The 228,109-nt window shown below is 62.5% G+C and carries 201 protein-coding genes, 4 tRNA genes, 5 pseudogenes and 1 riboswitch (2 of these 211 only partly in view); of the genes and pseudogenes, 104 read left to right on the forward strand and 106 right to left on the reverse strand.

Translation table 11 applies throughout. The features are described from left to right. The 5 genes from ACWUKX_RS00570 to pdeM all read left to right on the forward strand — a co-directional run. A protein-coding gene (locus tag ACWUKX_RS00570) for a leucyl aminopeptidase family protein (RefSeq protein WP_456002913.1) crosses the window boundary here: on the forward strand, positions 1-740 show its 3' portion. Its footprint begins 625 nt before the window's first position; the window shows 740 of its 1,365 coding nt (coding positions 626-1,365); its start codon lies beyond the left edge, outside the window; the stop codon is at positions 738-740. A 70-nt stretch (positions 741-810) separates the two neighbouring features. Then, positions 811-1,161, forward strand: coding sequence for a MarR family winged helix-turn-helix transcriptional regulator (locus ACWUKX_RS00575; protein ID WP_065005864.1), 351 nt, complete (start codon positions 811-813; stop codon positions 1,159-1,161). 30 nt (positions 1,162-1,191) lie between these two features. Further along, on the forward strand, positions 1,192-2,052 hold the full coding sequence (locus tag ACWUKX_RS00580; RefSeq protein WP_456002915.1) for a C40 family peptidase: 861 nt from the start codon (positions 1,192-1,194) through the stop codon (positions 2,050-2,052). An 85-nt stretch (positions 2,053-2,137) separates the two neighbouring features. Then, positions 2,138-4,660, forward strand: coding sequence for a ligase-associated DNA damage response DEXH box helicase (locus ACWUKX_RS00585; RefSeq protein ID WP_456004040.1), 2,523 nt, complete (start codon positions 2,138-2,140; stop codon positions 4,658-4,660). Beyond that, positions 4,657-5,373 carry a ligase-associated DNA damage response endonuclease PdeM gene (gene pdeM, locus ACWUKX_RS00590; RefSeq protein WP_456002919.1) on the forward strand — a complete coding sequence of 239 codons (717 nt, stop codon included), beginning with the start codon at positions 4,657-4,659 and terminating at the stop codon, positions 5,371-5,373. The genes ACWUKX_RS00585 and pdeM overlap by 4 nt, the downstream gene beginning before the upstream one ends. 6 nt (positions 5,374-5,379) lie before the next feature. On the opposite strand, the gene ACWUKX_RS00595 is transcribed toward pdeM, so the two are convergent. The 3 genes from ACWUKX_RS00595 to ACWUKX_RS00605 are packed head-to-tail and all read right to left on the reverse strand — an operon-like array spanning position 5,380 to position 9,991. Beyond that, entirely contained in the window at positions 5,380-6,315 is a 936-nt protein-coding gene (locus ACWUKX_RS00595; RefSeq protein WP_456002921.1) for a dimethyl sulfoxide reductase anchor subunit family protein, read from the reverse strand. Positions 6,316-6,326: 11 nt separating this feature from the next. Next, positions 6,327-7,061, reverse strand: coding sequence for a 4Fe-4S dicluster domain-containing protein (locus ACWUKX_RS00600; protein ID WP_456002923.1), 735 nt, complete (start codon positions 7,059-7,061; stop codon positions 6,327-6,329). Beyond that, positions 7,058-9,991: a molybdopterin oxidoreductase family protein gene (locus ACWUKX_RS00605; RefSeq protein WP_456002925.1), complete on the reverse strand. Its 2,934-nt coding sequence runs from the start codon at positions 9,989-9,991 to the stop codon at positions 7,058-7,060. The genes ACWUKX_RS00600 and ACWUKX_RS00605 overlap by 4 nt, the downstream gene beginning before the upstream one ends. Before the next feature lie 277 nt (positions 9,992-10,268). Between ACWUKX_RS00605 and ACWUKX_RS00610 the strand changes: the two genes are divergently transcribed. Next, on the forward strand, positions 10,269-11,171 hold the full coding sequence (locus ACWUKX_RS00610) for a LysR substrate-binding domain-containing protein (RefSeq protein ID WP_456002927.1): 903 nt from the start codon (positions 10,269-10,271) through the stop codon (positions 11,169-11,171). A 6-nt stretch (positions 11,172-11,177) separates the two neighbouring features. Here ACWUKX_RS00610 and ACWUKX_RS00615 read toward each other — a convergent pair whose 3' ends face one another. The 4 genes from ACWUKX_RS00615 to ACWUKX_RS00630 all read right to left on the reverse strand — a co-directional run bounded on the left by ACWUKX_RS00615 (position 11,178) and on the right by ACWUKX_RS00630 (position 18,371). After that, positions 11,178-12,434 carry an Hsp70 family protein gene (locus tag ACWUKX_RS00615; RefSeq protein WP_456002929.1) on the reverse strand — a complete coding sequence of 419 codons (1,257 nt, stop codon included), beginning with the start codon at positions 12,432-12,434 and terminating at the stop codon, positions 11,178-11,180. Between the two features lie 106 nt (positions 12,435-12,540). Continuing rightward, positions 12,541-13,332, reverse strand: coding sequence for a TIGR02186 family protein (locus tag ACWUKX_RS00620; RefSeq protein ID WP_029356874.1), 792 nt, complete (start codon positions 13,330-13,332; stop codon positions 12,541-12,543). Beyond that, positions 13,332-14,255 (reverse strand): sulfite exporter TauE/SafE family protein, encoded by a 924-nt coding sequence (locus ACWUKX_RS00625; protein ID WP_029356872.1) that lies wholly within the window; start codon positions 14,253-14,255, stop codon positions 13,332-13,334. Before ACWUKX_RS00625 ends, ACWUKX_RS00620 begins: the two co-directional genes overlap by 1 nt. A gap of 192 nt (positions 14,256-14,447) precedes the next feature. After that, on the reverse strand, positions 14,448-18,371 hold the full coding sequence (locus tag ACWUKX_RS00630) for a peptidoglycan-binding protein (protein WP_456002931.1): 3,924 nt from the start codon (positions 18,369-18,371) through the stop codon (positions 14,448-14,450). A 476-nt stretch (positions 18,372-18,847) separates the two neighbouring features. Here ACWUKX_RS00630 and ACWUKX_RS00635 point away from each other — a divergent pair, with 476 nt between their 5' ends. The 7 genes from ACWUKX_RS00635 (at position 18,848) to ACWUKX_RS00665 (ending at position 28,203) form a co-directional block, all read left to right on the forward strand. Further along, the gene (locus tag ACWUKX_RS00635; RefSeq protein ID WP_084831580.1) at positions 18,848-19,309 is read left to right on the forward strand and encodes a MerR family transcriptional regulator; all 462 of its coding nucleotides are present in this window, start codon (positions 18,848-18,850) and stop codon (positions 19,307-19,309) included. A gap of 310 nt (positions 19,310-19,619) precedes the next feature. Beyond that, positions 19,620-21,416, forward strand: a complete 1,797-nt coding sequence (locus ACWUKX_RS00640) for an acyl-CoA dehydrogenase (RefSeq protein WP_456002933.1) — start codon at positions 19,620-19,622, stop codon at positions 21,414-21,416. 53 nt (positions 21,417-21,469) lie between these two features. Further along, positions 21,470-22,642 carry an acyl-CoA dehydrogenase family protein gene (locus tag ACWUKX_RS00645; RefSeq protein ID WP_456002935.1) on the forward strand — a complete coding sequence of 391 codons (1,173 nt, stop codon included), beginning with the start codon at positions 21,470-21,472 and terminating at the stop codon, positions 22,640-22,642. Positions 22,643-22,672: 30 nt separating this feature from the next. Continuing rightward, on the forward strand, positions 22,673-23,881 hold the full coding sequence (locus tag ACWUKX_RS00650) for an acetyl-CoA C-acetyltransferase (RefSeq protein ID WP_456002937.1): 1,209 nt from the start codon (positions 22,673-22,675) through the stop codon (positions 23,879-23,881). A 501-nt stretch (positions 23,882-24,382) separates the two neighbouring features. Continuing rightward, positions 24,383-26,644 (forward strand): 3-hydroxyacyl-CoA dehydrogenase NAD-binding domain-containing protein, encoded by a 2,262-nt coding sequence (locus ACWUKX_RS00655; protein WP_456002939.1) that lies wholly within the window; start codon positions 24,383-24,385, stop codon positions 26,642-26,644. Positions 26,645-26,685: 41 nt separating this feature from the next. After that, positions 26,686-27,336 carry a S24 family peptidase gene (locus ACWUKX_RS00660; protein ID WP_065005850.1) on the forward strand — a complete coding sequence of 217 codons (651 nt, stop codon included), beginning with the start codon at positions 26,686-26,688 and terminating at the stop codon, positions 27,334-27,336. Positions 27,337-27,345: 9 nt separating this feature from the next. Continuing rightward, positions 27,346-28,203, forward strand: coding sequence for a thermonuclease family protein (locus ACWUKX_RS00665; RefSeq protein WP_456002941.1), 858 nt, complete (start codon positions 27,346-27,348; stop codon positions 28,201-28,203). Here the strand turns inward: ACWUKX_RS00665 and ACWUKX_RS00670 are convergent. Beyond that, positions 28,166-29,815 carry a lysine--tRNA ligase gene (locus tag ACWUKX_RS00670; RefSeq protein ID WP_456002943.1) on the reverse strand — a complete coding sequence of 550 codons (1,650 nt, stop codon included), beginning with the start codon at positions 29,813-29,815 and terminating at the stop codon, positions 28,166-28,168. The two genes, ACWUKX_RS00665 and ACWUKX_RS00670, sit on opposite strands and share 38 nt — an antisense overlap. 166 nt (positions 29,816-29,981) lie before the next feature. Between ACWUKX_RS00670 and ACWUKX_RS00675 the strand changes: the two genes are divergently transcribed. Continuing rightward, entirely contained in the window at positions 29,982-30,392 is a 411-nt protein-coding gene (locus tag ACWUKX_RS00675) for a tellurite resistance TerB family protein (protein ID WP_029356850.1), read from the forward strand. A gap of 85 nt (positions 30,393-30,477) precedes the next feature. Here the strand turns inward: ACWUKX_RS00675 and ACWUKX_RS00680 are convergent, their stop codons facing one another. Further along, positions 30,478-31,296, reverse strand: coding sequence for a transporter substrate-binding domain-containing protein (locus ACWUKX_RS00680; RefSeq protein WP_456004042.1), 819 nt, complete (start codon positions 31,294-31,296; stop codon positions 30,478-30,480). 288 nt (positions 31,297-31,584) lie between these two features. Between ACWUKX_RS00680 and ACWUKX_RS00685 the strand changes: the two genes are divergently transcribed. The 3 genes from ACWUKX_RS00685 to ACWUKX_RS00695 all read left to right on the forward strand — a co-directional run bounded on the left by ACWUKX_RS00685 (position 31,585) and on the right by ACWUKX_RS00695 (position 33,814). Then, positions 31,585-32,316, forward strand: coding sequence for a helix-turn-helix transcriptional regulator (locus tag ACWUKX_RS00685; RefSeq protein WP_455838405.1), 732 nt, complete (start codon positions 31,585-31,587; stop codon positions 32,314-32,316). Positions 32,317-32,413: 97 nt separating this feature from the next. Beyond that, complete coding sequence (locus tag ACWUKX_RS00690; RefSeq protein ID WP_029356847.1) at positions 32,414-33,052, forward strand: acyl-homoserine-lactone synthase; 639 nt, start codon at positions 32,414-32,416, stop codon at positions 33,050-33,052. A 15-nt stretch (positions 33,053-33,067) separates the two neighbouring features. Next, positions 33,068-33,814 carry an enoyl-CoA hydratase-related protein gene (locus tag ACWUKX_RS00695; protein WP_287335707.1) on the forward strand — a complete coding sequence of 249 codons (747 nt, stop codon included), beginning with the start codon at positions 33,068-33,070 and terminating at the stop codon, positions 33,812-33,814. A 72-nt stretch (positions 33,815-33,886) separates the two neighbouring features. Here ACWUKX_RS00695 and ppk2 read toward each other — a convergent pair whose 3' ends face one another. Continuing rightward, positions 33,887-34,795 carry a polyphosphate kinase 2 gene (gene ppk2 / locus ACWUKX_RS00700; RefSeq protein WP_456002946.1) on the reverse strand — a complete coding sequence of 303 codons (909 nt, stop codon included), beginning with the start codon at positions 34,793-34,795 and terminating at the stop codon, positions 33,887-33,889. 225 nt (positions 34,796-35,020) lie between these two features. Between ppk2 and ACWUKX_RS00705 the strand changes: the two genes are divergently transcribed. The 3 genes from ACWUKX_RS00705 to ACWUKX_RS00715 all read left to right on the forward strand — a co-directional run bounded on the left by ACWUKX_RS00705 (position 35,021) and on the right by ACWUKX_RS00715 (position 38,320). After that, positions 35,021-36,292: an ATP-binding protein gene (locus ACWUKX_RS00705; RefSeq protein WP_456002948.1), complete on the forward strand. Its 1,272-nt coding sequence runs from the start codon at positions 35,021-35,023 to the stop codon at positions 36,290-36,292. 203 nt (positions 36,293-36,495) lie between these two features. Then, the gene (gene phoU, locus ACWUKX_RS00710) at positions 36,496-37,221 is read left to right on the forward strand and encodes a phosphate signaling complex protein PhoU (protein ID WP_456002950.1); all 726 of its coding nucleotides are present in this window, start codon (positions 36,496-36,498) and stop codon (positions 37,219-37,221) included. A gap of 91 nt (positions 37,222-37,312) precedes the next feature. Next, complete coding sequence (locus ACWUKX_RS00715) at positions 37,313-38,320, forward strand: magnesium and cobalt transport protein CorA (RefSeq protein WP_456002952.1); 1,008 nt, start codon at positions 37,313-37,315, stop codon at positions 38,318-38,320. 107 nt (positions 38,321-38,427) lie between these two features. On the opposite strand, the gene ACWUKX_RS00720 is transcribed toward ACWUKX_RS00715, so the two are convergent. After that, on the reverse strand, positions 38,428-38,946 hold the full coding sequence (locus tag ACWUKX_RS00720; protein ID WP_029356837.1) for a GcrA family cell cycle regulator: 519 nt from the start codon (positions 38,944-38,946) through the stop codon (positions 38,428-38,430). A gap of 353 nt (positions 38,947-39,299) precedes the next feature. Here ACWUKX_RS00720 and ACWUKX_RS00725 point away from each other — a divergent pair, with 353 nt between their 5' ends. The 3 genes from ACWUKX_RS00725 (at position 39,300) to ACWUKX_RS00735 (ending at position 42,556) form a co-directional block, all read left to right on the forward strand. Continuing rightward, positions 39,300-40,499 (forward strand): acetylornithine transaminase, encoded by a 1,200-nt coding sequence (locus ACWUKX_RS00725; RefSeq protein WP_456002954.1) that lies wholly within the window; start codon positions 39,300-39,302, stop codon positions 40,497-40,499. A gap of 17 nt (positions 40,500-40,516) precedes the next feature. Further along, on the forward strand, positions 40,517-41,428 hold the full coding sequence (argF, locus tag ACWUKX_RS00730) for an ornithine carbamoyltransferase (RefSeq protein ID WP_029356835.1): 912 nt from the start codon (positions 40,517-40,519) through the stop codon (positions 41,426-41,428). A gap of 93 nt (positions 41,429-41,521) precedes the next feature. Then, positions 41,522-42,556: an Hsp33 family molecular chaperone gene (locus ACWUKX_RS00735; RefSeq protein ID WP_029356830.1), complete on the forward strand. Its 1,035-nt coding sequence runs from the start codon at positions 41,522-41,524 to the stop codon at positions 42,554-42,556. Positions 42,557-42,694: 138 nt separating this feature from the next. On the opposite strand, the gene apaG is transcribed toward ACWUKX_RS00735, so the two are convergent. Next, on the reverse strand, positions 42,695-43,087 hold the full coding sequence (gene apaG, locus ACWUKX_RS00740; RefSeq protein ID WP_456002956.1) for a Co2+/Mg2+ efflux protein ApaG: 393 nt from the start codon (positions 43,085-43,087) through the stop codon (positions 42,695-42,697). Between the two features lie 225 nt (positions 43,088-43,312). On the opposite strand from apaG, the gene ACWUKX_RS00745 reads away from it, so the two are divergent. Then, entirely contained in the window at positions 43,313-44,467 is a 1,155-nt protein-coding gene (locus ACWUKX_RS00745; RefSeq protein WP_456002958.1) for a ceramide glucosyltransferase, read from the forward strand. A gap of 42 nt (positions 44,468-44,509) precedes the next feature. On the opposite strand, the gene ACWUKX_RS00750 is transcribed toward ACWUKX_RS00745, so the two are convergent. Beyond that, on the reverse strand, positions 44,510-45,700 hold the full coding sequence (locus ACWUKX_RS00750; protein WP_456002960.1) for an O-succinylhomoserine sulfhydrylase: 1,191 nt from the start codon (positions 45,698-45,700) through the stop codon (positions 44,510-44,512). Between the two features lie 74 nt (positions 45,701-45,774). After that, a riboswitch (SAM riboswitch) is annotated at positions 45,775-45,852 on the reverse strand. Between the two features lie 125 nt (positions 45,853-45,977). Here ACWUKX_RS00750 and ACWUKX_RS00755 point away from each other — a divergent pair. Together ACWUKX_RS00755 and ACWUKX_RS00760 are read left to right on the forward strand one after the other, a co-directional pair. Further along, positions 45,978-47,072, forward strand: a complete 1,095-nt coding sequence (locus ACWUKX_RS00755; RefSeq protein WP_456002962.1) for a 2'-deoxycytidine 5'-triphosphate deaminase — start codon at positions 45,978-45,980, stop codon at positions 47,070-47,072. Between the two features lie 92 nt (positions 47,073-47,164). Continuing rightward, positions 47,165-47,938: an ABC transporter substrate-binding protein gene (locus ACWUKX_RS00760; protein WP_455849787.1), complete on the forward strand. Its 774-nt coding sequence runs from the start codon at positions 47,165-47,167 to the stop codon at positions 47,936-47,938. Positions 47,939-48,131: 193 nt separating this feature from the next. Here the strand turns inward: ACWUKX_RS00760 and araD1 are convergent, their stop codons facing one another. Beyond that, the gene (araD1, locus tag ACWUKX_RS00765) at positions 48,132-49,124 is read right to left on the reverse strand and encodes an AraD1 family protein (RefSeq protein ID WP_456002964.1); all 993 of its coding nucleotides are present in this window, start codon (positions 49,122-49,124) and stop codon (positions 48,132-48,134) included. Here araD1 and ACWUKX_RS00770 point away from each other — a divergent pair. After that, complete coding sequence (locus ACWUKX_RS00770) at positions 49,123-49,293, forward strand: hypothetical protein (protein ID WP_189522311.1); 171 nt, start codon at positions 49,123-49,125, stop codon at positions 49,291-49,293. The genes araD1 and ACWUKX_RS00770 overlap by 2 nt on opposite strands. A 120-nt stretch (positions 49,294-49,413) precedes the next feature. Here the strand turns inward: ACWUKX_RS00770 and mmsB are convergent, their stop codons facing one another. The 3 genes from mmsB to chvE form a co-directional block, all read right to left on the reverse strand. Further along, entirely contained in the window at positions 49,414-50,706 is a 1,293-nt protein-coding gene (gene mmsB / locus ACWUKX_RS00775) for a multiple monosaccharide ABC transporter permease (protein ID WP_456002966.1), read from the reverse strand. Next, complete coding sequence (gene mmsA, locus ACWUKX_RS00780; RefSeq protein ID WP_029356820.1) at positions 50,703-52,235, reverse strand: multiple monosaccharide ABC transporter ATP-binding protein; 1,533 nt, start codon at positions 52,233-52,235, stop codon at positions 50,703-50,705. Before mmsA ends, mmsB begins: the two co-directional genes overlap by 4 nt. Before the next feature lie 99 nt (positions 52,236-52,334). Then, positions 52,335-53,399: a multiple monosaccharide ABC transporter substrate-binding protein gene (chvE, locus tag ACWUKX_RS00785; protein WP_029356817.1), complete on the reverse strand. Its 1,065-nt coding sequence runs from the start codon at positions 53,397-53,399 to the stop codon at positions 52,335-52,337. A gap of 315 nt (positions 53,400-53,714) precedes the next feature. On the opposite strand from chvE, the gene ACWUKX_RS00790 reads away from it, so the two are divergent. Beyond that, positions 53,715-54,704 carry a LysR family transcriptional regulator gene (locus ACWUKX_RS00790; protein WP_029356814.1) on the forward strand — a complete coding sequence of 330 codons (990 nt, stop codon included), beginning with the start codon at positions 53,715-53,717 and terminating at the stop codon, positions 54,702-54,704. A gap of 167 nt (positions 54,705-54,871) precedes the next feature. Beyond that, positions 54,872-55,876 carry a L,D-transpeptidase family protein gene (locus ACWUKX_RS00795; RefSeq protein ID WP_456002968.1) on the forward strand — a complete coding sequence of 335 codons (1,005 nt, stop codon included), beginning with the start codon at positions 54,872-54,874 and terminating at the stop codon, positions 55,874-55,876. 171 nt (positions 55,877-56,047) lie between these two features. Here ACWUKX_RS00795 and ACWUKX_RS00800 read toward each other — a convergent pair whose 3' ends face one another. From ACWUKX_RS00800 to ACWUKX_RS00830, 7 genes and pseudogenes are all read right to left on the reverse strand, one after another. Then, a complete protein-coding gene (locus ACWUKX_RS00800; RefSeq protein ID WP_456002970.1) occupies positions 56,048-56,926 on the reverse strand; it encodes a hypothetical protein in 879 nt (292 codons plus the stop codon). Then, the gene (locus ACWUKX_RS00805; RefSeq protein WP_029356811.1) at positions 56,923-57,318 is read right to left on the reverse strand and encodes a phage holin family protein; all 396 of its coding nucleotides are present in this window, start codon (positions 57,316-57,318) and stop codon (positions 56,923-56,925) included. Before ACWUKX_RS00805 ends, ACWUKX_RS00800 begins: the two co-directional genes overlap by 4 nt. After that, positions 57,315-57,998, reverse strand: a complete 684-nt coding sequence (locus ACWUKX_RS00810) for a hypothetical protein (RefSeq protein WP_456002972.1) — start codon at positions 57,996-57,998, stop codon at positions 57,315-57,317. Before ACWUKX_RS00810 ends, ACWUKX_RS00805 begins: the two co-directional genes overlap by 4 nt. A 311-nt stretch (positions 57,999-58,309) precedes the next feature. Then, complete coding sequence (locus ACWUKX_RS00815; RefSeq protein WP_456002974.1) at positions 58,310-58,513, reverse strand: hypothetical protein; 204 nt, start codon at positions 58,511-58,513, stop codon at positions 58,310-58,312. Positions 58,514-58,651: 138 nt separating this feature from the next. Next, complete coding sequence (locus ACWUKX_RS00820) at positions 58,652-59,092, reverse strand: Crp/Fnr family transcriptional regulator (RefSeq protein WP_287335786.1); 441 nt, start codon at positions 59,090-59,092, stop codon at positions 58,652-58,654. Then, positions 59,093-59,377, reverse strand: a pseudogene (locus tag ACWUKX_RS00825) (Crp/Fnr family transcriptional regulator); the annotation flags it as partial. Positions 59,378-59,652: 275 nt separating this feature from the next. Continuing rightward, positions 59,653-59,726, reverse strand: a tRNA-Gly gene (locus ACWUKX_RS00830). A 252-nt stretch (positions 59,727-59,978) separates the two neighbouring features. Between ACWUKX_RS00830 and ACWUKX_RS00835 the strand changes: the two genes are divergently transcribed. After that, on the forward strand, positions 59,979-60,242 hold the full coding sequence (locus tag ACWUKX_RS00835) for a DUF6460 domain-containing protein (protein WP_135933443.1): 264 nt from the start codon (positions 59,979-59,981) through the stop codon (positions 60,240-60,242). Between the two features lie 87 nt (positions 60,243-60,329). On the opposite strand, the gene ACWUKX_RS00840 is transcribed toward ACWUKX_RS00835, so the two are convergent. Continuing rightward, a complete protein-coding gene (locus tag ACWUKX_RS00840) occupies positions 60,330-61,232 on the reverse strand; it encodes a histone deacetylase family protein (protein ID WP_456002976.1) in 903 nt (300 codons plus the stop codon). A 112-nt stretch (positions 61,233-61,344) separates the two neighbouring features. Between ACWUKX_RS00840 and ACWUKX_RS00845 the strand changes: the two genes are divergently transcribed. After that, positions 61,345-62,697: an MATE family efflux transporter gene (locus tag ACWUKX_RS00845; protein WP_456002978.1), complete on the forward strand. Its 1,353-nt coding sequence runs from the start codon at positions 61,345-61,347 to the stop codon at positions 62,695-62,697. Positions 62,698-62,709: 12 nt separating this feature from the next. Here ACWUKX_RS00845 and ACWUKX_RS00850 read toward each other — a convergent pair whose 3' ends face one another. Both ACWUKX_RS00850 and ACWUKX_RS00855 read right to left on the reverse strand, forming a co-directional pair. Continuing rightward, positions 62,710-63,786 carry a quinone-dependent dihydroorotate dehydrogenase gene (locus ACWUKX_RS00850; RefSeq protein WP_456002980.1) on the reverse strand — a complete coding sequence of 359 codons (1,077 nt, stop codon included), beginning with the start codon at positions 63,784-63,786 and terminating at the stop codon, positions 62,710-62,712. Next, positions 63,783-64,133 (reverse strand): DUF952 domain-containing protein, encoded by a 351-nt coding sequence (locus tag ACWUKX_RS00855; RefSeq protein WP_455838422.1) that lies wholly within the window; start codon positions 64,131-64,133, stop codon positions 63,783-63,785. The genes ACWUKX_RS00850 and ACWUKX_RS00855 overlap by 4 nt, the downstream gene beginning before the upstream one ends. A 169-nt stretch (positions 64,134-64,302) precedes the next feature. On the opposite strand from ACWUKX_RS00855, the gene ACWUKX_RS00860 reads away from it, so the two are divergent. Together ACWUKX_RS00860 and ACWUKX_RS00865 are read left to right on the forward strand one after the other, a co-directional pair. Then, complete coding sequence (locus ACWUKX_RS00860) at positions 64,303-64,740, forward strand: hypothetical protein (RefSeq protein ID WP_455838423.1); 438 nt, start codon at positions 64,303-64,305, stop codon at positions 64,738-64,740. Positions 64,741-64,866: 126 nt separating this feature from the next. After that, entirely contained in the window at positions 64,867-65,526 is a 660-nt protein-coding gene (locus tag ACWUKX_RS00865; RefSeq protein ID WP_456002982.1) for a response regulator transcription factor, read from the forward strand. A gap of 130 nt (positions 65,527-65,656) precedes the next feature. Here ACWUKX_RS00865 and ACWUKX_RS00870 read toward each other — a convergent pair whose 3' ends face one another. Then, the gene (locus tag ACWUKX_RS00870) at positions 65,657-69,145 is read right to left on the reverse strand and encodes a PAS domain-containing hybrid sensor histidine kinase/response regulator (protein WP_456002984.1); all 3,489 of its coding nucleotides are present in this window, start codon (positions 69,143-69,145) and stop codon (positions 65,657-65,659) included. A gap of 231 nt (positions 69,146-69,376) precedes the next feature. Here ACWUKX_RS00870 and mscL point away from each other — a divergent pair, with 231 nt between their 5' ends. Together mscL and ACWUKX_RS00880 are read left to right on the forward strand one after the other, a co-directional pair. Then, a complete protein-coding gene (gene mscL / locus ACWUKX_RS00875; protein ID WP_456002986.1) occupies positions 69,377-69,799 on the forward strand; it encodes a large conductance mechanosensitive channel protein MscL in 423 nt (140 codons plus the stop codon). Between the two features lie 112 nt (positions 69,800-69,911). Beyond that, on the forward strand, positions 69,912-71,078 hold the full coding sequence (locus ACWUKX_RS00880; protein ID WP_456002988.1) for a pyridoxal phosphate-dependent aminotransferase: 1,167 nt from the start codon (positions 69,912-69,914) through the stop codon (positions 71,076-71,078). A gap of 34 nt (positions 71,079-71,112) precedes the next feature. Here ACWUKX_RS00880 and hemA read toward each other — a convergent pair whose 3' ends face one another. Further along, positions 71,113-72,390, reverse strand: coding sequence for a 5-aminolevulinate synthase (gene hemA, locus ACWUKX_RS00885; protein ID WP_456002990.1), 1,278 nt, complete (start codon positions 72,388-72,390; stop codon positions 71,113-71,115). Positions 72,391-72,671: 281 nt separating this feature from the next. Here hemA and galE point away from each other — a divergent pair, with 281 nt between their 5' ends. From galE to ACWUKX_RS00900, 3 genes are all read left to right on the forward strand, one after another. Continuing rightward, the gene (gene galE, locus ACWUKX_RS00890) at positions 72,672-73,667 is read left to right on the forward strand and encodes a UDP-glucose 4-epimerase GalE (protein ID WP_456002992.1); all 996 of its coding nucleotides are present in this window, start codon (positions 72,672-72,674) and stop codon (positions 73,665-73,667) included. Between the two features lie 101 nt (positions 73,668-73,768). Further along, positions 73,769-75,019 (forward strand): D-amino acid dehydrogenase, encoded by a 1,251-nt coding sequence (locus ACWUKX_RS00895; RefSeq protein ID WP_456002994.1) that lies wholly within the window; start codon positions 73,769-73,771, stop codon positions 75,017-75,019. A 3-nt stretch (positions 75,020-75,022) separates the two neighbouring features. Continuing rightward, positions 75,023-76,849: an alanine racemase gene (locus ACWUKX_RS00900; protein ID WP_456002996.1), complete on the forward strand. Its 1,827-nt coding sequence runs from the start codon at positions 75,023-75,025 to the stop codon at positions 76,847-76,849. Here ACWUKX_RS00900 and ACWUKX_RS00905 read toward each other — a convergent pair whose 3' ends face one another. From ACWUKX_RS00905 to ACWUKX_RS00935, 7 genes are all read right to left on the reverse strand, one after another. After that, on the reverse strand, positions 76,850-78,220 hold the full coding sequence (locus tag ACWUKX_RS00905) for an FGGY-family carbohydrate kinase (RefSeq protein ID WP_456002998.1): 1,371 nt from the start codon (positions 78,218-78,220) through the stop codon (positions 76,850-76,852). After that, positions 78,217-78,534: an L-rhamnose mutarotase gene (gene rhaM / locus ACWUKX_RS00910; RefSeq protein WP_456003000.1), complete on the reverse strand. Its 318-nt coding sequence runs from the start codon at positions 78,532-78,534 to the stop codon at positions 78,217-78,219. The genes ACWUKX_RS00905 and rhaM overlap by 4 nt, the downstream gene beginning before the upstream one ends. Beyond that, positions 78,534-79,535, reverse strand: coding sequence for an ABC transporter permease (locus tag ACWUKX_RS00915; protein WP_456003002.1), 1,002 nt, complete (start codon positions 79,533-79,535; stop codon positions 78,534-78,536). Before ACWUKX_RS00915 ends, rhaM begins: the two co-directional genes overlap by 1 nt. After that, positions 79,532-80,509 (reverse strand): ABC transporter permease, encoded by a 978-nt coding sequence (locus ACWUKX_RS00920; protein ID WP_456003004.1) that lies wholly within the window; start codon positions 80,507-80,509, stop codon positions 79,532-79,534. The genes ACWUKX_RS00915 and ACWUKX_RS00920 overlap by 4 nt, the downstream gene beginning before the upstream one ends. Then, entirely contained in the window at positions 80,506-82,047 is a 1,542-nt protein-coding gene (locus ACWUKX_RS00925) for a sugar ABC transporter ATP-binding protein (RefSeq protein ID WP_456003005.1), read from the reverse strand. The genes ACWUKX_RS00920 and ACWUKX_RS00925 overlap by 4 nt, the downstream gene beginning before the upstream one ends. Positions 82,048-82,130: 83 nt before the next feature. Then, a complete protein-coding gene (gene rhaS / locus ACWUKX_RS00930; protein ID WP_456003012.1) occupies positions 82,131-83,126 on the reverse strand; it encodes a rhamnose ABC transporter substrate-binding protein in 996 nt (331 codons plus the stop codon). 45 nt (positions 83,127-83,171) lie between these two features. Continuing rightward, entirely contained in the window at positions 83,172-83,981 is an 810-nt protein-coding gene (locus ACWUKX_RS00935) for a DeoR/GlpR family DNA-binding transcription regulator (RefSeq protein ID WP_065005818.1), read from the reverse strand. A gap of 212 nt (positions 83,982-84,193) precedes the next feature. Here ACWUKX_RS00935 and ACWUKX_RS00940 point away from each other — a divergent pair, with 212 nt between their 5' ends. From ACWUKX_RS00940 to ggt, 3 genes are all read left to right on the forward strand, one after another. Next, a complete protein-coding gene (locus tag ACWUKX_RS00940) occupies positions 84,194-86,296 on the forward strand; it encodes a bifunctional rhamnulose-1-phosphate aldolase/short-chain dehydrogenase (protein ID WP_456003014.1) in 2,103 nt (700 codons plus the stop codon). A gap of 13 nt (positions 86,297-86,309) precedes the next feature. Next, positions 86,310-87,599 carry an L-rhamnose catabolism isomerase gene (rhaI, locus tag ACWUKX_RS00945; RefSeq protein ID WP_456003016.1) on the forward strand — a complete coding sequence of 430 codons (1,290 nt, stop codon included), beginning with the start codon at positions 86,310-86,312 and terminating at the stop codon, positions 87,597-87,599. Positions 87,600-87,881: 282 nt separating this feature from the next. After that, a complete protein-coding gene (gene ggt / locus ACWUKX_RS00950) occupies positions 87,882-89,618 on the forward strand; it encodes a gamma-glutamyltransferase (RefSeq protein WP_456003018.1) in 1,737 nt (578 codons plus the stop codon). A gap of 183 nt (positions 89,619-89,801) precedes the next feature. On the opposite strand, the gene ACWUKX_RS00955 is transcribed toward ggt, so the two are convergent. The 13 genes from ACWUKX_RS00955 to ACWUKX_RS01015 form a co-directional block, all read right to left on the reverse strand. Then, positions 89,802-90,146 carry a hypothetical protein gene (locus tag ACWUKX_RS00955; RefSeq protein WP_456003020.1) on the reverse strand — a complete coding sequence of 115 codons (345 nt, stop codon included), beginning with the start codon at positions 90,144-90,146 and terminating at the stop codon, positions 89,802-89,804. Positions 90,147-90,831: 685 nt separating this feature from the next. Then, positions 90,832-91,272, reverse strand: coding sequence for a hypothetical protein (locus tag ACWUKX_RS00960; protein ID WP_456003022.1), 441 nt, complete (start codon positions 91,270-91,272; stop codon positions 90,832-90,834). A gap of 203 nt (positions 91,273-91,475) precedes the next feature. Beyond that, a complete protein-coding gene (locus ACWUKX_RS00965; protein ID WP_456003024.1) occupies positions 91,476-92,060 on the reverse strand; it encodes a class I SAM-dependent methyltransferase in 585 nt (194 codons plus the stop codon). Positions 92,061-92,116: 56 nt separating this feature from the next. Further along, a tRNA-Phe gene (locus ACWUKX_RS00970) sits at positions 92,117-92,192 on the reverse strand. A gap of 196 nt (positions 92,193-92,388) precedes the next feature. After that, complete coding sequence (gene yacG / locus ACWUKX_RS00975; RefSeq protein WP_456003026.1) at positions 92,389-92,586, reverse strand: DNA gyrase inhibitor YacG; 198 nt, start codon at positions 92,584-92,586, stop codon at positions 92,389-92,391. Between the two features lie 13 nt (positions 92,587-92,599). After that, on the reverse strand, positions 92,600-93,226 hold the full coding sequence (locus ACWUKX_RS00980; protein ID WP_029348516.1) for a Maf-like protein: 627 nt from the start codon (positions 93,224-93,226) through the stop codon (positions 92,600-92,602). 27 nt (positions 93,227-93,253) lie between these two features. Beyond that, positions 93,254-93,472 (reverse strand): translation initiation factor IF-1, encoded by a 219-nt coding sequence (gene infA, locus ACWUKX_RS00985; protein WP_006200926.1) that lies wholly within the window; start codon positions 93,470-93,472, stop codon positions 93,254-93,256. A gap of 87 nt (positions 93,473-93,559) precedes the next feature. Then, the gene (locus ACWUKX_RS00990; protein ID WP_277569143.1) at positions 93,560-94,027 is read right to left on the reverse strand and encodes an arsenate-mycothiol transferase ArsC; all 468 of its coding nucleotides are present in this window, start codon (positions 94,025-94,027) and stop codon (positions 93,560-93,562) included. Position 94,028: 1 nt separating this feature from the next. Beyond that, a complete protein-coding gene (locus ACWUKX_RS00995) occupies positions 94,029-94,514 on the reverse strand; it encodes a UPF0262 family protein (RefSeq protein ID WP_029348511.1) in 486 nt (161 codons plus the stop codon). Positions 94,515-94,520: 6 nt separating this feature from the next. Continuing rightward, positions 94,521-95,813, reverse strand: a complete 1,293-nt coding sequence (hisD, locus tag ACWUKX_RS01000; RefSeq protein WP_456003028.1) for a histidinol dehydrogenase — start codon at positions 95,811-95,813, stop codon at positions 94,521-94,523. A 9-nt stretch (positions 95,814-95,822) separates the two neighbouring features. Continuing rightward, on the reverse strand, positions 95,823-96,254 hold the full coding sequence (locus ACWUKX_RS01005; RefSeq protein WP_065009241.1) for a DUF2948 family protein: 432 nt from the start codon (positions 96,252-96,254) through the stop codon (positions 95,823-95,825). Between the two features lie 172 nt (positions 96,255-96,426). Then, positions 96,427-97,719 (reverse strand): UDP-N-acetylglucosamine 1-carboxyvinyltransferase, encoded by a 1,293-nt coding sequence (gene murA / locus ACWUKX_RS01010; protein ID WP_456003030.1) that lies wholly within the window; start codon positions 97,717-97,719, stop codon positions 96,427-96,429. A 130-nt stretch (positions 97,720-97,849) separates the two neighbouring features. Continuing rightward, on the reverse strand, positions 97,850-98,056 hold the full coding sequence (locus ACWUKX_RS01015) for a hypothetical protein (protein ID WP_456003032.1): 207 nt from the start codon (positions 98,054-98,056) through the stop codon (positions 97,850-97,852). Positions 98,057-98,205: 149 nt separating this feature from the next. Between ACWUKX_RS01015 and ACWUKX_RS01020 the strand changes: the two genes are divergently transcribed. Together ACWUKX_RS01020 and ACWUKX_RS01025 are read left to right on the forward strand one after the other, a co-directional pair. Then, positions 98,206-98,280: transfer RNA gene (locus ACWUKX_RS01020), tRNA-Thr, on the forward strand. 642 nt (positions 98,281-98,922) lie between these two features. Continuing rightward, positions 98,923-99,222, forward strand: a complete 300-nt coding sequence (locus ACWUKX_RS01025) for a DUF1236 domain-containing protein (RefSeq protein ID WP_456003034.1) — start codon at positions 98,923-98,925, stop codon at positions 99,220-99,222. Here ACWUKX_RS01025 and ACWUKX_RS01030 read toward each other — a convergent pair. After that, a complete protein-coding gene (locus ACWUKX_RS01030; RefSeq protein ID WP_456003036.1) occupies positions 99,213-100,094 on the reverse strand; it encodes a transglutaminase-like domain-containing protein in 882 nt (293 codons plus the stop codon). The genes ACWUKX_RS01025 and ACWUKX_RS01030 overlap by 10 nt on opposite strands. A gap of 91 nt (positions 100,095-100,185) precedes the next feature. Then, positions 100,186-101,070: a transglutaminase family protein gene (locus tag ACWUKX_RS01035; RefSeq protein WP_287338004.1), complete on the reverse strand. Its 885-nt coding sequence runs from the start codon at positions 101,068-101,070 to the stop codon at positions 100,186-100,188. A gap of 215 nt (positions 101,071-101,285) precedes the next feature. Here ACWUKX_RS01035 and ACWUKX_RS01040 point away from each other — a divergent pair, with 215 nt between their 5' ends. Next, the gene (locus ACWUKX_RS01040; protein ID WP_095519090.1) at positions 101,286-101,486 is read left to right on the forward strand and encodes a hypothetical protein; all 201 of its coding nucleotides are present in this window, start codon (positions 101,286-101,288) and stop codon (positions 101,484-101,486) included. A gap of 245 nt (positions 101,487-101,731) precedes the next feature. Here the strand turns inward: ACWUKX_RS01040 and ACWUKX_RS01045 are convergent, their stop codons facing one another. Next, entirely contained in the window at positions 101,732-101,932 is a 201-nt protein-coding gene (locus ACWUKX_RS01045) for a CsbD family protein (RefSeq protein ID WP_095519089.1), read from the reverse strand. Positions 101,933-102,135: 203 nt separating this feature from the next. Continuing rightward, positions 102,136-102,399: a hypothetical protein gene (locus ACWUKX_RS01050; protein WP_456003039.1), complete on the reverse strand. Its 264-nt coding sequence runs from the start codon at positions 102,397-102,399 to the stop codon at positions 102,136-102,138. 218 nt (positions 102,400-102,617) lie between these two features. Between ACWUKX_RS01050 and ACWUKX_RS01055 the strand changes: the two genes are divergently transcribed. Continuing rightward, positions 102,618-102,902 (forward strand): DUF3606 domain-containing protein, encoded by a 285-nt coding sequence (locus tag ACWUKX_RS01055; RefSeq protein WP_456003041.1) that lies wholly within the window; start codon positions 102,618-102,620, stop codon positions 102,900-102,902. Positions 102,903-102,940: 38 nt separating this feature from the next. On the opposite strand, the gene ACWUKX_RS01060 is transcribed toward ACWUKX_RS01055, so the two are convergent. The 5 genes from ACWUKX_RS01060 to ACWUKX_RS01080 form a co-directional block, all read right to left on the reverse strand. Continuing rightward, positions 102,941-104,017: a YihY/virulence factor BrkB family protein gene (locus ACWUKX_RS01060; protein ID WP_456003043.1), complete on the reverse strand. Its 1,077-nt coding sequence runs from the start codon at positions 104,015-104,017 to the stop codon at positions 102,941-102,943. Continuing rightward, the gene (locus tag ACWUKX_RS01065; protein ID WP_456003045.1) at positions 103,956-104,621 is read right to left on the reverse strand and encodes a hypothetical protein; all 666 of its coding nucleotides are present in this window, start codon (positions 104,619-104,621) and stop codon (positions 103,956-103,958) included. Before ACWUKX_RS01065 ends, ACWUKX_RS01060 begins: the two co-directional genes overlap by 62 nt. Before the next feature lie 360 nt (positions 104,622-104,981). Next, positions 104,982-105,392 (reverse strand): TadE/TadG family type IV pilus assembly protein, encoded by a 411-nt coding sequence (locus ACWUKX_RS01070; RefSeq protein ID WP_456003047.1) that lies wholly within the window; start codon positions 105,390-105,392, stop codon positions 104,982-104,984. Continuing rightward, a complete protein-coding gene (locus tag ACWUKX_RS01075; RefSeq protein ID WP_456003049.1) occupies positions 105,382-105,774 on the reverse strand; it encodes a TadE/TadG family type IV pilus assembly protein in 393 nt (130 codons plus the stop codon). The genes ACWUKX_RS01070 and ACWUKX_RS01075 overlap by 11 nt, the downstream gene beginning before the upstream one ends. A 57-nt stretch (positions 105,775-105,831) precedes the next feature. Beyond that, positions 105,832-106,998 carry a pilus assembly protein TadG-related protein gene (locus ACWUKX_RS01080; protein WP_456003051.1) on the reverse strand — a complete coding sequence of 389 codons (1,167 nt, stop codon included), beginning with the start codon at positions 106,996-106,998 and terminating at the stop codon, positions 105,832-105,834. Positions 106,999-107,279: 281 nt separating this feature from the next. On the opposite strand from ACWUKX_RS01080, the gene ACWUKX_RS01085 reads away from it, so the two are divergent. Then, complete coding sequence (locus tag ACWUKX_RS01085; protein ID WP_456003053.1) at positions 107,280-108,626, forward strand: NAD(P)H-dependent oxidoreductase; 1,347 nt, start codon at positions 107,280-107,282, stop codon at positions 108,624-108,626. 222 nt (positions 108,627-108,848) lie between these two features. Here ACWUKX_RS01085 and proC read toward each other — a convergent pair whose 3' ends face one another. From proC to ACWUKX_RS01100, 3 genes are all read right to left on the reverse strand, one after another. Then, positions 108,849-109,664 carry a pyrroline-5-carboxylate reductase gene (gene proC, locus ACWUKX_RS01090; RefSeq protein ID WP_456003055.1) on the reverse strand — a complete coding sequence of 272 codons (816 nt, stop codon included), beginning with the start codon at positions 109,662-109,664 and terminating at the stop codon, positions 108,849-108,851. Between the two features lie 129 nt (positions 109,665-109,793). Continuing rightward, entirely contained in the window at positions 109,794-111,113 is a 1,320-nt protein-coding gene (locus tag ACWUKX_RS01095) for an O-antigen ligase family protein (RefSeq protein WP_456003057.1), read from the reverse strand. Next, the gene (locus ACWUKX_RS01100) at positions 111,082-112,080 is read right to left on the reverse strand and encodes a glycosyltransferase family 2 protein (RefSeq protein ID WP_456003059.1); all 999 of its coding nucleotides are present in this window, start codon (positions 112,078-112,080) and stop codon (positions 111,082-111,084) included. The genes ACWUKX_RS01095 and ACWUKX_RS01100 overlap by 32 nt, the downstream gene beginning before the upstream one ends. Before the next feature lie 172 nt (positions 112,081-112,252). On the opposite strand from ACWUKX_RS01100, the gene ACWUKX_RS01105 reads away from it, so the two are divergent. The 6 genes and pseudogenes from ACWUKX_RS01105 (at position 112,253) to ACWUKX_RS01130 (ending at position 118,420) form a co-directional block, all read left to right on the forward strand. After that, the gene (locus ACWUKX_RS01105; protein WP_456003061.1) at positions 112,253-113,425 is read left to right on the forward strand and encodes a glycosyltransferase; all 1,173 of its coding nucleotides are present in this window, start codon (positions 112,253-112,255) and stop codon (positions 113,423-113,425) included. Next, the gene (locus ACWUKX_RS01110) at positions 113,422-114,240 is read left to right on the forward strand and encodes a WecB/TagA/CpsF family glycosyltransferase (protein ID WP_456003063.1); all 819 of its coding nucleotides are present in this window, start codon (positions 113,422-113,424) and stop codon (positions 114,238-114,240) included. Before ACWUKX_RS01105 ends, ACWUKX_RS01110 begins: the two co-directional genes overlap by 4 nt. After that, on the forward strand, positions 114,237-115,154 hold the full coding sequence (locus ACWUKX_RS01115; protein ID WP_456003065.1) for a DUF6492 family protein: 918 nt from the start codon (positions 114,237-114,239) through the stop codon (positions 115,152-115,154). The genes ACWUKX_RS01110 and ACWUKX_RS01115 overlap by 4 nt, the downstream gene beginning before the upstream one ends. 42 nt (positions 115,155-115,196) lie before the next feature. Then, a complete protein-coding gene (locus tag ACWUKX_RS01120; protein ID WP_456003067.1) occupies positions 115,197-115,607 on the forward strand; it encodes a hemin receptor in 411 nt (136 codons plus the stop codon). Positions 115,608-115,664: 57 nt separating this feature from the next. After that, positions 115,665-115,874: pseudogene (locus ACWUKX_RS01125) on the forward strand (DUF6492 family protein); the annotation flags it as partial. Positions 115,875-116,227: 353 nt separating this feature from the next. Continuing rightward, entirely contained in the window at positions 116,228-118,420 is a 2,193-nt protein-coding gene (locus tag ACWUKX_RS01130) for an adenylate/guanylate cyclase domain-containing protein (protein WP_456004044.1), read from the forward strand. Positions 118,421-118,431: 11 nt separating this feature from the next. Here the strand turns inward: ACWUKX_RS01130 and ACWUKX_RS01135 are convergent, their stop codons facing one another. The 4 genes from ACWUKX_RS01135 to ACWUKX_RS01150 all read right to left on the reverse strand — a co-directional run bounded on the left by ACWUKX_RS01135 (position 118,432) and on the right by ACWUKX_RS01150 (position 121,534). Further along, positions 118,432-118,956: a YHS domain-containing (seleno)protein gene (locus ACWUKX_RS01135; protein WP_456003069.1), complete on the reverse strand. Its 525-nt coding sequence runs from the start codon at positions 118,954-118,956 to the stop codon at positions 118,432-118,434. A 13-nt stretch (positions 118,957-118,969) separates the two neighbouring features. Further along, entirely contained in the window at positions 118,970-119,560 is a 591-nt protein-coding gene (locus tag ACWUKX_RS01140) for an ankyrin repeat domain-containing protein (RefSeq protein ID WP_456003071.1), read from the reverse strand. Positions 119,561-119,733: 173 nt separating this feature from the next. After that, positions 119,734-120,159 (reverse strand): hypothetical protein, encoded by a 426-nt coding sequence (locus tag ACWUKX_RS01145; protein ID WP_456003073.1) that lies wholly within the window; start codon positions 120,157-120,159, stop codon positions 119,734-119,736. A 79-nt stretch (positions 120,160-120,238) separates the two neighbouring features. Beyond that, positions 120,239-121,534, reverse strand: coding sequence for a lipopolysaccharide biosynthesis protein (locus tag ACWUKX_RS01150; protein ID WP_456003075.1), 1,296 nt, complete (start codon positions 121,532-121,534; stop codon positions 120,239-120,241). 196 nt (positions 121,535-121,730) lie between these two features. On the opposite strand from ACWUKX_RS01150, the gene ACWUKX_RS01155 reads away from it, so the two are divergent. From ACWUKX_RS01155 to ACWUKX_RS01170, 4 genes are all read left to right on the forward strand, one after another. Then, positions 121,731-124,220, forward strand: coding sequence for a GumC family protein (locus tag ACWUKX_RS01155; RefSeq protein WP_456003077.1), 2,490 nt, complete (start codon positions 121,731-121,733; stop codon positions 124,218-124,220). Positions 124,221-124,342: 122 nt separating this feature from the next. Further along, positions 124,343-125,242 (forward strand): bifunctional methylenetetrahydrofolate dehydrogenase/methenyltetrahydrofolate cyclohydrolase FolD, encoded by a 900-nt coding sequence (gene folD / locus ACWUKX_RS01160; protein WP_456003079.1) that lies wholly within the window; start codon positions 124,343-124,345, stop codon positions 125,240-125,242. Positions 125,243-125,352: 110 nt separating this feature from the next. Next, on the forward strand, positions 125,353-126,360 hold the full coding sequence (locus ACWUKX_RS01165) for a GlxA family transcriptional regulator (protein ID WP_029348464.1): 1,008 nt from the start codon (positions 125,353-125,355) through the stop codon (positions 126,358-126,360). Positions 126,361-126,469: 109 nt separating this feature from the next. Further along, complete coding sequence (locus tag ACWUKX_RS01170; protein WP_456003081.1) at positions 126,470-128,131, forward strand: vWA domain-containing protein; 1,662 nt, start codon at positions 126,470-126,472, stop codon at positions 128,129-128,131. A gap of 431 nt (positions 128,132-128,562) precedes the next feature. On the opposite strand, the pseudogene ACWUKX_RS01175 reads toward ACWUKX_RS01170, so the two are convergent. From ACWUKX_RS01175 to zwf, 7 genes and pseudogenes are all read right to left on the reverse strand, one after another. Further along, a pseudogene (locus ACWUKX_RS01175) lies at positions 128,563-129,021 on the reverse strand (VOC family protein). 200 nt (positions 129,022-129,221) lie between these two features. Then, entirely contained in the window at positions 129,222-129,914 is a 693-nt protein-coding gene (locus ACWUKX_RS01180; protein WP_456003083.1) for an adenylate/guanylate cyclase domain-containing protein, read from the reverse strand. After that, a complete protein-coding gene (locus ACWUKX_RS01185) occupies positions 129,851-131,956 on the reverse strand; it encodes a GAF domain-containing protein (protein ID WP_456003085.1) in 2,106 nt (701 codons plus the stop codon). The genes ACWUKX_RS01180 and ACWUKX_RS01185 overlap by 64 nt, the downstream gene beginning before the upstream one ends. Continuing rightward, positions 131,938-133,575 carry a peptide ABC transporter substrate-binding protein gene (locus ACWUKX_RS01190; RefSeq protein ID WP_456003087.1) on the reverse strand — a complete coding sequence of 546 codons (1,638 nt, stop codon included), beginning with the start codon at positions 133,573-133,575 and terminating at the stop codon, positions 131,938-131,940. Before ACWUKX_RS01190 ends, ACWUKX_RS01185 begins: the two co-directional genes overlap by 19 nt. Before the next feature lie 868 nt (positions 133,576-134,443). Beyond that, positions 134,444-136,288 carry a phosphogluconate dehydratase gene (gene edd / locus ACWUKX_RS01195; protein ID WP_456003089.1) on the reverse strand — a complete coding sequence of 615 codons (1,845 nt, stop codon included), beginning with the start codon at positions 136,286-136,288 and terminating at the stop codon, positions 134,444-134,446. Positions 136,289-136,361: 73 nt separating this feature from the next. Further along, complete coding sequence (gene pgl, locus ACWUKX_RS01200; protein WP_456003091.1) at positions 136,362-137,078, reverse strand: 6-phosphogluconolactonase; 717 nt, start codon at positions 137,076-137,078, stop codon at positions 136,362-136,364. Further along, positions 137,060-138,529, reverse strand: a complete 1,470-nt coding sequence (gene zwf, locus ACWUKX_RS01205; RefSeq protein ID WP_128343173.1) for a glucose-6-phosphate dehydrogenase — start codon at positions 138,527-138,529, stop codon at positions 137,060-137,062. Before zwf ends, pgl begins: the two co-directional genes overlap by 19 nt. A 307-nt stretch (positions 138,530-138,836) precedes the next feature. Between zwf and ACWUKX_RS01210 the strand changes: the two genes are divergently transcribed. Next, positions 138,837-139,583 carry an SDR family oxidoreductase gene (locus ACWUKX_RS01210; RefSeq protein ID WP_456004046.1) on the forward strand — a complete coding sequence of 249 codons (747 nt, stop codon included), beginning with the start codon at positions 138,837-138,839 and terminating at the stop codon, positions 139,581-139,583. Positions 139,584-139,815: 232 nt separating this feature from the next. On the opposite strand, the gene ACWUKX_RS01215 is transcribed toward ACWUKX_RS01210, so the two are convergent. The 4 genes from ACWUKX_RS01215 to ACWUKX_RS01230 all read right to left on the reverse strand — a co-directional run bounded on the left by ACWUKX_RS01215 (position 139,816) and on the right by ACWUKX_RS01230 (position 144,089). Further along, positions 139,816-140,637: an SH3 domain-containing protein gene (locus ACWUKX_RS01215; protein WP_456003093.1), complete on the reverse strand. Its 822-nt coding sequence runs from the start codon at positions 140,635-140,637 to the stop codon at positions 139,816-139,818. A gap of 228 nt (positions 140,638-140,865) precedes the next feature. Next, a complete protein-coding gene (locus ACWUKX_RS01220) occupies positions 140,866-142,152 on the reverse strand; it encodes an NAD(P)/FAD-dependent oxidoreductase (protein WP_456003095.1) in 1,287 nt (428 codons plus the stop codon). A gap of 91 nt (positions 142,153-142,243) precedes the next feature. Beyond that, positions 142,244-142,612 carry a four helix bundle protein gene (locus tag ACWUKX_RS01225; RefSeq protein WP_456003097.1) on the reverse strand — a complete coding sequence of 123 codons (369 nt, stop codon included), beginning with the start codon at positions 142,610-142,612 and terminating at the stop codon, positions 142,244-142,246. 40 nt (positions 142,613-142,652) lie between these two features. Next, positions 142,653-144,089 carry a glutamine synthetase family protein gene (locus ACWUKX_RS01230; RefSeq protein WP_287331115.1) on the reverse strand — a complete coding sequence of 479 codons (1,437 nt, stop codon included), beginning with the start codon at positions 144,087-144,089 and terminating at the stop codon, positions 142,653-142,655. A 149-nt stretch (positions 144,090-144,238) separates the two neighbouring features. On the opposite strand from ACWUKX_RS01230, the gene ACWUKX_RS01235 reads away from it, so the two are divergent. From ACWUKX_RS01235 to ACWUKX_RS01255, 5 genes are all read left to right on the forward strand, one after another. Continuing rightward, positions 144,239-144,955, forward strand: coding sequence for an HAD family hydrolase (locus ACWUKX_RS01235; protein ID WP_456003099.1), 717 nt, complete (start codon positions 144,239-144,241; stop codon positions 144,953-144,955). A gap of 298 nt (positions 144,956-145,253) precedes the next feature. Further along, entirely contained in the window at positions 145,254-146,135 is an 882-nt protein-coding gene (locus tag ACWUKX_RS01240) for a metal ABC transporter substrate-binding protein (RefSeq protein WP_456004048.1), read from the forward strand. Further along, positions 146,132-147,037: a manganese/iron ABC transporter ATP-binding protein gene (locus tag ACWUKX_RS01245; RefSeq protein WP_456003101.1), complete on the forward strand. Its 906-nt coding sequence runs from the start codon at positions 146,132-146,134 to the stop codon at positions 147,035-147,037. Before ACWUKX_RS01240 ends, ACWUKX_RS01245 begins: the two co-directional genes overlap by 4 nt. Beyond that, positions 147,034-147,891 carry an iron/manganese ABC transporter permease subunit SitC gene (gene sitC / locus ACWUKX_RS01250; RefSeq protein WP_095519038.1) on the forward strand — a complete coding sequence of 286 codons (858 nt, stop codon included), beginning with the start codon at positions 147,034-147,036 and terminating at the stop codon, positions 147,889-147,891. Before ACWUKX_RS01245 ends, sitC begins: the two co-directional genes overlap by 4 nt. Continuing rightward, positions 147,888-148,733, forward strand: a complete 846-nt coding sequence (locus ACWUKX_RS01255; RefSeq protein WP_456003103.1) for a metal ABC transporter permease — start codon at positions 147,888-147,890, stop codon at positions 148,731-148,733. The genes sitC and ACWUKX_RS01255 overlap by 4 nt, the downstream gene beginning before the upstream one ends. A gap of 10 nt (positions 148,734-148,743) precedes the next feature. On the opposite strand, the gene ACWUKX_RS01260 is transcribed toward ACWUKX_RS01255, so the two are convergent. The 4 genes from ACWUKX_RS01260 to aceA form a co-directional block, all read right to left on the reverse strand. Continuing rightward, a complete protein-coding gene (locus ACWUKX_RS01260; RefSeq protein ID WP_029348428.1) occupies positions 148,744-149,187 on the reverse strand; it encodes a Fur family transcriptional regulator in 444 nt (147 codons plus the stop codon). 211 nt (positions 149,188-149,398) lie between these two features. Next, positions 149,399-149,788, reverse strand: coding sequence for a response regulator (locus ACWUKX_RS01265; protein WP_456004050.1), 390 nt, complete (start codon positions 149,786-149,788; stop codon positions 149,399-149,401). A gap of 312 nt (positions 149,789-150,100) precedes the next feature. Continuing rightward, a complete protein-coding gene (locus ACWUKX_RS01270) occupies positions 150,101-150,343 on the reverse strand; it encodes an SMc00767 family acetate metabolism repressor (RefSeq protein WP_029348426.1) in 243 nt (80 codons plus the stop codon). A 53-nt stretch (positions 150,344-150,396) separates the two neighbouring features. Further along, the gene (gene aceA, locus ACWUKX_RS01275) at positions 150,397-151,686 is read right to left on the reverse strand and encodes an isocitrate lyase (protein WP_456003105.1); all 1,290 of its coding nucleotides are present in this window, start codon (positions 151,684-151,686) and stop codon (positions 150,397-150,399) included. Positions 151,687-152,318: 632 nt separating this feature from the next. Here aceA and ACWUKX_RS01280 point away from each other — a divergent pair. The 6 genes from ACWUKX_RS01280 (at position 152,319) to ACWUKX_RS01305 (ending at position 159,342) form a co-directional block, all read left to right on the forward strand. Next, positions 152,319-153,773 (forward strand): helix-turn-helix domain-containing protein, encoded by a 1,455-nt coding sequence (locus ACWUKX_RS01280; RefSeq protein WP_456003107.1) that lies wholly within the window; start codon positions 152,319-152,321, stop codon positions 153,771-153,773. 148 nt (positions 153,774-153,921) lie between these two features. Beyond that, positions 153,922-154,875, forward strand: a complete 954-nt coding sequence (locus ACWUKX_RS01285; protein ID WP_456003109.1) for a DMT family transporter — start codon at positions 153,922-153,924, stop codon at positions 154,873-154,875. A 357-nt stretch (positions 154,876-155,232) separates the two neighbouring features. After that, on the forward strand, positions 155,233-156,330 hold the full coding sequence (locus ACWUKX_RS01290) for a polyamine ABC transporter substrate-binding protein (protein WP_029348419.1): 1,098 nt from the start codon (positions 155,233-155,235) through the stop codon (positions 156,328-156,330). A gap of 74 nt (positions 156,331-156,404) precedes the next feature. Beyond that, complete coding sequence (locus tag ACWUKX_RS01295) at positions 156,405-157,544, forward strand: ABC transporter ATP-binding protein (RefSeq protein WP_456003111.1); 1,140 nt, start codon at positions 156,405-156,407, stop codon at positions 157,542-157,544. An 8-nt stretch (positions 157,545-157,552) separates the two neighbouring features. Continuing rightward, positions 157,553-158,527, forward strand: coding sequence for an ABC transporter permease subunit (locus ACWUKX_RS01300; protein WP_456003113.1), 975 nt, complete (start codon positions 157,553-157,555; stop codon positions 158,525-158,527). Next, complete coding sequence (locus ACWUKX_RS01305; protein ID WP_287071271.1) at positions 158,524-159,342, forward strand: ABC transporter permease; 819 nt, start codon at positions 158,524-158,526, stop codon at positions 159,340-159,342. Before ACWUKX_RS01300 ends, ACWUKX_RS01305 begins: the two co-directional genes overlap by 4 nt. Positions 159,343-159,371: 29 nt before the next feature. On the opposite strand, the gene ACWUKX_RS01310 is transcribed toward ACWUKX_RS01305, so the two are convergent. Further along, entirely contained in the window at positions 159,372-161,222 is a 1,851-nt protein-coding gene (locus ACWUKX_RS01310) for an AsmA family protein (protein WP_456003115.1), read from the reverse strand. 295 nt (positions 161,223-161,517) lie between these two features. Between ACWUKX_RS01310 and ACWUKX_RS01315 the strand changes: the two genes are divergently transcribed. After that, positions 161,518-163,488, forward strand: a complete 1,971-nt coding sequence (locus tag ACWUKX_RS01315) for an acetoacetate--CoA ligase (RefSeq protein WP_456003117.1) — start codon at positions 161,518-161,520, stop codon at positions 163,486-163,488. 427 nt (positions 163,489-163,915) lie between these two features. On the opposite strand, the gene ACWUKX_RS01320 is transcribed toward ACWUKX_RS01315, so the two are convergent. Beyond that, positions 163,916-167,611 (reverse strand): PAS domain S-box protein, encoded by a 3,696-nt coding sequence (locus ACWUKX_RS01320; protein ID WP_456003119.1) that lies wholly within the window; start codon positions 167,609-167,611, stop codon positions 163,916-163,918. A 251-nt stretch (positions 167,612-167,862) separates the two neighbouring features. On the opposite strand from ACWUKX_RS01320, the gene ACWUKX_RS01325 reads away from it, so the two are divergent. Together ACWUKX_RS01325 and ACWUKX_RS01330 are read left to right on the forward strand one after the other, a co-directional pair. Next, positions 167,863-168,312 carry a phasin gene (locus ACWUKX_RS01325; RefSeq protein WP_352952711.1) on the forward strand — a complete coding sequence of 150 codons (450 nt, stop codon included), beginning with the start codon at positions 167,863-167,865 and terminating at the stop codon, positions 168,310-168,312. Positions 168,313-168,759: 447 nt separating this feature from the next. After that, positions 168,760-168,836 (forward strand) — tRNA-His (locus ACWUKX_RS01330). A 390-nt stretch (positions 168,837-169,226) separates the two neighbouring features. Here the strand turns inward: ACWUKX_RS01330 and ACWUKX_RS01335 are convergent. The 3 genes from ACWUKX_RS01335 to ACWUKX_RS01345 form a co-directional block, all read right to left on the reverse strand. Beyond that, on the reverse strand, positions 169,227-169,526 hold the full coding sequence (locus ACWUKX_RS01335; protein WP_456003121.1) for a DUF1236 domain-containing protein: 300 nt from the start codon (positions 169,524-169,526) through the stop codon (positions 169,227-169,229). A gap of 269 nt (positions 169,527-169,795) precedes the next feature. Then, entirely contained in the window at positions 169,796-171,268 is a 1,473-nt protein-coding gene (locus tag ACWUKX_RS01340) for an ROK family protein (RefSeq protein WP_456003123.1), read from the reverse strand. 269 nt (positions 171,269-171,537) lie between these two features. Further along, positions 171,538-172,443: a tagatose-bisphosphate aldolase gene (locus ACWUKX_RS01345; RefSeq protein ID WP_456003125.1), complete on the reverse strand. Its 906-nt coding sequence runs from the start codon at positions 172,441-172,443 to the stop codon at positions 171,538-171,540. Between the two features lie 284 nt (positions 172,444-172,727). Here ACWUKX_RS01345 and ACWUKX_RS01350 point away from each other — a divergent pair, with 284 nt between their 5' ends. The 5 genes from ACWUKX_RS01350 to ACWUKX_RS01370 all read left to right on the forward strand — a co-directional run bounded on the left by ACWUKX_RS01350 (position 172,728) and on the right by ACWUKX_RS01370 (position 177,877). Further along, positions 172,728-173,633 (forward strand): sugar-binding transcriptional regulator, encoded by a 906-nt coding sequence (locus ACWUKX_RS01350; protein WP_456003127.1) that lies wholly within the window; start codon positions 172,728-172,730, stop codon positions 173,631-173,633. Between the two features lie 483 nt (positions 173,634-174,116). Then, the gene (locus tag ACWUKX_RS01355) at positions 174,117-175,097 is read left to right on the forward strand and encodes an ABC transporter substrate-binding protein (protein ID WP_456003129.1); all 981 of its coding nucleotides are present in this window, start codon (positions 174,117-174,119) and stop codon (positions 175,095-175,097) included. Between the two features lie 96 nt (positions 175,098-175,193). After that, on the forward strand, positions 175,194-176,246 hold the full coding sequence (locus ACWUKX_RS01360) for an ABC transporter permease subunit (protein WP_456003131.1): 1,053 nt from the start codon (positions 175,194-175,196) through the stop codon (positions 176,244-176,246). After that, entirely contained in the window at positions 176,239-176,994 is a 756-nt protein-coding gene (locus tag ACWUKX_RS01365) for an ATP-binding cassette domain-containing protein (RefSeq protein ID WP_456003133.1), read from the forward strand. The genes ACWUKX_RS01360 and ACWUKX_RS01365 overlap by 8 nt, the downstream gene beginning before the upstream one ends. A gap of 628 nt (positions 176,995-177,622) precedes the next feature. After that, positions 177,623-177,877, forward strand: a complete 255-nt coding sequence (locus ACWUKX_RS01370) for a hypothetical protein (protein ID WP_287337919.1) — start codon at positions 177,623-177,625, stop codon at positions 177,875-177,877. Positions 177,878-177,967: 90 nt separating this feature from the next. On the opposite strand, the gene ACWUKX_RS01375 is transcribed toward ACWUKX_RS01370, so the two are convergent. From ACWUKX_RS01375 to ACWUKX_RS01385, 3 genes are all read right to left on the reverse strand, one after another. Next, positions 177,968-179,098 (reverse strand): DmpA family aminopeptidase, encoded by a 1,131-nt coding sequence (locus ACWUKX_RS01375; RefSeq protein ID WP_456003135.1) that lies wholly within the window; start codon positions 179,096-179,098, stop codon positions 177,968-177,970. A 40-nt stretch (positions 179,099-179,138) separates the two neighbouring features. Continuing rightward, positions 179,139-180,704 carry an exodeoxyribonuclease VII large subunit gene (gene xseA / locus ACWUKX_RS01380; protein ID WP_456003137.1) on the reverse strand — a complete coding sequence of 522 codons (1,566 nt, stop codon included), beginning with the start codon at positions 180,702-180,704 and terminating at the stop codon, positions 179,139-179,141. Positions 180,705-180,777: 73 nt separating this feature from the next. Continuing rightward, positions 180,778-181,734, reverse strand: a complete 957-nt coding sequence (locus ACWUKX_RS01385; RefSeq protein WP_095519014.1) for a LysR substrate-binding domain-containing protein — start codon at positions 181,732-181,734, stop codon at positions 180,778-180,780. 231 nt (positions 181,735-181,965) lie between these two features. On the opposite strand from ACWUKX_RS01385, the gene ACWUKX_RS01390 reads away from it, so the two are divergent. Then, on the forward strand, positions 181,966-182,256 hold the full coding sequence (locus ACWUKX_RS01390) for a DUF1127 domain-containing protein (RefSeq protein ID WP_029348395.1): 291 nt from the start codon (positions 181,966-181,968) through the stop codon (positions 182,254-182,256). Positions 182,257-182,440: 184 nt separating this feature from the next. Here the strand turns inward: ACWUKX_RS01390 and ACWUKX_RS01395 are convergent, their stop codons facing one another. The 4 genes from ACWUKX_RS01395 to ACWUKX_RS01410 all read right to left on the reverse strand — a co-directional run bounded on the left by ACWUKX_RS01395 (position 182,441) and on the right by ACWUKX_RS01410 (position 186,607). Further along, positions 182,441-183,448, reverse strand: a complete 1,008-nt coding sequence (locus ACWUKX_RS01395) for a DUF937 domain-containing protein (RefSeq protein ID WP_456003139.1) — start codon at positions 183,446-183,448, stop codon at positions 182,441-182,443. Between the two features lie 209 nt (positions 183,449-183,657). Then, positions 183,658-185,031, reverse strand: coding sequence for a glutamate--cysteine ligase (locus tag ACWUKX_RS01400; RefSeq protein WP_456003141.1), 1,374 nt, complete (start codon positions 185,029-185,031; stop codon positions 183,658-183,660). A 162-nt stretch (positions 185,032-185,193) separates the two neighbouring features. Continuing rightward, a complete protein-coding gene (locus tag ACWUKX_RS01405; RefSeq protein ID WP_456003143.1) occupies positions 185,194-185,928 on the reverse strand; it encodes a 16S rRNA (uracil(1498)-N(3))-methyltransferase in 735 nt (244 codons plus the stop codon). A 31-nt stretch (positions 185,929-185,959) separates the two neighbouring features. Further along, positions 185,960-186,607, reverse strand: coding sequence for a hypothetical protein (locus tag ACWUKX_RS01410; RefSeq protein ID WP_456003145.1), 648 nt, complete (start codon positions 186,605-186,607; stop codon positions 185,960-185,962). 87 nt (positions 186,608-186,694) lie between these two features. On the opposite strand from ACWUKX_RS01410, the gene ACWUKX_RS01415 reads away from it, so the two are divergent. Together ACWUKX_RS01415 and ACWUKX_RS01420 are read left to right on the forward strand one after the other, a co-directional pair. Beyond that, positions 186,695-187,393 carry a type 1 glutamine amidotransferase gene (locus ACWUKX_RS01415; RefSeq protein ID WP_456004052.1) on the forward strand — a complete coding sequence of 233 codons (699 nt, stop codon included), beginning with the start codon at positions 186,695-186,697 and terminating at the stop codon, positions 187,391-187,393. A gap of 283 nt (positions 187,394-187,676) precedes the next feature. After that, positions 187,677-187,808 (forward strand): hypothetical protein, encoded by a 132-nt coding sequence (locus ACWUKX_RS01420; RefSeq protein WP_258124092.1) that lies wholly within the window; start codon positions 187,677-187,679, stop codon positions 187,806-187,808. 26 nt (positions 187,809-187,834) lie between these two features. On the opposite strand, the gene ACWUKX_RS01425 is transcribed toward ACWUKX_RS01420, so the two are convergent. The 3 genes from ACWUKX_RS01425 to ACWUKX_RS01435 all read right to left on the reverse strand — a co-directional run bounded on the left by ACWUKX_RS01425 (position 187,835) and on the right by ACWUKX_RS01435 (position 190,885). Beyond that, positions 187,835-188,608 carry a metallophosphoesterase gene (locus ACWUKX_RS01425; RefSeq protein ID WP_095519373.1) on the reverse strand — a complete coding sequence of 258 codons (774 nt, stop codon included), beginning with the start codon at positions 188,606-188,608 and terminating at the stop codon, positions 187,835-187,837. A gap of 35 nt (positions 188,609-188,643) precedes the next feature. Next, on the reverse strand, positions 188,644-189,780 hold the full coding sequence (locus ACWUKX_RS01430; protein ID WP_456003147.1) for an alpha-hydroxy acid oxidase: 1,137 nt from the start codon (positions 189,778-189,780) through the stop codon (positions 188,644-188,646). Positions 189,781-190,081: 301 nt separating this feature from the next. Next, positions 190,082-190,885 carry a FadR/GntR family transcriptional regulator gene (locus ACWUKX_RS01435; protein WP_029348383.1) on the reverse strand — a complete coding sequence of 268 codons (804 nt, stop codon included), beginning with the start codon at positions 190,883-190,885 and terminating at the stop codon, positions 190,082-190,084. 198 nt (positions 190,886-191,083) lie between these two features. Between ACWUKX_RS01435 and ACWUKX_RS01440 the strand changes: the two genes are divergently transcribed. From ACWUKX_RS01440 to glcF, 6 genes are all read left to right on the forward strand, one after another. Continuing rightward, positions 191,084-192,406: a DUF3422 family protein gene (locus ACWUKX_RS01440; protein WP_456003165.1), complete on the forward strand. Its 1,323-nt coding sequence runs from the start codon at positions 191,084-191,086 to the stop codon at positions 192,404-192,406. A gap of 171 nt (positions 192,407-192,577) precedes the next feature. After that, positions 192,578-194,074: an FAD-linked oxidase C-terminal domain-containing protein gene (locus ACWUKX_RS01445; protein ID WP_456003167.1), complete on the forward strand. Its 1,497-nt coding sequence runs from the start codon at positions 192,578-192,580 to the stop codon at positions 194,072-194,074. 49 nt (positions 194,075-194,123) lie between these two features. Further along, the gene (locus ACWUKX_RS01450; protein ID WP_456003169.1) at positions 194,124-194,591 is read left to right on the forward strand and encodes an endonuclease domain-containing protein; all 468 of its coding nucleotides are present in this window, start codon (positions 194,124-194,126) and stop codon (positions 194,589-194,591) included. A gap of 76 nt (positions 194,592-194,667) precedes the next feature. Further along, entirely contained in the window at positions 194,668-195,924 is a 1,257-nt protein-coding gene (locus ACWUKX_RS01455; RefSeq protein ID WP_456003172.1) for an FAD-binding protein, read from the forward strand. Next, the gene (locus ACWUKX_RS01460; RefSeq protein WP_456003175.1) at positions 195,921-196,322 is read left to right on the forward strand and encodes a DUF4870 family protein; all 402 of its coding nucleotides are present in this window, start codon (positions 195,921-195,923) and stop codon (positions 196,320-196,322) included. Before ACWUKX_RS01455 ends, ACWUKX_RS01460 begins: the two co-directional genes overlap by 4 nt. Positions 196,323-196,331: 9 nt before the next feature. Beyond that, positions 196,332-197,663, forward strand: coding sequence for a glycolate oxidase subunit GlcF (gene glcF, locus ACWUKX_RS01465; RefSeq protein ID WP_456003177.1), 1,332 nt, complete (start codon positions 196,332-196,334; stop codon positions 197,661-197,663). 186 nt (positions 197,664-197,849) lie between these two features. Here the strand turns inward: glcF and ACWUKX_RS01470 are convergent, their stop codons facing one another. Further along, positions 197,850-198,770, reverse strand: coding sequence for a bifunctional 5,10-methylenetetrahydrofolate dehydrogenase/5,10-methenyltetrahydrofolate cyclohydrolase (locus ACWUKX_RS01470; protein ID WP_095519004.1), 921 nt, complete (start codon positions 198,768-198,770; stop codon positions 197,850-197,852). A 272-nt stretch (positions 198,771-199,042) separates the two neighbouring features. Beyond that, positions 199,043-199,789 (reverse strand): L,D-transpeptidase, encoded by a 747-nt coding sequence (locus ACWUKX_RS01475; protein WP_456003179.1) that lies wholly within the window; start codon positions 199,787-199,789, stop codon positions 199,043-199,045. Positions 199,790-200,002: 213 nt separating this feature from the next. Between ACWUKX_RS01475 and ACWUKX_RS01480 the strand changes: the two genes are divergently transcribed. Next, on the forward strand, positions 200,003-200,638 hold the full coding sequence (locus tag ACWUKX_RS01480) for a DNA-3-methyladenine glycosylase I (protein WP_029348372.1): 636 nt from the start codon (positions 200,003-200,005) through the stop codon (positions 200,636-200,638). Positions 200,639-200,690: 52 nt separating this feature from the next. Here ACWUKX_RS01480 and ACWUKX_RS01485 read toward each other — a convergent pair whose 3' ends face one another. Then, positions 200,691-200,942 (reverse strand): hypothetical protein, encoded by a 252-nt coding sequence (locus ACWUKX_RS01485; RefSeq protein WP_287337934.1) that lies wholly within the window; start codon positions 200,940-200,942, stop codon positions 200,691-200,693. Positions 200,943-201,157: 215 nt separating this feature from the next. Here ACWUKX_RS01485 and ACWUKX_RS01490 point away from each other — a divergent pair. The 6 genes and pseudogenes from ACWUKX_RS01490 to ACWUKX_RS01515 form a co-directional block, all read left to right on the forward strand. Next, positions 201,158-201,901, forward strand: a pseudogene (locus ACWUKX_RS01490) (ATP phosphoribosyltransferase regulatory subunit); the annotation flags it as partial. Between the two features lie 246 nt (positions 201,902-202,147). Beyond that, positions 202,148-202,861: pseudogene (locus ACWUKX_RS01495) on the forward strand (ATP phosphoribosyltransferase regulatory subunit); the annotation flags it as partial. Between the two features lie 264 nt (positions 202,862-203,125). After that, positions 203,126-204,247, forward strand: a complete 1,122-nt coding sequence (locus ACWUKX_RS01500) for an ATP phosphoribosyltransferase regulatory subunit (RefSeq protein ID WP_456003181.1) — start codon at positions 203,126-203,128, stop codon at positions 204,245-204,247. Then, positions 204,244-204,948 (forward strand): ATP phosphoribosyltransferase, encoded by a 705-nt coding sequence (hisG, locus tag ACWUKX_RS01505; protein ID WP_456003183.1) that lies wholly within the window; start codon positions 204,244-204,246, stop codon positions 204,946-204,948. Before ACWUKX_RS01500 ends, hisG begins: the two co-directional genes overlap by 4 nt. A 199-nt stretch (positions 204,949-205,147) precedes the next feature. After that, positions 205,148-206,920, forward strand: coding sequence for an AMP-binding protein (locus tag ACWUKX_RS01510; RefSeq protein ID WP_456003185.1), 1,773 nt, complete (start codon positions 205,148-205,150; stop codon positions 206,918-206,920). 296 nt (positions 206,921-207,216) lie between these two features. After that, entirely contained in the window at positions 207,217-207,690 is a 474-nt protein-coding gene (locus ACWUKX_RS01515; protein WP_065010942.1) for a VOC family protein, read from the forward strand. 425 nt (positions 207,691-208,115) lie between these two features. On the opposite strand, the gene ACWUKX_RS01520 is transcribed toward ACWUKX_RS01515, so the two are convergent. The 7 genes from ACWUKX_RS01520 to ACWUKX_RS01550 form a co-directional block, all read right to left on the reverse strand. After that, complete coding sequence (locus tag ACWUKX_RS01520) at positions 208,116-208,829, reverse strand: haloacid dehalogenase type II (protein WP_456003187.1); 714 nt, start codon at positions 208,827-208,829, stop codon at positions 208,116-208,118. 122 nt (positions 208,830-208,951) lie between these two features. Further along, positions 208,952-209,266, reverse strand: a complete 315-nt coding sequence (locus ACWUKX_RS01525) for an SDR family NAD(P)-dependent oxidoreductase (RefSeq protein ID WP_456003189.1) — start codon at positions 209,264-209,266, stop codon at positions 208,952-208,954. Positions 209,267-209,269: 3 nt separating this feature from the next. Then, the gene (locus ACWUKX_RS01530) at positions 209,270-209,848 is read right to left on the reverse strand and encodes a hypothetical protein (RefSeq protein WP_456003191.1); all 579 of its coding nucleotides are present in this window, start codon (positions 209,846-209,848) and stop codon (positions 209,270-209,272) included. A gap of 341 nt (positions 209,849-210,189) precedes the next feature. Next, entirely contained in the window at positions 210,190-211,611 is a 1,422-nt protein-coding gene (locus tag ACWUKX_RS01535) for a TRAP transporter large permease (protein WP_456003193.1), read from the reverse strand. Continuing rightward, complete coding sequence (locus ACWUKX_RS01540) at positions 211,608-212,255, reverse strand: TRAP transporter small permease subunit (RefSeq protein ID WP_455849914.1); 648 nt, start codon at positions 212,253-212,255, stop codon at positions 211,608-211,610. Before ACWUKX_RS01540 ends, ACWUKX_RS01535 begins: the two co-directional genes overlap by 4 nt. A 69-nt stretch (positions 212,256-212,324) precedes the next feature. After that, positions 212,325-213,455, reverse strand: a complete 1,131-nt coding sequence (locus ACWUKX_RS01545; RefSeq protein ID WP_456003195.1) for a TRAP transporter substrate-binding protein — start codon at positions 213,453-213,455, stop codon at positions 212,325-212,327. A 333-nt stretch (positions 213,456-213,788) separates the two neighbouring features. Beyond that, on the reverse strand, positions 213,789-214,697 hold the full coding sequence (locus ACWUKX_RS01550; protein WP_456003197.1) for a hydrogen peroxide-inducible genes activator: 909 nt from the start codon (positions 214,695-214,697) through the stop codon (positions 213,789-213,791). 137 nt (positions 214,698-214,834) lie between these two features. On the opposite strand from ACWUKX_RS01550, the gene katG reads away from it, so the two are divergent. After that, positions 214,835-217,036: a catalase/peroxidase HPI gene (katG, locus tag ACWUKX_RS01555; protein WP_456003199.1), complete on the forward strand. Its 2,202-nt coding sequence runs from the start codon at positions 214,835-214,837 to the stop codon at positions 217,034-217,036. Between the two features lie 75 nt (positions 217,037-217,111). Here the strand turns inward: katG and ACWUKX_RS01560 are convergent, their stop codons facing one another. Further along, complete coding sequence (locus tag ACWUKX_RS01560; RefSeq protein WP_456003202.1) at positions 217,112-217,789, reverse strand: MIP/aquaporin family protein; 678 nt, start codon at positions 217,787-217,789, stop codon at positions 217,112-217,114. 229 nt (positions 217,790-218,018) lie between these two features. On the opposite strand from ACWUKX_RS01560, the gene ACWUKX_RS01565 reads away from it, so the two are divergent. From ACWUKX_RS01565 to ACWUKX_RS01615, 11 genes are all read left to right on the forward strand, one after another. Further along, complete coding sequence (locus ACWUKX_RS01565) at positions 218,019-219,308, forward strand: RsmB/NOP family class I SAM-dependent RNA methyltransferase (protein ID WP_456003205.1); 1,290 nt, start codon at positions 218,019-218,021, stop codon at positions 219,306-219,308. A gap of 96 nt (positions 219,309-219,404) precedes the next feature. Then, positions 219,405-219,863, forward strand: coding sequence for a PaaI family thioesterase (locus ACWUKX_RS01570; RefSeq protein ID WP_126103611.1), 459 nt, complete (start codon positions 219,405-219,407; stop codon positions 219,861-219,863). 4 nt (positions 219,864-219,867) lie between these two features. Further along, positions 219,868-220,533, forward strand: coding sequence for a 5'-methylthioadenosine/S-adenosylhomocysteine nucleosidase (locus tag ACWUKX_RS01575; protein WP_456003208.1), 666 nt, complete (start codon positions 219,868-219,870; stop codon positions 220,531-220,533). A 55-nt stretch (positions 220,534-220,588) separates the two neighbouring features. Further along, positions 220,589-222,151: a glutamine-hydrolyzing GMP synthase gene (gene guaA, locus ACWUKX_RS01580; protein ID WP_456003211.1), complete on the forward strand. Its 1,563-nt coding sequence runs from the start codon at positions 220,589-220,591 to the stop codon at positions 222,149-222,151. Positions 222,152-222,906: 755 nt separating this feature from the next. Beyond that, entirely contained in the window at positions 222,907-223,338 is a 432-nt protein-coding gene (locus ACWUKX_RS01585; protein ID WP_456003213.1) for a CBS domain-containing protein, read from the forward strand. Positions 223,339-223,601: 263 nt separating this feature from the next. Further along, positions 223,602-224,102 carry an NADH-quinone oxidoreductase subunit J gene (locus tag ACWUKX_RS01590; RefSeq protein WP_292181939.1) on the forward strand — a complete coding sequence of 167 codons (501 nt, stop codon included), beginning with the start codon at positions 223,602-223,604 and terminating at the stop codon, positions 224,100-224,102. Beyond that, complete coding sequence (nuoK, locus tag ACWUKX_RS01595; protein ID WP_254022068.1) at positions 224,102-224,404, forward strand: NADH-quinone oxidoreductase subunit NuoK; 303 nt, start codon at positions 224,102-224,104, stop codon at positions 224,402-224,404. The genes ACWUKX_RS01590 and nuoK overlap by 1 nt, the downstream gene beginning before the upstream one ends. A 4-nt stretch (positions 224,405-224,408) precedes the next feature. Continuing rightward, positions 224,409-225,872: a monovalent cation/H+ antiporter subunit D family protein gene (locus ACWUKX_RS01600; RefSeq protein ID WP_456003215.1), complete on the forward strand. Its 1,464-nt coding sequence runs from the start codon at positions 224,409-224,411 to the stop codon at positions 225,870-225,872. Beyond that, a complete protein-coding gene (locus ACWUKX_RS01605) occupies positions 225,869-226,123 on the forward strand; it encodes a hypothetical protein (protein WP_202364274.1) in 255 nt (84 codons plus the stop codon). The genes ACWUKX_RS01600 and ACWUKX_RS01605 overlap by 4 nt, the downstream gene beginning before the upstream one ends. Beyond that, positions 226,116-227,876 (forward strand): Na(+)/H(+) antiporter subunit D, encoded by a 1,761-nt coding sequence (locus ACWUKX_RS01610; RefSeq protein WP_456003217.1) that lies wholly within the window; start codon positions 226,116-226,118, stop codon positions 227,874-227,876. Before ACWUKX_RS01605 ends, ACWUKX_RS01610 begins: the two co-directional genes overlap by 8 nt. Before the next feature lie 7 nt (positions 227,877-227,883). Continuing rightward, a protein-coding gene (locus ACWUKX_RS01615; protein WP_456003220.1) for an NADH-quinone oxidoreductase subunit M crosses the window boundary here: on the forward strand, positions 227,884-228,109 show its beginning. The gene runs 1,250 nt beyond the window's last position; 226 of the gene's 1,476 nt are visible here — the first part of the coding sequence; its start codon is at positions 227,884-227,886; its stop codon lies off the right edge, out of view.

Below are 228,109 nucleotides of genomic sequence, written 5' to 3' on the forward strand. Positions count from 1 at the left end.
GGGGGCCGAAGAACGCCCCGAAGGTGACGCTGGTCGGCAAGGGCGTCTGCTTCGACACCGGTGGTCTCGACATCAAGCCGTCCTCGGGCATGCTCTTGATGAAGAAGGATATGGGTGGCGCCGCCAACGTCCTGGGGCTCGCCTCAATGATCATGGCCGCCGGGCTGGAGATCCGGCTGCGTGTGCTGATCCCCGCCGTCGAGAATTCGATTGCCGGCAACGCCTTCCGGCCTGGCGACGTGCTGGTGAGCCGCAAGGGCATCACCGTTGAGATCGGCAACACCGATGCCGAGGGACGGCTGGTGCTGGCGGATGCCTTGGCGCTGGCCGACGACGACGAGCCGCAACTGCTGATCGACATGGCGACCTTGACGGGGGCTGCTCGCGTCGCGCTCGGCCCCGACCTGCCGCCTTTCTACACCGGCGATGAAGCGCTGGCGTCCGAACTGGCGACTGCGTCCGCCGCGGTCGAGGATCCGCTATGGCGCATGCCGTTGTGGAAGCCCTATGACGCAAAGCTGTCGTCGAAGATCGCCGACATCAACAACGTCACGTCAGACGGTTTCGCCGGCTCTATCACCGCAGCGCTGTTCCTCAAGCGCTTCGTCGAGAAGACCGCCGCCTGGGCGCATTTCGACATCTTCGCCTGGAACCCATCCGATCGTCCGTATGGTCTCGCCGGCGGCGAGGCGCAAGGCATCCGAGCGCTGGAAAGGGTTATCTCGAAACGCCACGCCTGACGGTTCCGGTCCTACAGGAAGGTCTCAAGACTGAAACGGAACCGAAACAATTTGCCGTCATTCTGGTCGGATGTCGATTTCCATGCGCCCGAGCCAGGCCTTGCGACTGTGGCAGCAGGTGATGCTGTCCCAGGTGCGCGACGATATGCCCGATCTTACCATGCGCCAGACGGCGATCCTGTTTACGATCTATCTCGACCCGCCGCCGCACACGGTGCGCGGGCTCGCCGCCCGGCTCAATGTTACCAAGCCGGTGATCACCCGTGCGCTCGACACGATGGGGGCACTGAAGCTGGTTTCGCGCCATCGCGACGAGCTCGACAAGCGCAACGTGCTGGTCAAGCGAACTGTAGAAGGTGCTCTCTTTGTCGAGCGCTTCGGCGATGTTATCATCGCCAAGGCCCAGGAATTGCCCATTTGACCGAACTGTCCTTCTGAACGAGTTGCCGATTTGACCGCCAGGGATGCCCGCCTTCACGCCTTCCGTTCAGATCTCGCCGATGCCAGGCTGAAAGGCGAGGTCGCCGCCGATCGCTTCGTCGCCGGGCGGCCAGCTCGGATTTCAGCCGCAGTGGCCGATATCCGCAACGAGCCGCGGCCGGATGCCGGCGTCAACACCCAGCTTCTGTTCGGCGACGACGTCCTTGTCTTCGAGGACGTCGAAGGCTGGGCCTGGATCCAGGCCGAGCGCGACGGCTATGTCGGCTATGTCGCCGACTCCGCGCTGGGCGGGCGGGACCATGCGCCCACCCATGTCGTCTCCGTGCCGCGCACCTTCCTCTATCCCGGACCGGATTTGCGGCTTCCGCTGAGCGGGCAGCTGTCGATGGGATCGGCGGTGAGGGTGGCGGGCGCGGCCGAAACGCGCGGCACGCACTATGCACTGCTGCCGTCCGGCGAGGCGGTCATATCGGGCCATTTGAGACCCTTGAACAGACCAGCTGCCGATTACGTCGCGGTCGCGGAAACCTTTCTCGGCACGCCCTATCTGTGGGGCGGCGCCTCCGGCTTTGGCATCGATTGTTCCGGTCTCGTGCAATTGGCAATGCACATGGCCGGCAGGCAAGTGCTGCGCGATTCCGACATGCAGGCGGCGACCATCGGTGAGTCGCTCGAGCCCGGACCAAATTTTGCAGGGCTACGGCGCGGCGACCTGGTGTTCTGGAAAGGCCATGTGGCGATCATGACCGACCCGGAAACGATGATCCACGCCAACGGCCACACCATGCTGGTCTCGCGTGAAGGGTTCAAGGAAGCCGTCGCCCGCATCGGCTATCTCTATGGCGGGCCGACAGGGTTTCGGCGGCCATAGCGCCAGAGCGGAGAAGGGAGACGCTCGATCACCTTTTGTTCCGATTCTTCTTGGCGATTGCGCGCCGCCGCGTTACCTCTGGCGCGTGATAGAGCAGCCGCGCCTCGCCGAACAGAATGCCGCCGTGCACTTGCCCGAGCCATTCCTCAAATGGTTCGCGCAAAAGGGCTGGTCGCCGCGCGCCCATCAGATCGACTTGCTGGCGACCGCCCAAGCCGGGCAGTCGGTGCTGCTGATCGCACCGACCGGCGCCGGCAAGACGCTGGCCGGGTTTCTGCCTTCACTAACCGAGCTGGCCAAGCGGCCAAAGAGAAGGCCGGGGCAGGCGCGTCGCGGCATCCACACGCTCTACATCTCGCCGCTGAAGGCCCTGGCCGTCGACATCGAGCGCAATCTCGGCAAGCCGGTCGAAGAGATCGGGCTGCCTGTCACCATCGAGACGCGCACCGGCGACACGCCCGCGCATAAGCGCCAGCGGCAGAAGCTGGCGCCGCCCGACATTCTCCTGACCACGCCCGAGCAACTGGCGCTGCTGATTGCCGCGCCCGACGCCAGGCGCTTCTTCGAGGATCTGCACTACGTCGTGCTCGACGAACTGCATTCTTTGGTGACGTCGAAGCGCGGGCATCTCCTGTCGCTCGGGCTGGCCCGGCTGCGATCCTTTGTTCCCGGCTTGCAGACGATCGGCCTGTCGGCGACGGTCGCCGAGCCGGACGAACTGCGGCGCTGGCTGGTCAGCCAGAATCCACCGGGCGGCCTGGCCGAACTTATTGTCGTCACCGGCGGCGCCAAGCCGGAGATCTCCATTCTCGATTCGGAGGAGCGCGTGCCGTGGGCTGGACATTCGGCCCGCTACGCGACACCGGAGATCTACAGCGAGATCAAGCGACACAAGACGACCCTGCTGTTCGTCAACACACGCAGCCAGGCTGAACTGCTGTTCCAGGAATTGTGGCGGGTCAATGAAGACACTTTGCCGATCGCGCTGCATCACGGCTCGCTCGATGTCGCCCAGCGCCGGCGCGTCGAGAAAGCCATGGGCGAGAATGCCTTGCGCGCCATCGTCGCCACTTCGACGCTCGACCTCGGCATCGACTGGGGCGACGTCGACCTGGTCGTACATGTCGGCGCGCCGAAAGGCGCTAGCCGGCTGGCGCAGCGCATCGGCCGCGCCAACCACCGCATGGATGAGCCTTCGAAGGCCATCCTGATCCCGGCCAACCGCTTCGAGGTGCTGGAATGCCGGGCGGCACTCGACGCCAACTATCTCGGCGCCCAGGATACGCCGCCGCTGGTCAATGGCGGGCTCGACGTGCTGGCGCAGCATGTGCTGGGTTGCGCTTGCGGCGCGCCATTCCTTGCAGATACGCTGTTCGAGGAAGTAAGAACGGCTGCACCTTATGCCAGCCTCGATCGGCCCACATTCGACCGTGTCGTCGATTTCGTCGCCACCGGCGGCTATGCGCTGAAGAACTATGAGCGCTATGCCCGCATCCGCCTGAACAAGGACGGGCTGTGGCGCGTGTCCAATCCTCGGGTTGCCCAGCAATACCGGCTGAATGTCGGCACCATCATCGAGGTGCCGGCGCTCAATGTGCGTTACGTCCAGGCCGGCAGCAAGGGGTCCGCGTCGCGCGGCGGCCGCGTTCTCGGCAAAATCGAGGAGGCCTTCCTCGAAACGCTGACGCATGGCGACACGTTCATGTTTGCCGGCAAGGTGCTGCGCTTCGAGGGCATCCGCGAGAATGAGTGCTTCGTGTCCAATGCGCCCGGCAGCGATGCCAAGGTGCCCTATTATGGCGGCGGCAAATTTCCGCTTTCGACCTACCTCGCCGAACAGGTCCGCATCATGCTGGACGACCCGCAGCGATGGAAAAAGTTGCCGGAACAGGTCGCCGACTGGCTACGCTTCCAGGCCGACAAATCGGTGCTGCCGAAACGCGACGACCTGCTGATCGAGACCTTTCCGCGCGGCAACCGGCACTATCTGGTGGCCTATCCGTTCGAGGGCAGGCTGGCGCACCAGACGCTCGGCATGCTGCTCACCCGCCGGCTCGACAGGGCGGGAGCCAGCCCGCTCGGCTTCGTCGCCACCGACTATGCACTTGCCATATGGTCGCTTGCTGATATGGGCAGGATGTTCAGGACGAAGAAACCTTCGCTCGGCGAACTTTTCGACCAGGACATGCTGGGCGATGACCTCGAAGCCTGGCTCGCCGGCAGCTGGCTCTTGAAGCGCACCTTCCGCAATTGCGCGCTGATCTCGGGGCTGATCGAAAAACGTCATCCGGGCCAGGAGAAGAGCGGCCGTCAGGTCACCGTGTCGACCGATCTCATCTACGACGTGCTGCGCAGCCATGAGCCCGACCATATCCTGTTGCAGGCGACGCATGCCGATGCGGCCACCGGTCTGCTGGATGTCAGCAGACTTGCCGAGATGCTCTCGCGTATCCAGGGACGAATCGTGCATAAGAACCTTGAGCAGATCTCGCCGCTCGCCGTGCCGATCATGCTCGAGATCGGCAAGATGCCGGTGCATGGCGAGGCCGATGATACGCTGCTGATGGATGCGGCAACGCTGGTCGAGGAGGCCATGGGGACGAAATGAAATTTGCGCTCGCCATGACTGCGCCCCTGGCGGATGCCGATCGTATCGGCATCGCCGGCGAGCGCGCAATCTGCGATCGGCGCGGCGTGCTTTATTTTCCCGAGCTTCGGCTTCTGGCCGTGTCCGACTTGCATCTGGAAAAGGGATCGTCGCTGGCACGGCGCGGTACGTTGATCCCGCCTTACGATACCGGCGCGACATTGCTCCAATTGCAGGCGGTGATTGCCGATTATCAGCCGGCGATCGTCGTCAGCCTCGGCGACAGCTTTCATGACGGCGGCGGCGCCGCGCGCATGCACTCCAGCTTTCGCGAGCGGCTGGAAGGACTGATGGCTGGCCGCGACTGGTTCTGGGTCGCCGGCAACCATGACCCGGACGCGCCGGCCGACCTGCCCGGCGAGACGGTGCGCGAGCTGGCCATAGGCTCTCTCGTATTCCGGCATGAACCTTCGGCATTGAGAGTGGAAGGCGAGGTCGCCGGCCATCTGCACCCTTGCGCCCGCATCGTGCAGCAAGGCCGCTCGGTGCGGCGCCGCTGCTTTGCCGGCGATGGCGGCCGCATGATCATGCCGGCCTTCGGCGCGTATACCGGCTCGCTCAATGTGCTCGATCGCGCCTATGCCGGGCTGTTCCGCCGCGAAACGCTGATGGCCTATATGCTCGGCGCTGAGCGCATCTTCGCCATTTCCCACGCGATGCTCAGGCCGGGCTGAGCTGCTCTACCTGCCATAGTAGAGGGTGACTGTGTGCTTGGCTTCGGCGAAGAACAGCCAGCGCTCGACCAGCATGCCAGCGAACTGGACGATTGCGGCGAGTGTCGACAGCACCGCCGCATAGGGCCATGGCAAGGCGAACACGGCAACCAGCAGCAAGACGGGCAGAGCGAAGGCCAGCACTTGCGTGATCTGGCGCAGCCGCGCCTTGTGCTTGCGTGCGATGCGAAAGCCCATCTCCTTGAGCAGGTAGTTTTCCTCGGTGTGCGGCCATTCCAGCGACCGCACAGTACCGCCGGCAAGCCCGGTCGCGGTGTTGGCGGTTGTCGCAATTTCCAGTCTGTCATTGTATCGCCAGGTTACCAGCTTCCAGCCCCAGCCGAGCAAGGTCAGCAGCATGCAACCTGCCAGAAGAATAGTCGAACCGATGGCGAAACCCTGTAGCAGCGCGTTGAGAAGCACGCCGCCGCTCATCGCCGAAAAAATGAGATAACCGGGCAAGGTATAGCGGCTGTGCCACTGGGCGATCGGCTTCAGCGATGCATAGATCATGCCGGTGGTGCAGACGGTGATGACCGCGCCGACCGCAGCCAGCAGCCCGGCTACGGCCACCCAGCCGTCCGTGCGGCCAAGGACCACCCAGCCTATGGCGAACAGCCCCGCCGGCACGAAGGTCGCGACCGACGCAACGCCTTCGCGCGACAACCAGGAGCTGCGCCATTGCGAGAATGCCCTCCAGGCACGATCTGGCCGGCCGAGGTGGCCGGCCGACGACAACAGGCCGGCCGAGATCAGTCCAAGCGCCAGCCCCATGCCGACGAGGCCGAGCCAGACGTCAGGCGGGACGAACCCCGGTCCGGCCAGCGTCCCGAGCAGCGCGAGCAGGCCGTAACCGGCCCCCGTAGCGGTGGTGAAAAAGACGACCGAGAAAGCTGGATGCATGGATGTGCGGATCAGTTCGAAAGCATGCGGTCGACCCAGCCGAGGAAACCGCCCTCGGCCCGCACCGCTTCGAGCGCCGGCGCCGGCACCGATGCGGCGCGTGTGGTATGGGCGCGCGGCGGCAAATATTTGTTGGTAGGGTGATAGCCGAGTTCGGGCATCAGGTCGACACCGCCGCGCTCGGCCACCAGTTGCGAGATCGCCGACGCCGGGTCGCCAAGATCGCCGAAATGCCGCGCGCTGGTCGGACAGGCGGCGACGCAGGCTGGCATGCGGTCTTCTTCGGCCAGATTGTCGTTGTAGATGCGGTCGACGCACAGCGTGCATTTCTTCATCACGCCAACATCGGTGTCGAATTCTCGCGCGCCATAGGGGCAGGCCCAGCTGCATAATTTGCAGCCGATGCACTTGTCCTCGTCGACCAGCACGATGCCGTCCGAGGCCCGTTTGTAGGAGGCGCCGGTCGGGCAGACGGTGACACAGGCCGGTGTCTCGCAATGCAAGCAGGAGCGTGGGAAATTGACCGTGCGCCCACCCATCTCCGTTATGTGCTCATAGCTGTGCACGCGGTTGAACCAGACCCCGTCGGCGTCGCCGCCATAAGGATCGATGTCGGTCAGCGGCGCCATGTGGCCGCCGGTGTTCCATTCCTTGCAGGCGGTGACGCAGGCCTGGCAACCGACACAGGTGTCGAGGTCAATGACGAGGCCGAGCTTCTTGTCGGTATGGGCGGGGAGACAGGTCATGATCTGGAGGCTTCTCTTTCCCGGCGGAACTCGGCGCCGAAACTGAGCTTGTCGGGCGAGGGTTCGAAATGCGGCGGCTGCCGGAAGCGCTCGAATTGCGGCTCGGTGAAGCCGGCTTCTTCAGCCGTACATTTGACGATACGGACGCGCAGGTCGAACCATGCCGCCTGGCCGGTCACCGGATCGGAATTCGAATAGCGCTTGCCGTTCGCATCGGCGGAGGTCTGGTCGCCGATGATATGGTTGAGCAGGAAGCCGCGATTCGATTCGGCGGCGTCGTCCTTCAGCCCCCAGCTGCCGCGCCGTTTGCCGATCGCGTTCCAGGTCCACACCGTATCCGGGTTGACGCCGTCGACCAGCTTGATCTGCCCCTTGACCCTGCCGTTGATGCTCTCGATCCACACCCAGTCCTCATCGAAAAGGCCGAGGCCGGCCGCGGTCCGGTTGTGCACGAACAGCCGGTTCTGGCTGGTGATCTGCCGCAGCCACGCGTTCTGGGAACCCCAGGAGTGGTACATATGCATCGGCCGCTGTGTCAGCGCGTGCAGCGGGTATTTCTCGAGGTCGACAGCGGCCTCCTCGAAGGGCGCATACCAGAACGGCAGCGGATCCATATAGGTCTCGATGCGGCTGCGCTCTGCCTCCGGCGGCCGCACCCTCCCATGGCCGCGCGCGGCGAGGCGAAAGCGCTGCATCGGCTCGGAATAGAGCTGGAAGACGATCGGCTCGGCCTTCGGGATAAAGCCCATATTCTCGGCGAAATCGAGATAGGAGCGGTTGGCCATCTTGTAGTAGCGCTGGTCGTCCGCAAAATCATGGTGCCAGAAGCCGCCATTGTCGATGTAGCGCTGAAGCTGGTCGGGATTGGCCTCGCCCTTACCGATCGAGGCGCCGTCCTTGCCGCGCCAGCCGGCGAGCGGGCCGATCCCCGGCGAGCGCTCATGATTGACGATGTAATCGGCATAGTCGCGGTATTTGGCCGAGCCGTCGTCGTCGACGAAGCCGGGCAAGCCGAGCCGCGCGCCGAGCTCTATCAGCACCGACTGGAATGGCCTGACGTCGCGGTCCGGCTCGACGACGGGATGGCGGATGGCGTCGCCCGGGCCGTCGGCATGGCTGATCGGCCGGTCGAGCAGGCTGATGCAGTCATGCCTTTCGAGATAGGTGGTGTCGGGAAGCACGAGATCGGCGAACGGCACGGTCTCGGAATAATAGGCGTCGGAATAGATGATGAAGGGGATCTTGTAGTTTCCGGCCTCGTCGCTTTCGGTCAGCATGGCGATGGTCTCGACGGTGTTCATCGACGAGTTCCAGGCCATGTTGGACATGTACATCATCAGCGTATCGATCTTGTAGGGATCGCCGGCCCAGGCGTTGCGGATGACGGTGTGCATGAGTCCATGCGCGGCGAGCGGCGAGTCCCAGGAATAAGCCTTGTCGATACGGATGGGCGCGCCGTCATCATCGACCAGCAGATCGTCCGGCCCGCAGACGAAGCCGAGCGGCATGCCCTCCAGCGGCGTCATCGGTCTGACGTCCTTGCCCGCCGGCTTCAGCTCCGGCGGCGCCGAGCGGGGGTAGGGCGGCTTGAAGCGAAAGCCGCCCGGCACGTCCACTGTGCCGAGAAGCACCTGAAGCAGATGAATGGCGCGGCAAGAGTGAAAGCCGTTCGAATGGGCCGAGATGCCGCGCATCGCGTGCATCGACACTGGCCGGCCCTTGATCGTCTCGTGCCGGCGACCGGCCCAGTCCGTCCACGCCACCGGCAGTTCGATCGCCTGGTCGAAGGCGACATGCGCCAGTTCGGCGGCGATCCGGCGGATGGTGTCGGCGGGAACGCCGCAGCGTTCGGCAACCGCATCGGGAGAATAGCTCTCCTGCAGATAGCGGTCGGCGATGAGCTGGAAGACCGGCACGCAGCGGTGGCCGTCGACCTGGAAGTTGCCGGTCAGCGCCGGTTTTGCATCAGTGTCGGTGGCGCTGATGGGCACTTTCGCCGCCCTGTCCCAGGCCAGCGGATTGCCGTCACTGTCGCGCGCGAACAGCCCGTCATCGGCCGCACCCGGCTCCTGGATGACGAGGACATGGGCGTTGGTGTAACGCAGCAAATAATCGAGGTCGACGCGGCCGGCCTTCAGCAATTCGTGGACGAGGGCAAACACGAACAGGCCGTCGGTGCCGGGCCGGATGTCGATCCAGTCATCGGCGATGGCGTTGTAGCCGGTGCGGCACGGATTGATCGAGACCACCTTGGCGCCGCGCGCCTTGAGCTTGCCGAGACCGATCTTGATCGGATTGGAATCATGGTCTTCGGCCACGCCGAACAGCATGAAGTATCTGGTGTTGTCCCAGTCGGGTTCGCCGAACTCCCAGAATGAGCCGCCGATGGTATAGAGCCCGCCGGCCGCCATATTGACCGAGCAGAAGCCGCCATGGGCGGCGAAATTCGGCGTGCCGAACTGGCTCGCCCACCAGCCGGTCAAGGATTGCGACTGATCGCGCCCGGTGAAGAAGGCGAGTTTCTTCGGATCGGTCTGGCGTATCCTCGAAAGCCGTTCCGTCGCGATGGAAAATGCTTCCTCCCACTCGATCTCACGAAATTCTCCCGAGCCGCGCGGACCTGCGCGCAGCAATGGCTTCTTCAACCGGGCCGGACTGTAGTGCTGCATGATGCCGGCGCTGCCCTTGCCGCACAGCACGCCGCGATTGACTGGATGGTCCTTGTTGCCGTTGATGTAGCGGACCTTGCCGTCCTTGATGTGGACGTCGATGCCGCAGCGGCAGGCGCACATGTAGCAGGTGGTCTTGGCGATGCTGTCGGAGACATCGGGCGAAGTATCGACGCCATCGCCCTCGTCGGGCGCGCGTGTGTCGGCAAGGGGCCGTTGGGACGGTGCGGAATTGGCGCCGCGCAGCGTTCGGTGGTTCATGATCCGGTGCTTTTGTAAGCCGTGAATTTGGCTCTCGTCTTCGGCCCGGGGCCGCGCATGTAGTGCTCTTCCGGGTGATAGCGATCGCCGGCAAGCCGGCGCCGTAGGCTGCGGGTCCAATGGGCAAACAGGGATTTTAACCGCCCGATCACATTCTACCCTTTGCGGCCTGGCCGCGATATTTTTCCAATTTCTTTCAGAAACTTAGAACAAAGCAATCGATCCGTCTAACAAGTTGCTCTTGTAACTTCAATCGAATTTGTTTCTTAATTCTCTCATGACCCTAGACCAATTGCGGATCTTCGTTGCTGTCGCCGAGCGAGGGCATATGACCAAGGCGGCCGAGCTGCTGGGCATTTCCCAGTCGGCGGCGTCGGCCGCCATCCGCTCGCTCGAACAGCAGCACGGCGTCCGGCTTTTCAACCGGGTCGGCCGCAACATCGAGCTCGCGCAGACCGGGCACCGGTTCCTGCCTGAGGCCAAGGCCGTGCTCGAACGGGCGGCTGCCGCTCACAATGTGCTGGAGCACGTTTCCCAGACGATCACCGGCAGCCTTTCGATCGCCGCCAGCCAAACTATTGCCAGCTACTGGCTGCCGCGCCGCCTGGCCTCCTTCCACGAGGCCTATCCCGCCGTCAGGCTGAGCGTGACCATCGGCAACACCAGGCAGGTCGAGACCAATGTCCTGGACGGTACGGCGGATTTTGGCTTGGTCGAGGGGCGCACTGAATCCGACATGTTGCGGCGCGCCAAGGTCGATGTGGATCGACTGATGCTGGTCGTGGCGCATTCGCATCCCGAGATCGTTGAAGTCTCGCGCGGGCATCCGGATATCAGGGAGTTCCGCTGGATCATCAGGGAAGGCGGATCAGGCACGCGCGAGGTGCTGGAAGATCTTGCCCGCCGCGAAGGGATCTCGTTCGCGGACCTGCGGATATTCCTGGTACTGCCGAGCAACGAGGCGGTTCGTCAGGCGGTCGAGGCCGGTGCCGGCGCCACCATCATTTCGAGGCTCGTCGTCGAACGAGCCGTTGCCGAAGGCAGCTTGCGGTCCGTGCCAATCGAACTGCCGAAGCGCGATTTCGCGATGATCACGCATCGTGACCGGCAGGCAAGCCTGGCCCAGATGGCACTCAAGGTGCATCTGAGCGCGAGGGCCGACGAAACCGTCCGGGAGTAAGCCGGGTCAGCCGAATTTCCGCTGCGCGTCGAGCGCCAGCCCAAGCCCGACCGAGCCGAACATGTCACCTTGGATGACGGACGCCTGCGGCAACAAGGCTAATATCTGCTGCCTTGCCAGCGGGATGGCGGTCGATCCGCCGGTCAGGAACACCGCGGTGATGTCGGATGGTTTCACCTGCGAGTCCCGGATGGTCTCACCAACCGTCGCGGCCACTCGTTCGATCTCCCTAACGATCGTGGCTTCGAGCCCGGCGCGCGTAATTTCTGCCGCGAACTTCGCACCGGGCAGCGCGACTACGACATCACCAGAAAGTTGCTCCGTCAGCGCGATCTTGGCCTTTTCAACTGAAGCAGCCAGCGCGTGCCCGTAACGATGCTCGACGATATGGATGAAACGGTCGACCAGGTCGGCGCGTTCCGCCTCGTAGCGGATCTGGCGCAGATGCGTCATCGCCCTCGGGGTGTAGACCAGATTGATGCGCTGCCAAGTCGCCAGGTCGATGAAGTAGCTGGCCGGCAAGTTGCGCTTGCCGTCCTTGGTCGGCGAGAGGTAGCCGAACTGCGGCATTACATGGGCGATGCTCAACAGCCGGTCGAAGTCGGTGCCGCCGATGTGGATGCCTCGGCTCGCCAGAATGTCGTCTTTGCGATCGAGGGAGCGGGCGCGCTGCGGCGACACCCGCACGATCGAGAAGTCGGATGTGCCGCCACCCATGTCGACGATCAGCGCCAGTTCTTCCCGCGTGACCTTCTGCTCGTAGTCGAGCGCCGCCGCGATCGGCTCGAACTGAAAGGCGATATGCTTGAAGCCCTGGGCGCGTGCCGCGTTCTCGAGTTCACCTGCAGCCTTGGCATCGGCCTCGGCATCATCGTCGACGAACTGCACGGGACGACCGAGCACCACGCTCTCGACCGTATGGCCGGCATTGTCCTCCAGCTTTTTCCTGAGATGGCCGACGAACAGACCGATGATCTCGGTAAAGGCGATCGATCGGGCCTTGATCCGCGTCTTTTCATGGACAAGTGAACTGCCGAGCACGCTCTTCAGCGAGCGCATCAGGCGACCTTCGATGCTGTCGGTATAGTTGGCGATGGCGCGGCGCCCGAAATAGTTGCGGTTGTCCTCGAAGTTGAAGAATACGGCGCTCGGCAGCGTCACTTCGCCGTCTTCCAGCGCCACCAGCCGCGGCTGCCCGTTCCTGACCACGCCCACGGTGGAATTCGAAGTGCCGAAGTCGATACCGCCGAATGCTGGTCGCATCGTAAGTCCTGTATTCTGATGTGGGAGCGACAGCTCGTGTCCAGTCGGGCCGGGGTCGCGGTCTAACCCATGAACCCCAAAAGGGGAACCACCTTTCGGAAGAGGCCTAGTCCTTTCGGAAGACCAGTCTTCCGAGCCAGCCTGTCAGCATGGCTAGCGACACGGCGAAGACGCCGTAGAGGAAGGAATAATCGTGGGCGACGCGGAAGATCGACTGTTCGAAACCGGACTTGCGGATTTCGAGCTGGGCGGAGCTTTCCTTGATGAACAGGCCGCTCTTGAACAGAAACGCACGGGCCTTGTGGGTGCCGACTGGAACGTTGGGGGCGAGCCTGACGGTGGCGCGAAACAGGTTCTGCGACAGGAACTGCACGCCGCCAACGTTCTCGCTGTAGAGGCCGGTCGCCGTTTTGCGCTCGCGCAGCGCCGCGGTGAATTCCTGGATTGTCGCTGGACTGTCGCCATCGTCGGCCGGCTGCATGTAGATGTTGGCGGCGCCGAGTGACAGTTGCTTGTAGCTGTTGGGGTCGGTGACGTCCTGTAGCGGGCGCGTCGTCGCCACCGAATATGACACCGGCACATTCTCGAAGGTCTCGGACTCCAGATTGATCCAGATGCCGAGCACCCGGTCCTTACGGCGCACGACGACCGGCCGGGCCGGACCCTCAAGCACGACGATGATGTCGTAGCGCCCCTGGCGCGCGACAAGCGGGTCGGCATTTTCCAATGAGCCGAAGATGGTGAGATCGGCGCCGGAAAAGCCGGCGGTGATCGAGACATGGTCGGTGGACAGACCGATCTGGATATTTTCAGTAGCTGGCGTCTGCGCTTTTCCGGGTGACGCGACTGCCAACAGCGACAGCGAGGCAACGACCAAGAACGCCCTCAAGCCCGCCATCAGGTCGGATCCACGCCGGACAGGGAATAGAGGTTGGGCGGCGTCACGAACAGATCGATCGCGAGCCGGATTGCGACCGCCAGCACCAGCAATGCCAGCAGCGCCCTGAGCTGCTCGCCACGCAGCCTTTGGCCGGCCTTGGCGCCGTATTGCGCGCCGGCGACGCCGCCCGCCATCAACAGGAAGGCGAGCATAACGTCTACTGTCTGGTTGGTGGTGGCGTGGACCAGCGTCGTGTAGGCCGAGGTGAAGATGATCTGGAATAGCGACGTGCCGATGACGACGTTGGTCGGCACTTTCAAGAGATAGATCAGCGCCGGTACCATGATGAAACCGCCGCCGACGCCCATGATCGACGACAGGAAGCCGATGCCAGCGCCGAGGCCGAGCACCGGGATGACGCTGACGAAAAGCTTCGAGGCCCTGAACCGCATTTTCAGCGGCAAGCGGTGGATCCAGTTGTGCTGGCCGGATTTCTTTAGCACCGGTGCCGCGCCGCTGCGGGTGGCGCGCAGCGCATTGACGCTCTCGACCAGCATCAGCCCGCCGACGGTGCCAAGCAGCACGACATAGAGCAGGGAGATGAACAGGTCGAGCTGGCCGAGCCGGCGCAAGAAACCAAAGACAAAGATGCCGCCGGTTGAGCCGACGATGCCGCCTGCCAAAAGCACACCGCCGAGCTTGAAGTCGAGCGTGCCGCGCTTCACATGCGACAATGCGCCGGAGAAGGAGGAGGCGATGACTTGGTTGGCGCCGGTGGCGACCGCGATCGCCGGCGGTATGTTGTAGAAGATCAGCAGCGGCGTGATGAGGAAGCCGCCGCCCACTCCGAACATGCCCGACAGGAAGCCCACTGCCGCGCCCATGGCCAGCAGCACGAAAATGTTGACGGAAAGTTCCGCGATCGGGAGATAGATGCCCACCCGTCAGTCTCGATCAGTTTGCCTCTCGGCGAATGCAACCGTTGCGGGCATTTCGCGCCAAAAAGCCTATCTCGTTCTTGCGCCGGCCGGGCGGCGAAGTCAAACCTCGCCACGCCGCCGAAACGAAAAACAACTCAATCAGTTAACAGGCAAATGTGTGGCAACGGCGTCGCGGAAACGACGCATCTGACGTTATTTGCGCGCAAGCAGCGCCTTGACCAGTTTTTCGTCGACCGCGCCCGTCGCCTGCAGGTCGTTGTCGGTCTGGAAAGCCATGATGGCATCCTTTGTTTTCTGGCCCATCACGCCGTCGGCATTGCCGGCCTCATAGCCGTTCTTGTTGAGAATGCGCTGGATATTCTGAACGACCTTCTTCATGTCGACGCTGGCGGTCGTCTGCGGCGTGCCATCCTGCCATGATTCGGGAATGTCGGCCGAATTGGCCGCAGGATCGATCGGCTCTGCCTTCCACAGTTCGGCGGCGGCGCGTGCGCGTTCGAGCTGCTCGGGCCTGAGCGCCTCGGCGATCTCGTCGCGCTTTGCCGCCGCATCCTTGTCGCCGGCCTTGGCGACGAGTGCGAACCATTTGTAGGATTCTTCGAGATTCTGCTTCATGCCGACGCCCTTCGCCGCCAGGATGCCGAGATTGAACTGGCTGTCCTTGACGCCGAGCTCGGCGGCGGCCTGGAACCAGTGCGCGGCGGATTCATTGTCGGTCACTCCGTCCGCAGCCATGGCAAAGAGCACGGCGAGATTGTGCATGGCGCTGGCGTTGCCCTGAGCCGCGGCGAGCTGGTACCAGGTCTTCGCCTTCTTGACGTCGCGCGCGACCCCGGTGCCCTTCTCATAGAAGTTGCCGATCCGGTATTCCGCCGGTGCGAAGCCGAGTTCGGCTGATTTCTCGTACCATTTGGCGGCCGCTGCCATGTCTTGCTTGACGCCGCGCGATTCGGCGTAGCGCGAGCCGATCTCGAACAACGCCTTGGCGTCGCCGCCGGCCGCTGCATCACGCAAGGCAGCTGGGCCGGCATCGGCTGGGATGTCGATGTTGGCAGTGGCCGCCGCTGTCGAAGCATCCGCAGGTGTGACCGTGCCGGTCATCTCTTGGGTCGCGGGCGTGGCGGCCCGCGCTGTGGCCATTGGCTCGGTGTCCGCAGCCGTCGGGCCCGCAGGTGCCAAGGCTGTCACGTTCGCCGCCGCCGGATCGGGCGGCGCCGTTGGAGTCATGGGCGCAGGAACGGGTTCAGCCTGGGGTACGGTGCCCATCGTCGTTCCGGCGTCCGACAGCGCGGCGCGAGCGGCCGGTGCCGGCATGTCGTCTTCGGCTATCGATTCGGACGGTTCTGCTTGCCGGACGGCGCGAGCCGGCGCGCTGTCCTGTGCTGCAGTTTGCGCATCCGTCTTCGGCTCGCTGGCGGTACCGGCCGACACGGTTTCCGCCGGCTGCGCGGCCACGACCGGCGCCGCATCATTGCTGGCTATTTCAACGGGATCCGAGAAGAAGGCCTTGCCCAATTGTAAGCCGGCGAGCGCTAGCATGACTGCGGCGGCCGCCATCAGGATCGGCTTGCGCCGCGCCTTGAGCAGGTCGCCAATCCTGAGCGCCTTCACCGGGCCGCTCATCGTCGATTGCCGCTTGAGAGCGTCGGCCTCGGCAGCGGCCGCTTGCGCCGCGCGTCTGGCTGCGGCGATGAAGTCGGATTTCGATGCATCGGCATTGCCGGCCCTGACCGGCGGTCCGCGTTCGTCGCGCACGCGTTTCATGATGGCGTTGAGGTCGGGGGGGCCGGAGCCGGGCTCGAGCGGCCGGTTGGCAACCTTCGGATCCAGCGGCTCGTCGAGATCGGCGCTCGGTATCTCGACATCAGGCGCCAAGCCGGCAATCGGTGGAACGTCTGCCTCCTTCTTACCCTTGAAGGCGCGCGCCAGTCCGCCGAACATCGACTTCCGGCCACCGGGCTGCTCACTTTTCTCCGTCACCGTATCCGCACCAAGCGCCGCCATGGCCGCGGCCGCAGCGGCTTCGGCCGGCGTGCGCGGGTCTGGCTCATTGCGCATGATAGCATTGGCACGGCTGTCAAGGTCGGCCATGTCTCCAGTCAGCGGTAATGGCTGGTCGATATCCATGGACGGCGCGTCCTGGACCGTGATCTTGGAGGCTCGTGCCGCCCGCGCGCGCACCGGCGCAGCAGGCTGCGTGAACTCGCTCGCGGCTTCGGTCGCCTCGCCGGTTTCCAGCGAGCCCAGGCGGTCGACGATCTTGAGCAGCGTGTCGTGAATGGCCTCGAAGGTCCTCGAATTGCGCTCGTCGGAACGGCGCGTCAGTGCTTCGAGCGTCTTTAGATCCTGGGCGAGGCCAGAGACGGCCGCCGTGTTGGCACTGGAGCCGGCCAGCGAACGGACGGCGCTCTCGGCGGCCTCGCGCGCCGCGCTGAGGATGGAATCGCGGGTGCCAGCCAGCGACTTCTCGATTTCGTTGAGACGAGGGCTGATGTCCTCGAATTCCGGCAGTGGCGTGCCGGGCTTCGAAAGATGCGCCGACAGACCCGCGACTTGCGCCTCCAGGCTGCGGATCAGGGCCGGGTCGATGCCGGCGACTTGTGCCGCGGATGAATCCAGCCGGCTTGAAATATCTTCGAGGCGGCCTTCCAGGCCACGGATCGCCGCTTCGCTTGCTGAATCGCGAACGCGCGTTTCCATGCGCTGGGCCAGCGCGCTGAAGCGGGCGTCGATGGCGTCCATGATGCCGGCCCCGTCGATCTGCGGCACACGTTGGTCCAGCCTGTCGACGACTTCGTCCAGCCGGCGCTCGAGATCACGAAACAGCATGTTGCCTTGTTCGATCGCGTCGCCTTGGCGGCGTTCTATCATGCCGGACAGCACGTCGAAACGTTGCTCCAGCCCCTGGAAGATGTAGTCGGCATCCGGCATGGCAGGCGCCCTGTCGATCTTGTCGGCAATGAGCGCGATCTGCTTGTCGAGACGCTCCATCGCCTGCTCCGGCAAATTGGCCCGGCCGGCAAGATCGTCGACCCGGCTCGACAGCATGTTGAGGCGGTCGATAACCTCGCCGCTGGGGTGAACTTGCGTGACTTCCTCGATCTGCTGGGCAAGCGAGGCGATTCGCTTCTCGATTCGTTCGAAGGGTTCGGGGTCGAATGAATTGGCCTGCGCGGCGACGGTGGATGCGACGATAGCGCGGGAAATCTCGTCCAGCCGCTCGTCGATCATACCGAATGTGCTGCTGCCGCGATTGTCCTGCTGCCTGGCGAAATGATCTACGGCACCGGCAAGCGTGCGGACCTTTTCTTCGAGCGACCGCAGCGACAGTGATTCCGGCAAATTGTTGACGGCATTGCTGATCTGTTCGAGCCGGTCGGTCAGCATCGAAAGACCGGGTGCGTCCGACCGCTTGCGCTGATCGGCATCGACACGATCCTCGAACGCGGTCCAGCGGCGGTCGAAATCGTCCCAGCGGCGGCCGACGGCCTGCACGCTCTCCTCGCGCGCCAACGTGTCGAGCGCGGCCTTGACCTGCTCCAGCTCGAGCCGGAGCATGTTGACGCTTCTGTCGTCGCTCTTTTCGGCAAGGGTCTGGATGGCGCTGGAAAGCCGCTCGAACTCGACGCCGAGTTCGGCGCTGCCTTTGCCGCCCCCCGATTGGCCACCCGGCTGGGCGCTTGCCTGGAAAGCCCGCTCGATGTCCTTGCGCAGCGCTTCGAATTCGCGCTGCAGGCCGGCGGTCATCTGGAGGCGCAGTTCCTCGCGCAGACCGCGCAATTCGCCGGCGATCTTGCCGACCACGGCGACGCCGTCTTCTTGGCCGCGCACGCGGTCGATATCGCGGGCGATGGCCTGGTAACTCTGGTCGAAGGTAGCCGGCGCCGGGCTTTTCGGCGGCTGTGCGAGGCGCAGATCCTCATAGGGTCGGGCGCTGGCATAGCGCGGCTCCGCGCTCGGCCGGCGCGGATCGAGACGCTCGCTCATGTCCTCGCGCGTCCGCTCCAGCCGCTGCTCCAGCGTTTCCAGGGAACGGTTGAGCTGTTCAAGCGTGGTGTGCGGCCTGCGCTGCCTGCCGGCGTTGAGTGTATCGAGATAGGACCGCTTGCTGTTCATCGATGCGCCCGTTCAGAATTACTGCTGGCTTATGACCAGTTTCCCAAAGTCCTGCCGGAAACGAAGGCGGCCGCGCGGCTTTGCTGCGGCGGAAGACCAACTTCCCGGGTTTCACCCGCGCTCCGAAAAACCGTGAAAAATTCGCTACAGGATAAACACGGGTAACCGACATGCGCACATTTCGCCCAACGTGGTAAACAACGCGTTAACTAAGCTTAAGAAGTTACAACGTGTTGGCGGGCCGCCCAAAGCGCCGCCGGGCCATGCGCTGGCGGATGCGGCAAAAAGTTCCTCCCCAAACGCCCTTGCTTCGTGAGGCGGCTATCGGTATAGAATTGACGTAAACGTAAGGGTGCACAGACTGTGCCGTTTGCGATTTGTTTGTTGAAACCACGAGTGGAAGCACGCCCCCGCTTCCACTCAGGCGACGCAAGGTCCGGGACCGCGACGCCACCAGATGGGGAAAGCCAGTGACCATGAAACTTGTTTCGCCCGGCGCAGCCGCGGCCAATACTAATGACATGTCTGATAAAGCCGGCGAGGATCTTGTCCGCATCGGCGAAATGGCCAAGAAATACGGAGTAACGCTGCGCACGCTGCGTTTCTACGAGGACAAGGGCCTTCTCAATCCGCAGCGCGACGGCTCGACCCGTCTCTACACGCGCCGCGACAAGGCGCGGCTGAAGCTGATCCTGCTCGGCCGCAAGGTCGGATTCTCGCTGCGCGACGTCAAGCAGATGATGGATCTGTATGACCCGACAGGCTCCAACACCAAGCAGTTGCGACTGGCGCTCGACAAGTCGGAGAAGCAGCTTGCCCGTCTGCAGAAGCAGCGGGCGCTGATCGACGATGCCATCAACGAATTGAGCAACTCGATGGCGGCGGTGCGTCAAATGCTGAGCGAACGTGCGGCGCCGCAGGCCAGCGTCGCCGGATAATTCGATCTCGCCGGCTTCCGGTGACCAGGCTTCTGACGAATGAGAGCCGTGTGGCCTTGGCCGCGCGGCTCTTTCTGTCTTCCGGCTGCGTCGGGAGGACTACATTTCAATCTGTTCCGCACTGGCTTCAACGGTGTAGCGCCGCTACGCTCACGGGTGAGACTTCGGGAAAATTTGTCGCATCAAAAAATTGACGTTTACGCAAACGTCAACTTTTGCTATCCCCGACCTGAACATTGGTCCCCATGCTGTCCCTGACTTCATCTTGGGGCTTGATTTCGGGGCCAAGGCCGCATGGTGGAGGAAACGCATGCCGATCTACAGGGCGCCGGTCCAGGACACACTGTTTGTGCTGAACGAGGTACTGGGCTACCAACGCTATTCCAACCTTCCCGGATTTTCCGACGCGACGCCGGATGTGGTCGAGGCCATCCTCGCCGAGGGCGCCAAGCTCGCCGAAAACGTCATGCAGCCGCTGAACCGCGTCGGTGACATGGAAGGTTGCGCGCGCCATGACACTGGCTCGGTGAGTACCCCGAAAGGCTTCAAGGAGGCCTTCGACCAGTATCGCGATGGCGGCTGGATGGGACTGGCCGCACCCGTCGAATTTGGCGGCCAGGGTCTGCCTTACGCGGTGCATACTGCTGTTTCCGAATATATGGTTTCGGCCAACATGTCGCTGATGATGTATCCCGGCCTGACGCAGGGCGCGATCGCGGCGATCATTACTCACGGCACCGACGAGCAGAAGGCGATCTGGCTGCCGAAGCTGGTCGAGGGCGCCTGGACAGGCACCATGAACCTGACCGAGCCGCATTGCGGCACCGATCTCGGCCTGCTGCGCACTAAGGCGGTTCCCAATGGCGACGGCACCTACAGGATCTCAGGCCAGAAGATATTCATATCGGCCGGCGAGCACGACATGTCGGACAACATCGTCCACCTCGTGCTGGCCCGCATCGAGGGCGCACCGGAAGGCGTGAAGGGCATTTCGCTGTTCATCGTGCCGAAGCTCAAGCTCGATGCATCAGGCAATCCTGGCGAGAAGAACACCGTGTCCTGCGGCTCGATCGAGGAGAAGATGGGCATCCATGGCAATTCGACCTGCGTGATGAACTATGACGAGGCGCAAGGCACGCTGCTCGGCGAGGCCAATGGCGGGCTGAAGGCCATGTTCACGATGATGAACGAGGCCCGGCTCGGCGTCGGCCTGCAAGGGCTTTCTCTGTCGGAGGTCGCCTACCAGAACGCTGTGTCCTATGCCAAGGATCGCCTGCAGGGTCGCTCGTTGTCCGGACCGAAGGCGCCGGACAAGAAAGCCGATCCGATCATCGTCCATCCCGACATCCGCCGCAGCCTGATGACCATGAAGGCCTTCAACGAGGCCGGCCGCGCGCTGGCGCTGTGGACGGCGATCAAGTCGGACATCGCTCACCGTGCCAGTGACAACAAGGACCGCCAGGCTGCCGACGACTACACCGGCCTGATGACGCCGGTGGTCAAGGGCGTGCTCACCGACAAGGGTTTCGACCACGCGGTGATGGCGCAGCAAGTGTTCGGCGGCCACGGCTACATCGAAGAGCACGGCATGAGCCAGTTCGTGCGCGATGCCCGCATCGCCATGATTTACGAAGGCGCCAACGGCATCCAGGCACTCGACCTCGTCGGCCGCAAGCTGGCCTTGAATGGCGGCCGCGCCGTGCAGGCCTTCTTCAAGGAGGTCGGCGAATTCTGCGAGGAGAACCGCACCGACGAGAAGATGGCGCCTTTCACCAAGGCGCTGAAGAAGGGCCTCAACGATCTGCAGGCGGCGACGATGTGGCTGATGCAGAACGGCATGGCCAAGCCCGACAACGCCGGCGCCGCCTCGACCGACTACATGCATCTCTTCGGCCTGGTGGCGCTGGGCTACATGTGGGCGCAGATGGCCAAGGCAGCCGGGGCGAAATTGGCGAATGGCGCCAATGGGCCTTCGACCTTCTACGACAGCAAGCTGGTGACGGCGCGCTTCTTCATGGAGCGGATTATGCCGGAGACGTCGGCGCATCTCGCCCGCATCTCCAGCGGCGCCGAGACATTGATGGCACTGCCGGCTGAAGCGTTCTAAGCTCGACAGCGTCGGTACAGCCGGCCTTAACCTGTCGATACGCGGAGGAAATCGTGGCGACAAATCCTGCCGAAGTGCTTGCTTTGCCCAAACCCGCCTGGGCGGCAGACGAGGTCGGCATGCTCTACGACATGGCGCACCGCTTCATGTCGGAAGAGATCGCGCCGCGCTATGACGAGTTCGAGATGAACGAGATGGTCGACCGCGAGTGCTGGCTGAAGGCGGGCGCGGCCGGTCTGCTCTGTGCCTCGATCCCGGAGGAATATGGCGGTTCGGGCGGGACATTCGCGCATGAGAGCGCCATCATCGAGGCGATCGGCCATGTCGGCGTCGACGGTTTCGGCATCGGCCTGCACAATTCGATCGTCGCCCCTTATATCCTCCATTATGGCTCGGAGGAGCAGAAGAAGAAGTGGCTGCCGAAACTGGCGACCGGCGAGCTGATCGGCGCCATCGCCATGACCGAGCCCGGCGCCGGCTCCGACCTGCAGGGCGTCAAGACGCGAGCCGAGAAGGATGGCAACCAGTACAAGGTCAACGGCTCGAAGACCTTCATCACCAACGGTCAGCTCGCCAATTTCATCATAGTCGTCACCAAGACCGATCCGGAGAAGGGCGCCAAGGGCACTTCGCTGATCGTCGTCGAGACCGACGAGGTGGAAGGAGTCGAGCGTGGCCGCAACCTCGACAAGATCGGGCTCAAGGCCAACGACACGTCGGAACTGTTCTTCAACGATATGCGCGTGCCGACCTCCAATCTGCTCGGCCACGAGGAAGGCCAGGGCTTCGTCCAGCTGATGCAGCAATTGCCGCAGGAGCGGCTGCAGATCGGCACTGGCGCCATCGCCATGATCGAGCGGGCGCTGGCGTTGACCATCGACTACGTCAAGGAGCGCAAAGCCTTCGGCCAGGCGATTATCGAATTCCAGAATACCCAGTTCAAGCTCGCCGAACTGAAGACCGAAGCGACCATCGGCCGGGTCTTCTACAACGACTGCGTCACACGCCATATCAATGGTGGCCTCGACCCGGTGACGGCCTCGATGGCCAAATACTGGCTGTCCGACCTGCAGGGAAAAGTCGTCGACGAATGCCTTCAATTGCATGGCGGCTATGGCTACATGAATGAGTATCCGATCGCCCGCATGTTCCGCGACGCCCGCGTCCAGCGCATCTACGGCGGCACCAACGAGATCATGAAATTGCTGATCGGGCGCTCTCTCTGAGAGACTTTCAGCAAACCAAGGAGCAGGAAAATGGCCGAAGCTTATGTCTATGACGCCGTGCGCACGCCGCGCGGCAGGGGCAAGAAGGATGGCTCGCTGCACGAGGTGCCGGCGGTGCGGCTCGGCGCCAAGGTGCTTGAGGCGATCCGTGACCGCAATGGGCTGGACACCGGCACCGTCGACGACATCATCTTCGGCTGCGTCGATCCGGTCGGCGAGGCGGGTTCTGTGATTCCGCGCGCCGCCGCCTTCGAAGCCGGTTACGACACGAAAGCGCCCGGCATGCAGATCTCGCGTTTCTGCGCCTCTGGCCTGGACGCCATCAATTTCGGCGCAGCCAAAATCGCGCAAGGCGCCGACGAGATCGTCATCGCCGGCGGCGTCGAATCGATGTCGCGCGTCGGCATGGGCGCGTCCGGCGGCGCCTGGTTCATGGATCCTTCGGTCGGCCTGCCGGGCTGGTTTGTGCCGCAAGGCATCTCGGCCGATCTGATCGCCACGAAATACCGCTTTTCGCGCGACGACGTCGACGCCTATGCCGTCGAGAGCCAGATGCGCGCCGCCAATGCCTGGGGCGAAGGCCGCTTCAAGAATTCGGTGATCTCGATCAAGGACCAGAACGGCCTGACCATCCTCGACCACGATGAGCACATGCGGCCTTCGACCGATATGCAATCGCTGGCGGCCCTCAACCCGTCTTTCGTCATGCCCGGCGAAATGGGCGGCTTCGATGCCGTCGCGGTGCAGAAGCATCCCGAGGTGGAGGAGGTCAATCACGTCCACCACGCCGGCAATTCGTCCGGCATCGTCGACGGCGCGGCGGCGGTTCTGCTCGGCTCGAAGAAGGCTGGAAAGTCGCTCGACCTGAAGCCGCGCGCTCGCATCCGTGCATTCGCCAATATTGGTTCGGAACCGGTGCTGATGCTGACCGGTCCGGTCGACGTGACCGAGAAGCTGCTGAAGCGCGCCAGGATGAAGCTGTCGGACATCGATCTGTTCGAGCTCAACGAGGCGTTCGCCTCGGTGGTGCTGCGCTACATGCAGGCTTTCGACATTTCGCACGACAGGATCAACGTCAATGGCGGCGCCATCGCCATGGGCCATCCGCTCGGCGCAACCGGTGCGATGATCTTCGGAACGGTGCTGGACGAACTGGAGCGCCGCGACCTGAACACCGCGCTGGTGACGCTCTGCATCGGCGCCGGCATGGGCACCGCAACGATCATCGAGCGGGTGTGATGAACAGTCGCCAACCCCTCTTCGTCGCCCTAGCAATGTTGGCCGGTCTTATGGGGTGTACGACCGCGGCTCCTGAACTGCCTGCGTTCGATGCATCGAAGTATGGAATGAACAGTTGCCCGGCCGATCTACGGGAGCGATGCGCCAGTATAGCGGGAAAGACATTCATGTCGTACGGCCCTTTGCAGGTCGAATATCACAATCCTGATGGCAGGACGGTAATCTGGGTCGGCAATCAGCTCCACCAAGGATACTGGTTTGTCCGGCCAGGAACCTTTCGCGGTCGTCTTTGCTACACCTATGGTTCGTCCGCATCGAACTGTGACGGGGACATAACCAAGGGATCACCCGGCAGGCCATTCCGTGATGGTGATCCTTACGATCTCGAGGAACGGACCACTGCGCCCTTTAACCTGTCCGAACTTAGCTTCCGCTCCAATCTCGACGATGTCGATCGATTGTACGCGAACAAATCCGCCGCTGTCGGGGAGTGACACTGCCATGACCTACACCAACTTCACCGTCGAAACCGACGCCGACGGCATCGCGCTCGTCACGTGGGACATGCCGGACCGTTCGATGAACGTCTTCACCTTGGAGGTGATGAACGAACTGGAGAAGATCATCGGCCAGGTCGTCGCGGATGCCAGCATCAAGGGCGCGGTCATCACTTCCGGCAAGGAGACGTTCTCCGGCGGTGCCGATCTCACCATGCTGCAGGAGATGCTCGGCCGCTTCCATGCCGAGAAGGCGAAGGACACGGAGCGCGCCGCAAAATTGCTCTTCGACGGCGTCGGCCGCATGGGCGGGCTGTGGCGCAAGCTGGAAACCTCAGGCAAGCCCTGGGTCTCGGCGATCAACGGCACTTGCATGGGCGGCGCCTTCGAGATGTCGCTCGCCTGCCACGGCCGCGTCGCGGCGGACAGCGACAAGGTGAAGATGGGACTGCCCGAGGTGAAGGTCGGCCTTTTCCCCGGCGCCGGCGGCACGCAGCGCGTGCCGCGCCTCACCGACCAGCAGCAGGCGCTGCAGATGCTGACCTCCGGCCAGCAGCTTTCCCCGCAGAAGGCGAAGGCGATGGGCCTGATTCACGAGATCGCGCCGGCTGACAAGCTGATCGATGCCGCCAAGGCGATGATCAGGAACGGCCTGAAGCCGGTCGCGCCGTGGGACGAGAAGGGCTTCAAGCTGCCCGGTGGCCCGATCTATTCGGTGGCCGGCGCTAATCTGTGGCCGCCGGCAATCGCCATCCTGCGTCGCGAGACCTATGGCAACTATCCTGCTGCCGCGGTCATCCTGAAATGCGTCTATGAAGGCCTGCTGGTGCCGTTCGACACCGCGTTGCGCATTGAGCAGCGTTATTTCACCGAAATCATGCAGACCAGGGAAGCGGCGGCGATGATCCGCTCGCTGTTCGTGTCGCTGCAGGAATTGAACAAGGGTGCGCGCCGCCCGGCCGGCGTGCCGGAAACCAAGTTCAAGAAGATCGGCGTGCTCGGCGCCGGTTTCATGGGCGCCGGCATCGCCTATGTTACGGCCAAGGCCGGCATTCCGGTGGTGCTGCTCGACCGCGACACGGAAGCTGCCGCCAAGGGCAAGGCGCATTCGGACAGCCTGATCTCGGATCAGGTCAGGAAGGGCCGCGCCAAGCCGGAGGACAAGGACAGACTGCTGTCGCTGATCACGCCGACGGCGGACTATGCCGACCTCACAGGCTGCGACCTGGTGGTCGAGGCGGTGTTCGAGGATTCGGGCGTCAAGAAGGACGCCACCGAAAAGGCGGAGGCCGTGCTGAAGCAGGCGGCGGTCTTCGCGTCGAACACCTCCACCATCCCGATCACGTCGCTGGCGAAGAATTCGGCGCGGCCGAAGAATTTCATCGGCATCCATTTCTTCTCGCCGGTCGACAAGATGATGCTGGTCGAGATCATTTTGGGCAAGAAGACGGGTGACAAGGCACTGGCCACCGCAATCGACTTCGTTCGCGCCATCAAGAAGACGCCGATCGTCGTCAACGACACGCGCGGCTTCTACGTCAATCGCTGCGTGCTGCGCTACATGTCGGAAGCCTACAAGATGCTCATCGAGGGCGTTCCGGCGCCGATAATCGAGAATGCGGCGAAGGCCGCCGGCATGCCGGTCGGCCCCTTGGCGCTGACGGACGAAACGGCGATCGACCTCGCGCAGAAGATCATGAAGCAGACCATGCGTGATCTCGGCGACAAGGCTGTCGACCCGAAGCAGATGACGCTGATCAACACGCTGGTCGACACGCATGGCCGCTTCGGCCGCAAGAACGGCAAGGGTTTTTACGACTATCCGCAAAAGCCTGCCAAGAAGAAGCTGTGGCCGGGCCTGAAGGATCTCTATCCGCAGTTGGCGCCTGAAAAGGTCGACTATGAGGAACTGAAGCAGCGGCTCCTGGTCACCATCGCGTTGGAGGCGGCCCGGGTGATGGAAGAGGGCATCGTCACCGATCCGCGCGAGGCCGATGTCGGCTCGATCCTCGCCTTCGGCTTCGCGCCCTTTACCGGCGGCGTGCTGTCCTACATCGACGGCATCGGCGCAAAAAAATTCGTCAAGATCGCCAAGGGTCTTCAGAAGAAGTACGGCGGCGAGTTCAAAGCGCCGAAGCTCCTGCTCGACATGGCAGAGAAGGGTGAGACTTTCTACGAACGCTTCGATCCCTATGCCAGGAGCGAAGGCCGGGAAGGCGGCGTGACGCCGCCTTCGGTGGTGGACAAAATCACGGCCACCGGTTAGAACGGAGAAGGTATTTTTTCCTGTTCTGAAGGAGAGCAAGAGTGCTCTCGCATGACCGCGTATGGGCCGCCATCGATGCTCTCGCCGAGCGCTATTCGCTCTCGGCCTCGGGGCTGGCGAAACGCGCGGGCCTCGATTCGACGGCCTTCAACAAATCGAAGCGGCTGTCCTCGGACGGGCGGCCGCGCTGGCCGTCGACCGAGTCGCTGGCCAAGATAATCGAGGCGACCGGCGCTTCGCTCGACGAATTCACCGGACTGGTCGAAGGCCGGGGCAAGCCCGTTCCCGGATCTCTGCCCGCACAGAGGTCTTCGGTGCCGCTGCTCGGCTTCGCCCAGGCCGGCGCCGGCGGCTTCTTCGATGATGCCGGTTTTCCGGCGGGGCAGGGCTGGGACCTGATCGAGCTTCCGGCACAGGCGACCGAAACCTCCTATGCGCTGCAGGTTCAGGGCGATTCCATGCTGCCGCTCTACCGCAATGGCGATGTGCTGATCGTCGAGCCGGGCGCTGCCACCCGCAAGGGCGACCGGGTCGTCGTCAAGACCAATGCCGGCGAGGTCATGGCCAAGGTGCTGGACCGTCAGTCGTCGAAGTCGATTATGCTGGTCTCGCTCAATCCCGATCACCCGGACCGCGAAATCCCTATGCGCGATGTCGAATGGGTGGCGCGGATTGTCTGGGCAAGCCAGTAGGGGCCGCCAGTGCGTCCGCTTCATGCAGCCGCTGCCGCGTTGACGATCTTGGTTATGGGGGCCGCGATCGTCGCCGGCGGCCGCGCCGTGCTTCAAGGCGAAAACGGCCGTGTCGCGGCTCGAGCGCAGGCTGGCATGGCGGCGCAATCCGACGCGCCTGCCACATCAGCGATCCCGCGACCCAAGGCGGCAAGGCCGGAGGCGCATTCCAGGGCCATCGATCCCGAGGTCGTCGCGCCGCCGCAGCTTCAGCCCGAAGAGCTTGAACGGGTCGAGCCGCGCGCCCCGCTGAGTGACCTGGCGCTGGCCGGACCCCCCAAACCGCCCAAATTGAAAATGCCCGACGACTGGAACGGGACAAAACTGTTCCAGCCGGTTGCGCCGGCCGCCGGTGTGATCGAGGCCAAGGGCTACTCGGTCGCGATTTCGGGTATCGACATCGTCAGGCAGGACGAGACTTGCGCCGACGGCGGCAACTCCTGGACGTGCGGCAGCCGGGCGCGAACGGCGTTCCGTGCTTTCCTGCGCGGCCGGGCGGTGGTTTGCGCGGTGCCGCCCGAACGCGGCCGCGACCTGATCGCCGCCGAATGCCGCGTTGGCAACCAGGATGTCGGTCAGTGGTTGATCGAAAACGGCTGGGCGCGCGCAGCAGAGGGTGGCCCTTACGTCGAGGCCGGCGAGAAGGCGCGTACGGCGAGGAAGGGCATTTTCGGGCCGGCGCCCAGTCTCGCCGGCCTGCCTCCGGCACCAGCCCCTGTCGCGGCAGCGCAGCCGACGCAGCTGATTCTCGACCCGTCGGCGACGGCTTCGCCGCCAACCGAGACGACGGCTACGCCGCCAGCTGACCAGCCAGCGCCTTCTGAATGAGCGCGCGGGTTTCTGCGATGCCGTAGAGCGCGGCGAAGGAACCGAAGCGTGGGCCGCGCTCCTGTCCGATCAGCACCTGGTAGATCATCTGGAAAAAGGCGACGGACACGCCCGGCCCGCCCTCCGGGCTCTGCTTCGAATGGTCCTGATAGCGTTCGATCTTGCGCGCGACGTTGAGGGCGGCATTCTGGATCACCTCGCCATCGGCATCTGGCGGCAACGCGGCGAGCGCCTCGGAGAGTTTCGTCAGCGCCTCGCGCTCGACCGCGTCGGCGGCCCGGTACACCTTGGCCGGCTTCACGAAATCGTCGAAATAGCGGATCGCATATTCGGCCAGCCGGTCGAGCTCGGGATGGGTCTTCGGCGTCACGCCCGATGTGTGGCGCGAAATGAACCCCCACAGCACGTCCTTGTTCTGGGCGTTCGAGGCGCTGACCAGATTGAGCAGCAGCGCGAACGACACCGGCAGGTCGACGACAGGCGGGTTACCGTCATGCATGTGCCAGACGGGGTTTCCCAGCCGCTCCTTCCACTCCTGCCGGCGATAGGCGGACAAAAAGGCGTAATACTCGTCCACCGCCTTCGGAATGACGTCGAAATAGAGCTTCTTTGCCTGCCGCGGCCGCTGGTACATGTAGAGTTCGAGGCTTTCGGTCGGCGCGTAGGTCAGCCACTCGTCTATGGTCAGTCCGTTGCCCTTCGACTTCGAAATCTTCTGGCCGTTCTCGTCCAGGAACAGCTCATAGACGAAATGCTCCGGCGCCCGCCCGCCCAGGATATTGCAGATACGGTCGTAGATCACCGCATTCGTCTGGTGGTCTTTGCCGAACATTTCGAAATCGACGCCGAGCGCCGCCCAGCGCATGCCGAAATCCGGCTTCCATTGCAGCTTCACCCTGCCGCCGGTTATGGGCAGCGTGGTTTCGGTGCCGTCATCATCGAAGGTGATAGTGCCGGCCTTGGCGTCGACACGCTTCATGGGGACGTAAAGCACGCGGCCACTTTTGGGGGAAATCGGCAAGAACGGACTGTAGGTCGCCTGACGCTCCTCTCCGAGCGTCGGCAGCATCACGTCCATAATCTTATCGAAACGTTCGGCAGCGCGCAGCAGAACGTCGTCGAAACGGCCAGCCTTGTAGTATTCCGTCGCGCTGGCGAACTCGTAGTCGAAGCCGAACGTGTCCAGGAAACGGCAAAGCATTGCGTTGTTGTGGTCTGCGAAGCTCGCATAGTCGCCGCCGAAAGGGTTGGGGACGGACGAGAGCGGCTTGTGCAGGTGCGGCTCGAGTGCGGCGCGATCGGGGACGTTGTCCGGAATCTTCCGCATGCCGTCCATGTCGTCGGAAAAGCACAATATTTTGGTCTTGACCGCGTCCCGGGTGAGGACGCGGAAGGCATGGCGCACCATCGAGGTGCGTGCGACCTCGCCGAAAGTACCGATGTGCGGCAGCCCCGACGGACCGTAGCCGGTCTCAAACAGAACGGTCTCGGGAAAATCAGTGTCTTTGTAGCGCTCGACAATCTTCCTGGCTTCTTCGAACGGCCACGCCTTGCTTTCAGCCGCTGCCGCAAGCACCTCGGGATTGAGATCGACGATGTTTGATCCCGCCATGTCACTGTTTCCAAATCGTTCGCCGGCATCGCCGCAAATGGGGGCCGGAAGAGGTTTTCAACCGGTCTCTAGGCGTGCCTGCCGTGGGCGTCAACGATCGCGGCTCTTTTTCCTTGCGGCGTCGGTGCCGCGTTCCTAACTTCGGAGCCCGTTTGAGGAGTTTTAAATGTCGTTGCCGCCGCATGAAGCCCTGATCTATCTGATGGTCATCACCTCCGCGTCCGATCGCGACATGACCAATGTCGAACTGGCGCGGATCGGCGACGTCGTCCGCTCATGGCCGGTGTTCGAGGATTTCGACCACGACCGGCTGGTCGGCGTCGCCCAGGACTGCCAAAAGATGCTGCACGAAAAGGACGGGCTGGAAGGCGTTTTGGCGCGGGTCGCTGAAGCACTGCCCGAACGCCTGCTTGATACCGCCTATGCCGCAGCCTTCGAGGTTGCGGCCGTCGACCTCGAAATGCGTTTGGAGGAGGTGAGGGTGCTGCAGCTTATCCGTCGCCAACTCGATCTCGACACGCTCACCGTCGCCGCCATCGCCCGTGCCGCCAAGGCCCGCCTGCGCACGTTGACTTGATCCAGGCCCTGAAGACTCAGAAAAACTGACCGGACCGGACTAGAAAACTGACCGGACCGGATCAGAAAAAACTGACCGGACCGGATCAGAAAAAACTGACCGGGAAATAGCGCAGATAAAATTCGGCGAAGGTGCCTTTCACCGAAATCTCCTGCAGTGCGTAGTCGAACGCTGCGGCCAGCGCCGGATCGTTGGCCCTGGTGGCGATGGCCATGCCCGAGCCCAGATATTCTGGCGCCAGATACGGGCCGCCGGCAAAGCGGCAGCAGGCTGCGGCATCCGACCCGCCCAGCCAGAAGGCGAAGCGCATGCCGTCACCGAAGGCGGCGTCGATCTTGCCGGCCTTGAGATCATCATAGAGCTCTTCCGGCCGGTCGAAGGGGACGACCTGAACGGTGCCGAAATAGTCGCGCAGCATCCGCTCATGCGCGGAGCCGGCGACCACGCCGACGCGCTTGCCGCGCAGTGTGTCGAAGATCGGTTCCGTGAACGCCTTTGTCTTCGGCATGATGAAGCGCGCCGGAAACTGCAGGTAGGAACGCGAGAAGGCGTATTTCGACCGCGACTCCGGCGTGGCGGCGATGCCGGCAATGATCGCTTCGCCTTCGCCCTTCTGCAGCGCCCCTTCGAGCTCGGCCCAAGGCAGCGCCTGGATCTGGCATTTTTCCGCGATGCCGAGTTCGGCGCAGATGGCGCGCGCCAGATCGACGTGGAAGCCGGACAAGCGACCCGCTCCGTCGAGGAAGTTGAACGGCGGGAAATCGGTAGTGGTCAGAAATCTAAGACGCGGCAGCGCGGAAAGGTCAGGCTTCGGCAGCCGCTCCTTGGCATCCCACAGCACCGGCACTTGCGGCTCCGCGGCACGCGCTGCGGTGAGCCACTGTGCCCCGGTGATTGTCAGCATCAAGACGATGGTTGTCCACCGAATTGCCACGATCTAGCTCCGCCCTGTCCTGTCCAATGTGGCTTTTGGTACGAAAATGCCACAGGCACAACGGTTTTTGATTTCATCACGCCGATTTAGGGTTATGCTTCAGTGACCTTGCAAACATGTGCGGCGTCGCTAGAGGGTAGCCGCAAGGCGCTGCAAACAGAGAGGAGCAGGTTTGTAATCCGGGGTCGATGGCAAAGTGCAAGTCAAGCGCTGGACCGTTGATCTCAACGCAGAAGGCAACATGGGGTAGATGTTGCAATGGGCCACTTCGATCGCACACTGGAATTCATAGATCAGCTGCAGCACGCCAATACGGCGGCCGCGGTCTGCGAAAAGCTGCTTGGCATAACCTCGGAGTTCGGCCTGACAGCGCTGATGGCCGGAACGGTTCCGCAACCGGGAACGCCACGAGGCCAGCAAAAGGACCATGTGCTGCTTTGCGAGTGGCCGGGGGAATGGCTGGAGCGCTACGTCGCGCGCAACTATGTCGACCATGACCCCGTCGTCAGCCACATGAAGCAGCTGCAGGCGCCGTTCCAGTGGCGGGAAGCGTCTCAGGGCATTCGCATCGACAAGAGCAGCGGCGAAGTGATGGGCGACGCCGGCGAATTCAAGCTGCGCGACGGATTGGCCTTCCCGCTGATCACGCTCGATGGCCAGATCGTCATGGTGTCGCTCGGCGGCGAAGCCGTCGAATTGTCTGGCGCCGATTTTGGGCTGGTATCGCTGGTGGCGACTTATGCGATTGGCCGCGCCATGCAGATCCACACGATGGCGGCGAAGACCATCGACCATATCGAACTGACGCCTCGTGAGCGCGAATGCATGCAATGGGCCGCCGTCGGCAAGTCCGAATGGGAGATTTCACAGATTCTCGGCATTTCGGAACACACGTCAGAGAAACACCTTCTTAACGCCAAAAGCAAACTCGGTGCCGTCAACCGGGTGCAGGCAGTCGCGGAAGCGATAAGGCGCGGCTATATTAGCTAGCTCGGCCGTGCCGGCCTAGAAATTCTTGCCTACGTGATCGCGTAATTTTCTCGGGACAGCCCGGCCGTATCTTCCTATTGAACCTAGGAGACGGCAGATGCTTTTTTCCCTTACCACACAGGAACTTATGGAACGTCCCGACCTTTGGGAGGCCGTTCATCGTTTGCGCTACAAGATTTTCGTCGAGGAGATGGGGTGGACCGATCTGCAGCGCCCCGATGGCCTTGAGATCGATCAGTTCGACCATGACGAGGCGGTGCATCAGCTCGTCATCCGCAATGGCGAGCTCGCCGGTTATCAGCGGATGTTGCCGACAACGCGGGCGCATCTCCTGACCGAGGTGCTGGCGGACCTCTATGAAGGGACGCCGCCGTCCGGGCCGAACGTCTGGGAACTGACCCGCTATGCGGTGGCGCCGGGCTTTCGTGACGGCAAGCGCGGCGTGTCGACGGTCGGCACCGAGCTCATTGCCGGCTTCGTCGAGTGGGGGCTGAGGCGCAACGTCAACCAGGTGATCATCGAGTTCGAGCCGATGTGGGTCCTGCGGGCGCTGCAATTGCACTTCCTGGCGAAGCCGCTTGGCTACCAGCGCACCTATGGCAACCAGCAGGTCGTCGCGACGCTGCTCACCTTCAACGAGCATACGCTTGAGGTGGTGCGCTCGCGTCGCAGTCATTTCGCGCCAGTGCTGGCCAGGGGTTATCCCGACAGGCTCGGAATGAGGCAGGCCTCGTGAGAATTGGAGACAGCCATGAACATCCACCCGCAGACAGAGTTCCGCAATCATACGCTAATTGTCACGGTGTCGTCGGATGACGGCCGGCCGGTGCTGGACGGGCGAGCCTATGAAAGCCTGGCCAAGATCTTCCACGAAGCCGCAATCGACGATGATGTGCGCGTCGTGGTGCTGCGCGGCCTCGCCGGCTGCTTCTGCCTCGGCGGCGACTTTTCCGAATTCCTCGACGCCACCAAGCATCAACGATTGATTGCCGCCGTCACCGACATGTTCCGCACCTTGGCGACGTTCCCCAAACCAGTCCTTGCCTGTGTCGATGGCGACGCCGTCGGCGTCGGCTGCACCATCCTGTTCCATTGCGACATGGTGATCGCATCTGATGAAAGCACGTTCCGGGTGCCGTTCGTCGATTTCGGCCTCGTGCCGGACGCGGCGACCAGCATCCTGGCGCCGCAGAAACTCGGTTATGCCGGCGCTTTCCGCTTCTTCTGCCTGGGCGACACGCTTAGTGCCGAGGACGCCAGGATGCTTGGCCTGGTCACGGAGATCGTGGTGGGCGATGTCGAGGAAGCCACACTAGGCAGAGCCAGGCAACTCGCCAAGAAGCCGTTCGCCGCACTGCTGCAGACGCGCGACCTGCTCAAGGGCGACACAGGCGCGCTCTGCGATCGCATTGACCAGGAGATTTCGCTGTTTCAGCAGGCTTTGCAGGACGATACCACGCTGAAGCGGCTGCAGCGGATTGCCCGGCTGGCGGCATAAGAAGTCATTCGGCAGAATGACAGGAATATTTCGGAATCGTGCCGCGCGTCCTTGGGGGCGCGCGGCAGTGCTTCAGGCCTGCTTTCCCAGGAACGAAGGTCCTTCCCCGATGATCTTCTTGTCTTCCTTGCCGATGGCGTCAAGATCGCGGCCGTCATAGGGAAGCGACAACAGGATGCGCCGGATGATGGCAAGTCGCGCGCGCCGCTTGTCATTGGCCCGCACGATGATCCAGGGCGCGAATTCCTCGTGCGTGCGTTCGAACATGAGGTCGCGCGCCTTGGTGTAGTCGTCCCATTTGGTCATGCCGGCAATGTCGATCGGCGAGAACTTCCAGCTCTTCAAAGGACTCCAGCGGCGATCGTGAAACCGCTCAAGCTGTGTTTCCCGACCGATGTTCAACCAGAATTTGAAGAAATGGATGCCCTCGTTGCAGATCATCCGTTCAAAATACGGCGTCTCGTCCAGGAATTTTTCATGCTGCTCCGGCGTGCAGAAGCCCATGACCGGCTCGACGCCGGCGCGATTGTACCAGGAGCGGTCGAAGGTGACGAACTCGCCGGATGTCGGAAAGTGCGCGACATAGCGCTGGAAATACCATTGCCCGAGTTCGGTTGGGCTAGGCTTGGTGAGCGCTACGTTGCGCGCTGTCCTGGGATTCATGTACTGCCGCAGCGCGAAGATCGTACCGCCCTTGCCGGCGGCATCGCGTCCTTCGAACAGCGACATCACCCGCTTGCCCGTCGATTGCAGCCATGCCTGCGCCTTGACCAGCTCGATCTGCAGTCGCTCGAGCGCCTCGTCATACTCGTCGCTGTTCATTTTCTTGTCGTAGGGATAGCCGCCGGCGGTCAGCTTGTTGTCCTCGACCCAGGCCGGAAGCTTGGGATCGTCGATGTCGAATTCGCGCTCCTTGCCGTCGATGCGGATCTTCAGCGGACCTGGAACGGGCGCGGCGCCATCTTCCTTGGGGTTTTTCATCGAGACGAACCTTTCCAGTTTCCGGACTCATGCTATTGGAGCCTTACTGCATCGGCCCGAAAATCGGAATCGATTTCGGAAAGAACGATGCAGCAGATTGAGAGTGGTAGAGCGTCCCTTGTGCGTCCAATTGTAACGCACAGCGCTCTAGCGCCGGTCCAGTGGGGAGTTCCACCTGACCGGCCGGCGTGGGGACGGAGGCACAGTGCGCGCGAATGGCTGAGAATGGCTGACATCGGCGGCGCAGAACAGCGAAGCACGGCGCAAGCCGTCGTCATCCGGTTGTGGAACAGCCGCTGGCTGCTGGCGGCCGGCATCGTCGCGGTCCTGACCGTCTATGGTTTCGCAGACATGTCCGGCTATGTCGTGCTGCTGGCATGTGCCGTACTGCTGCTTGCCGCCGCGATGCTGCCGGCCAGCGTTGCGCGCCAGTCAGCGGAGGATGCCGCGGCGATCGAGGCGGGCGGGCTACAACAGCTGTCGGGAGAATATCTGGCGGCCGCCGTTGCCGATCCGCTGATCATCTTCGATCGCACCGCCACGATCGTCCATGCCAACGCCGCCGCCTTCGCCGCCTTCGGCGGCATCGCACCGGGCATCTCGCTGTCGCTGAAATTCCGGGCGCCCGAGATGCAGGCCTTGCTGGACAGTATTTTATCGGGCGCCGCCGCTTCGGATGTCGTTGACTATACCGAAAAGCTGCCGGTCGAACGGGCCTATCGGGTGAGTGCATCTTCGGTCGGTCACGGCACCGACCTCTATGTGCTGGTCTTCAAGGACCAGAGCGAGGCGCGCCGGATCGACCGGATGCGCGCCGACTTCATCGCCAATGCCAGCCACGAACTGCGCACCCCGCTCGCCTCGATCTCCGGCTTCATCGAGACGCTGCGCGGCCCGGCCCGCAACGACCCGGCGGCGCGCGAGCAGTTCCTGCAGATCATGCAGAACCAGACCGGCCGCATGGCGCGCCTGATCGACGACCTGCTGTCGCTGTCGCGGCTGGAGATGAAACCCTATCTGAAGCCGGGAACCGAGGTCGATCTCCGCCAGACCCTCGACAGCGTCATCGATTCGCTGGGGCCGCTTGCCAGGGAAAACGGCGTTGCCATAGAGCGGGATTTCGCAGAAGGGCCGCTTGATGTGCCCGGGGATCGCGATGAACTTTTCCAGGTTTTCGAAAATCTGCTGGAAAACGCCTGCAAATACGGACAGTCGGGTGGACGTGTCGTGGTGACGATTGTTCACCGCGATGACGGTCCCGAACCGGGCATCGACGTCACCATCCGGGACTTCGGCCCCGGCATTCCCGAGGAGCATATCCCGCGCATTACCGAACGCTTCTACCGCGTCGATGTCGAAAACAGCCGGACCCAGAAAGGCACCGGTCTTGGCCTGTCCATCGTCAAGCATATCTTGACACGCCACAATGCCAGGCTCTCGATCAAGTCGGAGGTCGGCAAGGGCGCAGCTTTCACGGTGCATTTGCCGGCGCACTGACGCCTCACTATCTAAGAAGGCGTCGGCCCGAAAACCGGAAGATTTCAGGATAGCCGGATGCGTGGATAAGGGATTTAGAGCGTACTCTGCATCCAAGTGAGCGCACGTCGCTCTAACGGTTTCTTTTTTCTGTCATCCGGCTAGCATATCAGCGGGGATTCGAGGAAACGACTCGGACCAGAAGACCCCGGGAAGGCATCTCTATGCAGTCCGTGCACATCGTCAGCGCCTATGACGAGGAGCTGAAATATTTGTCGAAGCGCATCGCCGCGATGGGCGGGCATGCCGAACGCATGGTCGAACAGGCGATCGCGGCCCTGGTCAACGCCGACCCCGGCCTTGCCCAGAAAGTCATCCGTGACGATTCCGTTCTGGACGAAGGGCAGCGCGAGATCGACGACAAGGCGATCATCATCATCGCCAAGCGCCAGCCGATGGCGACGGATTTGCGCGAGATCGTCGGCGCGATCCGCATCTCGGCGGACCTCGAACGGGTCGGCGACCTCGGCAAGAATGTCGCCAAGCGCGTGGTTGCCGTCATAGAAGGGCGCCAGCCGACCAGCCTGTTCCGCGGCATTGAGGCCTTGGCCGACCTGGCGTTGACGCAGCTCAAGGAAGTGCTCGACGTCTACGCGTCGCGCTCGGTGGAAAAAATCGGCTTCGTGCGTGATCGCGATGATCAGATCGATGCCGTGTACACCTCGCTGTTTCGCGAGTTGCTGACGTACATGATGGAAGATCCGCGCAACATTACGCCTTGCACGCACCTGCTGTTTTGCGCCAAGAATATCGAGCGGATCGGCGATCATGCCACCAATATCGCCGAGACGATCTACTACATCGTCACCGGCGACCAGATGCCGGCCGAGCGGCCGAAGGGCGACAAGACAGACAGGATTGTTCTCCCGGGAGCGCTACCCGCGAAGTGAACGGCTGCCTCTCGAACCCATTGCTGATTTAGGCTAAGCTTTACCGAACGTTCCTGATCCTGACCCGAGGCCATGCCTCCAGGAGGTAGCGATGGAAACCGTTCGGAACCTGACGCCGGCCTCGCCGACATCGGCCATCATCGCTTCCAGCGTCTATACCGCCGGCCGGCGTGTCGCCGACATTCCGATCGAGGAAGCTGGCGAATGGGCCAAGAAGCCAGGTCATGTCGTCTGGATCGGCCTGCTGGAGCCGGACCGCAACCTGTTGCTTCGCGTCCAGGCGCAATTCCATCTGCACGATCTGGCGATTGAGGACGCCGAGCATCCGCATCAGCGGCCGAAGATCGAGCAATATGGCGATGCGTTGTTCATCGTTGCCCGCACGGCTCAACTAATCGACAGGCGCGTCACCTTCGGCGAGACGCATCTGTTCGTCGGCGCCGGCTATATCGTCAGCGTCAGGCACGGTCCGTCGACTTCTTATGCCGCCGTTCGCCAGCATTGGGAAAGCTGCCCGCTTTCGCTGGCCAAGGGCGAGGATTTCGTCCTCTATGCCATTCTCGATTTCATCGTCGACAACTACATGCCGGTGCTCGAGCAGATCGAGGACGAGGTCGAGGCGATCGAGGACAAGGTCCTGCTAAGGCCTGTGACTGGACCTGATATCGAGCGGCTCTATATGCTGCGCCGCGATCTGTTGCGCTTGCGCAATGCGGCGCTGCCGCTGGTGGAGGTCTGCCGCCGGCTGACCAGCGCCGACCTGCCGCAGATCCACGCAGCCATGCACCCGTTGTTTCGCGACGTGACCGATCATATCCGCACCGTGCAGGAAAAGATCGACAGTTTGCGGGAGGTTCTCGCCTTTGCCTTCGAGGCCAGCCTCCTGGTGGGCCAGAGCCAGGAAACGGCGAACACCAAGAAGCTAGCCTCGTGGGCTGCCATCTTGGCGGTGCCGACGGCGCTCGCCGGCATCTACGGCATGAATTTCGACGACATGCCGGAACTGAAGATGGAATATGGCTACCCGCTCGTGCTGGCTGCGATCGCTGCGATCTGCTCTTTCCTGTACTGGCGTTTTCGCAAGAATGGGTGGCTGTGAAAGAGAAGGGAGTAAGGGAGTAAGGCAGTAAGGGAGTATGTAGTGCGTTGCCAAGGGTCGCACTCACAAAGCCTAATCTTTACCTACTCCCATACTGCCCTATTGCCTTATCTACTCCGCCGCCGCTCTGATGCGGGCTGGAACGCAATGCGGGCGTGGTACTTGCAATAGGGTCCGGTTTCGGCCGCGTCGTTGCCGCAGAAATGGAACTCTTCCGAAAGCGGATCGCCATTCGGCCATTTGCATGTCCGCTCGGTTAACTCGACGAGTTGCAGATGCCGCGAGATCGGCACGACGACGTTCTCGACCGGACGGACGTAATGACGCGCCACCGGTGCGGTGTCGAATTGCGCCTGCAGCGCGGTCGCGCCGATCGACGTGGTGATATGCCGCGCAGTGCTCGCCGCCCGCGACACCGATTTCTGGACGCTCGATCCTTGCACGCTCTTTTTCTGGCGTGCCGGCGTGGCGGTCGAGCGTCCGCGGCCCGACAGTTTCAGCCGATGCACCTTGCCGATGACGGCATTGCGGCTGACGCCCCCGAGCTGTGCGGCGATCTGGCTGGCGCTCAGTCCCTCCGACCACAATTTTCTAAGAAGTTCGACCCGCTCGTCAGTCCAGTTCATGAGACCGCGCTCCTGCTGAATGTGCGGCGATCGGAATCCTTCCACGATCCGGCTTCCGCCGGGCAGACACCACATATATCGGGTGATTAGGTCCGCCGCACGAAATCTAGTTATTTCTCGACTACAATTACCTTATGCGCTGACTCGGTGACAAGAGTCCGAGGGCCAACACGAATCGGTTTTTTCGGTTTTCCCCAACTTGCCCGGTCGCTGATGAGCCGGCGTCTCGCTGGAGAGCTTGCCGCGCGTCCTTGCGCGACGTTTTCGTTGACTTCATGGCCGAAAAACACGATAAGCCGCAAAGGCCGCCGCTTTGGCGGCTTTTTGATTTTCCGGTTCCGGAGACGCATATAATGAGCGGTTCGGCGCTTTTCGAGACCTTTACCCGCGCACCCCTGGCCTTCGACCATGGGGAAGGCACTTGGCTGGTCACCGACAAGGGCGAGCGATATCTCGATTTTGGCGGCGGTGTCGCCGTGAGTTCGCTGGGCCACAGCCATCCGCATTTGGTCTCGGCACTCACCGAGCAGGCGGCCAAGGTCTGGCACGTCTCCAACCTCTACGAGATTCCGGGGCAGAGCCGTTTGGGCGAGCGGCTGGCCGACGCCACCTTCGCCGACAAGGTGTTCTTCACCAATTCCGGCGCCGAGGCGCTGGAATGCGCCATCAAGACGGCGCGGCGCTACCACTTCGTCAAGGGCCATCCCGAGCGCTTTCGCATCATCACCTTCGAAGGCGCCTTTCATGGCCGCACGCTGGCGACCATCGCCGCCGGCGGCCAGTATAAATACCTGGAAGGCTTCGGACCCAAGGTCGAAGGTTTCGACCAGGTCGGCTTCGGCGACATCGACGCCGCCGAAAAGGCGATCACCCCCGAGACCGCCGCGATACTGATCGAGCCGGTGCAGGGCGAGGGTGGCATCCGCCCGGTGCCGACGCAGTCGCTGAAGCGCCTGAGGCAGCTCTGCGAACAGCATGGCCTGCTCCTGATCTTCGACGAGGTCCAGTGCGGCATCGGCCGCACCGGAAAATTGTTCGCGCATGAATGGGCTGGCGTCACGCCCGACATCATGGCTGTTGCCAAGGGCATCGGCGGCGGCTTCCCGGTGGGCGCCTGCCTCGCCACCGACGAGGCGGCCGTCGGCATGACCGCCGGCGTGCACGGCACCACTTTCGGCGGCAATCCGCTGGCGATGGCGGTCGGCAACGCCGTACTCGACGTGGTGCTGGAGGACGGCTTCCTGGAGGATGTCCAGCGCAAGGCGTTGCTGCTGAAGCAGGGGCTGGCGGGTGTCGCCGACGAATTTCCTGATATCATCGAAGACATCAGGGGCACCGGCTTGATGCTCGGCCTGAAATGCGCCGCACCCAACACCAAGGTGAATATGGCGTTGCGCGACCAGCATCTGCTGGCGGTTCCGGCCGGTGACAACGTCCTTCGCCTGCTGCCGCCGCTCACCGTCACCGACGCCGAGATCCATGAAGCGCTCGACCGCATCCGCGCCGGCGCCAGGGGCCTGGCCGATGCCATAGCCGCGGCTGCCGCGAAGTAACAGTCGAAAGACCCCAAATGAGCCTTCGCCATTTCACCGATCTTTCCGCCGTTTCCGAGGGCGATCTGCGCTTCATGCTGGACGATGCCGTCGTGCGAAAGGCAAGGCTCAAGGCTGGCGAGCGGACAAAACCGCTCGAAGGCAAGGTGCTGGCGATGATCTTCGACAAGCCGTCGACGCGCACGCGCGTATCCTTCGACGTCGGCATGCGCCAACTCGGTGGCGAGACCATCATGCTGACCGGCACCGAGATGCAGCTCGGCCGCTCCGAAACCATCGCCGACACGGCCAAGGTGCTGTCGCGCTATGTCGATGCGATCATGATCCGAACCACATCGCATGACCGGCTGCTGGAGCTGACCGAGAACGCCACCGTTCCCGTCATCAACGGGCTGACCGACGATACCCATCCGTGCCAGCTGATGGCCGACATCATGACTTTCGAGGAGCATCGCGGTCCGGTCGCCGGCAAGACCATCGCCTGGACCGGCGACGGCAACAACGTGCTGCATTCGCTGCTGGAGGCCTCGGCGCGGTTCCGCTTCAATCTCAACGTAGCCGTGCCGGAAGGCAGCGAGCCGGCGCAGAAGCATGTCGACTGGTCGATGGCGCATGGCGGCAAGTTGAACTTCACCCGCTCGCCCGAGGAGGCGGTCCACGAGGCCGACTGCGTCGTCACCGACTGCTGGGTGTCGATGGGCCAGGAGCACCGTGCTCGCGGCCACAACGTCTTCTCACCCTATCAGGTCAATGCCGCGCTGATGGCGAAGGCAAAGCCCGACGCATTGTTCATGCACTGCCTGCCGGCGCATCGCGGTGAGGAGGTCACCGACGAGGTCATCGACGGGCCACATTCGGTGGTGTTCGACGAGGCCGAGAACCGGCTCCACGCCCAGAAGGCGGTTTTGGCCTGGTGTCTGGGCGCTTGATCCGGGCCGCCTTGATCCGGGAGTACGTGATGCCTATCTCAGCCGCATCACGCAAATCGAGCGCGTTTCGACGCATGCGCCCCGGAGGGCGGCATGGCCGCGCCCCGGAGCTTTGTCATGTTGGAAACTCATCAATTGGCTGAACATCAACCCAAACTCGGCGAATTCGGCTACGCCGGCGACGATCATGTCGTGCCCTTCGAGGTCGGCCCGCTCGACGTGCGCGGCCGCACCGTCCAGCTCGGGCCGATGCTCGACGCGATCCTCAGCCGTCATGACTATCCCGAGCCGGTCGCCCGCCTGCTGGCGGAAGCCTGCGTGCTGACAGTGCTGCTTGGCACCTCGCTCAAGTTCGAAGGCAAGTTCATCCTGCAGACCCGCACGGACGGGCCGGTCGATATGCTGGTGGCGGATTTTTCCACGCCGCAGGCGCTGCGCGCCTATGCGCGCTTCGACGCCGACCGGCTGGAGGCACTGACATCTGCCGGCGAGACCTCGCAGCAGACGCTGCTCGGCAGCGGTGTTCTGGCGCTGACCATCGACCAGGGTGCCCACACGCAGCGCTATCAGGGCATCGTCCAGCTCGACGGCGAGACACTGGAGGAGGCCGCGCGCACCTATTTTCGCCAGTCGGAACAGATCCCGACCGACCTCAGACTCTCGGTGGCCAAGCTGTTGACGCCCGGTGTCGGCGGTGCCCGCGAGCAATGGCGTGCCGGTGGCATCCTTGCGCAATTCCTGCCGCAATCGGCGGAACGCATGCGCGTGCCCGACCTTCCAGGCGGCGACGGCGATCCGCGCGATGAGATCCATGATCCGGCCGACAATTCCTGGCAGGAACTGCTGGCATTGCTTGGCACCATCGAGCCGACGGAACTGATCGACCCGACGATCGGCGCCGAGCGGTTGCTTTACCGGCTGTTCCACGAGCACGGCGTCCGCGTCTTCGGCGGCGTACCGGTAGCCGACGAGTGCTCATGCTCCAGGGAGAAGATCCGCGGCATACTCGAAGGTTTCTCAGCCGACGAGATCAGGGACAGCACCGAGGATGGCGGCATTCATGTCGCCTGCGAATTCTGCTCGAAGCAATATGACTTCGATCCGGCGGAGTTTGCTGCGGCGCAGTAGACCATGATCCCGACCGAAGGTCCGCGCATCGAAAAGTGGAAAGCGTTTTTTGCTTCGCTGACCTTCGGTTCGGAAAAGGTCCTGGTCTAAGAGTTAGAGCCCATCCCGATTCTATCGGGATGGATCAGGTCTAGCTGGTCAGTTGACGGTGCGCCGCGTGCCCGGCAGGTCGAGCGAAAAGGGGGGGATGGCGACGTCGAACGTCTCGCCTCGCTTGTTGCGCATCGTATAGTGGCCGACCATGATGCCGGACGGCGTCGAGAGCGGGCAGCCAGACGTATATTGATAACTGTCGCCGGGGTTAAGTTCGGGCTGGTCGCCGACAACGCCGGCGCCGCGCACTTCCTCGACCCGGCCGGTGCCGTCGGTGATGTGCCAATAGCGTGACAGAAGTTGTACGAATTCATCCGACTGGTTGTCGATGGTCACCTGGTAGCCCCAGACATAGCGGTTCTCCGACGGGTCGGAGCGATCTTCCAGATAGAACGGCCTGACCTGTACTTCGATGTTGCGCGTAACGGCGCTGTACATAGACTACTCCACAATATGCAGACGGAACTTTCGACGCTCTCCGCAGTTTGGTCAACAGGGCGCTTCCCGTCCTTGCCCGACTAGTTTGCGCGCAGCTGCCGAAGAACAATGTCATTTAAGTGACACATGACAATGATGGTGTGCAGGGCCGGGCGACTCAGCATTCTGTCGAACTGTTGAAAACGGCTATCATGCGGCCGGTTTTTCTGGAGTGACCAGATATCGATGGAACTGACAGTCACAGCCGCCTTGCTTTCCACAGCTCTGCTTCTCGTCAATCTCGGCAGCATCCTGCTCGCTTCGTTGAAGCTGAAGCGGCCTGGCAGGATCGCGCCGCCAGCCGGCAAGGCGCCTCCGGTGTCGATCGTCGTGCCGTCGCGCGGCGTCGAGCCGTTTGCCGAGGAGACGCTCGAGCGCGCCTTCTCGCTCGACTGGCCGCGCTATGAGCTCATCTTCTGCGTCGCCCATGCCGACGACCCGGTGGTCAGGCCGGTCACCGATGCGATTGCCCGTTTTCCGGCCGTGCCGGCCCGGCTGCTCGTCGGCGACGACCGCATCAGCGGCAATCCGAAACTCAACAATTGCGTGAAGGGCTGGGAGGCGGCGCGCCACCGCTGGGTCATCCTTGCCGATTCCAACGTCCTGATGCCGAGGGACTATGTCCAGCATCTGATGGCGGCATGGCGGCCGGACACCGGTCTTGTCTGCTCGACGCCGATCGGCTCGCGGCCGGACGGGTTCTGGGCTGAGGTCGAATGCGCCTTCCTCAACACGCTGCAGGCGCGCTGGCAATATACCGGCGAGGCGATAGGCCTTGGCTTTGCCCAAGGCAAGAGCATGTTGTGGGACAAGCCCATGCTCGACCCCAATGGCGGCATCCGTGCGCTTGCCGCCGAGATCGCCGAGGATGCGGCCGCGACCAAGCTGGTCAACGGGCTTGGACTGCGCGTCAATCTCGTCGCCTCGCCCTTTGAGCAGCCGCTCGGTTTTCGCACGCTCGGCGAAATCTGTTCGCGCCAGGCCCGCTGGGCACGCCTGCGTCGCGTCACCTTCCCACTGTTCTTCGCGCCCGAGATCCTGATCGGAGCGGCGCCGCCGCTGGTGCTTGCGTTGGTTGCGGCAGCAGGCGCCGGCTTCAGCCTGTCGGCAACCGCCATCGCTGTGCTTGTGGCCGCCTACCTCCCGGAATGCGCTCTCGCCTCGGCCAAGAGCTGGCACCTGTCGCTGCGCATGATCCCGGCGATGATGGCGCGCGATTGCATCCTGCCGATTGTCTGGGCGCGTGGCTGGCTCAGCGGTGCCGTCGACTGGCGTGGCAACACGATGACCATCCACACCAGCGCCGTTGCGGAATTGGAAGAGACCCCGTCGGGCGCCTGACCGCGCCTGATTTTGACGATTCGAGCGACACCGCCCAGTGCACTATCTGGCGACTTTCAGGGCCTGCTCGATGTCTTCGAGCAGGTCGTCGGTGTCCTCCAGGCCGACGGACAGCCTGAGCGTGCCTGGCCCGATGCCGAGTTCGGCGCGCGCCTCGTCGCTCAGATTCTTGTGTGTCGTCGTCGCCGGATGGGTGATCAGGCTCTTGGCGTCACCGAGATTGTTAGAGATCAGCACGATATCGAGCGCGTTCTGGAAGGCGAAGGCCGCCTGCTTGCCGCCCTTGACGTCGAGGCAGATCAGCGTCGAGCCGCCCGACATCTGCTTCTTGACGACCGCCGCTTGCGGGTGATCGGCGCGGCCGGGATAGATGACGCGGGCGATTTCCGGCCGCTCGGCGAGGAAATCGGCGATCCGGCCGGCACTTTCCGTCTGCTGGCGCACGCGCAGCGGCAGCGTTTCCAGACCCTTCAGCAGCGTCCAGGCGTTGAACGGCGACAGGCTGGGACCAGTGTGGCGGAAATAATCGTGCAGGTTCTCGTCGATCCACTTCTTGTCCGACAGGATGACGCCGCCGAGGCAGCGCCCCTGGCCGTCGATGTGCTTGGTCGCCGAATAGACGACGATATGGGCGCCGAGCTGCAACGGCTTCTGCTGCAAGGGCGTGGCAAAGACATTGTCGACGATCAGCCGCGCGCCGATCGAATCGGCAAGCGAGGCGACGGCTGCGATGTCGACGACTTCCAGCGTCGGATTGGTCGGGCTTTCAAGGAAGAACAGCTTCGTGTTGGGCCTGACCGCCTTTTCCCAATTGGCGATTTCGGTGCCATCGACCAGCGTCGCCTCGATGCCGTATTTCGGCGCCAGCGTCTCGACCACCCAGCGGCAGGAGCCGAACAGCGCACGCGCCGCCACGATGTGGTCGCCGGCCTTGGCGCTGCACAGCAACGCCGCTGTCACCGCCGCCATGCCGGATGCGGTGGCGCGGGCATCTTCGGCACCTTCCAGCGCACACATGCGTTTCTCGAACATGTCGACCGTCGGATTGGCATAGCGCGAATAGATGAAGCCCGGTTCCTCGCCCTTGAAGCGGGCTTCCGCCGCCTGCGCCGTATCGTAGACATAGCCTTGCGTGAGATACATCGCCTCGGAGGTTTCGCCGAAGCCGGAACGCAGCGTTCCCGCATGCACGAGTGCGGTCTGAGGCTTCCAGTTGCGCTTGTTGCTCGTCATCACCTTGTTCCAAACACCAAAAATGGCCCAAATACAAAAAAACCGGCCGCGAAAGTCGCAACCGGTCCATATGGCCTTTCGGGCCGACGGTCCTTTAGCGACTTGTTTAACGTGGCTGCAAGCCGACCGGCCAAATCACCACGGGATAACGACCCTTTAGACCCGCACCGCGCTTGCGTCAATTGCCGGCATGATTAAGAGGTTTGTACCAGCGGGTTCCGCGGCAGGAACCTGCGACAAAACGAGACCACGCCCGGCCTTCGAGCGGAGCCAGACTTTGCGGCAGACAGGCATTCTTCCCGATCAGGATATTTCCGCGCTGTTCCAGTCGGGCGCGCTGAAATCGCCGCGCGCGCTCGATGCCGACCAGGTCCAGCCGGCCAGCCTCGACCTTAGGCTTGGCGACAAGGCCTGGCGGGTGCGCGCCTCCTTCCTGCCCGGCCCGAACCACAGGGTTGCTGAAAAACTCGACCGCCTGAAGCTGCACGAAATCAATCTCGCCGATGGCGCGGTGCTGGAGACGGGCTGCGTCTATATCGTGCCGCTGCTCGAGAGCCTGGCGCTTCCGGCAAACGTTTCGGCCTCGGCCAACCCGAAGAGCTCGACCGGACGGCTCGACATCTTCACCCGGGTGATGACCGATCGCGGCCACGAGTTCGACAAGATCGCTGCCGGCTACAACGGCCCGCTCTATCTGGAAGTCAGCCCGCGCACCTTTCCGATCGTCGTCCGTGCCGGCTCGCGGCTGTCGCAGATCAGGTTCCGCACCGGCAATGCGCTTTTGTCGGAAAACGAGCTGCACGAATTACATCGTGCCGAGACGCTCGTCGCCACCGAGCCGCCGAACATTTCCGGCGGCGGCATCGCACTGTCGATCGACCTCGATGGCGACAAGGACGGGCTGGTCGGCTACCGCGGCAAGCACCACACCGGCCTGGTCGATGTCGACAAGCGCGCCGCGCAGGATGTTGTCGATTTCTGGGAGCCGCTCTACAAGAGCGGTGCTGGCGAACTGGTGCTCGATCCCGATGAATTCTATATCCTCGTCAGCCAGGAGGCGGTGCATGTGCCGCCGCTCTATGCCGCCGAAATGACGCCCTTCGATCCGCTGGTTGGCGAATTCCGTGTCCACTATGCCGGTTTCTTTGATCCGGGCTTCGGCCATTCGGCGGCCGGCGGCACCGGCAGCAGGGCTGTGCTCGAAGTGCGCAGCCACGAAGTGCCGTTCATCCTCGACCACGGCCAGATCGTCGGACGGCTGGTCTACGAGCACATGCTGAAGCGGCCGCAGGCGCTCTACGGCACAGATGTCGGCTCGAACTATCAGGCACAGGGCCTGAAACTGTCCAAACATTTCCGCGCCGCGCGCTGATCCCCGATCAACCAGACTGTGCTTGCCTGACCTTGCGGGCCGTGCTTGGCTGTGCCCAACCGTCAAGGTGGTTGAACCAAGGGAACAAAGAAATGCAGATTTCAAGATGGATCGCATCGGCGGCAACAGCTGCCATGCTGGTGATGGCTGCCGGGTCCTTGTCGGCGCAAGCACAGGAAAAGTTGAAGATCGCCACCGAAGGCGCCTATCCGCCGTTCAACACCATCACCGCGGATGGCAAGCTCACCGGCTTCGACATCGACATCGCCAATGCGCTTTGCGCTCAGATGAAGGTCGAATGCGAACTTGTCACGCAGGACTGGGACGGCATGATCCCGGCGCTCCAGGCCAGAAAGTTCGACGCCATCATCGCGTCCATGAGCATTACCGAGGAGCGCAAGAAGCAGGTCTCCTTCACCAACAAATACTATACCACGCCGCTTTCGCTGGTGGCCATGAAGGACAGCGATATTGCCTCGACCGAACCCGCCGCACTCGCCGGCAAGACAGTCGGCGCCCAGGCTTCGACCACCCAGGCCGACTATGCCCAGGATGTCTATAGCAAGGCCGGCGCCGAGGCGAAGCTCTATCCGACCCAGGAGGAGGCGGTCGCCGACCTGATGAACGGCCGTCTCGATGCCGTCCTTTCAGACAAATTCGTGCTGATGGACTGGATGAAGAAGTCGAGCGACGGCTGCTGCAAGATGGTCGGCGACGTCAAGGGCACCGAGACCGAAGCCGGTATCGCCGTGCGCAAGGAAGACAATGCGCTGCGCGAGAAGCTCAACGCCGCGATCGATGCGATCGTCGCAGATGGCACCTACAAGAAGATCCAGGCCAAATATTTCGATTTCGATATTTATTGAGAGGTTGAAGCCAATCTCCCCCCTCGTGGGGGAGATGCCCGGCAGGGCAGAGGGGGCGCGAAGGATCACCAACTTCGCACCCTGCGGCAACCTGCAGGCATGGTTATTCGATTGAGACGCTGGCGGGACAGCGCCCCCCTCGGGCCTGCCGGCCATCTCCCCACAAGGGGGCGATTACGCCGTCATTGACGGTTCAAAGCGCCTTCACGGCGACCTTCACCGGTTGCTCGATCTCAAGCGGGTTGCGCAGCGGCAGGCCGAAATCCTTGGCCTCGATCTCGAAGACGTCGCCGGCTTCGGTCCTGATGCCGTCGGCGAAGGACAGTGTTGCCGTGCCGAACATGTGCACATGGACGTCGCCCGGCTGGCGGAAGGCCGAATATTTGAAGTGGTGATGTTCGAGATTGGCGATGGTGTGCGACATGTTCGCCTCGCCCGAAAGGAACGGCTTTTCCCACAGCAGTTTGCCGTCACGGAGGATGCGCGAGGAACCCCTGACATCGGACGGCAGTTCGCCGATCAGGATCTCCGGCCCGAACGAAGCGTTGCGCAGCTTGGAATGGGCGAGGAAAAGATAGTTCACGCGCTCGGTGACATGGTCGGAAAACTCGTTTGACAGTGTGAAGCCGACGCGGAACGGGACGCCGTCGTCGCCGATGACATAGATGCCGGCGACTTCCGGCTCCTCGCCGGCATCCTGGGCGAAGGCGGGCGACAGAAGTGCCGCACCGGGCGCCACCGCCATGGTGCCGTTGCCCTTGTAGAACCATTCTGGCTGCACGCCCGTCTGGCCCTTGGCGGGCTTGCCGCCCTCCAGCCCCATGCGGAACATCTTCATGGAATCGGTGAGCTGCTCTTCGCGATCGGCATCGAGTTTCTTGTGCATGGCATCGCGGGTCGCGGCGGAGCCGAGATGCGTCAGCCCGGTGCCGGTGAGATGGAGATGCGCCGGGTCGGGATGGTTGATCGGCGATAACAGCCGCCCCTTCTTGTATGCGGCATCGAGGTCGACCGCTTCACCGAAGCCTTTGCGCTCGATGAGGGCGACAAGTCCGGTGCCGGTGCGCGCGGCCTCCATCGCCAGTGAATAGACGCTGCGGGCGCCATTGATGATCCGGGTCTTGCCGCCGTTGCGGGCAATGACGCGGATGGTCTCTGCCTCGTCGAGGATCTGGGAGATCAGCATGATGTACCCTCTCTCAATTGCCTTTGGCCTGGCTGCCGGGTTGGCAAACCTTGACCAGCGCGGCTCGGATGGTATCCGCGCCACTGGTGAACTCTTCGTCCGGATTGCGCTCGCGGGCCCGGTCCCCTTGGGGGACTTCTTTGCGCCGCCCGGCAGCGCCGCGATGTGACCCGTGCCTCCTAAAAGCGCGCCGCGTTTGAAAAGCGGCCCGCTTTAATCCTTGTTTTCATGCATGCCGTTGTCCCAACACGCTGCACACGTTTGGCGACATGCATGAGTCCCCGCGCCCTCAAGCCTTGTTCTTGTTGTAGACGTCGAAGACCACGGCGCCGAGCAGCACCAGGCCTTTGACCACCTGTTGCCAATCGACATTGACGCCCATGATCGACATGCCGTTGTTCATGACGCCCATGATGAAACCGCCCACCACCGCGCCTATAACTTGACCGACGCCGCCCATCGCCGAAGCGCCGCCGATGAACACAGCGGCGATGACGTCGAGCTCGCTGCCGAGGCCGGCCGCCGGCACCGCCTGGCCAAGGCGCGCCGCAATGATCAGCCCGCCGAGCGCCGAGAGCACGCCCATATTGATGAACACCATCAGGGTCAGCCGCTCGGTCTTGATACCCGATAGCTGAGCCGCCTTGGCATTGCCGCCCATTGCGTAGATACGGCGGCCGACCGTCATGCGTTTGGTGACGAAGACGAACAGCGCGATCAGCACGCCCATCACTACGAGAACGATTGGCAAACCTCTGTAGGTGGCGAATTGGTAGACCAGAAAAAGCGCCAGAGCGCTGGTCACCAGGGTCTTGACGACGAACAGCGTGAAGGGTTCGGCTTCGTAGCCATGCCGCTCGCGGCTGCGCCGTGCCTTGAGCCCGAAATAGGCATAGGCGAGCACGGCAACAAGGCCGATCACGATCGTCGTCATGTGCAGCGTCAGCCCGCTGCCGACGATGGTCTTGCCGGCGGCGTTCACGACCGGCGGGATCAGCGTCAACGAGCCGATCACGTCCGGGATGAAGCCGGAACTGAGCGCCTTGAAGCCGGCTGGAAGCGGCCCCACGGAGGACCCGCCACCCAGCAGCGCTTGGCAGATGCCGCGGAAGATCAGCATCCCCGCCAGCGTGACGATGAAGCTCGGTATTCGGTGATAGGCGATCCAGTAGCCTTGTCCCGCGCCGATCGCGCCGCCGATGATCAGGCAGATGATCGACACCACCAGCGGATTGCTGAAAGGGCCGAGAGGCCAGATGACCATCATCATCGCCGCCAGCGCGCCGATGAAACCGGCGACGGACCCGACGCTGAGATCGATATGGCCGGAGACGATCACCAGCAGCATACCCAGCGCCATCACGATGATGAAGCTGTTCTGCTGCACCAGGTTACTCAAGTTCACCGGCTTGAACAGCGTTCCGGACGTCGTGTACTGGAAGAATACCATGATGGCGATAAGCGCCAGGATCAGGCCGTATTCGCGCAGGTTGGTGACCAGCGCCGAGACGGCAACGCGCGGCCCCTGCTGCACATCTTCGGCGACGCCGCTTTTCGGGACGGGAGCGCTTTCGGTGCTCATGATGCTTTTCCTTCTCCGCGAACGATGGCGCGCATAATCTTTTCCTGGCTGGCGTCGCTCGCCGCCATTTCGCCGACGATACGTCCTTCGTTCATGACATAGATGCGGTCGGTGATGCCGAGCAGTTCGGGCATCTCCGACGAGATGACGATGATCGCCTTACCCTCCGAGGCGAGACGCGCGATGATCGTGTAGATTTCATACTTGGCGCCGACGTCGATGCCGCGCGTCGGCTCGTCGAGGATCAGCACCTCCGGATTGGCGAATAGCCACTTCGACAGCACCACCTTCTGTTGATTGCCGCCCGATAGATTGCCGGTCATCTGATAAACGCTGGATGAGCGGATGTTGGTCTTGGCCTTGTAGTCGTTGGCGACGGCGAGCTCGCGCATGTCGTCGATCACGCTATGGCGCGACACGCCGGGAAGATTGGCCAGCGTGATGTTGTGCTTGATATGATCGATCAGGTTGAGACCGTAGGTCTTGCGGTCCTCGGTGACGTAAGCGATGCCGTGTTCCACTGCCTTGCTGACAGAGGAGACATCGATGGGCTTGCCCTTGAGCAGCACCTCGCCCGTGATGCGGCGGCCATAGGAGCGGCCGAACAGGCTCATCGCGAATTCGGTGCGTCCGGCGCCCATCAGCCCGGCGATACCCACCACCTCGCCCTTGCGGACGTCGATGTCGATGCCTTTGATCACCTGCCGCTCGGCATGGATCGGGTGATAGACCGACCAGTTCCTCACCTGGAGCACGATCTCACCGATCTCGGGCTCGCGCGACGGATAACGGTCGTCTAGCGAGCGGCCGACCATCGAGGTGATGATGCGGTCTTCCGAAATGTCTTTCTTGGCCAGCGTCTCGATGGTCCGCCCGTCGCGGATGATCGTCACCTTGTCGGCGACCCGGTTGACCTCGTTGAGCTTGTGCGAGATCAGGATCGAGGTGATGCCATGCCGCTTGAATTCCAGCAGCAGGTCGAGCAGCGCCTGGCTGTCCTTTTCGGACAGGCTCGCCGTCGGTTCGTCGAGGATCAGCAGCTGCACTTCCTTGCTGAGCGCCTTGGCGATCTCGACCAGTTGCTGCTTGCCGACGCCGATATTGGTGATCAGCGTCTTGGGGTCTTCCTTAAGGCCCACCTTCTTGAGCAGCGCGCTGGTGCGCGTCTCGTTGGCGTTCCAGTCGATGACACCGTATCTGGCATGCTCGTTGCCGAGAAAGATGTTTTCGGCGATCGACAGCATCGGAACCAGCGCGAGTTCCTGGTGGATGATGACGATGCCCCGGCGCTCGCTGTCGTGAATGCCCTTGAAATGGCACTCATCGCCGCGATAGATGATTTCGCCGTCATAAGTGCCGGATGGATACACGCCCGACAGCACCTTCATCAACGTCGACTTGCCGGCGCCGTTCTCGCCCACAACGGCGTGAATCTCGCCTTCCTCGACGCTTAGGTTGACGTTCGACAGCGCCTTGACGCCGGGAAACGTCTTGGTGATGTCACGCATCTCCAAAATCGTCGAGGCCATCAGGAATACCACTCCTCCGAGGTCCCGAAACAATACCGGGGTCGCTCGCTAACGAAAAGGGGCCCTGCGTTACGCAGGACCCCGGGTTTACAACTGCCGTTACTTCAGCTCTTCGGCCTTGATGTAGCCGGAATCGACCACCAGGGCCTGGTAGTTCGACTTGTCTACCTCATGCGGCGTCAGCAGGATCGAGGGGACGACCTTGACGTCGTTGTTGTAGGTCGTGGTGTCGAGGCCTTCCGGCTTGCCGCCCGAGAGCACCTTGTCGACGAGCTCGACCGTCGCCTTGGCGAGTTCGCGGGTGTCCTTGAACACCGTCGAGTACTGCTCGCCGGCGATGATCGCCTTGACCGAAGCGGTTTCGGCGTCCTGGCCGGTGACGATTGGCCAGGGCTGATCGGCTGTGCCGTAACCGACTGCGCGCAACGAGGCGATGATGCCGCGCGACAGACCGTCATACGGCGAGAGCACGCCATCGACGCGGCTGCCATCCGAGTAGTTGGCGGACAGCAGATTGTCCATGCGGGCCTGGGCGGTCGCCGCCAGCCAGCGAAGCGTGCCGACCTTGTCCATGCCCATCTGGCCGGACTTCACCACGAGCGTCTTGTCGTCGATCAGTGGCTGCAGAACGGACATCGCGCCGTCGTAGAAGAAGAAGGCGTTGTTGTCGTCCGGCGAACCGCCGAACAGCTCGATGTTGAATGGACCCTTGTTTTCCGGATAGCCAAGGCCCTTGAGCAGCGATTTGGCCTGGATGACGCCGACGCCGAAATTGTCGAACGTGGTGTAGTAGTCGACATTCGGGGTCTTCTTGATCAGCCGGTCATAGGCGACGACGACGACGCCGGCGTCAGCCGCCTTCTGCAGCGCGTCCGACATCGTGGTGCCGTCGATCGAGGCGATGATCAGTGCCTTCGGGCCCTTGGTGATTTCGTTTTCCAGCTGGCTGAGCTGATTGGGGATATCGTCCTGCGCATACTGCAGATCGACAGTGTAGCCCAGAGCCTCGAGCTGGGACTTGACGGCGTCGCCGTCGTTGATCCAGCGCTGCGAGGTCTTGGTGGGCATCAGCACGCCGATGAGGCCTTCGCCTGCCTGCGCCGGGACCGTCATGGCCGCGATGCTAAGGGCCGCGACGGCGGCCAGTGTCTTGATGATCTTCACATTAACTCTCCCTTGTTGATGGACGCGCACCCTGGGTTTCGTGGGCCGCGCGATCGTGCAGGAGCGCCAAAACGCGCCGCTGCCGCCATATCGATCTCCGGTATCCTCCCAATCGGCCCTGAGACTCTGGTTCCAGTCGATGCGATTTTTCTCGCTGGCGACTGTCAAGCCTCAGGACGCGCAAAGGGTGTGGCTCTTTGCCATAACTGTCAAATGCGATCTTTGATGGTTGCTATACCGAAACTGATATATTGAAAGCCGACGAAGACCTGGCCGGATTGCTGGCCGGCGATGAGTGGGGAGCAAACAAAGACCATGGCAGCGCTGCGGAATCCTGGTGGACTTTCAGCCAGTTACGAAGAACCCCCCGGCGACGGAGAAACCCTGCTGCGCAGCGGCCTCAGCCTGCGCCACATGCGTATGATCGCAGCCCTCGATGACCATGGCCGGGTCAGCGCGGCAGCCCAGGTCATGAACATTTCGCAGCCCGCCGCCTCGCGCATGATCGCCGAAATGGAGGCGGTGCTCGATGTCAAGCTGTGCGAAAGGCTGCCGCGCGGCATCACGCTGACGCCCTATGGCAAGGCATTGGCGAGGCGCGCACGTTCGATCCTGCTTGAGATGCGTGAAGTCGACCGCGAGATATCCGAGCTCAAGGCGGGCAAGGGCGGCTCGGTATTCCTCGGCGCGGTGACGGCCCCTGCGATCGAGCTCGCCGTGCCGGCGATCCGCGAAATCCGGCGCATCTATCCGCGCATCGAGATCACCATGCAGGTCGAGACCTCCAATGTGCTGGCGCGCGAGCTGATCGCCACGCGTCACGATTTCATCATCGCGCGCATCCCCGACGATCTCAATCCACGGCTGTTCGAGGCCCGCGTCATCGGTGTCGAAAAAGCCTGCCTGATCGTGCGCCGCGGCCACGCGCTTGCTAAGGGCAAAGCCGTGCGGCTGGAGGAGACCGCCGCCTACGACTGGGTTTTCCAGTCGGGCGGCTCGCCGTTGCGCCAGGCGATGGAAAGCAATTTCCTGAACCGCAACATCGCGCTTCCGGACCGCATCCTCAACACCAGCTCGCTGCTGCTGACCCTGGTCATGGTCGCGCAGTCGGACGCCATCGCGCCGGTGTCGATCCAAGTGGCGAAATTCATCCAGAACCCCGAGGGGCTGGCCGGCGCCATCGACGTCGTCCAGACCGAATTCGACATCGAGGTCAGGCCTTACAGTCTGATCACCGTAAAAAATCGCGTGCTGTCGCCGGCGGCCAAGATGCTGCACGACTTTATTTTGAGAGAGGTAGGCTGACGGCGTTAAATCAAGCAATCCATCGCCAATCCGTTGGACAGCTATCGCAGCTACACGGCGCTTCGTCATGTCGCTTCAATTCAGAATATCGCTGGAGCGAAGGAACCACACAGGGCCGTGCCGCGTCATAGAGGCGGGCTCTTGTTGCAGTCCCAGCGAGGCTATCGATGATCAGGTTTCTTCTCGTCTTAGCCGCGACGCTTGCCCTGGCATGCGGCGGGACGGGGGCAGCCAAGCTGGACCTAACCACCGTCAATCAGGCCCAGTTCGCCGCCGGAGAACCGAAGGGTGTCGATCCGACCGTGCTGAAGGCGCAGATTCTCTTGGATCGCGCCCGCTTCTCGCCTGGGCTGATTGACGGTAGCCTTTCAGCGAACTTCGCCAAGGCAGTCGGCGCCTTTCAGGCGGCGAACGGACTCCCTCCCGATGGCAAGCTCACCCCGGAGACCTGGAGCAAGCTCATGGCAACCTCCACCGACCCGGTGCTGGTCACCTATGAGGTAACGCGCAAGGATGTGCGCGGACCCTTCACCAGGCGTATTCCGGCTCGCATGGAGAGGATGGCCCGTCTGCGGCGGCTCGGCTATCGCACCGCGGCGGAGAGGCTGGCGGAGCGCTTCCATATCAGCGAACAGTTGCTCAGGATGCTCAATCCGGGCATCGGCTTCAGGAAGGCCGGCACGACCTTGGTGGTGCCTGATGTTGGCCGGGGCGATCCTCCCGCTGGGGTTGCCGGCATTGAGGTCGACAAGGGCGCTCGCCTGGTGCGCGTGCTCGACCCTTCCGGCAAATGGCTCGCAGTCTACCCGGCCTCGATTGGGAGCGATGAAAACCCGGCGCCAAGCGGCATGGCGGAGGTCAAGCGCGTGGTGCGCAACCCAACCTATCACTATGATCCGGACTTCGCTTTCAAGGGAGTCAAGACCAAGCGGCCCTTCACCATCGCTGCCGGGCCGAACAATCCGGTGGGATCGGTCTGGATCGATCTCTCCATCGAAAGCTACGGCATCCACGGCACGCCCGAACCGGGCAAGATCGGCACGACCTTCTCACATGGCTGCATCCGACTGACCAATTGGGATGCCGAAGATCTCGGCTCGATGGTGCAGCCGGGCACGAAAGTCGAGTTCAAGAACGAGACCGCCCACACCGTCGACGAGCTTGCTCCGTAGCAAAGCGGACTGGCCAGCAGACCTGTTCCGCAAGCCATTCCTGAGGAAAGTCGCAGAGAATTTGTGGACCTCCGACATCCCAAGTCGAAAGGGATCGGGTCGGGAGTTCCAGATCCATTGACATCAGAGTCCTATGGACCAGACCCGTCATTCAGGCCGGTGGCGATGCCATCAGGCGGTAGAAGACCCGTCCGACGAGCCCGGCAAACGATCGCGAACGGCTTCCTCGGTTCGCTTTGCGGTCGATTCCACAACTTTGCCGACCTTGCCTGCTAACGTATCAGTATCTCCACCCGAGCCTTGCCGGTCGGCCTCTTCCTTGACCGTTTCGTAGGCCTCGGCGGCAACTTGCTTTGCTTGCTCCAGGCCCGTTTCGAAAACCTCCGCCGCGCTGTCGCGAATTTTGTCGCGGTAGGCGCCAAGTTGCTCGTCCTCTGTGGCTGTGTGGGGCAGCATCACCCCGATGGCAGTGCCCAGCGCAAGGCCGACTACGGCGATAGCCAACGGCTCGCGCTCGAAGAGGTCTTGTGCGGATTGGCGCGTCCGAGCCGCTATCTCGCTGGCGCTTGAGCCGAGCTGGCCGGCGGTGCTTGTCATCCTCTCCTTGGCGCCCGTTGCTGCGTTTGCTGCAGCTTCGGCAGCGCTACTTGCTGCTGATGTAACCGAACCGGCGGTGTCTGAGAGCATCGCCCCGATTCCGGACCCTTCGCTACCCTCGCTAAAATCATCGCCGCGCAGGTCGGAGAAAGCGTCAGAAGCCGTGCCTCTCCGATAACCAGCGGCAGCTGAGTTGGTTGCCGACGGGCCGTTGCCGAGCATCAGCCAGGCCAGGCCGGCTCCAATCAATGTCAGCGGCAACGGGTTGTCCCTGACCTGCGACTTGAGGTTGCCAAGCATGGCGGATCCCTCGCCGCCGGCGAACATTCCGGTAAATTCGTCGATCAATTGACCCGGTGTCATCTTGCTGCGGATCGAATCGGCGGTGTCTGCCACTTTGGCTCGGGCGATGTCGGCATCGCGTTCGAGCTCGGCTGCGGATTTGTCGCTCATCTTATTTGATCCTTGATCACGCGCGCGTCGCGCTTGAGTTGGTCTTGTGTGCGATCGGGCGTCAGCTCGGAAGGAGCCATGCTTTTCGTGCCAGAGCGCAAGAGAATGATTCCCAGTACCGCGACGACGATCCCGACCAGCAGCGAGGACCATCCCGCTCCCAGGCCTGCGCTCGCCAGGGCGATTACGAGTGCTTGCAAGAGCACCATCAAGGCCGCGAGAAGGCATATGGCACCGGCCAGAACCTCGGCTGCGCCTGCGCCGGCCTTGCTGATTTTTTCCGACATTTCGGCCCGCAACAGCCTACTTTCGGTTTGAAGCAGGGTTGTGACCTGCTGTGCCAGATCGCTGACGAGGGTTGCGAGGCCGCGACTTTCCTGATCGTTGGTCATGGGTTCCGCTCCAGGCTTGCGCTGGCCCAGTCGTCACCGGCCAAATCTTCACCGGCCAAGCCTTCACCGGCCCTGTCGTCTCTGGGCTGGTTGAAGCGGGACGGCGTCGTGTCAGCTGCCTCAGCCGACCGCGTAGCGGACTCATCCGAGTTCGAAACCGTCTGTGAACCCCCGTCTGTCTGCGATCGACGCTGTGTCTCGGTCCGGGCAGATGGTGGCGAGCTCTTGATAAACCGCCCCAGCGCCAAGCCTGCCAATACTGAACCGGCGATCAGCGCCCCTGAATTTTCGCGGCCGAACGACCGCATCTCGCCAAGAACATCTTCGAATGGTTTGTCCTTCAAGGAAGATGAAAGGCGCTCAAGTGAGCCGGCGGCATCGAGGGTGAACTTCGAAGCGGTCCGTTGATCATTATTGGCCAGATGCTCGCTTGCTGCTCGCAATGCTCCGCTAAAGGCCTTTAGGTTGGAACTGATATCGCGCTGTGTTCCCTCGGCCTTGTCGAACAACGCCTGCTTGGCTTCAGCAGCGTAGTCGCCCGCCTTCCTGGTGAGTTCGTCGCGAGCGTCCTGTAGCGCCTCTGTCGCGGTCTGCGTTTCCTGCTGGAACCGCTCGGACAGTTCGCTTTTGGCTGTTTCGAAATCGGCCGGCTTACGGCCCTGATCGTCTTCGCGCTGCATGGTATTCTCCTAATGGAATCCGAGGAAGGAGAGGATCGCAAGCACGACGACGACAAGGCCGATGAGATAAATGACACTGTTCATGGTGGCAATCTCCTCCATTGCCTAACGAACTTGCCGGGGGCAAACAAGTTCCATCACTTCCAGCTAAATTAGCGATAGTGAAGCAACCGGCGAGCCCGGTGAACTCTCTTGGAAGTTCCCACGCCGTGTGCCGAGATGCGGACCCAGCCGGCCGTGCGGAGATTGGCCCGCCTCTGCGCATCGGATTTCAAGGGCTCAGGTTAGGCTATTATAATAAAGCACCACGTCTAGCTCTCATTAAGGTCAAAGCTCACAGGAAGGTTGTAGTCTATTGCACGATTGGCAATCATGTTCGCTAGGTCGGAATCAGAGACCGAACATGCCGGAACAATCTGTTTGAGCGCCTTAACAGCGATGCCCGTCGATATGAAACTATGGCGCCGCCTGCGAATATTTACGTAATGTTCGATGAGATTGTCGAGTTCACGCATGTGCAATCCTTCTTTGACGTCAACCGTGTCAATTGAACCCAGCTGTAAGCGATCCGGAGAGAGGGCTCATTCACATTGTTTAGTTGACGAGAAATCTTGATGCCGCATTAGCGCGTTGACGCGTCCTGGCCGAGGCGGTCACCGCGGTTCATGGAAGAGATTTAGGTAGGTCGTATCGAAGTCGGCCAGTAAGGCCAATCGCTGGAAATCCAGGATAACAATCCTCCTGTCTTTCCAGCTAACCAGGTCCTTCGCACGAAGTTCCTGCAGCGTCCGGTTCACGTGAACTACTGATAGACCAAGCACGTCGCCCAATTCCGCCTGGGTCAGTGGAATCGCGAACGTCTGGTCAGAGGCCAATCCAACTATCTCTAACCGGACATACAACTCGCAGATTATATGTGCGAGATGCTGTTTGGCGGAGCGACGCCCGAGGCAGGTTATCCAAGTCCTTTGGATTGAGGCATCGATAGTCGTCGAAAGCCAGAGCATCCGGGTGAGATGTGGACTTCCACCCATTGCTGTGAGCAGGTCTTTGTGTCGAATGAAAACAACATCGCACGAACCCAGCGCGCTCACGCTGTGATCCATCACTTTTAGCAGTAAACTATGCAGATCGACAAAGTCTCCCGGCACGTGAATTGCCGTTATTTGACGCTTTCCTTCCCGAATAGCCTGGTTTCGAACTGCGAAACCATTCGCGACAAGACAGCTTTCGGCGGGGCGGGAACCCTCCCTGACGATCTCCTCATCTGGTCCGAAAGTTACCGGCCGGACTGGAAGAGCCTCAATAAGCGCGATTTCGTCTGGCGGCAGGGCGTCGCGGCGGTCAAGCATGCGAACCAAGAGGTCTTTGCCAAACATCGCGGTCCCTTTTGACTAGCAACGCGGATCAGCATCTTTTGTTGCCGCCTCTTATTAGAATCCCGTTATGTTCTATCCAGTTCATATGTGCCCCCGACCTAGACCCGATCATGTGGGCCCTGTGAGTGCCGGCGCCGGCAGGCTCGACTTCATTCCGCCGATGATGCCTACCTTGATAGCCAAGCCGCCCCAAGGGTGACGACTGGTTTTACGAGGCCAAGTTCGACGTCTACCGCTCGCAGATCATCAGCAACCTCAATTCCTTGCAGGGCAGGTGGAGCGGGTAGCGGGAATCGAACCCGCGCGTTCAGCTTGGGAAGCTGACAAGCTACCATTACATCATACCCGCGCAGCAGCCTCGTTACCACGCAAGCCGGCCTTCGGGCAATCGTTAAGCGTGCACTCGTGCCTTCCAGCCATCCGACTGCTACTCCGTCATGGCAAGGGCGCCGGCGTTGCAACATAAGTTGGCGAGCAGACAATCCGGCCAACCCGCCATGCGGAGCAACTGGGAGTCAGCGACCCGCCTTGATGCCAGCGCGGCAAGTGCGTATTTCTGGACCTGTGCCCGAATCGGGGCAACCGAACCTGGAGACACGCCTTGTCCGCACTGACGCGCTTTCTCGGCGATTCGCCGCTCCGGGTGTTCCTGAAGCTGCTGGTGGTATCGTTCCTCGTCGGCCTAGTCATGAACGCATTCGGCTGGTCGCCGATGGATGTGCTCTACGGTATCCGGAATTTCTTCGTCGATCTCTGGAATCTGGGCTTCCGCGCCATTGACCGTTTTCTCGGCTATATCCTGCTGGGCGCGGCGATCGTCATTCCGGCCTTCATCCTCCTCAGGATCGCCAACTATCGGAAATAGAGCATGACCCCGAGCCTAAGGTCAGTGTAGCAAAAGTGGACCGGCTTGCTCCGCTGACCTGTGGTTCGGCAGGGAAATCCTAGAAGGTCAGGCGAACCCTGACGCCACTTCGAACAGGATGGAATGGCGCGCGGCGAGGGCCGCCACATCAGTCGAATAGCCGCCGCCGATAACGCCGCAGACCGGGATGCCGAGCGCGCGGAAATGACGGATCACCATGTCGTCGCGGGCGCGCAGCCCCTCGTTCGACAGTGACAACCTGCCAAGCCGGTCCTCGGCATGAACGTCGACCCCGGCATTGTAGAAAACGATGTCCCAGCGCGCCTTGGCGGTGAGTTCCGGCAGGACGCCGCCCAAACTTTCGAGATAGGCCGCATCGCCGGTGCCATCGGGCAGAGCGATGTCGAGGTCGGAAGCGATCTTTCGCGTCGGATAGTTGCGGTCGCCATGCATGGAAAAGGTGAACACGCGCCGCTCCTGGCCAACAATATCCGCCGTGCCGTCGCCCTGATGCACGTCGAGATCGACGATCAGGATGTTGCCGGCGGCAGCTTCGGCAAGCAGCACCAGTGAAGCCACGGCAACATCGTTGAAGGTGCAGAAGCCGGCGCCTTGCGCGCGCCGCGCATGATGGCTGCCGCCGGCGGTATTGCAGGCGATGCCGTTCAGCAACGCCAGCCGCGCTGCCAGCACGGTGCCGCCCGTTGCGAGCTGCGCCCTGAGCGAGACGCGCGGGCCCACCGGGAAGCCGATCTCGCGCTCGATTTTTTCAGGCACTTCGCAGGCCAGCACCTGGTCGACATAACCGGCGGCATGGGCAAGCTTCAGCCATGATGCCGGCGCCGGTTCGGGCACGTTGAGAGCGGCGGGGCCGGTCAGTCCGCGCGCGCCCAAGGCTTCCATCAGCAGCTTGTATTTGCTCATGGGGAAGCGATGGTTGACTGCGAAGCCGGTGTCGTAGTCGTGATGATGAACGATCTGCAGGGGCATTTGGGTGGTTTACGGCGGGTGCGCCAGAGGCGGGTTTCGGTTGGCCGTGGCGGGATGAGCGGTTGCGCGGCGTCCGGAATCTGGGCCACATCGGCTGTTCGATCAAGCCACGATGGGAAAGCGGGTCCTGGATCAGGTGTCAGCAGCGGCCAACGGCCGGTCTTTCGTCGTCACCAACCGCTCGGTGCTCGCCATCGCGGTGCCGATGACGCTTGCCTATCTTACGACGCCGCTGCTCGGCGTCGTCGACACGGCCGTGGTCGGGCAGTTGGGCGACGCTGCCCTTCTCGGTGGTCTGGCGGCGGGCGCCCTGGTCTTCGACGTCGTCTTCACCTCCTTCAATTTCCTGCGTTCCGGCACCACAGGCCTCGTCGCCCAGGCGCTCGGACGCGGCGACGAACTGGAGGAACAGGCGGTGTTCTGGCGCGCCGTGCTGATCGCGGTCGTCGCCGGCATTGTGCTTGCCGCACTTGCGCCACTGGTCGCCATCGCCGGACAATGGTTCATGAGCGCCGAGGCGCGCGTCAGCGAGGCGATGGCCGTCTATATCCGCATCAGATTGCTCGCCGCACCGTTCTCGCTGATCAACTACGCCATCCTCGGCTATGTGCTGGGGCGCGGCGAGGGCGGGCTGGGACTGATGCTGCAATTGGTGCTGAACGGCATCAACATTGCGCTCTGCATCCTGCTGGGGCTGGAACTTGGCTGGGGCGTCGCCGGTGTCGCCTGGGCGACCGTCACCGGTGAATTCGTCGCCATGCTGCTTGGCCTGGCGATCATCGGCCGGCGTTTCTGGGCAGCGCCCCGGCTGCCGCGCCATCGCATCCTCGACCTGTCGGCATTCCTGCGCATGATGTCGCTCAACCGTGACATCATGATCCGGTCGTTTTCGCTGCTCGCCGCTTTCGCGCTGTTCACCCGCCAGGGCGCGCAATTCGGCACGGTGACGTTGGCCGCCAACGCGGTGCTGATGAACTTCTTCCTCATCGCCGGCTATTTCCTCGACGGTTTCGCCACGGCAGCCGAACAGCTCGCCGGGCGTGCCGTGGGCGCGCGTGCCGCGATGCAATTCCGGCAGGCGGTGCGGCTGACCCTGTTCTGGGGCTTCGGGCTGGCGGCCACGGCGACGCTTGTCCTTTTGCTGGGCGGTACTGATCTGGTCGCCCTGATCACGACGTCACAAGACGTTCGCGCCGTTGCCGACAACTATCTGGCCTGGGCGGCGTTCACCGCGCTCAGCGGCGTGCTGGCGTTTCAGATGGATGGCGTCTTCATCGGCGCGACCTGGTCGCGCGACATGCGTAACATGATGCTTTTGTCGTTCCTTGTCTTCAGCGCGGCCTTGCTCATCCTGGCGCCGGCCTTCGGTAATCACGGCCTGTGGGCGGCGCTGCACGTCTTCCTGCTGGTGCGCGGCTTCAGCCTGCTTGCCATTTTGCGCGTGCGGGTGCGGACAGCGTTTTAGAGCGGCTTCGGGTTAGAGCGGCTTCGACGCCCATTGATCGAGGCTGGTATCGCGCAACTCGCGCAGCGACTTGAGCCGTTGCATGTCCGCGAACCGGACCATCCCGCCAAGAATGCGGCCCGGTAGTGCCGGCCCAGCATAGATCATGCCGGTGTAGAGCTGGACGAGATCGGCGCCGGCGCGGATCTTTTCCAGCGCCGTCTCAATGGAATCGACGCCGCCGACGCCGATGATGGCGCGGTCCGGGCCAAGCAGTTTGCGCATCTTTGCCAGCACGATGGTCGAGCGCTCGAACAACGGTTTTCCCGAAAGCCCGCCGGTCTCGCCGGCAAGATCGGCGCTGCGCAGCCCCGGCCGCGCGATGGTGGTGTTGGAGACGATGAGGCCGTCTATTGCCTTCTCGGTAACCTCGGCGGCGATATCCTCCAGCTCGGCCTCGACCAGGTCCGGCGCGATCTTGAGGAAGACGGGCGGCTGCGCTGCAGCTGCCGTACGTGCGGCCATGACGCGCGACAGGAGCTCGCCAAGCTGTTCACGGGCCTGCATGTTGCGCAGACCCGGCGTGTTCGGCGAGGAGATGTTGACCGCCAGGTAGCTGGCGGATGGCGCAAACCTGAGAACGCCGCGTTCATAGTCACTGACGCGGTCGGTGCTGTCTTTGTTGGCACCGATATTGACGCCGACGATGCCGGCGCGGCCCTTGCGGGCAGCAAGCCGTTCTTCGGCAGCCTGGTGACCCTCATTGTTGAAGCCCAGCCGGTTGATCACCGCTTCGTCCGATGTCAGCCGGAAGATGCGCGGCTTCGGGTTGCCGGCCTGCGGCCGCGGCGTGATCGTGCCGACCTCGGCAAAGCCGAAGCCGAGGCCAAGCAGCGCATCGGCAACCTCGGCGTTCTTGTCGTAGCCGGCAGCCATGCCGAGCGGATTGGGGAAGTCGATGCCGCAGACGCTGACTTTCAGCCTGTCGTCGCGCACGGGTCTCCCGGCTATCGGCAACCCGCATTTCAGCGCGGCGATCGACAGGCCGTGGGCTGCTTCCGGATCGAATGCGAACAGGAACCTCTGGCCGAGCCGGTCGAGCACGCTCATTCGGCCTCCAGCGTTGGGAATTGGTGCAGGCCATCGGTGCCCAGCGGCAACGGTTGCACCCAGACAACGGCCTTGAGGTCGAGCGGGCCGTAAAGATGCGGGAACAGCGCGCCGCCGCGCGAGACCTCGTATTTCAGCAAATCACCCAGTTTGGCGCCATCGATGGCGACCAGCAGCAGCCCGGTCTGGCCGGCAAAGTGTTTTGTCGCCGTTTCCCTGGCCTGGCCAGCGGTGGAAAAATGGATGAAACCGTCGGCGACATCGATCGGCGCGCCGGTGAAGCGGCCATTTCTTTCGGCCTCGCGCCACAACGCTTCAGGTACTATCTTGTAGATAATCTGAGACATGGTTGCGCTATAGTCCGAACCAACCATACGGGGAAGAGGCAAGCAGGTTCCGGAAAAGTGCCACACAGTTTTTCCGACAAGAATCTGCGTTAAGGCAAAGGCTAGGATTCTTCCCCATTTCCGGCGCAAACATGCGATAAATTGCGCTTACTGGCCCATGGAGGACAATATGCGTCCGCAGCACGTCTTGATTCCCGCAGCGCTCGTCTCGCTCGTCGCGGCATCGGCCTTTTCTGAGGAAGCCGACCGCTACCGGCTGGAAAAGTCGGCCACCGGCTATGTCCGCATGGACACGCAGACCGGTGCGATGTCGATCTGCGAGGAGCGTTCCGGCCAGCTCATCTGCAAGATGGCGGCCGATGAACGCGCCGCCTTCCAGGACGAGATCGACCGGCTGCAGAATTCGGTGAAGGCGCTCGACCAGCGCGTCGTCAAGCTCGAGAACTCGCTTGCCGCCCGCTTTGAGTCGACATTGCCCAGCGAGGAGGATTTCAACAAGACGATGAGCTACATGGAGCGCTTCCTGCGCAGCTTCATGGGTATCGTCAAGGACATGGAAAAGGACAGCGGCGAGGATGGCGCCAAGCCCAATTCACAAAAAACCTGAGCACCATTCACCCGGGGGAACCCGGCGCATAGGCTTGCCGCTTGAAAACGGCTGGTATCGCCGCATAATCGTTCGACTGATCCCGTAAGAAGCAGACAATCATCAAGGGGATTCGGGGAGGGCCATGTGCCGTCAGGCTACACTTTCGTCATCGCTGACGATCATCCGCTTTTTCGCGGCGCGCTGAGAGAGGCGCTTGCCGGCATCGGCAATGTCGCCGGGATTCACGAGGCCGGCGATTTCGAAAGCGCCAAGGCGCTGGTCGTGGCCAATGAGGACGTCGATCTGGTGCTGCTCGACCTGTCCATGCCGGGCGCGAGCGGCCTTTCCGGTCTGATCTCGCTGCGCGGCATCCACCCGACGGTGCCGCTGATGGTGGTGTCGGCGCATGACGATCCGGTGACCATCCGGCGCGCGCTTGATCTCGGCGCTTCGGGTTTCATCTCCAAATCGGCCAGCATGGAGGAAATCCGCAGCGCCGTGCAGTCGGTGCTCGCCGGCGACATCGCCGCGCCCACGGGCATCGATCTCGGCGTCGAGCGCGATCCCGAGATATCCGATCTGATCAAGCGGCTGCAGACGCTGACGCCGCAGCAGACGCGCGTGCTCGGCATGCTGGGCGAAGGGCTGCTCAACAAGCAGATCGCCTACGAACTCGGTGTCTCCGAAGCGACGATCAAGGCGCATGTCTCGGCCATTTTGCAGAAGCTTGGCGTCGACAGCCGCACCCAGGCGGTGATCCTGCTCTCCAAGATCGGCAGCGACCCGCTGCAGGCAGCCAGCTGAGCTAGAGCATTTTGCAGCCAAGTGGAATCACTTGGCGTTGCAGCGGCTAAAACAAATAGATAGAGCGGGGTGCCCGTTCAATTGAACGCATCCCGCTCTAGCATCCTGGTCAACAGAAAGATTATGACCGTTACTCGGCCGCGGACGCCAGCGGCCTGACCCTCGCCATCATCGAGCGCAGCACCGCTGGTTTGAGCGGCTTATTGATCACCGGCACGTCGAGCCTGCCGGCGGTGGCGCGCACCTCGCTCGAGCGGTCGGCGGTGACCAGCACGGCCGGCATGTCCTGGCCGTGGATCGCACGCAGTTTGACGATCGCCTCAAGGCCGGTCTCGCCGTCGAGATGGTAGTCGGCAAGCACGATGTCGGGGCGATGCATGACGGACCCCTCGAGATCCCCCGAGCCGGCAAACGTGTCGACGCTGCAGCCCCAGCCTTCGAGCAGCAGCCGCATGCCGTCGAGGATGCGGGCGTCGTTGTCGATACAGAGCACTCGGAGCCCGGCAAGCGAAGCAGCAGTGCGGACCGGCGCCTTCGCCTCGACCTCGCGCCGCGGCTGCTGCACTGCCGCGACCGGCAGGATGACGGAAAAGCGCGTGCCCTTGCCCGGGCTTGAAAAGATCCGGAGTTCGAGGCGCAAGACGCGAGCGATGCGGTCGACGATGGAAAGGCCGAGCCCGAGGCCGTCAGCTTCGCGAGCACCCTCGTCGAGCCGGGTGAATTCGTGAAAGACCGTGTTCAGCTTGTCGGCGGCAATGCCGATGCCGGTATCGATCACCTGGATCTCGGCCAGTTCTCCGCGACGCCGCACACCGACCAGGATGCGGCCATGGCGGGTGTATTTGATGGCATTGGATACGAGATTTTGGATCAGGCGGCGCAACAGATTGCGGTCAGTCGTCACGCTGAGCGACGATGGCATGATCGTCAGGCTGAGCTTCTTCTCGGCGGCAAGCGGCTGGAAGTCGTTGCCGATCTGGCGCAGCAGTCCGTCCAGGCTGAAGGCCGTATCGTCCGGTTTCATCGCACCAGCGTCGAGACGAGAAATGTCGAGCACCGCACCGAGAATAGTCTCGACCGATTCCAGCGAGGATTCGATGTTGATCGCAGCCTTGCCCGCAGGTCCCTTGCCGGCCTTTTCGATCAGCGACGAGCAATAAAGACGAGCAGCGTTCAGCGGTTGCAGGATGTCATGGCCGGCGGCCGCGAGGAAGCGCGTCTTGCCGAGATTGGCCTCCTCCGCCAGCATCTGCGCCTGGGCCAGCTCCTCGTTCACGCGGGTCAGTTCGACGGTGCGGTTCTTGACGCGCTGTTCGAGCGTTTCATTGGCGCGCTTCAGCGCCAGATCCTGCTCGACGCGTCCGGAGATGTCGGCATAGGTGGCGACGATGCCGCCGTCCGGCATCGGGTTGGAGCGCAATTCCAGGATCCGGCCGCTGGTCTTCAGCTCCATCTGCCACGGGCTGACGAAACTGGTGAGACGGTTGAGCATTGTTATCCGCTGGTCTGCCGGAATGTCGCCACGCTCGGCAAGGTGGCGCAGGATGCGATCGAGCGAGACGCCGACCTGGCCCATTTCGTCGGGCAGGTCGAACAGCGCCCGATATTGGCGGTTCCAGCAGATCAGCCTGAAATCCCTGTCGAAGACGGTGATCCCCTGTTCCATCTGGTCGAGCGCGATCTGCAGCAGGTCGCGGTTGTGCTGCAGCGCCTCGGTGGCGTCGTCGAGCAGGCGGAAGGCGTCCTTGGATTCGCGGTCGTTGCGGCGCAGCAGCAGCGACAGAATCAGCCGCGCCGAGGAGGAACCGACGGCACTTGCCAGAAGCTGCTCGGAGAAGCGGATGACGTCCATGCTGGCCTGCTCGTTGCCGTGCAGCGAAGCGCCGTTGCTCTTTTCGAACGACTGAAAGGACCGTTCGGTGCGTTCGACGCCGAGGTAGCGCGCGATGGTGTCCTTCAGGTCGTTGACGGTAACGGTGGTGCGGAAGCGGCGCAGGCTCGGCATCGGGCTCGCCTCGCGCGGCACGAAAATCGATGCCTGGATGCGCTCCAGCGGCACCGACGCGCGCGACAGCGAGCCGAACACGAAGAACAGCGTGTTGACCGACAGGCTCCACAGGACACCGTGGTTCAGCGGCTCGGCGACGGTGCCGAACAGCGCTTGCGGCCGCAGCGCTTCGAAACCGAACAGGCCGTGGACGACGATGCCGGTATCGGACGCGGCGAGCGAAGGAAGCAGCAGCGTATAGCTCCACACGACGATGCCGGCGACCATGCCGAGTGCCGCCCCCCTCCCATTGGCGCCCCGCCAGATCAGTCCGCCGATCAACGCCGGCGCGAACTGCGCGATCGCGGCGAAGGACATCAGGCCGATAGAGGAGAGCCGCGCGCTGTCGGTGCTCTCGCGATAGTAGAGGAAGGCGATGAACAGCATGATGAAGATCGCCGCACGTCGCACGTTGAGGATGAGCGCTGACCAGTCCTCGTTCTCGGACGTCGTGGTTTTGAGCAGGCGACGCACAAACAGCGGGATGACGAGGTCGTTGGAGATCATGATCGACAGCGCGACGCTTTCGACGATCACCATCGCGGTCGCCGCCGACAGGCCGCCGATGAACGCCGCCATGGCCAACACATCGTGACCGCTGAGCAGCGGCAGCGACAGGACATAGAGGTCGCTGCTGGTCCTGGTGCCGACCAGCGCCAGGCCGGCGAGCGCAATCGGCAGCACGAAAAGGTTGATCGCCACCAGATAGAGCGGAAACACCCATGTCGCGGTGCGCAGCTCGGCCTCGCTGCGGTTCTCGACGATGGTGACGTAGAACTGTCGCGGCAGCATGATGATGGCGAAACCACTCAAACATGTCAGCACCAGCCAGGTGGCGAGCGACGTGCTGTAGCCCATCGCCTGCCGCACTTGCGTATTCTGCGCGAGCTTGTCGACCATATCGCCTGGGCCGCCGAAGATCAGGAAGGTCACCATCAGGCCGATCGCCAGGAAGGCGGCGAGCTTGACCACGGTTTCGACCGCTACTGCCAACACCAGCCCATCCTGATGTTCGGTGGCGTCGGCATGGCGCGTGCCGAACAGAACCGCAAACAGCGCAAGCAGCATGGCGACGACCAGCGAGATGTCGCTGACGAAGGGATCGAAGGAAGGTGGCGAGCCGGTGTAATGCTCGACCATCAGGCTGACCGAGCCGGAAATCGCCTTCAACTGCAGCGCCATATAAGGCACCGCGCCGATCGTCGCGATCAGCGTGGCAATCGCTGCTACGGCAAAACTCTTGCCGTAGCGGGCGCCGAGGAAGTCGGCAATCGAAGTGATCTTCTCTGTCTTGGCCAGCCTGACGATGCGCCGAAGCAGCGGAAAGCCGAACACGAACACCAGCACCGGGCCGATATAGATGCCGAGGAATTCAAGGCCGCGCTCGGAGGAAAGGCCGACCGAACCGAAGAACGTCCAGGAGGTGCAGTAGATCGCCAGGCTGAGCGCATAGATGAAGGGCCGGGCCCGGTCAGGCCCGGATGTCGTTGAGCGCCGGTCGCCGAGGCTGGCGATGACGAACAGCAACGTCACATAGGCGATCGCGATGATGACGATGAACCAGCCCTGCACGGCCCGATAATCCTCCCTGGCCGATTTTGCATCCGGCCTGCTGAGACGCAATCACAGCTTGGCGATCAAGTCCATCGCGGCTTTCGGCGCAGGATGGCGCGGCTTCGGGAATTTTGGCCGGCGGAAACGGTCTTTTGTTCATGCTGCAACCGCAGGTTTTTGCTATTGTGCCGGTGGAGCCAACGAGCGGGCGAGGGCGGCGGCCTGGCCCGTCAGAACAAGGAGGGTCGAATGCTGAAAGAATTCCAGGAATTCATTTCCCGGGGTAATGTCATGGACTTGGCCGTCGCCGTCATCATCGGCGCTGCCTTCAGCAAGATCGTCGATTCACTGGTCAACGACATCATCATGCCGATAATCGGGGCGATTTTCGGCGGACTCGACTTCAACAATTATTTCCTGCCCTTGTCCTCAGCCGTCAACGCCGCATCGCTGGCGGACGCCAAGAAACAGGGCGCAGTCTTCGCCTATGGCAGTTTCATCACCGTCGCGCTGAATTTCATCATCCTCGCCTTCATTATCTTCCTGATGATCAAGGCCGTGAACAATCTACGCAAGCGGCTGGAGCGTGAGAAGCCAGCTGCGCCTGCCGCTCCGCCGCCGGCCGATGTTGCGCTGCTCACCGAAATTCGCGATCTCCTCGCCAGGAAATAATCCGAAGACAGATTCCCTGGACCAAAACCCCGGTCGGTTTCGGCCGGGGTTCTCTATTTTCGTCTGTCGTAAAACACGCTAGCTGTCCAGAAGACGGAAAACGGATCCATCCATGACCCTCATCGAGGATTTGCGCGCCGAGGCTCGGGCTGCGCCGGAAAGCGGCATTGTCGCCGTCATGAACCGCGGCCGCGACCGCGACGGCATGATCCCGCTCTGGGCCGGCGAGGGCGACCTGCCGACGCCCGCCTTCATCACCGATGCCGCTGCCCGGGCACTGGCCGGCGGCGAGACCTTCTATACCTGGCAGAAAGGCATCCCCGAGCTGAGGCAGGCGCTCGCCCGCTATTACGTCAGGCATTTCGGCAAGAGCTTTGCCGAGGAAGAATTCATCGTCACCGGCTCGGGCATGCACGCCATCCAGCTGGCGCTCGACGCCGTCGCCGGGAAGGGGGACGAACTCGTCTATCTATCGCCGGCCTGGCCGAATTTCGCCGCAGCCGCCGGCGTGGCGGGCGCCGTCCCGGTCGCTGTCACGCTCGACCTGTCCGGCAATGGCTGGTCCTGCGACGTCGGCAAGATTGAGGCGGCGATCACGCCAAGGACAAAGGCGCTGTTCGTCAACACACCGTCCAATCCGACCGGCTGGACCGCCGACAGGGAGACGCTGCAAGCGATCCTCGACCTCGCCCGCGAAAAGGGCCTGTGGATCATCGCCGACGAGATCTATTCGCTTTTCCACTACGGCGACAGTCGTGCGCCGTCCTTCATCGACATCATGGCCGACGAAGATCGCATTCTGTTCGTCAACAGTTTTTCCAAGAACTGGGCGATGACCGGCTGGCGCGTCGGCTGGATCAAGACCCATCCTTCGCTGCAGCAGGTGTTCGAGAACCTGGTCCAGTATTCGACCTCAGGTGTTGCCCAGTTCATGCAGCGCGGCGCGGTCGTCGCGCTCGACGAAGGCGATGCCTTCATCGCTGAGCAGGTGGAGCGGGCAAGGGCTGCGCGCGACCTGGTCTGCGGCATCCTGGCTGCGACCGGCAGGGCACGCTTCACCGTGCCGCAGGGCGCGTACTATCTGTTCTTCGCGGTCGACGGCATCACCGATTCACGCGCCGCCGCCTTCGACATCGTCGACCGCGCCAATGTCGGTCTGGCACCCGGAACCGCCTTCGGCCCCGGCGGCGAGGCCTTCCTCAGGCTGTGCTTCCACCGCCGCCTCGACCAGCTCGAGGAAGCGGCGCACCGGCTGGCGAAGTGGATGACGAGTATGTGAGTTGCCTTCGATCCCCGAGTTGAAGCTCGGGGGATCAGCCGCCGGACTTCGGCACCAGCAACGGAATGACGCGGTCGCTTTCCCTCACCGAAGGCCGGCCCGCAGAGCCGTAAGAGATACCCAAAGCATCCCAAGTCTCAACCAGCGCATCCTGAAGTTCCGCGATCAGGTGATCCGAATGGAACGGCGTCGGCGTAATGCGCAGCCGTTCGGTGCCGCGCGGCACGGTCGGGTAGTTGATCGGCTGGATGTAGATGCCGTGGACGCCGAGCAGGCGGTCGCTGGCCATCTTGCAGAGCTCGGGATCGCCGACGAGCAGCGGCACGATGTGGGTAGCGGAGTCCATCACCGGCAGGCCGGCGGCGGTAAGAACCTGCTTGGTTCGCGTCGCCTGGCGCTGCTGCGCGTCGCGTTCGGACTGCGAGCGCTTCAGATGACGGATCGACGTGGTTGCCGCAGCGGCGATGGCCGGCGGCAGCGCAGTGGTGAAAATGAAGCCCGGCGCATAGGAGCGCACGGCATCGATCACCGCATTTGTGCCGGTGATATAGCCGCCGAGCGTGCCGAACGCCTTGGCCAGCGTGCCTTCGATGATGTCGATACGGTCTGCCAGCCCTTCGCGCTCGGTGATGCCGCCGCCGCGCGGTCCGTACATCCCGACGGCATGGACCTCGTCGATATAGGTCATGGCGTTGTAGCGCTCGGCAAGATCGACGATCTGCTTGATCGGCGCGATGTCACCATCCATCGAATAGACGCTCTCGAAGACGATCAGCTTGGCGCGTTCGCGGCCCGCCGCCTGCAGCAGGCTTTCAAGATGCGCAACGTCGTTGTGACGAAAGATCTTCTTCTCGGCGCCCGAACGCCGCACGCCCTCGATCATCGAGGCGTGGTTCAACTCGTCCGAAACGATGAGGCAGTTGGGCAGAAGCCGCGCAATGGTCGAAATCGAGGCTTCGTTGGAGACGAAGCCGGAGGTGAAGACGAGTGCGGCTTCCTTGTCGTGCAGGTCGGCCAGTTCCAGTTCGAGCTCGACGAGCGGATTGCTGGTGCCGGAGATGTTGCGGGTGCCACCGGCACCAGATCCCATCTTGCCGGCGGCGTTCTGCATCGCGGCGATGACGTCTGGGTGCTGGCCCATGCCGAGATAGTCGTTGGAGCACCAGACGGTGATTTCCTGGGCACGGCCGTTGGCACGCCAGATGGCGCGCGGGAATTTCCCAACAATGCGCTCGAGGTCGGCGAAGATGCGGTAGCGACGCTCTGCATGGAGCTGGTCGATCGCGTCTTCGAAGAACCGCTGATAGTTCATTTCGGCTTCCCAATTTTTGCGTGGGATCATAATCATTGCCCTATTCGACGTCTACTTGGCCTTTTTGGTCAAAATGCCACGCCCAAAGCCTGTTCCTAACGACCATGGATCATGGCCTATTCCCTTGATGTGGATCAATTTTGTTTCAGGACGATGCCATGCGCCGACGAGACTGGTTACCGCAGACACTGATGGGCATGGACTAATGGCCTAGCGGCAGGCTTTTCAGTAAGGCGGGTGTTGAGACAGTTTCCGATAAATCTTGAGCAGCGAGGACACGGATGACGGTTTTGGTGACAGGCGGTGCCGGCTATATCGGCAGCCATATGGTCTGGGAGCTGCTGGACGCGGGCGACAGCGTCGTTGTCCTCGACCGGCTTTCGACCGGGTTCGAGTGGGCCGTGGCCCCCGAGGCAAAGCTCGTCGTCGGCGATGTCGCCGACAAGGAATTGGTCGGTTCGATCATCCGAGACAATCATATCGATGCGATCATCCATTTTGCCGGCTCCATCGTGGTTCCCGAATCGGTTGCCGACCCGCTCGGTTATTACGAGAACAACACCTGCAAGACGCGCACGCTGATCGAGACCGCAGTGCGCGAAGGCGTGCCCAATTTCATCTTCTCCTCGACCGCCGCCGTCTATGGCGGTGCCGGGCTGGAGCCGGTGGGTGAAGATGCCCGCCTTGCACCGGAATCGCCCTACGGCCTGTCCAAGCTGATGAGCGAATGGATGCTGCGCGACGCTGCAATTGCCTATGGTTTGCGCTATACGGCGCTGCGCTACTTCAACGTCGCCGGCGCCGACCCGAAGGGCCGCACCGGCCAGTCGACGCCTGGCGCCACGCATCTGATCAAGGTCGCCTGCGAGACGGCGCTCGGCAAGCGACCCCTTATGCAGGTGTTCGGCACCGACTATCCGACGCCAGACGGCACCTGCATGCGCGACTATATCCATGTCAGCGATCTGGCGGTGGCGCATCGGCTGGCGCTGGAACGCCTGCGCGCCGGCGGGACAAGTCTCGTCGCCAATTGCGGCTACAGCCACGGCTATTCGGTGCTCGAGGTGATCGACAGCGTGCGGCGCGTCTTTGGTCATGATTTCAAGGTGCGGATGGGCGAGCGCCGTCCGGGCGACGCCGCAGCGGTAGTCGCTAATTCGGAGCTGGCGCGCCGCGAACTCGGCTGGACGCCGCAGCGCGACGACCTCGACCTGATCGTCGCCGACGCGCTGGCCTGGGAGCGCATTCTGACCGGCAAGAATTCGTCGCGGGGCTGAGACCAAGTTCTTAGCTCGAAAGCTCCACGCAGAAGCGCTATTGAAGGAGCTGCGCGGCGCAGCGTAGGCGCATTTGGCCGCGTGTGACATTGGGGGGCGGCATGAGAATATTGGTGCTCGGAGCCGGTGTGGTCGGCACGGCGGCCGCCTATTATCTGGCGAGCGACGGCCACGAGGTGACCGTCATCGAGCGCCATCCGATGGCGGCGCGCGGCACCAGCCAATCGAATGCCGGGCTGGTGTCGCCGGGCGACGCCACCGCCTGGGCCTCGCCCGCTGCGCTGAAGACGTTCCTGCGCGCGCTTTACAACCACGATCTCGGCATCAAGGTGCGGCTGCGCTTCGATCCCTATTTCTTCGCCTGGAGCCTGCGCTTCCTGCGCCAGTGCACGCGAGCGCGCCTGCGCGCCAACACCGATATCAAGCTGCGCCTGGCGTTTTATTCGCGCGACTGCATCAATGCCATCTCCGCGGACACCGGCATTCACTACGACGAGCGAAAAAAGGGCATTCTCTATTTCTTCCGCTCGCAGCAGAGTCTTGATACCGGCACCGACAATTACCGCTATCTCGCCGAGCACGGTCTGCCGATCGAGATCGTCGGCCGCGACCGGCTGGTCGAGCTAGAGCCCGGGCTTGCCGGGGCCAAGGATAAGATCGCCGGCGGCGTCTATTCTCCGATCGACCAGACCGGCGACTCCAGCCAATTCACGCAGAACCTCGCTGCCTATGCCGCCCAGAAATTCGGCGTGCAATTTCTCTACGGCACGACGGTCGAAGGCCTCGACATTGAAGGCGATCGGGTGCGCGCGGTGATGACCTCGGCCGGTCCGGTCGCTGGCGACGCCGTCGTCATATCAATGGGACCTGAAAGCGGCCTGCTCGGTCGCCGCTACGGCCTCGATCTGCCGGTCTATCCGGTCAAGGGCTACACCGCGACCGTGCAACTGGAGGACGAGAGCAAGGGGCCGACCATGGGCGGCGCCGACGAGGATCAGCTCATCGGCTATTCCAGGCTCGGCAACCGGCTGCGGCTCGCTTCGACAGCCGAGTTCACCGGCTTCGACCGCACCCACAAGCCGAGCGATTTCGCCGCCATGTTTAGGACTGGCAACGATCTGTTCCCGGGTGCCTTCGACGAGAACAAGGCCGAGCTCTGGGCCGGCTTGCGGCCGATGATGCCAAACTCGGTGCCGGTCATCGGCCAGGCGCGCTACAGGAATCTGTACCTCGACACCGGCCACGGCCATGTCGGCTGGACAATGGCCTGCGGTTCCGGAAGATTCCTTGCCGATGTGGTCGCCGGCCGCAGGCCGGAGATCGACCCGCAAGGGCTGGTCTACAAAGGCTAGATCATGTCCGGACCGCAAGTCGCCATCGACCTTGGCCGCATCGAGCGCAATGCGCGCACGATCGTCGACCGCTGCGCCCTGTCCGGCATCAAGGTCTTCGGCGTCACCAAGGGAACTTGCGGCATGCCGCAGGTGGCGCGAGCCATGCTCCGTGGCGGCGTCGCCGGCATCGCTGAATCGCGCTTCGAAAACATCCGCCGCCTGCGCGACAGCGGCATCAATGCGCCGATCATGCTGCTGCGCAGCCCGCCGATGGCGCGCGTCGAGGAGGTGGTCCGCACCGTCGACATCAGCCTGCAATCCGAACTCGCCACCATCCGCGAGCTGTCGCGTATCGCCGCGCGCATGGGCCGCGTCCACGACATCATGCTGATGATCGATCTTGGCGACCTCAGGGAAGGCATCTGGCCGAACGATCTCGTGCCCACTGTCGAGCAGATACTGGCACTCAAGGGCGTGCGCATCGCCGGCATCGGCACCAATCTCGGCTGCTTCGGCGCCATCATGCCGACGGAGGAAAATCTCGGGCAACTTGTCGCCCATGCCTACAAGGCCGAGCGTCTGTCCGGCGCAAGGCTCGACTGGATATCAGGCGGGGCGTCATCGTCGCTGACGCTGCTGCTCGAAGGCAGGCTGCCCGCCGGCATCAACAATCTGCGGGTCGGCGAAGCAATTTTGCAGGGTGGCGTCGAAAGCTTCCGCGAGACGCCGTGGGCCGAACTGGAACCCGATGCCTGCCGCCTGACCAGCGACATCATCGAGGTCAAGCTGAAGCCGTCGCGGCCGATCGGCCAATCCGGCTACGACGCTTTCGGCAACCAGCCGGTGTTTCCCGACGAGGGCGACAGGTTGCGCGCCATCGCCAATATCGGCCGCGAGGACGTTTTGATCGAAGGTTTGACGCCGATTGCCAAGGGCGTGCGGGTGCTCGGCGGCTCCAGCGATCATCTGCTCCTCGATGTAACCGACGCCAACCCGCCACCCGCCGTCGGCGACCGTGTCGCCTTCCGCATGAGCTATGGCGCCATGCTGTTGGCGATGACCTCGGAATATGTCGAAAAGGCCCCGATGCACGATGTCGAGGATTTCTCCGGCCGCAAGATGGTGCAGATCACAGCCGAACCAGCGGCCGCCGGCATCCTCGCCAGGGAAGCGACCGGCGCCCGGCTGGAGGCGATGAATTTCGATGTCGTCGAGCTGGCCGATATCGACCGGCCGCCATCCGGCCTGGTCCGACTCACCGCCGGGAGTGATCGGCGCATCGCCCACAAGGCGCTGACGATGACCGCGCGGGCGACACACTCGTTTGGCCTGATCTGGATCGATTCCATCGCTGCGCTGATGCCCGAGGACGAGGACGGTATCGATCTGCCGGAACGCTCGGTGCTGGCGCGGGCGCTCGGCCTCGATCACAAGCCCGGCGCGCTGCAGCCGCAACTGTCGCCGGAAAACGTCGTCGTCGTCGGGCTGCGCCATGCCGATCCGGCCGAAGCCCGGGTGCTGAAGGATTCGCGCGTCTCCGCCTTCACCATGACCGACATCGACGCCATGGGCATGCGCGACCTGATGCACGAGGCGATCCGCATCGCCACCTCCGGCACGCAAGGCTTCCATGTCAGCTATTCGCCTGAGGTGACCGAATTCGCCGGCTGGGCGGCCGGCTCCGGCGGCATCACGGTGCGCGAAACGCATCAGGCGATGGAGGCCATCGCGCTGTCCGGCGGGCTGTTGTCGATGGATGTTTCCGGCCTGACAGAAGGTTTGGAACCGCGGATTGCGATAGACACCGTCAACTTCGTCATGTCGGCTTTCGGCAAGCGGATTTTGTGATCAGCCCCGCGCGTCGACCGCCGCGCGCCATGAGCGCGCATAATCCGCCCAGGCTGGGTCGGCCGGCGGTTCCATCCCTTCGCATTTGCCTTGGACCGTTCTTTGGTCCGACGCCAGCAAGGCAGCGCCGATGCTGGTCCCGGTCGCAGCCTCGGACGCAATGACGGCACGCGCCGTCGCTGCAGCCAGCATCTGCGTGAAAAGCCGGTTGCGGGCGAACGGGCCCTCGACGATGATCGGACCGTCGGCACCGATCAGATCGAGGCAGGTCGCGGTCATCAGCGCCAGGTAGAAAGAGATGGCGGCAAAGCGCTGGCCGTTGTTGATGCCGTCGGCGTCGAGCCATGCGGCGGTGTGATGCGGGAACGGCCCCGAACCTTGTTGGGTCGAAGGCAGCAGGGATGTCTTCCCAGCGAGCACTGTGGCGACATCCTCTTCGGTCCAGCCGTCCGATTGGCCTTCCGTCAGCCGTGAAAATTCGCGACCCCCCATGAAGCGCGCCGATGGCACCGGATCACCGAGCGCATTGACGTTGACCAGCGTGTCGCGCGCCGGATCGAGCGCGATCTTGTTGCCGCCGACGGCCATCGACACCACCCAGGTGCCGGTCGAGACGACCGAGAAGGGCGGTCTGTCGGACAGGAGATGCGGCAGCAGCGAGGCATTGGAATCATGCAAGCCGCAAAACACCGCCGTCTGCGGATCGAGCCCGGTTCCCTTGGCAAGGGCGGGCAAGATTGGGCCAAGGCGGTCCTTGGCCGGCCGCACCGGCGCCATCAGGCCGCGCCATTGCATCCGGTCGACGAGTGACGAAAAATCCGCTTTCCATGGGTTCCAGAGATCGGTGTGGCAGCCGAGCGAGGTCACCTCGTTGGCGGCGACGCCGGTGAGGCGAAAAGCCCAGTATTGCGGATACATCAGGATCGCGGCGGCCTCGGCGAACTCCGCCGGGAAGTTCCTCTGCTGCCAGAAAAACTGCGCGCCGAGATTGAGGCCGACCGGCAGGCGCGGCGTGCCCGTCTCGGCAAAGGTCGGGCGGATCGCGTCATAGTCCTGGGCAAGGGCGTCGGGCCCGGTGAATTCATAGTCGAGCACCGGCAGCGCCAGCTCGCCGGCAGCGTCCACCAGCACGCCCGTCGCGCCATGGGTGGTGATCGATATCGCGTCGATGCGCTGTTCGCGATTAATCCCGGCGAGGCTGTCGACGATGAACGACCACAGAAGCTCGACATCGTGGTGCGGGTAGGGACCGTCGGCAACGGGCGCATTCGCCATGCGGCGCAGCGCGACTTCGCGCATGTCGGCGAGATCGACCAGCGCTACCTTGGCATTGGTCTTGCCGATATCGATCACGGCGACGTGGTGTGTCATTCCATATGGAACATGGTTTCCAGCGGCACCGCCACCGGCTCGTTATCAGGCTTGGTCTCTATGATGTCGGCCATTTCAGCCCACCAGCGCTGTATCACTGAGTGCTTCGGCAATTCATCCATGCCGTGGTCGTCACGCCGCCACAGCACGCCGAACAAGGTGTTGGTCTCTTCGTCGAGATGGATCGAATAGTCGAAAACGCCTGCCTGCTTCAACAGCGCCACCAGCGACGGCCAGATGTCGTCATGGCGCCTTTTGTATTCGGCCTTCATGCCCGGATTGAGCTTCATCTTGAACGCGTATTTTTCGGCCATCAGGTGAAACGCTCCCGACGCACCCGCCGCCAGACGATCGGCAGCGCGATGACGATGATCAGTAGCAGGCCGATGAAGATCGACATGACGATGCCGGGCACGTTGAGCAGCCCCAAGCCAAAAGTCACCAGCCCCATGATGAAGGCGGCGAGCACGACACCCAGAATGCTGCCGGCGCCGCCCAGGATGCTGACGCCACCAAGCACCACCATGGTGATGACTTCCAATTCGTAGCCTTGCGCGATCGATGGTCGGGTCGAGCCGAGCCGCGAGGTGATCAGCACCGAGGCGATGCCGGCCATCAAGCCGGTCAGGCAGAACAGGATGAACTTGATGCGGCCGACGCGCACGCCTGAAAACTGCGCCGCAACCGGGTTGTTGCCGATGGCGAAGACGCGGCGGCCGAAGCTCGTCCGGTGCAGTAGGAACCAGTAGACGACCGCCGCGACGAGGAGCAGCGTCAGTTCGAACGACACCACCCACCAGACATAGCCTTGGCCGAAGAAGGCGAAGCTCGGGGGATAGCCCTTGTAGGCCTGGTCGCCGAGGACGATGAAGGCGATGCCGCGAAACAGGCTCATCGTGCCGATGGTAACGACGATCGACGGCAATCCCAGCCTGGTGACGAGCAGCCCGTTAAAGGCGCCGCAGCCAAGCCCGACCACGATGCCGATCGCCACCAGCACCGGCGTGCCGGCGCCGGCCTGCACCGCCATGCCCATCATCGTCGAGGCCAGCGCAATGATGGCGGCGACCGACAGGTCGATCTCGCCGGAAATGATCAGCAGCGCCATGGCAAGCGCGATCAGCGCCTTCTCGGTGAAGTTGAAGGTCAGGTCAGACAGCGACCACGCGTCGAGGAAATAGGGCGAGGCGAAGCTGTTGACGGCAAAGATGGCGACTGCCACCGCGACCAGCAGCGCCTCCCATGAGAGGATCGCCGCGTTGAGCGGCTTGTCGAGCCGGTTGGGAATGTGGCGTGGGGCTGGGGTGTCGGTCATGCCGCTTCCGCCTTTTTGAGGATGATGCGGCCTTGCCGGCGTTCGCCGCGCGCATTGAGCACCACGGCCAGGATGATGGCGCTGCCCGAAATCGCCATCTGCCAGAAGGGCGAGATGTTGATGACCGGCAGCGCATTGGAGATGATGCCGAGGAACAGCGCACCGAGCACTGCGCCGCCGACCGAGCCGATGCCGCCGGCGATCGAGATGCCGCCGATGACGCAGGCGGCGATGATGTTGAGCTCGTAGCCATTGGCGACCTCGACCGAGGCGATGACGTAGCGCGAAATCCAGAGATAACCGCAGAGACCGGCGGCCATCCCCGAGATGCAGAAGACGATGAACTTGGTGCGGCCGACATCGATGCCGGCATAGACCGACGCCGTCGGATTGACGCCGATGGCGTAGATCGAGCGGCCGAGCGCGGTGCGCGTCATCACGAGGAAGAACAAGGCGATGACCAATATGGCGATCCACGACAGGACCGGGATGCCGAGAAAGGCCGCGCGCTGCAGGCCGATGAACTCAGGGCTCATCTGGTCGGCATTGACCCAGGCGCCGCCGGAGATGACGAAGGTGGCGCCGCGGTAGATGGTCAGCGTGCCGAGCGTCACCACGATTGACGGGATGTTCAGCCGCCATACCAGCAGGCCGTTGATCACGCCGAGCACCAGTCCGACTAGCAGTGCGATGACGATCAGCAGCGGGATCGGGATTGCCGGATGCGCGGCGTTCAGCATCGCCACTACCATGCCGGTGAAGCAGAGATTGGACGCCATCGACAGGTCGATCGAGCGGGTCAGAATGACAACCATCTGACCCAGCGCCAGGATCATCAGGATCGAGGTGTCGTTGAACACCTGGCGCAGATTGGCCGGATTGGCAAAGCCCGGAAAGCGCATCGAGATCAGCCCGATCAGCACGATGATGGCGGCGAGAAGCCAGACTTCGCGATATCTAGGAAGAGCCTTCATGCTGCGATCCCCGCTGCCGTCTTGACCAGCGTTTCCGCGTCGAGCCCCTTGTTGTCGTAGACCGAAGCAATGCGGCCCTCGCGCATGACGACGACGCGGTCGGACATGCCGAGGATCTCGGGCAGTTCGGACGACACCATGATCACCGACAGGCCCTGCGCGACAAGCTCGGCCATGAAGCCGTGCACGGCGGCCTTGGAGCCGATGTCGATGCCCTTGGTCGGCTCGTCGAGGATGATCACTTTGGGGGCTGTCGCCAGCCATTTGGCGATGACGATCTTCTGCTGGTTGCCGCCCGACAGCGTGCCGACATCCTGGCTGAGCGACGAGGCGCGCAAATCGAGCCGCTCGGTGTAGGAACGGGCCAGTGCGAACTCCTCGGCCAGCCGCAACACGCCTGATTTGGACGTCCGCTTGAGTGAGGGGAGCGAGATATTCTGGAAGATCGGCAGGCCGATCACCACGCCTTGCTTGCCGCGCTCTTCCGGCACATAGACGATGCCGGCGTCGATCGAATCCGCTGCCGATTTCGGCACGATTGTCTTGCCTTCCAGCGTGATTGTGCCGCTGCTGGTGCGGGTGATGCCTGATATCGCCTGCATCACCTCGCTGCGGCCGGCGCCCACAAGGCCGTAGAACCCGAGGATTTCGCCCTTGTGCAGCTCGAAGCCGATGTCGTCGAACTCGGTCGGATGCGACAGGCCGGAGACAGTGAGCACTGGCGCGCCGATCTCGGCCGTCCGCTGCGGAAAAATGTGATCGACGGCGCGGCCGACCATCATGCGCACGATCTGGCTCTGGCCGGCATCCCTGATCAGGCCTTCGCCGACCATTTCGCCGTCGCGGAACACCGTATAGCGGTCGGCAATGCGGTAGATCTCGTCGAACTTGTGGCTGATGAACAGGATCGCCTTGCCTTCGCTCTTCAGGAATTCGATGAGCAAAAAGAGCTCCTCGATCTCCTTCAGCGACAGCGCTGCGGTCGGCTCGTCCATGATGACGATCTGGGCGTCGATCGACATGGCGCGGGCGACTGCCACGAGGTGCTTGTTGGCGATACCGAGGTCCTTCAGCCGCGCATCGGCGTCAATGTGGCCGGCACCCATGGTGTTCAATACTTCACGGGCATTCTTGCGCATGGTGCGCCAGTCGATGGTGCCGAAGCGCGACCGCGGCGCATGGCCGAGAAAGATATTCTCGGCCACCGTCAGGTCGTCGAACAGCACGGTTTCCTGGTGGATGGCGGTGATGCCGTGCCCGAAGGCGGCATGAGCGCTGGGCAAGGTGACGGCCTGGCCATCGATGCTGATGGTGCCCGCATCGGGCTGGTAGATGCCGGTCATGATTTTGACCAGCGTCGACTTGCCGGCGCCGTTCTCGCCGATCAGCGCGGTCACCTGGCCGGGATAGAGCGACAGGCTGACATCATGCAGCGCGCGCACGCCGGGAAAACTCTTCGAGATACCGGACAGGGTCAGCCGCGGAGCCGGAGCCAAAGGCTGCTCGGTCGTCGGGTTGAGTTGGGCTGTCGTGTCCATAGTCGTATCAAGCCCTGCAGCAGGTCCGTTTGAGGACGCGGCGGAACCTCTGCCCCGCCGCGCCGGCTTGAAGGGCTCCAGGATCAATAGATCTTGGAGAATTCTTCGATGTTCGACTTGTCGAACTTGAAGGGCGGAGCCATCGCAGCCGAATTGGTGTCGTCGAGCGTGACCTTGCCGACGCGGCCGATCGACAGCGTCGCACCCGGCTTGGCTTCTTCCTTCTTCACCGCCAAATCATGGGCGAGGTAGACGGCCGAGTAGCCGAGGTCGATCGGGTTCCACAGCGCGACCGCTTGGCTGGCACCGTTGTCGATGAACTTCTTGAACTCCGACGGCAGCGCCAGGCCGGTGACGTTGACCTTGCCGATCAGGCCTTGGTCGGTCACCACCTGAGCGGCGGCAACGACGCCGACCGTGGTCGGTGCGATGATCGCTTTGAGGTTCGGATAGGACTTCAAAAGGCCCTTGGCTTCGTCCGTGCTCTTGGCCGAGTCGTCGTCGCCGTAAACGGTGGCGACGAGGTTGATCTTGGGAAAGTTCTCCGGCAGCACCTTCTTGGCCGCGTCGATCCAGGCGTTCTGGTTGGTCGCGGTGGACGAAGCCGACAGGATGGCGACGTCGCCGCCTTCCGGCAGGTAGTCGGCGGCAAGCTTGATGATGGTCTCGCCGATCAGGTTGGTGTCCGAGGGGTTGAGGTGGAGCTGGCGACCTTCCGGAGCGACGCCTGAATCCCACGAGATGACGGTGATGCCGCGATCCATCGCCTTCTTCAGCGCTGGCACCAGCGCGTCGGCGTCATTGGCCGAGATGGCGATGGCGTTGACCTTCTGGGCGATCAGCGAATTGATCACCTCGATCTGCGCTTCGGCGGTCGCCTTGGTCGGGCCGGTGTAGATGATATCGACGTCGCCGAGTTCCTTGGCCGCCTCTTCGGCGCCCTTGTTGGCGGCATCGAAGAAGCCATTGCCGAGCGACTTCACCACCAGTGCGATCTTGACGTTCTCGGCATAGGCGGCATTCACGAACATGGCGGCGGAGAACGCCGCCGTAACCATCAGTTTCTTCAGAAAGCTCATCGAATATCCTCCCTTGAGTGTTGCATTCCATCGCCGCTGCGGGCCTCAGGCCTGCAGCGAAGATTCTTCCTTATTGCCCAGCGTTGTGCGGGCGACCACCAGCGTCACACCGGCGGCCTCCAACATCTTGGCCTCGCGGTCCTCGATGCCGTCGTCGGTAATGACGGTCGCGATGCGCGATAGGCCGCACAGGATCAGGCTCGAGCGTTTTCGGAACTTCGACGAGTCGACCAGCACCACCAGTTCGTCGGCCTGATCGATCAGTTTCTGCTCGGCCTGGATCAGCAGCGGATCGCCTTCCATCAAGCCGAGTGGCCCGAGCCCTTGCGCGCCCATGAACATGCGGCGCGCATAGAAATTGCGCGTCACGTCATTCTCGAAGGGCGACAGGATGATGCTCTGCTCGCGGTAGATGGTGCCGCCCGACAGCATCACCGTGTTCTTGGAGTGCTTGAGCAGGTGCTCGGCGATCGGAAAGGAATTGGTGAAGATCGGCATCCGCCGGCCGGTCAGGAAATGCACCATCTGGAAGGTGGTGGTGCCGCCATTGATGATGATCGGCTCGCCGTCCTTGCAGAGTTCCACGGCGTCCCGCGCGATCGCCCGCTTCTGCGAAGCGTTGATCGTCTCGTTGACGGAAAAAGGCCGGCCGGCAAGGCCGATGAACTGCGGTGGCGTGATCGCCTCGGCGCCGCCGCGCACGCGGCGCAGGCGCTTTTGCACATGCAATGCGGCGATGTCGCGCCGGATCGTCGCCTCGGACGAGTCCGTCAGGTCGACCATCTCCTGCACCGTCACCACAGGCTTTTCCTGGACGGCGGACAAAATGATCCTGTGGCGCTCTTTCTCGTGCATGGTTCCTCCCTGCCGAGCATCTAGGCACCCTAAACGCGCAGTGTCAATCATTTCCGATCATATAATTTCATTGTGCAGTGCAATATGATCAATCTTGATCGTTTGTGATTGACAACGCCGCCGCTTGCGTGGACATTCGAGCAAAGCTGACCCGCAATGCGGTGGCAATTGACCGCATCGTTTGCGCGTCTCACGTCACGGGAGGATTACCTATGCTCGACAAGCGCTCTGGCACGCGCCTCGCCAATCTTTGGGATGACGCGAAAGCCCAAGCAATGAGCGAGCCGGAACGTCTCGTCTATCGCTCGAATGTTCTTGGCTCCGACAAGCGCGTCACCAACTATGGCGGCGGCAACACCTCTTCCAAGATCTGGCAAAAGGATCCGCTCACCGGTGAGAGCATGGAAGTGCTGTGGGTCAAGGGCTCGGGCGGCGACAGCGCCTCGATCAAGCTCGACGGCTTCGCCACGCTCTATATGGACAAGCTCAGGGCGTTGAAGGGTCTTTATCGCGGCCTCGAGCATGAAGACGAAATGGTCGGCTATCTGCCCCACTGCACCTTCAACCTCAATCCGCGCGCGGCCTCGATCGACACGCCGCTGCACGCATTCGTGCCGAAGCCCCATGTCGACCACATGCATCCCGACGCCATTATCGCCATTGCCGCCGCCAAGGATTCGAAGGCGCTGACCAAGGAGATCTTCGGCGACGCGATCGGCTGGCTGCCGTGGAAACGTCCGGGCTTCGAACTCGGCCTGTGGCTGGAAAAATTCTGCCTCGAGAACCCTGAGGCCAAGGGCGTCGTCCTGGCAAGCCATGGCCTGTTCACCTGGGGCGACACCCCAAAGGAATGCTACAAGACGACGATCTCGGTGATCAACCAGGCGATCGACTGGTTCGAGCGCAAGTCTGAAGGCAAGCCGATCTTCGGTGGCGAAGTCGTCAAATCGCTCGACGCGCCAGCGCGTCGCGCCGCGGCGGCAAAGCTGATGCCGAGGATCCGCGGCCTGATTTCGAAGAAAAGCCACAAGCTTGGCCATTTCGACGATTCGCCAGCCGTGCTCGAATTCGTCAATTCGAAGGATTTGCGCCCACTGGCAGCGCTCGGCACATCCTGCCCGGACCATTTCCTGCGCACCAAGATCCGGCCGCTGGTCATCGAATTCGATCCCGGGAATCCCGACGTCGATGCGGTCATCGCCCGTCTCGCCGACGATGTGGCGGAGTATCGTGTTGGCTATCAGGCTTATTACGACCGCTGCAAGCACGTGGATTCGCCACCGGTGCGTGATCCGAACGCCGTGGTCTATCTGATGCCCGGCGTCGGCATGTTCACCTTCGCCGGCGACAAGGCGACGGCGCGCATATCGGGCGAATTCTACGTCAACGCCATCAATGTCATGCGCGGCGCCTCGACGGTGTCGACCTATGTCGGGCTGCCCGAGCAGGAAGCCTTCGACATCGAGTACTGGCTGCTCGAAGAGGCAAAGCTGCAGCGCCTGCCGAAGCCGAAGGCTCTAGCCGGCCAGATCGCGCTGGTCACCGGCGGCGCCGGTGGCATCGGCCGGGCGACGGCCAACCGGCTGCTGCGCGAAGGCGCCTGCGTCGTGCTGGCCGACATCGACGAGATCGCCCTTGCCTGCGCCAATGACGAGTTGGCGAAAGCCTATGGCAAAGATTTCGTGCGGCCGCTGGTCATCAATGTGACGTCAGAGGACCAGGTGATCTCCGGCTTCGCCGAGACCGCGGTCGAGTTCGGCGGCATCGATATACTGGTGTCGAATGCCGGCCTGGCAACCTCGGCGCCGATCGAGGAGACGACGCTGGCGCTGTGGAACAAGAACATGGACATCTTGTCGACAGGCTATTTCCTGGTTTCGCGGGAAGCATTCCGTCTTTTCCGCGCGCAAAAGATCGGCGGCAACGTCGTCTTCGTCGCCTCCAAGAACGGGCTAGCAGCATCGCCCAACGCCGCCGCCTATTGCACGGCCAAGGCCGCCGAGATCCATCTGGCGCGTTGCCTGGCGCTGGAGGGCGCGGAAGCGCAGATCAGGGTCAATGTCGTTAATCCCGACGCCGTGCTGCGCGGCTCCAAGATCTGGACCGGCGAGTGGAAGGAACAGCGCGCCGCCGCCTACAAGATGTCGACCGACGACCTCGAGGAGCACTACCGCTCGCGCTCGATGCTGAAGCGTTCGGTGTTCCCCGAAGACATCGCCGAGGCGATCTATTTCTTCGCGTCCGACATGTCGGCCAAGTCGACCGGCAATATCGTCAATGTCGACGCGGGCAATGCCCAGTCGTTCACGCGCTGAGCGGAGACGGGCGATGGAACAAATCATCTCCGCCGACATCGTCGAAAAAGACAACGCCGCGCGCGAGGCCGACCTCAAGCGCGATTACGACTCGCTCGGTGAGCGTCTTGACCGTCGCGGCATCGCCATCGACGCTATCAGCGACAAGGTCGAAAAATTCGCCGTGGCGATCCCGTCCTGGGGCGTCGGCACCGGCGGCACCCGCTTTGCCCGCTTTCCCGGCGCCGGCGAGCCGCGCGACATTTTCGACAAGATCGAGGACTGCGCCGTCATCCGGCAGTTGACGCAGGCGACGCCGACCGTCTCGCTGCACATTCCATGGGACAAGGCCGACCCGAACCGGCTGAAGCAGGCCGCCTCCCGCTTCGGCCTCGGCTTCGACGGCATGAATTCGAACACGTTCTCTGACGCTAAGGGCCAGGCGCTTTCCTACAAGTTCGGCTCGCTCTCGCATGCCGATGCCGCAACGCGCCGGCAGGCGGTCGAGCACAATCTCGAATGCATCGAGATCGGCAAGACGCTGGGATCGAAGGCACTGACCGTATGGATCGGCGACGGCTCGAACTTTCCCGGCCAGGTCAATTTCGCCAAGGCGTTCGAACGCTATCTCGACGCGATGAAGGAGATCTACGCCGGACTGCCGGACGACTGGAAGCTGTTCACCGAGCACAAGATGTACGAGCCGGCCTTCTATTCGACGGTCGTGCAGGATTGGGGCACCAACTACATCATCGCCACCGAACTCGGCGACAAGGCGTTCTGCCTGGTCGACCTCGGCCACCACGCGCCCAACGTCAACATCGAGATGATCGTCTCGCGGCTGATCCAGTTCAAGAAACTCGGCGGCTTCCATTTCAACGATTCGAAATATGGCGACGACGATCTCGACGCCGGCTCGATCGATCCTTACCGGCTGTTCCTCGTCTTCAACGAGCTGGTCGATGCCGAGCTTTCCGGTGCCGAAGGTTTTGATCCGGCTCACATGCTCGACCAGAGCCACAACGTCACCGATCCGATCGAAAGCCTGATGCTGTCCGCGGTCGAGGTGCAGCGCGCCTATGTGCAGGCGCTGCTGGTAGATCGCAAGGCACTGGAAGCCTATCAGGACGCCAATGACGCGCTGATGGCGACGCAAACGCTGAAAGCCGCCTATCGCACCGATGTCGAGCCGATCCTCGCCATGGCGCGGCTGACCACGGGCGGCGCCATCGATCCGGTCGCCGCCTACCGGGCGGCCGGCTATCGGGCGAAGGTCGCGGCGGAACGGCCGGCGGTTGCGGGCGGCGGCGGCGGGATTGTTTGATGTCGGCGTGAAACGAAAAACCCGCCTGAGGCGGGTCGCGGCGCAATCAGCACCATCCTTGAATTACTAGCATAATCGCCGGCACAAAGCAAGAACAAGTTTGTTTGCCTTCAGCCTTGGAGGCTGTCGAAAGCCGAAGCGACATCCGATCCTCCCCGCAAGGGGGAGATCGGCAGCTTCACCGACGGCGAATGACAGCATTCCCGAATTTTCACTCACAGCCATGGACTCGCCCGCTCCGACAGGGTCTTCTAGGCGCATCCAACGCCTCGGAGAACGGCCATGCACCCCACCCGCCGCACCCTAATCGCCGTCGGTCTTTCCCTCACCTTCGCCTTTGTGCCGCTGACGGCCATCTTCGCCGCCTCGCCGCAGCCGGCGAACGGCGAGCATGGCATGGTGGTGACCGCCCAGCATCTGGCATCGCGAGTCGGCGTAGAGGTGCTGAAGAAAGGCGGCAATGCCGTCGATGCGGCGGTTGCCGTCGGCTATGCGCTGGCTGTGGTCTATCCGAACGCCGGCAATATCGGCGGTGGCGGCTTCATGACCATCCGCTTCAAGGACGGCCGCTCGACCTTCCTCGATTTCCGCGAGCGGGCGCCGCTCGCCTCGACGAAGACCATGTATCTCGACAAGGACGGCGAGCCGGTGAAGGGCGCCAGCCTTGACGGCTATCTCGCGGTCGGCGTGCCGGGCTCGGTGGCCGGTTTTGAAACGGCACGGGAAAAACACGGCACGCTGACGCGGCAGGACTTGATGGCGCCGGCCATCCGCTATGCCAGGGACGGCTTCGTGCTGGAGCAGGGCGATGTCGCCTCGCTCGAACGCGGCGCCGAACGGCTGGCCAAGGACCCGGCCGCGGCTGCCATCTTCCTGAAGCCGGACGGCAAGCCTTATGCCATCGGCGAGCGCCTTGTTCAGGCTGATCTCGCCGCCTCGCTCTCAGCGATTTCGGAGCAAGGTCGAGATGCCTTCTACAAAGGACCGATCGCCGACGGCATCGTTAAGGCCAGCGCGGAGAAGGGCGGCATTCTGGCCAAGGCGGATTTCGAGAACTACGCGGTCCGCGAGCTCGAGCCGGTGACCTGCAATTACCGCGGCTATGAGATCACCTCCTCGCCGCCACCGAGCTCGGGCGGCGCCATCATCTGCGAGATCCTCAACGTACTGGAAGGCTACCCGCTGTCCTATCTCGGCGCGGGTTCTGCCGAAACCGTCAAAGTCATGGTCGAGGCAATGCGCCATGCCTATGTCGACCGCAATTCGGCCCTCGGCGATCCCGACTTCGTCGACAATCCGGTCGAAAAACTGCTCGACAAGAATTATGCGAAGGAAATCCGCGAAAAGATCGATCCGTTCCGGGCCGGGGTGTCGCAGGACTTGATGCCGAAGGGCTTTGGTGAGAGCCAGGAGACGACGCATTATTCGATCGTCGACAATGACGGCAACGCCGTCGCGGTGACCTACACGCTGAACGGCTCGTTCGGCGCCGGCGTCGTCGCCGACGGCACCGGCATCCTGCTCAACAACGAGATGGACGATTTCACCCAGAAGCCGGGCGTGCCCAATCTCTACGGCCTCGTACAGGGCGAGGCGAATGCGATCGAGCCGAGGAAGACGCCGCTGTCGTCGATGAGCCCGACCATCGTCGCCAAAGACGGCAAGCCGTTCATGGTCATCGGCAGCCCCGGCGGCTCGCGCATCATCACCATCACGCTGGAAGCGATCGTCAACGTTGTCGATCATGGCATGAACATCCAGGAGGCGATCGACGCGCCGCGCATCCACCACCAGTGGCTGCCAGACACGGTCTATATCGAACCGTTCGGCCTGTCGCCCGATACCGAAAAGCTGCTTGCCGGCATGGGCTACCACCTCGATGTCACCGAGGCGACCTGGGGCCAGGCGGCCGGCATCCTGGTCGGCGGCAAGAGCCTGGCCGAGATCGAGAAGGGCGGCGCCCGCTACAACGGCGCTATCGACAGCCGCGCCGCATCCGGCGAGGCGATCGGATATTAAATTTCGTGCGCCCCGGGTCTGTTGAGATTCAGGTCAGGCCGAGCCGGAGTCGAAGACGGGCGCGAAGCGACCAGACTGCGTGGTTTCCGAGAACCGGAACGGAGCGTACTTTCGGTACGCGAGTACCGGAAGCGCAGGAGACCGCCATTCGCAGGCCGGCATCACCTGAATATCGGCAGACCATCAGATGACCAGCGTTATGGTGGACGCAATCAGCATCACCGCCGCGATGCCGACGAACAAGGCATAGATACGCGGCCGATCGAGCAGAAGCGCATTTCCGGATATCCACGCCGCGGTGGCGCCGCCAAGCGCGTACAGGAAGCCGTTGCGATGGCCCAAGGCCAGGGTTGCGGCCATCAAGCCGCCAATGATGAGGGCGCCGAACACGATGATCACGGCGACCGCGTATTTCTCGAAATCGTTGCTGGCCACACCCGGACCCATCACGTTCAACGCCGTCAGGTCGTCCGGGTCGAAGGGGTTGGCCGACCCATATTCGTCTTGACCGACAGGCTCGCGCATCATTCATTCTCCTTGAAGCGGCAACAAATCATCAAGCCTTGCCGAGCGCAACTGGATCGCGCCGCGTTCAATGCGATCGGCACCCTCTTCAACACTTTCTGGCCGCAGCTTGCTACCGGTTTTTTGGATTTATGTCGGATCGTCCTGTCATTCCAGGCGATCTGTCGGATTGGAATCGCAGCCGCGCGTTCCGACTTGAAAGTCCGCCGCTCTGGAGGGGGCTTCGAACCGCTGCCCCTGACTATCGGGCCTGACTATCGGGCCTGACGATCGCGCGCAGGCCTCGCCCTCGCAACGGCGTGCTCGACGTTGTCGGTGGCGAAGATTGGTCAGCGGCGAAGTTGGCCGGCGCCACTTTGGGGGGGCGTTGGGGTAGGTTGCCTGATGGGCGCCGGCCAGGGCGGAAATCAGGTCCGCCGCAAGGAAATATAACGGGAATTGCGCGGTATTGGCAGTGGTGTGATCGCGGAAGGATGGTTCGCGCTTCCCGGTGCGGTGACCCATTATGGGCCAGTCGTCTGGCACCTGAATTGCACGGTAGGCAATGCTGGGCAACAGCCCGGAAGTTGTCCCCAAATATGGGGCCTCGCCGCTTCGCGAATGGAGCGGCGGGCCTTTTTTGGCACACCGTCGTGAGCGCGGCACCGCCGGAACTCAAAGGCAGCGTTTTGCAACACGCCTGGATTTCTTATGCGGCCGGAGCCGGCGGCAGTTCGAACAGGTTGGCGCCATTCTCCTGGCCTCGCTCGACATAGCCGATTATCCGAAACCATTTTGCGACGTCCGGTCTCTGGAGCCAGCTGCGCGAATGAATGGGGAGGTTGCCGGCGAGCGCCTGGATATGGCGGATGTGCCGCTTGCAGAAGCGAACGGTCGCGGCATTGAAGAAATCCTCCTGTGCGGCGAACAGCGTATCAGCAGCGTCGCTATGCTCGTGCCACGCGATGATCGCCACGGTCTTTTCGCCCTGGACAAGCGCGTGAGCACGGCCTTCTTTCAAGTTCATCATCAGATTGTCGTAGGCGATCTTGCTGTCCTTGCCGGCCGCGGCGTATTCGTCCGATATCCGCTTGGACAGATCACGGAAAAGAGCTTCCAGATCTCCAACCGTTGCTGCGCGTGCTCTCATTTCGCCTCCTAGAGCCCCAGCAGGCAGTTTGCCCTAAGGATAGAGGATCACCAAGCAAATCAAATCCGTCATCCGCCCAACGCGAGCAAAGACGTTTCGCGGGGCGAAGCCGCCGTGATGTGCTCAGGTCACGTGATTTTGCCGATAGGCGCGGGAAATGCGTCTGGTGCCTGAGTCGCGCAGGCAATCGCCGTCCGCCCGGTCTAGTGGCGATGATAAGCCAGAACTGTACTGCCGCGTGGCGACTTGTGGCGATCAGATAAGGTGAACCCGGCACCCTCGATGAGAGACTGAAGACGGATGTCGTCTTCGTCGGGAACTCGCGCCACAATCGTCTGAGTGCGGTTAATGATGTCGATGAAGATGCGATCGGCCTCCTCCTGACCCAACCCCCTGCGGACATGCTGGTACACAGCGAGAAGAAGAACGATATCGTAACGGTCATTTAGAACAGATTGAAGCTTTCGACTCCCAAGACTCATGGTGTCAAATCGACTTTCTACGTTCGATCCTAGAAAGATAGAACGCGCCACGCGGGTGTGTGGCTTCAGAACGTCAATGCCGTGGATGTAGGCCGGTCTGCGTTTGGCGATTTCATAAGCGACGATGCCCATATTGCAGCCAACATCAAGGATCGTCTTACCGGAGTAGTTTACCCCGCATGAAAATAATCCATCGAGCCGATCGTCCCACGTTCCTGCGCTATATTTCTTGTGCGATTTCCAAAAAGGCACGACTATCCTTCCGTGTCCTGGATCAAGTCGAATTTTATCTGCGCCCTCGTGCATTTTCCGGCAAAGTCCAACGCCCGTCAGTCGGACCGTTAAGCAATTGCCATGGAAAATGGTGCCCAGAGGCGGATTCGAACCACCGACACGCGGATTTTCAGTCCGCTGCTCTACCAACTGAGCTATCTGGGCCTGTTCCGGCACACGGGCAGTTCTGCACGCCGGATTTCTTGAAAGCGCCGCAAGCGCCCCTTGAAAGCGCGTGGGTTATAGCACGGGAATCCGGCCTGTCCAGCGCTTAAGCGTTGATTCAAGCCGGAAACGAGCAGTTCCTCGACAGGTCGATTCACGAGGCGCGGTCGAGGTCACCAAGCCGTGCCGAACAGCCTCATTTGGGAGGATCGTTGTCCGTTTCGTCCTCGTCGTCGCGGGCCGGAATGACGTAGGCGCCCTTGAGCCAGCGGTTGAGGTCGATGTCCTTGCAGCGCGCCGAGCAGAATGGATAGGTCTCGCGCGCCGACGGCTTGCCGCATTCGGGGCAGGGCCGCTTGGGGCGCAGCGGCGTGACCTTGTCGTCCGAGCTCATGACCGCCCCGAACTCATGGCCGAGCTGACTGCCATTTGGCATGCACCTTGAAACCCTCGCCGGTCAGCAGCGCCACCGTCTCATAGAGCGGCAGGCCGACGACGTTGGTGTAGGAGCCGACAAGCTTGACCACGAAAGCGCCGGCCAGCCCCTGGACGGCATAGCCGCCGGCCTTGCCGCGCCATTCTCCCGAGGCGACATAGGCGTCGATCTCGGCGCGCGGCAGCCGCTTGAAACGCACCCTGGTCTCGACCAGCCGCTGGCGCAGCTTGCCGCCCGGCGTGATCAGGCAGATGCCGGAATAGACCCGGTGCGAACGGCCGGACAGCAGGCCGAGGCAATTGGCGACGTCGTCGAACGTTTCGGCCTTGGGCAGGATGCGCCGGCCGACTGCGACCACCGTGTCGGCGGCCAGCACGAAGCTGGGCACATAGTCCTCTTCCGCCTGCAGCGAGGCCAGTGCCTTCTCGGCCTTTTCCTTCGACAGGCGCTTGGCCAGCGAACGCGGATGCTCGGCGCGCAGCGGCGTCTCGTCGACACCGGCCGGCAGCACGCGGTCCGGCTCAATGCCGGCCTGCTGCAACAGTTCGATCCGGCGCGGCGAACCCGAGGCAAGCACGAGCTTCTGCAAAATGCTCATCGCGATCCCGGCCGAACTCTGACGATTTTACTTGAAACGGTAGGTGATGCGGCCCTTGGTCAGGTCGTAGGGTGTCATCTCGACCAGGACCTTGTCGCCGGTGAGCACGCGGATGCGGTTCTTGCGCATGCGGCCGGCCGTGTGGGCGATGATTTCGTGTTCGTTTTCGAGCTTCACCCTGAACATCGCGTTGGGCAACAATTCCGTGACGACACCCGGAAACTCGAGGACTTCTTCCTTCGGCATTCGATACCTTTGCTTGGATGGGATTCCCAGCGCCCCGGCCGGAATTTGCGCGGAACCTATATGATAATCGTGCGCTTGTGAACACGCTTAATCAGCGCCGTTTTTTGCTTCCGGCTCTAGGAAACGGTGGCCGATTCGCGCCCTTAGCCGTTCGCGCACCTCGCGATAGGCTGCCATGATCTGCTCACGCGTGCCGCTGACGCCAGTCGGGTCCGGCATCGGCCAATATTCGACATCGACGGCAAGCGAGCGGGTAAGCTCGAGCGCGGTGTGATGCGCTTCCGGCGAGAGTGTGACGATCAGATCGAAATAGTCGTCCTCGAGATCGTCCAGTGTCCTCGGGTGCCGTTCACCCAGCGAAAGCCCGTCCTCGGCCAGCACGGCGTCGACGAACGGGTCGCGTTCGCCGCCGCGCACCCCGGCCGACGCCACGAAGGTGGTGGCCGGAAGCACCTGGCGCGCCAGCAGTTCGGCCATCGGCGAGCGCACCGCGTTCATGCCGCAGACAAACAGGATCGAGCGGGGCAGGATCGAGCGGGGCAGAGGGGCTGGCAGTTCAGCCTCGCCAGTGCAGCACGCAGACCAGCGTGAACAGCCGGCGCGCCGTGTCGAAATCGATTTCGATCTTGCCGGCCAGCCGGTCCATCAAGGTCTGTGAGCCCTCATTATGCAGCCCGCGCCGGCCCATGTCGATCGCCTCGATCTGGCTGGGGGTCGAGGTGCGGATGGCGTCGTAATAGCTTTCGCAGATCATGTAATAGTCCTTGACGATGCGCCTGAGCGGCGTCAGCGACAGGATGTGGGTGACCACGGCAGCGCCGTCCTCGCGCGTCACTGCGAAGACCAGGCGGGATTCGGCCAGCGACAGTTTTAGCCGATAAGGCCCGGCGCCGTCGTCATTGACCGGCTGGAAGCTGTTTTCCTCGATCAGGTCGAAGATCGCCACCGCCCGCTCATGCTCGACATCGGGCGTCGAACGGCCGATCGATTCATCGAGTTCGACATCGATCAGCTTGGCATAGGTTCGATCGTAGTCCGACATGTCAGTCTACATGTTCAGCCGGATGGCGACGGAGCGTCTATGCGCGTCGAGGCCTTCCGCCTTGGCCAGCGCGATGGCCGCCGGCGCCAGCGCCCGCAACTGCTCCGGCCCGAGCTTCAGGATCGAGGTGCGCTTGATGAAATCGAGCACCGAAAGACCGGACGAGAAGCGCGCCGAGCGCGCCGTCGGCAGCACGTGGTTGGAGCCGCCGACATAGTCGCCGATGGCTTCCGGCGTGTGACGGCCGAGAAAGACGGCACCGGCATTGCGCATCCGCGCCAGGAAGGCTTCCGGCTCGTCGATGGCAAGCTCGACATGTTCGGCCGCGATGCGGTCGACCAGCGGCAGTGCTGCCTCGATTTGGGGAACAAGGATGACGGCGCCGAAGTCGCGCCAGCTCGCCGCCGCCGTCTCCCCGCGCGGCAGGCTCTGCAACTGGCGTTCGACCGACTGTCCGATCGCCGCGCCGAAGACGGGATCGTCGGTGATCAGGATCGACTGCGCCGACACGTCATGCTCGGCCTGGGCAAGCAGGTCGGCGGCGATCCAGTCCGGATCGTTGCTGCCGTCTGCCACGACAAGCACTTCCGAAGGCCCGGCGATCATGTCGATGCCGACCGTGCCGAACACCTGGCGCTTGGCCGCGGCGACATAGGCATTGCCGGGGCCGACGATCTTGGCGACCGGCTTTATCGTCTCGGTGCCATAGGCCAGCGCCGCGATCGCCTGCGCGCCGCCGACGCGGTAGATTTCGGATATGCCGGTCAGATCCGCCGCCACCAGCACCAGCGGATTGATGATGCCGTAGGGCGCCGGCACCGCCATGACGATACGCTCGACGCCGGCGACCTTGGCCGGCACGGCGCTCATCAGCACCGAGCTTGGATAGCTCGCCGTGCCGCCCGGCACATAGAGCCCGACCGCCTCGATCGCCGTCCAGCGCGAGCCGAGCTCGACGCCGGCAGCGTCCGTGTATCGGTCGTCCTTCGGCCGCTGCCGCTCGTGATGGGAACGGATCCGGTCACGGGCGAATTTAAGCGCCTCGATCGTCTGCGGGTCGGCCGCATCATAGGCCTTGGCGATGTCGTCTTGCGACACGGCCATGCCGAGGCCTTTCAGATCGGCCTGTTCGAATTTCTGCGTATACTCGATGAGCGCCGCGTCGCCCTCGGCGCGCACCCGCGCGATGATCGCGCGCACCACGGCGTCGACGTCCGCCGAGACCTCCCGCTTGGTCAAAAGGAATGCGGCAAAACGCTGCTCGAAATCGGCATCGGACAGACGAAGGGTGATGGCCATCTTGTGTACTCAGGCTCTGTGAAAGGGGCGCGACGTCGCTTCCCAGGCGCCGCCGATGTCAGCGAGCCGCGCCTCGATGCACTCGACATCGAGCATGATCGCGCCGCCGCCTGAAAAGATCAGCTCGACAATGCCGGCCGGCTTGTCGAGGGCGACGAAGCTGATCGCCAGCAGCGACAGCACCTCGTCCGGCTTGTCGCGGGCAATGCCGCTGGTTTTGGCGCCCAGCACACGGTCGAAATGCAGCACGCTTTGCCGCCGCTCATTGTGCTGGCGGAACAGGCCCGTTTTCGCCTCCCAGACGAAGCGGTTCATCGTCATCACGAAGCGCTTGGCCGCCGGCATGTATTCGAGGTCGCCGACCTTCAGCACGGCGTCCTGGACATGGGCCGAAACGATGCTCAGATCCTGATCGTCGAGCGCGACAAGCTTGAGAGCCATGCGGATTTCACACCTGAAGGTTGATTTTCAGCCCTCTGTTAGAGCATGAACCCAAAAAGTGGAAACCGGTTTTTGGAAAACATCGTGCTCCAGGCAGGAATCGAGCCGGTCTTGGCGATCCGTGCAACCGCGCCAAGATCAAATATTGAAGCCGTGGAATCCCGCCGATTGCCTACCCCGAAATCCGCTCGATCACCGCGCCGCAGCCGGACAGCTTTTCTTCCAGCCGCTCGAAGCCGCGGTCGAGATGGTAGACCCGGTTGACCGTGGTCTCGCCTTCGGCCGCCAGGCCGGCGATGACCAGCGACACCGAAGCGCGAAGATCGGTCGCCATGACCGGCGCGCCCTTCAGCTTCGAAACGCCGTCGACGATCGCCGTCTGGCCGGACAGTGTTATGTGGGCGCCGAGCCGGGCAAGCTCCTGCACGTGCATGAAGCGGTTTTCGAAGATCGTCTCAGTGATGCGCGACTTGCCCTTGGCCATCGTCATCAGGCCCATGAACTGCGCCTGCAGGTCGGTCGGGAACGCCGGGAAGGGCGCTGTCGTCACGTCGACCGGCGCAATGCCGGCGCCGTTGCGCCTGACGCGGATGCCGGAATTGGTCTGCGTGATCTCGGCGCCGGTCTGGGAAATCACGTCGAGCGCGGTCTGCAACAGGTCAGCCCGCGCGCCTTCGAGCATGACGTCGCCGCCGGTCATGGCGACGGCCATCGCATAGGTGCCGGTCTCGATGCGGTCGGGTATCACCCGGACGCGCGCGCCCGACAGCGCTTCGACGCCGTCGATGGTGATGGTCTCGGTGCCGGCGCCATAAATGTTGGCGCCCATGGCGTTGAGGCATTCGGCGAGGTTGACGATCTCGGGCTCGCGGGCGGCGTTTTCGAGCACCGTCTCGCCATTGGCCAGCGACGCCGCCATGACAAGCACATGGGTGGCGCCGACCGACACTTTCGGGAAAACGTAGCGGTTGCCGACAAGACGGCCGTTCCTGGTCTTGGCGATTACATAACCGGTATCGACGTCGATATCGGCGCCGAGCACCTGAAGGCCTTCCAGGAAAAGATCGACCGGGCGCGTGCCGATGGCGCAGCCGCCGGGCAGCGACACCTTGGCCTCGCCCATGCGGGCAAGCAGCGGGCCGATCACCCAGAAGGAGGCGCGCATCTTCGACACCAGCTCGTAAGGTGCGGTGGTGTCGACGATGTTGCGGGCAGAGAGATTGATGGTGCGCGAATAGCCCTCCTGCTGTTTTTCGCGGCGGCCATTGACCGAATAGTCGACGCCATGATTGCCGAGGATGCGGATAAGCTGCTCGACATCGGCCAGATGCGGCACGTTTTCCAGGGTCAGCGTGTCGTCGGTCAAAAGCGAGGCGATCATCAGCGGCAGCGCGGCGTTCTTCGCGCCCGAGATCGGGATGCTTCCGGCAAGCTTGTTGCCACCGACAATTCTGATGCGATCCATGGAAGAGCGTCCCCTCGGCCGAAAGGCCGGTTTTCAATCGGTTGAGTCTGTTGTGGCCGGTCTAGACCATTGGCCGGCTTGGTTCAAGAAACAGGATTCCCGCACCCTGGACCCGGCCTGTTGATATAGGTCAATCCGTTTGCGTTTTCCTTAAGGTGCCGAGCCCTTCCGGCCGCTGGTCCGCCTCGCCGGTGCGCCGCGAGCGCGACTGCGCCTTGCGCTTCTGCAGATTGGCGCGCAGTTGCTCGGCGAGCCGGCTCTTGCGGTCGGCCTTTTTCGGTTGGCTGTCCTTTTTCGACGGACCGCCCTTGTCAGGTGGGATTGTCTTGTCGTTCATGGTTCCATCCCGGCGAGACTGTTATGAAGGGATACCCAACATTGTGGCGCTGCCATGTCCGGAAAAGCCGTCGGAGCGGGCTTTCACAGATGGCTTGCGCTTGGCCTTGCGCTTGCCGGTTCGATATGGCAGAAGCCCCGCCATCAGCGGCTGCGGTAGCTCAGTGGTAGAGCACTCCCTTGGTAAGGGAGAGGTCGAGAGTTCAATCCTCTCTCGCAGCACCAGTTTATCCCGAAGATTTTCAATAGTGCACTTCGCCTGGTCACTTTGCGTTTACGTGTCGGGAGCAAGCAGCCTTCCAAAACGATGACATGCGCGTAGCGAGCTACTGACTTTTCGCCCTTCCACCGGCCCGTGCCGGCGAGCCCGCGCAAATCCATGCCAGCGTACCGACGCATTCACGTCGCCCAGGTGTGGCAAGGAAGGTCACGAGATGCGTTCAGATCTTGCGAACCTCGCCGCAAACCTGTCGAGCGCAAGCTGATACTGGGGTCAATCCTAAGCGGGATCCTGCTATAATCCAGTATGGCCGCTCGCATAGTGGTTATCCTGGCGCTGCTTTCCGCCTTCGCCTACGGATTCGCAAAACTCGTGGAACGTTATGGCGACGCTGGCGACAAGCCCTCTCCGTGTGAAAAATGGCCACATCCTGATTGTCCAGTCCCAAACGCGCCTCCTCCGGAAGAACCTAAGCCTTGAGCGGGAGCGCGTTCGCGCGCGGCCTCGAACGTCAGCGTTGATATGCCGTGGCAGCGGGTTCGCGCCCTACAAAATGGAACAAGAATTGCGCCGCATCGTTCAGATAACTATGCAACCCGTCGCGGCAGCAATCAAGCACCGTAGCTGAAGGTTGCTTGGAGGCTATTATGGGTAAGCAACTTACATCGGCTGCGGCAGGCATCCTTCTGTTCGTTGGCGTCAGCGCCGCCGCCGCTCAGGACGTCATTATTCAACCCGAGCAGGACACTGTGATCCGCGAATACGTGAAAAAGAAACCAGTGGCATCACTCAGCCTTCCCGGCGTGGAGCTCAACATCGGCACAGCTCTGCCCGATACAGTCGAGCTTTACGAAGTGCCGGACGTTCAATACCGCTACGTCGTCGTCGATGGCCGAACTGTCCTGGTCGATCCAGGTACCCGCAAGATTGTGAAGGTCTACGACTGACTTGACCCCTCACGCTGAAGCCCGTCATGCCGAAAAGTGCGGCGGGCTGACGCCTTCCCAGGTTCGGCGTGGATTTCTTCTGTGATGACTTCGAAGCGGGTGAGCCGGGAAAGACCGAAGCTCGTTGAGATAGCGACGTCATTGGCATCGCATCCCGTCGCCATCAGGATCCTGCCTATGCGAGGCTGGTTGTACCGTGCATCGAAAGTGAACCAATGGCCGCTGAGATAGGCTTGGAACCATGCGTTGAAATCCATGGGGTACGGCATCGGCGGTATGCCGATGTCGCCGAGATAGCCGGTGCAATATCGCGCCGGAATGTTCATGCAACGGCACAGCGTGATTGCCAGATGCGCAAAATCGCGACATACGCCGGCCCGGTCGGTTAGCGCGCCATAGGCGGTCCGCAGCGTGTCCGCAGCCTGGTAGTTGAAGGTGATGTGTTCGTGAACGAAATCGCAGATCGCCTGGACGCGCGCCCACCCGGGTGCGGTATTGCCAAAATTGGTCCAAGCGAAGTCGCCAAGCCGATCGGTATCGCAGTAGCGGCTGCCGAGAAGAAACCTGAGCACGTTGTCGGGCAGCTCTTTGATATCGTGCTGGACGGCGCCCGCGGCCACAATTTCTGGCTTGCCGGTGTCATGAATTTCGAAGTTCGTTGATATCGTCGTAAGCCCCGCGGGCACCTCTATTCTCGTGCACAAATTGCCGAAAACGTCGATGTAGCCGCGGGCGTCGACCGGGCGATCGAAGCCGATGATCTGTTCCGTCAAAAGATCGACGCGACGTGAAGGATGGATATCAAGGACGAGCAGCATCGGTGTCGGCTGCGGACATTCGTAGGCGAGGTTGAAACCTGCGCGGATACGCATCGAAGCTCCAATGCGTTGATTAAAGCAAACTCCGGATTGCCGCGAACAGTTCCGAACACATCTAGAGGATGCTGATTTTTATTGATGCTGGTTATTTGATGCCAGCTTCCTTCACCACCTTGACCTCCACCGTCATGCCGAGAAAGTTCGACGCGCTGCCGCAGTAGCTTCCGGAAAGAGGGATGGCTTGCCCAGGATGCCTGGCCACAGCCACCCTGATAAGGTCCCGGTTGCCGACAATGCCATTGGTGGGGTCGAACTCGACCCAACCCGCGCCAGGCAGATAGACCTGGCACCAGGCATGCGTCGAACCGCCGCCGAGGACAGAAGCGCTGTCGCGGTTCGGCACATAGACATAACCAGTCACAAAACGGGCAGCAAAACCGAGCGAACGAACCGCTTCCATCATGAACAGCGCAAAGTCTCGGCATGTGCCTCGACGCAGGTGCAAGGTCATGAGAGGCGGTTGCGTCCCTGATTCAGTTCGACGGGAATACACAAAGCTCTCGTGGATGGCGTAGCAAAGTGTCATCAGCAATTTGCCCGTCTCGGTGTGGCCTCTGGCGCTCACGAACTGTCGTGCCCATTTGCCGATCTCGTCGCCGTCATCGAGATGATGGCGCTCGATGGTTTGGGTGAGGTCGGTTGCCTCGTCGGGATCATAGGAAAATGGATAGCTGAGTGCTGCTTCATCGATACGGAAATCAGGTGCATGCTGCGGCGTGTGATCGAGCCGAATGTCTGTCACGAAACGCAGTTCGTCGCCGGAACCCTGGAAGTCGATTACCGCAACGCAGTTTCCAAAAACGTCATGGATCCAGCCAACCTCTTTCGGCTCGGGGTCCACCAACAGGGCATGATCCAGAAGTCGCTGATCGAAACTATCGCGCGGCCTGAACATCAGCCGATGCTCGCCAAACGTCACCGGTTGCGTGTAGCGATAGACGGTTGTGTGCTTGACTGAAAAGATCGGCATTGGCTTGCGTCGACCACCTGCGATATCAGCGCAATCATATATCTTTTTCGAGGTGCAGCGGACAAAATGGAGTCTTTCGCCTGACGCGCCGTATCAGACGGTCTCCACCGTAGGCCTTTTGCAATCTCCAATTGGTAGACTCTCTCAACGCCCCGTAAGTTAATCCTTGCGCCAGGAGGGGCCAAGGCGAGGAACGTCGTAAACGGGAGGAAGCAATGAACGAAGACTACGGTCCGGCCATAGACCACGACAAGCCTTACGAAATAGCTGCTTTCGCTAAAAAGCATGGCCTTACGATAAGGGCTGCCGAACTGATCCTTTTCGCCTATAGCCCGTCCCGAGCGGCATGCGACACTGCCGCAACGGCTTTCCTCACGGCCGTCGCCGCACAGGCCAAGAGGCAATCGGCGCGCTAGCTCTCGTTCCGAAGATCCTGGGGCGACGGCTGGCGCAGATCAACCCGCCACCGTCGCATATAGTCACCCGCCGCTCATTTCGGAGCCGCAGGCTTACAGCATTTGCAGCCAAGTGGAATCAATGGCGTCGCACAGATGCGGCTAAACAAATAGATAGAGCGAAATGCCCAGTTCAATTCGAACCCATCCCGCTCTAGGACTGTCGAAGCTGCGCCGATCTACGGTGCAGCCTCGATACCGGACGCTCAGGTGAGGCTTCTGGACCAGTCGTCTATCTGGCGCTCTGCCTCTTCCTTGGCGATTCCATACCGCTCCTGAATGCGTCCTGCGAGTTGGTCACGATTGCCCTCGATGCGATCAAGGTCATCGTCGGTAAGGTCACCCCATTGCTCCTTGGCCTGGCCTTTGAACTGCATCCATTTTCCCTTGATTTGATCCCAGTTCATGAATTCCTCCTTTGTTGTCTAGAGGAAATGCAACTGGACACCACATGTTCCCAAACAGCGGATCGTCCGTGACGATTATTGCCCATGACGATTATCCTATACGCAGCAAAAAGCCGCCGGCCGGAGCCAGTGGCGCGAATTGGAGCAGATAAGAACGATCCGCGTCTTGAAATCACACTCGACGGAAAGGTCCCTCAGCCGGATCAGCTGGCGCGCGCCAAGGCGATCGATATGACGTTGTCTGCATCCGCCCCCGGTAGATCGAACAGCATCGGAAGTTGGCGGGTCATGGCCATTTCCACGATCAACTCTTCGATGGAAGCTGTCGGCAGATCGGTCTCGACATTATTCGAGATCATCGAGGCAAGCTTGTGGACTGGCACTGGTGCCGACTTCGCATGGTCGTCGAGCAACCTGCTGATTTCGATTACAACGTCTGCGTCAATGCTCTTTGGCAATTCGCGCATGGCTTTTCCTCCCGGTCCATATCATGCGCGTGCCAGAGGGCTGAGTCTCGAAAAATCTGCATATCGCTCAAAGGCGCGCCGGTCGGGTTGCTTTGGCCGGGCGTTCGGGCCTGCGGCGAAAAAGCGAAGCGCGCTGGTGTCGCATGCGGCAACGAATTCGCCGGTTTTGCGTTGGCCAATCATACATTGTGCGCAAACGTGACCAAAGGAGAGTAAGCATGACAGCCGACGCGGCGAAGCTCTATCCCCGCCACCGGGATCGGATCTCCGGCAGCGAGGATTATGTAATAAGGTATTTTGCCCGGCAGAACGGCATCACCCCAGCGCAAGTCCATCAGTTGATCAAGAGATATGGAAGCAGCCGCGCCAAGCTGGTGGCTGCAGCGAAGGAACTTCGCACGTCGCTTCGGCCGGACGTCCCCAAGACCATGCTCGCCTCGGGCCGCCGCGCCGGACGTCTCAGCGCCGGTGTTGATGCCAGAAATGGCTTAAAACCGTGGTAAGGAGACTGCCGAAAACAATCCCGCCGAGGACTTCGTTCTCAGACTTTTCGATCCTGGCCGGCGTCGCCGGCATCTGTTCGCGATTTACTTGCTTCAATGGTCGCCTCCAGATCGGATCGGCTGCCGTATCGAACCGAGTAGGCTCGTGTAAATTCGGCGCCCAACAGAAAGATCTCGGACGAGTAAAAGACCCACAGCAGCACGACGAGCAGCGCACCGGCTGCGCCGTATGACGATGCGACGGCGCTGGTTCCGATATACCAGCCGATCAGCGATTTGCCGATCGTGAAGAGGAACGCCGTTACTATGGCGCCGACGCCAACGTCGCGCCATTGCAGCGCACGGTCGGGCAGGACCTTGTAGATTGCCGCGAACAACAGCGCGATCAGGGCAAACGAGACGATCTCGGTGATTGCGCTCAGGATAAGGGTGCCAAAGGGCAGATATGCGTTGATGATATCTCCAAGCGCCGAAATTGCAGTGCTTACGACCAGGGACACCAGCAGCAGAAAGCCAAGCGCCGCGACGAGACCGAGACTGGCAGCGCGTGCCCGCACGAGCCGTGAAATCGACGTGCCAGCCGGCTTGACTTTCCAGATCTCGTTCAGGGCAACCTGCATTTCGCCGAATACGCCGGATGCGGTAACCAACAGCGTGACGAGCCCCAAAATGCTGGCAAGAGTTCCCGCCTCTTTGTGTGACGCGTTCTCGATTGTCGCTTGCAGAAGCTCGGCGCTCTGCGGACCCATCAGCCCCGACAACTGGGCCGAAAGCGCCAGTTGTGCCGCATCGTTTCCGAAGGCCATGCCAGCGATGGCGACAACGATGAGTAGGATCGGAGCAAGCGAGGTCGTGGCATAAAACGCCATCGCTGCCCCGTGGCTCAGGGCATTGTCATTGATGAAGCCGAGGATGCTCTCCTTAACGAGTGTCCAGCCCTCTTTCGCCACATTCCACATGTTTTGCCTCACCTGCTTCCCAAGCAAATAGAGGCAACACCGCGGCGGACCAGAGATCACATTCGAGAAGTTCTGGTCCGTTTGGATCCGGCGTTTAGGTGACGGATCTTGGGTTGTTTGGCGTGATCTGTCCCGAGGCCCTCTTTGTGAGACCATCCTGCGTCGGGAAGGCCGAGAACGCCGCGATGGCTAGGAAGATCGGAATCCCCAATTCGAGGATTTCCTCGAACACTGTGGAGGTATAGATCCGGGTGAGGTGGATGCCGAGAAATGTGAGATTTGATGGCGCCCCGTCGATGACCTTGGAAAGGACGGCGCAGCCGACAGCTGCGGCAATGGCCACGGCAGTCGCCTCGCCGTGGCGAAGCCCGTGAACAAAGCTACGGAAGCCGTTCTTCAGGAGCAAATAGAAGGCAATGCCGAGGGCAATAACGACCGTCGCGCCGATTAGCTTTTCCAACAGCGGAACGTCAGGCGAGATATAGAGCGTGGTCTTGGTGATGTTGTGGGTGGTGAAATGCGCATGAAAGTCCAGCTCGCGCAGGCACATCGCGATCAGGATGGCGACAAGGTACCACCGTTTGAGCAGGTCTCGATAGGACATTTCCCGGACAAGCGTTGCCACGACGATCAGGTAGCCTGCGGCCGAGAAGACTTCAGTTGGACCGCCTTCGCTGAGGTAAAACTTCCGCATGTCTTCGGGAAAGAAAGCGAGCGGCAGGGCGATGAGAAAGACGAGCACGAGCAGGGCAAGGCCCATTTGGTTGAAATAGTGGCCTTTGCCGTAACCGGTCTTTCTTTCGTTCCACGCCATATCTGTCTCGCCCATCTGTCTTGTGCCGACTCTCTATTGATCGTGATTTCACTCAATTTGAAAGACTGGGCCATTGTCAAGTTGCCGTTCCGTAATGCCTGGCCGCTTGCCGGCGCTCTGACGGCATGACTGTGGCGAGCGTGACGAGCCTGGTCCGGCCTAGGGCGGTGATGGCTGTCCTGTCCAGAAAGTGTCTTTGTAGCGACGACGACCCGTTCGCTCACGCCACCGATCGCCGCCATCCCCCTGCGGCGGTGTTAATCAATCGGCGCCCGCCGCCTGTTGTAAAGGCGCTGTTGGACGCTCTCACGATCCAACCAACGGAACTGTGACAGTTGTCGCATAATTGATCGGATATTGGTCGAAGTACGGGAACTCGATCACGAAAGCATATCTGGCCGTGAGATGCGCCATGCGGAAGCCGCCGCTGGGAGGGTCGATTGCTATCGTCACATCGACATCTCTCAATCCCAAACTCAGCAATTTTTCTGTGGCTATGGCCTCTATTTCGGCCTCGGTCAGGGAGTTCTTCAACTGCAGCGCACGTGAGGACGTTTCCAGCGTATAGCGAACGCTGGACATGGCATTCAGAGCCCAGCCGAATGCGAAGATACCGAACAAAAGCATTATCAGAAAAGGTGCGATCAGCGCGAATTCCAGCCCAGTCCCACCTGATTTATCACGGCTGAACGCTCTCGCGCTCCGCTTAGCGGACACGGATCACCTCTTGATGGCCGATGTCGCGAGAAAGAGAAAACGCGCCAAAAATGAAGGGCGGGGACCAGGTCGCCGTCGCTTTTATTTCCACGAAGACCGAGGGAGCTTTCGTCCCCCCGTTGCACAGGCTCGATGCATCGACCACGGTGCTTCCGCACATGTATTTCCGGCCCAGTGTAACCTGTGCGCCTTCGGGATGGTTTTCCCAACTCGAAAGGGCAACGGCTTGGGTGGCCGCGTCGTCGGTTGCTCCCTCCATCACAAGATTTGCCGCCGTCTTGACGCCTGCACGCATCGACAGCGAGCTCGATACGAAAGACCAGCCGTCAATGATGCCGAGAACCACCAGGCAAAGGATCGGCACAACCAGCGCAAACTCCACCGCCGCAACACCCGAATCGCTTCGAAAAATCCGGACTGGTCGCCGTTCCACGGAGGATTACTCGACAAGCCGAACGGACCGCGTCGCCGGAATCTCACGCATCCCGAGGCTGGTGCAATCCTGGTTGATGCTTGTGTTGCCGGACCACTGCACGGTGCTGGCGACGACCTGCGTGCAACCACTTTTCCCCGAGAAATTGCCGAGGTAATTGACCGCCTGCGTTGGAAAATACAGGGCGCCGGTCAAAAGCGAATCCGCCGTGCCATTGAACGTGTTCGATCCCGCCAGATTTGCTTTGTCGCCGTAAAACAGCACGCCTGAATAGGTGCCTGATGTCGGTGCGCTAAGCTTGACGGTGGCAGTGCCGTTCATTGTGACGCCGGAGCTGCCGGCCAGATAGATGATCACTCCCTCGCCGGAAATGTTTGCATTTGAGTTCGCTTTGAAATCGCCTCCCTGAATGACGTATACCCCCGGCGAGAGCGTTACACTGCCGCTCAAGCTGAGTCCCCTGCAGTATGTTCCAGGTTGCAACGTCGACTGATTGCTGTTTTGACAGGGGTTCGTGGCCGGTGGCGCCGGAAGGTCGGCAAAAGGATCGGCAGCGGGCAACGCCTGGGTTATCAGGCTGGTGCAGACGGTCTTCACAGGATTGGCCAATGACATCCCACCGGCCGATATCAGGCAATCGGTATCAAGACTTGCCGACCCCTGAAGTTTGATGGCGTCCGACGCTATCGAATTCGACATCACGGAGCAGCCCGTCAGTTTTGTGGTCGAGCTGCCGGAAAAGAGCGCCGCTTTCGAAGCGGAAGGATTGAGCGCCAGAACGCAGGCCTTTGAAGCATCGGTAATAAGAGCCACCGCTCTTGCCTGTGCGCCAACCGCGTCTTGCGTGAATATCGACGTGAAAAATCTGTCGAGGTTCTGATGAACGATGACCTCGACCGCCTTTTTTGCGACATTCGGTCCGGACGACGGCGGCGTGAAGACCTCGATCGTACCCGTCGATGGGTCAAAGTGGTTCGTGGTCGCTGACAGTGTCGCGGCCGAGACAATCGTTGGCTTGTCGGATCCCGAGACTTTTTCCAAAGCGCCAGCATAGGCTGCCGCATCCGCCACCGCCTGTAATCTCAGGCTGCTGTAATACCAATAGGAGGTCTCGACACCGAGGCCCGCTCCGCCGACAACAATCGGCAAAGACAGGGCAAAAATAGTGGCCACGTTGCCACTCTCGCCGCCGCCTCGTCGCAGACAACGGAACAAACGCCTGACGCTAGGATCTCGCCATTCCATTCTCCCATTTAAGCAACGATGCATAAAGGAATGACTAAGAATTTCCCTCCATTTGTTAGCTGCGCTCCTCGCTATCCGCCGACGCTGAACCAGCTTCTCCAGTCCCCCGGGCTCATGCGCAAGAAATTGCCGACGGCGGCCGGTTTCGTTGGCAAAAGGTTACCATTCCCTGCTATTCCCCCTTCAAATCAAAAGCAGTGGACTTGCGCATGACCAATGTCGCCCTGACCGGGCTTGCCAGCGATCTCGCCAAGCGCGCCGCGGAAGGTCGTCCGGTGCGCATCGGCGTCATCGGCTCCGGCGAGATGGGCACCGACCTGGTGACGCAAGGCATGCTGATGCCGGGCATTTCGGTGTGCGCCGTCTCGACCCGCCGCCCGCACACGGCGCGTGATGCCGTCCGCATCGCCTATGGCGACGAGGCGATGGCACGCGAGGCCGATACGCCGTCGAAGGTCAGCGAGGCGATCGAGAGCGGAAAAATTGCCATCACCTCGAACGAGATGCTGGTCACCAATCCGCTGATCGACGTGGTCATCGACGCCACCGGCAAGCCCGGCGTCGCCGCCGATTTCGATCTGATGGCGATGGAGCACGGCAAGCATCTGGTGATGATGAATGTCGAGGCCGACGTCACCATCGGCTGCTATCTGAAGCAGCAGGCCGACCGGCTCGGCGTCGTCTATTCGGTCGGCGCCGGCGACGAGCCGTCGAGCTGCATGGAGCTGATCGAGTTCGCCTCTGCGCTCGGCTATACCATCGTCGCGGCCGGCAAAGGCAAGAACAACCCGCTCAATCACGACGCCGTGCCCGACGACTATCGCGCGGAAGCGCTACGCCGCAACATGAACCCGCGCATGCTGGTCGAGTTCGTCGACGGCTCGAAAACCATGGTCGAGATGTGCGCCATCGCCAACGCCACCGGGCTGGTGCCCGACATTGCCGGCATGCACGGCCCCAAGGCCAATCGCGATGAATTGGCCAAGGTGCTCATCCCGCGCGCCGATGGCGGCATCCTGTCGCGGAAGGGCGTCGTCGACTACACCATCGGCAAGGGCGTGGCGCCCGGCGTCTTCGTCATCGTCGAGGCGACGCATCCGCGCATCATCGAGCGCATGGACGACCTGCATATCGGCCACGGTCCCTATTACAGCTTCTTCCGGCCGTATCATCTGACCTCGCTGGAAGTGCCGTTGACCGCCGCGCGCATCGCGCTCTATGGCAAGCCGGACATGGTGCCGCTGCCGAGGCCCGTCGCCGAGGTCTGCGCCGTGGCCAAGCGCGATCTCGCCGCCGGCGAGATTTTCGATGCCATCGGCGAGACCTGCTACCGTTCCTGGACCATGACTGTCGAAGAGGCTCGCGCCAACCGCGCCGTGCCAGTCGGCCTGCTCGAAAGCGGCAAGGTGCTGAGACCGGTCAGGAAGGGCGAGCTGCTGACATCGGACAATGCCGCACCCGACCCGACGACCAGGCTTTTCGCCTTGCGCCGGCTGCAGGACGAGACGCTGTACGGAGATTTGGGAAGTGATCGAGCTGCCCTGAATCCGAATTGAAGCGGGAAAGTGGACGCATTCCTCTGGCCGAACGACTCGCAGCCATTGCCCACGATCTCATAGCCGGAGAGGGCAAGGGCGGCCGGCCTGTGAACAAGGATGATATCGACGAGTTGTGGGGACATCCCTGATTTAGCCGACTCTCTGCGTGGTCGCGGTTCTAACCGAGCGACCATGGAACGACTTTTCGCATACCGATCTCGCGTAATCCGCAGTCCGCCATTACTTCCCCAACTCGATCGACCGCAGCCGCGCTGCTTCCACCGCTTCGGTGAGCAGATGGATCAGCCGGTCCCCGCCCATCAGCACGGCAAGTGCGGCGGCCGTGGTGCCGTTGGGGCTGGTCACCTGCTGACGCAGCACGCCCGGCGGCTCGCCGCTTTCGGCGGCGAGCGAGGCGGCGCCATAGACCGTCTGCATGGCGAGCAGCCTGGCGGTCTTTGTTGGCAGGCCAGCCTTCTCGGCAGCCACAGTCAGCGCTTCGATGAAATGGAAGATATAGGCGGGGCCAGACCCTGACACCGCCGTCACCGCGTCCATCAGGCCTTCGTCGTCGATCTCAGTCACTTCGCCGCTCGCCGAAAGCAGATCGGCAACGAAACGCTTAGTGTCGTTGGAAACCAGTCGGTTGGAAAACACCACCATCATGCCCTTGCCAATGGCCGCCGGGGTGTTGGGCATGCAGCGCACGATCGGCGCGCGATTGCCCAAAATGGCCTCGAACGTGGCGAGCGGCGTTCCGGCGGCGATGCTGAGGAACGTCGTGCGGCCATCATTGAAGCGCTTGTACGCGGCGGTCACGTCGCGGATCACTTGCGGCTTCACCGCAATGACCACGAGGGCCGGCACCGCGTCCGCCGGAATACCGCCGGCCTCCGCGGCAGCACTGCAGCCGAGCGCTTCGGCACGCTTGCGCAGATCGGCATTCGGCTCGACCACGAAGATCGCCGCCGGGGGGAGCTTGCCCGATTTCAGCCAGCCCGAGAGCATGGCGTAGCCCATATTGCCGCAACCGGCAAGAACAAGCCTGATCGTCATAGAAAACCTCCGCTAGAGCATCGGACGCAAAGTGGGTACCGGTTTTGGGAAAATCCGATGCTCAAACAAAAAGATGGCTTCCCAATAGACGTTCGTGGCGGGGCGGGGAAGCCCTGTTGGGACGGAGGATCAGCACGGACCACGAACCGCCATCGGCCGCAGCGACACCTGCCTGAGGCCGAACATGCCGAACACGAAGAACAGCCAGACCGGGTCGGCGCGATGGAAGAAGAAGCTTTCGAGGAAGGCGTTCAGCGCGGCGAACAGCACCACCATCATGAAGAAGTCGCCGAGATAGATGTTTTCCTTGCGCAAGGGGATGCGCAAGTAATCGCGTAGCGGCGCGATCAGGAAGGTGTAGACCGCCACGCAGAGCGCCGGGATGCCCATCAGCACGGCGATGTCGAGATAGCCGTTATGGCCGTGCACGATGGTTCTGATGTCCCAGGCCCGGTCGAAGGGCTGGTCCTGGTTCAAGAGCAGCGGCGTGCCCCAGAAGCTCTCGAAGCCGTAGCCGGTCCACGGCCGCTTCGCCAGCATCTCGCCGGCGAACTCCCACAGCGTCGTGCGTCCGGTGTAGGTCAGGTCGGGGAAATAGAGTGCCGCCAGATGCTTCACCGGCGGCAGGAAGACGATGCCCAGCGTGCCGATCGCCGCGGCGATGATGGCCAGCACGAACAGGATCGGCGTCCCGAGCCGCATGCCGATCAGGCTCGGCAGCACGACGATCAGGATCGAAAACGGCACCAATCCGGCCGTCGTCTTGGAACCGGTGTGCAGCATGAAGATCATCGCCGCGCAAAAGATTGACGCGCCCCAGAGCCGCTGTCCGCGCCGGTAGAGGTACAGCCCGGCGAAGCTGAAGCAGGCCATGACAGGACCGGCGATGTTCTTGTGGGTGAACACGCCGCGCCACAGGCCGGCATGTTCCGGCTCCAGCGAATCGGTGGTGTGCAGCGCCTCGTGCGGAAAGACGATGAGCCCGATATAGGACAGGCCGATGACGACGACGATGGTGAAGATGATGACTTTCGAGAAAGCCTCGGCGTCGCGCGGAAGCGCCAGGATCGTCGCCATCGTCAAGATGCCGATCAGCGTGAAGGAAGCGGCGCGCATGGCCGACGGCGGGTCGGTTGCCATAACCACCGACAGCACGAAGAAGCCCAGCATCAGCAGCCAGGACGGGCTGAGCAGCGAGCGCACCACGCGCGGGTCGGCGAAAGCCAGCAGCGAGAAGATCGAGATCGCGCCGAGCGAGCCGAAGCCGAGCTGGTTGACGATGTCGCCGCCGTCGCCGGTCATTTCGGCGCCGGCCGGCTGGAAGGGACGGAACGACACCAGGATGACGGTGAACAGCAGCGCCGCGATCGCGGTCGCGACGCCGTCGCGTGTGAACGCCGCGCTGAGCGGCGCGCGTTCAGTTCTTCTCAGGCTGCCGGTATTGCTCATTGGCGTATCCGAATTCGGCAAGCACGCGGCCGATAGCTACATGGATGGGGTATAAGGCCGTCGCCAATGACCCCGTCCGCGCCAGCCTGGCCGCGCCGCGAAATGGCGAGGCGGCAAGCAGCGCCAGGCTCTTCAAGAAAACCTTGGTGCCGGCGAACGGCGTGCCGGCCCGTTTCTTCTTCTCGACCAGTGTCGAGATGACACCGTTGCGCAGGCTGCGGGCACGGATCCAGTCGGCTTCGACGCGCCGGGCCGGGACGCTTTCGCGCACTTGCGCCTCGGCGCACCAGCCAAGCACAAAGCCTCTCTGTGCGGCCCGGCTCAGGAAATCGGAATCGCCGCCGCCCATGAAGTTGAATTTCAGGTCGAGGAAGGGCGGCCCCATGGCGGTGAGCACGTAACGCCCAACCAGCAGATTGCCGGAGGAATAGAGCGCGGGCACACGCCCGGTCTCCCGGTAGGGTGGCGCAAAGACCGGATGCTCGGCCCATCTGGCATGGGCCGCGTCGGCAAACACAGGCCTTTGCGGGCCGCCGACGATGTCGGCACGGAGCGTCTCGGCCGCCTTGCACATGCGCTCGAGCCATTGCGGATCGGCGATCTCGTCATCGTCGATGACCAGCAAGTGCCTGAAATTTGGAAAATGCAGGATCGCCATCTGCCAGCCGGCATTATAGGCGCTGCAATTGCCGCGCTCATGTGCAATGATGACCATGCCTGATATCTCGCCGCGCTCGAACAGCGGCAGCGCCGCTTTGGCGCCGGCGCGCGCCTCGGCCTCGTTCTCAATGACGATGATTGCGAACCGTCTGCCGGTGTCCTGGGCCTTGAGCGACGCCAGCGTCGCCAGCAGCTGCTCGGGCCGTTTGAAGGTCGGCAGCGTCACGACCGCCTCGACGGCCGTCGTGACAAGTCCCGGAGAGCGCCCTGCGATCGATACCGAATCGTCCGATGGCAATGGGATCATGTGTTCAGCCCGGGATGGTGAGTTTGGTTCTCGATAGCATCGCGACGATAACGTTTCGTTAATCACCTTTCGCGGACGAGCCTGCAAATCCGCAACGCCGGGCCACCAAATATCTTCACTTAATCAACGCTTCACCGCGCTTTGCTAGCTGGGTCAGCACTGGATAGGTGAGATGCATCTGCTGTTCGCCACATCGATCGTGCCCGACGGGGCTCTTGCATCGGGTTATGAGATCGCCAATGCCGCGATCATCGCCGCGTTGCGGCGGGCCGGTGTGCGCGTCACAGTGATCGGCTTCACCTGGCCGGGCAAGCCTGCGAGCGATCCGCAAAACACCATCGTGCTCGGTGCCGTCGATGTGCGCACCGAAAGCGCGTCATCGCTGCAAAAGCTCGCTTGGGTTGCAAAGGCGATGCTCTCCGGCCTCACTTTCGCGTCGGTCAAGCTGCGCGTGGTCACTGACAGCGAGGTCCGCGCCGCCGTCGAACGCGCCGGCCCTTTCGACGGCTATGTCTTGAATTCCGTGCAGTTCGCCGGCGCCTTCGAAAGGCTGTTCGCCGACCGGCCGTCGATCTTCGTCGCCCACAACGTCGAGCATCGTTCGGCGCAGGAGAACGCCGCTGCCGCGGGCGGCCTTTTGCAGCGCTTGTTGTTTCGCCGTGAGGCCAGGCTGCTCAAGGCCATGGAAGAACGACTCTGCAGCCGGGCACGCTTCGTCCTCACGCTGGCCGAGGAAGATCGCTCAGCACTCGGCGTCGCCTCCGATGACCGTTCGGCGGCGCTGCCGCTGGTGACTTGCGCCGAAGCGCCCGTGCAAAACGAACCGCGCCGTATCGATTGCGACGCGGCGCTGATCGGTACCTGGACCTGGCAGCCGAACCGCATCGGCCTCGACTGGTTCCTGAAAAAAGTGGTGCCGCATCTCAGGCCCGATTTCCGGGTCAGGATTGCCGGCGGCGTGCCATCGGGCCTCACGCCCGCGCATCCCGGCGTCGAGTTCGTCGGGCGCGTGCCGGACGCGCAGGCTTTCGTGCGGGGTGCCGCCGTCATCCCGCTGATCAGCACCTCCGGCAGCGGCGTGCAGCTCAAGACCGTCGAAACCTTCGAACTCGGCCTGCCTTCCGTCGCCACCAGCCATTCATTGCGCGGCATCGACCATCGCCCGGTCAATTGCGTGGTGACCGATGATCCGGTCGCCTTCGCCGGCGCCCTGGAATCAGCAGTGGCCGATGTCAGGGACGTCGACGGCAGCGCTTTCCACCGCCGGCAGGTGAAGGCGCTCGATGCCGCAATCAGGCTCGGCCTGGAAAAGCTCGGGCCCGTCAGCCAGGAGGTGTTTGCATGAATATGCACACCGCCCGCGCCGCTTTCGGGGTCGACACTTTGAAATCGATCCTGGGCATCTCGGTCCTCGCCATTCGCTGGGACGACGCGGTCGCCCTGCTGACACGGTTGATTGCTGAGCGGCGCTTCACCAAGGTCACCTTTCTCAACGCTCACAACGCCAATGTCGCCTATACGGACCCGGTCGTTGCCGAGGCGCTCGACGATTTTCTCATCCTGCCGGACGGCGTCGGCGTCGATCTGGCGGCGAAACTGCTTTATGGGGCCTCGTTTCCGGACAATCTCAACGGCACCGATTTCATCCCTGCCTTTCTGCAGGCGTCCAGCAGGCCGCTGACTGTGGGGCTGCTCGGCGCGACGCAGGTCAACGCCGAAGCGGCGTCGAAGAAGCTGGCGGCGCTCGCGTTGCAGCACCGATTCGTAGTCATCCATGACGGTTATTTCTCTTCCGCCGAGGAGCCGGCGATCATCGATCGCATCGCCAGATTGAGACCGGACGTGCTGCTTGTCGCCATGGGCGTGCCGCGCCAGGAATTGTGGATCGCGCGCCATATCGACGCGCGCCACTGCACGTTGCCAATCGCCGTCGGCGCGCTGCTCGACTTCATGAGCGGCACGGTGCCGCGGGCGCCGCTGTGGATGCGCCGGCTCAGGCTCGAATGGCTGTTTCGGCTGTGGATCGAACCGGGTCGCCTCTGGCGCCGCTATGTGGTCGGCAATCCGGTGTTTCTGTGGCGCGTCATCGGCCAAAAATTTTTGGGCCACCCCGCGCTTGCCAGAACTCGCCCTGGAGCAGGCCCCGGAGCAAGCCCTTGAACAGCCGGTTCGTGCCGAGCCCTGAGACCGATGTTCTTCGCCAGGCGCCGACGGCCGCGATCGTGACGGCAAGCTATGCGCCGGATTTGGAGCGTTGCCGGCTGCTGTGCGACACCCTCGACCGCTGCGTTTCCGGCGTGGCGCACCACTATATTCTTGTCGAGCATCGCGACGTGGCGCTGTTTCGCCAGCTGGAGAACAGCCGCCGCACTATCGTCGACGAGCGGGACCTGTTGCCGCGCTGGCTGCATGCCTTCGACGATCCGATCAGCCTGTTTCGCCGGCGCATCTGGCTCAGCCTGAAGACCATGCCGCTGCGCGGCTGGCATGTGCAGCAGCTTCGCCGCATCGCGATATCAGCACACGCCGGCGAAGACGTGCTTGTCTTCTGCGATTCCGACGTGGCCTTCCTCAAGCCTTTCGACTGCAGCGCCTTCTGGCGCGATGGCAAGGTGCGGCTGTTCCGCCGCGACGGCGTGCTGTCCGGTGAAGGCCATGAGGAACATCGCATCTGGTCGCGCAATGCCGGCTCGGCGCTCGGCATCGAACCATCAGAGGTTTCCACCCACGATTACATTTCGACGCTGATTGCCTGGCGCCGCGAAACCATGACGGCGATGTGCTCGCGAATCGAGAAGGTCCACGCGCGCTGCTGGGTCGAAGTCGTCGGCGCAGCGCGCAAATTCTCCGAATGCATGATCTACGGCCGCTATGTCGACGACGTGCTCGACGGTGCCGGCCATTTTCACGGCTCGGAGGAGTTCTGCCGCGTCCACTGGACGGGCGAAGCGCTGTCGGATGACCAGTTCCGCCGCTTCGTCGCCGCCATGGCGCCGGAACAGGTGGCCATCGGCATGCAGTCCTTCATCGGCACCGATATCGGCCGCATCCGCCGCCTGATCGGGCTCGATTAGCCCTAGGGTCAACCCGATCGCTCTAACATTTGGAGACGCTTCATGCCAAAACGCACGCCGCCGGGTATTGGGCCGCATAACGGCCGCGAATTGGAAATGATGCTTCGGGGCGAGAAGCCAATGGCTTTGTTCGCCGCGGAACCGGGTATGGACGCCGAAGACATTGGTGACACGCGGTTAACGCCCTATGTCGCCGAAGGCTATATCCTCAAGTTCTCCCACTTTGACCCTGCAACCTCTATAGAAGAACGTCGCTACTGCCTGCCAACAAAGGAATGGCGCTGCAAACTCAGCCTGCTGATCTCTCGAATGTGCCGCAGTGGAGAAGCCTTTGACGTTTTCACATCGAATGATTTGGCGAGGCTAGAAGGCACTCTTCTCGGCTACCCAAAGGAGGATATTGAAATGTTCATCTCACATGCTGAGTCGCGAACAACTTCCAGAACAAATTGAATGACCGCTTCCGCCCTTACCCGACATCAGACATTTTTCGGGTGAGCGGTCAATCTCGGCCGCTATGTCGATGACGTGCTGGAGGGTGCCGGCCCATGTCCACTGCTGGGAGGAGTTCTGTCGCGTCCACAGGACGGGCGAAGCGCTGTCGGATAACGAGTTCCGCCGCTTCGTCGCCGCCATGGCGCCGGAATAGGTGGCATCGGCATGCAGTCCTTCATCGGCACGGATATCGGCCACATCCGCCGCCTGATCGGGCTGGGTTAGTGCTGGGTCAAAGCGCGATCGCTCTAAACGACCGGGTTCAATCCCTTGCGGAGGTTTAGTTGGGTCGTCGCATGACGCGATCTGACCCAATCCGGTCAATCCCACCGCATCTCCGCGTCTCCAAAAGCGGACACACAGCCAAGCCAGCGCTGATGACCTAAGCGGACATCTTGTCGAAAGAGCATTCCGTTCAGAACTCGTGGATGGAAGGATCGGCGTTGCGTATACGGAGTAACCCCACCATCCTCTAGAGCACAGTCGCGCACAGTCGCGCACACTCGCGTCCGGAGCAGGACTAGAATAGGGTGAAAGGCAAAGCCGCTACGACCGACCAGGGAGGGCGCACGGCACTTATGGACCGACGGCTTACGGCAATACTTGCTGCCGACGTGGTTGGCTACAGCCGCCTCATGGGCGAGGACGAGGTAGGCACGCTCGAGGGACTGAAGAGCTGCCGTCGCGAACTGATCGACCCCGAGATCAAGAAGCATCACGGCCGCATGATCAAGCTCATGGGCGACGGCGCGCTCGTCGAGTTCGCCAGCGTCGTCGATGCTGTCCAGTGTGCTGCTGCGATTCAGCGCCGGATGGCCGACCGCAACAAGGGCACCGCCGAAGCCCGGCAAATCCGGTTTCGCATTGGGGTCAATCTCGGTGACATCATCGTTGAGGGTGACGATATCTACGGCGACGGGGTAAACATCGCCGCCCGTCTGCAGGCGATCGCAGAGCCCGGCGGAATTTGCATCTCCGGTACGGCGTTCGATCACGCAGCGCACAAAGTGGATGTAGGCTTTGCCGGTCTGGGAGAGCAGCGCCTCAAGAATATCGCCGATCCGATTCGCGTCTATCGGGTCCTGCTAGATCCCGGACAATCGGGGAAGATCGTGGCCGCGCCACACCGGCCCGGCTCCTGGATCATGATTTTGGCAGGAATCGCGGCGGTCCTGTTGATCGCCTTGGTTGTAGGCATCTTTGCCTGGCAGAGGCCCTCCGCGCTTCAACGACCATCCGTTGCGGTACTGCCATTTGCAAACCTGAGCGGTGATCCGAGCCAGGACTATTTTGCCGACGGCATCACCGACGACTTGATTACCGACCTTGCCAAGCTTTCCGGCCTCGATGTCATCGCCCGCAACTCCGTCTTCGCGTACAAGGGAAAGCCCCTGGTTTTGGCCGATGTTGGGGGTGACCTTGGCGTGCGCTTTGTCGTTAACGGCAGCGTGAGGCGGACCGGCGATCAAATCCGCCTCAATGCGCAGCTCATCGATATCGCCACTGGCGACAACCTATGGGCTAATCGGTTCGATCGCGGCATCGCGGACGTGTTTGCCGTCCAGGACGAGATGAGCCGGGAGATCGCCAACGCGCTCGGCGTCCAAGCTTCGGCAGCCGAGAGCGAGCGAATGGCACGCCCGCCGACTGCAAATCTCGAAGCCTATGATACCTACCTGCGTGCGGAGCGGGAAGCGCGCACCGGTCGAGGCGACGGATTGCGCGAGGCGCTTGCGCTGTATGAGAAGGCGCAGAAGCTCGACCCCACCTTCGCCGAGGCCTTCGCCGCCGACGCACGGCTGAGTGTCTATCTTTGGCGCACTGCCTCCGATGATATCATTCAGAGCGCGCTTGCGCGAAAAAGAGCATATGAGAAGGCAAGCCGTGCTTTGGAGCTCGATTCGGAATTTTCATCGCCCTACGCCGTTCTCGGGATTATGCAGGTCATGGATCGCCGCTATGAAGATGCGATCACCTCGGCGGAGCGTGCTGTCGCATTAGGCTCCGGAGACGCTGCGACGCAAATCGCCGTTGGTTATATCCAGCTCTTCGCCGGCAATCATAACAAAGCGGCATTAGCCGTCGAGACGGCATTGAAGCTTGATCCCAATCTGGCTCCGATAGACCGGGAAGTCGTCGGGGCTGTCTTTCTTTTGCTCGGGGACACCAGGAAAGCCATTGAGACTCTCGAGCGCGCTCGCGACGATGCTCCAGAGGCGGGCAGCCTTAGGATTCTGCTCGCAGCGGCCTATGCCCGCGCCGGCCGCTCAGAGGACGCCAAAGCGGCGATTGCGGACGGCCTCCGGCTGGTGGCGAGGACCGAATCCTTGGCTCGACTGCGGTCGTTGGATGCGTTTAGGAATCACTACGCCCATCTTCGCAACGCTGAAGATTTGGCGCCGATCATCGACGCCCTACGCAAGGCAGGACTGCCCGAATGGCCCTTCGGCTTCACCGCTGATGAACAGGACCGGTTGAACGGCGCGGAAATCGCATCTCTTGTTGTTGGCAAGACCTTGAAAGGCAACCTCGAACCCGACGGGCTTCCAGCCATTATGCAGATAGATCAGAACGGCACGGCAGTCTTTCGCACGATGACACGAATGCTCACCGAGAGGGTCTACGTCGATCGCGACCTCTTATGTGAGCAGAGCGAAAATATGTTTGGGCGCCCCATCTGTGGTCCCGTCTACAGACGCAGGGACGCTGCCGGCAACGGGTATTCTTATGTCAATACAGGTATGGTGTTTCACTTCGTGACAGTGAATTGAGCTCGCAAGACTCAGGGGTTATTGATCAAGTTCCAATCCGGCTCATCGACTGCCAACTTTGCTTCGACGACCGGCCATTTTGCATCGCCCTTCGGAACAAGATCATCGGCATTGTCCGCAAAGGCGGCCGCGTTCCCTTCGTCGTAGATCAGGTAGAGCTTGCCATCGATGATCTTGAACGCTTCCGGATCGACATTGACGGTGACGGATTCATGGAGTGCGACCTCGCCCGCGCAGTAACCACCGTATTGAGGAGCGTATTTGGCAGGTTCGCTCATGAACATTTCCTTGTGTTCCTTGCTGGCGAAATGCCATGGCGTGCCAAGCCACTCATAGGAAAATTCTTCGGAACCCTTTACGGCCTTGCCATCGGTGAAATACGCGACCGTGTCATAGCCCATGATCGCCACTCCGCCGAAGTAGCCGGTATTCACCGAGTCGGCGAAGGCAGAGCCTGCACCGGCCATCAAGGTGAGCGCACATACGACTGCCGACGCCGAATTGCGAACCAGTCTCCTCGTGTTCGATATGTTCATCTGCGTTCTCCGTTCAATCGTGGATAGCTTCGCACTTCGCAGCGTTCGCTTCGCCAAGGACTTTCGCCTGGCACGTGGCGCCATGCCGTTTGAATAGTTTTACGATGTCGGTATTACCCTTCCAGAACGCGCGGGTAATTGGCATGTAGCCATGACCCTCGGCACGGTTCACATCCGCACCTTGCGCAATGAGGAATTCTGCCAGTTCGACATGGTTTTCCTCACCCGCTATCAACAAGGGTGTGACCCCAGACTTGTTAGCCGAGTCTTCGAGCACCGCCCCCTGTTCGAGCAACAGCTTGGCGATTGGGAGGCTTCCAGAAAAGGCAGCCGCGTGGAGGGGGGTAAACCCACCGGAATTGCGCGCCATGACGTCGGCGCCCTTGCTCAGCAGGAATTTCGCAATGACAAGCTGATCGTCGAGAGCAGCAGCGATGAGGGGGGTGGCCTGATCGCGTGCCCGGCTGTCGACGTCGGCACCGTCAGTCAATGCTTGCTCGACGGCGGCTTTGTTGCCGGCGGCGATGGCGTCGAACAGTGCATCACCTGCGTCTGCCGGTGTCGCGACAAACGCCAACACACAAAATGTCAACAGCCCACGCATCCTTACTGATATCACGCGCGGGGATGGCGTACAAGTTCGGCAGGGACGGTGGTCCGCGACATGGCGCGCTCGCGTTGCCCGCCATACGAGCCAGGAACGGGAATGTCCGGTTCGGATTGCGCCAGGAATGACCGGGATTGGCGCAAGGCCACGCCATACGGCAACATTGCACCTTACCCGACATCCGGCATTTTTCGAGTGAGCGACCAATCTCGGGCCATAACTTCGATGGCGTCGTCTCGAAAATAGAACAAGAAATGCCGTGAATTCGGACTGTCCGGCGATAGAACCTCCCAATCAAGGTCTTTGATTGCCAGGCTGTCGCCGGTCACCTCGTAGAACTCCCCCCATTTTGGAGCCTGATTGCTGTAACGGCCTTCACCTGCAAACCACGCGTGATCGTTTGTGGCGTCCCATCGCCAACGACTACAGCGAATGAAGCGAAGCGTTGCTATCTCTCCCCCTCTGGCGTCGTAAGCCCATGGGTTCAAAAGAAAGGAAAGCTGGACTGTGTCGCCGTCGACGGTCAGCTCTACGTCAGGAGCGTTAGGCTCGAAGTTCCAGTCAGGGTTCAGGTGCCGGAAAGATAACTCGGTCATGCAGCCATTATCGCATGGCGAAAGGACAACTTTCCATCCCATCTCGGCATTTGCGGCAGCCAGCTGATTGAGTTTGATCCTAGACAGGCTTGGCCGGATTGCGCATCGCCGAATAGGTGAGCAGCGTCGAGGCGAGATAGAGCAGCAGGAAGACGACATTGAGCGACAGCACCAGATCCGGCGTGTCCAGGATCGTGGTCAGCACATAGGTCAGCAGGACCGCCTTCAGCCCGGCAAGCAGGGCCAGGTTGATCGCCCGCACCAGTGTCTGGCCGCGCGCGAACAGGAGCTCGGCCTGGTATTCGACCAGATTGCGCAACCCAGGCACACAGATCGCCAGCGCCACCAGAGGGGCGGCCTCCGCGACATTCTTGCCCAGCGCGTTGGGGGAGAAATGCAGCACGATGGCAAGCGCCGCCAGCGCCAGCGTCGAGACCAGGAACACGCCGCCTTCTATGCCGCTCTTGACCGTCAGGCGCGACAGGAGTTCCGGCGCCCGCATCATGCGCTGTACCAGCATCATCGAGAAGGTGCGGATCGGGATCGCGGTCAGGTCGACCAGCCGCATGATGATGGCGTAGATGCCGGCGAGGTGCGGCCCGCCGATCGCCAGCACCAAGAGCTTGTCGAATTCCATCTGCAGGTAGAACATCACCTCTGCGCCGGCCACGTAGATGGAATCGGCGAGCCGCCTGATATAGAGCGCCAGCCGCAGCCGCAACCTCTGGCGCGGATAGAAAAATGCGAAGGCGAGCAGCAGTGAGGCGGCGTTGGCGCCGATATAATACCAGGACCAGACATCTATGGTCGGCTGCGGCGCGAACATGAACAGCACGGCGCCGAGCGCCCGCAAGGCCGTCGCCAGGATCGTCAGCAGGGCGGCGCGGCCGAACTTGCCGAGCCCGTTGTTGACGATCAGCGCAACCTCGACCGGCCGCCACAACAGCGCCTCGGCAAACACGACCGCCGCAAAGACCGATAGCGGCACGGTGCTGGCAAAGAAGACCAGGTAGACGCCGTAAGAGGCGGCAGCCAGCAACGGCAGCGATATCGCGCCAAGCAGCAGGAAGCCGGCCGTGAAGGTGCCGATCAAATTGGGGCGGATGGTAGCAGTTCGGTAAAGCGCCGAGATGAAACCGAAGGCGAGAATGCGTGACAGCATCACGCCGGCCGCCGAAGCGGTGGCGAACATGCCGAACTCGGCGATGGACAGCGTGTTGGCCAGCGCGATGAAATAGGCCAGCGAAAACACCAGCCGCCCGCCCGCGCCGCTGATCGCCGAAAGATAGTCGCGAACCAGCCCCCGTCGCTCGGCCACGAAAGCGCCGATCCGGGCGAGGGGCCGCCTTTGCGGGATGTTGCCAGCCTGTGTCATGTGTCGGAGACAGCATAGGCTGGAAAGTTTAACGCGCGGTTCTGGACGCTTTCGTTGCGTTCACGAGGCACAATGGAAGAGGGAATCTCGTCTTCAAGGCAGGGAAATTAACCTTTTGTTTCCTATGCTTGTTTAGCGTGGCTTAACGAATGGCTGACCGCGCGCGTCCAAGCCGCCAAGGGCAAGCTCCACGATAATGGTCGACAGGCAAAACCGTGAAGATTGGAGGCGCGAGCGGTCCTTGCTGGCGCTCGGCCGGGCGATGCGCGGCGAAGAAGAAGCTGAACCATCGCTGGTTTCGATCGGGGATCGGGCAGACCCGTCATGGCGCGAAGATGCCGCGACGCGCCATCGTCTCGCGCGCCTGCGCCGCGAGGGGCGAGCGCATCCGGAACTCTCGGCAACCCCGGAGCCCTCGGCGATTCGGGAACGCCCGGTAACTCCGGAATTCTCGGCAAACGATGAAACAAGCCAGTTTCAAGCCGAGGATGCATCCGCTTCGGCCGCCCGGATATCGCCAGAGGCGGACGAGGCCGTTGAAGCGGACCGTGCGGAAGCCAGGCCGCGGGAGGAGCCGGTTTCTCCCGGTATTTCCGAGGACCGCCGTTCCGATGCCGATCCTCGGTATGCCGCGTTCGATCCTCGATATGCCGCGTTCGATCCTCGATACGCCGCGTTCGAGCCTCGGTATGCTGCGTCCGATCCACGATATGCGACGTTCGAAGCTCGATACGCCGGTGACGAGCAGCGGTCTTTCCGTGAGGACGACGACGGATGGAAGCCGTTGATCGATCCGATGCAGGTGGTCCGCGGCGTTGCCCGGTCGAAGCTGCTGATCGTCGCCATGACGATATTGGGCACCACGCTTGGCGTCGCGATCGCGCTGTCGACGCCGAAGAAATACGAAGCCACCGCAGAGCTGATCGTCGACCCGCGCGACCTGAAGCTCACCGACCGCGACCTCACCCAATCGGTGGTTGCGTCCGACGCCACGCTGGCCATCGTCGAAAACCAGGTTCGCGTGCTCACCTCCGGTACCGTTCTCAACAAGGTCGTGGACAAGCTCAACCTCGTCAACGATCCGGAGTTCAACGGGCAGGGTTCCGACGGCCTGGGCGTGATGACGCTCATCCGGTCGATCCTGTCGCGCAATGACGGGCCGGGTGTCGATGAGGGCCGCCGCCGTGCGCTGGCCGTCGCCAATCTAGCGGAGAGCCTTTCGGTCGAGCGCGGCGGCAAGACTTTCGTCATCTCCGTCAGCGCCACCACGCAAAATGGCGAGAAGTCGGCTCTCATCGCCAATACGATGACGGACGTCTTCTTGCAGACCTTCGGTCAGATCCAGTCGGACACCGCTGGCCGCGCGACCAACGAACTGACGGGCAGGCTCGACGAACTGCGCAAGGGCGTCGAGGCGGCCGAGCACAAGGTCGAGGATTTCAGGGCCGCGCACGACCTCGTCGACGCGCAAGGCCATCTGATCAGCGACGACGAGATGCTCAAGCTCAACCAGCAGCTTGCCATCGCCCGCGCACGCACGCTGGAACTTAACGCCCGCGCGGCGTCGGCGCGCTCGATCGACGTGAATTCGGTTCTGAGCGGCACCTTGCCGGAGGAGATCAACTCCAACACGATGAGCGAGTTGCGCTCGCAATATGCGACGCTCAAGCAGGAGGCCGACCGCGCCGCGATCCGGTTCGGGCCGCGCCATCCCGAGCTCCAGGCGCTCAATGCCCAGCTTGCCGGCTCGCGCGAGCGTATTGCCGGGGAACTGCGCCGCATCGCCTCGTCGCTGCAGGTCGACCTCAGGCGCGCCGTGCAGCTCGAACAGGATCTGGCCTCCCGGCTGGCGCAGTTGAAGGTCCGCAGCGGCGACGTCAACAGCGATCTGGTCACGTTGCGCGAACTGGAGCGCGAGGCCGCCGCCAAACGCTCCGTCTATGAACAATACCTTCTGCGCGCCAAGGAAACCGGCGAGCAGAAGGACATCAACACCGCCAACATCAACGTGATCTCCAGGGCCTTCGCCCCGCTCGAGCCGAACGGACCGTCGCGCGCCCTGACGGTGCTTGCCGGCCTGCTGGCGGGCCTCGCCTCTGGTGTCGGCCTTGGGGCCATGCGCGGCGCCTATGCGAGCCTGAGCGATACCGCCAATTCGCGGCCGCGCCGGACGGACGAGCGCCGTTTTGAAGACAAGGCATACCAGGCGTCGCCGCCGCCCGTTCCGCCAGTCGAGGCCACCAGGCATTCAGGTCCGATTAATGCGCTGCTGTCGGCGGTGAGCAGGATCGTGCCGCGCAAGGCGCGCAGCGAAGCCTCGCGTTCCAGTGACTCACCGGCCAATGGCGCATCCGCAGTCGCCGGAGGCGCAAAGCGGGATCCGGTCAAGCAGCAAGCGATGTACCCGGCCCCGCCTATGCAGGCGTATGCGCAACCGCCGATGGGCTATCCCTGGCAGATGCAGCCGCCGCCGGCCGGCTATCCCTATCCGCCAGCCATGACGCCCCATGCCGGGCGTTATCCGCAGCAGCAGTCCGCCTATCCCCGAGCCTCGCCGGACGACGCAAATCAGGCTTCGAAAGCCGCCGAACAGCAAGCCTCCATCGAAGAAATCCGAGCCAGCCTGCGCGAATTCCGCGAAGCGGTTCGCGAACTCACCGAAAGCCGATCGCGGCGCTCTTTCTGAGCGCCGGATAGAATAAAAGCCATCGGTTTCGAGTTAGCGGCATAAGACGGCGCTTTGACGGGATTGCCGGGTCGGATTTTCGTGAAAATGCCGCCCGAAGTAGAACGATGTTGAGGGTGTTCATGGCCGAGTTGATTGACGGAAAGAACGTCGCCGAAGACGTGGTGCGGCGCGTCAAGGCCTTGACGGCCGAACTGTTGGGAAAGGGCGCGCTGAAGCCCGGTCTCGCAGTGGTCATCGTCGGCGAGGATCCGGCCAGCCAGGTCTACGTCGCCTCCAAATCCCGCACCGCCAAGGAATGCGGCTTTCATTCAGTCCAGCACACGCTTCCCGCCGAGATCTCCGAACAGGAACTGCTTGATATCATCGGCGAACTCAACGCCGATCCGGCCATCAACGGCATCCTGGTGCAGCTTCCGCTGCCTGGCCACATCGACGCGGGCAAGGTGATCCAGACCATCGCGCCGCAAAAGGATGTCGACGGCTTCCACTTCATCAATGTCGGCAAGCTCGGCACCGGCGAACTGGAGACGGCCTTCGTGCCTTGTACGCCGGCCGGCTCGATGCTGCTGATCGAGCGTGTGCGCGGCAAGGATCTTTCCGGGCTCAATGCGGTGGTCGTCGGCCGCTCCAATATTGTCGGCAAACCGATGGCCAATCTTCTGCTTGCCGCCAACTGCACCGTGACCATTGCGCACAGCCGGACCAAGGACTTGGCTGCACTGGCGCGCACCGCCGACATTCTCATTGCCGCTGTCGGCAGACCTGAAATGATCAGGGGCGACTGGGTCAAATCAGGTGCCACCGTCATCGACGTCGGCATCAACCGCATCGCGGCGCCCGAAAAGGGCGAAGGCAAGACCCGCCTCGTCGGGGACGTCGCCTATGCGGAAGCGGCGACGATGGCCGGCGCCATCACGCCGGTGCCTGGCGGCGTCGGACCTATGACCATTGCCATGCTGATGGCCAACACGCTAGCTTCCGCCTATCTCGCGGCCGGATTGAAACGGCCATCTTTCTGAACCTGGAAAGCCGCAGCTTTGCCGAACCACACTGTTCCCCGAGCATTTTGCAGCCGAGTGGGATCACTTGGCGTTGCATAAATGCGGCTGAAATAAAGAGATAGAGCGGGATGCCCCACTCGACCCAAATGCATCCCGCTCTAGAGCGGCCGGTCGCGAACGATCTCGTTCAAGGCGGCCGGCAGTTCGGGTTCCTGCTGGTCGACAAGTTTTCCATGTTCTCGCTGGCCGCCGCAATCGACACATTCCGGTCGGCGAACCGGCTGCTCGGCCACGACTTCTATGGCTGGACGACGGTGTCGGCCGACGGCGATGCCGTCATGGCCTCCAACGGCCTGCCTCTCAAGATCGACTATGCTGTCGCCGATCTGCCGCCGGTCGATATCCTTTTCGTCTCGGTCGGGCTGACGACGGAGTTTCCCGGCAAGAGCAAGGTGCTGGCGGCGCTGCGCAGCTGGGGCCGGCGCGGCAACGCGCTCGGCGCACTGTCGGTCGGCTCCTATCTGCTCGCCGAAGCAGGCCAGCTCGAAGGCTATCGCTGCACCATCCACTGGGAAAACCGCGCCGGCTTCGTCGAGCGGTTTCCCGACATCAACTGCACCGGCAATGTCTTTGAGATCGACCGCAAGCGCTACACCTGCGCCGGCGGTACCACCTCCATCGACCTGATGCTGGAGATCGTGCGCGGCGATTTCGGCTCGAGCCTCGCCAACGGCGTCGCCAACCAGTTCCAGCACGAGCGCATCCGCTCCGCCGGCGACCGCCAGCGCGTCGGCCCTGAGCGCGACCTGACCGGCAAATCGGAAAAGCTGCGGCGCATCGTCGAGCTGATGGCCGATCATCTCGACGAGCCGCTGTCGGCGGTGCAGCTCGCCAAGTCGGCGGGCCTATCGGTGCGCCAGGTCGAGCGCCTGTTCCTGCGTCACCTCACGGTGACGCCAGGCCGCTATTACATGCGGCTCAGGCTCGAGCGGGCACGCGAATTGCTGCGCCAGACCAACATGCCGATCCTTGACGTGGCGATCGCCACCGGCTTCACCTCACACTCCTATTTTGCCCAGAGCTATCGGCTGCAATTCGGCCGGCCGCCTTCCGAGGAGCGGCGCACGACATATTGACTTGGTTTGGCTTGTGGCCGGCCCTCCCATGCCCGTCGTCCGGGCTTGTGTCCCGACGCGGCGTCAAATAGCTTCCCCGAACTGGCGGTGACTGACGGGGGAGATTTTCATGGCGGGACTTGCACGGAGCGCCGCCGCAGCGATCCTCCTGTTGTGGATGACGACGCTCGGCCTTGCCGCCGACCGTGTCATCATCGTTCTCGACGCTTCCGGTTCAATGTGGGCGCAGATCGACGGCAAGCCCAGGCTTGAAATCGCCCGCGAATCGCTGCGAACGGTGCTGCAATCGGTCCCCGCCGATAGGGAAATCGGCTTCATGGCCTATGGCCATCGCGAGAAGGGCAGTTGCGAGGACATCGAGCTCATCGTGCCGCCGCAGGCCGGCTCGGCAGATGCTGTTTCCGCTGCCGCCGACAGCCTGAAATTCATCGGCAAGACGCCGCTGACATCAGCCGTCAAGCAGGCGGCCGAGGCGCTGAAATACACCGAGGACAAAGCAACCGTCATCCTGATCACCGACGGGCTCGAGACCTGCGAAGGCGACCCGTGCGCGCTCGGTAAGGAACTGGAGGCTGCCGGTGTCGACTTCACGGTAGACGTCGTCGGCTTCGGCCTGACCGCGGACGAGGGCAAGCAGGTTGCTTGCCTCGCCGACAACACCGGAGGCAAATACATCCAGGCGTCCGACGAGCAAGCCCTACAGGACGCGCTGGTCGAAACCATCGCCGCCGCACCTGCACCGGCGCTCGAACCAGCGCCTGCGCCGCAGCCGGCCCCCGAGCCGGAAAAGCCGGAGTTCAACTTCATGCCGGCCGTGGTGCTCGCCGAGGGCGGCGATCCCGTCACCGACGGCAATTCCTGGGAGATCTACAAGGCGAGCTCCGACGGCACCCGCGGCGATTACGTCACCACCGAATACGGAGCCTACAAAGGCAATCTGGAGCCGGGCGGCTACATAGTCGTCGCACGCTATGGCGAGGCCAGGACCGAACAGAAGATCACGGTCGAGGCGGGCCAGGTCTACAAGCCCCTTGTCACGCTGAATGCCGGCACGCTCATCATTCATCCGCGGCCAAGTGAGGGGGCGGATGTGGCCGATGGCGCGGCTGTCGTGATCGCCTATCCGGGCGTCGATACGCCCGCGACCTATTATGGCGACACGAAGGTCGTGTTGCCGGCCGGCGACCAGAAAGTGACGGTCAGGATCGGGCAGGGCGAAATCACCGAAATCATCCCGCTCACTGCCGGCAGGATCGTCGACAAGGATATCGTCGTCGGCGTCGGCCATGTCGTTGCCAACGCCTACTACATTGCTGGCGGCGACAAGGCCGACGGTTCGGGCATCGGTTTCAAGGTGTTCAAGGCAAGAAAGAAGATCGACGGGACGAGGCAAGAGGTGGCTCATGCCTATGGTCCCGACAGCAAGTTCGATCTGCCGCCCGATGACTATGTGCTGACGGCGACGGTCGACCTTGCCGTCGTCGAGCGGCCGTTCAGCGTCAAGGCCGGTGAGCATCAGGATCTGAAGGTCGCCATCAATGCCGGCGTGCTGGCGATCACCGCGCCAGGGGCCTCGAAGATCGAGATTTTTGATCCGAAGAAGGACATCAACGGCAACCGCAAATCGCTCGGTTACGCCTATGACGAGAAGTATCAGGCGGCGCTGCCGGCCGGCGACTATGCGGTCGTCTCGAAGAAGTCGGACAACAGTTCGAAGGAAGGCACGGTGACGGTCAAGGCCGGCGAGCGGGCCGAACTGACGGTACAGTAGCGACGCAATTCGATGCCGATGTCGATTGCTCGCGACGGCCTTGAAGGCGCAAGGTATCGACGCGATCGACCGATCGTTAGATAAGCAAACGCCCCGCAATTGCCGAGCTTGGCCTTGGAATGCGGCCGGCGCTGTGGTCGTACAGATCGGACTGGCATTCGCTTTTCTACCCTCGCAGGCAGCGTCGACGCGAACTAGTCGAATGTTGCCATTCGTCTCGTGGATCGGAACGAGCAGGTAGCGCCAGGAACGGCCATCCCCGTTATGTCTGTCGAACGACCGGCGTGGGCCGAAACCTGCCCGTCCGCTGTCGGAACGAAGTTGCCGACAAGCAGCCGTTCCGTTGACGACCTCGTTAACGCCCAAACGCGTCGGCGCCAAGGCGCCGACATCCGGTTTCTTTCCTCTACCGGTGTTTGTTGGGCATGGGATCAGCCCTGCGACGGCCTCCAGTCAACCGATGGAATGACGTTGACCATCCACGGGACGCCGAACCTGTCGATCAGGGACCCGAAGCCGGGCGACCAGAAAGTCTCGCCGAATGGCATGACAGCCTTGCCGCCTTAAGACGGTTGATCGAACCAGCGTTGGGCTTCGGACTTGTCCTCGGTGTGCAGGGTGAAGTCGAAGCCGTTCTTGGGTTTGTCGATGTTGGGTGCCCATCCGGTGTCCATGTCGGCACCCATCAGTGCCTGGTCCCCGACGTCGAGCCAGCAGTGCTTCAGCCAAGTCTTGTACTTCTCATCAGTGATCGGCATGCCGGGGGGGCGCATCGCCATAGGGCATGGCGGCGGTGATCTTCCGCCCAGGACCTTGGCATATCGCCGGCCAGCACCTCTGCCCGGCAGCCCTGAAGCGGGCCAAGGAGCGGGCCGAGTGTGCGGGGACATGGCCGCGCCGCGTGCAGGTTATCGCTATCGGACGTGAGGGGGCCGTCGTCATGAGCGATCCTGCTCGATTTGAGGTGGGTGAGTTTTTTACGCCTGGACATGGCTATCTCCGCGCACTCCGGTTGAACGACGCGAAACCGCTGGAACGGTATGCAAAGATATCGCGAGCGACCAAGGCACTCAGCATTCGTGTCGAGCGTTCAGGTCCGTAGTTGTGCAATAAATTCTTCGAGCACCTTGATGGCTTCGGCTCGGCCAGCGTCTTTCAGGAAGGGTACGTCGATCTCGACCCGCAATCCTTCCTGGATGTGGCGGAGCACCGGCACGGGAGTCGGTTGATCGCCCCGAATTCCAAGCACACGATATGACCGAACAGGTTCCGAAAAGCCTTTGATGGTCAGCGGCGTCAACTCCTCTGACTCGATGACGTCCTTGACAAGCGCCCAAGTCTCATGCGCCAGCAGAACGCCGCCAAGATCGGCATGTGCCTGAAGGCGCGAGGCGAGATTCACCTCGCCGCCGATGATGGTGTAGTCCATCCGGTCCTCACTGCCGAAATTGCCGACGGTGCAGTAGCCGGTGTTGATTCCGATACGCAGATGGAAGGGCAGTTTATAGCCTGCGTCCACCCACTCTCTCTGCAGTTCTTTCATGCGCCTCTGCATCGCGATCGCCATCCTGACGCAGGTGAGCGCATCTTCTCTGGTGCCTTTCGTCTCGGGGTCGCCGAAGAAGGCGAGGATGGCATCCCCAACATACTTGTCGATGGTTGCGCCGTGCTCCAAGGCAATCTTCGCCATCTCGGTCAGGTACTGATTGAGCAGTTCGGTCAATTCCTCGGACTCGAGTTTGTCCGTCGTCGCGGTAAAGTCGGCAATGTCGGAAAAGAACACGGTGAGTTTCTTTCTCGATGAAGAAATCTCGACGTTCCGTTTGCCCGAGAAGATCGATGAATAAACCTGCGGCGAGAGATACTTGGACAGCTTGCTGGAAAGCGATTCGAGCATGCGGTTCTGTTCGCCGACGCGATGCTCGCTTCCTCTGCCTCGCGCCTGGCAGCCGCCGTTGCAGTGTGAAGTTGAGCGTTTTCCAGCGCGATCGAGGCGAGCTGTCCAAAGCGCTTCAACAACTCGACCTCTTCCTCGCCGAAGTCGAGCGCCGAGGCGTCGTCGTAAGCAATTCCGAGCACGCCAACGACCGTGTCGCCGGACTTGAGCGGCACCCCCATGATCGCCCGAATAGTGATGTCCATTTGCGCTGCGGCAGCGGCCCGTCCCGGCCAGTTCTGATAGTCGGTGATCACGAGGGGCTCGCCAGTATTCCACACCGTGCCGGCTACCCCTTCGTTTATCGCCAGCCTCTGGCCGATATGCGCGGCGTAGACCCCGACTCCGACCTTGCGCTCGAGAGATTCACCGGCCTCGTCAACTAGGTAGACGTAGCCGTGCTCGGTACCCAGCAACTGCGCTGCTCGACTCGTGAGATCCGACAGAAGCTCGGCAAGATCGAGCCTCGCAATCAACCCGAGCGACGTGTCATGCAAGGCGCCCAGATATTCGCTCTGGCGGCGAAACCGTCTGGCGAGGTTCTCCTGCTCTCTGCGGCGGTTCTCGAGGTCTCCAATGTTCGAAGCCAGTTGCACGGTCATGCTGTTGAAGCTGGCAGCGAGCTTGCCGATTTCATCTCCTGACTCGACCTTCGCGCGGGCCGCGAGGTCGCCTCTGCGCACGCGATCGGCGACACCGGTCAGTCGCTGGATCGGTCCGGCGATACTGTCCCGGAATATCAGGCCAAGCAGCAAGCCCGACAAAACGGCTGCTGCCCCGACGGTCAGGATTATTTGTTGCGCACGTTCGAGCTGGTCCCGGCCACCCGCGAGATCGACTTGAAGCCGCTGCTGCTCTTGAGTGGCGACAGCGTCGAGGAGCGCGAGCATGCGCTCTGCGATCGGCACTGCCTTCGTGCGGAACAGATAAAGGTCCTCGCGTGCGTGTTCGCCCTCCACCGCCTCAAACATCCGCGCGGGCAGCTCGAGGAATGCAGTCCGGCTCTTGGCCATTCTATCGATCAATGCAGTCTGGTTAGCCGCAAGCGTGGTGCCCTCTTTCGCGATGTTGGACCAGGCCCCTTCGTTGATGTTAAGGTTGGCTTGATACTCATATTTGAAGCTCTCCCGTCCAGTGGTGACATAGCCGCGCAGCCCAGCGACCATCGCGTAGAAGGAGCTCTGGAACGAGGCCAGGTCGGCCAGGAGCGCCGTATTCGCAGCCGTCGGATCACGGTTCCGCTGGGCCAGCATCATGGCTTTGGCCGACGCCACCACCGTCGCTATGAGCGGGTTGGCGTCGCTCACAAGGATCTTGAGCGCGGGTTCCCTGCGCAGCTGATCGTTACGCAGTTCGAATAGCTGCTCGGACAGTGGTTGCCATTCAGCCAGCAGTTGACCGATTTCTTGCATGCCGAGCTCGGCATTGCTGCGCCCGGCTGGCGACTCGCCCTTTGCGCGCAGGAGACCCGCGAGCTCGCGCATGTCGGCAAGGAAGGCCTCGTTGGCCAGCCGATAGCCATCCCGATAGGATTCGTCGCCAAGTGCCAGATAACCTCGCACCTCGCCCAGCATGCGGAGCAGATTCGCTTGGGCCCGAGCCGATGCAACCGCGCTTGGCGCGCTGAGATCGGTGGTTCTGTTGATGTTGCGAACGGCCGCTATGCTTCCCAGGTAGTTCAACCCGACGACAAGCAGCATTAAAGCGACCAGGATGCCAAAGCCGACCGTAAGCTTGCCGCCAATGTTGAGCTTGCGCAGCGCGGCCGCGACCCAAGCGGTCAGTTTCCCCAAGGGAGCGGTGTACAACTGCCGAATTTGCCCCGACTTCCCGTCCGCTCGGATGCCTTCTGCGTCCCGGCCGCCTCCGATCACTTCTTGCGATGCCACTTCGCTATGTCCCAGGTTTCAGCGTCCCAAGGGGTAGGATCGTAGCCGGCTATGTCATTGCGCAGGCCCGAAGTATAAGCCCATTCGATGAGCGGAATGACCGCGGCATCGGCGATCAGGAGATCGTTCATCGCCATGAACAGCGCGCTCCGTTTCTCCGGATCGACTTCCGTCGCTGACGCTTGGAACAGCGCATCATACTCGGGATTGCAATAGCGGGCCCAATTCGTTCCCGACCAATTGTTTTTCTTCTGTGCTGCTTCTGCGCAGGTCCAGCCGATCATGTAGCTGCCGGGATCGGGGCCCTTGTTGCCGTAAGCGAACTCCTCGAGGTCCGCATAGAAGTGCCGTCTGGTGTTCGTATTGTCGGGCGACGACCCCAGGAAGATGCTGGAATCGATCAGCTTGTTTTCCACCCGGACTCCGATCGAGCCGAAGTCCGCCTCTATGAAGTCCTGGGTCGCCTCCCGCACCGGGTTGATGCTGGTCTGAAACACCAGCGCCAGCGGGACGCCGTCCTTGTCGCGGACGCCGTCGCTATCGGTGTCGCGCCATCCGGCTTCGTCCAGCAGAGCGCGCGCCTTATCGAGATTGAACTCCCATTTCGTGTTCGGCGAGGCGAAGGCGGCCGGTGCGACAAGGAGATTGGCGGTGGCGCGGCCACTCCTGCCGTGCAGTTCGGCAGCTTTCCGGCGGTCAACGGCGGCCGCCAGCGCCTGCCGGACGCGCCTGTCGGTCAGGATTGGATGCGGGAACTCCACGCTCGCGCGTTCGCCGTCGGCGGTTTCCCGTCTGGGATCGGTGAAATTGAGCATGATGCGTTCGACATAAGATCCCCAATACAAATCGACCCTACCAACGCCCTTGGTTTCAAGCCTTCGAAGGTCAGCCTCGCCGACCTGAAGGTTCCACGCGTAGTCGACGATGCCTTCGCTCACTGCGTTTGCAGCAGTTCTGGCGTCGCCACCGCCCTGAAGCGTGGCCTGCTTGAACGCCAGGCTGTCACGATCACGATACTCGGGATTTGGCTCAAAGATGATCTTGACCGTGTTGACGACGTCCTCGCCGATGAGAAGGACGTCCTCCGTCCGGAACTCCTTGAGGCGGTAAGGACCGGTGCCCACCGGGGCGAGGTTTGCCGGAGCGCTGGCGGCATCTTTGTTGTTGTACTGGCCGAATACGTGTTCCGGAATAACCATTCCCTGCACGCCGACGAAGGGCAGCGACCAGGCGGGATTGACGTCCTTGAACGTGACCTTGATGGTCAAGTTGTCCAGCGCCTCCACCTTCGCGACTGATTTGTACGAGCCCGCGCTCGACGAGCCCACGTCCTCGTTCACTATGTATTGGTAGGTGAAAAGGACATCCTTTGCGGTGAACGGCACGCCGTCGGACCACTTGATGCCCGGCCTAAGCTTCCATGTGACCGATCTGCCATCGGGCGCGACCTGGCCGTTCTCAAGCGATGGAATCTCGGCTGCGAGAAAGGGCACCAGCCGGCCCTCTGCGTCAAAGCTGGCCAGCGGCTCGTAGACGATACGGCTTGCCGTTTGATCCTTGATGCCCGGCGCCTGGTGTGGGTTCAGTGTGCTTGGCGCTTGCCACAGCAACAATCTCAACGTATCGCCATCCGGCTCGGTCGGCTGTGCGGGTTGGGGCAAACCGACAACAAGCGCCGCGACTATGAGCAGGAATAACCTGCACATAGCATTGATGCGGGCCAACGATACACCCTCTCGGCTCCGAGACGCTCGCATCCCTTCCTCCCTGCCCCTGTGATCCTGCGGCCGCAGCTCCCCTTCAGACAGTTGGCTATGCGAGGAGATGTTTATCTCCAGTCCACGAAATTGATCCCAATTGCAGCCGCTGGCAAGACTAATCGGTCCGAGACCATGAACCTGCACCTAGGGCTGCATGATGCATGCGCTGAAATCGCTGATCGTTGGGGAGGAGATCACCGCGATACGGAAGCGGCTGGGCGCTCGGAATCTGCAGCCGCTGTTTAGATGCAAGCGGTTGGCCAAGAATGACAGCTCATCGCTCATGCGAGTCCTTGCCTTAACGATGGAATGGTGTCTTCAGGTCGCCGGAGGATTGCTGCGAACGAAGAGCATAAAATCCTTGGGATTAAGCTATTCGGCGGGCGTCGGCCGGACGTCGGGTTCTGGCGCGACTACGACTTCCAGCATGGTCACCCGGCAATGTCTGCTCTCGGGCAGCGCCAAAGCTGGACTCAATGGCCGACATGCGGCGCTAAGCGGCCATTCGCGGTGGGTCATGGCGTGAATTCGGCCGGGCGGACGAGCTTCCGCTTGGGGTCGGACTTTGCCGTTTCTGGAAGACGCAGAAGCGCTCGATCGCGCTGCATCGGCTACGAATGACCGGTCACGAGATAGGCAATAATGACTCAAAGGTAACATAGTGGTCAAAAGGCAAAATTGCGTGGCAATCGACAGCCGGTGTCAGACGGCCACGAGTCGCCCTTTTTCACTGCAGCGCGAATTCTGCCACGTCGTTCCCGAAGGCGCTGGCGCCATGATCGGCGCGGCCGACCATTTGCCGGAACCCAGCGAAAAGCTCGCGGCCGAAGCCGAATTCATTGGCGATAAGATCGCTGTCCGCCGCCCGTCGCAGCGCGAAATCGCCGGCCGGCACCAGCACTTCCAGCGTTCCGGCCTCGGCATCGAGCCTGATGATGTCGCCATCATGGATCCTGGCGATCGGCCCGTCCTCGACCGCCTCCGGCGTCACGTGGATCGCCGCCGGCACCTTGCCGGACGCGCCCGACATGCGGCCGTCGGTGACCAGCGCCACATGCTGGCCACGATCCTGCAGGACGCCGAGCACGGTGGTCAGTTTGTGCAGCTCCGGCATGCCGTTGGCTTTCGGCCCCTGGAAGCGGATGACTGCAATGAAATCGCCGGTCAGCGAGCCGGCCTTGAACGCTTCGTTGAGCCCTTGCTGGCTGTCGAACACCTTGGCCGGCGCCTCGATGATGCGCCGCTCCGGTTTCACCGCCGATGTCTTGATGACGGCGTGGCCGAGATTGCCTGAGAGCATTTTCAATCCGCCCGTCGGCTGGAACGCCTTCCTGAACGGCGCCAGCACCTTCGCGTCGCCGCTTTCGCGCGGCGAGGCCTCGCGCACCACGCCGCCATCGGCGCCGAGCTTGGCTTCGACCGCATAAGGCCGCAGCCCTTCGCCCCAAACCGTCTGGACGTCCTCGTGCAGGATGCCTTCGTCGAGCAGTTCGCGGATCAGGAAGCCGAGCCCGCCGGCCGCATGGAAATGGTTCACGTCGGCAAGGCCGTTCGGATAGACCCGCGCCAGCAGCGGTACGGCTTCCGAAAGGTCCGAAATGTCCTGCCAGCTAATGGCGATGCCGGCCGCAGCTGCCATGGCGATCAGGTGTATGGTGTGATTGGTCGATCCGCCGGTGGCGTGCAGGCCGACGATGCCGTTGACGATCGAGCGTTCATCGATCATCCGGCCCACCGGCGTATAGGCGTTGCCGAGCGCGGTGATTGCCAGCGCCCGCTTCGTCGCCTCCCGGGTCAGCGCGTCGCGCAACGGCGTACCAGGGTTGACGAAGGAGGTGCCGGGCGTATGCAGGCCCATGATCTCCATCAGCATCTGGTTGGAGTTCGCCGTGCCGTAGAAGGTGCAGGTTCCCGGCCCGTGATAGGATTTGGACTCGGCCTCGAGCAGTTCGGCCCTTCCCGCCTTGCCTTCGGCGTAGAGCTGGCGGACCTTGGCCTTCTCGTCGTTGGGCAGCCCCGTCGTCATCGGCCCGGCCGGGATGAAGACCGCCGGCAGATGGCCAAAGGTCAGCGCCGCGATCACCAGCCCCGGCACGATCTTGTCGCAGACGCCTAGATAGACGGCGGCGTCGAACATGTTGTGCGACAGGCCGATCGCCGCGGCCATGGCGATCACGTCGCGTGAGAACAACGACAGCTCCATACCGGGCTGGCCCTGCGTGACGCCGTCGCACATCGCCGGCACGCCGCCGGCGACCTGGGCAATGCCGCCGGCCTCGCGTGCCGCGTCCTTGATCAGCGCGGGAAATGTCTCGAAAGGCTGATGCGCCGACAGCATGTCGTTATAGGAGGTTATGATGCCGAGGTTCGGCACCCGGTCGCCGCCAAGTGCCACCTTTTCCGAAGGGCCGCAGACGGCAAAGCCATGGGCGAGGTTGCCGCAGGACAGCACGGCCCGGTTGGCGGTGCGGTGCGATGCTTCGGCGATACGGCCGAGATAGGCCTCGCGCCCTGGTCTGGAACGTTGGCGGATGCGCTCGGTGATGGCTTCGATGTCGCGTCTCGCGGTCATGGTGTCTGTCCTTTCAGGCGAGGTCCCGCAGACACCGTCCGGCTATCTGCCGGGACCCCTCGGCAAGTTGAAATCAGGGTGCCCAGAAAACCTCTACGGGCCTCTCGGCTGTGTCGAGCACGGCACGAATGGGTTTTCGCGTTTCCGATCCAATCGCGCTCTCGAATGCGTTGCGCTTGTCTTCGCCTTCGATGTGCAGTGCGACGAAGCCGGCCCTGACGATCCGCGCCAGCGACAGCGTCAGGCGCGGTTCGCCGGCGCTTGCCGCGTGGACCGGGAACACCACCCTTTCCGAGGACGGGTCGAGCAGTTTTTCCAGATTGTCGGCGTCCGGAAAGAACGATGCGGTATGGCCATCGGTTCCCATGCCAAGCACGACCACATCGAGCGGCCAGGGCAGCGACCGCAACATCCTGCTGTCAGCCTCCCACGTATCCTCGATGCTTGCTGCCTCGTGGTAGAGCGGCACGAAACGTGCGGCTGCGGCCGCGTTTTGCAAAAGATTGGCGGCGACCAGCCCGGCGTTGGAGCGCGGAGACGAGGCCGGCACACAACGCTCGTCGACCAGCGTCACGGTGATCTTGTTCCAGGCGATCGGGATATTCGAAAGCGATGCTAAAAATTTCGCCGGCGTCGTGCCGCCCGAAACGGCGAGCAGTGCCGTGCCGCGCTCTGCGATTGCATTGGTAAGGCGGCCTGCGACGTGGCCGGCAAGTGCTGCCGCCAGGTCCTGGCGTTCGGCAAACGCGTGCCAGCTGTAGGCGGCGCCGTTCAATTGCTCTCGTGCCATGTCCGCCCGTCGCGTTCGATCAGCGCAATCGAGGCCGAGGGACCCCATGTGCCGGCCGTATAGCCCTGCGCCTCTTGCCTTGCGCTTTCCCATGCGTCCTGGATCGGGTCGATCCACTTCCACGCCGCCTCGACCTCGTCGCGGCGCATGAACAGCGTCTGGTTGCCACGGATGACGTCCATGATCAGCCGTTCATAGGCATCGGGGGCGCGGCCGTCGAAGGATTGCGCAAAACTCATGTCGAGCGGAATCTGCCGCAGCCGCATGCCGCCAGGCCCCGGATCCTTGATCATGATGAACTGCTTGACGCCTTCGTCGGGCTGCAGCCGGATGACCAGCTGGTTGGCGGAGATCGGCCCGGCGCTTTCGCCGAAGATCGAATGCGGAATTGGCCTGAATTCGATGACGATCTCCGAGACGCGGGTCGCCAGCCGCTTGCCCGTCCTGAGGTAGAACGGCACGCCCGCCCAGCGCCAGTTGCCGATTTCGGCCTTTAGCGCAACGAATGTCTCGGTGTTGCTGTTCCTGCCGAGCTCTTCGACATAGCCTTTCACCGGCCCGCCGGCCGAGGCCCCGGCACGGTATTGGCCGCGCACCGTGTGCTTGGGGGCTTCGTTGCCGTTGATGCGTTTCAGCGCCCGCAGCACCTTCAGCTTCTCGTCGCGCACCGCATCGGCATCCATCGACGACGGCGCCTCCATCGCGACGAGGCAGAGGAGCTGCAGCATGTGGTTCTGCACCATGTCGCGCAGCGCGCCGGCCTTGTCGTAGTAGGTGACGCGATCTTCGAGGCCGACGGTCTCGGCCACGGTGATCTGCACATGATCGACATTGGCGGAATTCCACAGCGGCTCGTAGAGCGCGTTGGCAAAGCGCAACGCCATCAGGTTCTGCACCGTCTCCTTGCCGAGATAGTGGTCGATGCGGAAAATCTGGCTTTCATGGAAATCATCGCCGACCAGATCGTTGAGCTCGCGCGCCGAGGCGAGATCGCGCCCGATCGGCTTCTCCAGCACGATGCGCGAGTTCGGCGTGATCAAACCGTTCTCTTTCAGCTTGTGCGAGATGTCGCCGAACAGCGCCGGCGCCACCGCCAGATAGAAAGCGCGGATGCATTCGCTGTCGCCGATCGCCGTCTTCAATTTGTCGAAGCCCGCGCCATTGGTCGCGTCGGCCGAGACATAGGAAAGCCGGGCAAGAAACGTCTTCAGCTCCGTGGCATCGATATCGGCCGGTTTCACATGGTCGGAAATCGCCTGCCTGGCGAAAGCCTGGAATTCCTCATCGGTCATTTTCGAGCGCGACGTGCCGATGATGCGCGTCGGTTCGGAAAATTGATGGCCGCGCTGGCGATGATAGAGCGACGGCAAAAGCTTGCGTTCCGACAGATCGCCGGTGCCGCCGAAAATGATGAAGTCGAAAGGCTCGACGGGAATGATCTGGCTGGTCATGGTCTGTCCGCTTTAACGCCGGTCGCTGTGACGCGGTCGATATAATCTAATCGATTTAGATTTTCCAGTGCCACGACGTCACATCCCAAGGTCAATGGGTTTTTGCCGATTGGCCTTGAGGTATGCTCTTGACACTGGCGCAACCCGGCGGCTTGTCGGCGAGGTGTTCCGGGTGGCCTTCGCAGTTGCAGCATAGAGCGGGATCGAAGCGAAAGCCAAAGGAGAAATCGAGCGTGTATACTGATCTTTCGGCGGCCATCGCCGGCGGCTGCCCGAGCGATCGTCTTCAATCATGAGTGCAAAAGTCATGCGCCTGGAAAACAAAGTTGCCATCATTACCGGTGCCGCGTCAGGTTTCGGCGAGGGTATCGCCAAGCGCTTTGCCGAGGAGGGCGCCAAGGTCGTTATCGCCGACCTCAACGCCAAGGGCGCCGAACGCGTCGCCAACGAGGTCGGCCGGGCGGCGATCTGGACCCAGACGGACGTCTCGTTGCGTTCCGAGTTCGACGAGATGGTCGATGCCGCAAAGAGCGCCTTCGGCCGCATCGACATCATGGTCAACAATGCCGGCTACACCCATCGCAACGGTGATATGCTCGAGGTCGACGAGACGACCTTCGACCTGATCACGGCCGTCAATATGAAGGCGATCTACCACGCCGCTCTGGCGGTTGTGCCGGTCATGGACCGGCAAGGCGGCGGCGTCATCCTGACCACGGCCTCGACGGCCGGCATCAGGCCGCGGCCCGGCCTCACCTGGTACAATGCATCGAAGGGCTGGGCGATCACCGCGACCAAGTCCATGGCGGTGGAACTCGCGCCGAAGAACATCCGCGTCAACTGCCTCTGCCCCGTCGCCGGCGAGACCGGCATGCTGGAAAAATTCATGGGCGCCGACACACCCGAAATCCGCGAGAAATTCCGCGCGTCCATCCCGCTTGGCCGGCTTTCGACGCCGCTCGACATAGCCAACGCGGCGCTCTGGCTGGCTTCGGACGAGGCGGCTTTTATCACTGGCGTGGCGCTGGAAGTCGACGGTGGACGTTGCGTCTGAGCCGTCCGGCCCTGTCGGTTTCAAGTTTGACTTGACGGTTCATCGCCCTCGCTGGACGCGGCGGCCGACTGTATTACAGAAGCCATCCGAGCCGTGCTGCGACGACGAGGGATCGCCTGACCAGCCCTAATGCATGTCGCGCAAAAGTGCGCAGCGGTTTTGCGATAACGACATGCATAAAAACGAGAACTTAAAGCGCGTCGCCTGAATCCAATTCAAAACGCGACGCGCTTTAGGCGCCGGTCTTGACAAAGCTCTTGTAGATCCAGCCGCGTTTGCCGTTGTAGACGATCTGGCACCATTTCTTGCAGCCCATCACCTGAACAGAGGTCTTGGCGGGAACGGTGACTATAGCGGCCGCATTGTTCTTCGGGCCGGTGCGCATGGTGACGGCCCTGAGGATGCGTCCGGTGTCTGCCGCGCTCGCTTTCTTGGCCTCGACTTTGGCCTGGGTGCCATCGTTCTGTGTCGCCGCCGGCTCTCCCGGCTTCGGGTTGGGAATGGCGGCGGTTGGCGCGCCGTCCGTCGCCGTCTCGTTGGGAGCAGCAACTTTGGCAAGCAATGCTGCCACTTTGGTTTTCGCTGCCGGATCGTCGAATGCCGCCGCAGTGGACGGCTTGTCTGCCGTTTGTTCAGCCTGGCCTGCCATCTGGCGGGATGTGGATCCCGATCCTGTCCAGCGAGGATCATTGGGCGCCAGCGCCGTTATCTCGGCCTTCGCCGCAACCACCACCGGCGAAACCGCATCGGTCTTGCTCGCAGCCTGCTGCAGCGCGGCGACCTTCGAGGCCGCGGCCGGCACGATCCTTGTTGTTTTTACCGGAATGCTTGAAACGATCTGCTCGGGACTCGCGACCGCTTGTCTCTCGTTGGCCGGCAATGCCAGCCATAGCGCCACCGCGGCCACGCCAAGCAGCGCTGCTGTGCCAAACGCGGCGATGACCAGATGCAAGTTCGACCGGATTTGCTGCCAGAACCTGGGCCGCACGTCGTAGCCAAACTGCATCGCAAAGCGCCGTCGTTCCGGCGCGCCGAAACTGAAGGGCTCTCTCACTCTTGCAACCTCCATTTGCGGGCCGACGTTCTTACGACCTGTGCCGGGAAAACCGGCATTCGGTCGGCATCGGTCCCAAACCAACGCGGGCAGGCCCGCAAATCCCCGTTCAACTGCCCTGAGCGGGCATCCTTTGCCGGCGATTGTGGCATCACTGCGCCCTTGCCGGGCGGATTCTGCACCTTTGCGCTAGATTCTGCAACTTGGAAGGGATTTTGCAATCTATGGTTATATCCTGTCCCTCAAGGCATACCAGTTGAGCGCAAGAAAGAGCAGAGGCGCGCGGAAGCGTCGACCACCGGGAAAGGCCGGGATGTTCAGGTCCTCGATCAGCCTCAGCCGGTCCCGGTTGCCGGTAACGGTTTCGGCATAGAGCTTGCCGAAAAAGTTCGACAGCATGACGCCGTGACCGGAATAGCCGCCGACAGAAATCACATTGGGCATCACCTCGCGCACGAAGGGTTTTCTCGGCATCGTGATGCCGACATAGCCGCCCCAGCCGTGAGTGATCTCGACGGCCTTCAGCGCTGGGTAAAGCTCGGCGATCTGCCGGCGGATGTGGACATGGATGTCTTTCGGATCGTTGACGGCATAGATCTCGCGCCCGCCGAACAGCAGCCGCCCATCCGTCGATTTGCGGAAGTAGCGCACGACGAAGCGGGAATCATCGACCGCCTCACCGCCCGGCAGCACGTTTGTGTCAGCCCCCAGCGGCACCGTCGCGCCGATGAAGGAGCCGATCGGCATGATGTGCGCGGCACTGATCGGCTCGAGCGTGCCGCCATGGGCGTTGACGCCGATCAGACATTTCTCGGCTGATATCGTGCCTTTCGGCGTCGTGACCCTGACCTTGCCGCCAAGCGACGCGATGCCGGTCGCCGGCGTCTGCTCGAACAGCTGCGCGCCCGCCTGCGCCGCCACCTTTGCCGTGCCGATCACCAGCTTCAGCGGATGGATATGCCCGGTGCCGGTGTCGCGGGTGCCGCCGAAATAGCGCGTCGAGCCCAACCGCTCCGCCGTCTCCTTCGCGTCCATGAAGGCGATGTGCGGATAGCCGAAGCGGTTCGCCATGATCTCGGCATGCGCCTTGTAATCGTCGACATAGCGCTTCTTATGCGCCACCGACATCTGGCCGGGCATGTAGTCGATCTCGATCTTGTTGACGGCGGCGAATTCGAGGAGATGCGACTTGGCCTCTTCGGCGAGGTCGAACAGCGCCTTGGCGCGGGAAAAGCCGTATTCCGCTTCGAGCTCCTCGGCCCAGGCGCGCTGACCGGTGCCGAGCTGGCCGCCATTGCGGCCCGATGCGCCGTCGCCGAAACGATGCGCTTCGATCAGCACGACATTGCTGCCGGCCTTGGCAAGGTGCGCCGCCGCCGACAGGCCGGTGAAGCCGCCGCCGACGATGACGACGTCGCATGTCCGGTCGCCGTCGAGCTCCGGGTATTCGGGCCGTGGGCCGGCCGTGTCCTCATACCAGGAGCGGCCGGGGGAGATTGGGGATTGGTAGGGCATGATGACCGAGTGGGCAGTAGGGCAGTAGGGCAGTAGGGCAGTAGGGCAGTAGGGCAGTAGGGCAGTAGGGCAGTAGGGCAGTAGGGTGTGTCTATTCAGGCGATAGTTTGCGGATCAGAAGCCGCAGCAATTTCCCGATGCTCTCGCTGCGAGTCATCAACGAGTCGACTGTCTCGCGAGGGGCCATTCCAACCCTTTGTGCAATGAGAAGGTGCGTTTCCAGCTCTTTGAGTGACCCTTGTGCGATTCTAAGAAATTGCTGATAGGAAGCTCGGCTCTCCCGGCCGTAGCCCTCGGCGATGTTGGCCGGCACGGAGGTTGCCGCCCGACGCACCTGAGTCGTCAACCCATAGAGCTCATCCTTCGGCCAAGATCTTGTTGCCTCGTAGATTGAAACTGCCAGGTCCATCCCCTGCTGCCAGACGACCAGATCTCTGTATGAATCAATCCTCGCCGTCATCCCCTATTCCCCTACTGCCTTACTGCCCTATTCCCCTACACTAGACATTCAACAGCAGATACTCCCGCTCCCACGGGCTGATCACTTCCATGAAGGTCTCGAATTCCGCCCGCTTGATCGCCGCATAGGTCGCGGCAAACGACTTGCCGAGCAGCGCGCAGAGTTCCTCGTCGGCTTCGAACAGGTCGACAGCCTCGAGCAGGCTCCGCGGCAGGTCGATCTCTGCCTCGTTGGCGGTGGTGAGAACCGGCGGTTCGGCCTTGATCTTGTTGGTCATGCCGATCAGCCCGCAGGCGAGCGATGCAGCCAGCGCCAGATAGGGATTGGCGTCGGAGGAAGGGATGCGGTTCTCGACGCGCCTGGCTGCCGGGTCGGATCGCGGGACGCGGAAGGCGGTGGTGCGGTTGTCGTAGCCCCATTTGTTGTTGACCGGTGCCGAAGCCGACTGCGTCAGCCGGCGGTAGGAATTGACATAGGGCGCGAACATCACCAGCGCGTTCGGCACATGTTTCTGCATGCCGCCGAGGAAATGGAAGAAGGCTTCGGTTTCCGAGCCGTCCTCGGCCGAAAAGACGTTCCTGCCGGTCTTCTTGTCGATGATCGACTGGTGGATATGCATGGCCGACCCGGGCTGCCCCTGGATCGGCTTGGCCATGAAGGTGGCGTAGATCTCATGCTTCAGCGCCGCCTCGCGGATGGTGCGCTTGAACATGAACACTTGGTCGGCGAGTTCGATCGGATCGCCATGGCGCAGATTGATCTCGAGCTGGCCGGCGCCTTCCTCGTGGATCAGCGTATCGATCTCCAGGCCCTGGCTTTCGGAGAAATGGTAGATGTCGTCGATCAGCTCGTCGAACTCGTTGACGCCGGCGATCGAATAGCCGGCGCCCCCGCCGATCGCCCGTCCCGAACGCCCGACCGGCGGCGTCAGCGGGTAGTCCGGATCGGGATTCTTGCGCACGAGGTAGAACTCGATCTCGGGCGCCACCACCGGCTTCAGCCCGCGCTTGCCGTAAGCGTCAAGCACACGCTTCAGCACGTTGCGCGGCGTGAACTCGACCGAGCGACCGTCCTGGTGGACGAGGTCGCAGATGACCGCCGCCGTCGGGTCCTCTTCCCACGGCACCACGGTCAGTGTCGACAGGTCCGGCATCAGCTTGAGGTCGCCGTCGTCCTCCGGATAGTGAAAGCCGTTGCCGTCTTCCGGGTAGCCGCCGGAGATCGTCGTCATGAACACCGCCGAAGGCAGCGCCAGCGAGGTGTTGGAGGTAAACTTCTTGGACGGCATCATCTTGCCGCGCGCAACTCCGGCCTGGTCGGGCGTGATGCATTCGATATCCTCGATGCCGCGCCACGCCAGCCAGGCGCCGACTTCCTTCCAGTTCTTCACACCACGTTGATTTTTCACGAAGGCAGGCGTGCGGATACGTCCTCCGCGGCTCGACGGACGGACTTCCTTTTTTGCAGGCGGCATCATTCACCAGATTGGGTTGCGGATTTGGGATTATAGCCGGGGCCGGCGAGGGAAGGGAAGGGGAGCGCGGTTGCGTTCGCCTGCGCAGTTGAAAACTGCTCTGGGCGGCTTAGGTTCGACGCAAGTTCAATGACCTCGGTTGAAGACGTCGAATGCAGAACAATCATGAATTGACCACGATCGGCTTCGATGCCGACGACACGCTCTGGCAGAACGAGCAGTTCTTCCGCATGACCGAAAAGCGCTTTGCCGCGCTGCTCGCCGATCATGCCGAGCAGGAGCACATCTCGGCAAGATTGCTGGAGGCCGAGAAGCGCAACCTCGCCGTCTACGGCTTCGGCATCAAGGGGTTTACCCTGTCAATGATCGAAACGGCAATCGAGATTACCGAGGGTCGCGCGCCGGCCTCGGTCATCGCCGAGATTCTTGCCGCGGGCCGCGAGATGCTTGGCCATCCGATCGAGGCGCTGCCTCATGCGCGCGAAACCGTGGAAAAGCTGGCAGATGCGTATCGCCTGGTGTTGATCACCAAGGGCGACCTCTTCGATCAGGAACGCAAGCTGGCGCAATCGGGCCTGGGTGACCTTTTCGATGTCGTCGAGATCGTCAGCGACAAGAGCCCCGCCACTTATATCAATATCTTCAGCCGCCACGGTGATGGCGCCGAAAGAAGCATGATGGTCGGCAATTCGCTCAAGTCGGACGTGGTGCCGGCGATCGAGGCCGGCAGTTGGGGTATCCACGTGCCGCATGAGCTGACCTGGGCGCTGGAACATGTCGAGCCGCCGATCACCGCGCCTCGTTTCCGCCAGATTGCCGATCTCTCGGAATTGCCCCGGCTGATCGAAAGCATCGGGAAAGCCGGCTGATCGCGTGTCGGTGTCGAACCGGACGTGTGCTGCAGCGCATCGACGCCGGACATCAGCGTGTCGCAGTCCTTGTTGTCCGCTCCGTCATAGGGCCGCGCTGTAGCCGACGCCAAATCGCGCGGCCGCACACAATCCACGACGTTAAGCCGTTTTCTACTTGCAAATCAGTCGCAATTGCAGAATATGCGAAAAGCGCGCGCCGCAGTCGCACAATTGGCGGCCAGCGGCGAGACATTAAGGATCGCGACAGGAGAAATTGATGTTCGAGAGATACGGACGACGGGTTGTCGTTGGCTTGATGGCTGCGGTTTTCGCTGCGGCGGTGGCTTCAAGCCCAGCGAAAGCCCAGGAAAAATTCAAGGCGGTGACGACCTTCACCGTCATCGCCGACATGGCGAAGAACGTGGCGGGCGATGCAGCAATCGTGGAATCGATCACCAAGCCTGGAGCGGAGATCCACAATTACGCGCCGACGCCGGGCGATATTCAGCGGGCGCAAGGTGCACAGCTCATTCTGTGGAACGGCCTCAACCTCGAACTCTGGTTCGAAAAATTTTTCCAGAACCTCAGCGATGTGCCCGGCGCTATTGTCTCCGAGGGCGTCCAGCCGATGAGCATCGCCGAGGGACCCTATACGGGCAAACCGAACCCGCATGCCTGGATGTCGCCGACAAACGCGCTGATCTACGTCGACAACATCCGCGACGCCTTCGTCGCGCACGATCCGGCGCATGCCGAGACCTACAAGGCCAATGCAGAAGCCTACAAGGCAAAGATAGAGGCGGCCGTCGCGCCGATCCGCGATAAGCTTGCCTCGATCCCGCAGGACAGGCGCTGGCTGGTGTCGAGCGAAGGCGCTTTCTCCTACCTCGCACGCGATTTCGGGCTGAAGGAGCTTTATTTGTGGCCGATCAACGCTGACCAGCAAGGCACCCCCCAGCAGGTTCGCAAGGTGATCGACGCCGTCAGGGAAAACAAGATCGTCGCCGTCTTCAGCGAAAGCACCGTGTCGGACAAGCCGGCCCGGCAGGTCGCGCGTGAGACAGGAGTGCATTACGGCGGCGTGCTCTACGTCGATTCTCTCAGCGAGGCGGACGGCCTGGTGCCGACCTATATCGACCTGCTGCGTGTGACATCGGATACGGTTCAGAAAGGCCTCGCCGCAGGGCTGTCGCAATGAACGAAGCCGTTCCGCCTCTTGCCCCCGCGTCCGAAGATGCGGGAGGCGGTCTCGCCGTCCGCGGCGCGACTGTCACCTACCGCAACGGCCACACGGCGCTGCGGGATGCGAGCTTTGAAATTCCGACAGGCACGATCACGGCACTTGTCGGTGTCAACGGCTCGGGCAAGTCGACGCTGTTCAAAGCCATCATGGGCTTCGTGCGGGTGGCAAAGGGAGAGATTATTGTTCTCGGACAGCCGGCCGCGGCCGCGCTGAGGAAGAACGTCGTCGCCTATGTGCCGCAGGCCGAGGAGGTCGACTGGAACTTTCCAGTACTGGTCGAGGACGTCGTCATGATGGGTCGCTACGGCCATATGGGCATGATGCGCCTTCCGAAGGCGGCTGATCGCGAGGCGGTTACGGCCGCGCTTGCGCGTGTCGGCATGAGCGATTTCCGCAAGCGCCAGATCGGCGAGCTTTCGGGCGGGCAGAAAAAGCGCGTCTTTCTCGCTCGGGCGCTGGCGCAGGACGGGCGCGTCATCCTGCTCGACGAGCCCTTCACCGGCGTCGACGTCAGGACCGAGGACGCTATCATCGAACTGCTGCGCGCGCTCCGGCACGAAGGCCGAGTGATGCTGGTCTCGACGCATAATCTGGGTAGCGTGCCGGAGTTCTGCGACCGTGCCGTGCTGCTCCGGAATACGGTCCTTGCCTACGGGCCGACAGGCCAGACCTTCACGCAGGCGAACCTGGAAAAGGCTTTCGGTGGCGTCTTGCGTCATTTCGTGCTGGGCGGCGCCGGGCTGCATGAGGACGACGACAGGCGCCGCCTTGCCGTCATCACCGACGACGAACGGCCACTGGTCTTCTACGGAGAGAACGGAGCCATGCAGCAAAAGATGCGGGAACCGGACAAATGAGTGTCCTGCTCGAGCCGTTCGGCTACGAATATATGCTCAATGCCATGTGGGTGTCCGCCTTGGTCGGCGGTGTCTGCGCCTTCCTGTCCTGCTATCTGATGCTAAAAGGCTGGTCGCTGATCGGTGACGCGCTCTCGCATTCGATCGTGCCGGGCGTCGCTGGCGCCTATATGCTGGGCCTTCCCTTCTCGATCGGCGCCTTCTTCTCCGGCGGGCTAGCCGCTGCCGCGATGCTCTTCCTCAACCAGCGCACCAAGCTGAAGGAAGACGCCATCATCGGCCTGATCTTCTCCTCCTTCTTCGGCCTCGGCTTGTTCATGGTGTCGCTGTCACCGACCTCCGTGAATATTCAGACGATCGTGCTCGGCAACATCTTGGCCATCACCCCGGAAGACACGCTTCAGCTCGCCATCATAGGCTTCGTCTCGCTCGCCATCCTGCTGGTGAAATGGAAGGATCTGATGGTGGTTTTCTTCGACGAGAGCCATGCCCGCTCGATCGGCCTCAACCCGAGCGCGCTCAAGATCATGTTCTTCATGCTGCTATCGGCCTCCACGGTCGCCGCGCTTCAGACCGTCGGCGCCTTCCTCGTCATCTGCATGGTGGTGACTCCCGGCGCGACCGCCTATCTTCTGACGGACCGCTTTCCGCGCCTGCTCGTCATCGCGGTCGTCATCGGCGCGGCCACGAGTTTCAGCGGCGCCTATGCCAGTTATTTCCTCGACGGCGCCACCGGCGGCATCATAGTCGTGTTGCAGACGCTGATCTTTCTCGCCGCCTTCTTCTTCGCTCCCAAGCATGGAATGCTGGCAGCCCGCCGCCGCTCGGCGCGGGCCTTGGAGGCCAGCCTATGAACATCCTCGATACGCTGCTTAGCCCCTTCCAGTTCGACTTCATGGTCAATGCCCTGATTGTTTCGGTTCTGGTCGCTATGCCGACGGCGCTGCTCTCCTGCTTTCTCGTTCTCAAGGGCTGGTCGCTGATGGGCGACGCCATCAGCCACGCCGTCTTTCCCGGCGTGGTCATCGCCTACATTGTCGGATTCCCCTATTCGATCGGCGCCTTCGCCGCCGGAATGGTCTGCGCTCTCGCCACCGGCTTCCTCAAGGACAACAGCCGCATCAAACAGGACACGATAATGGGCATCGTCTTCTCCGGCATGTTCGGTCTCGGCCTGGTGCTCTATGTAAAGGTCCAGTCCGACGTGCATCTCGACCACATATTGTTCGGCGATGTGCTGGGCATCGGCTTGCGCGACATCGTCGAAACGGGGCTCATTGCTGCGATCACGGCCGGCATCATCGGGATCAAGTGGCGCGACTTCCTGCTGCACGCCTTCGACCCGGCTCAGGCTCGCGCGGTTGGTCTTCGGGTCAATCTGCTCCACTACGGCCTGCTTTGCCTGATCTCGCTCACTATCGTCGGCGCGCTGAAGGCGGTCGGCATCATCATGGCCATCGCCATGCTGATCGCGCCTGGCGCCATCGCCTTCCTGCTCACAAGGAAGTTTAGCGCCATGCTGATCCTGTCGGTCGCGATCGCGGTCGCCGCGTCGTTTCTCGGCGTCTATCTGTCCTTCTTCATCGACAGCGCACCGGCGCCGACCATCGTTCTCATGCTGTCCGCCGCCTTCATCGCGGCCTTCGCCGTCACCACACTTAGAGTGGGCCGAATGGAGATTGGCGAGGAACGCTAGAAACGGGCGGTCATTCTCCGGATTGACGAGAGCGTCGCGTTTTCTGGATCGGCTTCACGTAGATCTCCAGTCTGTGGCTGATTATCGTGAATCCGTGCTGTCGAGCGATTTCCTCTTGGAGCCGCTCGATCTCCGACGACTGGAATTCGACGACGTCTCCCGTCTCGATATTGATGAGATGATCGTGATGCTCACGGGGGACGGTTTCGTATCTGGCGCGCCGATCGCCAAAGGTGTGCCGCTCCAGAATGCCCTTTTCGCGCAGAAGGCTGACGGTGCGATAGACAGTGGCGAGCGCGATCGTCGGCTCGATGGCGACAACACGGCGATGGAGTTCCACCACATCCGGATGGTCGCTGGATTCGGATAGAACGCGCATGATGACGCGGCGCGGACCGGTGATGCGCAGTCCGAGTTTCCTGCAAAGCGCGGCGATGGTCTGTTCTGAGGACATGTCGTGATCCGCCGATATCGACAGCCATGTCGCGAAGTCGGAACATGCCTGCGGATTTGTTCGAAGGTGCTATCCCAGATGCGTCGCAATTGCAAAAGGAGACGTAGCGGGGCTCATTGTCAGGCGGTACCGAGCGCTCGCATACTAACATAAGTATCCAGATTCGATCGCAAGAAGCGAGGAAAGGCGTGGAAGCCGGATCGGACGTCGGCTAGCTGCGTGCGAGCCCGATCAAATGGTCGATCACTGGCTGCAGCCGTTCGGTCGTGATCGGTTTGACGACAACCGCATCGACGACGCTCGACAGGCCGAGGCTCTCCGGTGTGCCGTTCTTGGTCGAAAGCAGGATCACCGAGGGAAGCGACCTGCCCGAGGTGCGTCGCAGCGCGTCGATACCGGACATCAGCGCGTCGCAGTCCTTGTTGTCCGCTCCGCCATCGAGGACGACAGCTCCGGGAATGAGCGATCGCAAAGTCGTTGCTGCCGTTTCGGGCGATTCCGAGATCGGTTTGAGCCCGGATCGTTCGACGATTTTCGAAACCACCACCCGGTTGACCGGAGACTTTCCGACGACGAGCACACGGGTGAAGTCTGTGAGCATCTCCGGGTCCACGTTGCGGCTCACGAAAGTCAGGTGGTTTACAGTCTTGGTATCGCGATTCATGGGGCGCATGAGCGTGGCGGGCACTCGTCGGGTTTCAATGCAGGGTTGAAACTTAGAGACAATTGCCGTGAGATCTCTCCCTATGTCAAGCTGAAACGACCGATATCCAGAATATCGCAAGAAACGTTAAAATTTAAAGCAAGTTCTGTTCTTGCTCATTATGGCAACTGATCGTGCAAACGCAGATCACCTGCGCAGAGACTGCGCAGGTGATGCCGGATCGACCGACAGGCTTTGGTCGGATTTCGGTCAGTCGAGGCTCCGCTGCGTGACGATCACCGGGATCAGCAGATCGCCCCAGTTGCCGTCGCCGCCGTGGTGCCGTGCCGAGCGCACGAGCTCCACCGACACACCGGCCTCGACCGCCTTCATCACCGATTGGTTGAGCCTGTGCAGGTCGTTGGCCAGCATGCGGATGGTCGCCTGCTGGTCGACACTCATGGTGGTGGCCTGTTCTTCGGCCCGTTCCTTGACGCGACTGATCGATGCCATTGGTCTTCTCCCTTAGCCCTTTAGGGGCGTTTCCTCTGTCTGTTGCGTTCCTGCTATTCTGCGGCCGGTTTGAACTGGGCGTGCTCGGTCGATTCATGCATGGCCGTAGTCGAAGACCGGCCACCGGTGATCGCCATCGACACGGCGTCGAAATAGCCGGTGCCGACTTCGCGCTGGTGCTTGGTCGCGGTGTAGCCGTGGGCTTCCGCCGCGAACTCCGCTTCCTGCAACTCGGAATAGGCCGCCATCTGCCGCGCCTTGTAGCCGCGGGCGAGTTCGAACATGCCGAAATTGAGCTGGTGAAAACCGGCTAGCGTGATGAACTGGAACTTGTAGCCCATGGCGCCGAGTTCCCGCTGAAACCTGGCGATCGTGGCGTCGTCGAGGTTCTTCTTCCAGTTGAAGGACGGCGAGCAATTATAGGCGAGAAGCTTGCCGGCATGGTGCCTGTGCACGCCCTCGGCGAATTTTTTGGCCTGCGCCAGATCGGGCTTGGACGTTTCGCACCAGATCAGGTCGGCGTAAGGCGCGTAGGCGATGGCCCGCGCAATGCACGGCTCGATGCCGTTCCTGACGTGGTAGAAGCCTTCCACCGTGCGGCCGGCGCCATAGTCGACGAACGGCTGGTCGCGCTCGTCGATGTCGGAGGTGAGCAACTTTGCCGCTTCCGCGTCGGTGCGCGCGACGACCAGCGTCGGCGTGCCCATGACGTCGGCAGCAAGTCGCGCGGCGTTGAGGTTGCGGATGTGTGCGGCGGTCGGGATCAGCACCTTGCCGCCGAGATGGCCGCATTTCTTCTCCGACGCCAGCTGGTCCTCGTAGTGGACGCCGGCGGCACCCGCCTCGATGAAGGCCTTCATGATCTCGAAGGCATTGAGCGGTCCGCCGAATCCGGCTTCCGCATCGGCGACAACAGGCGCGAACCATGTGTCGACGGAAAGCCCCTTGCCTTCGGAGGTCTCGATCTGGTCGGCGCGCTGCAGGGTGCGGTTGATGCGCTTGACCAGTTCGGGCGCCGCATTGGCGGGATAAAGCGACTGGTCCGGATACATGGCGGATGCGGTGTTGGCGTCGGCGGCGACCTGCCATCCAGACAGGTAGATCGCCTTCAGCCCGGCCCGGACCTGCTGCATCGCCTGATTGCCAGACATGGCGCCGAGCGCGTTGACGAAGTCCTCCTCGTGGATGAGCTGCCAGAGCCGGTTGGCGCCCATTTCGGCGAGGCTCTGCCGGATCTGGACCGAACCGCGCAGCCGCTTCACGTCCTCTGGCGAGTAGGGCCGCTCGATGCCGTCGAAGCGGCCTTCCGGCGCCGAGGGGACGAAGTTGTAAAAATCGGTCATTGGTCACTCCGAAGGTTGCTGCAGCCTGTCCCGAAGCCAATCGTCTGGATGTCGAGCTATGACTGAATTTACATTGCATGCGAAAAGAGCCCAGAAAAATTAGGAAAACTGGCTCAAAATAAGGGAAAACCTGTGTTGTGTTTGACATCGCGGCGCTGTAAAAGTGTAAATATTGTCAATACCCGGATAGATGGCATGGCCGACAATTCAGTAAAATTATTGACGGAGGGGATGCTTTGATGGTTTGGCTTGTTTTCGCTGCTGGTGCCTCATTCGTGTGCGCAATCAGCGCCTTTCGAAGGCCGCAAGCGATGTTCGTATCCCTCGATGCCGACGCCTCAAGGGTTTCGGGTCCGCCAAGGCTTGATGTCGTGATTTCGTATATTCTCGTTCAGTCAGCGACCATAGCGTTCTTGGCAGTGTTCGCTGTCCGAAGGCCCGAAATGCAACAGACAATGGAAGCTCTCGTTACGCTGACTTCGATGGGTTTGCTGGTTGCTTCTCTCTTCGGGTACTGGAAATCGCGATCCAGATTGGCGATGGCCGGGATAATCTATGGATTGGCTGCTGCTGTGTGCCTTACCGCCTACTGGTTTGGCCGAATCGGAGCCGGGCTTTGAGAGGCCGAATTCGTGGCTGACCAGAAGATCTTCGCCGGGCCGCGCATCCGCCGTATCCGCAGCGCCAAGGGCCTGACCCAGACGGCGATGGCCGAAGGGCTCGGCATCTCGCCGTCCTATCTCAATCTCATCGAGCGCAACCAGAGGCCGCTGACGGTCCAGCTGATCCTGAGGCTTGCGTCTGTCTACAAGGTCGACCCGCATGAATTGCAGGGCGAGGCGAGAGGGTCGGTCGCCGCCCTGAAGGAGGTGTTTTCAGATCCGCTGCTGGTCGGCGAATTGCCTGGTGACCAGGAGCTGATCGAGCTTGCCGAGGCGGCGCCCAACGCTTCCGCCGCGGTGATAAAGCTGTTTCGCGCCTATCGCGAGCAGGCGGAGCGCCTTTCCGACCTCAACGAGCTTCTCGCGCGTGAGGGCAAAGCGACGGCACTCTCCGGCGCCCGCTTGCCGATCGACGAGGTGCACGAGATTTTCGAGCGCCGGCCGAACCATTTTGCCGCGCTCGAAGAGGAGGCCGAGGCATTCACGTCGGTTCTCGATCCAGGCGACGATCTGCTCGGTGCACTGAAGGCCTGGCTGAAGCGCGAATACGGCATCGTCGTCAAGGTGCTGCCGGTCGCCACCATGCCGAACTGGCGCCGCCGCTACGACCGCCACTCGCAGCGCCTGTTTCTGTCCGAGCGCCTGTCGCCGTTCGACCAGTTGCGCGAGGTGGCGATGGAGGCCTGCCTGATCCGCATGACGGTCGCGGTGGCAAGCGAGATCCAGGCACTGAAGCTGACCACGGATGAGGCCCGCCGGCTCGCCCGCTTCGAGCTTGGCCGCTACGCCGCCCACGCTTTGATGATGCCTTATCAATCCTTTCACGCAGCAGCACACCGCGCACGGTACGACGTCGACGTGCTGCGCTCGCGTTTCGGCGTCTCCTTCGAGCAGGCGGCGAACCGCCTGACCATGCTGCAGCGGCCGGGCACGCCGGGCGTGCCGTTCTTCATGCTCGAGGTCGACAATGCCGGAAACCGCTTCCGCAAGGCGGGCAGCCAGGGTTTTCCGCAAAGCCGTTTCGGCGGCGGCTGTCCGAAGCTTCCCGTGCATGCCGCCTTCACCCAGCCCGGCCAGATCTTCGTCGAGGCGGTGGAAATGCCCGACGGCGCCGAGTTCCTCTGCGTCGCCCGCACGCTTGAAGGACCGCAAGGCTCGTTTGCGGAGCGCCCGCGCCGTACCGCACTTCTGCTGGGCTGCGACATCGGCTTTCGTGACGAGATCGTCTATGGCGCGGCACTGCCGGGGCCGGCTGCCGCTGCGACCGGAAAAGCCGGACAGGGCAGCAATCCGGCCACGCCGATAGGCCCCGCCTGCCGGCTGTGCGAACGGATCGGCTGCCTTGCCCGCGCCGAGCCGCCGGTGACGCGCCCGCTCGGTCTCGACGAGATGGTGACCGGACTAAGCGCCTTCGATTTTCAGTGAGGCCTTGGCAGGCGACCTGCCGTCCTTGCCACAACCGTCGCCGTCCGCTGGATCACGCCTGGCAATCGTCTTTGCGTTACGCCAATGAGGCACGTTCTTGTCGTCCGTTGCGCATCGTGCCGCCCCGAAATCGTCGACAGTCGCGCCCATGACCGACACCGCATCATCACCGATCGCCGTTTCGCCTGCCGTCTCGCCGCGTGAGGAGCGTATCGGCTTCCTGTTGATATTCCTGTCGGCGTTGATGTGGAGTTTCGGCGGCGCCATCGCCCGTTTCATCGACGCCGGGGACAGCTGGACGGTGGTGTTCTGGCGCTCGGTCTGGGCCGCCGCCTTCCTGATCTGCTTCATGGCCTGGCGCGACGGCTGGCACGGCACGGTGAGGTTGTTCCGCGGCATGGGCCTGCCCGGCCTTGCCGTGGCGTTCTGCTTCGCCACCGCATCGACCTCTTTCGTAGTGGCGCTTGCCTATACCACTGTCGCCAACATCCTTTTGATGCAGGCCGGCGTGCCGCTCTTGGCGGCGCTGTTTGCCTGGGTGCTGTTTCGCGAACGGGTGGCCTTGGCAACCTGGGTGGCGATTGCAGCCGTTATTGCCGGCGTTGCCATCATGGTATCGGAATCGCTCGATGGCGCTGTTTCGCCCATCGGCGACGGCTTGGCGCTGCTCATCGCTGTGATGTTTTCGATCGCCACCGTCATCACGCGGCGCTTTGCCCATGTGCGCATGACGCCGGCGACCTGCCTCGGCACGATGCTTGCCGCCGCATTCGCGGCGTCCCAGGCATCGCAATTCGGCGTCTCCAGCAGCGACATGGGCTTCCTCTTTGCATTCGGTGTGGTCAATCTAGGTCTCGGCCTTGCCTTCTTCGCCACCGGCGCCCGGCTTGTTCCGGCGGCGGTCGCAGCACTGCTCGGCACTTTCGAGCCGATCCTCGGCCCGATCTGGGTCTGGCTCATCCATTCCGAGGTGCCGTCGGGACGCACCATCCTTGGCGGCACGGTCGTGGTCACGGCGCTGCTCGTCCATATCGGGCTCGAATTCAAGCGTCAGGCGCGGCCCGTGCGGCCGGGTGTCACCGGCATGCCCTCGCCTAATTGATGCAGCGCACGCGCCAAAGCGAGATGAGCCATTGACAATGGCGCAGCCGCGCGGGCAGGCTGCCAATACGGCAACAACAAGACAGGCTCATCTTGCCAAGTCTCCCCTCCGGCCCGACCGAGACCGGACAACATCGTCGTATCCCTGCCCGCGCCGTGGCGAGAGCCTTTGACGGCGCCGGAATGCTACCTGGATCACGACATAGGAACGGGGGGCTTGGCCGCTGCAAATCGAACCACCAAGGTGTCGGCGGTTCGCGCTTGTCGCTTGTCGGAAAGCCCAATAATCTGAAGCAAACGCCCAGCCGCGCAGCCCCGCGACGAGTTGGCGATGGAACACTCATCAAAGGAGAGACGCATGACCCGCAAAGCATTCTGGCTTTCGGCGACCTCGGCATTTCTGACGCTTTTCACCCTCGGCGCTCATGCCCAGGACCGCGTCGTCAATGTCTATAATTGGTCGGATTACATCGACAGCTCGATCATCGAGGACTTCACCAAGGAAACGGGCATCAAGGTCACCTATGACACCTTCGATTCCAACGAACTCCTGGAGACGAAACTGCTTGCCGGCGGCAGCGGCTACGATGTCGTCGTGCCGACCGCCAATTTCCTCGCACGCCAGATCCAGGCAGGTGTGTTCCAGAAGCTCGACAAGTCGAAGCTGCCCAACATTTCCAACATGTGGGACATCGTTTCGGAGCGCACAGCCAAGTACGATCCCGGCAACGAATATTCGATCAACTACATGTGGGGCACGGTCGGCCTCGGCTATAACGTCAAGAAAGTGCAGGAAGCGCTCGGCACCGACAAGATCGATAGCTGGGACGTGTTCTTCAACCCGGAAAAGCTGGCCAAGCTGAAGGATTGCGGCGTCTATGTCCTCGATTCCCCGAGCGACATCCTCCCGAACGCCTTCAAATATCTGGGCATCGATCCCGAGACCACGTCGCCGGACGATTTCGCCAAGGCGGAAGAACTGATGCTGAAGATCAGGCCTTACATCCGCAAGTTCCACTCGTCGGAATATATCAACGCACTGGCCAATGGCGACATCTGCCTGGCCGTCGGCTGGTCGGGCGACGTGTTCCAGGCGCGCGACCGTGCGACGGAGGCCAACCGTGGCGTCGAGATCAGCTATTCCGTGCCGAAGGAAGGTGCCGAAATGTGGTTCGACCAGATGGCGATCCCGGCCGACGCGCCGCATGTCGCCGAGGCGCATGAATTCCTGAATTACATGATGAAGCCGGAAGTGATCGCCAAGTCGAGCAACTACGTCTTCTACGCCAACGGCAACAAGGCATCGCAGCAGTTCATCGACAAGGAGATACTCGAGGATCCGGCGATCTATCCGGACGAGGCGACGCTGGCGAAGTTGTTCACCATCGCCCCCTACGATTCCAAGACCCAGCGCGTCGTCACCCGCACCTGGACCAAGATCGTCACCGGGCAGTAGGCGACAATCAACGACCCCGGCAGGTGCTGCCGGGGTCAAGTCTTCTGGGGATAGAACGCAGGACGGAGTGGGATATGAAATCGCTTGGCAGCATCCGCAGGGATTTCGCGCCGTGGAACGATCCGAACGCCAAGCCATACATCCAGTTCGACAAGGTCACCAAGAAGTTCGGTGACTTCACCGCCGTCAACAATCTGTCGCTGACCATATTCGATCGCGAGTTTTTTGCCCTGCTCGGGGCGTCGGGATGTGGAAAATCGACGCTTTTGCGGATGCTCGCCGGCTTCGAGGAGCCGACCGCCGGCCGCATCCTGCTCGATGGCCAGGATTTGCGCGGCATCCCGCCATACCGGCGGCCGGTCAACATGATGTTCCAGTCCTATGCGCTGTTCCCGCATATGACGGTCGAGAACAACATCGCTTTCGGCCTTAAGCAGGACGGCATGCCGAAGCCCGAGATCGCGGCGCGCGTTGGAGAGATGCTGAAGCTGGTCAAGCTCGAGCAGTTCGCCAAGCGCAAGCCGCACCAACTGTCCGGCGGCCAGCGCCAGCGCGTGGCGCTTGCCCGCTCGGTCGCCAAGCGGCCGAAGGTCCTGCTGCTCGACGAGCCCTTGGGCGCGCTGGACAAGAAGCTGCGCGAGGAAACGCAATTCGAGCTGATGGATCTGCAGCAGTCACTCGGCCTCACCTTCGTCGTCGTCACCCATGACCAGGAAGAGGCGATGACCATGGCCGACCGTATCGCCATCATCGACAAGGGCGAGGTGATGCAGGTGGCGACGCCGGCCGAAGTCTACGAGGCGCCGGGTTCCCGCTTCGTCGCCGGCTTTGTTGGCAACGTCAACATGTTCGAAGGCAAGATTGCGCATGGCGAGGCCGGCGCGGCAAGCATCGATGCCGGCAACGGCATCACCATTCGGACGGAGAATGCCGGCGATGCGGCCACCGGCGCGGCCGTCGCCTTCGCGATCAGGCCGGAGAAGATCAAGATATCGTCGACGAGACCGGCCGGTGCCGTTAACGCCATCGAGGGCGAGGTTTACGATATCGCCTACCTCGGCGACATGACCGTCTATCACGTCAGGCTTGACGACGGCCACGTGGTACGGGCGAGCACGATGAACGCGGCCCGCCTCGCCGAGGATCCGCTGAGCTGGAACGACCGTGCCTGGGTGTCGTTCAGGCCGGACGCCGGCGTCGTGCTGACGCGATAGGGGCGGTCATGTCGAATGCCGCTGTCACCGCTGCAACGAGCTCTCGGGCCGCCGACGCGGGCAAATCCGCCCTGGCCAGACTGGGAGAGGCCCTCGTTGGCCGCCTTGTCATCATCATCCCCTATCTGTGGCTGGTCTTCTTCTTCCTGATTCCGTTCGTCATCGTTTTCAAGATTTCGCTGTCGCAGACGGCGATCGCCATACCGCCCTACACGCCGGTACTTGGCTTCGGCGATGGGCTTTCCGGTTTTTTCGCTCAGCTGAAACAGCTCAGCATCGATAACTACACATGGCTGACGCAGGACGCGCTCTACATCAACGCCTATGTGACGAGCGTCATCGTCGCCGCCATTTCAACGGTGCTGACATTGCTTGTCGGCTACCCGATCGCCTATGGCATGGCCCGTGCGCCGGCGATGCTGCGCCCGACCTTGCTAATGCTGGTGATCCTGCCGTTCTGGACCTCGTTCCTGATCCGCGTCTACGCCTGGATCGGCATCCTCAAGCCCGAGGGGCTGCTCAACCAGCTGCTGCTCGCCACCGGCGTCATCAGCCAGCCGCTGATCATCCTCAACACCTACACGGCAATCTTCATCGGCATCGTCTATTCCTATCTGCCGTTCATGGTGCTGCCGCTTTATTCCGCCCTCGAGAAAATGGACTATTCACTGATCGAGGCGGCCAAGGATCTCGGTTGCCCGCCGACCAGCGCCTTCTGGAAGATCACCTTTCCGCTGTCGCTGCCCGGCGTCATCGCCGGTTGCCTTCTGGTGTTTATTCCCGCCGTTGGCGAGTTCGTCATCCCCGACCTGCTCGGCGGATCGCAGACCCTGATGATCGGCAAGACGCTGTGGAACGAGTTCTTCGCCAATCGCGACTGGCCGGTGTCGTCGGCCGTCGCCGTCATCCTGCTGTTGCTGCTGATCGTGCCGATCATGCTCTTCCAGCGGGCCCAGGCCCGCGCCCAGGAGCAGGACAAATGAACCCGACCTGGAGCCGCTTCAACATCACTTCGATCGTGCTGGGCTTTGCCTTTCTTTACCTGCCGATTGTCCTGCTCGTCGTCTTCTCCTTCAACGAGTCGAAATTGGTCACCGTCTGGGGCGGCTTCTCGACCAAATGGTACGTCTCGCTGTTCCACAACCAGGGCCTCATGGACGCCACCTGGGTAACGGCTCGCGTCGCCGTCATCTCGGCCACCGTGGCGACCGTGCTCGGCACGCTGGCGGCTCTCACCCTGACGCGCTACACGCGCTTCAAGGGCCGGACGCTGTTTTCCGGCATGGTCTTTGCGCCGTTGGTCATGCCGGAAGTCATCACCGGCCTGTCGCTGCTGCTGCTCTTCGTCGCCGTCGGTCTCGACCGCGGCTTTCTCACCGTCACGCTTGCCCACATCACCCTGACCATGTGCTTCGTCGCGGTCGTCGTGCAGTCGCGCCTGATCACGTTCGACCGCTCGCTTGAAGAGGCCGCGATGGATCTTGGCGCGCCGCCGGTGAAGACCTTCTTCCAGATCACGCTGCCGGTCATCATGCCGGCGATCGTGTCTGGCTGGATGCTGGCGTTCACATTGTCGCTCGACGATCTGGTCATCGCCAGCTTCACCTCAGGGCCCGGCGCCACCACGCTGCCGATGAAGATCTACAGCCAGGTTCGTCTCGGTGTGACGCCGGAGATCAACGCCGCCTGCACCATCCTGATCGCGGTCGTGGCGGTCGGCGTCATCATCGCTTCGCTCGCCAACAAGCGTCGCGAGGTGCAGCGCCAGCGCGATGAACAGGCCGCACAGCGTGGGTGACGAAAGGGCGGCGGCAATACCCTCGTTGCCTACTCTCCGGAAACCCCGCGGCTTATCGGCGAAATGAACGGCGTGCTCCACGTTCCGCCGACGAAGAACGAAGACTGGTTGGGACCCTGGTTATTTGTCTGCGTGGCTGGCTGGTCCGCCTGAATGATGCCGCCGGACAGCGCCAGCCCGCGCCCGGCATAGGAGGCGATGCCGGAAAGCCAGATCTTGTACTTCGCCGAATTCGCTTCGGCCTTGTCGATCTTCGCCACACCGTTCGAAATGCTCGCCTTGAGTTCGGCCCCGTCGATCGGCAGCGTTCCGTCGGAGACATCGTCGAGCGCGAAGAACCCGCCCTGTTCGTTGTGTTTGAGAAACGCCGGCAAATTGAACCGGCTCAATGCGCCCTGGCCGAATTTCGCCGAAACCGAGCCGTCGGCGTTCTCGAAAATGGAATCCCAGGTTCTGCCCGGCCCCTTGAGGATGACCGAAATGGTTCCCGTGCCGATCGGGACCAGTCGCGTCATTCCGGCTGCGGTGCCAAAAGCCCCACCATCGATGTCGGAGGCGAGCAGCCTGATCTCGACCTGCGTGCCTCCCGGCTTGCGGTCGAAACGAAGACTGCTCTGGATGTTGCCGCCAAAGGCCGATGCATCGGAAATATCGAAGACGGCAAGACCGTTCTTGACCTGGGCGGCGGCGGCGACGTCGGCAAGCTGGATGGCGCCTGCGGTGGCCTGCGCTGCCGACAGTCTGAGATCGAGATCGATCCGGTCGGCGACGCTTATGTCGATTTCGCCTGGGCCAGCGCCGTCCGTAGGCGCCAGGGGTGTGAAGGCGGAGAGAAACGACCGCAAGTCGAGCGTCTCGAAGGCGAGCGTACCGGCGATCACCGGCCGCGCCTCGCCAAAGGAGAAGTCCAGCGCACCCATTCCCGGATTGTCGTCCAGAGCGATCTCGGTGTTTTCGAATTTAATGCGGCCGGAGGTCGCCGTGACCTTGCTGGAAACGGAAACCGAGCCGATTGCCGCGCCCGGCGCGATGCCGGCCCGCGACCATTCGAGCACGCGCCTGAGCGAGGGTGCGGCAAATTTCGCCTGGCCGTCGAAATAGGCATTCTCGGACATGCTGGCCACGCCGTCGAAGGAAAAACTGGCAGGGGCCGCCTTGAAGGAAAGCGTCATCGGCGCCGCACCGCCCCCAAACAGCACCAGCGGGTTCGACGATGCGGCATCCACGGCGACGCTTTCGCCACGCCAGATCCCGGTCGCCGACAGCGTCGCATTGCTGTTCATGGCGGCCCAGTTCGCCTGTCCGCTCAGGCTGCTCAGTATCTCAGCGTCCTTACCATCGACGGAGGTCACCACGCGGCCGTTCCTGAACTCTACGGTGCCGAACGGATCAGCCGGCAGCTTGCTCAGGTCCGGCTTGGCTGGATTGGCGCTGACCACGGCGCGGGCGATGTCGATGGAACGGGTGATGCGCCCGCCTGAAGGCAAGGCGGGCAGGAAAAGCCCATGTGCTGCGCGTTGAACCCTGATCGTCGGCCGGATCAGCCGCGCCGTCGAGAACACCACATCGCCGCGCAACGCTGCCATGGCGGAGAGATTGACCTCGACCCGTTCGGCCTCGATCACCGGCGGGGCGTCGGTTTCTGTCCATTGCGAAAGCGTCACGTCGGTCAGGATGGCCCGGAAATTCGGCCAGACCTCGATCCGCGGGGCGCCGTCGATCGTGACCCTGAAACCGCTCCACGCACTCATTTCCCAGGCGATGCGGTCGCGCACGATGCGGGTCGAGGCGACGAGCGGCAGGGCGGCAACGGCCAGCGCGATGACGAGCACGGCAACGCCGATCGCCCATATTCCGCGCCGGATCAAAGGTGATGACATGTCGCCCGTATGCTTCCGTTCCGACCAAAATCGCCCGACGGGTGTAACCCCAGTCGTCACTACGACTTAGGGCTGACGCATTTCAAGTCTTTATGGCCCGGCGATGGCATTTGCGCACATCCGCGTCGCGCGGCCGAACAAAATCTTGCTCTGCTGCGACGCGATATGCATAAGCGATCCCAATGCCTGTCGCCAAAATGCGCAACCTTTTGGGATAACGACATACATAAAAACAAAAGTCGAAAGCGCGTCGCGTGAACTCTTCAAACGTGACGTGCTTTAAGGAGGAACGATCATGGCTGGCGACGCACCGCTCTGGGCACCGACGAAAGACCAGGTCGACGCGGCGCCGATGACTGCCTTCATGCAGGCCGCCGCGGCCGCAACCGGCAAGTTTTTTTCCTCCTATGCCGAACTACACCGTTGGTCGATCGACGATCGCGAGGCATTCTGGAGCCTGGTCTGGGACTTTTGCGGGATCGTGGGCGACAAGGGCGCCAGTGGCGGCGAGCGCGTGCTTGTCGATGGCGAGAAAATGCCCGGCGCCGCGTTTTTTCCCGACGCGAAGCTGAACTTCGCCGAGAACCTGTTGAAGAAAACCGGGCTCGGTGACGCCATCGTCTTTCGCGGCGAAGACAAGGTCGAGCGCCGGCTTTCCTGGAATGAGCTGCATGCGCTGACCTCGCGGCTGCAGCAGCTTTTCCTGTCGCTTGGGGTGAAAAAGGGCGACCGTATCGCCGCCATGATGCCCAACATGCCGGAGACCGTCGCGGCAATGCTGGCGACAGCCTCGATCGGCGCCGTCTGGTCGTCCTGCTCTCCCGATTTCGGCGAACAGGGCGTGCTGGACCGGTTCGGGCAGATCGAGCCTGTCATCTTCATCGTGCCCGACGGTTACTGGTACAATGGCAAGGCGATCGAGGTCGCCGACAAGATCGCGGCCGTTGCGGCAAAGCTCGTCACCGTCCGCAAGATCCTGATCGTCGACTATCTCGGCACGTCGACCGATGTGGCGGCGACCATCGAGAAGGCGACTGCGCTGGACGAGGCCCTCTCATCCTTTGCCACCAAGCCCGTCACCTTCGAACGGTTACCGTTCGCGCATCCGCTCTACATCCTGTTTTCTTCCGGAACGACCGGCATTCCCAAATGCATCGTCCATTCGGCCGGCGGAACGCTGATCCAGCATGTCAAGGAAGAACGGCTCCACGCCGGCCTGCTCGACGGCGACCGCTTCTTTTATTTCACCACTTGCGGCTGGATGATGTGGAACTGGCTGGTGTCCGGCCTGGCGTCGGGCGCAACCCTTCTGCTTTATGACGGGTCGCCCTTCTATCCCGACGGCAACGTGCTGTTCGACTTCGCCGACGCCGAGAAGATGACCTATTTCGGCACCTCGGCCAAATTCATCGATTCCGTGCGCAAGGCCGGCCTCAGACCGATCAAAACGCATGATCTTTCGTGCGTGCGCACGATCTCCTCCACCGGCTCGCCACTGTCGCCCGAGGACTTCCGCTTCGTCTATAACGGCATCAAGAAGGACGTGCATCTCGCCTCGATTTCCGGCGGCACCGATATCGTCTCCTGCTTCGTGCTCGGCGTACCGACCGAACCGGTATGGACCGGAGAGATACAGGGGCCTGGCCTCGGCCTCGCCGTCGATGTCTGGGACGACGACGGCCACACGCTCAGGCAGGAAAAGGGTGAGCTCGTCTGCACCAAGGCGTTTCCGGCGATGCCGATCGGCTTCTGGAACGATCCCGAAGGCAAGAAATACCACGCAGCCTATTTCGAGCGCTTCGACAATGTCTGGTGCCACGGGGACTTCGCCGAATGGACCGCTCATGGCGGCCTGATCATCCATGGCCGCTCCGACGCGACGCTCAACCCGGGCGGGGTGCGGATCGGCACGGCGGAGATCTACAACCAGGTCGAGCAGATGCCGGAAATCTTGGAGGCACTGTGCATCGGCCAGGATTTCGACAACGACGTGCGGGTTGTGCTGTTCGTGCGGCTGGCTGAGGGGATGCAACTCGACGCGGAGCTGGAAAAACGCATCCGCGCGAAAATCCGCAGCGGCGCGAGCCCCCGCCACGTGCCGGCTAAAATCGTCGCCGTCGCCGACATTCCACGCACCAAATCGGGCAAGATCACCGAGCTTGCGGTGCGCGACGTGGTGCATGGCCGCGCCGTCAAGAACAAGGAGGCGCTGGCCAATCCCGAAGCGCTGGAGCTGTTCCGCGACCTGCCGGAACTGGCCGACTGAGCAAACAGGCCGGCGGTGCCATGCGACTTGATAGGCCGGGCCGAGCATGGTTAACGAAATATCTCGCCCGAATTTACCTAGAATTCATGAGTGGTACACATTGGTAAATTTTTCGCGGCGCCGGTAAGGTTTTGTTAAGGGCCGGCATCGATAGTCGTGCGTAACTTGAGGGAGAAATCCCGTTCCTCTCCAGAGGATCTGAATTCGCTCAAGCCCCGTGTAACAGCAATCCAATCATTCAAGGCGTCCTTTGGACGCCTTTTCTTTTGGAGCATCCGACCTAAAAGTGGGGACGGGTTTTGGGAAAATCCGATGCTCAAACAAAAAGATAGAGCATCGGACCCAAAAGTGGGCACCGGTTTTGGGAAACTCCGATGCTCAAACAAAAAGATAGAGCGGCGACACGGACGACTGAAAGTCCGCCGCTCTAATCCGCGAGCACGCGGGTCGACGGGAAAGCGACTTCGACCAGGGTGCCCTCTCCGGGCGTCGAGTTGATGGTGAACCGGGCCCGGTTCGCCTCGACCATGGCCTTGGTCAGCGGCAGCCCGAGACCGGTACCGTCGCCGCGCCCGCGCTTCAGCGCGTTGATCTGCTTGAACGGCTTGAGCGCCTGCTCGATCTCGGACTGGCTCATGCCGATACCGGTGTCGCGCACGCGCATGACGACGTCGCCGGAGATCTCGTAAGCTGTCGATACGATCACCTGGCCGCCGGCCTGCGTGTAGCGAATGGCATTCGACAGGATGTTCAGTGCGATCTGGCGCACGCTGCGCAGATCGGCCACCACTTCCGGCAGCCGAGAGGCGAAGCTGGAGCGGATGATGACACGTTCGCGGTTGGCTTGCGGCTGCATCATCGCCACCGTCTCGGACAGCGTGTCGTTAAGCGACACCGCCTCGTAGGCCATCTCCTGCTGGCCGGCCTCGATTTTCGAAATGTCGAGCAGATCGTTGACCAGGTCGAGCACATGATTACCCGACCGGTTAATGTCGCGTAGATAGTCGCGGTAACGGTCATTGGCGACCGGCCCGAATTTCTCGTCGACCATCAGCTCGGAAAACCCGATGATGGCATTGAGCGGCGTGCGGATTTCGTGGCTGATGCGGGCGAGGAAGTCGGTCTTTTGCGAGGAGGCACGCTCGGCCACGGCGCGCGCCTGGGTCAGATCCTCTTCGGCCCGCTTCCATTGGGTGATGTCGCGCACCACCGCGCAGAAGCCGCTATCGTTGGGCAGGCTGCCGATGGTCATGAACAGCGGAATGAAGCGCCCCTGCGCCTCGCGTCCAATCACCTCGCGGCCGTCGTTGAGCACGCTCGCCACGCCGGGCTCGGACAATCCGTCGAGATAGTCTCGCGCGGCGCGCTGGCTTTCGATCGCGAACAGCGAGACGAAGGGCTTGCCGCTCACCTCGTCGCTGTCGAAACCGAAAAGCGCTTCGGCCGGGCGGCTGATCGAGCGGATCGTTCCGTCTCGGCTGATCAGCACGACGCCGTCGGTCGCGGTGTCGATGATGGTGCGCATCTCGGCGATGCGTGCCTTGAGCTCGGAAGTGTCCGGCTGCGTCTGGTCGTCGGCGGTACCATGCAGAATGGCTGCTGCCTCGTCGTCGCCGGAACGGCGCACGACCAGCATCAGCGCCTTGCCGCCACGCCACGGAACCGAACGCAGAATGGCCTCGATCGGGAACTCCTGACCGTCATGCGTCTTTAACCGGAGCGCGTGATCGGTTCCGTCGGAGGCGCTGTCGTCGTAAGGATCGGCAAACAGCGCGCCGAGGCCACCGGCATCCTCCAGATCGTCGAGCGTGTCATAGCCGGTCAGGCTGAGGAATTCCTCGTTCGCATAGTGGAGATCGTCGCCGGAATGGATGAGCAGCGGCACCGGCAGTTTGCCGAGGATCGAAGTGTCCGGAGCCTTGCTGCCATCTGCGGTCAAAAAAGCCGATGGCACGAACCCTTCAAGCTTGAGCGGCGGCACCTGCAGGCGCGGACGCTCAATCGGCGCCGCCTCCACGTCGCCGACATCGCCGATGTGATCGGTTGACGAACGGGTTTCGTCGTCACCGGACGGCGCCCAATCCTCGCTGTCTTCTGCATCACGGAAATCGGCAGCCGTCATGCTGTCGTCGTCTTCGGCGGCGGTCGATCGACTGCCCGTGTCGGTGGGTTTGACTACCTCTTGCGTCGCCTTGTCCGGCTCCGAAACCGGGGCACCGTCGCTATTGTCGGCGACATAGTCCCGGTCGGCGTAGTCGAGCAGCGAGCCTGAGATGCCGGACACGGTTGCTTCCCGCTGCTCGGCGTCGAGCCTCGCGATATCCTTCTCGTCTTCGACATCGGTTTCGGACGGTTCCGCCGCAGCCGGTTCTGCCGACATTGCAGCATCGGGCTGTTCGGTTGGGGGATTGTCCTTCTTGAGCCGCTCGCCGATTTCACGGAATGCACTGCGTTCCAGCGTCGACAGGCCTTTGTCGTTGGCCGGCTGCCTGTGTTCCGCCAACCGGATCACCTTGTCGGCAAAGCGTCGCTCCGGCTTCGGCACGATGGTCAGCGCCGGCACCTCGCCCTGGAACGGGTCGGTTTCGTCAGGCGTTTCGGCGACTTCCGGCTCGACGGCAGCGGGAGCCCCGGCATTAGGGACAAGCGCCATACCGATCGCTTCCGGATCGACCACTGCATCGCCGGTGCGGGCAACGCCGAAGCCGCGAAAACCTTCGAAGGCACGGCTTCGGCCGTAGACAGGCAGCGCCGCTAGGTCGACGGGAATCTTGAACTCGGTGCCGGCAACCGGCCACAGCACCGAGCGGCCGGACCAGGTGTCGCGTCGGTCGAGCAGGCCGGCGATCTCGCCGGACGCATCGAGGTCGAAGGTAGCCGCGACGTCCCTGAAACGCCGGCCGATCACATCGGCGGCAGGCTTGCCGACGAGTTCTGCGAATTCCGGCGACAGCGCACTGAACCTGCCTTCGGCGTCGGTGCGCCAGACGAAACGCAGGGGCGGCGCCGCGCGGTCGATCGAGGGGTTGGCACGCTCAGTCGGGGAGCCGGCCCCGATGGCATCCTGTGCGGAACTTTCGGCCGAAGCATCCGCCTCGACATGTCCGGACGCATCCGGTCGGCTCGGCTTTTGCGCCTCATCCTCGCTGGCGCTGAAATACCAATGGTCATGCTGTGGAGGCATTCCGCCGGCCGCTTCCGGACCCTGCTCGGTCGAATCGGGCGCGGTTGAATCAGGTCTGGTTGAATCTGGCCCGGTCGAATCGGGAACCTCGTGCTCCGCCGACACGGAAATGTCTTCGCCGGCTGCCGGGACGGTCTGCCCTGCCACATCCAACTTCGCGACTGTTGCGGGCGCTTTGTCCTGTTCTGCTTTTGGCGGGACTGCGGCATCGGCCGCCGCCGCACCGATAGCGGTTTCTCCTCCCGCGCTGCGCTCGCCAGCAGAGCCTGCTTCGGAGTCAAGCCGGTTCTCGTCGATCACCACCAGCAGGTGCCGCTCGTCCGTCAGCCGGGCGAGGCCGGCCGGATAGGAAGTGGTGCCGCCTGGAACGAGGCGTTTGACGATGCGGTCGCTCTCGCTCGCCACATCGCTCACAAGCGCTGCCAGCGTTTCGGGCAAGATGCCGAGCGCCGAAAAACCGTCGGAAGCTGCCTCGATGTTGCCCTTGGCATCGACGAAGGCGATGAAATGACCGTCTTCGGTAAAGCCGCTGATGGCCTGAGCGGCGATCTCGGCGCTGCGCGAGCCGGTCTGTGCCGCCGGCACCGCAAGCATGATCGCTTTTTCGCCGTCAGGCATTGTCACCGCGCTGGCCAGAAAGCCAACCGCGCGGCTGGTCAGGCCGGTTGCCAGCCGCACCGTGATGGCGCGGTCGCGGCCGATCTGTGGAAAACCGCTTGTCGCCATGATCTGGCGCCTGGCGATCAGCGGCAAGCCTGTCGAGGCGCCGATGATGGCCTCGATGTCGGGGTAGCCGAACACCGCTGCCCCTGGTCCGTTGGCCCAGATCACCTGTTCGAGGTCTGCCGACAGAAGGGCGATCGCGTCGCCGGCGGCAAAGCGCTGGCGGACCGCGTCGAGCACGGCGACGTCGAGGAAGGAGTAGTTTTCGGACGGCATGCGCTTTGGGAACCCTCACAGAGCGGCAGTTTGCGGTTAACGCTTTGTTAATAAAAGCCGACGGCGCGAAGGTCCACAAGCCATAGCGTGCAACCGCCGGAATCTCTGGGCTCGTGGTTAACGTTGGGAGAGAAATTCTATGGTGCGCTGCAACAAAGTTATTGCAATGCACAAAAATTGCCTTTATATTGCCATCATACATGAACGAGACGGCTTTCTGTCGAAGCCGCTGCCGCTGCAAAGGATGGAAAATGTCCAGGACCAAGACCGCTGAAAATGTCGAATTCCCTAGCTTCGACGCTTCCAAAGCCACCGACCAGATCCGCGCTTTCGCGGAAAAGGGCGTTGAGCAGTCGAAAGAGGCCTATGCCAAGCTGAAGACCGGCGCCGAAGAGACCCAGAAGGCTCTGGAGTCGACCTTTGAGACCGCCAAAACCGTTTCCAACGACCTGTCGCTCAAGACCATCGCCGCTCTGCGCGCCAATACGGAAGCCGGCTTTTCGCATTTCGAAGCACTGATCGGCGCCAAGTCGCTGTCGGAGGTCGTCGAACTGCAGACCGCATTCCTGCGTAAGCGCGTCGAGATGACCGTCGAGCAGGCAAAGGATTTCCAGACCGTCGCCTCCAAGGCGGCCGAGGACGTCTCCAAGCCGATCAAGACCGCCTTCGAGAAGGCGATGAGCGAAATCAAGGCCGCCTAATATTTGCGCATATTTCGAAGATGCAACAAAAGGTCGCATTTCTTCGAACAGGATTATGTGAGATATAGTGGTCAAGCGAATACCCGGCGGGTGGAACCTCCTCCCTCTGCTCTCCGGGCTGACCAGCCAGCACCTCCTCCCGCTGGCTCGTAACAGGAAAAGGCCGGCACCTCCTCCCGCCGGCCTTTTTCTTTGCCCGGCGAAAATATGATGTCGATGCCGGAGCACTCTTTGCCGACAGCGCCGCGCGTCCTCTTGCACGCGCAAAGGACACTGTAGAACTTTGGATTTGCGCATGACCCTTTCCGAAAATCGATTCTGATTTTCGGGGCCATGCGCGGCCAAAAGCCTTGAATTAAACTCCGATAGCCCGTATTGACGCATCGCCGAACGACAGAGCGGGTCCCGGAGAATGAACGTTCCACCCGCTCCCGCTCAGGGAAACGTGCCGTTGTAGCTCAGATGGTTAGAGCGCCGGATTGTGGATCCGGAGGTCGCTGGTTCGATCCCAGCCAACGGTACCACTACTTTCCTCAATAAATTCAACCTGCTGGCGGATGGGGTAGGGGCCGCCACGCCTCGACGGCGGCATCCGGAAATGGCTGACCCACTGCCGGGCATTCTACACAGCGGAATTACCGCCACGTACTTCGTTTGCATGTTTCGATTCAATTAGCTTGAGCGCATGTATTCGCCAGCCAGGCGCCCACTCCCCAGTGCTCGCTGGTCAGGCCCAGCGGCCTCTAGCTGCCAGTCCCCCCACGCAACCAAGCCGCTGGGCCGCTAATCCGGCGGAAAGCGCGCTAGACCCGAACGCCAAAACGCGCGGTTAGCGCGTCCGGCGCTGGCCTTCGTTCCAAACAAAAAGCCGCCGCGCACTTCGGCACGGCGGGCGTCAGTTCGAAGTGTTCGTGTCAGTCGTAGACCTTCACAATCTTGCGCGTACCTGGATCGACCAGGACGGTTCGGCCATCGACGACGACGTAGCGGTATTGAACGTCCGGCACCTCGTAAAGCTCGACCGTTTCGGGCAGAGCTGTGCCGATGTTGAGCTCCACGCCGAGAAGGCTGACGGATGCCATCGGTTTCTTTTTCACGTATTCCCTAATCACAGTATCCTGCTCGGGTTGAATGATGACGTCCTGAGCGGCGGCGGCGCTGACGCCAACGAGCAGAAGGATGCCTGCCGCGGCCGAGGAAAGTTGCTTTCTCATATTACCTCCAAGCAAACTCCGCTGTGGCGCTTCATTGCTGCCGCGACGGATTGCTCAGCTTGAACGGTGTGGAGCAATTCTTGTTCCAATGGCAGTGTGCAAATCCGCTTACACAAACGCGCGCCCGCTCAAGGCGGCGAGCCATCCTGACAGGTATTTCGGGAACGATTGTCGAGACAGGGCGGGCGGGCACCGGGGTAACACAATGGCCAATCAACGGCTGCACTCGGATTGTGGATCCGGAGGTAGGCGGCCGCGCTGCCTATGTGTCAGCCGCAAATCGTCGCCTGCAACCATTGTGTGATGGCATCGAAAGCGATCGGTTTGGTCGTGTCGACGTCAAACAGCGGTCCGCGCCGCAGCGGCTCGGCGCGCTTGGCCAGTTCGATCAGTTCGGGGATGTAGGCCGCGCCGGGATGGCCGGTCGGACGTTGATCGAGCCGTGCGCGATAGCGCTCGGCAAGAACCTCGCCGGGAGCATGACACCAGATTTCGGCGGTCTGCTCGACGCCGGCCCTTCGCAGGTGATCCTCGAGCACCTGGCGCGGCTGGAAGCCGAACCAGGCGTCGACGACAAATATGGTGCCCGCCGGAGCCTCGCCGACGACCGACCAGATGGCTTGGTAACTGGCGCGGCCGAGCGTGCGGTTGAATTCGCGATCGCCGCCGCCGAGCACTTCGAGGAACGGGTTCTTGACCGTGTCGAGCGCGAGCAATGGCCAACCCATGCGCTCGGCGATACCGCGCGAGACGGTGCTTTTGCCGCTGGCGGGGATGCCGTTGACGAGCACGGCGCGCCGGCTGGGCACGGCGCGCCTGGCGGGCACAGCACGCCGGCCGGGGTTGAGCCGGGCAGATGGCAAGGACACGGGCGCGACTGCCGCCTTCTTCGCGAGCGCTTGCAGACCGGCGCCGATGACGCCTGCGTCGTCGCCCAGTTGCGCCGGTTCCACCGGGCATTGGTACCACGGAGCCAAGGCGGGAGCCCTGGCAAGCGCCCGGTGAGCCGCCAGGCCAAGTCCGCCGCCGAGCAGCACCAGATCGGGATCGAACATGGCGACGGTCGTATCGATTGCCGCACGCAGCGGCCCGGCCCAGGCTTCCAGTATGCCGCGCGCCAGCGTGTCGCCGCCCGCATCGCGGGCAAAAAGCTGATCGACTGAAACATCCGGACCGAGGCCTGCCCGCGCGATGTGACGGCCAAGCGCCGTGCCTGAGCTGGTGGTTTCAACGCAGCCGCGCCGGCCGCAGACGCACGCTTCGCCCGACATGTCGACGGTGATGTGGCCGAGCTGCCCCGCCGTCCCCTTGCCGCGGACGATCCGCCGGTCTTGGACCACGGCACCGCCAATGCCGGTCCCGATCGTGAACATGACGATGCTTTCATGGCCTTTGGCGGCGCCGAGAGCCGTTTCCGCGATCAGTGCCATGTTGCAATCATTGTCGATCACCACGGGCTTGCCCGCCAGGCTTTCCAGTCGTTGCGCCAGGGAGATCGAGGCGAGGTTGACATAGCCTCCGGACAAGACCGCGCCAAGCTGCGTATCGACGCGTCCGGGGACGCCGATGCCGATGGCCGCAACTTCGGGGGAGTCGAGCCGGCGCACCATTTCGGCGATCCGGGAGAGCACAAGCTCCGGGTCCGGCGCGCTTTTCTCGGAAATGCGGTCGAGGATTTCGCCCGTGCCGGAAATACGGGCGGCGCGCAGATTGGTGCCGCCGATATCGATTCCTATGGCCATCGAACTAGAGCCTGTTCCATTTCGACTAGATCGAAATGGGGCTCTATCTTGCTGTTTGACCATGATCTTCTCCGAAAACCGGTCCCCACTTTTCGGGATCATGGCTAGAGGCATGACGTCCCGTGCGTGCCTGGTGTGAACGTCGGATAGCTACAGCGCGGCGCATCCTGGTGCGCAAAGGACGCTGTAGTATTTTGATTTGCGCATGATCCATTCCGAAAATCGATTACGATTTTTGCTTTCGCTGACCTTCGGTTCGGGGTCGTGCGCTAAGCGGCTTTCTGCCTGTAGTTTCCGATCACCGCCTGAAGCTCGCGCAATCTCGACACCGCGATGGTCTTAAGCCTTTCCCGCTGAATGTCACGGTCAAGCGAGATGCAGTCCTTCCACAGCGACCGGCCGGCGATGACGCCTGACGCGCCGTTCCTCATCGCGATCTCGACTTGGCCCAGGAAGGTTGCGTGGTTGACGCCGGCAGAGAGGACCGCCCATGGCACCTCGCCAGCCATGCTGCTGATCCTGGCGCAGGCTTCCGGCGTTCCGGGATAAGGAAGCTTGAGCACCTTCGCCCCGCATTCCAGCGAAATCCGGGTCCCCTCTTCGACAAGCCAGGGGATCTTGGCTGTATAATCTTCAAGGCTTTCCCCTTCGACCTGATAGGTCAGGAACTCGACGACGAGCAGGAGGTCCTCTTGCGCGAAGTCGGCGATGCATTGGCGCAGAATGGCGACATTGTGCTCATTCGCCTCAGGCCTATCAGCCCTGAGATAGACCATGATCTTGCCGCCGGTGCCGCCGAGCTCCCGGACGCGGCGCGCGCCGATGCCGGGAACGAGGCGCGACAGGCGGTAGCCGGCGGGCGACACGTCGAAGCCCGAGGCATCGAGGCCGATGAGCAGGGCCGTATCGCGGCTCAGCACCCCTTCATCGACAACTCGCGGCACTGCGCAGAGCGGGTCGAGCAGCACGCAGGATGCCTGGCTGGCGAGGTATCGCGTGATGTCCGACTTGGTGTCGCCGAGCATGTCGTTGGTGATCTTGGCTTGTTCTGCAGGGTCCGCCGCAAGCAACGTCCGCATGCCGCCGCGCTGGTCACAGGCGATGGCCATGATGGCCCCGTCTTGGCCGCATATCTGCTGGTAGCCGCGCAACTCTGCGGTCGTCATCTTTGTCATGGTCTTTTGTCCGATGTTGGCGCCCGTTCAGCAGGGCGCAGATCCGTGGAACAAGAAAGGCTTAGTTCTTTACCTGCCCGTTGGCAGGAGGTTTGCCGCTTTGGTGCGCTATCGAACCGAGAAAAATTGGCCTTAGCCCGCTATTCGTCGTGGAAACGAGCCCACGTTGCGAGTCAGCCGAATTTGCGCGATAACTCCCATCGGTTGCCGGGTCTGTAACACATTGCTGAAAGGAATTGCAACTGCCTGTCCCTCCCGCACAAGATGCAGCCGCATCGCGGACGATGCTGCATACGGTCGCCAAACTGCACTACGAGGCTGAGATGTCGCAGGTCGATATCGCGCGGCGGCTTGGTGTCTCAACCGCGACCATATCGCGCCTCCTGCAGCGGGCGAGAGCAGAGGGCATCGTGAGGATCGAGGTTCTCGACCTTGCAACCCCCGAAGGCATCACCACGCAACTGATCGAGGGACTCGGACTTCGGGACGCGGCGGTCATCGAAGCGCCGGCAGCCGGTGCGCTGACGGCCCTCGCTGCGCCGCTCGGCGCCTTGATCAAGCAAGCGGAGCTGACGGCCGGCTCGGTGGTCGCCATTGGCTGGGGGCGAGCCATTCGCGAGGTGATCCAGGCAGGCCTGCCGCGCATTCCCGGCGTTCTGACCGTCGCTGCCACCGGCGGTATGCAGCAGCAAGCGCCGCATTTTCAGATCAACGAGTTTGTGCGGCTCGCCGCCGAAGAATTCGGCGGGACGCCGCATTTCATCCATGCGCCCTATCTGCCGTCCTCCGAATTGCGTGAGGTCTTCCTCGGCGATGCGACCATCCGCGACAGCGTCGCGCTTTGGGACCGGACCGATGTTGCGATCGTCGGGATCGGCCTGCCCCATGCCATCAATCCGCCTGAGGCGAGCGCGGCCACGCTGAGCGAACAGGCCCTGTTTCATGCGGCTGGAGACGTCATTCGCCATTACTTCGACGCCGAAGGCACGCTTATCCCGTGGGAGGGGGAGGGCCGGATGATCGCAATGTCGCCTGCCCAGCTTCGAGCCGTCCCTCTGGTGATCGGCGTTGCCGCCTCGCCGGAGAAGGCGACGGCCATTATCGGTGCCGTCCGCGCCAGGCTGATCAACGCTCTGGTAACGGAGACGAAGACGGCCCAGGCCATCCTCGAGGCCCTCTTGCCCCGATAGTTGTGGGCACGCCGATGCGTGACCTCGGCACCCCGATCGATCCAAACTGATTGACACCAACGCGGCTCGCGAGCCCGCCGTGAAATCATCAGTTGTGTCGCCAAAGAGTTGGGGCAATAGTCTGCGTGAGGGCCCGGCGGGGCTGACAGATGGTGACAGGTTTGAAAGCGTTTCGATCCCGGAAATACCCAGTTGCAATTTCTTTCAGCAAAGTGTTACAACCTTGCGGCTAGGCACGCATGCGCGTCGAGCGGCGCTGTTCCCTGCATCTTGCGGAGGCCAGGAATGGGACTGCGCATCAGGCCGGTCGGTTTCGACTGGCTGATCTAACGACTGGGGGGCGCTCGGGAGGAAAGCTGCCCATAACAGCAAGCAGGCGAAACCCGTCTCTCGCCGCCAGCACTTCACATAGCCGGAACGAATTGACAGCCATTTCAATGTCGATCGCAACGGCAAATCTGCCCACACCATGAGGAGGATGTTATGAAGAAGATTGTTGCCGCCCTGGCGGCTCTCGCCATCTGCGCAACGGCGCTGATCACGCCCGCTCTGGCGCAGGACAAGAAGTTCACCGTTGCGCTCATTCCGGGTCTCACCACCGACGGCTTTTACATCACCATGCGCAAGGGAGCCCAGGCGGCAGCCGATGCTCTTGGTGTGACCCTGGTTTTCCAGGGTGCCCCGGATTTCAATCCGGTAACGCAAGTCCCCGTGCTTGACGCGGTCATCGCCAAGAAGCCGGACGCCATCCTGATCGCGCCGACCGACAAGGTTCAATTGGTCGAACCGCTGCGCAAGGCCAATGATGCCGGCATTCCGGTGATCACTGTCGACACCTTCATCGGCAGCGGCGTCTACCAGACCGGCGCCGGGGAGGCGGATTTCCCACTGTCCTATATTGCCTCGGACAACATTCTGGGCGGCGAGATCGCCGCGCGGGCATTGGCCAAGGCCATAGGCGACAAGGGCAAGGTCTACGTTTCGAACGTCAAGCCCGGCATTTCGACCACCGACCAGCGTGAAGAGGGCTTCAAGAAGGAGATGGCGGCCAACCATCCCGGCATCACCGTTCTCGAAACCCAGTTCAACGACAACGACGCCAACAAGGCCGCCTCGCAACTGCAGGCTGTGTTCGCGCGCAATCCCGATCTCGTTGGGGTGTTCGGCGCAAACCTCTTCTCGGCGCTTGGCGCGGCCAATGGCGTCCAGCAGGCCGGGCAGACCGGCACCGTCAAGGTCGTGGCGTTCGACGCGCCGACCAGCATTGTCGACAACATCAACACTGGCCTTGTCGACGTAGCGATTGCTCAGCATCCCGCGGAAATCGGCTATTTCGGCGTCGTGTCGGCCTATGCCCATCTGACCGGCCAGTCGCTTCCGGTTGCGATCGGCACCGGCTTTACGATCATGGACAAGTCCAACATCGCCGACCCCAACATCTCGAAGTACCTCTATTCCGAATAAGTCCAGCAGGTCTCCTTCCGGCCTGCCGGAAGGAGACCTGCGCCGGGTCCATTTGACCCTGTTTGACGGAGACCGCGCTGCGGATCGGAACCATTCATGACTTCAACATCACCAACCGAAATGCATGTCGCTCCTCAGGCGGATCACGGTGACCCGGCCAGGAGCTGGCTCGCACGCATCGCCGAGGGACGCGCCTGGCTGTTCCTCGCCGGCCTGATCATCTGTTTCGAGGTTTGGTCGAGGCTCTCCTTCGGCGCGACCTTCGTGCTCAACCCGTTCAACGTGCAGTCCATTGCGATATTTGCCGTGGCGCCGTTGCTGCTGGCGACCGGGCAGACCTTCGTCATCATTTCGGGAGGCATCGACCTCTCGCTGGGCTTCATCATGGGTCTCGCGGCCGTCGTCGCGGCCCACGCCACGAATATGGCTGGTGTCGCCATGCCGGTGCCTCTGGCCATGATGTTGGGCATTCTGGCGGCCGTGCTTGTCGCCGGCGTGCCTGGCCTAATCAACGGCTTGCTGATCTCGCGCCTCAGAATTCCACCCTTCATCGGCACGCTTGGCATGTTCGGCGTGGCGCGCGGCGCTGCGTTCCTGCTGGCCGGCGGCACGACAGTGCCGGTCCAGAATTCCTGGTTCGCGCTGCTTGGCAACGGCAGGCTCTACGGTGTCCCCTATCTCGTCATCATCGCCGCCGCCTTCGTCGTCGTGATGCACTACATCCTGAGCCAGACCCGGTTCGGCCAGCACAACTACGCTATCGGTGCCAATGTGCAGGCGGCGCGTCGCGCCGGCATCGACGTCAGGGGCCACATCCTGCGCCTCTACGTGCTTTCGGCGATGTGCGCCGGCCTCGGGGGCGCGCTCTATGCAGCGCGCTTCACCGCGGGCGCCGCCCAGGCCGGCGAACCCTTGCTGCTCGACAGCGTCGCAGCCGTGGTGATCGGCGGCGCCAGCCTGTTCGGTGGCTCCGGCACCATCTTCGGGACGGTGGCCGGCGCCTTGGTGATCGCGGTCATTCAATACGGGCTGGTTTTCGTCAATGTCGAGCCGTTCTGGCAGTTCATCGCAGTTGGCCTCGTCATCATTATCTCCGTCCTTATCGACCAGGCGCAGCGCCGGTTCAGTGGAGCTCGCCAGGATGAATAGTTCCGAACAAACCACCCCCCTTCTCGAAGTCCGACACCTTTCCAAGCATTTCGGTGCGGTGCAGGCGCTGAATGATTTCTCCATGGCCGTGCGGCCGGGCGAAGTGGTGGCGCTGGCGGGCGACAACGGCGCCGGCAAGACGACGCTGATCAAGGCGATATCGGGCGTCTTTCAGCCGACCGGCGGTGAAATTCTGCTCAGGGGTCAGCCGGTCACCTTCGCGACGCCGCAGGAGGCGCGCGAAAAAGGCATCGAGACCATTTACCAGGATCTCGCTCTCGCCGACAATTTGTCCATCGGCGCCAATATCTTCCTCGGCCGTGAACCCATGCGCAAGGCCTTCGGCTTCCTGCCGGTGCTCGATCGCAAGGCCATGGCCGTCGCCGCCAAGCAGACCATGGGACGGCTGGACTTCCATGTCAGCCGGCTCGACGCCCCGGTCAGCAATTTCTCCGGCGGTCAACGGCAGGCTGTAGCCATCGGCCGGGCCGTCTATTGGGACGCGCAGATCCTGATCATGGACGAACCGACCGCGGCCCTCGGCGTACCGGAGCAGCGCAAGGTCATTTCGCTCACCCACCAACTCAAGGCACAAGGGCGGGGCGTGATCTTCATCTCGCACAATCTGCAGGATATTTTCGCCGTTTCCGACCGCATCGTCGTGCTGCGCCGCGGCATTCAGGCCGGCGAGCGCAAGATCTCGGAAACCAACCATGACGAAGTCGTCAAGCTCATGGTTGGCGGATAGGCCGAACTTTTCTATTATTGAAACCACGCACTTGCCGAGGAAATCAGCTTCCCGGGTGGCGAGCCGGCAACTCTTTGGCGAGAAGCGACCCGCGGCAAGATCGCAGGCATAGGCTATCGCGCCTAGCTGCTCAGCACCTCGAAGCGCTCGGTCGATTCCCGGTGAAGTATGCTCGCCCCGATGATGATAATACGCCATACAGATGCGCTCGGCGCAGCGGAGACAAGCAGGATGGCGAGCAGAGTCGACATTGCCTGAGGATGTCACTATATAGCGGCGGCTTTGGCCGCGTGCCCCAGGAGTGCGCAGCGAATGGCGCCGCAAACGTGCCACGTATTGTGACACCTATTGTCATACAAATTGACTGGAATACCGGAAAAAAACAAGTAGAAACAATGGAGCGATCCGGGACATGATCCCAGCTAACGGTGCCAGTCTCCTCAGAAAATAGAATCGCCTCAACAATTAGAATGTGCTCCTTGAACCTTCGATTCACGTCAGCTCTGTGGAGCTTGGGCAAGATCGGCTTGCCGGACGGCGACGACTCGGTTGGAATGGGATCGTGCATCTTTTCGGGGATACCGGCGTTTATGATTACCAACCGGCGCAGCCGCCAGGGAACAGCAGCATGAGCGAACACGCGATCGAGTTCTTGCAAGGGTGGATCGGCGAAAAGGTCCACTGCCAGCCCTCGCTGGACAGGATCGAGGAGCAGGCCGAGACCCTCGCCAGGGAATGCGCCGCCAGGGCGGCTGAAGCCGGCATACCGCTGGAGGATATCCAGGAAGAGGTCGGCGACATTCAGGAGCTTATAGCGTCGAAGCTGGAAGAGGCGGCTGAGGCCGACCAGGACGAAAAGAATTCGGACAAGTCTGCCGAGTGACATGCCGACCCGGCGAAAGGCCGGGAAAGGCATCTGTTTACCAGGCTCAACCATTTCCAAGACCCGGGCGACGTGTGACACGCCACAGTCCTACTTTCCCTGACTTGCCCCGAAGTTGCCCTTGAGCCATGCCTTCGGCAGCGCCGGCACGAAATTGCCGTCGCGCCCGGTCATGTTGTCATTGGCGACCAGCGCATTGAGGATCGCCTCCTCCACGCTCTCGATCACGGCGTCGAAGAACGGATCGATGTCGGTATCCGGGATAAAATCGGCGCTGGCGATGCGGGCTGACGGCGCCAGTGCCGCCTCGCGGTTGGCGGTCGAAAAGGCCAGGAAAATATCGCCCGAGCTATGATAGCCGAAGCCGCCGGTCATGGCGACGCCGAGCGGCGCCCGGCGGGCCAGCCGCTTCATCTGATGCGGCATGAACGGCGCATCGGTGGCGACGATCCCGATGATTGAGCCCTTTTCGGCGTGCGGCGTGCTTTCGCGGATAGCCGGTTCCACGAGATCGGGCCCGGCACGCAAGCCGCGAATGACAAAATTGCTCCGCTTGCCGAAATTCGCCTGCACGAACGCGCCGACCGTGTAGCGCCGGCCGTGCCATTCGACGAGGCGCGATGCCGTGCCGGAGCCTGCCTTGAAACCGAAGGCGATCATGCCGGTGCCGCCGCCGACGCTGCCTTCCACGATCGATGCTCTGGTCGCGCCATCGAGTGCCGCGGCGACATGCTTGAACCTGAGATGGTGGCCGTTGATGTCGTTCAGGAAACCGTCATAGGTTTCCGCCGCCACCGGCAGGCCCCAGCCGCTGTCGAGCGCGGCCGGCAGCACGCGCTGCATCCAGCGCAGCGTTGCGTCGCGTGAAACGCCGCAGGAATGCGTGTTGGTGATGGTGATCGGGAAATTGAAGGCACCGGTTTCCTCGATGATGTGCGAGCCGGTCAATTCGCCATTGCCGTTCTGGCTGAAGATGCCGGCAAAAACCGGCGTGGCGAGATCGGCGCGCGGTCTCGGCAGGATAGCGGTCACGCCGGTGCGCACCGGTCCCTTGCCGACCACCAGCGCACCATCGCCCGAAATCAGCGTCGAATAACCGACCGCAACGCCAGCCACATCGGTGATGGCGTTGAACGGCCCAGGCGTGCCGTCAAAACTTATGCCGAAGGCTCGCGCGCGTGGCCTGCCGGAAGGCGTCGTCTGGTGATGATTGTCGGTCATGCGGGCTCAGAAATCATAGGCACTCAGAAATCATTGCCACTCAGAACAGGGAGCCTTGATTGCCACGCTCCTTGGCTTTGGCGGCCGGCTTAGCAGTTGTTTTCGGCCGCGCGGCACCGCTGGTCGCAACCGCATCGGCGGTCCCGTCGGCAAACTCCAGCGAAAGTGCCATACCCGGCACCACTTCCGCCGCTTGCTTGATCACCGCGCCGTCGGCGTCTTTCACCAAGGCGAAGCCACGCGCCAACACCGCCTTGTGCGACAGCGTCGCCAGCAGCCGGTCGGCCTGGGTCAATTTCCCGCGCAAGCGCTCGAGCCGTACGGAAATCACCCGGTCCTGTCGCCGCGACAGCGCCGCCAGGCCATCTGCCTGCAATTTCTGCCGCCTTGCGATCGGCGCCGGCGACAGCCGCGCCGCGGTGCGCGAAAACCGCGTTCGCCGGTCGCGCACGATGGCGAAGAACGCCGCTTGCGCGCGGGCGAGGTCGCGGCCGGCCAGCGTGCGGGCCTCGTTCATGCGTCGCGACAGGGTGGCCGGCGTCAGCCGCTGCGCCTGAAGCCTAGCTCGCTTGCGCTGGACGCTGACGGACAGCGCCCGGCCCAGCCGGCTGGTCGCCTCGTCGAAACGCCGGCGCGGCAGCGCCAGCAACTGGTCGGGCGAGGGCAGCGCCCGGGCAGCGGCACGGACCGCCTGGCGCTTGCGCTCGAAATTGCGCGATGCCGCGGTCTTCAGCCGCGCGCCAAGACCGGCAAGCGTCGCTTCGAGGTCGACTTTGACCGGCACGGCGATCTCAGCAGCCCCCGTCGGTGTCGGCGCCCGCACATCCGCCGCCAGGTCGATCAGCGTCCAGTCCGTTTCATGGCCGACAGCGGAGATCACCGGAATGCGCGAGGCGGCGACGGCGCGGGCCAGCCCCTCGTCATTGAACCCCCAAAGGTCCTCCAGGCTGCCGCCGCCGCGCGCCACGATCAACACGTCGGGGTGCGGAATAATGCCATCCTGCGCCAGTGCGTTGAAGCCGTTGACGGCGGCGGTCACTTCGGCGCCTGCCGTCTCGCCCTGCACCCGCACCGGCCAGACAAGCACGTGCAGCGGAAACCGGTCCTTGATCCGGTGGATGATGTCGCGAATGACGGAGCCTGTCGGCGAAGTGACGACGCCGATGACGCGCGGCATGAATGGCAGCAAGCGCTTGCGGCCGGCATCGAACAGGCCTTCGGCCTGCAGCCGGCGCTTGCGCTCGTCCAGCAGCGCCATCAGCGCTCCGGCGCCGGCCGGCTCCAGATTGTCGATGACGATCTGGTAGTTGGACTTTCCAGGATAGGTGGTGAGCCGGCCGGTGACGATCACCTCCATGCCCTCTTCGGGGCGGAACTTCAGCCGGCTCATCGTGGTCTTCCAGACCACGGCGTCGAGCCGTGCGCGGTCGTCCTTCAGGCAGAAATAGGCGTGGCCGGAGGAATGCGGCCCGCGATAGCCTGATATTTCGCCGCGCACCCGCACATTGCCGAAGACGTCCTCGACCGTGCGCTTCAGCGCGCCGGAAATCTCGCTCACCGTGTATTCGGTGGCGTTGGTGCGTGATTCGGATACTGCGTCGCTCATTGGCCGATTGGGGGGCGGTTGTCCGTCCGCGTCAAGACGGGTGTGTCCGGTGCCGGCCAATTGCGGGGGTTTTTCACCAGCCCGGCGAGATCTGGTTCGGCTTGGTCCGCTTCGTCTTAGAGAAGGCAAATGCCGGGAAGTCGAAGCTTCCCGTATCTTCGCCGAGCGGCACGGAAATATTGTCGAGGCTTTCCGAAATGTGGCGGGCCAGCGCGTCGACGATCTCCGGCCGCGACGTCTGGCCGCGCATGATGCCGATGCGGCAATCGGGCAGGGCGCCGAACCCGTCGGCGTCGCCCAGAACCCGCATGCCGGGCCGCAGCGCACATTCCGGCAGCACCGAGATGGCCAGGCCGGAAAGCACCGCGGCGGTGATGACGGTTGCCGAGAAGCTGGTGAACAGGATGCGGTAGTCGCGGTTCTGCCGGTCGAGCACGTCGACGGCAGCCCGCCGCCAGATGCAGTTCGGGCGGCCGAAAGCCATCGGCAATGTGTCCTGCTCATGTGTCGCGTGGTTGGCCGAAGTGACCCACAGCAGCGGTTCGCGCCGCACCACTTCCGACTGACCGTGCGCGTCATTATGCGTCACCAGCGCCAGATCGAGATTGCCGCGCTTGATATGCTCGACCAGCCCCGGCGTCGGCTCGCAGATGACGGTCAGCTCGACACGTGGATTGGAACGGGCGAAGCGGGCCATGATCTCGGGCAGGAAGCGATCGGCATAGTCGTCCGGTGTGCCGATGCGGATCGTGCCTTCGAGCCGCCGGTCATCGAAGGCGGCCAGCGTTTCGCGATTGAGGAACAGCAGCCGTCTTGCGTAGGAGAGCAGCCTGTCGCCGTCCTCGGTCAGCCTGTTGGTACGCCCGTCCTTTTCGAACAGCGGCTTGCCGATCCGCTCCTCCAGCCGGCGCATCTGCATGGACACCGCCGACTGAGTCCGATGCACCTCTTCTGCCGCGCGGGTAAAGCTGCCGGTGTCGACAATCGTGACGAAGGTCTGCAACTGATCGAGATCGAGTGGCGCTTTCATCGGTCCAATCCATCACTGCTGTTGATGCTAAAGATTAGAAACATTCGTTGGATTAATCAATCGAACGATGGCAAATTTACGATCGTCCACATCAAGGCAATGCATGTCACCTAAAAGTGGTCACCGGTTTTAGGACGACGACATGCATCTTGTAAGTGAATCGGGACCGGAACGGCCGCTGTTGCCAGCGCCGATCACCTGTCTTCGTCCGTCCGAATGAAGGAGACTGACATGGCTACGTTTGATTTCGCCACCGAGACTTCGCGCATTACGTCGCGTCCGGCTATTGCGACGCGCGTAGTCAACACCATCTCCAACGTCTATCGCGCCTGGAAAAACCGCCGCGCCTTCTATCGCCTTGGCGAGATGTCGGACTCCGAACTCGCCGACATCGGCTTGACACGCGCCGATCTCCACGTCGCCATCGAGGTGCCGTTCGGCCGCGATCCAACCGAGAGGCTTCGCATCATCGCGGCCGATCGCACAGACACGATAGAGGGTATTGCCCGCAAGGTGGCATGATCGCGTTGTTGCGTGCCCTTTCGCGTGCTTTGCGCGTCTAAAGGGCGCACGGCGCTTGGATTTCGCAGGCTCCCACTCCCTGCCGGTCCCCCCGCCGGCCCGCCTGCACACTGCCCGGTTCTCACAAGGACCGGGCATTTTCTTTGATCAACGCTGAAGATCAGATGCCGGCAGCCTCGTCGGGTTACCGGCGATCCATTCCTCGCTTGAACTGGTCGAAGATCGATTCGACGCCCTTCAGGTAATCGTCGCGCTGCTGCGCGCCCGTCTCGAACATCTTGCCGAACAAATCGTCGAACGGATTCCTTGGCCTGCCGCTCGGATTGGCCGGCGGCTGTGGCGCCGGGCGCTGCTGGGGCGCCTGACGCGGCTGCGGCTGAGGCTGCTGCGGCTGTTGCGCACCACCGCCGAACATATCCTGCAGCACCTTGCCGAGCGGATTGTCACCATACGGGTTCTGCGTTTGTTGGGGCTGCGGCTGGCTTTGCGGCTGTTGCGCACCGCCGCCGAACATATCCTGCAGCACCTTGCCGAGCGGATTGTCGCCGTAGGGACTGGGCGCCTGCTGCGGCTGGGTTTGCGGCTGCTGCTGCGCGCCGCCGCCGAACATGTCCTGCAGCACCTTGCCGAGTGGGTTGTCCATCGGGCCGGGCGCCTGGCGCTGCTGTGGTGCCGGCGCTTGCGCGGCTCCGCCGGCCTGCCGCATCATCTGCTCGATAATCTCGCCGAGCGGATTGCTGCCGCCGCCGAATCCGCCTGCCGCTTGCATCTGATTTGTGGTCTGCTTGAACAGTCCGCCCATCATCATCGAGGCCACGGCCGGCAGCATCTGCTGCAAAACCTGCTGGCTGACACCGCTTGCCTGCGCAGCCTGGCTGGCAACGGCGCGGGACAGCTCTTTCGAGCCGAACAGATGGCCAAGAATGCCGTTGCCTTCATCGACGCCCTGCGGCGAGAAAGCCCGGCTTGCGTCCTCGAAATATTTGGCGTGCTGGCCGCTGGCCATTGCCGTCATGAATGCGCCGAGCCCGTAAGGATCGGACGTGTTGCGCTTCAGCCCCTGTGAAAAAGCCGGCAGCAGCGCCTCGACCGCCGATTGCGTTTGCTGCAGCGACAGCCCGAACTGTTGGGCCAGGACCTGCATGCCGTTGCCGTTCTGAGCCTGCGCCAGAATGTCGAACAAGGAAGGCATTGGTTTTCTCCTCCGGGAAAATCCTCGCAGGAAAGCCTACCGCATCGGCCCGAAAATCGGAATCGATTTTCGGAAAGCACGATGCGGTAGCTTAAAAGAGAGTCAGGGCGTCCTTTGCGCGTCCACCAGGGCGCGTGGCGCTCTAATTCGTTTCCATTACTAACTGAGGCGACTATTCCTGAGCTGTCGGCCAACCGGATAGCAAACGGCTAGTACGCATATTCCATGAACACCGGCTCGATCGAGCCGCCCCAGCGCGTATGATAGGCGGAGAGCAGCTCTTCGGCGCTTGTCGTGCCACGCGCGACCACTTCGTCCAGCGTGCTGAGGAACGACGTTTCATCATAGCCGTCGCGGTTCTTGCGGCCGCGGTTCTTCAGCCCCATGCGCGAGATGACAAGCACGTCGCGGGCGATCTCGCGCAGTGTCGTGTTGCGGAACGGCGCCGAAATGCCCTGTTCCGGCACGGCGTTGCGCATCGCCAGCACCTCTTCATAGCTCCAGCTCGAGGTCAGCGCCTCGGCCGCGTCGAGCGCCGCCGCGTCATAGAGCAGCCCGACCCAGAAGGCCGGCAGCGCGCAGATGCGCCGCCACGGTCCGCCATCGGCGCCGCGCATTTCAAGGAAACGCTTCAATCGCACGTCGGGGAACAGCGTCGACAGATGGTTCGCCCAATCGCCCATCGTCGGCAGCCCGTCGGGTATCTCGTTGCGGGCCGCACCTGCCATGAACTGGCGGAAGGTGACGTGTGTCATGTCGTGGTACTGGCCGTCGCGGATGACGAAATACATCGGCACGTCGAGCGCCCATTCGACATAGTCGGCGAAGCCGAAATCGGGCGAGAAGCAGAATTCGAGCAGGCCCGAGCGCTGGTTGTCGGTGTCGCGCCAGATGTCGCCGCGCCAGCTCTGAAATCCGTTGGGCCGGCCTTCGGTGAAGGGCGAGTTGGCGAACAGCGCCGTCGACAGTGGCTGCAGCTTCAGCGACACCTGCATCTTGCGGCGCATGTCGGCCTCGCTCTCGAAGTCGAGATTCACCTGGATGGTGCAGGTGCGGTACATCATGTCGAGTCCTTTGGTGCCGACCTTGGGCATGTAGCGCGTCATGATCTCGTAACGCGATTTCGGCATTTTCGGTGTCTCGGCCAGTGACCATTTCGGGCTGCCGCCGAGGCCGAGGAAGCGTATGCCCATCGGCTCGGCGATCTCGCGCACCTGCGCCAGATGCGCATTGCCTTCGCGGCAGGTCTGGTGGATCGTCTCCAGCGGCGCGCCGGACAGTTCGAACTGGCCGCCGGGCTCCAGCGAGATCGCGCCCTGGCCGGTCGGCTCGACCAGGCCGATAATGCGGCCGGCATCCATGATCGGATCCCAGCCGAGTTTTTCCTGCATGCCCTCGAGAATGGCGCGGATGCCGTGCTCGCCGCCATAGGGCACCGGCGCATTGCCGTCGACATAGAACGGGAATTTCTCGTGTTCGGTGCCGATGCGCCATTTGTCGCGCGGCTTGTTGCCTTCAGCCAGATGCTCGACAAGCTCGTCGACGCCTTCGATCGGCCGGAAATCGGTTGTGTCGCGCGCCATTACAAGTCCTCTGCAGGCGGTCGGACGACCGCCGGCGCTAGATGGACGAAATGTCAGTAGCCGATCAAGCGAAAAATCCTGAGCCACAGGGTAACTGGAATTGATTGACGCTGCTTCTTTCTTCTCCCGCAAGGGCCCCGCTGGGGGAGAAGGGGAGAATCTTCACCAGTCCCCGACCGTCGCCTGTATCACCGCCAGTGCCGCCACCGCAGCCGTGTCGGCGCGCAGGATGCGCGGACCGAGCGGAATGGCGGTTACGAAAGGCAGCACCCTCAGCATCCTTCGTTCCTCGTCGGAAAACCCGCCCTCGGGCCCGACCAGCAGCCCGAACTTCTTCTCCCGCACCGCTTGCAGCGCGGGCAGGGGATTGTTGGTCGAGGCATCCTCGTCGCAGAAGATCAACCGCCGCTCCTTGTCCCAGCCGGCCAGCAGGCGCTCGAACTTTTCCGCTTCGCGCACCTCCGGAACCGCCAGGATGCCGCATTGTTCGGCGGCCTCGACGACATTGGCGCGCAGGCGTGCGATGCCGGGCTTTGCCACTTGCGTGTGCTGGGTGATCACCGGCTGCAGGACGCCGGCGCCCATCTCGACCGCCTTCTGCACCAGATAATCGAGCCGACCCTGCTTCAATGGCGCAAAGCAGTAGACGAGATCGGGCAGCGGCGGCTGCGGCCGCTGCAAGGCCAGCACCTTCAGACGTACCGCCTTCTTGGATTTGGCGGCGATTGCCGCAGACCATTCGCCGTCGCGGCCGTTGAACAACAGGATTTCGGCGCCTTCGCCGAGCCGCAGCACATGCATCAGGTAATGACCCTGCTGCGGGCTCGCCTCGAACTCGGCTTCCGGTCCGAGGTCGTTCGGCACGAACAGCCGCTGCATCTTGTAATTGGCGCGCATCGCCGAGGAATGGGCGAGCCAAACCTTGGCGTCAAGTCTCAGCCGAGGGATGCCAGACCGGTTCGTAGCCTTGCCGCAGCACGGAAACGGTGGTTGCCGGCGTGAGCAGGCGGATTGGACGGACGGCAAAACCACCGAACCCCACCGGATCGCCATAGCCTGCGAACGACCAGCGCAGCGCCTTGCCGCCGCGCATCGCATAGGCGTTGCCCCCTTCCGCAATCATGGCGCCGTCCGGCAACCCGGCAAGCTCTTCGGCGAATACGACCGGTGCCCGCCCACCTGCCGCCAGCCGCTCCTTATGCAGCCGCTTGTCGACCTGCGGTGCGCGCGGCTCGGCAATGCCGTAGGCCACGCCGAAGCGCTGGACGAAGTCGCTCGCCCGCTCGCGCCGGCAGAAGAAGCAAGGCCGATGTCCGGCCGAGAGCGCGGTGACCTCGTCCAGGAAAAACAGCTCGGTCCAGCCGGTCTTGCCACCGTTCCTGTTTCGGCCCATCGGCTCGCGCCGTACATCGCGGAATTCACAGACGCAGATGATCCAGGCCTGCAGTGCCCAGCGCTTTTTCAGCAGCGTCTTCGTTTCGGGGTCATGGATGATACCGCGATTGCCCATCAACAGGCCACGCTCCGGCACGGCGCGGAGAACGCCGAACGGGTCTACGCGGTTCTGCAGTGGCATAGCTTTCTCCCCGAATACGCATCTTGGCCGAAATGACGGCGGCATGATATCGCTCGACGCATCATTTTCATGTCAGCAGGTTTTTCAATGCGGGTGCTGGTGGTCCAGAATTTCGACAGTGAGGGCCTTGGCCAGATCGGCGCAGCGCTAGTCGAGGCGGGCGCCGATATCGACCTGCGCCGGCCCTATTGTGGCGAGATGCTGCCGCAGGACAGCGATGCGCACGACGCCATGGTCGTGCTCGGCGGCGCCCAGAATGCCCTGGACGACGAGATTTGCCCGTATTTCCCTGAACTGCTCGACCTGACGCGCGATTTTGCGAACAAGGATCGCGCCGTGCTCGGTATCTGCCTTGGCAGCCAACTGGTCGCGCGCGCCTTCGGCGGCGAGAACCGGATCGGCGGCGCCTCGGAATTCGGCTGGCACAAGGTCTCTCTCACTCCGGCGGCGAAGGCCGATCCGGTACTCGCCGCGCTGCCTGAAAATTTCCCCATCTTCGAATGGCACGACGACACTTTTGTCTTGCCTGAAGGTGCCGTGCGGCTCGCCGGCAACGAAGTCGCCGAGAACCAGGCGTTTCGCATGGGCCGCGCCGTCTATGGCTTTCAGTTCCATTTCGAGGCGGACCGGCCGATGGTCCGCGACTGGAGCTCATCCTTCGCATCGCTCATTGCCGAACGGTACCCGGACTGGAGCATTCGGCTCGACGACGAAATGGCCCATCACGGACCGGATGCCGATGCCGCCGGGCTGGCCATTGCCCGCGCCTGGGTGGCGACGATCTGACGGCTGTCGGTCCCGACGTTGCATATTTGGCACGTTGGCAAAAATCCGCTGTGGACAGCTTGTTTCGTCCTTGGCTTGTGGCCGCCCGCCACCCTAGAAGGCACGCGCTCTGCATCTTCCGTGCAACGCGATGAACCCTTTGTCTCACTCGCGCGACACATCGCCGATACAGAAACTGCCTAGAAACGCGAAATCGTCGAAATTTTGAGACGTATTTCCGTTTCAACCCATTGGTAACCCGCCTCGTGCACAGATGCAGAGAGCTCAACAAGAGATGACGTCCGTGAAAGCAGCGCTTCTGTCCTTTGTCATGTTGTCGGCCATAGTGTTGTGCGGCTTCGGCACTTATGCCGGCGACGCAGCCAACAACCACAACGCCGTCGATGGCTACGGCGTCACCGCCGCGCTTCGCTAAAACACAGACTTGAAACGCGACGCGCTTTAGGCCCTCTCACCTGACACCACCAGGATACGCTTGTCCGCGCCGTCGACGACGAGCGCGCTGAGGTTTCCCGTCTGGTAGGCGAGCGTGTCGATGTTGACGCGGTTGACCATTACCTCCGCCTCCGGAACCGGCGTGTGGCCATGCACCACGATCTTCGGATGCAGGCCGGAATGATTGTGGAAGACATCGCGGATCCAGATCAGGTCCTGCGTGCTCTGACTTTCCAGCGCAATGCCTGGCCGGATGCCGGCATGGCAAAAGAAGAAGTCGCCAAAGGTCAGTGAAAACGCTAGCGACTGCAGGAAGTCGACATGGCTTTTCGGCACGGCCTCGACCAGCGCCGCATGGCCTTGCCGCAGTGCCGCCTCGGACCTGCCAAACCACGCACCGCCGCCTTCATTGAGCACCACGCCATAGGACTGCGCGGTCTGGATGCCGCCATAGCGCATGAAAAGCCCGTCCGCATCGGGTGCATCGAGGAAGTCGAGGAAGCCGATGTCGTGGTTGCCGGCGAGCATCAGGTGGCGCGGGTCGCGTTTTCGCACTTCGATCAGGAAATCGATGACGCCCTTGGAGTCCGGGCCGCGGTCCACATAGTCGCCGAGATGGATGACACGCCAGTCGGCCGGCCGCGCCTGGCGGATCTCGGCCGCAATCCGGCGGTACATGGCGACGAGCAGGTCGAGCCGGCCATGCACGTCGCCGACCGCATAGATGCGCATGCCTTCCGGTCCGCGCGCGTCGAGAAAGTGGATGCCGGGGGCAATCAATGCGTCCATCTCCGTGATCATGCCGTCACGGGAGTCTAACGCCGAAGCTGATCCTTGCCCATGTCGGTTACCAGACGCTTTCCGCACAGTGCCAGCGTTATGTCCATCTCCTTGCGGATGATTTCCAAGGCTTTGGTGACCCCATCCTTGCCGAGCGCGCCAAGGCCGTAAAGGAAAGGCCGGCCGATATAGGTGCCCTTGGCGCCAAGACACAGCGCCTTTAGCACGTCCTGGCCCGAGCGGATGCCGCCATCCATATGCACCTCGATCGTGTCACCGACAGCGTCGGCGATCTCTTCCAGCACCTCGATCGACGACGGCGCACCGTCGAGCTGGCGCCCGCCATGATTGGAGACGATGATCGCGTCGGCGCCGGTCTTGGCCGCCATCAGCGCGTCTTCCTTGTCGAGGATGCCTTTCAGGATCAGCTTGCCGCCCCAGCGTTCCTTGATCCAGGCAACGTCCTTCCACGACAGATGCGGATCGAATTGCTCCGTCGTCCATGAGGACAGCGAGGTGAGGTCGCCGACGCCCTTGGCGTGGCCGACGATGTTGCGGAAAGTCCGGCGCTGAGTACCGGCCATGCCGATGCACCAGCCCGGCCTGGTCGCCATCTGCCAGATGTGTTTCGGCGTGAAGCGCGGCGGCGCCGACAGCCCGTTGCGGATATCCTTATGGCGCTGGCCGAGGATCTGCAGATCGAGCGTCAGCACCAGCGCCGAGCATTTCGCCGCCTTCGCCCTGTCGATGAGATTGAGGACGAAATCCTTATCGCGAAGCACATAGAGCTGGAACCAGAACGGCTTCTTGGTCACTGATGCGACATCCTCGATCGAGCAGATGCTCATCGTCGAAAGCGTGAAGGGCACGCCGAATTCCTCCGCCGCCTGCGCCGCCAGCATCTCGCCGTCGGGATGCTGCATGCCGGTCATACCGGTCGGCGCCAGCGCCACCGGCATCGCCACCTTCTCGCCGATCATGGTCGATTCCAGCGAGCGGTTGCTCATGTCGACCAGCACGCGCTGGCGGAACTTGATCTTTTGGAAATCCTCCTCATTGGCGCGGTAGGTGCTTTCGGTCCATCCACCTGAATCGGCATAGTCGAAGAACATCTTCGGCACGCGGCGGCGCGCCAGGTCCTTGAGATCGGCGATGGTGAGGATCATGCCCATGGGTTTTCCGCTGGTTGTTCGCTAATTCGTCGTTGATTTTCTTGGCCGGCGCTCAGAGGCTGTTTGGAAAGTCGCTCCGGCGAGTCATATGGTGGTGGTTTCGAGAACCGGAGCGGAGCGGACATTTGGGGTCTGTGAGCCCGCGCATGACCCCGAAAATTGGAAAGATTTTCGGAAAGGATCATGCGCAAAATCAAAAGTGCTATAGCGTCCTTTGCGCGTCCAAAGGACGCGCGGCGCTGTAGGTAAGCGCAGAAAACGCCATCAGATGGCCGCCGCGGTAGAGTTTCCAGACAGTCTCTCACGAGCGTTTTCTTGCCGGCTCGCTGTCGCCGGCCTCTGAGCGCTGAATCAGCCTCAGCCGCGACACACGCTGCCAGTCGCCGCTGCGCTCGGCCTCGGCCATGGTGCGTTCGACATGGGTGATGTGGTCCATCGCCGCCTGCCGTGCGGCCGCCGGATCGCCGGCCTTGACCGCCGCGTAGATCGCCCGGTGCTGCGAAAGCAGCGCTTCGCGCGCGCCCGGCACGTTGAACACCAAGAGCCGGTTCTGGAAGACGCCCTCCGACAGCAGCCGGTAGCACGAGCGCAGCGTGTGCAGGAGGATGATGTTGTGCGCGCATTCGCAGATTGCGTGGTGGAACTCGACGTCGATTTCCGCCTCGTCGTCGAAATTGCCGGTCCGGTGCGCCTCGTCCATGCGCGCCATGATGCGGTCGAGCAACGCCAGATCGTCCGATGTTGCGCGCCGCGCCGCGTACTCGGCCGCCACCGCTTCGATCTCGCGGCGGTATTCCAGATAGTCGGTCGCCGCCTTGCGGTGCATGGAGATCAGGTCCGTCACCGGCTTGGTGAACAGCTGGCCGATGACGTCGGCGACATGGGTGCCGCCGCCGGGCCGCGTCGTCAAAAGCCCGCGCCCCTCCAGCGCCTTCAGCGCATCGCGCAGGATCGGCCGCGACACCTCGAACTGGCGTGCCAGCTCGCGCTCGCCCGGCAGCCTGTCGCCGGTGCGCAGAACGCCTTCGAGGATCAGGCTCTCGATCTGCTGCACCACCTCGTCGGCGGTGCGGGGATGCTCGATCCTGGAGAAAATATCGCTCAACGGGGATGGCCTGGGGATTGAACCGGTGTCGCGCAGGATAAAGCCAGTGTCGCCAACTGGTCAAATTATTTATCCAATTCGTCGGTTTGGCCGGGTCCAACGTCGTCGCGGCATATCGATTTCGGCTAACTTGTCGTTTGCGTCCCCCGGCAATTGGCTCTAGAGGGACGCGATTGCACCAGGCCCGGGGGACCAGCCGTGGCAGATGACCCGTCCAATCTCAAATTTCAGCCGCGCGTCGAGGGCAGCGTCATGGGCTTTCCCGCGCATAAGGGACGGCCTGGCGCGCTCGGCGAGGTTCACGCCCGTCCGCATCCGCTGGTCGAGAAACCGCGCGTGCTGGTGCAGCTTTCCTTCATGACCGAAGCTGGGTCCGGCGTCGACCAGGCCGTGCTTTCCGAATTGTCGCGGCGGCTCGGCATCGCCGCGCCTGACCCTCATGCCCGCCACCACGCGATGAAGTGGGGCAAGGGCTCGCTGCGCTGGGAACGGCACACGGAATTCTCCACCTATCTGTGGGAAGGGCCGCTATCCGAGAGCGGCCAGCGCCACGACGAGTCGCCTTTCGGCAACGGCTTTTCGCCGCCGGGAACGGTGATTTCCGGCATCAGGCTCGAAATCCGCAAATGGACGCAGGCGAGCGAAAAGCTGATCGCCAGCTTCGACCCAACCAGCCTGTGCTATTCGCTGGTCGAGCGCGGCAACGCCGCCATCGTCACCGATTTCCGCCAGGACGGTGACGGCATGACCCGCATCCTGGTGCTCGATCGCGGCCTGACGCCGGCACGCACCGGCGCGCTGGCGCAGCGGCTGATCGATATCGAAACCTACCGCACGCTGGCCATGCTTGGCCTGCCGCTGGCGCTGATGCAGTCCGGTCGCGCGCGCCGCATCGAAGACAGGCTGGCGCAGACCACACTGGAAATGAAAGTCGCCGAAACCCGCGACAGCCAGACGCTGCTTGCCGACCTGACCGAGCTTGCCGCCGAGCTGGAGGCCGATGCAGCCTCCAGCCTCTATCGCTTCGGCGCCAGCCGCGCCTATGACGGCATCGTCCGCGAACGGCTGGAGGCGCTGGAGGAGGAGGCGGTGCCCGGCTACGAAACCTGGGGCGGGTTCCTGCAGCGTCGCGTCGCCCCCGCCATGCGCACCTGCCGCTCGGTCGAGGAGCGTCAGGCCAATCTGTCGACGAAGCTCACCCGCGCCACCACGCTGCTGCGCACCTGGGTCGACGTCGAAGTCGAGAAGCAGAACCGCGATCTGCTGGCGTCGATGAACAACCGCGCCCGCCTGCAACTGCGGCTGCAGCAGACGGTGGAAGGGCTGTCGGTGGCCGCCGTCTCCTACTACGTCGTCGGCCTCATCGGCTACGTCGCCAAGGGCGCCTCGATCTTCGGCCATGCCTTCGCGCCCGAGCTCGTCACCGCCGCCTCGGTGCCGCTCGCCATCCTGCTGGTCTGGTGGGGCGTGCGCCGTGTGCGCCGCTTGCACTCCGAACCCGCCAAGCAGGCGGGCGAGTAGGACCGGGTCACCCTCCAAACAACCCACAAGGGGAGGATGAAATCTCAGCGGCAGATTGCCGCTGCGGAAGCCCGTCCCGGTGTCGGCGCTCGATTCCGGCCAAAGCAGGATTTGCAACAGACGCCTGCCGCTGGTAAAAGATTTTTACCAGTCGATCGAAGGAGACTGTCGATGCCCGGCCTGCTGATGCCGAAGCCAGACGACGCCACGATGCGCCGGCGCGACGAGATCGTCGCCGATATGCGCATCATCGTGCCGGGCGAAGGCGTCGTCGACGCTGCCAATTCGATGCGTGCGTTCGAGAGCGACGGCCTCACCGCCTATCGGCAATTGCCGCTGGTCGTGGTGCTGCCCGAAACGGTGGCGCAGGTCTCGCGCGTGCTGAAATATTGCAACGACCGCAACATCCGCGTCGTGCCGCGCGGCTCCGGCACCTCGCTGTCCGGCGGCGCGCTGCCGCTCGAAGATGCCGTGCTGCTGGTGATGAGCAGGTTCAACCACATTCTCGAGATCGATTTTCCCAACCGCATCGTCGTCGCCCAGCCGGGCGTCACCAATCTCGGCATCACCACCGCCGTCGAGCAGGAGGGCTTTTACTACGCCCCCGATCCATCCTCCCAGATCGCCTGCTCGATCGGCGGCAATGTCGCGGAGAATTCCGGCGGCGTGCATTGCCTGAAGTACGGTCTTACCGCCAACAATGTGCTCGGTATCGAGATGGTGCTGATGAACGGCGAGGTGGTGCGGCTCGGCGGCAAGCATCTCGACGCGGAAGGCTACGACCTGCTCGGGGTCATGACCGGTTCCGAAGGGCTTCTCGGCGTCGTCACCGAGGTCACTGTGCGCATCCTGAAGAAGCCGGAGACGGCGCGCGCGCTGCTGATCGGCTTCCCGACCAGCGAGCAGGGTGGCCAATGCGTCGCCGACATCATCGGCGCCGGCATCATCCCGGGCGGCATGGAGATGATGGACCGCCCGGCGATCCACGCGGCCGAGGATTTCGTCCATGCCGGCTATCCCTTGGATGTCGAGGCGTTGCTGATCGTCGAGCTCGACGGGCCGGGCGTCGAGGTCGATCACCTGATCGGCCTTGTCGAAGCCATCGCCTATAGGAACGGCTCGACCACATGCCGCATCTCGCAGTCGGAGCAGGAGAGGCTGAGCTTCTGGGCCGGCCGCAAAGCTGCCTTTCCGGCGGTCGGCCGCATCTCGCCCGACTACTACTGCATGGACGGCACCATCCCGCGCAAGGAACTGCCGCGCGTGCTGCACGGGATGCGCGAACTGTCGGAGAAATACGGCCTCGGGGTCGCCAATGTCTTCCATGCCGGCGACGGCAACCTGCATCCGCTGATCCTTTATGACGCCAATGTGCCGGGCGAGCTCGACAAGGCGGAAAGTTTCGGCGCCGACATCCTGCGGCTCTGCGTCAAAGTCGGCGGCGTGCTGACCGGCGAGCACGGGGTGGGGGTGGAGAAGCGCGACCTGATGCCGGAAATGTTCAACCAGATCGACCTCGACCAGCAGATGCGGGTCAAATGCGCTTTCGATCCCAACCATCTGCTCAACCCGGGCAAGGTGTTCCCCCAGTTGCGCCGCTGCGCCGAGCTCGGACGCATGCACGTGCATCGCGGGCAGACAGCGTTTCCGGACATTCCGAGGTTTTGATGATGGGATCTCAGAACGGGGGTTCCTCGCCCCGCGAAGCGGGGGAGAGGTGGCTAGGGCAAAGCCCGAGAAGGAGAGGGGGTCTGCGGCCGACGTGCCAAGTCGCCGCTCGCATGAAAGGATCGCGCGTGCTCGTGAGCTTCGGCATGGCGACAATCCGATGGAAGCAACCCTGTGGAACGAACTGAAAGCCAAAAGGCTTGGCGGATATAAATTCGTGCGACAGATGCCGATCGGGCCGTATTTCGCCGACTTCGCCTGCCGAAGCGAAAAGCTGGTCGTTGAACTGGACGGAAGTCACCATGCCGAGAGTACCTATGACAGACGACGCGACGAATTCATGCGTGGCGAAGGGTTCTCGGTAGTGCGGTTCTGGAACGTCGACGTACTCAAGAGCCGGACAAGCGTTTGCGAGACCGTTCTTGCGGCGCTGGAAGGGCGGTTGGCCGAAGACGTGATCGCCTCGGACCTGAGGTTCGTTTTTGCGGCCAAGAAGATTGGAGGTGGCGTTCTATGATTGCCCCCTCTCCGTCTCGGGCTTCGCCCGAGCCACCTCTCCCCCGCGTTGCGGGAGCGAGGAACCAGAGATAGCCATGACCACCTTCACTCCCTCCACCGCAGCCGAAACCCTCTCCACCGTTGCCTGGGCCGCCGCCGAAGACTCGCCGCTCGAAATCCTCGGCCATGGTTCCAAGCGCGGTATCGGCCGTCCGCTGCAGACCGAGCATACGCTCGACCTGTCGAAACTGTCCGGCGTGACGCTCTACGAGCCGGCCGAACTGGTGCTGTCGGCCAAAGCCGGCACGCCGCTCGCCGACATCGAAAGCCTGCTTGCCGAAAACGGCCAGCAGCTGGCCTTCGAGCCGCTGGATTATGGCCCGCTGCTCGGCGGTGAGTTAGGGCGAAGCACGATCGGCGGCGTGCTGGCTGCGAACCTTTGCGGCCCGCGCCGGCTGAAGGCGGGGGCGGCGCGCGACCATATTCTCGGCGTAGCGGCGGTTTCCGGTCGCGGCGAGGCCTTCAAGTCCGGCGGCCGCGTCGTCAAGAACGTCACCGGCTACGACCTGTCGAAACTCATGGCCAACAGCTGGGGCACGCTTGCCGTCCTCACCGACGTCACCTTCAAGGTGCTGCCATCAGCCGAGACCGAAGTCACGCTCGCTCTGCGCGGCCTGCTCGACGATCATGCCGCCGCCGCCATGGCGCTGGCGCTCGGCTCCAGCGCCGAAGTGTCGAGTGCGGCCCATCTTCCCGAACGCGTCGCCGCGCGGGTCGCCGGCGGCAGCCTCGGCAATGCCGCGGCGACATTGCTGCGCGTCGAGGGGTTCGGCCCGTCGGTCGCCTACCGCATCGCCGCGCTGAAAGACCTGCTCGGAAATGCCGGCCCGCTCGAGGAGATTTCGGGCGATATCTCGCATTCCGTCTGGCGCGACATCAGAGATTGCGCGCCGTTTGCCGACGGCCTGGAAAAGCCGGTGTGGCGCGTGTCGATGGCGCCGGCGCAAGGTCACCAGATGGTGCTGGCGCTGCGCATGCAGGCGGCGGCCGATGCCTTCTATGACTGGCAGGGCGGACTGATCTGGCTGCGCATGGAGCATGGCGATCCCGAAGCCGATCTTCTGCGCGGCCTGGTGAGACAGTATGGCGGCGGCCATGCGACGCTGGTGCGCGCGGCGCCTTCGCATCGCGCCGCTGTGCCGGTGTTTGAGCCGCAGGCGCCGCAACTGGCAGCGTTGTCGGCGCGGCTCAAAGCCGAATTCGATCCTAAGAATATCCTCAATCCCGGCCGTATGGCGCCGGCTGCAAGCTCTGCTACTCTTGGCACGGCAACCGAGGGAGCAGCATTATGAGCGACATCAATCCAGGCCCGACCGATTCAGGTAAACCCGCGCCGCGCCAGACCGACCGCTGGTTGGAGCCGGGTTCGACCAACGCGCTGGTCATCTACATCCTCTATCTCGCCAGCCTCGTTATCGGCGTAACCGCTATTGTCGGCATCGTGCTGGCCTATATCAACCGCGGCAAAGCAGGCGGCTTCGTCGAGAGCCACTATACATTCCTGATCCGCACCTTCTGGATCGGTCTGCTTTATGCGCTGATCTCGGTTGTGCTGATGATGGTGGCGATAGGCGTCGTGCTGATGTTCGCCGTCGCCGTCTGGTTCATTGCCCGCTGCATTCTCGGCCTGCAGGCGCTGCAGCGCGGCGAGCCGGTCAAAGACCCGGAAAGCTGGTTCTTGGGATTATAGGATTTTTGCGTGCAGACCAATTTTTCGCTTGCCCAGCTTGCCGATCCGCACGTCGCGGAATCGGAGAAGATCCTGCGCAAATGCGTGCATTGCGGCTTCTGCACAGCCACCTGCCCGACCTATGTGACGCTTGGCAACGAGTTGGATTCGCCGCGCGGGCGGATCTACCTGATCAAGGACATGCTGGAGAACGGTCGCCCCGCTGACAAGCAGATCGTCACCCATATCGACCGCTGCCTGTCCTGCCTCGCCTGCATGACAACCTGCCCGTCGGGCGTCAATTACATGCATCTGGTCGACCACGCCCGCGTCCATATCGAGGAGACCTACAGGCGCTCGCCGCTCGATCGGCTGACGCGCGCCATGCTGGCCTTTGTCCTGCCTTATCCCTTGCGCTTTCGCGCTGCGCTCAAGCTGGCGAGGCTCGCGCAGCCATTCGCCGGTGTGTTCGAAAAGATCCCGGCGCTGAAGCCGCTGGGCGCGATGCTCAAGCTTGCCCCGGCGTCGGTTCCTGCGGCCTCGCCAATGGCTTCGCCGGGCATCCATGCTGGCCAGGGCGCAGCAAAAAACGGCCGCGTCGCCATTCTCACCGGCTGCGCACAATCCGTGCTCGATCCCGGCATCAACGACACGACGATCGCGCTGCTGACGCGGTTGGGCGTCGAGGTCGTGGTTCCCGAGGGTGAGGGCTGCTGCGGCGCGCTGGTGCATCACATGGGCCGCGAGGGGGCAGCGCTTGCCTCGGCCAGGCGCAATGTCGACGCCTGGATGCGCGCCATCGACCAGGGCGGGCTGGATGCCATCGTCATCACCGCGTCGGGCTGCGGCACCACCATCAAGGACTACGGCTTCATGCTGCGCCTCGATCCGGCCTATGCCGACAAGGCGGCGCGCGTATCGGCGCTGGCCAAGGACATCACGGAATATCTGGTGGGTCTCGACCTGCCCGAGCCGGTGCGCAAGCCCGGCACCATCGTTGCCTATCACTCTGCCTGCTCGATGCAGCACGGCCAGAAGATCACCCGCCAGCCCAAGGAGCTTTTGGCCAAGGCAGGCTTCATCGTGCGCGAGCCGCGCGAGGGGCATCTGTGCTGCGGCTCGGCCGGCACTTACAACATCCTGCAATCCGAGATTTCGGTTCAGCTGCGTGATCGCAAGGTCAGGAATATCGAGGCGACAGGTGCTGAAATCGTCGCCACCGGCAACATTGGCTGCATCACCCAGATTGCGTCAGCGGCGAAGCTGCCGGTGGTGCACACGGTAAAACTGCTCGACTGGGCCTATGGCGGACCGAGGCCGGAAGGCGTTCCGGACAACAGGGCAGTCGTGGCAGCGGAGTGACGGGACAGTTCTGAGGCGAGCCCCTTCAGCCGGCCGCGGAGCCTGTCCTCGGGCTTGCCGGAGGCAAGACTGCCACCTTCTCCCCGTTGGGGACAAGAGACTGGTGCCTTGAAAGCCTCCTCTCCCCTCGGGGAGATGTCAGCCGAGCGAAGCGGAGGCTGGGTGAGGGGGCCTGCCGGTACGTGCCTATTCCGCCGCGAGCTTGTCCACCACACCGTAGGTCGCCTGGTAGCGTGCGCGTTGGCGGCTGAGCGCCACCATTGTGTTGCGCAAAAGAATCGCCACGGTGATCGGGCCGACGCCGCCCGGCACCGGCGTGATCCAGGACGCGACATGCTTGACGCTCTCGGCGTCGACGTCGCCAACGATGCGGCTCTCGCCGTCCGGTCCTGTCTCGGCATTGATGCCGATGTCGATGACGGCTGCACCCGGCTTGACCATGTCGGCCTTGATCAGCCGCGGCTTGCCGACGGCGACGAACAGCGCATCGGCACGGCGCGCGTGCGCTGCCACCGAGCGCGTCATGTGATGGCAGACCGTCACCGTCGCGCCCTTGCTCATCAAGAGGAAGGCGATCGGCTTGCCGACGATCTCGGAGTGGCCGACGATGACGACCTCGAGCCCCTTCAGATCGAGGCCGGTCTCCTTGAGCAGTTCGACCGAAGCGGCCGCCGTGCACGGTGCAAGGTCGAGCTGGTTGTATACGATGTTGCCGATCGAGGCCGGGTGCATGCCCTCGACGTCCTTGAGCGGATGCACCGCCGCCTGAAGCGTCTTGATCGGGATATGCACCGGCACCGGCCGCTGGATGATGATACCGGTGACGCGCGGATCGGCATTAAGACCGTGGATCGCTGCTTCGAGTTCGCCGGCGGTGATGTCGGCGGCAAACCGTCTTTCCTCGAAACCGATGCCGGCCAATGCCGCCTTGGCGCGCTGGTTGCGCACATAGACGTCGACCGCAGCGGTGTCGCCGACGGTGATCGATATCAGTTTGGGCGGAAAACCTTCTGCGGTGGCGATCGCTGCATCCTCGCGCACCGAGGCGATGATGCGCTGGGCGACCGGGCCGCCTTTGAGATAGCGGCTGTCATCGGACAGGGGCATGTAGATTGGCCTTTGTCTGGGAACGTTGCAGCCGACATAGCAAAATAACGAGAAGAATGGCAGCGAGAATGCGAACCGCCATACCCCGGGCGCGACCTACCGGTCAAAGCTGACCCTGCCAGACGTGATCCTGTCGCGTCCTAGAAACAGAAAGGGCAGCGCGGTTTGCCGCGCCGCCCTTTCTTGACTGGCCGCATCCCCACACGGCCCGTCCCCCGTATCCGATGATCCAGAGTCTTCTGGACAGAATCGGCAACAAAATCAACTGCAGATTACATCACCACAACCGTCGTGCCAACATCGACCCGCTCATAGAGGTCGACGACGTCCTCGTTGCGCATGCGAATGCAGCCCGACGACACGGCGCCGCCAATCGTCCAGGGCTGGTTGGTGCCGTGGATGCGGTAGAGCGTCGAGCCGAGATAGAGAGCGCGCGCGCCGAGCGGGTTCTCGACGCCGCCGGCGACATAGGTCGGCAGATAACGGCCGTTGGCAGCCTCGCGCGAGATCATCTGCGCCGGCGGTCGCCATTCGGGCCAGACCTTCTTCTGCGAGATCTTGTGCTTGCCGGCCCATTCGAAGCCCGGCTTGCCGGTGCCGACGCCATAGCGCCGCGCCTTGCCGTTGTTCTCGACCAGATAAAGGAAATTCTCCCTCGTATCGATGACGATCGTGCCCGGCTTCTCCGGACCGTCATAGGCCACCTCCTGCGGCAGGTAGATCGGGTTGATCTGCGGCCGCGCGAGCAGGCGCTTCTTGGTCGGCGCCTGCATCGCCGCCGTATGCAGCTGAGCCGGTTGCGCCTGCCTTTGAGAACGGCGCTGCGGCTTTTGCATCTCTTGCCGGTTCTGGCGGACGATGCCCGGCGCGCGGCCAAGCTGCAGCACCCAGGGCGCCGAAAGGTCGGGGCTCACCATCACTGGCGGCCTGTCGGCATAGCGGTCATTGGCGCTGGAGGATGTAGTGGCAGCGGCCAGTACGGCCGCGGCGCCGAGCAGCGGGAACAAAAGTGTCTTCATCGGAACGCACCTTGATCATCGAACACGCCGGGGCCCAAAAGCGTCCCCGATTTCGCGGACATTGGGCGCGGAGCGGCAACCGAAACGTGAATCGGAATGCGTAAAATGCTCCATTGTCAGTAAACCTTTCGGTGTGGTTACCGGCCGGTTCAGGAATCTGGTAAAGCCGCGGTAAAGGCAGCGCTGAGACGCATTAACGAATGGAATTCTGCCATGGATGAGAAGACAGGCCTGCTCTCCGGACCCGACGGTGTCGCGCGCTGCTTCTGGCACGGCAATCTGCCGGATTATTTGCACTACCACGATCATGAATGGGGCCGCCCGGTCACCGACGACCGCAGGCTGTTCGAAAAGATCTGCCTCGAAGGCTTTCAGTCGGGCCTGTCCTGGCTGACCATATTGCGCAAGCGCGAGAATTTCCGCGAGGCGTTCGCCGGCTTCGATATCGACAAGATCGCCGCCTTCACCGACGAGGACGTCGAGCGCCTGCTCGGCAATGCCGGCATCATCCGCCACCGCGGCAAGATCGTCTCGACCATCAACAACGCCAAGCGCGCCCGTGAAATGGCCGACGAGGCCGGCTCGCTGGCTGCCTGGTTCTGGAAGTTCGAACCCGGCCCGGACCAGCGGCCCGAAATCGTCGATCTCGCGCATCTGCGCGCCAACCCGACTACGGCGGTCTCTGTGCGGATTTCAAAGGAGCTGAAAAAACGCGGCTGGAGCTTTGTCGGCCCGACCACCGTCTACGCCTTCATGCAGGCCATGGGGCTGGTCAACGACCATCTCGAGGGCTGTGTCTGCCGCGAGCAGGTCGAGGCGGAGCGCAAGGCGTTCAAGCGGCCGAAGTGAGCTTCCTTTTTGCCTTCTCCCACACAGGGGAGAAGGCAGGGCGCTCAAAAACTCAAGCGCCGCTGGCGCCGGCCAGAAAAAGCCCGGCGACGATGGCCGCCACCGTGGCAAGGGCTGGGTAGATCACCAGCAGGCCGGTCACCAGCGCATCGCGCATGGTCGGTCCTGTACGCTCGTCCGCGGCAACCTCGAACGGTCCCGCCATTTGGGTTGCAGGCCTCGGTGCATGATGATCGGCTGGCCGCAGCCGGGGCCGCTCGCGGGCGCCGCTGTCGATGATGTCGAATTGCCGTGCCGTGGTCATGGCTCGAACCCCTTGTTTCGGCGCGCTTTATCGGCTGCGATTGTGTCGGCACGATGCCGCGCTCATGGCGGAATTGTTTCGTTTTGGCCCGGTGTGTTTCAGGAAAGGTGCAAACCCTTGCCGCTCCCGGCTGCATCGGTTAGGACACCCGCGCTGTGGAAATTCAGTAATTTTGCCGATCCACGGAACGCTAGGAAACACCGAGTACCCATACGATGGCCGACAAATCGGAAAAGATGAAAGCGCGGCTGCCGCGCGGGCTTGTCGACCGCGGCGCCTACGATATCCGCGCCGTCGAGAAGATGATGGCGACGATCCGCTCGGTCTATGAGCTTTACGGCTTCGAGCCGGTCGACCAGCCGATGATCGAATACACCGATGCGCTGGGCAAATTCCTGCCCGATCAGGATCGGCCGAACGAGGGCGTATTCTCCTTCCAGGACGACGATGACCAGTGGCTGTCGCTGCGCTACGATTTGACCGCGCCGATGGCCCGCTTCGTCGCCGAGAACTTTGAGCGTCTGCCGAAACCCTATCGCAGCTACCGCTCCGGCTGGGTGTTCCGCAATGAGAAGCCCGGCCCCGGCCGCTTCCGCCAGTTCATGCAGTTCGATGCCGACACGGTCGGCACGCCGGGTGTGGCGGCGGACGCCGAAATGGCGATGATGATGGCCGACGTGATGGAGGCGCTGGGCATCAAACGCGGCGACTATGTCATTAGGGTCAACAATCGCAAGGTGCTCGACGGCGTGCTCGAGGCGATCGGCCTCGGTGGCGACGAGAACGTCGGCCGCCGGCTGACGGTGCTGCGGGCGATCGACAAGCTGGATAAGTTTGGGCCGGAAGGTGTGAAGCTATTGCTCGGCAAGGGTCGCTGGGATGGCGGCAAAGAAGGTGAGGGCGATTTCACCAAGGGAGCGGGATTGGATGAGAAGCAGATCGAGCCGCTTGTTGAACTCGCGCGCTTCAAAGAGATCCTGGTAGGCATTCGTTACAGCAATGCACTCGACGCGAAGTTAAATGGCCTTCCCCTGCCATTCAGAGTTCCGCCGGCTGATTGGTCCATCGACGCTACAGACAAAGAAACCTTTGAAAAGCAGACAAGGAAAGCTCAGTCCCTAGCAAATTTGGTTACCCTGCCTGAAGCGTTTAATGATACTTGGAACATCGACAATCTGAGTATTTTCGCCCTTATCTTCGATGCAAATGACAAGATCGTAGAAGGTCTGAACGAACTTGCTCAGATAGCAACCTTGGCAGCAACGGCAGGATACGATTCGGATCGTATTCTGATCGATCCCTCCGTCGTCCGTGGCCTCGAATACTACACCGGTCCGGTCTTCGAGGCCGAGCTTCTGGCCGAGATCCCCAACGAGGACGGCCAGATCGTGCGCTTCGGCTCGGTCGGCGGCGGCGGGCGTTATGACGGCCTTGTCTCGCGCTTTCGCGGTGAGCCGGTGCCGGCAACCGGCTTTTCCATCGGCGTCTCCAGGCTGATGACCGCGCTGAAGAACCTCGGCAAACTCGACACGTCGGATGTCATCGCGCCGGTCGTCGTGCTGACCATGGACAAGGACACCGAAAGCCTCGGCCGCTACCAGAAGATGGTGGCCGAGTTGCGTGCCGCCGGCATCCGCTCCGAAATGTATCTCGGCGGCGCCGGCATGAAGGCGCAGCTCAAATATGCTGACCGCCGCGGCAGCCCGGTCGCCATCATCCAGGGCGGCGACGAGCGGGCCAAGGCTGAGGTGCAGATCAAGGACCTGATCGAGGGCGCCCGCATGTCGGCGGAGATTGCGGACAACGCCGAATGGCGCGCCGCACGCCCGGCGCAGGTGACGGTGGCGGAAAGCGAGCTGGTTGGCGAGGTCAGGAAGATACTCGCGGCGCAGGCCGAGGAGCGAGCGCGTGGCAAGTAGAGGTCGCGTTTCGTCGCGCCCCCCTCTGTCCTGCCGGACATCTCCCCCACATGGGGGGAGATCGCCAGTTTCACCGGCGGCTCCATCCGTTCAGTGTCGGCGATTGGCGAAAGCGGCGACGACAGCCGATCTCCCCCCAAGTGGGGGAGATGTCCGGCAGGACAGAGGGGGGCGCCATAGAACGCTAACCTCCGCACTCCGTCCAGCACCCGCTGCGCGCCAATCCACCTTCTCCCACAGGGGGAGAAGGGAAGGGCGCCTGCCATGACGTCCCGCTACCCCGCCATCGCATCAGACATCACAAAACTCTTCGCCGCGCGAAACACCCATGCGGTCGAGGTGGCGGTGCTGCAGCCGGCCGACCCATTCCTCGACATGGCGGGAGAGGATCTGCGCCGCCGCATTTTCCTCACCGAAAGCGAGACCGGCCTCACACTTTGCCTGCGGCCCGAGTTCACCATCCCGGTCTGCCTCGACCACATCGCCAGCCAGGCCGGCACGCCGCGCCGTTATTCCTATCTCGGCGAGGTGTTTCGCCAGCGCCGCGAGGGCGGCAATGAGTTCTTCCAGGCCGGCATCGAGGATCTCGGCGACCGCGACACGCCGCAGGCCGATGCCCGTTCGCTGGCCGATGCGCATGCGCTGCTTTCGCTGGTGCTGCCGGACCAGGCACTGGCGATCACGCTCGGCGATCAGACCATATTCGAAGCGGTGCTCGCCGCGCTCGGCCTGCCGCGCGGCTGGCGCATGCGGCTGGCCCGGGCTTTCGGTTCGGCGGCGATGCTGGAGGCAGCGCTTGCCGACCTCGCCAACCCGCCACGCAACGGCCAGCTCGCCGGCCCAGTCGCTGCCCTTGTCCTCAATGGCGACCTGGAAGGGCTTTCGTCCCACATCGCCGGCGGCATGGAGCAAGCGGGGCTGTCGGCGTCGGCCGGGCGCTCGCCGGCCGACATTGCTAGGCGGCTCATCGAAAAGGCCGAACTGCGCAGCGTGCGGCTGTCGAACGAGGCGTTTTCGGCGCTGAAGGATTTTCTGGCGATCGACGTAGCGCTTGACGGCGCCGCACAGGCGCTCGAAACGTTCGCGGCCGGCGCCGGGCTTTCGCTGGGCGCGGCGCTGGACAATTTTTCCGCACGTGCAAAGTCGATCGAAGCTCTTGGCCTGCCCACGGCAAAAATCCGCTACGACGCCGCCTTCGGTCGTCCGCTCGACTATTACACCGGTCTGGTCTTCGAGATCGCGGCGGAAAACGGCGACCGGCCGCTGGCCGGCGGCGGCCGCTATGACCGGCTGCTGACGCTGCTCGGCGCGAAAACGCCGATCCCCGGCGTCGGCTTTTCCGTCTGGCTCGACCGCATCGAGGGGTTGCGGGAGAAGGTACAATGATCACCCTGGCGATCCCATCGAAGGGCCGACTCAAGGAGCAGGCGCTGGAGGTGCTGGCCAAGGCCGGGCTTGCCGTCAGCCTGCCCGGCGACGAGCGTAAATACCGCGCCCGCATCGAAGGCGTGGGAGCGGTCGAGGTGGCGTTCCTGTCGGCGTCCGAAATATCGAGCGAGATCGGCCAGGGCTCGGTCGACCTCGGCATCACCGGCGAGGATCTGTTGCGCGAAAGCCTCGCCGATTGGGAGGCGCGCGCGGAGATCGTCGCCCGCCTCGGCTTTGGCAACGCCGACGTCGTGGTCGCGGTGCCCGACATATGGCTCGATGTCGATACGATGGCCGATCTCGACGATGTCGCCGCCGATTTCCGACAGCGCCACGGCAGGCGGCTCAGGATCGCCACCAAATACTGGCGGCTGACGCAGCAGTTCTTTTCGCAAAAGCACGGCATCCAGGTCTATCGCATCGTCGAGAGCCTGGGCGCTACCGAGGGCGCGCCGGCGGCAGGATTGGCCGATGTCGTCGTCGACATCACCACGTCAGGCTCGACGCTGCGCGCCAACCATCTGAAGGTGCTGGCCGACGGCGTCATTCTGCGCTCGCAGGCCTGCCTTGTCGCATCGCGGAAGCTGCGTACGGCGGCGGACGAGGCAATCTTGCGCGACATCGCGGCGAAGGTGGCAGGCGCAATCCCTCCCCCTTGAGGGGAGGGTGCCTCGCGGAGCGAGGCGGGTGGGGTCCTCTCACGTCGAGCGCTGCCGCAACGACCCCACCCGTCCATCCGTCTTCGGCGGCTGTCCACCCTCCCCTCAAGGGGGAGGGATTGCGCTCCAGTACCATCAACGGGATTTCCACCACCCCGGCAGGCTGATAGACTCGGCCTCGTCTGCGGAGGAGACGGCGATGCCGATCAATCTCGACGAGTTGAAGAATGCCACCAGTCTGCGCGGCGGCCGTCCGCGCAACGGCGGTACGTTTGTCGCGCCGGTCGACGGCCGGGCGCATGTGTCGGGCGAGCGCACCGTTCCGCTGCTGCAGCAGACCATCCCGGCGCTGCTTTCGGACACCGTCAGCAAATACGGCACGCTCGATGCCGCGGTCTTCGTCGAACAGGACAAGCGCTTCACCTGGAGCGAACTTTCAGACACGGTGGATGCCCTGGCCGCAGGCTTCCTGGCGCTCGGCCTCGAAAAGGGAGACCGCGTCGGCATCTGGTCGCCGAACCGCTGGGAATGGCTGGTGACGCAATTCGCCACCGCGCGCATCGGCCTGATCCTGGTCAACATCAATCCGGCCTACCGGCTGACCGAGCTGGATTATGCGTTGAACAAGGTCGCTTGCCGAGCGCTGGTCACGGCCGCCAAATTCAAGACGTCCGACTATCTCGGCATGATCGAGACGCTCGCGCCGGAGATCGCGACTGCGACGCCCGGCAAACTTGAGGCGAAAAAATTGCCGGCGCTGAAGATCGTCATCCGCATGGGCGAGGAGAATTCTCCCGGCATGTTCAATTTCGCCGACGTGCTGGCGATGGCAGGACGCGACGAGCATGACAGCCTCGACCGGATCTCCGAGGGGCTGAAGCCCGGCGACGCCATCAACATCCAGTTCACCTCAGGCACGACAGGCGCGCCAAAGGGCGCGACGCTGACCCACAACAACATCGTCAACAACGGCAATTTCGTCACATCGGCGATCAGGCTGACCGTCGAGGACCGGTTGTGCATCCCGGTCCCGCTCTATCACTGCTTCGGCATGTCGATGGGCACGATCGGCTGCGTCACCAAGGGCGCAACCATGGTCTTCCCGGGCGAGGGCTTCGATGCCGGCGCCACGCTGAAGGCAGTGGCGGGCGAGCGCTGCACCGGCCTCTACGGCGTGCCGACTATGTTCGTCGGCCTGCTCGACCATCCGGATTTTGACACCTTCGATCTCACCAGCTTGCGCACCGGCATCATGGCCGGCTCGCCGTGCCCGATCGAGGTGATGAAGAGGGTGGTGTCGCTGATGCACATGGCAGAGGTGACCATCGCCTATGGCATGACCGAGACCAGCCCGGTGTCGTTCCAGAGCAGCGTCGACGACCCACTGGAAAAGCGCGTCTCGACGGTCGGCCGCGTCCACCCCCATGTCGAGGTCAAGGCGATCGATGCCGATGGCGCCACCGTTGCGGTCGGCGCGCCGGGCGAACTCTGCACGCGCGGCTATTCGGTGATGAAGGGCTATTGGGACGACGAGGAAAAAACCCGCGAGGCAATCGATCCCGACGGCTGGATGCACACCGGCGACCTCGCCACCATCGACGCCGAGGGCTATTGCAACATCGTCGGCCGGGTCAAGGACATGGTCATTCGCGGCGGCGAGAACGTCTATCCGCGCGAGGTCGAGGAGTTCCTCTATCGCCATCCCAAGGTCAGGGAAGTGCAGGTGTTCGGCATTCCCGACCCGAAATATGGCGAGGAGCTTTGCGCGTGGATTGTGCTCAAGCCGGGCCAGATCGCCACCGAGCAGGAGATCAAGGCCTTTTGCGCCGGCCAGATCGCCCATTACAAGATCCCGCGCCACATCCGCTTTCGCACCGAATTGCCGATGACGGTGACCGGCAAGCCGCAGAAGTTTCTCATGCGCGAGGCGATGGTTGACGAACTGGGGCTGGTGACGCCGAAGACCGCCTGAGGGGCGGACCGGCGGAGCATCGTAGTCCTGTTGTCGTCTGGTTAGGCGTCGCAATGTTGGTCCGCCTTGCGGACGCTCCGAACATTCCCGACGCATTTCAGGAGCGGACCTTCGCTTATCGTCCGGAACCCGGGCCAAAGCGGACAGCGATGTTAAGGTAAGCTGCCCCTTTGCGATCACCCCGTGCGAGACGGACTCTTCCGGGGGTGGAGAAAAGCGGTTGGCTACCTATTTCGGAAGAGAGCGGATGGGGAAACAAGGCCGAAATCTCGGCCCCAAAGCGAAAGGAACCCGCAATGGCAAAGAATACGATTTGCCTCTGGTACGATAAGGACGCCGAGGCTGCCGCCCGCTTCTACTCCGAGATATTTCCTGACAGCGTGGTGAGTGCGGTGCACCGTGCACCCAGTGATTACCCGGCCGGCAAAGAGGGCGACGTGTTGACGGTCGAATTCACAGTCGCGGGCCTTCCTTGTATCGGCCTCAACGGGGGTCCCGAGTTCAAGCACAACGAAGCGTTCTCTTTCCAGATCGCCACCGATGATCAGGAGGAGACCGACCGCTATTGGAATGCCATTGTCGGCAACGGTGGCCAGGAGAGCGTGTGCGGCTGGTGCAAAGACAAATGGGGGATTTCCTGGCAAATCACGCCGCGCGTGCTGACTGACGCGATGGCGGCTGGCGGCGACGAGGCAAAGCGCGCGTTTGATGCCATGATGACCATGGTGAAAATCGACGTCGCCGCGATCGAGGCGGCGCGGCGCGGTTGATGCTCCATCGCGATTTGCGGCCAATTGCTGCCAGAGCTTGTCCGCTCGCCGCCCAAGTGCGGCCGTCCAGCCACCAGCTTGCGCAGCGCGGCAGCCTTCGCATCAAGCTGGGCGATCGGGTGAAAGTCGGCGATGTCATTGGCTTGCTCTGCAATACGGGCAACTCGACCGCTCCGCACCTTCATTTCCCTGGTGATGGCTGTCGCAGTCGGAGCCAGCGGGCTGTCGGTAGACGAAGGTTCGCTGAGCGTCAGGATCCTTATCGGAGCGCTTTCGAGTGCGATTATGTCCATCACCATTTTCGTGGTGCTCGACCATGCCGAGGCGGTGGCTCGGCGTGTAGGCGAGCCGTACGGCACGCTGGTGCTGACTCTTTGCGGACAACGCGGCCTTTTGTTGCCGGCTGCCGGAGCGGCCCTCGCAACCTACTTCAGAACTGCAGCGAGTTCGATCAAGTCATTTGTCATGTATTCCCAACCGTCGCGCGGCTTGACAACGGCAGCCTTCGACAGGTCAGGCGCATTTGCGCGAACGATATACGCCGTCTTCAATCCGCATCGACGCGCGGCGTCCAGATCGTAGTCGTGGGCGGCAACCAGCATCGCCCTGTCCGGCTCCACGCCCAGCAGCTCGCAGGGACGAAGATACACCTGTGGCATCGGCTTATAGGCCTCGGAGACATCAGCGCCGAGGATCGTATCCCATGGCAGCCCGGCGTGTTTTGCCATGTCCACCAGAAGTCGGGTGTTCCCATCGGACAGCGGTGCGACGATAAAGCGTTCCTTCAATCTGGAAAGACCCTCCACCGAGTCCGGCCACGGCTTGAGGCGGTGCCAAGCCAGATTGAGATTTTCCAGTTCGGCGCTCGGTACAGCCGATGGCATCAACCCGTAACCTTTCAGACAGGCTTCCAGGTTCTCCATGTTGAGCAGATCGAGCGGGACAAAGGGCCGCCGACCGCAGCGAACGGCTTCAACCGATGCGTCATAGCGTCCGACCCAAGCATCGGCAAAAGCACTAGCGTCGATATGCAAAGCATCGTGGCCCTTCAGAAAAGAACTTGCCTCCGCCGCTATGCTGCCGCGCCAATCGACAACGGTCCCCAGGACGTCGAAGAACAATACCTCAACTTTCGTCACTTTAGCTCTCCATGCTCGTCGATTGGGGTCCGTCAGTCGCGGTAAGAGGGGTCGATCTTGTCGAGCTGCCGCTTGAGATAGTCGAAAACCTGATCGTTGTAGGGCAGCCAGCCATCCGCTTTCTACGCCAGATCGTTGGACATGACATTGAGCGGTTGCCCGTCGATCGGCCCCAGGTGCTGACTCGATCTCGTCGGCCGCTGCGAATACTTGGGCGCGTCGGAAACATCGGCGGCTATGGCGAGAGCCTCGCCGCCCTCACCTTCGATTTCCACTGTCAGCTGGCTCAGAGCGGGCTTGTCGCGGGCGATCAAAGCGACCTTCGCACCCTCCCGCGCGAGGCGCAGCACAATAGCGCGCCCAATGCCAGCAGAAGCGCCGGTGATCTCCGGCGTCCTTCCGCTTTCAATCCGACGGCGCCAGGTCGGTGTTGGCAAAGGCTAAACCGGCGGTCCTTCGAGCCCGCTTCTCTCGTGCGATTTCCACAGGAACCAGCCGAGGACGGTACCAAAGAAGAATGTGTGGGCAACGAACTGCACGACCGGGCTTGCTTGCAGAAACCAGGGGAATGCGATCGGCGCGATCACATAGAAATTGACGAGCCACAAGGCGAGGCCAAAGACGCTGCCGAGAACAATGAAGGTGGCTTGCCCTCGCAACATTGCGGCAATCTCTCCGAACACGATCCCATAGATGATAGCCAGGATCAAATGCACGATCACGCCGGCGATGCTGGCCGTCAGGAGCGGGTAGCCGGGATCGAGAGCTTCCGGTCCAAGCGCGATGGCCCCGATCATGCGCAGGGGCATGAAGAACGCTTCCGCCCCCATCATGAACGCACTCGCGGTCATTTCAAACGCCGCAAAAACGAGGCCTGCGACAATGCCCGCAACGGCACCCTGCTGGAGTCCCCATCGGATGTCGCGCGGCGTCACCGGCGTGTGGATGTAATCACGGTAAGCCATAACACTGCTCCTTCTTCTGGGCGCAGACTCATCCGCAAAACCAATGCCGGGCACGCGTCGGCGGTTCCGGGCGTTCGGCACAATTCACGAGGATTTGATTGAAGTTGATTTTCTCACGCCGAGCGGACGGTTCGGCCTTCGCCCGCATCGACGCTGCAGCCATGCAGCTTCCCCGCGACCGCCCAATCCAGCTATTACCTCGCGCGAGACCTCAGCTGGCTCCATAGATCGTACCCCGCAAGGAGGACGCCGATCCCGACCGCAACGCCTAGATCTGGATGCGGGACGAACCGGATTACGACGCCGAAAAACGCCAGAAAGACAACAAACGCAAAGACGGCCAGGAAGCGGCTCAAATTCATCTATTGTCCTCCACTCGCCGCGGCATCCCCGTCTCAGCCTCCGTAGATCAGGTTGGGCAGCCCGTACACGATCTGCGGGAAGATGTAGATGATGACCATGCACAGGATAACGATCAGCATATAGGGCATCATTCCGCGGAAAATATCCGAAAGCTGAACATGCGGCGGCGAAATGCCCTTGAGGTAGTAGGCCGACATCGCCATGGGCGGCGACAGAAAGGCCGTCTGAAGGTTGACCGCGACGAGCACGCCGAAAAACAGCGGGTCGATCTCGAAATGCGCCAACAGAGGCAGGAAGATCGGAACGAAGATAACGATAATCTCGGTCCATTCCAGCGGCCAGCCCAGGATGAAGATGATGATCTGGGCGACGATCAGAAACATCAGCGGCGACATGTCGAGGCCGGTGACGAAATCGCTGATCAGTTGCTGGCCTCCCAGATAGGCAAAGACCGAGGCGAAGGTCGCGGAGCCGACGAACAGCCAGCACACCATCGCGGTCGTGCGCGCCGTCAGATAGACGGACTCCTTCAGGCGTTGCCACGTCAAGGCGCGGTAGGCGGCGGCCAGCACCACGCCGCCGAGCGCGCCGATGGCGGCAGCCTCCGAAGGCGTGGCGAGGCCGAAGAGAATAGCGCCGAGCACCGCGAGGATCAGGACCGCCAGAGGGACGAAGGACGTCAGCAGCATCCAGCTGATTTGCAGGACCGAATAGTGGCCTACCTCGTCTCGGGTCGGCTTCGGCGCCACCTGCGGCTGCAGCACCGCCTTCACCACCACATAGATCAGATAGAGGCCGGCAAGCAGCAGTCCTGGAAGCAGGGCTGCCGCATACATACGAACCACCGACACACCCGCCGTCGCGCCATAGACGATGAGCAGAATGGACGGCGGAATGAGGATGCCGAGGGTTCCTCCCGCGCAGATCACTCCCGAGGCATAGCTGATGTCGTAACGCGCCTTCAGCATGGCGGGAAACGCCAGCAGGCCCATGAGTGTCACGACCGCGCCGACGATGCCTGTGGCCGTTGCGAAAAGGGTGCAGGTGATGAGGGCGGCGACCGCCATGGAGCCAGGAATGTGCCGGGTGGCGATATAGAGAGTGCCGAAAAGGCGCTCGATGATATTGGCCCGCTCGACGATGTAGCCCATGAACAGGAACAGCGGGATAGCGGTCAGCACGTCGTTCGAGATCACTGAATAGGTCTGATTCACGAACAGATCGAAAATGCGGTTGTTGAAGAAGCCGCCGATCCAATGCTCCGTAAGCGTCCAGCCGTCGGCACCATCCTCAACCGCCCGTTCGTAGGCGCGCCACATGCGTCCCGGATTTAAATAAGCGTAGTAGCCAAAGGCGACCCCGAGCGCCATCAAAGTGAACGCAACCGGGAAGCCAAGGAAGATCGCCAGAAGCAGAATGAGCAGCATCGCGACGGCGACCTGAGGATCGCTCATCTGTCTTCTCCGTCGCGGTCGGGTTCATTGTCGGGGTGGAGTAATGGAAGGTCGACTGCTTCCGACCCGTGATGCAGAACATCGAGCGTCTTGGCTTCCATCAGCACCTTCTCGGTCTCTTCCACGTCTTCAGCAGCGCGCGGCCATGTTCCGGTTCGCAGACAGACGGCGCAGCGGAACACCTGAGCAATCCCCTGCACGAAGAGCAGGATGCCTGCCGCCACGATGACGGCCTTGAACTGGAAGATCGGAATCCCGGCCGGACTGTTCGAGCTTACCTCGAGATAGCGGAAGCTGCGTGCGGCATACTTCGATCCGGCCAGAACCAACGCCGTCACGCCTGGGAAGAAGAAGATGAAGTACAGGACAAGTTCGACCGCCGCTTGCACGCGCGGCCTCCACAGACGGTAGACGAAATCGCCGCGCACATGGCCGTCTCGCGACAAGGTGTAAGCGCCGGCCATCATGAACATGGTGCCATAGAGCATGTAGCTGAGGTCGAATGCCCACGCGGTCGGCGCGCTGAACAGGTATCGCACGACAACTTCGTAACTCACGCCGAGCGTCATGACGACGACGCTCCACGCGAACACCTTTCCAAACCATGCCGAAAGTTCATCGGCGAATGCAATGTAGCGGAGCATGTGCAGGGTTCCGTCTGGTGCAAATCGGCGGTCCGCAAGACCGCCGATTTGCCGAAGCGGAGGCGCGAATTAGAGCTTCAGCTTGCCTGGGAAATAATGTTCGTATGCCAGTGTCAGGTCGGCTGAATTCATAAGCTCGTAGTAGACAACGCGTTCGACCCATTGGCGCTGGCTATCGAGCACCCGCTTCATGAACTCGTCCGCCTCCAGCGTCGGGATGATCTTGTCCCAAGCCTGGAGTTGTGCGTCGAGAATCTCCTTAGAGGTGCGGTGCACGGTGACACCGTGCTCGGTCTGCAGTTTCTGCAGGTCGGCCGAATAGTTGTCGAGGGCGACTGCGGTGGTCGCGGTGCTGGCCGCCTCCACGCCATATTCGAGAATGGCCTTCAAATCGTCGTCGAGGTCGTCGAATACGTCCTTGTTGAACAGGAATTCGAACGACTCGCTCGCCTGATGGTAGGACGACAAGATATAGTTCTTGGCGACGTCCTGCGAACCGAAGCGAAGGTCGGATGACGGATTGTTGAATTCGAAGGCGTCGATAACCCCGCGCTCCATGGCCGGCACGATTTCACCGCCGGGCAGCTGCGCCACGCTGAGGCCAAGGTTCTGCATGAGATCGGCGGCAAGACCCACCGTCCGATATTTGAATCCCTGCAGTTCGGCGGTGGTCGTGACAGGCTTCTTGAACCAGCCGAACGGCTGCGCCGGCATCGGGAAGCCATAGAAGCCGACCACGTTGAGGCCCATGATGTCCTGCGTCAGCTCGCGGTAGAGATCCTTGCCGCCGCCCTGGTGGAACCAGGCGAGCATGGTGGTGGCGCTGCCGCCAAACACAGGGCCAGTTCCGAAAAGCGACGCGGCCTTGTGCTTGCCGTACCAGTAGACGGGAACCGTATGCGCGGCGTCGATGACGCCGTCATTGACGCCATCCAGCACCTGGAACGCGCCTACGACCGCACCCGCGGGCAGGAGCTCGAACTTCAGCCGGCCGCCCGACATCTTTTCGACGCGCTCTATGTATAGCCGCGCGAAATCCATCCAGATGTCCGACGCAGGCCAGGAGGTCTGCATCTTGATGGTTACCGGCGCCTGCGCCAGTACGGCCGGGGCCGAGAGCGTCGTTGCTGCAGCCGCACCGGCCGTGATGGCGGTGGACTTTTCCAGGAACCCGCGACGCGAGATTTTGTTGCCGGACATTTACTCCTCCCACTGTTGTAAACTCTTCTGCCACAACCAGAATATGCAAACTCGCCCTTCACGCAACCAATTTCGCTGCCGGTGACATCGGACCTCGGGCATTTGGTCCGGCACAAGCGCCACTGTGTTTCCGCATCCGACTTTTTAGCAGTCGGCGCAAATCGTTCATCTGGCTCCCATGACGAATGTAGGACTGCTGCGCAGGCTGCCAAGGCGGTCGTAACGATCCCCAGTGTTGGACGTCCCGAAAAGACCCTGTTTATGGAAGCATAGGCCCCTTGCTCGCAGCTTGGAAACGAGATTGAGGTCAATCGGACCCTCTGATCCTCCACCTCACGCCGCCAGCACCGCCTGATCCAGCCCGCGGACAATCTTGGCCAGTTCGACACATTCGTCGTGCCGGACCTTGTTGCGCCGCCAGGCGAGGCAGATCGTGCGCTGCGGCATCGGTTCCTGGAACGGCACGATCTTCAAATCGCGCATGGCGCTGGCCGGCCCTGCGGCCATTTCCGGGATGAGTGTGACGCCGAGGCCGTGCGCCACCATCTGCAGCAGCGTCGTCAGGCTGGTCGCGCCATAACTTGCCATTGCCACCGGTCGCACGCTGCCGCAGACGGCAAGCGCCTGTTCGCGCAGGCAATGGCCTTCCTCCAGCAGCATCAGCCTTTCCAATGCCGGGCTTTCCGGCGGAACCGGCGGCGAGGCGAAGGCGGGATCGCCGGCCGGCACGGCAAGGAAGAACCGGTCGGAAAAAAGCGCCTCGGTGATCAGCCCGGGCTGATCGAGGGGAAGGGCCGCTATGAAGGCGTCGAGCTTTCCCAGGGCGGTGTCCTCGACCAGCGACGCAGTCACCGCTTCACGCAATTCGAGCTGCAAGGCCGGGAAATGCCGTTTCAGCTCCGGCAGCACATGCGGCAGGAGATAGGGCGCCACCGTCGGAATGATGCCGAGCCGGAAGCGTCCTTCCATGGCGGGGCGGCCGCGCCGGGCCGTGGTCTCGATCTCGCGGATGTCAGCAAGAATACGCTCGATGCGCGGCAGCATGGCCAGTGCCTCGTCAGTCATCCGAACCGATTTGCCGCCGCGCTCGAACAGCCGGCAATTGAGGCGCAGCTCCATCTCCGCGATCTGCGAGGATAGCGCCGGCTGGCTGACGCCGGCGAGCTTCGCGGCGCGGCCGAAATGCAGCGTCTGTGCCAGCGCCTCGAAATATTGCATCTGCCGGACGGTGAGACCTATCATAAGGAAAACCTATCGCAACAAACAGGAAAGGCAATTTGTTTTTATCGGCAATGCGGCCTAGTCTGGAACCGTTCCAGAATGGCGTGGCTCAAGGCCCGTCCGGAAAATCAACAAAAATCAACAAATCGGAGAGAACGATGGACGCAAAGACCGATGACAACAGCGCCGGCAAATGCCCGGTCGCGCATGGGTCGGCCGGCAGGACCAACCGTGACTGGTGGCCAAACCAGCTTGACCTTGCCGTTCTCCACCAGCAGTCGAGCCTCTCGGACCCGATGGGCGAGGACTTCGACTACGCCAAGGAATTCAAGAGCCTCGATCTCGATGCGGTGATCAAGGACCTGCACCAGGTGATGACCGATTCGCAGGATTGGTGGCCGGCCGATTTCGGCCATTACGGCCCGCTGTTCATCCGCATGGCCTGGCACAGCGCCGGCACCTATCGCATCGGCGATGGCCGTGGCGGCGCCGGCGCCGGCCAGCAGCGTTTCGCGCCGCTCAACAGCTGGCCGGACAACGCCAATCTCGACAAGGCACGCCGGCTGCTATGGCCGATCAAGCAGAAATACGGCAGGAAGATCTCCTGGGCCGACCTGTTGATCCTCACCGGCAACGTCGCGCTGGAATCGATGGGCTTCAAGACGTTCGGCTTCGCTGGCGGGCGCGCCGATGTCTGGGAGCCCGAGCAGGACGTGGATTGGGGGTCGGAAACCAAGTGGCTCGGCGACGAGCGCTATTCCGGCGACCGCGAACTTCGGGGCCATCTCGGCGCGGTGCAGATGGGGCTGATCTACGTCAACCCGGAAGGGCCGAATGGCAAGCCCGATCCGTTGGCCTCGGCACGCGACATCCGTGAAACCTTCGCACGCATGGCCATGAACGACGAGGAAACCGTGGCGCTCATCGCCGGCGGTCACACCTTCGGCAAGACCCACGGCGCCGGCGATGCATCGCTGGTGGGGGCGGAGCCGGAAGGCGCCGGCATCGAGGCGCAGGGCCTCGGCTGGTCGAGCAAGCATGCCACCGGCATTGCCGGCGACGCCATCACCTCGGGCCTCGAGGTGACCTGGACCACGACGCCGACCAAGTGGAGCAACAACTTCTTCGATAATCTGTTCAACTACGAATGGGAACTGACCAAGAGCCCGGCCGGCGCCCATCAGTGGACGCCGAAGGGCGGCGCCGGTGCAGGCTCCGTGCCGGACGCGCACGATCCGTCGAAGCGCCGCGCGCCGGCGATGCTGACCACCGACCTCGCCCTGCGGGTCGACCCGGCCTATGAGAAGATCTCGCGGCGTTTCCATGAGAATCCGGATCACTTCGCCGATGCCTTCGCTCGCGCCTGGTTCAAGCTGACCCATCGCGACATGGGTCCGGTTGTCCGCTATCTCGGCCCGCTCGTGCCGAAGGAAGAGCTGATCTGGCAGGACCCTGTCCCGGCCATCGATCACGAACTGATCAGCGAGCAGGACATCGCCTCGCTGAAGGCGAAGATCCTGGCCTCTGGCCTGTCTGTTTCCGAACTGGTCTCGACCGCCTGGGCCTCGGCCTCGACTTTCCGCGGCTCCGACAAGCGCGGCGGCGCCAACGGCGCACGCATCCGCCTGGCGCCGCAGAAGGACTGGGACGTCAATCAGCCGACCGAACTGTCGAAGGTACTTGCGCAGCTCGAAGGCATCCAGAGCGAGTTCAACGCCGGGCAGACAGGCGACAAGAAGGTCTCGCTTGCCGACCTGATCGTTCTCGGCGGCGTCGCCGCGGTCGAGAAGGCCGCCAGGGACGGCGGCCATGACGTGGAGGTGCCTTTCACGCCAGGCCGCATGGACGCCTCGCAGGAGCAGACGGACGTCCAGTCCTTCGCCGCGCTCGAGCCAAAAGTCGATGGGTTCCGCAATTATGTCCGGGGCAAGCAGCCGATGTCGGTCGAAGCGATGCTGGTCGATCGGGCGCAGCTGCTGACCTTGACGGCGCCGGAGATGACGGTGCTCGTCGGCGGCCTGCGGGTGCTCGGCGCCAAAGCCGGCAAGTCGAAGCATGGCGTGTTCACCGACAGGCCGGGCACGCTGACCAACGACTTCTTCGTTAACCTGCTCAGCATGAACACGATCTGGGACCCGGCCGCAGGCTCCGATGAGGTGTACGAAGCGCGCGACCGCAAGACCAGGGAGGTCAAGTGGACCGGCACCCGTGCCGACCTGATCTTTGGCTCGCACGCGCAGCTGCGTGCGCTTGCCGAGGTCTATGGGTCGGCGGACGCCGGGCAGAAGTTCGTTAGGGATTTCGTCGCTGCCTGGACCAAGGTGATGAACGCCGACCGCTTCGATCTTGCCCGATCCTGAGGCGGCAAGTGATTCTCTAACGAAAAAGCGCGGGCCTTGACCCGCGCCTTTTTGTATTGAGGTTTCCTTCGGCCGTCAGTCCTTCTCGAAGATGCGGGTCTTGGCAACCACGCCGGCGATGGCGCCGCCGATCAGCGGTGCGACGATGAACAGCCAGAGCTGGCCGATCGCGGCACTGCCCGAAAACAGCGCCGGGCCGATCGAGCGGGCCGGGTTGAGCGACGTGCCGGTCACCGGAATGATGGCAAAATGCAGTCCGGCCAGCGTCAGGCCGATGACGAGGCCTGCAAAGGCCGTCGTGTGGCTGCCGCTGGTGACGCCGAGGATCACCGTCACGAAGGTGAAGGTTCCGATCAACTCCCACAGGAACGCCGAGCTGACGCCCCATTTCGTCGCATCCCAGCCATTGGCGCCAAAGCCGCCGGTGTGGCCGCCGACCTGTCCGGAGACGATGATCCACAGCGCCAGCGACGCAATGATGGCGCCGATGATCTGCGCGATCCAGTAGGGGATGACGTCCTTGGCCTCCATTCGGCCGGCAAGGAACACGCCGAGCGTCACCGCCGGGTTGAGATGCGCGCCCGAGATCGGGCCGATCGCATAGGCCGCCGCAATCAGGCCGATGCCGAATGCAAGACCGATTCCTTCCTGGCCGAGCGGCAGCGCGCCGCCGAAGCCGCCCGTCACCACCGAAGCCGTGCCGATGAACACTAGTAGAAATGTGCCTAGAACTTCCGCCAGATAAGTCTTCATTGCCCTCTCCTCGCAATTTCCCGTCGATCCGCTTGCAGTTCTTTGCGAATCACGCAGCGGGAAACTATCGCAACTTCAAAAGTTTGAAAGCACAAGCAATGCGAGGGTCAAAGTCTCGGATGCCGACGGGGCATTCGATCTGATATCCAAAACTCTCCCCGCTTGTGTGCGCCAGTCGCGCGCTTTAGAGCAGGGCCGGAATTAATTTGCTGAGTAACGGAAGACAAAGATGAGACGGGGCGGACGACTGGCGGCGGCCATCGAAGTGCTGGAGGATATCGGCCGGCGTCACCGGCCGGTCGCTGATGCGCTGAAGGATTGGGGCCTGTCGCACCGCTTCGCCGGCGGTGGCGATCGGGCCGCAATCGGCAACATCGTCTATGACGGGCTGCGCCGGAAGCGCTCGGCCGGCTTTTTGCTGGACGACGATACGCCGCGCGCCGTCGCTTTCGGCGCGCTGCTGCTCGAATGGAACCAGACAGCCCAATCTCTGAATGAAGCGCTCGATGGCGACAAATTCGCGCCGCCGCTGCTCAACGACAATGAGTTGAAGGCGGTTGCCGGCCGCCGGCTTGACGATGCACCGCCAGCGGTGCGCGCCGACATTCCCGACTGGTGCGAACCGCTTTTCGAACGGGCCTTCGGCGCCAGCTGGGTCGAAGAAGGTGCGGCGCTGGCGACCCGCCCGCCGCTCGACCTCAGGGTCAACACGCTGCAGGCCGATCGCAGCAAGGTTCTTGCCGAGCTGGCCGAGACCGGCGCCAGGGCCGCACGGATCGCACCGCACGGCATCCGCATCCCGCCGATCGCGGGCAACGGCAGGCACCCGAACGTGCAGGCGGAACCGGCCTTCCAGAAAGGCTGGTTCGAGGTTCAGGACGAAGGCTCGCAGATCGCCGCCACGCTGGCTGGCGCGGAGGCCGGGATGCAGGTTCTCGACTTTTGCGCCGGAGCCGGCGGCAAGACGCTGGCACTGTCGGCGGCGATGGACAATCGCGGCCAGGTGTTTGCCCATGATGCCGAAAAGGCGCGGTTGGCGCCGATCTTCGATCGCATCCGCCGCTCGGAAAACCGCAACGTGCAAATCGTCACCAAGCCGGCGGAACTCAGCCCCCTCTCGGCCCACATGGATATCGTCGTGGTCGATGCGCCCTGCACCGGCAGCGGCACCTGGCGGCGCCGGCCCGATGCCAAATGGCGGCTGACGCAGAAGCAGCTCGATGCACGCAAGGGCGAGCAATCGGCGATCCTCGACGCGGCCAAAACCTTCGTCAAACCGGGCGGGCTGCTGGTCTACATCACCTGCTCGGTGTTCGACGAGGAGAATACCGAGCAGGTCGCTGCTTTCCTGGATCGCAACGGCGGCTTTGTCCCGATCGATCACCGCCAGCTCTGGGACAGCCGTTTTCCGGGCCACGAGGCGGCCGCGCGTATCGGCGCCGCAGGCGGCATTTCGCTGTCGCCGGCGCTGAGCGGTACCGATGGGTTTTATGTCTGTGCGCTGCGCAAGGGCGGCTGAACTTGCCGGCGGACTTGATTGCTGCAGTGCAGCAATAGCGATTGCCTGCCGCTCATGCCTCTGCAATAAGCTTTTCTGACAGGAGCGTGACAAGCCATGGCAGCAAAGATCGTACCCGCCCCCGACTATGAGGATCGCGTCCGGACGTCCTTCGCGCGCCAGAACGCCATGATGACGATCGGCGCCGAGCTGACGCTGGTGACGCCCGGCATCATCGAGATCGAGATGCCCTATTCGGCGGCGCTGACCCAGCAGCATGGCTTTCTCCATGCCGGCGTCATTTCGACGGCGCTGGACTCGGCCTGCGGCTATGCGGCTTTCTCGCTGATGCCCGAGAATTCGGGCGTGCTCACTATTGAGTTCAAGGTCAATCTACTAGCGCCGGGACGGGGCGAACGCTTCCTGTTCCGCGGCTCGGTGACGAAGCCCGGCCGCACCATCATCGTCGCCGACGGCCAGGCCTATGCCTTCGCCGTCGACGGCGAGGCCAAGCTGATCGCCACCATGACTGGAACGATGATGACGGTGGTCGGTCGCGATGGCATTGAAGGCTGATCCGATGCGCAAGGCCGTCAGAATTGCGGGTAGGGACGTGCTCTTCGTGATGGCGGCGCAGGCCGAATACGGCCCTCATCTGCAGCGGCTGTTCACGCCTGTCATGACCGGCGTTGGACCGGTCGAGGCGGGCGTGAGGCTGGGCGCGGAACTGTCATGGCTGAAGTCTGAAAAGGCGCTGCCGGATCTCGTCGTGTCGCTCGGTTCGGCGGGTAGCCGGACACTGGAACAGACGGAAATCTACCAGGCCGTTTCGGTCGCCTACCGTGACATCGACGCCTCGCCTTTGGGCTTCGAGAAGGGCGCGACGCCGTTTCTCGACCTGCCGGTGACCGTGCCGCTGCCGTTCAGGATTCCTGATATAAGGGAGGCGACGCTGTCGACCGGCGCAGCCATCATTTCCGGCAGCGCTTATGATGCGATTGCCGAGGATATGGTCGACATGGAGACCTTCGCCTGCCTGCGAGCCTGCCAATTGTTCGGCGTGCCGCTCGTCGGCCTGCGCGGCATTTCCGACGGGGCTGCCGATCTCAGGCATGTCGGCGACTGGAAGGAGTATCTCCACGTTATCGACGAGAAGCTGGCGGATGCGGTCACGCGGCTGGAACGGGCGATCGGGTCCGGCGCCCTGGAATTTGGACCGTCGCATGAAGACGCTGAATCGGATTGAGGGAGGCACCTCGCAACCCATTGCGCCGACTCGTTTCTTTCTCTAAACGCTCGCCATGAAGATAGCCAATCATCCCGACACCGTCCTGATTGTCGATTTCGGCAGCCAGTTCACGCAGCTCATCGCCAGGCGCATCCGCGAGGCCGGCGTCTTTTCCGAGATCGTGCCGTTCCAGTCGGCCGAAGCGGCGTTCAAGCGCATCAGTCCGAAGGCGGTGATCCTGTCCGGCGGCCCGGCCTCGACCGGCGACATCGGCAGCCCGCGCGCGCCGCAGATCGTCTTCGACGCCGGCGTGCCGGTTCTCGGCATCTGCTATGGCCAGATGGCCATGTGCGTGCAGATGGGCGGCGTCGCCGAAAGCTCCGACCATCGCGAATTCGGCCGTGCCTTCGTCGAGATCCAGAAGGACAGCCCGCTGTTTGAGGGCCTGTGGGCGCCCGGCCAGCGCCACCAGGTGTGGATGAGCCATGGCGACCGCGTCATCTCCCTGCCCAAGGGATTTGAGGTGTTCGGAAAATCGGAAGGCTCGCCCTTCGCCATCTTCGGCAATGTCGAGCGCAAGATGTACGGCATCATGTTTCACCCCGAAGTGGTGCACACGCCGGACGGCGCCCGGCTGCTGCAAAACTTTGTCCACAAGATCGCCGGCATCGAGGGCGACTGGACGATGCGCGCCTACCGCGAGCACGCGGTCGAGACGATCCGCAAACAGGTCGGCAAGGGCAAGGTCATCTGCGCGCTTTCGGGCGGCGTCGATTCCTCGGTCGCCGCGCTGCTGATCCATGAGGCGGTCGGCGACCAGCTCACCTGCATTCTTGTCGACCACGGGCTGATGCGCAAGGACGAGGCATCTGGTGTGGTGGAGATGTTTCGCCAGCACTACAATCTGCCGCTCATCCTGGTCGACGCCTCGGACCGTTTTATCGGCGCGCTCGAGGGCGAGTCGGACCCGGAAAAGAAGCGCAAGACCATCGGCCGGCTGTTCATCGAGGTGTTCGAGGAAGAGGCCGAGAAACTTGGCGGCGCCGATTTCCTGGCGCAGGGCACGCTCTATCCCGACGTTATCGAAAGCGTTTCCTTCACCGGCGGCCCGTCGGTGACGATCAAGTCGCACCACAATGTCGGCGGCCTGCCCGAGCGCATGAACATGCAACTGGTCGAGCCGCTGCGCGAATTGTTCAAGGACGAGGTGAGGGCGCTCGGCAGGGAGCTCGGCCTGCCCGACACCTTCATCGGTCGGCATCCGTTTCCGGGCCCCGGTCTCGCCATCCGCTGCCCAGGCAGCATCACCCGCGAAAAGCTGGAGATCCTGCGCGAGGCCGACGCCATCTATCTCGACGAAATCCGCAAGGCCGGCCTCTACGACGCCATCTGGCAGGCCTTCGCCGTGCTGCTGCCGGTGCAGACTGTTGGTGTGATGGGCGATGGCCGCACCTATGAATTCGTCTGCGCGCTACGCGCAGTCACCTCGGTCGACGGCATGACGGCGGATTTCTACCACTACGACATGGCGTTCCTCGGTGCCGCCGCCACCCGCATCATCAACGAGGTGCGCGGCATCAACCGCGTCGTTTACGACGTGACGAGCAAGCCGCCGGGTACAATCGAGTGGGAGTGACGGGAAAGACCTAATAAATTCGGCGAAGCGGTTGTTTTTGAGTAGATTAGCGTAGGATCTTCGGCGGTCCGGAAGATCATCTGCCGCACATGATCAATGACGATCCTGATCTTCTTGCCACAGTAACGCCCGCCATAGTGATTCCACTGCTCACTCGATCGACCCGGATGTTTACCACGAAGGTTTCGCGTCCGACGCTGTGATGTCGCCCGGCATATTCTTCTGTTTCGAGGGCCAGCCCTGGGGCAGGCGCTGAACAAATGAAAGAGCGCCAGATTCATCACCTTTCAGTGCTCAACCGGTAGAAGCAGACGACGGGCCTCACCTCGCTGAGTGGTATCGCTCTGAAGAGCGAAAGTTCGATCCTCGCGCCGCTTACCAAAATCGTCGCACGCGACGCTGAACGGCACCTGCGCGCCGCCTGGGGTTCAGGGACGCCTGCAAGAAATAGACGAGAGCGGCATGCGTTTAGAGGGAAGCAGGCATGCGCCCCTGAGCCCGACGGAATTGGCTTCCGCGGAATCCGTGACGGCGCTCTCGGCTGATCAATGAGCATCGGCGACGGCACGGCGACCCCTTGTAGCAGGCGGCGGTATGTGTGAGCCAATCATGAAGGCCTACCGCCAGGAAGCACGTGGCCTGGGCGCGCAAGTCGGACTTGAAATATCAAGGCGCGCGGCGCACGATGGGGCAGAAAATGCACCGAGAGGGAGACGGGGCGTAAGGCTGGAGCGTAGTAGCGCTTGGAGGAAGCCATGAACGTCAAAGCGATTCTCGAGGACAAGGGTCGAGCCGTCGAGACGATCGGCCCGAACGAGACGCTCACCGTGGCGATCAACAGGCTCGCTGAGCACAGGATCGGCGCACTGGTCGTTACCAATGGCGATCGCAAGGTGGTCGGCATCGTGTCCGAGCGCGACATCGTCTGCGCCATGAACAAGCATGGGGCTGCGGCCCTGGAGCAGAGTGTCCATCACGCAATGACCGCCAAGGTCAACCTCTGCACCGAGAACCACACGATCAACCAAGTCATGGAGATCATGACCACAGGCCGCTTCCGCCACCTGCCCGTGGTGAAGAACGGCCAACTCGACGGCATTGTCTCGATCGGCGACGTGGTGAAGAAGCGCATCGAGGAGGTCGAGCGCGAGGCCGAAGAGATTATTCACTACATCTGGGCCGGGTAAGCTCGCCAAAGGCGATGTCCTTTTTTCTGAATTTCTGAACCCGTGCCGGACCTCCTTCGGCAGCCTGAACAACGGATAAGCAGGCTGCGGGATCGCACACCGTATCAGATGCTGAGACTTGGGCATAACGTAGCGCCAAACCATGTAATCTTGAGAAAAATCCGATACTAGGGCACAATTTGTAGACGCATCTGAAGTGCGCAGCTATCTCAAATCCGGCCGTCTTGCGCCGAGTGACAGATCGCGGCGGAGGGCCGGCGTCGATGGATCAGGCGTTCTTTCTTCTGTTCGCTGCGGCGTCCGTGATCACGGCACTGACCGTGGTCCTGGCGCGGAATCCGGTTCACAGCGCATTGGCGCTGATGGCGTGTTTTCTGCAGATCTCGGCAATCTTCGTCTTGCTCGAGGCGCCGTTGCTCGCTGTCATCCAGATCTTCGTCTATGTCGGCGCAATCATGGTCCTGTTCCTGTTCGTGATCATGATGATCGATGTGCGCGAAGCGGTGTTGCAGCGGTTCTTGCCGGGCGGCAACCTGCCGGCTCTGGTGCTGCTTGTCCTGCTTGGGGTGGAGATGCTTGTGCTGGTGCTCTGGAGCGACCGCTTTTCGGTCACGGAGCCCGTCGTTGTGCGCGGCGGCGATCAGATCAGGCAACTCAGCACGACACTTTTCGCCGACTATCTCCTGCCGTTTGAAGCCGCCTCTGTCATCCTGCTGGCCGCCCTGGTCGGCGCCATCGTGCTGGCGCGGAAGGAGCAGGGGTGATGGTTCCGCTCTGGTGGTACATTTTGCTCGGAGTGGTCCTGTTCGTGATCGGAGCAGCAGGCGTACTGCTTAGACGCAATATCCTGGTCGTGCTGATGTCGCTGGAGCTCCTGCTCAACTCGGTCAACATTAATTTCATCGCTTTCGGGCATTACTACGACGATTTCCGCGGGCAGATATTCGCGATCTTCGTCATCGCAATCACCGCGGCGGAGGTTGCCGTCGCCCTCGGCATCTTGGTTGCCCTCGTAAGGAACAAGTCCACTCTCAAGGTCGACGACGTGACCATGATGAAAGGATAGCGGCTTGGAACCGGTGATATCGATCCGGCCGCTGCTTGCCGTCGCCGTTGCAGGCCTGGCGGCCCTTGCCGTTCTCCTTCTGAACAACCGCGAGAAACTCCGCGATGTCGTCTCGCCGTTGGCCGCGATCGCCATGTTCGCAATTGTCGCCTCGATGGCGCCCACGGTGCTGGCGGGCGGCACGGTAGATTTTCGCCTGTTCGAGATTCTGCCTGGGATCGACTTCGCTTTCCGGGTCGATGCGCTCGGCATGGTGTTTGCCACCGTCTCGTCGCTGCTGTGGATTGTGGCGGCGATCTATTCCATCGGCTACATGCGGCACTTGAACGAGCACGCGCAGACCCGGTTCTTCGCCTGCTTTGCGACCAGCCTCGCGGCGGCCGTCGGGGGCGCCTTCGCCGCCAATCTATTCACGCTGGTGATCTTCTACGAGGTGCTCAGCCTCGTCACCTATCCGCTCGTCTATCACCACGAGGACGAAGAGGGATGGACGGGTAGCCGCAAGTACCTCGTCTATTTGATGGGCGCGTCGAAAAGCTTGCTTCTTGCCGCGCTGGCACTGACCTACCACATTGCCGGGTCGCTCGACTTTGTGGCGGGGGGGCTGCTGGCGGGGGTCGACGCCGCGGCGCCGCTGCTGACGGTCGTCTATTTCTGCTATCTCTTCGGTTTCGCCAAGGCTGCGGTGATGCCGATGCACGCCTGGCTACCTGCCGCGATGGTGGCGCCGACACCGGTCAGCGCGCTTTTGCATGCGGTGGCCGTGGTCAAGATGGGCGTGTTCTGCGTGCTGCGGGTGGTGTTCCATGTCTTCGGCGCGGGGCTGGTGGACGGGCTGGGGCTCGGCATTGCAACGGCCTATCTGGTCTCGTTCACGATTCTGATGGCGTCCATCTACGCCCTGACGCGGGACGACCTGAAGGCGCGGCTCGCCTATTCGACGGTCAGCCAGCTCTCCTACATCGTGCTGGGCGCGGTCCTACTTTCGCCGGTCGCGATGGTCGGCGGGATCATCCACATTGCGGCGCATGCCTTCTCCAAGATCACGCTCTTTTTCTGCGCCGGATCGATCTATTGCGCGTCTGGCAAGCGGAACATCAGCGACATGGCCGGCATCGGCCGCAGGCTGCCCTGGACGATGGGGGCGTTCTTCGTGGCCTCACTCAGCATGATCGGGGTACCGCCGACCGCGGGCTTCGTCAGCAAGTGGTATCTGGCGCTGGGCTCGGTGGAGGCGGGGGAGATTGCGTTCCTGATCGTGCTCTTGGTGAGTTCGGTGCTGAACGCCGCCTACTTCCTGCCGGTCAGCTATGTCGCTTTTTTCGGGACGGAGACACAGGAAAGTCCCGCGACGGTCCGTGAAATTCCAATGGTGACGATCCCGCTGGTCGCGACCGCGATCCTGTCGGTGTCGATGGGTATTTTCCCCAGCTATTTTCTCACCCTGGCGGAAGGAGTGGTCAGATGATCAGGCGTGTCGTCGATTTCTTTGGTGAGGCGAGATACGCGGAGCAACGCCGCCGGCTGTTTTATTCGGCGCTCGTTCTGATCGTCATCGCCGATTTTCTGGTCCCCCGCGAACACGCTGAATACCTGTGGGACCGCTTGCCGGGCTGGTCGGCCGTCTATGGCTTCTTGTCCTGCGTCCTGCTGATCTTCGTCTCCAAGTTCCTCGGCCATCAGGGCGGGCTGATGCGGCATGAGGATTACTATGATTGACTTCGTCCATCCCGCCCTGCTGTTCATTCTTGGCGCCCTGCCGATCCCTTTCCTGAAAGGATCAATCCGCAAGGCCTATCTGATGCTGATCCCCGCGGTGGCGATCTTCGCCGTGCTCACCGTGCAGCCAGGCAGCTACGGCGCGGCGGAGTTCATCGGGCAGGAAATCCTGATCGCCAAGGTCGACAGACTGAGCATCGTCTTCGCCACCGTTTTCACCATCATGGCGCTGATCGGCATGGTCTACGCGCTGCACCTGACGGGCGCCGGAGAGCATGTGGCGGCGTTCGTCTATGTTGGCAGCGCGCTCGGCGTGGTGTTTGCAGGCGACTACCTGACCCTGTTCCTGTTCTGGGAAGGTATGGCGTTTGCCTCTGCCTATCTGGTCTTTGCCCAGCGCGGCAAGCAGGCGATCCGTGCGGGGTTCCGGTATCTCATGGTCCATATCACCGGCGGCGTCGCCCTGCTGGGTGGCGTCATTCTCCACGGGCTCGCCACAGGTTCGCTGCTCTTCGGCCCGATCGAGGGGGGGATGGGCGTCGCCGCCTACCTGATCCTTGCCGGGTTCATGCTCAACGCCGCGGTGCCGCCTCTCAACGCCTGGCTGACAGACGCCTACCCGGAGGCGACCGTCACCGGAGCGGTGTTCATGAGCGCCTTCACCACCAAGACCGCAGTCTATGTGCTGGCCCGGGCGTTTCCGGGCACCGAGCTTCTCGTTTGGCTCGGCACGGCAATGGCGCTTTACGGCGTCATCTACGCGGTGCTGGAGAACGACTGCCGTCGGCTCCTGGCCTATCACATCGTCAGCCAGGTGGGCTACATGGTGGCGGGCGTCGGCATCGGTACCGAGATGGCGGTGAACGGGGCCTCCAGCCACGCCTTTGCGCATATCCTCTACAAGGCGCTCCTGTTCATGGGTGCTGGGGCGGTGATCCACGTCACCGGGCGGCGCAAGCTCACCGAGCTCGGTGGGCTCTACAGGACCATGCCGCTGACCGTGGCGCTCTACATGGTCGGCGCCTTCGCGATCTCGGCATTTCCGTTCTTCTCGGGCTTCGTGACCAAATCGATGGTGGTGGCCGCCGCCGGACAGGATCACCGCGCGCTGGTGGTGCTGGTGCTGACGATGGCATCATCTGGGACCTTCCTGCACACTGGGCTCAAGCTCCCGTACTACATGTTCTTCGGCATGGACCGGAAGCTGGAGGCGCGGGAGCCGCCCCGCAATATGCTGGTTGCGATGGCAATGGCGGCGGTGCTGTGCATCGCGATCGGGGTGTTCCCCCAACCACTTTACGCGCTGCTGCCCCATCCAGTCGACTTCGAACCCTACACCGGCGTCCATATCACCGAGAGCCTCGGCATACTGATGTTCACCGCATTGGGCTTCGTGCTGTTCCTCAGGGCGCTCGACCCCGACAACACGATCAGCATCGACACCGACTGGTTCTACCGCAAAGGCGCGCGGCATTTCATGTGGCTCGCCGAAAAACCGCTGGCGCGCTACGAGAAGGCGGTGAGCGACGTGTCCGAGACCGCGGTGCTGCCCTTCCTGCACGGAACCGCACGGGCCGGACTGCGGATCGATCTCAACGGTGTGGACGCCGTCGTGAACGGCGTCGCCCGCTCAATCCTGCGCGGTGGCGGTGCGCTGCGCAAGCTGCAGACCGGCGTCGTGACCCATTACGCGCTGGCGATGATCGTCGGTGTGATCGCAGCCATCGCCGTCTTCGCTGTGGTGTGGCGGTAGGGGTGCGATGGCGGTCCCGCTGCTTAGCCTCATCGTGTTCATGCCCGCCGCCGGGGCAGCGGTTCTGATGTTTCTCCGCAGCGACGATGCGGTGCGGTGGACGGCGCTAGGTGTCACCGTCCTCGACCTCGCTCTCTGCATCGCTATGCTGGCCGGCTTTGACACCACTACCCACGAGATGCAGTTCACCGAGACGCGCCCGTGGGTGCCCGCGCTCGGAATCACTTACGCGC

This window comes from Mesorhizobium sp. f-mel (genome assembly GCF_053850215.1).

Coding starts and splice junctions, on each gene's coding strand:
- ACWUKX_RS01375 (WP_456003135.1), bottom strand. CDS start 179,098: ATGACCGACAATCATCACCAGACGACGCCTTCCGGCAGGCCACGCGCG.
- ACWUKX_RS01305 (WP_287071271.1), top strand. CDS start 158,524: ATGAACCCGACCTGGAGCCGCTTCAACATCACTTCGATCGTGCTGGGC.
- ACWUKX_RS01055 (WP_456003041.1), top strand. CDS start 102,618: ATGACAGCCGACGCGGCGAAGCTCTATCCCCGCCACCGGGATCGGATC.
- ACWUKX_RS00650 (WP_456002937.1), top strand. CDS start 22,673: ATGGCCGAAGCTTATGTCTATGACGCCGTGCGCACGCCGCGCGGCAGG.
- ACWUKX_RS01260 (WP_029348428.1), bottom strand. CDS start 149,187: ATGTCCTCAGAACAGACCATCGCCGCGCTTTGCAGGAAACTCGGACTG.
- ACWUKX_RS01325 (WP_352952711.1), top strand. CDS start 167,863: ATGTCCAGGACCAAGACCGCTGAAAATGTCGAATTCCCTAGCTTCGAC.
- ACWUKX_RS01570 (WP_126103611.1), top strand. CDS start 219,405: ATGGCAGCAAAGATCGTACCCGCCCCCGACTATGAGGATCGCGTCCGG.
- ACWUKX_RS01550 (WP_456003197.1), bottom strand. CDS start 214,697: ATGATAGGTCTCACCGTCCGGCAGATGCAATATTTCGAGGCGCTGGCA.
- ACWUKX_RS01460 (WP_456003175.1), top strand. CDS start 195,921: ATGAGCGACATCAATCCAGGCCCGACCGATTCAGGTAAACCCGCGCCG.
- ACWUKX_RS01395 (WP_456003139.1), bottom strand. CDS start 183,448: ATGCCTTCCTTGTTCGACATTCTGGCGCAGGCTCAGAACGGCAACGGC.
- ACWUKX_RS01165 (WP_029348464.1), top strand. CDS start 125,353: ATGCCCCACTCGACCCAAATGCATCCCGCTCTAGAGCGGCCGGTCGCG.
- rhaM (WP_456003000.1), bottom strand. CDS start 78,534: ATGGCCGAAAAATACGCGTTCAAGATGAAGCTCAATCCGGGCATGAAG.
- ACWUKX_RS01430 (WP_456003147.1), bottom strand. CDS start 189,780: ATGGGCATGATCCTCACCATCGCCGATCTCAAGGACCTGGCGCGCCGC.
- zwf (WP_128343173.1), bottom strand. CDS start 138,529: ATGACCAGCCAGATCATTCCCGTCGAGCCTTTCGACTTCATCATTTTC.
- ACWUKX_RS00770 (WP_189522311.1), top strand. CDS start 49,123: ATGATGTACCCTCTCTCAATTGCCTTTGGCCTGGCTGCCGGGTTGGCA.
- argF (WP_029356835.1), top strand. CDS start 40,517: ATGAGCCTTCGCCATTTCACCGATCTTTCCGCCGTTTCCGAGGGCGAT.
- ACWUKX_RS00760 (WP_455849787.1), top strand. CDS start 47,165: ATGCAGATTTCAAGATGGATCGCATCGGCGGCAACAGCTGCCATGCTG.
- ACWUKX_RS00605 (WP_456002925.1), bottom strand. CDS start 9,991: ATGAACCACCGAACGCTGCGCGGCGCCAATTCCGCACCGTCCCAACGG.
- hemA (WP_456002990.1), bottom strand. CDS start 72,390: ATGAACTATCAGCGGTTCTTCGAAGACGCGATCGACCAGCTCCATGCA.
- ACWUKX_RS00925 (WP_456003005.1), bottom strand. CDS start 82,047: ATGGACACGACAGCCCAACTCAACCCGACGACCGAGCAGCCTTTGGCT.
- ACWUKX_RS00840 (WP_456002976.1), bottom strand. CDS start 61,232: ATGCCCCTGCAGATCGTTCATCATCACGACTACGACACCGGCTTCGCA.
- ACWUKX_RS01270 (WP_029348426.1), bottom strand. CDS start 150,343: ATGGCATCGATCAGTCGCGTCAAGGAACGGGCCGAAGAACAGGCCACC.
- edd (WP_456003089.1), bottom strand. CDS start 136,288: ATGACCGCGAGACGCGACATCGAAGCCATCACCGAGCGCATCCGCCAA.
- mmsA (WP_029356820.1), bottom strand. CDS start 52,235: ATGGCCTCGACGATTTTGGAGATGCGTGACATCACCAAGACGTTTCCC.
- ACWUKX_RS01535 (WP_456003193.1), bottom strand. CDS start 211,611: ATGAGCGATCCTCAGGTCGCCGTCGCGATGCTGCTCATTCTGCTTCTG.
- ACWUKX_RS01515 (WP_065010942.1), top strand. CDS start 207,217: ATGGCAAAGAATACGATTTGCCTCTGGTACGATAAGGACGCCGAGGCT.
- ACWUKX_RS01255 (WP_456003103.1), top strand. CDS start 147,888: ATGAACATCCTCGATACGCTGCTTAGCCCCTTCCAGTTCGACTTCATG.
- ACWUKX_RS01370 (WP_287337919.1), top strand. CDS start 177,623: ATGAGCGAACACGCGATCGAGTTCTTGCAAGGGTGGATCGGCGAAAAG.
- katG (WP_456003199.1), top strand. CDS start 214,835: ATGGACGCAAAGACCGATGACAACAGCGCCGGCAAATGCCCGGTCGCG.
- ACWUKX_RS00750 (WP_456002960.1), bottom strand. CDS start 45,700: ATGACGAGCAACAAGCGCAACTGGAAGCCTCAGACCGCACTCGTGCAT.
- ACWUKX_RS00670 (WP_456002943.1), bottom strand. CDS start 29,815: ATGGCGGGATCAAACATCGTCGATCTCAATCCCGAGGTGCTTGCGGCA.
- ACWUKX_RS00655 (WP_456002939.1), top strand. CDS start 24,383: ATGACCTACACCAACTTCACCGTCGAAACCGACGCCGACGGCATCGCG.
- mscL (WP_456002986.1), top strand. CDS start 69,377: ATGCTGAAAGAATTCCAGGAATTCATTTCCCGGGGTAATGTCATGGAC.
- ACWUKX_RS00620 (WP_029356874.1), bottom strand. CDS start 13,332: ATGGCGGGCTTGAGGGCGTTCTTGGTCGTTGCCTCGCTGTCGCTGTTG.
- ACWUKX_RS00935 (WP_065005818.1), bottom strand. CDS start 83,981: ATGCACGAGAAAGAGCGCCACAGGATCATTTTGTCCGCCGTCCAGGAA.
- ACWUKX_RS01045 (WP_095519089.1), bottom strand. CDS start 101,932: ATGAACTGGGATCAAATCAAGGGAAAATGGATGCAGTTCAAAGGCCAG.
- ACWUKX_RS01410 (WP_456003145.1), bottom strand. CDS start 186,607: ATGCCACTGCAGAACCGCGTAGACCCGTTCGGCGTTCTCCGCGCCGTG.
- ACWUKX_RS01475 (WP_456003179.1), bottom strand. CDS start 199,789: ATGAAGACACTTTTGTTCCCGCTGCTCGGCGCCGCGGCCGTACTGGCC.
- ACWUKX_RS01350 (WP_456003127.1), top strand. CDS start 172,728: ATGCTGCATACGGTCGCCAAACTGCACTACGAGGCTGAGATGTCGCAG.
- rhaI (WP_456003016.1), top strand. CDS start 86,310: ATGGAACAAATCATCTCCGCCGACATCGTCGAAAAAGACAACGCCGCG.
- pgl (WP_456003091.1), bottom strand. CDS start 137,078: ATGGCACGAGAGCAATTGAACGGCGCCGCCTACAGCTGGCACGCGTTT.
- ACWUKX_RS01610 (WP_456003217.1), top strand. CDS start 226,116: ATGATTGACTTCGTCCATCCCGCCCTGCTGTTCATTCTTGGCGCCCTG.
- ACWUKX_RS01545 (WP_456003195.1), bottom strand. CDS start 213,455: ATGTCCGGCAACAAAATCTCGCGTCGCGGGTTCCTGGAAAAGTCCACC.
- hisG (WP_456003183.1), top strand. CDS start 204,244: ATGATCACCCTGGCGATCCCATCGAAGGGCCGACTCAAGGAGCAGGCG.
- araD1 (WP_456002964.1), bottom strand. CDS start 49,124: ATGCTGATCTCCCAGATCCTCGACGAGGCAGAGACCATCCGCGTCATT.
- ACWUKX_RS01015 (WP_456003032.1), bottom strand. CDS start 98,056: ATGAACGACAAGACAATCCCACCTGACAAGGGCGGTCCGTCGAAAAAG.
- ACWUKX_RS01345 (WP_456003125.1), bottom strand. CDS start 172,443: ATGACAAAGATGACGACCGCAGAGTTGCGCGGCTACCAGCAGATATGC.
- proC (WP_456003055.1), bottom strand. CDS start 109,664: ATGACGATCAGGCTTGTTCTTGCCGGTTGCGGCAATATGGGCTACGCC.
- aceA (WP_456003105.1), bottom strand. CDS start 151,686: ATGACCGATTTTTACAACTTCGTCCCCTCGGCGCCGGAAGGCCGCTTC.
- ACWUKX_RS01145 (WP_456003073.1), bottom strand. CDS start 120,159: ATGACCGAGTTATCTTTCCGGCACCTGAACCCTGACTGGAACTTCGAG.
- ACWUKX_RS00725 (WP_456002954.1), top strand. CDS start 39,300: ATGAGCGGTTCGGCGCTTTTCGAGACCTTTACCCGCGCACCCCTGGCC.
- ACWUKX_RS01110 (WP_456003063.1), top strand. CDS start 113,422: ATGAATATGCACACCGCCCGCGCCGCTTTCGGGGTCGACACTTTGAAA.
- ACWUKX_RS01225 (WP_456003097.1), bottom strand. CDS start 142,612: ATGACGGCGAGGATTGATTCATACAGAGATCTGGTCGTCTGGCAGCAG.
- mmsB (WP_456002966.1), bottom strand. CDS start 50,706: ATGAGCACCGAAAGCGCTCCCGTCCCGAAAAGCGGCGTCGCCGAAGAT.
- ACWUKX_RS00790 (WP_029356814.1), top strand. CDS start 53,715: ATGGCAGCGCTGCGGAATCCTGGTGGACTTTCAGCCAGTTACGAAGAA.
- ACWUKX_RS01065 (WP_456003045.1), bottom strand. CDS start 104,621: ATGGGCCTTGCCCTGCTCGTGCTCGTCTTTCTCATCGCCCTGCCGCTC.
- ACWUKX_RS01235 (WP_456003099.1), top strand. CDS start 144,239: ATGCAGAACAATCATGAATTGACCACGATCGGCTTCGATGCCGACGAC.
- ACWUKX_RS01355 (WP_456003129.1), top strand. CDS start 174,117: ATGAAGAAGATTGTTGCCGCCCTGGCGGCTCTCGCCATCTGCGCAACG.
- ACWUKX_RS01155 (WP_456003077.1), top strand. CDS start 121,731: ATGGTCGACAGGCAAAACCGTGAAGATTGGAGGCGCGAGCGGTCCTTG.
- ACWUKX_RS01050 (WP_456003039.1), bottom strand. CDS start 102,399: ATGCGCGAATTGCCAAAGAGCATTGACGCAGACGTTGTAATCGAAATC.
- ACWUKX_RS00980 (WP_029348516.1), bottom strand. CDS start 93,226: ATGAGCATTTTGCAGAAGCTCGTGCTTGCCTCGGGTTCGCCGCGCCGG.
- guaA (WP_456003211.1), top strand. CDS start 220,589: ATGAAGATAGCCAATCATCCCGACACCGTCCTGATTGTCGATTTCGGC.
- ACWUKX_RS00995 (WP_029348511.1), bottom strand. CDS start 94,514: ATGTCGGACTACGATCGAACCTATGCCAAGCTGATCGATGTCGAACTC.
- ACWUKX_RS01095 (WP_456003057.1), bottom strand. CDS start 111,113: ATGAGCAATACCGGCAGCCTGAGAAGAACTGAACGCGCGCCGCTCAGC.
- ACWUKX_RS01575 (WP_456003208.1), top strand. CDS start 219,868: ATGCGCAAGGCCGTCAGAATTGCGGGTAGGGACGTGCTCTTCGTGATG.
- ACWUKX_RS01035 (WP_287338004.1), bottom strand. CDS start 101,070: ATGCCGATCTTTTCAGTCAAGCACACAACCGTCTATCGCTACACGCAA.
- ACWUKX_RS01150 (WP_456003075.1), bottom strand. CDS start 121,534: ATGACACAGGCTGGCAACATCCCGCAAAGGCGGCCCCTCGCCCGGATC.
- sitC (WP_095519038.1), top strand. CDS start 147,034: ATGAGTGTCCTGCTCGAGCCGTTCGGCTACGAATATATGCTCAATGCC.
- ACWUKX_RS00965 (WP_456003024.1), bottom strand. CDS start 92,060: ATGCACGAGGGCGCAGATAAAATTCGACTTGATCCAGGACACGGAAGG.
- ACWUKX_RS00640 (WP_456002933.1), top strand. CDS start 19,620: ATGCCGATCTACAGGGCGCCGGTCCAGGACACACTGTTTGTGCTGAAC.
- ACWUKX_RS00720 (WP_029356837.1), bottom strand. CDS start 38,946: ATGAACTGGACTGACGAGCGGGTCGAACTTCTTAGAAAATTGTGGTCG.
- ACWUKX_RS00905 (WP_456002998.1), bottom strand. CDS start 78,220: ATGACACACCACGTCGCCGTGATCGATATCGGCAAGACCAATGCCAAG.
- ACWUKX_RS00920 (WP_456003004.1), bottom strand. CDS start 80,509: ATGAAGGCTCTTCCTAGATATCGCGAAGTCTGGCTTCTCGCCGCCATC.
- ACWUKX_RS01605 (WP_202364274.1), top strand. CDS start 225,869: ATGATCAGGCGTGTCGTCGATTTCTTTGGTGAGGCGAGATACGCGGAG.
- ACWUKX_RS01340 (WP_456003123.1), bottom strand. CDS start 171,268: ATGGCCATAGGAATCGATATCGGCGGCACCAATCTGCGCGCCGCCCGT.
- hisD (WP_456003028.1), bottom strand. CDS start 95,813: ATGGCCATCACCCTTCGTCTGTCCGATGCCGATTTCGAGCAGCGTTTT.
- ACWUKX_RS01130 (WP_456004044.1), top strand. CDS start 116,228: ATGGACCGACGGCTTACGGCAATACTTGCTGCCGACGTGGTTGGCTAC.
- galE (WP_456002992.1), top strand. CDS start 72,672: ATGACGGTTTTGGTGACAGGCGGTGCCGGCTATATCGGCAGCCATATG.
- ACWUKX_RS00960 (WP_456003022.1), bottom strand. CDS start 91,272: ATGAGAGCACGCGCAGCAACGGTTGGAGATCTGGAAGCTCTTTTCCGT.
- ACWUKX_RS01060 (WP_456003043.1), bottom strand. CDS start 104,017: ATGGTCTCACAAAGAGGGCCTCGGGACAGATCACGCCAAACAACCCAA.
- ACWUKX_RS01005 (WP_065009241.1), bottom strand. CDS start 96,254: ATGGCTCTCAAGCTTGTCGCGCTCGACGATCAGGATCTGAGCATCGTT.
- ACWUKX_RS00695 (WP_287335707.1), top strand. CDS start 33,068: ATGAACATCCACCCGCAGACAGAGTTCCGCAATCATACGCTAATTGTC.
- ACWUKX_RS01140 (WP_456003071.1), bottom strand. CDS start 119,560: ATGCGTGGGCTGTTGACATTTTGTGTGTTGGCGTTTGTCGCGACACCG.
- ACWUKX_RS01265 (WP_456004050.1), bottom strand. CDS start 149,788: ATGCTCACAGACTTCACCCGTGTGCTCGTCGTCGGAAAGTCTCCGGTC.
- ggt (WP_456003018.1), top strand. CDS start 87,882: ATGCACCCCACCCGCCGCACCCTAATCGCCGTCGGTCTTTCCCTCACC.
- ACWUKX_RS01405 (WP_456003143.1), bottom strand. CDS start 185,928: ATGCGCGCCAATTACAAGATGCAGCGGCTGTTCGTGCCGAACGACCTC.
- ACWUKX_RS01445 (WP_456003167.1), top strand. CDS start 192,578: ATGCCCGGCCTGCTGATGCCGAAGCCAGACGACGCCACGATGCGCCGG.
- xseA (WP_456003137.1), bottom strand. CDS start 180,704: ATGAGCGACGCAGTATCCGAATCACGCACCAACGCCACCGAATACACG.
- ACWUKX_RS01470 (WP_095519004.1), bottom strand. CDS start 198,770: ATGCCCCTGTCCGATGACAGCCGCTATCTCAAAGGCGGCCCGGTCGCC.
- ACWUKX_RS01590 (WP_292181939.1), top strand. CDS start 223,602: ATGGATCAGGCGTTCTTTCTTCTGTTCGCTGCGGCGTCCGTGATCACG.
- murA (WP_456003030.1), bottom strand. CDS start 97,719: ATGGATCGCATCAGAATTGTCGGTGGCAACAAGCTTGCCGGAAGCATC.
- ACWUKX_RS00900 (WP_456002996.1), top strand. CDS start 75,023: ATGTCCGGACCGCAAGTCGCCATCGACCTTGGCCGCATCGAGCGCAAT.
- ACWUKX_RS01540 (WP_455849914.1), bottom strand. CDS start 212,255: ATGCTCCGCTACATTGCATTCGCCGATGAACTTTCGGCATGGTTTGGA.
- ACWUKX_RS01300 (WP_456003113.1), top strand. CDS start 157,553: ATGTCGAATGCCGCTGTCACCGCTGCAACGAGCTCTCGGGCCGCCGAC.
- ACWUKX_RS00915 (WP_456003002.1), bottom strand. CDS start 79,535: ATGACCGACACCCCAGCCCCACGCCACATTCCCAACCGGCTCGACAAG.
- ACWUKX_RS00855 (WP_455838422.1), bottom strand. CDS start 64,133: ATGTCTCAGATTATCTACAAGATAGTACCTGAAGCGTTGTGGCGCGAG.
- ACWUKX_RS00595 (WP_456002921.1), bottom strand. CDS start 6,315: ATGCATCCAGCTTTCTCGGTCGTCTTTTTCACCACCGCTACGGGGGCC.
- ACWUKX_RS01025 (WP_456003034.1), top strand. CDS start 98,923: ATGGGTAAGCAACTTACATCGGCTGCGGCAGGCATCCTTCTGTTCGTT.
- ACWUKX_RS01400 (WP_456003141.1), bottom strand. CDS start 185,031: ATGGCGCGCGACACAACCGATTTCCGGCCGATCGAAGGCGTCGACGAG.
- ACWUKX_RS00860 (WP_455838423.1), top strand. CDS start 64,303: ATGCGTCCGCAGCACGTCTTGATTCCCGCAGCGCTCGTCTCGCTCGTC.
- ACWUKX_RS01135 (WP_456003069.1), bottom strand. CDS start 118,956: ATGAACATATCGAACACGAGGAGACTGGTTCGCAATTCGGCGTCGGCA.
- ppk2 (WP_456002946.1), bottom strand. CDS start 34,795: ATGAAAAACCCCAAGGAAGATGGCGCCGCGCCCGTTCCAGGTCCGCTG.
- ACWUKX_RS00745 (WP_456002958.1), top strand. CDS start 43,313: ATGGAACTGACAGTCACAGCCGCCTTGCTTTCCACAGCTCTGCTTCTC.
- ACWUKX_RS01220 (WP_456003095.1), bottom strand. CDS start 142,152: ATGCCCTACCAATCCCCAATCTCCCCCGGCCGCTCCTGGTATGAGGAC.
- ACWUKX_RS01480 (WP_029348372.1), top strand. CDS start 200,003: ATGGATGAGAAGACAGGCCTGCTCTCCGGACCCGACGGTGTCGCGCGC.
- ACWUKX_RS00675 (WP_029356850.1), top strand. CDS start 29,982: ATGTCGTTGCCGCCGCATGAAGCCCTGATCTATCTGATGGTCATCACC.
- ACWUKX_RS00810 (WP_456002972.1), bottom strand. CDS start 57,998: ATGCAGCGCGAAGACGATCAGGGCCGTAAGCCGGCCGATTTCGAAACA.
- ACWUKX_RS01510 (WP_456003185.1), top strand. CDS start 205,148: ATGCCGATCAATCTCGACGAGTTGAAGAATGCCACCAGTCTGCGCGGC.
- ACWUKX_RS01365 (WP_456003133.1), top strand. CDS start 176,239: ATGAATAGTTCCGAACAAACCACCCCCCTTCTCGAAGTCCGACACCTT.
- ACWUKX_RS00815 (WP_456002974.1), bottom strand. CDS start 58,513: ATGCGTGAACTCGACAATCTCATCGAACATTACGTAAATATTCGCAGG.
- ACWUKX_RS01315 (WP_456003117.1), top strand. CDS start 161,518: ATGGCTGGCGACGCACCGCTCTGGGCACCGACGAAAGACCAGGTCGAC.
- ACWUKX_RS00805 (WP_029356811.1), bottom strand. CDS start 57,318: ATGACCAACGATCAGGAAAGTCGCGGCCTCGCAACCCTCGTCAGCGAT.
- infA (WP_006200926.1), bottom strand. CDS start 93,472: ATGCCGAAGGAAGAAGTCCTCGAGTTTCCGGGTGTCGTCACGGAATTG.
- ACWUKX_RS00575 (WP_065005864.1), top strand. CDS start 811: ATGTCGATTTCCATGCGCCCGAGCCAGGCCTTGCGACTGTGGCAGCAG.
- ACWUKX_RS00955 (WP_456003020.1), bottom strand. CDS start 90,146: ATGATGCGCGAGCCTGTCGGTCAAGACGAATATGGGTCGGCCAACCCC.
- ACWUKX_RS01500 (WP_456003181.1), top strand. CDS start 203,126: ATGACGTCCCGCTACCCCGCCATCGCATCAGACATCACAAAACTCTTC.
- ACWUKX_RS01385 (WP_095519014.1), bottom strand. CDS start 181,734: ATGAAAGCGCCACTCGATCTCGATCAGTTGCAGACCTTCGTCACGATT.
- ACWUKX_RS01390 (WP_029348395.1), top strand. CDS start 181,966: ATGGCTACGTTTGATTTCGCCACCGAGACTTCGCGCATTACGTCGCGT.
- ACWUKX_RS00795 (WP_456002968.1), top strand. CDS start 54,872: ATGATCAGGTTTCTTCTCGTCTTAGCCGCGACGCTTGCCCTGGCATGC.
- ACWUKX_RS00690 (WP_029356847.1), top strand. CDS start 32,414: ATGCTTTTTTCCCTTACCACACAGGAACTTATGGAACGTCCCGACCTT.
- ACWUKX_RS00880 (WP_456002988.1), top strand. CDS start 69,912: ATGACCCTCATCGAGGATTTGCGCGCCGAGGCTCGGGCTGCGCCGGAA.
- ACWUKX_RS01100 (WP_456003059.1), bottom strand. CDS start 112,080: ATGATCCCATTGCCATCGGACGATTCGGTATCGATCGCAGGGCGCTCT.
- ACWUKX_RS01290 (WP_029348419.1), top strand. CDS start 155,233: ATGACCCGCAAAGCATTCTGGCTTTCGGCGACCTCGGCATTTCTGACG.
- ACWUKX_RS00845 (WP_456002978.1), top strand. CDS start 61,345: ATGGGAAAGCGGGTCCTGGATCAGGTGTCAGCAGCGGCCAACGGCCGG.
- phoU (WP_456002950.1), top strand. CDS start 36,496: ATGCAGTCCGTGCACATCGTCAGCGCCTATGACGAGGAGCTGAAATAT.
- ACWUKX_RS01320 (WP_456003119.1), bottom strand. CDS start 167,611: ATGCCGTCCGAAAACTACTCCTTCCTCGACGTCGCCGTGCTCGACGCG.
- ACWUKX_RS01295 (WP_456003111.1), top strand. CDS start 156,405: ATGAAATCGCTTGGCAGCATCCGCAGGGATTTCGCGCCGTGGAACGAT.
- ACWUKX_RS01285 (WP_456003109.1), top strand. CDS start 153,922: ATGACCGACACCGCATCATCACCGATCGCCGTTTCGCCTGCCGTCTCG.
- ACWUKX_RS01415 (WP_456004052.1), top strand. CDS start 186,695: ATGCGGGTGCTGGTGGTCCAGAATTTCGACAGTGAGGGCCTTGGCCAG.
- pdeM (WP_456002919.1), top strand. CDS start 4,657: ATGAAATTTGCGCTCGCCATGACTGCGCCCCTGGCGGATGCCGATCGT.
- nuoK (WP_254022068.1), top strand. CDS start 224,102: ATGGTTCCGCTCTGGTGGTACATTTTGCTCGGAGTGGTCCTGTTCGTG.
- ACWUKX_RS00630 (WP_456002931.1), bottom strand. CDS start 18,371: ATGAACAGCAAGCGGTCCTATCTCGATACACTCAACGCCGGCAGGCAG.
- ACWUKX_RS01030 (WP_456003036.1), bottom strand. CDS start 100,094: ATGCGTATCCGCGCAGGTTTCAACCTCGCCTACGAATGTCCGCAGCCG.
- ACWUKX_RS01245 (WP_456003101.1), top strand. CDS start 146,132: ATGAACGAAGCCGTTCCGCCTCTTGCCCCCGCGTCCGAAGATGCGGGA.
- yacG (WP_456003026.1), bottom strand. CDS start 92,586: ATGAGCTCGGACGACAAGGTCACGCCGCTGCGCCCCAAGCGGCCCTGC.
- ACWUKX_RS00850 (WP_456002980.1), bottom strand. CDS start 63,786: ATGAGCGTGCTCGACCGGCTCGGCCAGAGGTTCCTGTTCGCATTCGAT.
- ACWUKX_RS01360 (WP_456003131.1), top strand. CDS start 175,194: ATGACTTCAACATCACCAACCGAAATGCATGTCGCTCCTCAGGCGGAT.
- ACWUKX_RS00685 (WP_455838405.1), top strand. CDS start 31,585: ATGGGCCACTTCGATCGCACACTGGAATTCATAGATCAGCTGCAGCAC.
- ACWUKX_RS00635 (WP_084831580.1), top strand. CDS start 18,848: ATGAAACTTGTTTCGCCCGGCGCAGCCGCGGCCAATACTAATGACATG.
- ACWUKX_RS00610 (WP_456002927.1), top strand. CDS start 10,269: ATGACCCTAGACCAATTGCGGATCTTCGTTGCTGTCGCCGAGCGAGGG.
- ACWUKX_RS00895 (WP_456002994.1), top strand. CDS start 73,769: ATGAGAATATTGGTGCTCGGAGCCGGTGTGGTCGGCACGGCGGCCGCC.
- ACWUKX_RS01170 (WP_456003081.1), top strand. CDS start 126,470: ATGGCGGGACTTGCACGGAGCGCCGCCGCAGCGATCCTCCTGTTGTGG.
- ACWUKX_RS00705 (WP_456002948.1), top strand. CDS start 35,021: ATGGCTGACATCGGCGGCGCAGAACAGCGAAGCACGGCGCAAGCCGTC.
- ACWUKX_RS00615 (WP_456002929.1), bottom strand. CDS start 12,434: ATGCGACCAGCATTCGGCGGTATCGACTTCGGCACTTCGAATTCCACC.
- ACWUKX_RS01120 (WP_456003067.1), top strand. CDS start 115,197: ATGCCAAAACGCACGCCGCCGGGTATTGGGCCGCATAACGGCCGCGAA.
- ACWUKX_RS01230 (WP_287331115.1), bottom strand. CDS start 144,089: ATGATGCCGCCTGCAAAAAAGGAAGTCCGTCCGTCGAGCCGCGGAGGA.
- ACWUKX_RS00735 (WP_029356830.1), top strand. CDS start 41,522: ATGGCCGCGCCCCGGAGCTTTGTCATGTTGGAAACTCATCAATTGGCT.
- ACWUKX_RS01210 (WP_456004046.1), top strand. CDS start 138,837: ATGCGCCTGGAAAACAAAGTTGCCATCATTACCGGTGCCGCGTCAGGT.
- ACWUKX_RS01560 (WP_456003202.1), bottom strand. CDS start 217,789: ATGAAGACTTATCTGGCGGAAGTTCTAGGCACATTTCTACTAGTGTTC.
- rhaS (WP_456003012.1), bottom strand. CDS start 83,126: ATGAGCTTTCTGAAGAAACTGATGGTTACGGCGGCGTTCTCCGCCGCC.
- ACWUKX_RS01240 (WP_456004048.1), top strand. CDS start 145,254: ATGGCTGCGGTTTTCGCTGCGGCGGTGGCTTCAAGCCCAGCGAAAGCC.
- ACWUKX_RS01585 (WP_456003213.1), top strand. CDS start 222,907: ATGAACGTCAAAGCGATTCTCGAGGACAAGGGTCGAGCCGTCGAGACG.
- ACWUKX_RS01105 (WP_456003061.1), top strand. CDS start 112,253: ATGCATCTGCTGTTCGCCACATCGATCGTGCCCGACGGGGCTCTTGCA.
- ACWUKX_RS00600 (WP_456002923.1), bottom strand. CDS start 7,061: ATGACCTGTCTCCCCGCCCATACCGACAAGAAGCTCGGCCTCGTCATT.
- ACWUKX_RS01040 (WP_095519090.1), top strand. CDS start 101,286: ATGAACGAAGACTACGGTCCGGCCATAGACCACGACAAGCCTTACGAA.
- folD (WP_456003079.1), top strand. CDS start 124,343: ATGGCCGAGTTGATTGACGGAAAGAACGTCGCCGAAGACGTGGTGCGG.
- ACWUKX_RS00680 (WP_456004042.1), bottom strand. CDS start 31,296: ATGCTGACAATCACCGGGGCACAGTGGCTCACCGCAGCGCGTGCCGCG.
- ACWUKX_RS01455 (WP_456003172.1), top strand. CDS start 194,668: ATGACCACCTTCACTCCCTCCACCGCAGCCGAAACCCTCTCCACCGTT.
- ACWUKX_RS01085 (WP_456003053.1), top strand. CDS start 107,280: ATGACCAATGTCGCCCTGACCGGGCTTGCCAGCGATCTCGCCAAGCGC.
- ACWUKX_RS00800 (WP_456002970.1), bottom strand. CDS start 56,926: ATGAGCGACAAATCCGCAGCCGAGCTCGAACGCGATGCCGACATCGCC.
- ACWUKX_RS01565 (WP_456003205.1), top strand. CDS start 218,019: ATGAGACGGGGCGGACGACTGGCGGCGGCCATCGAAGTGCTGGAGGAT.
- ACWUKX_RS00940 (WP_456003014.1), top strand. CDS start 84,194: ATGCTCGACAAGCGCTCTGGCACGCGCCTCGCCAATCTTTGGGATGAC.
- ACWUKX_RS00715 (WP_456002952.1), top strand. CDS start 37,313: ATGGAAACCGTTCGGAACCTGACGCCGGCCTCGCCGACATCGGCCATC.
- ACWUKX_RS01335 (WP_456003121.1), bottom strand. CDS start 169,526: ATGAGAAAGCAACTTTCCTCGGCCGCGGCAGGCATCCTTCTGCTCGTT.
- apaG (WP_456002956.1), bottom strand. CDS start 43,087: ATGTACAGCGCCGTTACGCGCAACATCGAAGTACAGGTCAGGCCGTTC.
- ACWUKX_RS01310 (WP_456003115.1), bottom strand. CDS start 161,222: ATGTCATCACCTTTGATCCGGCGCGGAATATGGGCGATCGGCGTTGCC.
- ACWUKX_RS01485 (WP_287337934.1), bottom strand. CDS start 200,942: ATGACCACGGCACGGCAATTCGACATCATCGACAGCGGCGCCCGCGAG.